The organism is Cryobacterium sp. N22 (assembly GCF_002929555.1).
Taxonomy (GTDB): domain Bacteria; phylum Actinomycetota; class Actinomycetes; order Actinomycetales; family Microbacteriaceae; genus Cryobacterium.
In genome coordinates this window covers 1-228,931 of sequence record NZ_PJJP01000038.1, presented here as the reverse complement: position 1 = coordinate 228,931, position 228,931 = coordinate 1, and the positions used below count along the sequence as shown (strand labels likewise).

Here is a 228,931-nt window from a genome sequence, read left to right as displayed (position 1 = left end):
CGCACGTACCGGCCGGTGAGCTGCCAGACGATCCAGTCCGCCGCTTCCACCCAGTGCTCCATCCGCGCGTACAGCTCGGGAGCTTCCTCAAGCAGCTGCAGGCCCTTCGCGAACTCCCACTCGCTGGAAATCAGTCCGCCGTACCGGGGCAACCAGGACTCGTTCCGCGCCGCGGCCAGCTCGTTGATCCGGTCTGCGTGCGACTGCGCCGCGTGGTGCTTCCACAACTTCACGTACGCGTGCGGGTTCCCGGCATACTCGGGCAACTCGTTCAGCGGCGTGCCATCGGCCAGAGTCGGCACCATCGTGCACGCGGTGAAGTCGGTGCCAACACCGATCACCCGGGCGGGGTCGATGCCGGCGTCCAGCACGGCAGCCGGCACCGCGCTCTTGAGCACGTCCACGTAGTCCTGCGGCACCTGCAACGCCCACTCCGGCGGCAACACCGCACCGGTCGAGACCAGCGTCGTGTCCATCACCGCGTGCGGGTAGTCCAGCGTGGCCGAACCCAGCTCAACACCGTCGGAGACCCGCACCACCACGGCACGGCCGGACAGGGTCCCGTAGTCGATTCCGATGACGTACGACTCGGTGGACGGCTCCGAATCGCGTGAGGGTGAGGCGTTGGTCACAATCGACTTCCTTGTCAGGGCTGTGGTGAGTTGGGCGGGAGGTGGATCGATGCCCGCGGTTGAATGTTAGCGCACTATCAGCCGCCGATGTTAGCGCACTATCGGAGTCATCTGCCAGCCATGACGTCGCTCAAATCGGTGGTTCTTGCTGATGAAACGCCGAATGCAGTGCGCCATCCGGCGGGTTCGGCTGAAAGGTAAAACTGTGGTGATAGTGCGCTATCGCGGTCAACTGGAGTATTCTTGACCAATGTCGACTTCTCCTGAGCTCCCGGTGAGCGAGAGCCTGCGGCCGACCAACCGCAGCGTGCGCATGATCGACGTGGCCAGGCTCGCCGGTGTCTCCCAGCAAACCGTGTCGCGGGTTGTGAACGGCCACAGCAATGTGGGACCCGAGGTGCGGGAGCGGGTGGAACGGGCGATCACTCAGCTGAGGTACAACCGCAATTCGGCGGCGCGCGCGCTGGCGACGAATCGCTCGATGAACCTCGGGGTGCTCAGCTATTCCCTGCCGGTGCACGGCTCGACCATGGTGCTGTTCGGAGTCGCGGAGGAGGCGCGCCGCAACGGCTACGCCACCAGCCTCGTCAGCATCTCCGACGTCGATTCGGACGGCATCCGGGCGGCTGTGGACACCCTGCTGGGTGACTCCGTGGATGGGATTGTCGTGCTGGCGCCGATGTCCGCCGCGGCTCCGGTGCTCAACGGGCTGGACCTGGACGTGCCCATCGTGCGCTTCGAACAGGGCGCGCCGGCCAGTTCGCACGCCGTGACGATGGATGACGGACTCGGTGCACGACTGGCCACCCGGCACCTGCTCGACCTCGGGCACGAAACCGTGTGGCACGTGGCCGGACCGCGGGGCTGGATGGCGTCGGATGCTCGCCGCGCCGGCTGGATGGCCGAGCTGGCCGCCGCCCACCGCCCGGTGAACCCCGAGTTCGCCACGGCTGACTGGACCGTCGAATCCGGTTACCGCGCCGGACTGCTCATCGCCGATAACCCGTCGATCACGGCGGTGCTCGCCGCCAACGACTCCATGGCCCTGGGAATCATGAAGGCTCTGACCGAACGCGGTCTGTCGGTGCCGGGCGACGTGAGCGTCGTGGGCTTCGACGACATGAGCGAGGCCCGATATTTCCAGCCCGGGCTCACCACCATCCGGCTCGACTTCGACGAGGTCGGCCGCCTCGCGGTCGACCGGCTGCTGCAGCTGATGGCCGGTGAGGCTGCGGAAATGATTCCCGCGATCGCACCGGAACTGGTGGTGCGCGAGAGCACAGCGGCACCCCGCACCCGCAGCTGACGTCGCCCGTCCGGGGCGCGGCTGTCGCTACCTCGCGTGCCAGTGCGAGGGCCGGCTGAATCCAGCCGGGAGCACCGTTGTGTCGTCCCCACGAGCGCTGTTGACCTGCATCTGGGTCAGGTAGATCGCCCCGGTGAGGTCGGCGCCGGAAAGGTTCGCGTCTCGCAGGTCCACGCCGAGAAGGTCGCACCGGCCCAGGCGGGCACGCCGCAGATCCGCGCCGATCATCAGCGAACCCCGAAGGGTCAGACCCCGGAGGTCGGCATTGGCCAGCTTCGCGCCCACGAGGTCGCTACCGGGGCCGAGGCTGCGTCCGCCCGTACGCCGGCTGACGCGGGCACCCTGATCTCCCTGGGTTCTTCGCGCGAGGTCGCTCGCCTCGATGAGGAGCGGGCGGGCGCGATCGAATTCAGCGTCGACATCGAGGCCGGTGAGGGCATCGGGCTGCTGGTTGCTGAGAGCGAGCACCCTTTCGAACACGGCCAGGAGCGGGGCATCCGCGTTCGTGGTCTCGACGAGGGTGAGCGCCTGATCGAGATACCAGAGCAGCTCGTGAAGCCGGCGGACGATGGGGAAGGTGCGGAACATGGCATCGCGGGTGGCTGGATCGTCTCGCCACGACCGTCCAGCGAAGGTCTGCCGGGACACCTTTTGACCGGCGCCGAAACAGTCGAACACCGTGCAGCCCTTGAAGCCGCGGGGCCGCAGCTCGGTGTGCACCCGGCAGGCATCGCGTTCGTCCAAGTTCACGCAGGGTTCGCCGGCCGGTTTGTCGACGGGGAAGTCCGCGGACTTGGCGAAAGCCAATGCCACGCAGCAGAGGCCGAAGCAATTGGCGCAGTCGGCCCCGAGGTCCTCACGGCGACCAAGTTCGACTCGCGTGCGTTCAGCCATCCCTAGAGCCGACAGATCTCTGACGTAAGCGTCTCCATGGGAGTCAGCCTCCCACATCCGCGCTCGCTGCGGTCGACCGCGGCGTCAGACGGTGTCGAGCTCACCCAAGGCGGCCTGAAGAGTGCGGTCGACCCCGTGAGCCAGCATTCTTTGATAGGTCTTGTCGCCGTCGGCGGCTACGGACCGGATGACGTTCACTTGTGTCTGCACACGTCGACGGACCAGCTCGAGCACATCGTTTGTCGTGCCGGCCCACCCGTAGGCCCGGAGAAATGTTTCCAGGCGAGCCCGGCGCTCCCCGAACGCCGTGAATCCTTCGTCCAGTACGAGTTGACGCGCGTGGAGGGGAACCCAGGAGAAGGCGACCCAGGCGAGGTCCTCGGCGCACGTGGTCGGCCCAGCCATATCCCAGTCCACGAAACCCACGAGCCCGACGTCATTCCACACCGCGTTGTAGGGCGCCGCGTCGTTGTGCCCGATGACCAGGCCTGGCTTCCACACGTGGCCCTCCCGCCACAGCGACCCTGCGGGCGGCTCGAAGTCGGCGACCGCGCCGTGATAGCGCCGCAGCCAGTCGCCCACGTCGAGGAGCGCTTCGTCGCTGTGGGTCCACTGCGGCCAGGGGCGGGCGCTACCGACCGTCGATCCCTCGAGATAGCTCACGATGTCGCGCCCGTGCATGTCAGTCCCGAGCGGGCGCGGCGCCCCGACGAATCCCGTGGCTGCCAGATGCTGCAGGAGGGCGTTCACCGCCGGAGTCCAGATACCGGGAACCCGGCGAATCGTTCCGTCGATCAGACGGGCGCCGCCGTCAAATCCGCCCTCCAGCCTTCCGTTCACGAGTCAGCGCAGAATCCCACGGTCCCGGGCGGCCGAGACGGCGGCGGTGCGCGAGGTGACGTTGAGTTTCGAGAAGATATGCGCGAGGTGCGACTTGACAGTCGTTTCGCTGACGAACAGATCAGCGGCGACCCCGGTGTTGGACTTGCCGCGGGCGACGAGCTCAAGCACTTCCATTTCCCGGGCGCTGAGACTGACCTGGGGGGCGCGCATCCGGCTCAATAGGCGAGAGGCGATCACGGGTGCAAGGGCGCTCTCCCCGGCGGCCGCGGCTCGGACCGCCGCAATCAGCTGGTGCGGTGGCGCGTCTTTGAGGAGATATCCGCTCGCCCCCGCCTCGACCGCGCCGAGGATGTCAGCATCCGAATCGTAGTTCGTCAACACCAGCACATACGGCGCCGCATCAAGAGCCCGGATGCGCCGGGTGGCGTCGGCGCCGGTGGAAGCCTCACCAGCACCGAATTGGAGGTCCATCAGCACGACATCCGGATTCTCGCGCTCGGCGGCCCGCACAGCCTCCTCCGGGGTGGCCGCTTCGGCGACGACGTCGAAGTCCTCCTCGAGGCTGAACAATGCGTTGAGTCCGGCACGGACGATGGGGTGATCATCCGCGATCACGAGCTTGATCATGGGGTCTCCGTGCGGGATAGGTTGACGGTCAGGGTGGTTCCGCGGCCGGGTGCGCTGTCGATGGTGAGGGTTCCGCCGAGCTGCTGCACACGCTCGTGTGTGGCCTGCAGGCCGAAGGAATCCGTCTTCTCTGCCGAATCCCTGGTGGAGAGCAGCGGGTCGAATCCGGTCCCGTCGTCAACGACGGTGAAGCACAGCTCGTCCCGGTCGACGGCGAGGGCGATGGTGGCGGTGGAGGCGTGGGCGTGCTGGATGACGTTCGCGATTGCGCCCTGTGCGATGCGGAGCAGCGCAGTCTGCAGATGCATCGGCAGCGCGACGCTGTCGGAAACCCGAACGGTCACTTCGAGTCCCTGGGTCGCCCACTGTGTCTGAGCGAGCCTGCGGAGCGCTCCGCCGAGACCCTGGTCGTCGAGTTGCGGTGGGGTGAGCTCGCGGATGAAGCGGCGGGCGTCGGCGAGGTTCGCGGCGGCCGTTTCGCGTGCCAGCCGGACGTGCTCGACGCCGGGCCGGTCGGGGTCGGTGCGTTCGGCGGCGTGCAGCAGCATCTGAATGCTGGAGAGCCCCTGAGCCAGCGTGTCGTGGATCTCTCGTGCGAGACGGGCCCGCTCTGCCAGCACGCCGGCTTCATGTTCGGTCGCGGCGAGTTGTCCCCGGGTGTTGATTAGTTCTCTCATCAGGGCCTCGCGCTGTTCGGCCTCGCGAGCCAGCGCTTGGTAGGCGAGGCCGATCAGGAGTGCGACTCCGGCGCCGACGAACGGGCCCACCACCCCGCCGACGGTCCATCCGCTGTGCACCCCGAGGGTGCAGATCGCCACGACCGTCGAAACCAGGATCGCGGCGGCCCCCCGCCATCGGCCGAGGAGGTGAAGGTAGAGAAAGAACAGGGGAAAGACCAGGTATGCGGCCTCCGGGATCAGCCACAGTAGGGCCACCCACTCGAGGGTGAGCAGAGCCAACCAGCTCTGCCTCGGAAAGCGAGAGCGGAAACGACCCGGGCGGCCGATGGCCGCTCCGAGGCCGTAGGTCACCACGAGGGCGACCGACACGACGATAACGGTGACGCTCGCGTCGGTGGGGGCGACCACCGCGCGGACGATGACGAGAACGGTCAAGGCGACGAACAGGACGTGCAGGCCGGTTCGCAGACCCACGAAGACCGGGGTCAGAGCAGTGTGGACCATGGGGCCGAGTTTACGTGTCCACCGTTTGAGGATCATCGTTCGAATGTACGACGGGCGGGTACTCCCTCCGGGTGCGAAACGGTGTTCGGGCGGCCGATGACCGAACCGGAGCGAGACGGGAAAGTGGGAACTGTCATCACATTCGGTGACAGGAAAGGCACACCACATGTTCGTCGCGTTACGCGATCTTCGCTTCGCCAGGGGACGGTTCCTCCTCATCGGCTCCGTCGTCGGCCTCATCACCGTTCTCGTCGGTTTTCTCAGCGGGCTGACGGGAGGGCTCGCGACACAGAACATCTCGGCCGTGCTCGCACTTCCCGGCGACCGCATCGTGTTCTCTGCCCCAGCTGCCGGGGAATCCAGTGCCACCTTCTCCGACTCCACCATCACCGAGCAGCAGGCGAGGGATTGGGCGTCAACGGATGCGGTCACCGCCGCGGAACCCATCGGGATCAGCCAGACCCGCGGCGAGGCCGGCACCACCCGCGCCGCGATCGCCGTCTTCGGTGTGCAACCGGGCTTCAACCGGGCCGCACCCACCCGCGACGGCCGCCTGGGCCTGTCCGATCCCGCGGCGACAGACCTCGGCGTGAGCGAAGGTGATGACGTGACGATCGCCGGCACCACCTACACCGTCGAAACCATCGACGGAGACGGCTGGTACAGCCACACACCCGTCGTGCAGATGACCCTCCACGACTGGCAGGACTACTCCGCCGCCACCGGGAACCCCGACGCCTACGCCACCGTCCTTGCCGTCGCCGGAACCCCCGACTGGGCTGCCGCCGACGCGACGAACGCGACAGTGTCCGAGAGCACCCTGGGTTCCCTGATGGCGCTCAGCGCGTTCCGCTCCGAGATCGGATCGCTCCTGCTCATGGTCACCATGCTGTTTGGAATCTCCGGTCTGGTGATCGGTGCGTTCTTCACGGTCTGGACTATGCAGCGAAAAGGCGACATCGCCGTCCTCAAGGCCCTCGGCGCCAGCACCACATCGCTTGTGCGTGACGCTCTCGGCCAAGCCTTGATCGTGTTGCTGGTCGGCATCGGGGTCGGTTTAGGACTCGTCGCCGTTCTGGGAACTCTCGCCGGCACTGCACTGCCCTTCCTGCTCAGCCCGATCACGACGGTTCTGCCCGGCGTGATCATGATCGCGCTCGGCCTCGCGGGCGCCGCCTTCGCGCTCCGCTCCGTCACCTCCGCCGACCCCCTCACCGCCCTTGGGAGCAACCGATGATCCGCCTGAACGACATCACCCTGACCTTCCCCGACGGCGACAGCCGCGTCACCGCCGTCGACCACGTCACCCTCACCGCCCACCCCGGAACCGTCACCGGCATCACCGGACCCAGCGGTTCCGGAAAATCGAGCCTCCTCGCCGTCGCGGCAACCCTCATCCGGCCGGACACCGGCCAGGTCCTCATCGACGACATCGACACCACAGGACTGACTCCGGGTGAAGCGACCGAACTGCGCCGCGACAAGATCGGCATCGTCTTCCAGCAGTCCAACCTCATCCCCTCCCTCACCGTGCGGGAACAATTGACCGTCATGAACGAGCTCGGTGCCCGGCACAGCCGGCGGAACCGCGGAAAAGCCACCACGCGGGCCGATTCGCTCCTCGACGCGGTCGGCCTCGCCGACCAACGTGGCAAGCGCCCGCACCAGCTCTCCGGCGGCCAGCGCCAGCGGGTCAACATCGCCAGAGCACTCATGAACGACCCCAGCGTCCTTCTCGTCGACGAACCCACCAGCGCCCTGGACCAAGAACGCGGCGCCAGCATCATCGACCTGATTCTGCGCCTCACCGATGAGTTGAGCACGTCAACCCTGCTCGTCACCCACGACCTGGTGCATCTCCCGCGCATGCACGGAGTTGTGCACCTGGTCGACGGCAAACTTGTCGACGTGCTCCCCGCCGCCTGAGTCCACACTCGACGGCGTCCTGCGTCTTAGCTCCCGGTCCCCAATCGTCTCTCGAGCACGGCGCTTTCCTCGTCCGGGGTGAGGCCCGCGCGGCGTGGTCGGTCCAGGCCGCGCGCGATCTCGTCCTCCAGGGTGCGAGCCAGCGTCTCCCGCAGAGGACGCAGGGTGCCGCCGGCTGCGAGGTAGGCGGAGCCGTCGCGTTGAGCGAAGGCGGCATCCGACAGGGGGAGCCAGAGTGGAAGCGACCGGGGGCCAGCCCAGTACCGGACACCACTCGCCAGCAGGTCAGCGTCATCGACGCTGACCTGCTCGCCGCGGAACCGCGTTGCCGCGCTGAGCTCGCGGAAGAAGCCATCCATCGGGTGGACCGCGCCGACCGCGTTCACCACTCCGACCAGGTGGTCACGTCCGGCCCGCTCGATCCACCCGGCGAGGTCGTCAACATCGATGGCCTGCACGTAGCGGCCTTCCGCTGCCGGGATGACGACCCGCCCACCTCGGTGCAGTCGGGCCGGCCAGTAGCCGAAGCGGTCGCTGGGGTCGCCCGGCCCGACGATGAGGCCGGGCCGGGCGATGAGCAGCCGGTCTCCCAGGCGTGCTGCGCTCAACCGCTCGGCTGCCACCTTGGCGTCGGCGTACTGTGCCAGGTCGAGAGGCTCCACTGTGACCGCCGACTCGTCCGCGAACGGGCTGGTGTTGTTCTCGTACACCGAGACACTCGAGACCAGCGTCCAATGGGAGGCGCGATCACCGAGGGCGTCAAGCGCGGGGCCCACCAGCCCCGGCTCGACGGCAAGCTCGATGATCTCGTCCCAGTCGCCTGCGAGGGCGTCGTATGCGCCCGGCCGCAACCGATCCGCTCGAACAAGCCGAGCCCCGTCGGGGACCGCCCCGGATTCTCCACGCGCCAGAGCGGTGACCGCAGCCCCCTCGGCAATCGCGGTCCGCGCGATTTCCCGACCCAGCCAGCCGGTCCCACCCAAAACAAGTACTCGCCTCATGGCCCCAGCTAAGCGAACTGGCAGGTCTCTTGTGCGGCCCTTCGCTCAGGGCGGAACGCCTGCCGGGGTGCATCGGGGCGCTGGCTAGACTGACGAATTGATGACATCTTCGCTGCCGACATCCGACACCGCCGCCCCTGATGTGACACGAACCGCCACGGCGCGCTGGGTCCTTCCGGCGACAGCCGTCAGCGGGTTGTCGGGATTCGTCGTCATGCTCCTGGCCTTTCGTGCGCTGGGCAGCGCCGGGTACGCCGTCTTCGGGGTGTACTGGTCGTCGTTGTTCCTGATCGTCGGCGTCCTCTTCGGCATCCAGCAGGAAACCACGCGGGCGGCGGCCGTTGAACGGGTAACCGCCGCACACACGGACCGGCGACGATCATTCTGGGTGTTCGCAGCCCTTATCGCGGCCGGAGTGGTCGCTGTTGTTCTGGTCACCGGCGTCTGGTGGGCGCCGCCGACCCTCGGGGCGGCACACGCCGGCTTGGTCGTCCAGGTCGCCCTGGGGGCGGGAGCGAACGTCTTCGTGGCCACCTTCAGCGGCGCCTTCGCCGGGGCGAACAGGTGGAGCCACCTGGCGGCCGTCATCGCACTCGATGGCATCCTGCGGTTGGCCGGCGTAGCCGGCGCGCTCATGCTCGGAGGTGACCTGCAGGTGCTGGCCTGGGCGGTCATCCTCCCATTCCCGCTCGCGCTGGCCATAGTCTTCCTGGTGTCGCCCCGAACGACGATGGCCGTCTCCCGGACGTCATCCGGCTACCGCCGGCTTCTGGTCAACTCGGCGCATACGGTCGTGGCGGCCACCGCGATGGCGCTCATCGTCAACGGATTCCCGATGGTGCTGGCGTTCTTCGCCAGGCCGGACCAGAACGAGGAGCTCGGGGCCCTCATCCTGGCCGTCACGTTCACCCGCGCGCCTGTGCTCGTCCCGCTCTTCGCGTTGCAGAGCTACCTCATCACCCGGTTCGCGGTGTCGCCCGCCACTCCCTGGCGACTCATCGGCCAGGCGATGGCCGTCATCGCCGTTGTGCTGGTGGCGCTGGCCGGAGCCACCGCCCTCTGGGGACCTCGCCTCTTCGACATGCTCAGCCGAGGGGACTTCGCGCTGTCGGCTTCGGCCTTGGTCCCGCTGGTGGTGTCATCCGGGTTCATCGGGGCCCTGTGCGTGACCGGCTCCGCGCTGGTGGCACGCGGACAGCACCGCGGGTACGCCGCAGGCTGGATCGTCGCCGCGGTGATCTCGGTAGCCATCCTGTTCATACCGCTGACCCTGGAAAGCCGCGCTGCGCTGGCCCTCTCCGCCGGGCCCCTGGCCGGACTGGCCGTGCAGGCCGTGTGCCTGCGCACTCGAACGGGTCCCACACCGGCCGCCTAAGCCAAATTGCTTTTGTCCCCACGCGCTGCAATGTTTACAGCAGGGGGAAACATGAAAATTCGTGAACTGACAGGTCGATGGACCGTGCTGCCGCTTGCCGGAGCGTTCGTTGTCGGCGCTCTGCTGACGGGCTGCTCGGTCGAGGCGGAGGTCGACAACCAGCCGCCCGCGATGCCGTTCGACACCGTCACCATGCCGGCCGACCAGGCGCCCACAGCAGTGCCCGGACAGCACCTCGGGACAGGTGAGATCGCTCTGCTCCCGCAGGCGAACTACAAGGGCGTGCCGGAAGACGCGATCGAGACGACAGTCTTAGGTGTGGTCGAGGGCGATCCCTCCTATTGGGACGGCTTCGACAACGGTGCGGAGTACGCGGGGGACACCCCGTTCTTCGCCGTGATGCAGTACCGCTGGGTCACCGGCGATGTGTCCGCCTACACGACGCCCCTCCTGCGCCCGCTGCTCGATGACGGCACCGAGGGCGGCATCGTGCAGCGTGAGTACCTGGGCTCGATGACGGCCGACACGGCCTGCCCGTTCGAGATCGGGCGTTTCGACCTCGACGAGGACCGGGGCCCCAACGAGTACATCGCCTGTGTGCTCTACACGGCACCGATCGGTTCCGCCGTGGTCGGACTGGGCTGGCACAACGTGGCCGACCTGGCCCTCTCGGAGCCGGATCCCGCCGTCAACCCGTTCTACCCCGCACCCGTGGTCTGGGATGTCACGCCGGTCGCGGCATCCGACAGGGACTAGACCAGTCCACGAAAGGGCACCTCATGGCCGGTGGCTACGATGTTCGTGCGCTGCACCCCGATCTCTTCGAGGGGGTCGAGGCGACCTCCGCGAGGCGGGTTGTCAGCAACTTCGGAAGCGATGCGCACGAGGGACGCCAGGCGTCTCGGCGCGACGTCGAGCTGGCGGTCCTCCTGGCCACGAAGAGGATCTCGCCACATCAGTTCCAGGATCGTGCTCTGGCCGAACTCGGCCTTTTCGGTTTTGACGCCCCAGACCTGATCACCGGCGCGGAGCTGTTCGATGCGACGTACCCCGATTTCTCGTCCACGCTGTATCCCCTCGGCGAGGAGGGCGGGGTGCCGGTGATGCGCAATGCCTGGGGCATCCGCGATGGCACGATGCTGCAGCAGGTCGAATACGTCCTGGCCGAGCGCGCGCGGGATTCCATCCAGACGGGTGAGATAGCGATTGAGCGAACGTACGACCTGGCTCACGCGCGGCGGATGCATGCGGCGATGTTCGCTGAGCTGTACCCGAACTGGGCCGGCGCGGTGCGGCCGCACGGACTGGTCAAGGGCCCGCATGCTTTTGCCCAGCCCAACCAGATCGACAACTACTGGCGAAACGCCACCGAAGCGATCCGCAACGCGGACCTGCCGGCGCTGCCGAGACGTGAGTTCGTGACCACCGCCGCGTACGTCTACGCCAACATCAACCAGGCGCATTTCGGCCGGGAGGGGAATGGGCGCACCGGCAAGCTGTTCCTGGAGCAGGTCGCCGAGATTACCGCGTTCGAGCTGGACTACAGCCGGATCGGTCCAGGGCTGTGGAATGAGCGATCGAAGAGCTCCCGGCCCGATCCGGGGTATCTGGCGGTGCGCCAAGCGTCGCTGGTGACAGTGTTCGACCAGATCACCGTCGACGCCGGGTAGCCATTCTCGACAGGTGGCCGTGGTGTCGCGCGCCCCTGTGAGTTCGCTGATTCTGCTCGTAGGCGATATCGCCGCGCCGGGGCCGCGGGGTTTACTGGACCGATGGCTCAGACCGTCGCAGACCAGATCATCGCCCAACTCGTGGACGCCGGCGTGCGCCGCATCTACGGCATCGTCGGGGACAGCCTCAACCCCGTCGTCGACGCCGTGCGCCGCACCGGCGGAGCCGCCAAGGGCGGCATCGACTGGGTGCACGTGCGCAATGAGGAGGCCGCGGCGTTTGCGGCCGGCGCCGAGGCCCAGCTCACCGGGCGCCTCGCCGTGTGCGCGGGCAGCTGCGGGCCGGGAAACCTGCACCTGATCAACGGGCTCTACGACGCGCATCGCAGCGGAGCGCCGGTGCTGGCCATCGCCAGCCACGTCCCAACCGGTCAGATCGGCAGCGGTTTCTTCCAGGAAACCCACCCCGACCGGCTCTTCACCGAGTGCTCGCACTACCGGGAACTGGTCTCCTCCGCCGAGCAATCGCCCAAGGTGATCAACGCGGCCATGCGGCACGCGGTGGCACTGGGTGGCGTCTCGGTGGTCACCCTGCCCGGTGACGTCGCCGAGCTCGACGCCGAGGGCGCCGTCCCCCGCTTCGTGCTGCCGGGGCGACCTACCGTGGTGCCCGCAGCGGACGACGTGCACGCCCTGGCCGACGCCATCAACCGGGCCAAGACCGTCGCGATCTTCGCCGGGGCCGGCGTCGCCGGCGCCCACGACGCGGTGATCGCCTTCGCCGACCTCGTCGCCGCGCCCGTCGGGCACAGCCTGCGCGGCAAGGAGTGGATCCAGTACGACAACCCGTTCGACGTGGGCATGACCGGGCTGCTCGGCTACGGGGCCGCGCACGCCGGCATCCACGACGCCGACCTGGTGCTGCTGCTCGGCACCGACTTCCCCTACGAACAGTTCCTGCCCGACGGCGCCAAGGTGGTCATCGCCCAGGTCGACACCAACCCGTCCCACCTGGGCCGTCGGGTCAGCGTCACCCATCCGGTTCACGGCGACGTGGCGGCAACCCTGGCGGCCCTCACCGACCTGGTGACGAAGAAGACCGACCGGGCCTTCCTCGAGCGCACTCTCAAGAAGCACGACAAACTGCTCAGCTCCGTCGTCGGCACCTACACGGATGTCGGCCACGGCCGTCCCATCCACCCCGAGTTCGCTGCCGCCATGCTCGACGAGCTCGTCGCCGACGACGCCATCGTCACCGCCGACACCGGCATGGGCAACGTCTGGCAGGCCCGGTACCTCACCCCCAACGGGCGCCGCCGGCTGATCGGCTCGTACCTGCACGGGTCGATGGCCAACGCCATGCCGCAGGCCATCGGCGCTCAGAGCGCCTACCCCGACCGCCAGGTGGTCACCATCAGCGGCGACGGGGGACTGGCCATGCTGCTCGGCGAGCTCATCACCATCGTCGCGCAGCAGCTGCCGGTGAAGGTCGTGGTGTTCAACAACTCCACCCTGGGCCTGGTGAAACTGGAGATGTTCGTCGACGGGTACCCCGATTTCGGGGTCGATGTCCCCGCCGTCGATTACGCCGCCGTTGCCTCCGCGCTCGGCTTCCATGCCGTGCGGGTGGAGGATCCGGCCGCGCTGCGGTCCGCGCTCACGGCAGCCTTCGCCCACGACGGGCCCGCCCTGGTCGACATCGTCACCGACCCGCTGGCGCTGTCCCTGCCGCCGAACGTGACCGCCAAGCAGGTCAAGGGCTTCGCGCTGGCCCTGTCGAAGACCGTGCTCAATGGTGGGGTGGGTGAGGCTGTGCAGATGGCGAGGTCCAACATCCGGCACCTGCCCGGGCTCTGACACCCGGCTGACCCTCGGCTCCGGGCTCACCCGAAACGGGTGACGCCGCGGCGGGGCGCGGGGGAGGACACTGTGCCTGACGCGAACCGATGCGGAAGGGACCCCCATGTGGCGACGCCGATCCAGGACCCGACCCCATCCGGACGAGACGCAACCGCCAGGCACGGCGGTGATCGTCGGCCCGCCGGTCGCGTCGCGGCGCACCACCTCGATCCTCATCGGTCTGGGCGGTGCCACGGTGGCGGTGTTCGGCCTGGCCGCCATCGCCGGCATCGCGGGGCCGATCCTCCTGGCGCTGGTGCTGACCATCTGCGCCCAACCGGTGCGCCGGGGCCTGGAACGGCGCGGCGTTCCCCGCGGCCTGGCCACGGGCTCGGTGGTGGCAACGGTCTTCGTCGTTCTGGCGGCCTTCGTGGCGGCGCTGGGCCTGGCCCTCGGCCAGTTCGCCGCCCTGCTGCCCCAGTTCGCCAGCCAACTCAGCGACATCGGCGCGGCGGTGACCGACTGGCTCGCGAGCATCGGTTTCGGTGCCGCGCAGGTGCAGGCGATCGAGGAGGGCTTCGACCCGAGCAACCTGGTCACGGTGGTCTCCGGGCTCTTCGGCAGCATCACCAACATCACGGTTGCCCTCGTGATCGTGCTCACCATGCTGATCCTGATGGCCGCGGACGCCGGCTACCTGCCCACCCTGCTCGACCAGCTGCGGCCGTCCCGACCGACCCTGGTGGAGGCGCTGACGAACTTCGCGTCCAGCGTGCGCCGCTACATGGTGGCCACCACTCTCCTGGGCATCGCCCAGGGGGTGCTCAACGCCCTCGCTCTGGTGGCGCTCGGGGTGCCGGGCGCGTTCCTCTGGGGACTGCTGTCGTTCCTCTGCAGCTTCATCCCCAATGTGGGCTACTTCATCGCCATCATCCCGCCCACGGTGTTCGCGTTCCTCACCGGCGGCTGGGAGCTCGCGTTGCCCGTGATCGTGATCTACGCGATCGTCAACGGCGTCGTGCAGTCGATCGTGCAGCCCCGCGTGGTGGGCAACGCCGTCGCCCTCAGCCAGTCGCTCACCTTCGCATCGGTGCTGTTCTGGGCCATCGTGCTCGGCGCGATCGGCGCGATCCTGGCGATTCCGCTCACCCTGCTGATCCGTACGATTCTGGTGGATGCCGACCCCGCGGCCGCCTGGTGGCGCCCCCTGATCGGTGACCTCGATGAAACCCGCACCCTGATGAAGGTCGAGGATGCCCGCCAACGCGCCCTGCGCAAGGCCGGCCGGGCGGCAAAGTCCGGCCAGGGAAAGGAAGCCAAACGCGCGCCCGGCCCCGCCTAGCTACCTGCTGGTCAGGGTCTTTTCCCAGGACCCGCTGGCAAAGTCGGTGATTCGTACTGCTGCCAGGAGGTTCTCATGCCCGCTGATCCCGCCGTTCCCGTCACAGCCACCGCGCCGCAATCGCACTACGACATACTCGTGATCGGGGCCGGTCCTGCCGGCACCGCCGCGGCCCTCCGCGCTGCCGAACTGGGCGCCAGGGTCGTCGTCGTCGAGTCCGACCGCACCGGCGGCACCTGCGTCAACACCGGCTGTGTGCCCACCCGGGCGCTCGCCAAGGCAGCCAGGCTGATGCGCGAGGTGCGCACCGCAGAGACCTACGGCATCGAGGCGGTCATCCAGCGGTTCGACTGGCGCACCACGGCCGCCAGGGTCACCGAGTCCGTCGACAGGGTGCGGTCGATCAAGCGCGAGGCCGAGCGGTTCAGCGACGCGGGCATCGATCTCGTCCTGGAGGGGCGGGCCCGGTTCGTCGACCCGCACACCGTGCAGCTCGACAGCGGCCGCCTCATCAGCGCCGACAACATCCTGATCTGCGTCGGCGGCCACTCGCGCCGGCTGCCGGTCCCCGGCGCCGAACTGGCCACGGTGCCCGAACACGTACTCGCCCTGCCCGCCCTGCCCGAACGCCTCGCGGTGATCGGCGGCGGCAACACCGGCGCCCAGCTGGTGACGATCTTCAGCTCGTTCGGCTCACGGGTGACGTTGCTCGACGTGGCGCCGCGGATCCTGATTGCCTCGGACGCCGCCGTCTCCGCGGGCGTGACCACGGCGTTCCGCGAGCAGGGCACCCGGGTGGACACCGGCATCGACACCGTCGAGTCGCTGGTGAAGCAGCCGGATGGCTCGATCGTGCTGACCTGGCGCACGGCCGGTGAACCGGTCTCCGGGCAGTTCGACGCCGTGATCATGGCCACGGGCTGGCCGGCGGATGTCGACGACCTGGGTCTGGCGAACGCGGGCGTGGCCACGGCGCGGTCGGCGATTCCCGTCGACCAGTACTTCCGAAGCGAGGTGTCGCACATCTTCGCCGTCGGCGACGCGAACGGCCGCGACATGCTCGTGCAGGCCGCGCAGTTCGAGGGCGAGGCCGCGGCCGAGAACGCCGTGCTCGGCACCAACCGTCGCACCCCGCACCACCTGCTGCCCGCCGGCGGGTTCACCGACCCCGACTACGCCGGGGTGGGGCTCACCGAGGAGCAGGCTCGCGCCCGCGACCCGCTCTGCGTGGTCGCGACGGTGCCGTACGCGAGCCTGGACCGGGCGGTCATCGACGACAGGGAACGCGGATTCCTGATGTTGATCTCCGACCGGCGCCGGGAGCTGATCCTCGGCGCGCACGCCGTGGGCGAGAACGCCATCGAGGTGGTGCAGTCGGTGACGACGGCCATCGCCGCCGGCGTGGACGTGGCCACCCTGGCCCACGTGCGGTTCGCCTACCCCACCTACAGCGCCATCATCGGCCTTGCCGCCCGCACCCTCCTGGCCGAGTCTCCGCCCGCCGCCGCCACTCCCTAGCTGTCCCTACTGTTACCGATGCGGACAATTGCACCCGGTGTGCCGGGCGCAATTGTCCGCACCGGCCACAGTTCTGGCCGGACCGGTTAGCTTTTCTTCTTTTTCTTCGCCTTCGCCTCCGCGGCCAGCTCGGTGATGCGCGCCGCGTGATCGGGCACCGGGCGAGTGAGCTCGCGGGGCGGCCGCTCGTAGTCCGACGCCGGCGGCCGGTGCGGGATGTGCACGGGCGGCGGCTCCATCTGCTCGTAGGGCACCATCGACAGGAAGTGGCTGATCATGTTCAGGCGTGCGGCGCGCTTGTCCTCGCTCTCTACCACCCACCAGGGGGCCTCGGCGATGTCGGTGTGCACGAACATCTCGTCCTTCGCCTTGGAGTAGTCCACCCACTTGGTGATCGAGAGCACATCCGTCTCCGACAGTTTCCAGCGCCGCATCGGGTCGTTCAGCCGCGACCTGAAGCGCAGTTCCTGCTCCAGGTCGGACACCGAGAACCAGTACTTGAGCAGGATGATGCCCTCTTCGACGAGCATCCGTTCGAACAGGGGAGCCTGGTGCAGGAACCGGCGGTATTCGTCGGGCGTGCAGTAGCCCATCACCTTCTCGACGCCCGCGCGGTTGTACCAGGACCGGTCCATCAGCACGATCTCGCCCGCCGTGGGCAGATGTTCGATGTAGCGCTGGAAATACCACTGGCCGCGCTGGCGGTCGGTGGGCACCGGCAGCGCCACGATGCGCGCGATGCGCGGATTGAGGTATTCGGTGACCCGCTTGATGGCCGAGCCCTTGCCCGCCGCATCGCGACCCTCGAAGATCACCACGATCCGGGCGCCGGACTCGCGGACCCACTCCTGCATGGTCACGAGGTCGGACTGCAGCGTGCGCAGCTCACCCTCGTAGAGTTTCTTGTCCATGCGGGGTGTGGCGGATGCATCCTTCTTCGCCATGCGCGGTCCTCCCTGATTCACGTGCGCTCAGCGTACTCGGTGGGGTGGTGGCACCGTAGAGATTTGCGGCACCCGGCCTAGGCTGGGGCGGACGGGAGCCGGTGGGCTCCCGGCATTCGCTGACGAGTGGAGACCCTGATGACCGACGGAACGCCCGCAGCCCCCTGGCAGCTCACGACCCCGCCCGGCACCTCGACGTACTCGATGTACCGCGAGGGCGACGAACTCGTCTGCCAGGTGGGCGCCACGACCCTGAAGTATCAGGCCAGGGCCATCGACGACCTGCACGCGTGGTTGGTCGAGCAGGGCGACTGGGTTCCGCTCGGCGCCAGTGACGAACAGAAGGCCGCGCCGGAGGGCAGCGTCGAAGCGTGGGGCCGGTCCACCGACAATCCGGTCGGCGGCTGGTACGGCCTGCGCAAGGGCTACCGTGGCCGCTTCGGCATGTACCTGCCACCGTTGCTCGAGCACCTGGGCCTGGCCGAGCTCACGCACGAGAAGCGCAACAATTCGATGCGGGCGCTCTGAGCTCATCCCCGCTGAGTCCGGCTAGGCTGGCCGGATCGACCCAAGAAAGGGGAACCGGATGCGCGCACGCACGTTACTGCCGCCGCTGGCGTCCCCGATGTCCCGCCTGGCGGTGCTGCTCGGCCTGAGTCTGGGGTCCGGGTTCGGCCTCGGCGCGCTGTCCCTCGGCGGCCGCGGCTTCGGTGAGCTGCTCGCCCTGGCGGCCCTGTTCACCCTGGCCGCCTCGGCCGTGGCCGTCACCGGCGCGGCCCAACAGGTGCTCGCCATGCTGGTCATGGTGCTCACCGGCGCCCCCACCCCGGTCGCCCGGCCCTACCCCGAGCTGGCCTCCCAGGTCGGCCAGAGCGTTCCGGATGCGCCGGGCAAGCCCCAGCCGCGCGCCCCGGGCCGCGCCCTCCCGGTCGCCTAGGGAGCTCTCTCGCGCCGCACCCGCCGGGTGCCACGCACCCCTGTCGCGACCATACGGTTCCGCTTTTTCCGTATTCCGACCGGGAGTTTTCCATGGACATCTATGCCTTCGGCCCCATCGCGGCCGTGCTCGACGCGGCCTATGCCGTTCTGCACAACCTCACCCTGTTCCTCACCCCGTTCGCCACCGCGAACGCGGCGGCCCTGGCCGTCATCGTGCTCACCCTCGCCCTGCGCCTGGTGCTCATCCCGGTGGGGGTGTCGCAGGCGCGCGCGCAACAGCAGCGCCAACGCCTCGCCCCGCGCCTGACCGAGCTGCGCCGGCTACACGGCACAAATCCGGAGCGCCTGCAACGCGAGACGGCCGCCCTCTACGCCGCCGAGAACGCCTCCCCGCTGGCCGGTTGCCTGCCCCTGCTGGTGCAGGCGCCGATCCTCTCGATCGTCTACGGTCTGTTCGTGCTGGGCACCATCAACGGGCACAACAACGCCCTGCTCGCCGGCGGCCTGTTCGGCAGCCCGCTGGGCACCAGCATCCTCACCGGCTGGGGCGCCGGGCCCACCCCGACGGTGCTCCTGGTCGGCGGCGTGTTGCTCGTCGTGCTGCTGGTGGCCCAACTGCTCAGCCGTCGGCTGATGCTCGCCCAGGGCGCCGCGGCCGCCGCTCCGGCCCCCGGTGCCGCGGCGACCGCGCCGGCCGCAGCAGCGGTACCGCCCGCTCCGGGTGCGCTCTCGCCCGCTGCCCAAGCGACCATGACCGGCATGCTGAGCTGGATGCCGCTGATCAGCGTGGTCTTCGCGGCCTTCGTGCCCCTGGCAGCGGCGATCTACCTCACGGTGAGCGCGCTCTGGTCCGTCACCGAACGCGCGGTGCTCTGGCGCATGCTGCGCCCGGCCCGCTAGCGCTGCCCGCGACTTGCCAGTTGAGGCCCACACGAGCGAGCATTTTGGGCGACAACTGGCAAGTCAGTCGGCGGTGCTGGGGTGAGTTGCCAGTTGCGGCCCCTTCCGAGGTGCGCAGGGGGCCCCAACTGGCATGTCGCGGGGCAGGGGGGACTTGCGCGCCGCTGAGAAGTGTCAGAACTCACCATCCCCAGCAGAATTGAGCCACTGATGTTGATTCGCACGGCACCAACAGCCGCCGCGGCCGCCCCGCATCCGCCCGCCCGCGAGTCGCCGCAAAACGCCCCTTGGGACGTCCTGATGGGGCACTTCGCGGCAAGTCGAGAACAGGAGATTCGCCGACTTGCCGAAAAACGCTCTTTTGGGTGCTTCGAGAGGGCGCTTTGCGGCGATTCGAGCGCACGATACCGAGCGCACCGGATGCGCGAAAAAGCGGCAGGCGCCCCGCGTGGGGGCGCCTGCCGCAATCGAGGGCAGTGCGGCTCAGGCGACGCTGCCGGCGTGCGCCCGGGTGCCGGAGACGCGGGCGCCGGGCTGGCTCTTCGAGCACAGCACGACGAGGATCACGGCGACGCCGACGACGATGTGCGGCAGCCAGGCGTTCGGCGCCTCGTCGCTGAAGCCGAACAGGAACGGCGACAAGATCAGCACGACCGACGCCAGCACGTCGAAGATGAGGTGGACCGGCATGCCGATGACCTTGACCAGGCCCAGCTCGTAGCGGGTGAACAGGCTGTACAGGATCAGGCCGACGCCGAGGACGCGGGGAACGATGACGGCGGCGCCGCCGACCTCTTCGAACATGAAGATGGTGGGGGCGAGGATCAGGGCGATCGCAACGACGTAGTCGAGGACCGCGTGGACCTTGGTGGGGATGAAACGCATGGGGAGCTCCTGGTGGTTGACCGGAGGCCGGATCGCCTCACAACACTGGTTCGCCGCCCTCGCCCGGATGGTTTGGTCGCGCCCCCGGAACCGCCCGCTCAGCAGCGTTCATAGACGTAGCCGACCGCACCCGCCACGGTCAGGTCACGGTCGCGCAGAATCATCGACCGCGGGCGGCCCGGCACCGCGCAGGCCGCGGCGAAGTCCTCGCGCAGGTCGTCGGCGTACTCGATCGCCAGCACCCGGTCGCCGTAGGCCGCCCGGTACAGTCCGCACTCCTGCCAGCGGTCGCACTCCTCGGCCACCGCGAAGTCGAACAGTTCGGAGAGCGGCCCGGCCAGGTCGGCGGCGTTCTTCTGACCGATCGCCAGGCCCTCGCCGTGCGCGCCGGTGACCAGGATGCGGGCGAACGCGACATTGTCCTCGGCGGTGAGCAGTCCGGCCGACCGGGTGTACGAGTCGAGGTTGTCGAGCTCCACGGCGTCGAAGCCGGCCGCGGCACAGGCCGTCACCTGGGGGAGCAGCAGTGCGGCCAGGGCGGTGCGCTTGCCGGCGCTGCCGGTATCGAACAGCAGTTCGTCCGACCAGTTCTCGTCGCGCACCGGCCCGCCGCCGGCGGTGAGGATCAGCTCGGGGGAGTCCGCGAGCATCCGCTCGGAGTCGGCCGGCTGGGTCTGGAACCCGTTCAGGTAACACACCGAGTAGACGCCGGCGGCGGGCTCATCGGTGCTGTCACGCACCACGACGTCCACTCCGGTGGGCGGGTCGTAGGCGCCGCCGAGCTGGTAGTCGAGGCCACCGCCGACCGGTGGCGGCACCGGGGCGGATGCGGTCGGAGGCCCGGCCGCGCAGCCGGACACTGCCAGGGCCACCAGTGCCGCGGCAACACAAAAGCGCCGCCGGACGGCAACCAGCAGGCTGCTCATCCGGCGACGCGCTAAGGGTGGTGAACTAGGCGACTTCGGCGACGCTGGCGTTCAGCACGTCGTCAAGGGTGACGAAGGCCTCTTCTTCGGTGGACTTCTGCGCGAGCGCGAGCTCGGAGACGAGAACCTGGCGGGCCTTGATGAGCATGCGCTTCTCACCGGCGGAGACGCCGGAGATGCGGTCGCGGCGCCACAGGTCGCGAACGACCTCGCTGACGCGGTAGACGCTGCCGCTGCCCATCTTCTCGGTGTTGGCCTTGTAACGACGCGACCAGTTGCTGGGCTCTTCTTCGACGTCGCTGCGGAGCACGTCGAAGACGGCCTCGACACCGGCGGCGTCAATGACGTCGCGCACGCCCACGAGCTCGGCGTTGTCGATGGGCAGGTTGATGGCCAGGTCGCTCTGGTGCACGGTGAGCGTGATGTAACGCTTCTCGACACCCTTGATCGTGCGGGTCTCGACAGCGGTGATCGTTGCCGCGCCGTGGTGGGGATAGACGACGGTCTCGCCGACTTCGAAAATCATCTGATGCAGCCTCATAATTCGTTGAGCGTGGTTGACGTATCACCCGGACGGCGGCGCGGGGCGCCAGCCGTGCTCCGCCGCGGTGCTGCCACAGCCGATTCGACGCACCCAGGGCAACTCACTGGATACAACACGCGACTGAAAATGGCACAGCGGTTCGTTAAGGGTATTCGGAGAGTGTATCATTCCCGCCTCGCTGGCCCTATTCGTGTTTATCACGGCCGCCAGGCTACTTGCGGCGGTCTTCGGCCTCGGACACCCGCTGCACGAGCCAGGACGAGAGCGTGGCCGTGAGAACGCCGAGCACGGCGACGCCGCCGAGCATCAGAAGGGTGGCGACGGCGCGTCCGCGGAGGGTGACCGGCGTGAAATCGCCGTAGCCGACGGTGGTGATGGTCACGGCGGCCCACCAGAGCGAGTCGCCGAACGAGGTGATGTTGGCGTTCGGGGCCGCCCGTTCTGCGTCGAGCACCGCGAGGGCGGCGATGTAGGTGACGAGGATCGCGGCGCCGGCGAGGTAGACCAGCACCCGGGCGCGGAAGGCCGTACCCGCGGAATTCTGGAAGACGTTGCTGTGAGCGACGACCCGCAGCAGGCGCAGTGGCCGAAGCAGGGGCATCAACACGAAGAGCAGGTTCACCGGATGGTGCACCACCCACTGCCACCGATGGTCGGCGAGGAAGATCTCCACGAGATAGCTCACCGGGAAGAGCGCCCAGCTGACCAGGATCAGCGCCCGCAGGAGGTCCGCGGTGGCGACATCGACGTCGGCGATCACCGCAATCGAATAGGCGACCAGGAAGAGGATCGCTGCGATGGTGAGTGGCCAGTCGACGGCCTGTTGCCAGCGTGCCTGACGCGGTCCGCCCCACGCGTCGATGCGGATGTCGGTCGCCATCATGCGGGCATCCTGCCACCCGTACACCGCCCAGCCAATGCCGGGGCGGCAGGTGGGGCTAAGCCGTGCGGGCCGCGATCAGGGCGCGGGTGAGCCGTTCGACCAGGTCGTAGGGCACCGGGCGATTCAGCGGAAACCGCACGGTGTCCTTCTCCGCCCGGAACGGCGCCAGGTCCGCTTCGAGCTCCGCGTCCTGCCCACCGATCGCGTACAGCGCCACGTGCCGTTTCCAGCCGGCGAAGTAGATCAGCAGGCGACCGTCGAGCGCCACCGTGGGCATCCCGTAGCTGATGGTTTCGGTGGCGCCGGGCGCGGCCGCGAGAATGGCGGCGCGGATGCCGGCCAGCACCGGCTGCACCTCGCCAGGGAACGCCTCGATGTACGCCTGCACACTGTCGGGTTGCTCGGCCATGAGGTCAGTGTGGCAGCCGCGGCGCCGGCCGGGCAAGGGTGGCAGCGGGCCCGGGCCGGATCGGCAGGATGGTGGCAGGATGTGCGCACCAATGAGGGGAGTCCCGTGGCACAGGCGCGGCGTGGCGATGACCCGTACGAGCGCGCCCTGACCGATCCGGACTTTCTGCGGGCTGTGAGCGCGGCGCATCGGGGCCGGTGGCCGGCGCTCGACGCGCTCTGGTGGTGGTCCCATCCGTCCGAGGCTGCCCCGAGCGGCAGCCCGTCTCCCAGCGCCCGGTTGAGCACGCTTCAGCGCCGGCTGTTCGGCGCGGATGGCGACGCGGCCGGCGACGGCGCCGTGGCCGCGGCTGCCCGAGAGCTGGAGGGGGAGATCGCGGCCGAGCGGGCGGCGATCGGCGCGGCCCTCGCCGCGGCGGGGGCGGGGGAGGAGGTTGCTGGCAGAGGGGAACGAACACCTGCAGTCGATTCGACGCGGCCCGCCACCGCACCGCCGACCGCACTTGGTGCCGATCGAGCGCCGATCTCCGACGGGGCCGCCGAGCCACCGGACCTGTCGGACGGCGGCCCGGTTCCCGATCCCGCACCACAGCGCAACCGGCTGCTGTTGGGCGCAGGACTGGTCGGGGCGCTGTTGCTCGGCGCGCTCCTGGGCAGTCAGGTCACGGCCGCGAACCCGCCGGGCGCCCTGGCGCCCACGCCCGCGGCGAGCAGCACCGGGTCGGCGACCCCGTCGGCCGTGCCGGTGATCGCCGCGCAGGTGTTCGCCCGGGTCCAGACCGGCCAGGACATCCCGCGCGTACCGCTGCCAGCGGCCTACGACCCGGCCTCGTTCCGGTACCTGGGCGCGGCGGGCTGGCGGGACTCCGACGCCAACGGGGTGACGGACTCGCCGTACTACGCGGCCAGAGGTGCGGAGAACCTGGTCTGCCTGGTAGCGGTTCCGGAGGGCGCCGGCTACCTGACCACCTGCGCCCGCGAGGAGGGCTTCCCGTCGACCGGGCTGCGGCTGTCCTGGCAGAGCACCGACTTCCTGCCGATGGAACAGGACGGCCGGGCGATGGTGATGGACATCACCGTGGCCTGGCTGAGCGACTCGACGATCGAGACGCGCGGGTCTGGCCGGTCGCTGATTCCCTGAGCCGGCGGGGCGTGTGTCAGGCTGGGTGCAACAATGATGGGGGTTTCATTGGCTCAGAATGTGTACGACGACCCGTATGACCTGGCGCTGGCCGATCCGCAATTCCGGGCGGCGGCAGCCGCGGCCCATACCGGCCGGTGGAGTCTGCTCGATGCGCTCTGGTGGGAGTGGCACCCGGAGGACCCGGCCCCTAGCGGGAGCCCGTCGCCCATCCACCGGCTGCGGGAGCTGCAACGCCGGGTCTTCGCGGCGGATGGCGACGCCGCCGGCGACCACGCGGTGGCCCAGGTCGTGCGGGAGCTCGAGGCCGAGATCGTGGCCGAACGCTCTGCCGCCACGGAGGCGATCACCGCCGCGCACGCGGACCTCAGACGCCGCACGGCCGCGCAGACGGGGGTCGGCGGGGCGCTCGCCGGAGCCGACGACCGGGGCGGCCCCGGGGACACTCCCGAACCCGACGGGCCCGGCGAAGCGGATGACGGCCCGGCGGCGGATGCTCCTCGTCCCGCGGCCCCGCGCCGGCGGGTGCTGCTCATCGCCGGCCTCGCCGCCGCGGTGCTGCTGGGCGTGATCGTCGGCGGCCCGCTCTCCGCCCTCACCGGGCTGGGTGCGGCGCCCGCGCCGACAGCCTCGGCCACCGCGGCCGGCACGCCACAACCCCTCGCGCTGTCGGCCTTCCAGCGGGAGCAGACGCCAGAGGACCTCCCCGCGATCCTGCTCCCCGAGGGGTTCGATGTGGCGACCCTGCGGCAACTGGGTTCGATGGGCTCGGTCGACGCGGGCCCCGCACCGCAGATTGTCTACTACGTCGCCCGCACGACCTCGAACATGGTCTGCCTGATCGTGGTGCCGCTGACCATGGACTACCTGTCGACGTGCACCCTGGAGCAGGACTTCCCGTCCACGGGATTGCGGCTGTACTGGGCGTCGGAGGGGATCTTCTCGTCGCCGGACGACGGCTCGGCGATGGGTCCGACGAACACCTACCTCACCTGGCGTCCGGATGGGAGCGTCGAGGTGGGCTCGGTGGGCTGAGCGGGCTACAGCCCCTGTTCCACCATGTCGATCACCCGGGTGATCAGGGTCTGCTTGACCGGGTCCGGCAGGGCCCGCAGCGGCCCGTCGATGAACAGCTCCGCCAACCCGTGCACGGCCGACCAGGCCAGGAACTCCGCCGCCGGCCGGCGCTGGGCGGGCAGCAGACCCTCGGTCACAAGATCGTCGAGCGCGACGGTGAGCAGCTGGAACGGGGTGAGACCGTGCTCGCCGGCGCGCGCCGAGCTGGTGGCGCTCTCCAGGTCCGACGAGGCCGAGAACGCGGTCTGGAACCGGCCGGGCTCCTCGAGGGCGAAACGCAGGTAGCCGGTGCCCACGGCACGAAAGCGCAGCCGCGCCGCCTCGGCCGCATCGTCGCAGTGGATGCGCGCCTGATCGGCCTCGATCGCCCGCGCCACCAGGGCCTGGCAGCTGGAGCAGACCGCGTCCAACAGCGCCTGCCGGTCGGCGAAGTGCCGGTACGCGGCGCTGGGTGTCACCCCGGCCCGCCGGGTGGCCTCACGCAGCACGACGGCGGATGGCCCGCCCTCGCCGGCCAGGTCGACGCCGGCTTCGATGAGGGCACGGCGCAGGTCGCCGTGCCGGTACGAAGTTCGTGCCGGAGAAGTGCCGAGACCCGTTGTCAACGCGCATCCGTTTCGTTACGATAAAAGCTCACATGTGCACAACGTACACATACCAGCATAGCCATCCGACGGCAGGGGCATGGCATGACAATCATCGAAGCCTCAGGGCTCACCAAGACCTACAAATCCAAGACCGGACCGGTGCACGCGCTCGCCGGACTCGACCTCACCGTGCCGCGCGGCACGGTCAAGGCGATCCTCGGGCCCAACGGTGCGGGCAAGACCACGGTGGTCAAGATCCTGACCACCCTCATCCGGCCCGACACCGGCACTGCGGTCGTGGACGGCATCAACGTGCTCGACGACCCGAAGGCCGTGCGCAGCATCATCGGGGTGTCCGGCCAGTACGCGGCCGTCGACGAGAACCTCACCGGCTTCGAGAACCTCGAAATGGTGGGCCGGCTCTACCACCTCGGCGGTGCGGCCTCCCGGCGGCGGGCGCAGGAGCTGATCGACCTGTTCGAACTCACCGCGGCCGGCAACCGTCCGGTGAAGGGCTTCTCCGGCGGCATGCGGCGACGCATCGACCTGGCCGGTGCCCTGGTGTTCAACCCCAAGATCCTCTTCCTCGACGAACCGACCACCGGGCTCGACCCGCGCAGCCGGATGGCGCTGTGGGGCGTGATCAACAAGCTCGTCGACGACGGCACCACGGTGCTGCTCACCACCCAGTACCTCGAGGAGGCCGACCAGCTCGCCGACAGCATCGCGGTCATCGATTACGGCAAGGTCATCGCCGAGGGCACCTCCGACGAGCTCAAGGCGCAGATCGGCGGTCACCGGGTGGTGATCGCCCTGGTCGACGCCGCCGACGCCAACGCCGCCCGCGAGGTGCTGGCCCGGTATGGCGCGGGCGAACCGCAGGTCTCCAGCGACGGCCGCGGCATCGATGTGGCCGTGACCGACGGCCCGCCGGCGCTGCAGCACGTGCTCGCCGACCTGCGTACCGCGGGAATCGAACTGCACGACGCCGGCATGCGCCGGCCCACCCTCGATGACGTGTTCCTCAAGCTCACCGGGCACAAGGCCGACATGGCGGCGGGCGAGAACGAAGACGAGAAGATGGAGAAGGTGAAATGACGGCCACCGCCACCAGGCCAGCCCCGGCACCACCCACCTGGAACCCGTTGTCGCTGTGGTACTCGGACGGCTGGACGACCACCAAGCGCAACCTCATCAAGATCAAGCGCACCCCGGACATGCTCGTGTTCGCGGTCATCCAGCCGATCATGTTCGTGCTGCTGTTCAGCCAGGTCTACGGCGGGGCCATCAGCGTGCAGGGCACCGACTACGTGCAGTTCCTGATGGCCGGCATCTTCGCCCAGACCGTGGTGTTCGGTTCCACCTTTTCGGGGTCGGCCATGGCCCAGGACCTCAAGGACGGCATCATCGACAGGTTCCGCAGCCTGCCGATGAGCTCCTCGGCGGTGCTGGTCGGCCGCACCAACGGGGACCTGGTGCTCAACACCATTTCGATGATCATCATGATGGCCACCGGCTTCCTGGTCGGCTGGCGGGTGAACTCCTCGGTGGGCGAATTCTTCGCCGGCCTCGGGCTGCTGCTGCTGTTCAGCTACGCCTTCAGTTGGGTGATGGCGCTGCTGGGCATGAGCGTGCGCTCACCCGAGGTGATCAACAACGCGTCGTTCATCATCCTGTTCCCGATCACCTTCATCTCCAACGCGTTCGTGCCGATCGAGACCCTGCCGGACCCGTTGCGCGTCTTCGCCGAACTCAACCCGGTGTCCGCTCTCGTGCAGGCCGCCCGCGAGCTCTTCGGCAACGAGGGCAGCGCTCCGGTGCCGGATGTCTGGACGCTGCAGAATCCGGTGCTGACCGTGCTCATCGGGGTCGTTGTGCTGCTCGTGGTGTTTGTGCCATTGTGCATTCGTAAGTTCGCCTCGATCAGCTCCCGCTGACCTGGGCGCAGTCCAGAAGCAGGGAGCGCAACACCGAGCAGAGGGAGTCGATCATGGCACCATCAACGAAACTCAGCGTCCAGCGCGGATTCGGCGGATTCGCCGTGCCAGACCTGGAGGTCGCTCGCAACTTCTACGGAGACGTGCTCGGACTTGACGTCTCCGATGTGATGGGAATGCTGCAGCTCACCCTGCCCGGCGGCACCGGGGTGATCATCTACGACAAGGAAGACCACCAGCCCGCGGTGTTCACAGTCCTCAACCTCTCGGTTCCCGACATTGAGCAGGCAGTGGATGCGTTGGCCGAACGTGGCGTGGACATGCTGCGCTACGAAGGATTCGGGCAAGATGAGCGAGGTATCTCGCGCGGCGGCGGGATGCCGACCGGCGGCTGGATCGCCGACCCGGCCGGAAACATCATCGCCATCATGCAGGAGTGAGCCCAGAGAAGGAGACGACCATGGTCACAACAATCCCCGTGACGTACAAACACGGCTTCACCGGATTCGCGGTGCCCGACATCGACGCCGCCGGCACGTTCTACCGCGAGGTGCTCGGCCTCGACATCGGCGACGGCGGAATGGGGACGCTGCGCCTGACCCTGCCCGGTGGGGCCGACGTCTTCGTCTACCCGAAGGAGGACCACACCCCTGCGGTGTTCACCATCCTCAACCTCGAGGTGGACGACATCGACCAGACCGTGGACGTGCTCGCCGAACGCGGCGTCGAATTTCTCCGGTACGACGGATTCGAGCAGGACGCGCGCGGCATCGCGAGCGGTGGCGGAGGGCCGCGGATCGCCTGGTTCACCGACCCGGCCGGCAACATCCTCTCCGTGCTGCAGAACTGAACCGTGGTGACCGAGAAGGTGGCGGATGCCGCGACAACACCGGGCGTCGACACCGCGTCAGCCGGCGGAGCCGCGCCGTACGACGTGAAGCGCGAGCTGCGGGCCCTGTACGCGCCGAAGAACCGGGACTGGGAGACGCTGGTGGTGCCGCCGCAACGTTTCCTGGCGGTGGCCGGGTCGGGCAACCCGAACACGGCGACCGCGTACGTCGAGGCCGTCGAGGCGCTCTACGCGGTGGCGTACACGGTGAAGTTCACCAGCAAGCGCGGCGGCGGCCGCGATCTGGTGGTGGGACCGCTGGAGGGGCTCTGGTACGCCGACGACGCATCCGTGTTCAGCGCGCGCAACAAGGCAGCGTGGAGCTGGACCATGATGATCAGCCAGCCCGACTGGGTGAGCGACGCGGAGATCGAGGAGGCCGTCACGGCGGCGCGAGCCAAGAAGAAGGCGCTGCCGGCCCTGGACCTTCTGCGTATCGAGCGGCTCGACGAGGGCCTCTGCGCGCAACTGCTGCACGTGGGCTCGTACGACGACGAGGCCCCGGCACTGGCCCGGCTGCACGGCGAGGTGCTGCCCCAGGCGGGCCTGCGCGAGCGCGACCGGCACCATGAGGTGTACCTGGGTGACCCGCGCAAGACCGCGCCGGGGAAGCTCAAGACCGTGGTGCGGCAGCCGGTCTCCCGCGTCTGAACCTTCCCGCGAACTGAGAGAAAAGCACCGAAAACACGCCCGGATAGGTGCTTAACTCACAGTTCGGGGCGCTCAGCGACCGCCGCGGCGCTTGCCGGCCTGCGGGCTGGGGGAGTTGCGGGTGCGACCGGCGCTCTGCGTCTTGCGCGCGGTGGCCGGTTTCGCGGCGGCCGCGGCCGCACGCACGGCCTTGGCGGCGGCCTTGGCCTTCGCGGTCTTCTTTTCCTTCTTCACGGGCTCGTCGCCGGCCGCCACCGCGTTGGTGCGCGAGCTGTCCGGGGTGCGGCCACGCACGATGCCGATGAACTCCTCCACGTCGGGCGTGGTGTCCACCGTGCGCCAGGCCAGCGCGATCCGGCTCTCTGCGGTGTCCTCCACCGGCTTGGAGACGACATCTTTGCGGCTGTGCAGGCGGGCCACCGAGTGCGGCACGATGACGATGCCCACGCCGGCGGCGACCAGTTCCATGGTCTCGTCCATGTCACGCATCGGCGGCAGCGGGCGGCGGCTGCCGTCGCGCACCTCCACGGCCGCATCGCGCCACTCGGGGATCTCGTCGGGATCCTGTAGCAGGTGCTCGTCGACCAGGTCGGCCACGACCACGCTGTCGGCGTCGGCCAGGAAATGATCCTTGGCCACGACCACCACGGGGATCTCGTTGTACAGGTTGATCAGGCTGAGGCCGTCTTCATCGATGGGCAGGCGCACCAGGCTCACGTCGGCGCGGCCGTCCCGCAGCACGGCCTCCTGATCGGCGATGCTGGTGCGGAAGACCGAGAGTTCGACCTCCGGGCGCCGCTCGGCCCAAATGCGAGTCCATTTGGTGGGGGTGACCCCGGCGACGAAGGCAATGGAAAAGGTCACCGGCATCCTCTCGTGTGCAAAATCAGTGTGGGCGGTGGCTGCGCGGGCAGGCGTGAAGTGCCGGCGACGGGCCGTTTTGGCGGTGTTCGGGCGCAGGACACCGAAACCATAGTGCTCTCAGGCTATACGCTGGAACCATGAGCGAGAAGAAGCCCCAGACCATGAAGCCGGCCACGGCTGCCCAGAAGCTCGGGATTCTGCTCGAAGCAGCACCCGAGGAGTTCCAGTCCACGCCGGTGTCCCGCACCGAGCTGGCCGCCCTCGAGGCCAACCCGCCGGAGTGGCTCACCGAGCTGCGCGCCAACGGCCCGCACCCCAAGCAGGTCGTCGCCGCCAAGCTCGGCGTGTCGATCTCGGGCCTGGTGCGCGGCGAGGTCACCGAGCCGCTGACCACCGCCGAGATCCAGGCACTGCTGCAGCAGCCGCCGGCCTGGCTCGTCACCGAGCGCGCCACCCAGTTCGAGGTGCGCGAGGAGCAGATCCGCGTGAAGGACCGCGACGCCGAGAAGGCCCGCAAGAAGGCGCACGCCGAGCGCTTCGCCGCCCAAAACGAGCAGGCCGCCCGCAAGCGCTCCTAGCTCGACCTTTTTCACCGAGTTGCCCCGCCCCGGACGAGTTGCTCCGTTGGGACGGGGCAATTCGTCCGTTCGGGGGCAGCTCGTCGTCAAGGCGGTCAGGCGGTCAGGCGGTCAGGCGGTCGGCACCGCCGGAGCCGCGTACTGTTCGCGCAGGAACGCGACGATCTCGCCGAGTTCGGCCTGCGAGATGGAGTGACCCATTCCCTCGTAGATGCCCTCGGTGAGCGTGGAGTGCGTCGGCAGCCACGCCTGGGTGCGGGCGACCGCCCCCTCGGGGATCACGGGGTCCAGGGTGCCGCGGCCCCAGAACACCGGCGGCGCCAGCTCGGCCAGCCGTGCGTCACCCGGATGCGTGCCGCTGCCGATGAACCCCGACAGCTGCACCGCGAACGCGAACCGCTCCGGCGCGTGCCGCATCAGCTGCAGCGTCATGGCGCCGCCCTGCGAGAAGCCGAGTAGGCCGATGGACGTGGGCTGCTCCGGCAGGGCGTCGAGCCACTCGATGATGCCGAGCGCTGCCGCGTCGAGAGCGTCGCCGACGGGGTCGCCGGGCACCCCGATGGGAAACCACGACCAGCCCTGGCCGGCTTGCAGCGGCGCCCGCAGCGCCGCGATCGTCGGCTGCAACGGCAGGTGCGGGGCGAGCGAGAACAGGTCGCCCTCGGTCGACCCGTAGCCGTGCAGCACCAGCAGCAGCGGGCGGCCCACCCGGTCCGGTGCGGCGGCCGACCACAGCACGGCGGCCGGGTCGATCGGCTCTGGGCGGATGCTGGTGGCCATGTGTCGGTTCCTCACGTTCAGGTCGGCCCAGGTGCGCGCCGACTCCCTCAATCCTTCCACGCCCGCGCCGCGGTGCGCTGGGGTCCCGCGAACTGAGAGAAAAGGCCCAAAAACGCGCCCGGGGTGGTGCTTAGCTCACAGTTCGCGGGGTGTGCGCGACCGGACTCGCGGACCCCGGTGGTGCATCCACCGCTCTCGTGAGTGAGAATGAACTATGAGCGTGCGCACCCCTGACCCCGATCCGGACTGGACGCCTGGCGGGGATGACGCACCACCGCCCAACTCGAACCCGGGTTGGCTGAGCGACATCGAGCTCGCCGAGATCCGCCAGCGGCTGCCCCTGCTGTACGTCGAGGCCGTGCCCGTGCGGGTCGACGGGCTGGGCCAGGTCGTCGAGGTCGGCGTGCTGCTGCGCGCCACCCCGGAGGGCAAGATGACCCGCACCCTGGTCTCCGGCCGCGTGCTTTACGGCGAGACCCTGCGCGACGCGCTGTTCCGGCACCTCGAGAAGGACCTCGGCCCGATGGCGTTCCCGCAGCTGCCGCCGAGCCCGGTGCCGTACTCGGTCGCCGAGTACTTCCCGATGCCCGGCATCACCGCGTTCACGGATGACCGCCAGCACGCCGTGTCGCTGGCCTACGTCGTGCCCGTCACCGGCACCTGCGACCCCCGCCAGGATGCCCTCGAGGTCACCTGGATGACCCCGGAGGAGGCGGCCACCGACGCCGTCTCGGCCGAGATGGAAGGCGGCCGCGGCGGCCTCCTCCGCATGGCCCTGGCCTCGGTCGGCGCGCTGCGCTGACCCGCCGCCCCTCATCCGCGAACTGTGAGATAAGCACCTTCGCGGGCGAGTTTTTGGGGCTTTTCTCTCAGTTCGCGAGGGGGGAGGACAGGCCCAGGGTGTCGAGGAACAGGCGCGCGAAGCGTGGGGCGTCCACGTCCAGGGCCACCTCCACGACCTCCCAGGTGCCGGCGGTGCCGTGCACGATGTCTTCGCCCACCCGGTGGCGCTGGTCCACGATGGTCTGGCCGCGACCGTACCCGGTGAGCTCCACCCGCACGCGTAGCAGCCGGGTGGTCAGCGCATCCGGGTCGACCAGCGCGCAGATCGCCCCGGCGTCACCGATCAGCCCGGTGTACTCGGCCGCGCTGTTCTCGCTGCGGGCCACCCGGTTCGCCAGCAGCGCGCCCACCACCCGCCCGTAGCCGGAGTCGCCGGCCTCCAGCGCGGCGGCGACGTCGCGGTCTACGCTGACCTGGTTGAAGACGTCCAGCCCGTACATGAAGGTGGGGATGCCCGCGTCGAGCACGATCGCCGCCGCCTCGGGGTCGTGCCACACGTTGAACTCGGCCACGGCGGTGGCGTTGCCCACGCTGGCCGAGCCTCCCATGAACACGATTCGCTCGATGTTCTCGGCCAGGTCGGGGTACTGGCGCAGCAGCAGCGCCAGGTTGGTCTGCGGGGCCAGGGCCACCACGGTCACCGGGCGGGGGCTGTCGGTGATGAGCCGGCGCATCAGCTCCACCGCACTGACCGGCTCGGGGGTGCGCTCGCCCGGCGGCAGGTGCACGGTGCCCAGGCCGCCCTCGCCGTGCACGTGCGACGCGCTGCGGGCAGGCGAGATCAGCGGTCGGCGGGCGCCGGCGGCCACGGGGATGTCGGGGGCGCCAGCGACGTCGAGGATCCGCAGGGTGTTCTCCACGACCCGCTCGAGCGAAGCATTGCCGGCGACGCAGCTGATGCCGAGCACCTCGATGTCGGGGTGGGCGACGGCGAACAGGATGGCGAGGGCGTCATCGACGCCGGTGTCGACGTCGAGGAGAACAGGAATCGTGGGCATCCCTCGATTTTATGCGGCCGGCTGGCCATCGTTACTTCGTCGTTACCGCAAGCCATGTCGAGTTTTTCTCAACTTGACTATAGTCGCGGCAACAAACCGTTTTGGGAGATCACGTCTCCCCAACGAGAGGATGAAGCGACGATGCTTCGAAACCGGATTACTCGCGTGGTGGTTGTGGTCGCGGCCGTGAGCCTGCTGGCAGGGTGCACCGGTGGATCCGATGAGGGGGGCGGCGGCGAAGAGGTGACGATTATGGGCGCGTTCACCGACGCCCAGGCCAAGGCCTTCCAGGACGACCTGGACAAGTGGTCGGAAACCTCAGGGATCTCGGCCACCTACGACGGCAACACCGACTTCCAGACCGCGGTTGTGGCGCGGGCGACGGCGGGCAACCCGCCGGACGTCGCGATCTACCCGCAGCCGGGTGTGTTGAAGAGCCAGACGCAGTCGCTGTTCCCGCTGGAGGATCTCGGCATCGACGTTGAGGCGATCACCGCCGATGAGGCGAACGGTCTCGGCACGATCGCAGAAGTCGACGGTCAGACCTTCGGATTGCCCTTTTCCATCAATGTGAAGTCGCTTGTCTGGTACAACCCAGCCGCGTTCGAGGCGGCGGGACTGACGGTTCCCACGACGGATGCCGAGCTGACCGCAGTGCAGCAGCAGATCATCGACAACGGCCTGGGCTACCCCTGGTGCGTAGGTCTCGAGGCGGGTGCCGCCACAGGATGGCCGGCAACGGACTGGCTCGAGGAGTACGTGCTGCGCTTCGGTGGCCTCGATCAGTACAACGACTGGATCGCCGGAGACGTTCTCTTCACGAGCCCGCTGGTGAACCAGGCCGGTACCAAGGTTGCGGACGAACTCCTTGCGCCGAACAAGGTCAACGGGGGTGGGGCCTCAGCCGCCACCACCTCGTTCCAGACGGCAGGCAACCAGCTGTTCGTCTCCGGAGCGGAAAACGGTCAGTGCTTCATGATGCGTCAGGGGTCGTTCATCTCGGACTTCTTCCCGGATGACATCAAGGCGCAGATCGCCCAGAATGACCTGTCGAACGTCAACTTCTTCCAGCTGCCTTCCCCTGAGGGTACGGATGTTTCGATGCTGGGCGGCGGCGACCTCGTCGGCGCGTTCACGGACTCCGATGCCACCAAGCAGGTGGTGGAGTACCTCACCAGCAAGGAGTTCGGCACCAACGGGTATGCCAGCCAAGCGATCTTCCTGTCCCCGCACAACGACTTCGACGCGTCGAACTACACCACGGAGTTCCAGAAGAACGCACAGACGATGCTGAAGGACTCCGCCGTGTTCGGTTTCGATGCCTCCGACCAGATGCCGGGTGAGGTCGGTGCCGGCGCCGAGTGGACCGAGCTGACCAGCTGGTTCGCTGGTCAGAAGTCGATGGAGCAGGCCTTCTCGGACATTGACGCCGCCTGGCCTCGGTAGTCCCCACCTCACGGCCTGTCGGGCGGCCTCTCCGCCGCCCGACAGGCGAACTCTCCTTCCGCACAATGACGTCAGGCGGTTACGATGGCCATCTTCAGCGCAGTCATATCCGTGGTCCTGGGCTTGGGGGTCTCGTTCCTGATCTTCTGGCTTCTTAACTGGGTCGTTGAAAAGACGCATGACAAAACGAAGGCGCGGCTACTGCCGTACGTCTTCCTGCTGCCCGTGATCATCCTTGTCGCGGTTTTCCTCCTCTACCCGGCGTTGCGCACCTTCGTGGAAAGCTTCATGGAGCAAAGCAGGCGCCGAGGCGAAGGGGCGAAATTCGTCGGGCTGGACAATTACATCTCACTGTTCACTGACCCGAACTTCCTCAGCGTTCTGATCAACAACTTTCTCTGGGTGCTCGTCGTGCCGGCCGCATCAGTTCTGATCGGACTGCTCATCGCGATCCTCACGGACCGACTCGGCCACCGCCGCGAGCAGTCGTTCAAGGCGATGATCTTCATCCCCATGGCGATCAGCGGCGTGGCAGCGGCCGTCACCTGGCGCTTCATCTACTTTTACGCCCCGCCAGGCAATCCGCAGATCTACCTGCTCAACGCCATCTGGACGCGCCTCACCGGCAATGACCCTGTGACGTGGCTCACGATCGATGCGGCCCGCCTCAACAGCTTCCTCTTGATGTTCATCGGCATCTGGCTGCAGGTGGGCTTCGCGATGGTGCTCCTGTCGGCGGCGGTCAAGGGCGTGCCCGAAGAGACGATCGAGGCCGCGCGCCTCGACGGCGCGAGTGAGAGACGGACATTCCTCCTGGTGATCGTCCCGCAGATCCGTGGCACCGTGCTGGCCGTTTTCGTCACGGTCACCATTTTCGTCATGAAGACCTTCGACGTCATCTACGCGATGACCGGCGGGCAGTACAACACCAGCGTGCTTGTCGTCGACTTCTACTCGCAGCTGTTCAGCTTCCAGAATCCGGGCAAGGCCGCAGCGGTCGTGATCGTCCTGATGATCGCCGTTGTGCCGCTCATCATCTACCAAATCCGCAGTTACAAGTCGCAGGAGGAACTCCGATGACCGCGACACCGACCCCGCTCGTCAAGGTCAAGAGGAAGACGAAGGACCGCAACAAGGACGGCACAGTGCGGGAGAAGCCCCGCGTCCTCATCACCATCATTATGGGGATCATTGCCGTAGCCTGGCTGTTTCCCCTCCTGGGGATCCTCATCACGAGTTTCCGCAGCAAGGCCGACGTGGATGCGAGCGGCTGGTGGACGATCTTCCTCGACCCCTTCGGGCAGGATTGGTCCTTGCAGGCGTTCGGGGACGCCTGGGTGGCACTCGATGCCGGAACCACGTTCTGGAACTCGGCTGCGGTAACGATACCGGCCACGGTCCTCCCGGTGATGATTGCCGCCATGGCGGCCTATGCATTCACCTTCCTGCAGTTCCGGGGCAAGGAAATCTATTTTGCAGTAACCCTTGCCCTCATGGTCGTGCCCATCCAGATCGCGGTCATTCCTATCCTCCAGCTGTTCGTCTGGTTCGGAAACGCCACCGGCATCCCGATCATCGGACAGTATCCGGCGGCCTGGATCGTGCACGCGACGTTCGCGATGCCGCTCGCGATCTACATTCTGCGCAACTACATGCAGACGCTGCCGAATTCGCTGATCGAGGCGGCACGGGTGGATGGTGCGAGCCACTTCCAGATCTTCTGGCGGCTCGTCGTGCCGATGTCGGTGCCCGCGCTGGCGTCCTTCGCGATCTTCCAGTTCCTGTGGGTGTGGAACGACTTCTTCGTGGCGTATCTGTTCATTCAGAGTGGCCCCAACCAGGTGCTCCAGCAGGGTCTCTACAGTCTGCTGGGCCAGTACGGCCAGGGCTGGCAGCGGGTGGCCGCAGGATCGTTCATCGTCCTGGTGGTGCCGCTGCTGATCTTCTTCCTGCTCCAGCGGTACTTCGTGCGCGGCCTGACGGCGGGTGCGGTCAAGTAACCGCCGTCAGCCCGCGCGGGGTCGGCGGGTTGTACTACCGCTCGAGGCGCACCTCACGGAACGGTTCGCCCAGCACCTCTTCGGTGCGCTCCTGGCCGTCGGGTAGGTAGCCGTTGCGGGCGTAGAAACGGTGTGCGCGGGGGTTGTCCGCGGCGACCCAGAGGTAGGTGGGGCCGGGATCGACGACGGCGTCGAAGAGTGCCTGGCCGATGCCGGTGCCCTGGTGGGCCTGCAACAGGTAGACGAAGTAGAGCTCGTGCTCGGTGGGCCTGCCGGCATCGCGGCCAGGGCCGCTGCCGGCGAAACCGACGATCTCGCCGTCCAGTTCGGCCACGACGTGGCGGTAGCCGGGGCCCTGCACCGAGAAACGGCGCCACATTTGGGCGAGGCGTTCCGGGTGCAGCTGCGACAGCGCAGCCTGGCTCAGGATGTGGTCATAGGATTCGTGCCAGCAGGTCGCGTGGATGCGGCCCAGGCTGTCGGCATCCGTCTCGGTGACGGGCCGAACAACAACGGTGGTGTTCATACCTCGACCATAACCCCGGCCGCCGACCCCGCCCGACCACCCCGCGTGGAGCTGTGCGGGTCAGGCGCCGCTATGCGCCTGGCGCGCCACCCGCGCAGCGGCGCCTGCCCCGCATTTCGACCCGCGGCGCCATTGGCACGACGAAACGGGCCGGCTCCTGGAGGAGCCGGCCCGTTTCGGGTGGTGCTGAGCGGATGCTGAGGGCTGACTAGCCCTGCGCGCGGCGCGGAGCCGAGCGGCGGGCGCCGCCACCGGTGGAACCGGAACCGCGAACCAGCCCGCCGACCTGCAGGCCGCCGGAACGGCCGGAGCCGGAGCCGCCGGTGCCCGAACCCGAACCGCCGGTGCGGGGCGCGTGGCTGCGGCCGGAGGATGCCGGACGCTCGGTGCGGTCGCGACGAGCACCACCGGCGGCGACGGCATCGCCGCTGCGGCCGCCACGGCCACCGGAGTCGCGCGAACCGCGGCCGCCGTTGTCCCGGTCGTCACGGTTGACGCGCTTGCGCTGGGCGTTGGCGCCCTGCGAGCGGCCACCCTGCGACTGGCCCTGCTGCTGCTCGACACGCGGCACCGGCTTGACGTATGCGGCCACGTCACCGGTGAGGGTGATCACGGCGGGCGACGACGCGTTCACGCGCTGCGGGGTCACCGTGATGGCGGCCTTGCGCAGCAGCTGGTCGGTGTCGCGCTTCTGCGCGGGCAGCACGATGGTGACGACGTCACCGGCGCTGCCGGCGCGGGCGGTGCGGCCCGAGCGGTGCAGGTACGCCTTGTGCTCTGCGGGCGGGTCCACGTGGATGACGAGTTCGATGTCATCGACGTGCACGCCACGGGCGGCCACGTCGGTGGCGACGAGCACCTTCACGTCGCCGGCGCTGAACGCGGCGAGGTTGCGGTCACGGGCCACCTGCGACAGGTTGCCGTGCAGGTCGACGGAGGGGATGCCCGCATCCGTCAGCGCCTTGGCGAGCTTCTTGGCGTGGTGCTTGGTGCGCATGAAGAGGATGCGGCGACCGGTGCCCGAAGCGAGCTTCTCGATGAGCTCCTTCTTCGACTCGGCGGTGTCGACCTCGAACACGTGGTGGGTCATCGCGGAGACGTGGCTGGTGGCCTCGTCGACGGAGTGCAGAACCTCGTTGTGCAGGAAGCGGCGCACGATCTTGTCCACGCCGTTGTCGAGCGTGGCGGAGAACAGCAGGCGCTGGCCGCTGGACGGGGTCTTGTCCAGGATGCGCGTGACGACGGGCAGGAAGCCCAGGTCGGCCATGTGGTCGGCCTCGTCGAGCACGGTGATCTCGACGGAGTCGAGGTTCACGAAGCCCTGCTTCATGAGGTCCTCGAGGCGGCCGGGGCAGGCCACGACGATGTCGACGCCGGCCTTGAGCGCGGCGACCTGACGGTTCTGCGAGACGCCGCCGAAGATGGTGGTGGTGTTCAGGCCGTAGGCCTCGGCGAGCGGGGTGAGCGCCGCGGTGATCTGGGTGGCCAGTTCGCGGGTCGGCGCGAGGATCAGGCCGAGCGGGCGGCCCGGGCGGCGCTTGCCACCGGCGAGCTTGCCGCCGAGGCGGGACACCATCGGGATGGAGAAGGCCAGGGTCTTGCCCGAGCCGGTCTTACCGCGGCCCAGGACGTCGCGGCCCTTGAGGGTGTCGGGCAGGGTGTCGACCTGGATCGGGAACGGGCTGTCGATGCCCTGCGAGGTGAGCACGGCGACGAGGGGAGCGGGCACGCCAAGCGCGCCAAAGGAAGTTTCAGACAAAGTGGTGCCTTTCGGGGCATCAGTCTCCTCGCTCGAACCGGTGTCGCTTGAGCGACGGCCGGAGCCAGGAGGATTCACATGGCGAAGGTGCCGATGGGCACATCCGTTCGCCGTAAGAAAGTTTCATTCGGAAATCGGGTGGGCCGCCAGCAACGAGTCGAACTCGGGCGAGGTGGCCATCGATAAGAAGAGGGCGTTCTACGACGCAGCGAGCGCAACTACGCACTCACAAGTAGTCCTACTCTAGCGGATGCTGTCAAGCGCGCAGCCAGAATGTCACCCTCATGAGGGGTGACCGGGACTTTCGTCTCTAGATTCTGGGCAGGTACAGTTCACCGACCGGCACCTCGGCGGTGACGATGTTGCCGGCCTGCGGCAGCGGGCAGGCCCACATCGGGTCGTACGCGCAAGACGGGTTGTACGCGAAGTTGAAGTCCAGGATCAGGCTGTCGTCGCCGGTACCCGGGCCGAGGTCGGCGCCCTTGACGGTGTCCAGCAGGTAGCGGCCGCCGCCGTAGGTGCCGCCGGACTTGCCGGCCAGGGCGTCCTTGAGCGGCAGGAACAGGCCGCCGCCGTAGCTGGCGAGGCGCCAAACGTCGAGCGAGCCGATGTAGGGCAGCCGCACGGAGCCGACCAGGTCGAACGGCACGACACCGTCGGTGCCGGTTTCCACCTTGATGCGCAGCGGCTCCGCGGCCCGGTGCACCTCCACCTCGAAGCGCCAGTCGGGGTCGTACGCGGCGACGGTGAGGCCGGTGAACGCGGCCCGGTCATCCGGCAGCAGCGGCGACGCCGGATGCCCGGCGAAGAGCTCGTCGCGCCCGGAATGCCACAGTTCGTGGCCGGCGGACGGCTTGCGCGCGCTCAGCTGGCGCACGCCGCCGTAGAGCCCGAACACGCGGCGGCGCCAGTCGGCGATCTGCAGGGCTCCGATGCTTGTGCTCATAGTGTCAGGCTAGCCCGTCGGTCCCGCCCGGGCCCTCGGCCGCGCCCGCGGCCACAAAAGCGGGATCGTCGGCGCCCAGGTCGTACTGCCAGGTGGGCGCCAGGGCCTTCAGTCGCAGCATCCGCAGCTGCCAGAACGCCCAGAGGCCGGGCCACACCGCGAGGGTCGCCGGGCCGGCGGAGAAGATCAGCCGGTCGCGATACAGGGTCTTGCCGGTGCCGGCCGGGTCGGCGGAGATGGCCATGCGGTGGTCCCAGTGGGTGACGGTTTTCATCGCGCCGGAGACGCCGTTGCCGGTGTCGTGCACGATGCGCACGCCGCTGGTGGTGGTGCGCATCTCCAGCCGGATCATCTGCTCGCCCAGCGGCACCAGGCCCAGACCGCTCATGGTCACGGGATGCTCGCCCGGCGTCCAGCGGGTGGGGAAGCCATCCGTTTCGAGGGAGGCGATGCTCATCAACGGGCCGCTCACCTCGCGGAACACGGTGGGGCTGGCCAGGGCCCGCCAGGCGGCATCCGGCGTGCAGTCGAGGATCTCTTTCAGCAGTACGCGCATGCTCTCAGTCTGTGCTGCCAGAGCGATGCAGTACAACTAGTACGTGGCGATTCGGTACTGGCTCGGGGTGGTGCAGCAGGAGTATGTGCTGCGCAGCGTCGCGATGGGCCTGGCGCAGATGAACTATGCCGCCCGCGAGATCCTCGAGAGCATGAACGAGTCCGACGGGCTGGTCTACTACTCGCCCAAGACCGAATTCGAGGGCGAGCGGCTGCGGCAGTTCACCGCGATCGGCTACGTCAGCGACAACGTGGTGGTGCAGGTGGGCGACTCCGGCAGCGAGTACCGGCCCTGGCGGCGGCGGGTGCAGTATGACCCGGCTGCCGAACCCGCGTCGATCCGGCCGTTGCTGAAGGTGCTCGACCTCACCCGCGACGACCGCGACTGGGGCCTGAAGCTGCGCCGGGGCCTGCTGGAGATCAGCCGGCACGACTTCGAGCTGATCCGCGCGCAGATGCGCCGGCCCAGCGCCGACGACCGCCGCCGCTCCTGACGCCGAGTTGCCCTCGGGTTGGCTCCGGACCGGCCCGCCATCGGGGGTTTCGCCAGCTTCGGTCAATAGGATGGCGGCATGATCGATGCTCTGTGGTGGCTGCCCTCCGTCGTGGTCCTCGGCATCGTCGTGGGCGTGATTGTGCTGCTGGTGGCCGCGTCCCGGCGCAAGGCCCGCGGCATCCGCGCGGCCGAGAACGCCGAGATCGCCGAGCGGGCACGCGCCGCGGCGATCAGCCTGGTGCGGGCGGATGACCTCATCGAGGCCGCCACCGATGAGCTCGGTTTCGCGATCGCGCAGTTCGGCGAGCGGGCCACGGCCGACTTCGCCGAGGCCCTCACCGTGTCCAAGCGTCAGCTGCGTGAGGCGTTCGCACTGAAACAGAAGCTCGATGACGGTGAGCCGGACACCGACAGCCAGATCCATCAGTGGACCGAGCAGATCACCCGCCTCGCCGACGAAGCCACCGCCCGCCTCGAGGCGCAGACCCGCGATTTCGACACCAAGAGGGTGGTGGAGCAGAACGCTCCGCTGCAACTCGAACGGCTGCGCCGCCGCCTCGACCGCGCCACCGACCGGCTGGCCGGCGGCGCCGCCACCCTCGACCGCCTCGCCACCAGCTACTCCGCCGCGGCGCTCGCCTCGATAAGCGGCAACGTCGAACGCGCCCGCACCGCCATCGACGCGGGCCGCCGGGCCGCGGATGCCGCCGACGCGCGCCTGGCCGCCGGGGCCACGGAACCGGTCGGCGAGCAGGTCAGCGCCGCGGAGCAGGCCCTGTTCACCGCGACCGCGCTGCTCGACGCGATCGAAACCGGCGAAGACGAGCTGCACGTGGGTTTCGCCAGCCTCGGCACGGCCCTCGCCGCGGCCGAGGCCGAACTCGCCGAAGCTCGCGCCCTGCGCGACCGGCACGAGGAGTCCGACGCCAGCGCCGACCTCAACCGGGTGATCGCCGCCGCCGATGTTGTGCTCGCGGAGCTCCGCCGCCCCGGCCGGGTGAGCGACCCGTCCGCCGACCTCGCCCGGCTGCGCGAGGCCCTCGACGGCCTCGACGTCACCCGCTCCGAGGCCCGCAACCGGCAATTGCGCCGCGACAACGCCCGCGAGGCGTATGTGGGCGCCCGGCTGGCCGCCCGCAGCCAGATCGGCATCGCCCGCGACTTCATCACCGCCAACCGCGGCCGGGTCGGCGCTGACGCCCGCACCCGCCTGGCCGAGGCCGAACGCCAGCTCGCCCTCGCCGAGGCCGAAGCCGACCCGGTCAGCGCGCTCGACGCGGCCCGCCGGGCCATGACCCACGCCACCGACGCCGACGCCCTCGCCCGCTACGACGCCCGCTGAGCCGCATCCGCCCGGCCGCCCTTCACCGAGGGGTGCGCCCGGTATCCTGAACCGGTGAGCGATGCCGAGCCCCAGATCAAGTACCAGGTCCGATTCGACTGGGGACTCGCCGGCTTCCAGGCCCTCGCCGCCGATGCCGACGTCATCGTGCTCGCCGACGCCCTGCCGCCGGTGGATGCCGCGCACGGCTTCCCCACGGCACTCGGCGCGCACACCGTGATCGTCGCCGGCCTCGCCACGAGCGCCCTGGTGGCCGATTGGGCGCTGGCCAGGCAGACCGAGAAGGGCGACCGGTTCTCGGTGGCGGTCGTCGCGGTGGGGGAGCGGCGTGCCGACGGCACCATCCGCTTCGCCATGGAAGACCTGCTCGCGGCCGGCGCCGTGATCGACGCCCTCGCCGAACGGGGCATCGACCACTGCTCGCCCGAAGCCGCCGCCGCGGCCGCGACTCTTGTGGGCCTCAAACGCGCCGTGAAGCACCTCGTCACGGCCTCCGAAACCGGTCAGGCCCTCGCCGCCGCCGGCCGGCCCGCTGCCGTCGCCGCCGCACTGGCCCCGGCACCGGATGCCGCGGTGGCCGTTGTCACCGACTTCAACTTCCCCGCCTGAGAAGACCTACTCTCGCTCCGGTGCCGCGACGGCCAGGGGTGTCAGGGTCAGTGACTCGACGACAGTGCTGCCGTCGACGGATTCGACCCGTAACCCGTTGGCGTCCGGCTCCCCGAATGCCAGCGAGCTGAGCGTCTGCCGTCCACCGTCGGCGAACACCTCGACCGAGGCGTAGTCGACGAAGATGTCGAGGGCGACGGCACCATCCCGCAGCGGGCTGGTCACCCCGCGGACCTCCCGATACAGGTCCGGCATGGTGGCCGCCGCAGCATCGGCATCGCGGGCGATGAACACCCGTTGGAGTTCGAAGTCATACCCGACCGTGACGAAGTGGCCGCCGCCGTCCTTGATCTTCAGCCGCACCTCACGGGCCGGATCGGCCTCGTCCGGCGACAGGGCGACCTGAAGACGATACGAACCGGTGTCGGGCTGCGGCAGGGAATCCGAGTCGCCGGGCGGGAGCACTGTCGTCTCGGCGTCTATCGCCTCCCCGCTGAGTTCGGTGAGAGCATCCACCGGTTGCGAAACGAGCGTGGCGACACCGTCGACGTCGACCAGCCGGATGGTGCGAACGATCGAGAACATCCCACCTTTCCAGTCCGTCGTGGGCAGGTCGCCGGCGTACCCCCAGTTGTTCAGCCAGCCGATCACGTACCGGCTGGCACGCCTCTCGTCGGCACTCTCGCGGGGGTCGTCCCAGGTGACCGCGGCATAGAAGTCCGCTCCGTCATCCAGCCACAGCGGCTCCTCGCGGTCGGGCGTGAACGTGGTGCCGTCCCAGTTTCCCGTCCAGTACGCCAAACCCGTGGTCTTGTCATACTTCGAGCCGTGTGCGCTGGCGGCCAGTACCCAGCGGGTGTTCGCCGGATCCCCGTCAACGGACATCTGGAACAGATCGGGGCATTCCAGCGTGCCCAGGTCGTCTCGTTCAAAACTGGACACGTAGGTCCACTCGATGAGGTCCGGCGAGGTGTAGAAGCCCACTTTGGCTCCCTCGGCGAGCACCATGACCCAGCGCTCATGGGCGGCGTCCCAGCTGACCTTCGGGTCCCGGAAGTCCGTCGTTCCGGGGTTTTCCATGACCGGATTCGCCTCGTAGGCGGTGAAGGTGAAACCGCCGTCTGTCGAATAGAACAGCGACTGACGCTGGATGCCGTCGGCCTGTTGGGTCAGGATCGCGATGACCGCACCGGCGCCGAAGCCGGCCGTGTTGTCCACGTCGACGACCGCACTTCCCGTCTCGATGTCACCGAGGCCGTTGGTGTATTTCTCGATCGCCACCCCCTCGTCCTTCCAGTGCACGAGGTCGGTGGATGTGACGTGGTACCACTCGGTGCCGTTCCCGTTGGGATAGTCGGCGTTGTAGAGGTAGTAGTAGTGCCACACGCCGTCGAGGTAGAACGGACGCTGCGGGTCGTTCATCCAGTTCTTCTCGGGCGTGAGGTGGAGCGCCGGGCGGTAGTCCGACCAGTCGTTCGGCCGTTCGAATTGAAGGGCCTCGGTCGGCTCAGGCGAGGGCGAGGGCGAGGGCGTCGGCGCCGACGCGACGGGTGGCTGGGCGGTCTGCCCCGCGAGCAGCACCCAGGCCAGAACGCCGACCACCGCCACGACCACAACGGAGGCGATCACGATGATGCGGACACGCCGCTTCTTTCCATCGTTTTGTCCCGTTGGGGTTCCGGCGGTGGCCGGCGAACTCTCCATCGGCGTCAGCGACGTGACCGGCTGGAGTAGAGCGACTTCGCCGCAAGCAGCAGCGTCGTGTCGAGCTGGCCGTCACGGGTGTCAGCCACAGCGATCTTCACCGTGACCGGGGTGCCGGGTGTGACTCGGGCGTGGCATTGGAGCGGTTTGGTGAATCCGTTCATCTCGGTGGGCAGGATACCCGGCGTGCGGTCGGTGAAGTTGGGTACGTAGTGCTCGGCATGAGCGGTCTCATTGATGGTGCCGGTTCCCGCGGGTTCCGAGGTACGGGGAACTGTGGAACACAGTTCGCCGTTCACCCAGATGCCGAGGGCATCGTTGTACCCTTGCGCGGTCCAGTTCGCGTACTCTTCACTGCCGAATCCGTATTCGAGGAAGAGGTGCCGGTGCCTCGGCTTCACGGTGAGGGTGAGCACGGCGGCGTCGTAGCTGGAGATTCCAGCCTGCGCGGTGAGGTCGTCATCGCCCACTCCGCCGAAGTCGCCCGTTGTCGTCAGGCTCGTGTTGGGTCCGATCAGAGCGGACTTGGTGAAGTCGACGTCGGCATCCGACTGTGGATCTGAGTCGATGAGGCTACCGGTCGAGAGAGCGACGCCTTGTGAATGCCGTTTGCCGAGCATTGGGGCCCTGAATAGACCTCCCTGCACGTCGGTGCCGGTGAAGGTGGCGTCCTGCACTCTGATTCCGCGGCCGGCGAGTGCGTCGGCCAGTTGGGCTGCGGAGACCTCGCGCAGTGTCGACACTGACACCGGCGGGGCGGCTAGGGCGGGCGAAGCCGTGAGCAGAACGACGGCAGCAGCAGCCACCCCCGCCACAAGGCCTCGTCGGAAGGTGCCAACCCGCCGTGATGTATTGGTTTCCATGATTCTCCAGGTGTTGGGTCGTCGCAAGGCGACCGCGGTGGATGTTGCTTGGGGGAGAGACGCCACCTGAGAGATCTCCGAGGAGGTTACGCCTGAGCCCGAACTACCGTCAAGAGCGTCACAGGCCGGGATCGAGCCGGGGAGGGCGACCGCCGCGGTATCACGCGGATCCCAATCTTTGAAATTTCCTCAAAACTGCCGTGAGCCTCGATTGGGGTCTTGACTTTTTCTCAATATTGCTTGACCTTTCGCGATTGGAGGCAGATGGTTGATCCGGGGTAAGCGCCATTGAGCGGTCGGTCATCCATCTTTGATCGAAAGCGGACATCGTGAAAACTCAACACCAGGCAGCGCGGAGGACGGCCATAGGTCTCCTCTCTGCCACAATGCTCATCGCAGGAACGCTGGCCCTCGGCTCGCTTCCTGCCCAGGCGGCGGAATTCGTTCCCGTCAATCCCGGCTTTCCCAATCCCACACCGCATAGCCAACAGGCCTTCGCGCCTGACGAGGCTTTTACCTCACGCTGGACGCGCGCTGATGCGCGGCAGCTGAAGGCGATGAGCGATCCCAACGCAGCCCCGCGGGAGAACTCCATGCCCGAGGAATACACCATGCCGACCATCCCGCAGACCTTCCCCGACATGAGTGGCGGGCAGGTATGGGTCTGGGACACCTGGACACTGACGAACGGTGACGCCGATCAGTTCAGCTACAAGGGCTGGGAAGTGATCTTCTCGCTGGTCGCCGACCGCAACCTCGGTTTCGACGAGCGTCACACGTATGCCAAGCTCGGCTTCTTCTTCCGCAAGGCGGACATTCCGGTCGAGCAAAGGCCGGAGAACGGCGGCTGGACCTACGGCGGACTCGTCTTCCCTGACGGTGCCTCCGGAGCGATCTATGAGGATCAGTCGTTCAGCCATCAGACGGAGTGGTCGGGTTCCACCCGGATCTTCTCCGGCAACAAGCTGCGCACGTTCTACACGGCTGTCGCCTTCTATCGGGACGCGGCCGGTCAGGATGTGAAGCCGGCCGATCCCCGCATCGTGCAGACGGAAGGCCGGATCTTCGCCGATGACACCGGAGTGTGGCTCACGGGCTTCCGTGACCAGCACCAACTCCTGGTTCCGGACGGCACCCTGTACCAGACCAAGGATCAGAACTCGTCAGTGAATTTCCGTGACCCGTTCACCTTCACGGATCCCGCTCACCCCGACAAGACCTTCATGGTCTTCGAGGGCAACACGGCTGGAAACCGCGAGGAGGTCGAGTGCACCGCAGAGGACCTCGGCTACGATCCCGCCGATCCGCAACGTGAGGTGCCTGTCGGGGAGGGCGTTGAGGGCGGTCCGCCCGAGATCCCGTCTGATGCGAACCTGCGGATGGGCAATGTCGGTCTGGCGGTGGCAGACAACAAGGCTCTGACCAAGTGGCACTTCCTGCCACCGATCCTGTCAGCCAATTGCGTGACCGATCAGACTGAACGTCCACAGATCTACATCAAGGACGGCAAGTACTACATCTTCACGATCAGTCACCGTTCGACGTTCGCGCCGGGCATCGACGGCCCCGAAGGAGTGTACGGCTTCGTCGGCGACGGCGTTCGGAGTGACTTCGAGCCGGTCAACCGGGGTTCAGGCCTGGCCCTGGGCAGCCCATCCAACCTCAACTATGCGGTCGGATTCCCGTTCGCTCCCGACTTCAACCAGCATCCAGGGCAGTTCCAGGCGTACTCGCACTACGTGATGCCTGACGGTTTGGTCCAGTCGTTCATCGACAGCATCGGGACCTCGGACGACTTCCGTCGCGGCGGGACGCTGTCCCCCACGGTGAGAGTGGATATCAATGGTGCGGACGTGCTCGTCGACCGCAGCTACGGCACCGACGGACTGGGTGCGTACGCCGACATCCCGGCGAACCAGGTCCAGGACGTTCCGGACACCCCCGACCCCCGTCCGATCGGGTAACACCAGGCGGCACCCGTCGCCGGGTGCCGGTTAACCCTTCGATCCCCACTGCACCTGCCGCGGTGGGGATCGTGGTGTCCCGTCCGCGGTTGGCGAAGGGTCAGCGGGCGGCGGCAGCGGCTCGTCGCCGGGCAGCCGGGGTGATGTCGCGCCGGGTCCAGGTGATCACGTGCGCGGCGGTGAACCCGCGGCCGCACAGGCCGCAGGCCAGCGGGCGGGTGGGCTGCCGGTACCGGTAGTGGGTGTGACCGGCGGCGCAGGTGCCCACCCAGGGCGCCAGGTCGTCCGCGATCTCGCCGTCGTGGGTGCGCTTGCCGTCGTAGCCGAGCCCGAGGGCCACGCTCCGCCACACGGGGCCGTGCCCGGCCCGGGCGCCGGCCAGGGCGTGCGCCACCTCGTGCAGCAGGATCTGGTGAATCTCGTCGTCGCCGTACCGGGCGGCCAGATACCGGGACACGGTGATCTTCTTGGCGGTGAAGTTGCACAGCCCGGCGCGCTTCTTGGCGTTGTCGAAGTCGAAGGACCAGCTGGGGTCAAGGTGCAGGGTTATCAGCGCGTCGGCCCAGTGCCGCACTCGAATCAGGTCGGCCATCAGGGCCCCACCTGCACCTGGTAAAGACGGTCGTCGCCGGGGGCGGGGGCGCCGCGGCCATCCGTATTGTTGCTCACGAACCACAGTGTGCCATCCGGGCCGGACACCACATCGCGCAGGCGCCCGAAGCTGTTGACAAACCAGCCATCGACGGTGCCTGTGGAGGGATCGACCCGCCACAGGCGCTCGCCGCGCAGCGCGGCGAGAAACAGGGTGTCGTTCACGATGGCCAGGCCGCTCGGGCTTGCCTCGGCGGTGGACCACTGCTGCACGGGGTCGATGAGGCCGGCGCCGCCGCCGGCGCCCTCCGCCTCGGGCCACCCGAAATTGCCGCCGGCGGTGATCAGGTTCAGCTCGTCCCAGGTGTTCTGGCCGAATTCGCTGGCCCAGAGCTCCCCGGACGAGTCCCAGGCGATGCCCTGCGGGTTGCGGTGGCCGTAGGAGTAGACGAGGCTGCCGAACGGGTTGTCGGCCGGGACCTCGCCGGTGGGGGTCATCCGCAGGATCTTGCCGCCCAGCGACCCGAGGTCCTGCGCGTTGCCGGCTTCGCCCGCATCACCCGCGGTGGCGTAGAGCAGGCCGTCCGGGCCGAACCCGATGCGTCCGCCGTTGTGGTTGCTTGCCGAGGGGATGCCGCTGAGCACCGTCTCCGGGTCGCCGAGACCTAGGGCGCCCGCGGTGCCGGTCAGCGGCATCCGCACGATGCGGTTGTCGGATGCGGCGGTGAAGTACGCGTAGACCCAGCCGGCATCGGGGGTGTCCGGTTCGGCCTCGGCATCGGCCGCGGCCAGGAACGCCAGGCCGAGCAGCCCGCCCTCGCCCCGCGGTTCGACCCCGTCGACACGTCCGGCGTCCCGCAGGCCGCCGTCGGGCAGCAGCTCACGCACGAGAGCCGTGTCGCGTTCGTTGATCAGGGTGGCGCCGCTGGGCAATCGCAGGATCGACCACGGGGCGTCGAGCCCCTCCGCGATCACGACGGGCTCACTCAGTGGGCGCACCGGCACGGGCGTCGCATCCGTTGCCGGTTCGGTCGCCGCCGCCGTGGGCCGCGCCGGCGTGCTGGTGCTGGCGCTGGGCAGGGGAGCGCTCGCCGTGCAGGCGCACAACAGCGTCGCCATGCCCGCGGCGACCGCGCCGGACCAAACCCGTCTGTGATGCATATCTCCTGCAGAATGCCACGAAAGTCTTGGAATTGGTCATTTCCGTGCCCGGCTCCTGACCCCAGAATGCCCGGCGCGTCACCGGGTGCCGCACGGAGCTTCCGGATGCCGCGCTGAGGCGCCCGGGGCCCGCCTGGATGCCATCGGATGCCGGTGTGCGGGCTGGGCGCCGCTGCGCGGGTGGCGCGCCACCCGCCTAGCGGCGCCTGACCCGCATAACACCACGTCGACCCCAGCAGTATGCCGGGGAGAGCGCCTCAGCGCAGGGCCCGGCGCTCGCCGATGAACGACTCCACGACGGCCACGGCGATCAAGGCGCTCTCCAGCTCGTCGGGTGAGGCCCCGGACCTGTCGCGCAGGAACACGGCAGCGGTGAAGTCGGCCAGGGCGCCGTCGAGGTCGTCCTGTTCGAAGTGCACCTTGCCGCGAGTCTCCCGGGCGAACGCCGCGGTGAGGTTCCACTCGTGCGTCTCCGACTCGAGCACGCACTGGGTCAGTTCGGACGCGGCCTCCTCGAGCTTGCGTTGAAACTGCATCACCTGGGCACGACGGATGCGGCACAGCACGAAGTCCTGCCGGTCACCGGTGAACCGGGCCTGGCGCAACGCCTGGTTGGCGATCTCGAAGGCCTCGTCGAGGCGGTCGAGCAAGCGCAGCAGGGTGACCTTCTCGTTCAGTGCCGAGAGGCTGCGGAGTTGGCCGAGGTCGTCGAGACGTTCTGCGGCGGCAGGAAGGTCGACTTTTTCCCGGAGGGTGACGGCGTCGTAGCCAGTGATGATGGTCAGGATGATGTCCTTGACAGGGCGGCCGTGGGGTGCCGCGGGGAGGTCGGGTTCCCCTCCAGAGTAACCCCGGCGGCGAGGCGCTGACGCCCGATCGGGGGTATGTCCCGAGCTTTCCGGCCCCGAGCAGCGACGCCACCCCGAAAAATAACGTGAGGGATGCTCAGCTAGGGCGTATTGTGTGCAACCAGAACGGGCATCGACGTCAACGCCGACGCCGACTCTCTATCCGGCAACATGTCCCATAGATGGGACCACACGAAAGGCCTCACCTATGCACACGCTGTCTCGCGAGGGTCTAGCCCTGCGAGCCTTAGTCGTCACCATGACCGCCGCGCTCACCATCACCCTCGTCACAATCGGTGACCTGCCACACGCCACCGCCGCACCCCAGACACCGGACCTGCCGACCTTGAATATCACCCTCAGCGACCCAGATGCCTCGCACAACACGCTGAGCTACGTGCACGCATCCAAGGACAATAAGGTCGCGACGACGATGACAATCGAGGACCCTGCCGGGGTGAGCAACATCTCTGTCCCCGCCCTCGGTGAGATCAAGGGCCGGGGCAACTACACCTGGAACCTTGCCAAAAAGCCGTACCAGATCAAGTTCGAGCAGAACACCGCCGTTCTCGGCATGGCCCCCGCGAAGACATGGATCCTTCTCGCGAACGCCGCCGACGCGTCCCTGATGCGCAACAAAGCGGCCTTCGACCTGGCCAATTCAATCGGGCTGGCCTACTCGCCGGAGTCCAAATGGGTCGACCTCCGGGTGAACGGCACCTACCTCGGCAACTATCTGATCAGCGAGAAGACCGAGGTCAAGACGAACCGCGTTGACCTCACCGACCCGACGGGCGTCATGGTCGAGTTGGACAACAACTACGGTCTGGCCGAGCCCTACAACTTCCGCACCGCGACCAGCAGGTCACTGTTCGTGCTGAAGGACTCGAAGGCCGGGGTGCCGGATGGGGGTGCACTTCCGGCCGGGACCCAAGCAGGCTGGAACGACATCCAGAGCACCCTGGACAGGGTGGACGCGATCCTGGCGGCACCGCAGGTCGACTGGGTTGCGCTGAGCGCTCTGATCGACGTCGACTCGTTCGTCAAGTTCTATTACGTGTTCGAACAGACGGCCAATCCTGAGATCACGCAGTCAAGTGTGTACTTCTACAAGAACGGACCTGCCAGCAAGCTGTTCGCCGGACCGGTGTGGGACTTCGACAGCGCGTTGGGCAACTACGACCGCGCTCCGCACCTCGGCTCCGATCCGCAGGCTGACTACGCGAAGAACGCGCAGATTCTGCGGCAGCAGGGTAACGGTTTTTACTTTGACCTGTTCCGCTCCAAGGAGTTCGTGCAGCGAGCCAACCAGTTGTGGCAATCGGGTATCTCGCAGGAGGTGGGGCTGATGCCGGCCAAGATCACCCGCTGGGAGAACGAAATCAAAGCCTCCGCCGCTGCAAACTTCGCCGTCTGGCCCATTCTGGGCACGCCGACGCTGCTGATCCGCGGCTTCGGCAAGGATTATCACAGCACCTACGCCGGTGAGGTCGGCTTCCTCCGCGACTGGCTCGCCACGCGCGCCACGATGCTGATCAAGGAACAAGGCGCGACACCGATGCTCCGGTACAAGGCCCACCTGCAGGACGTCGGCTGGCAACGCAAAGTGAACACCGGCCAGGTAGCCGGCACGCTCGGTCAGTTCAGGCAGATGGAGGCGCTCATCCTCGAGACACCGGGATCCACCGCGGTCGCGAACATTGAGGCCAACGCCCACGTTCAGAACATCGGCTGGATGGGCTGGCGCACGACCGCCGACATCGGAACGACCGGCCGAAGCTTGCAGATGGAGGCAATTCAGTTCCGCCTGACCGGAGCGCTGGCTTCCCAGTACGACATCTCGTACCGCACCCATGTGCAGGACATCGGCTGGCAGCCGTGGGTGAGCAATGGGGCGACAGCGGGCACGACGGGTCAGTCGAAGCAAATCGAGGCGATCCAGGTGCGCCTGCTGGCCAAGGCGACGCCGACGCTTCCGGCGCTGCCGTAGGCAACGCGGATGTGCGGAGCTAAATTGGGGGTCAGTCACACGTGAGGACTCGGATGACGAGAGCAGCCCAAGGCCGACGCGCCCGCCGGAGCGTCGCGGGCGTGGTCGCCTTCGCGGCTGCTGCTCTCGTCCTGGCCGGTTGCGTTTCCGTCCCTCCTGCGGTTTCCGACCCGAGACCTTCCGAAAGCGCTGAGCCGGCGCCGGCGCCGGCGACCCGGTTGGCGCTGATCTCCGACTTCGGCACGTGCGACGCCGGAGAACAATGGACGGCGGATCAGGTCGACGCCTGGGGAGTGGACGCCATCGTGACGGCCGGAGACAACACCCAGCACGAAGTGGGCTGTATTCCGTATGCCGAATCGGTCTGGGGTTACTTCGAGCAAGGCCGGGACGGGCAGGGCGTGCCACCGCTGTGGCCCACGCTCGGCAACCACGACTACTCCGATGAGGGTGCCGGGCTCGACGCCTACCGAGCTGCCTTCCCCTATCTCAGCACGGCCGCCGACGCGCAGCAGCGCTGGTACACGCAGGATGTCGGAGACGTCACGCTGATCGTGCTCGACAGCGAGACCACTCCCGAAGAGTTGGAGATCCAGCGGGGCTGGCTGAAGGAAACGCTCTCCGACCAGCGTGCCGCCCGGCCGGATGCCTGGAACGTGGTGCTGTTCCACCGCCCCGCCTACACCTCAGGCGTCCATGAGGACAACCGGGAGATGCGGCCCACCGCCGGCTGGGACTACGCCGGGTGGGGAGCCGATATCGTCATCGCGGGCCATCAGCACATCTATGAGGACGTGATCGTCGATGGCCTGCACTACGTCACAGCCGGGATCGGTGGCACCGCCAACATCCGCGAGTGTCCCGTCGAGCTGCGAGAGGGAAGCCGGCTCTGTCTGGCTGGGACCGGGGCGAGCGTGATCGAGGCGACCGCCGATCAGTTCGTGCTGCGGTACTACCAGCCCGACGCGGAGGGCAAGGCAACGCTCGGGGACACCGTCCGGCTCAGCCGCTAGCGCTCAGTTACCGATCTGAAACACCGTGCGGCCGGGCAGCGGCGACGGCGTGGCCGTGGCATCCGTGGACACCGACGCGGCCGACATGAACTGGGCCAGTTCGGCGCCCTCGACCACCTTGGCCGGATGCGGGCCGCCGGCCAGCAGCCTCGGCACCCAGTGCAGGTCCAGCGGGGTGTGCGCGGCGACGAAGACGATGTTGCCGAACCGGCGTCCCTTGAGGACCTGGGTCTCGGCGAGGCCGATGACGTGCCCGAACACCGCCGACAGTGTGGCGGCCTGGCTGCGGGCGAACGCGAGGCCAGGCCCATCCGCCACGTTCACCGCGAGCACGCCGCGCGGCGACAGCAGCGGAGCGGCCAGCTCGTAGAACTCCCGGCTGGTCACGTGCGCGGGGGTGCGGGCGCCCGAGAAGATGTCGACGACCACGAGGTCCACCGCGCCGTGCAGCCCGGCGGGCAGCTTGCCGAGCACCTCGCGGGCGTCGCCGTGCCGCACCCGCAGGTTCGCGCGCTTGTCCCAGGGCAGTTCGGCGCGCACGAAGTCGATGAGGTCGCTCTCGATCTCCACCACCTGCTGCCGGGATCCGGGCCGGGTCGCCTCCACATAGCGGGGCAGGGTGAGCGCGCCGGCGCCCAGGTGCACGGCGGTGATGGCCTCGCCCGGGTCGCCGATCAGGTCGATGACGTGCCCGATGCGCTGGATGTACTCGAAGAACAACTCGTCGGGGTTGTCGATGTTCACGTGCGACTGCGGCGTGCCGTCCACCACCAGCTGGTAGCTGCCCGGCGTGAACCGGTCAGGCTCGATGACGGCCTGGTGCCCGCTCAGTTTCAGCGTGATCGTCGGATGTTCGTGCTCGCCCCTGCTCATCCCCCCAGTCTGACAGCCCGGTCACCTCGGCACATCTCGCGAGAGCGGTGCAACGGTTGCTTCCCGTCCCTGAGGCAGCCACACCGCCGCTCTCGCGAACGGGGTCGGGTGCCACATCTCGCGAGAGCGGTCCAAGGGTTGCTTCAGCTCGCGGAGGCAGCCACATGACCGCTTTGGCGACTTCGCGTCGCGGAGGCAGCGACACGCGCCCAATGGCGAAAGCTCCCCGCGCCGATGGGGCACAATGGAGCAACTTAACATCCACTCGGAAGTCGCCCCGCCGCTCCAGCCGGCCGGCGAAACCGGGTTATACCTGAGAATTTGGCGAAGGTCAACATTCCAGTAGACACGGGCGCAACAAGGGCATATAGTTGACCTTTGCGCTCCCAGATTTAACTCTGCCTTCATATTGCGGTCGGCTTTGCGTGCTCAAGCCACCTTGCAGCACATTTCTGAGCCGGATGTCCTCATATCGCGGATGGACATCCCCGCCCAGGATCTGCGGAGTCCATACCAAATTACTAACAGTGATTAGACCTGACGGGGTCCACGGAGGTTACTTCCTTGGCTGCTGCGCGCAACGCAACCACCAATTCACCCAAGAACGGACGAGCTGCTGGCCGTCTTTCGTTCGCAAAGATTTCTGACAACCTCACGGTTCCCGATCTGCTCGCTTTGCAGACCGAGAGCTTTGACTGGCTCGTCGGAAACGACATCTGGAAAGCTCGCCTTGCCGAGGCCCAGGCTGCCGGTCGCAACGACCTGAACGCTCGCACCGGACTCGACGAGATCTTCGAGGAGATCTCTCCGATCGAGGACCTCAGCGAGACGATGCAGCTGTCCTTCACCAACCCGGAGCTCGAGCCGGAGAAGTACACCATCGACGAGTGCAAGGAAAAGGGCAAGACCTATTCCGCACCGCTGTATGTGAACGCTGAGTTCATGAACCACCTCACCGGTGAGATCAAGACCCAGACCGTGTTCATGGGCGACTTCCCGCTGATGACCCCCAAGGGCACCTTCGTGATCAACGGCACCGAGCGTGTCGTCGTGTCGCAGCTGGTGCGTTCGCCCGGTGTGTACTTCAACCGCGAACAGGAGAAGACCTCCGACAAGGACATCTACTCCGCCCGCGTCATCCCGAGCCGTGGTGCCTGGCTCGAATTCGAGATCGACAAGCGCGACCAGGTCGGCGTTCGCATCGACCGCAAGCGCAAGCAGTCCGTCACGGTGTTCCTCAAGGCTCTCGGACTCACCTCCGAAGAGATCCTCGAGGAGTTCAAGGGCTTCGCGTCCATCGAGCTCACCCTCGAGAAGGACAACATCCTCACCAAGGAAGAAGCCCTCAAGGACATCTACCGCAAGCTCCGCCCGGGAGAACAGGTTGCTGCCGAGGCCGCGCGTGCGCTGCTGGACAACTTCTTCTTCAACTCCAAGCGCTACGACCTGGCCAAGGTTGGTCGTTACAAGATCAACCGCAAGCTGGGCCTCGAGGCGCCGCTCACCGACTCCGTTCTCACGCTCCAGGACATCCTGGCCACGATCAAGTACCTGGTTGCGCTGCACGACAACCAGACCACGATCCGCGGCAGCCGCGACGGCGTCGAGACCGACATCCGCATCGACATCGACGACATCGACCACTTCGGTAACCGTCGTATCCGCGCCGTCGGCGAGCTCATCCAGAACCAGGTTCGCACCGGCCTGTCCCGCATGGAGCGCGTCGTTCGCGAGCGCATGACCACGCAGGACATCGAAGCGATCACCCCGCAGACCCTGATCAACGTGCGCCCCGTCGTCGCCGCGATCAAGGAGTTCTTCGGTACGAGCCAGCTGTCGCAGTTCATGGACCAGAACAACCCGCTCGCCGGACTGACGCACAAGCGTCGCCTGTCCGCGCTGGGCCCGGGTGGTCTGTCCCGTGACCGCGCAGGTGTCGAGGTGCGAGACGTTCACCCGTCGCACTACGGCCGTATGTGCCCGATTGAAACCCCGGAAGGCCCGAACATCGGCCTGATCGGTTCGCTCGCCTCCTTCGCGCGGATCAACGCCTTCGGTTTCATCGAGACCCCGTACCGTCGCGTCATCGACGGTGTCGTCTCCACGACGATCGACTACCTCACCGCAAGTGAGGAAGACGAGTACATCGTCGCGCAGGCCAACGCCCCGCTGACCAAGGCCGCCCGCTTCGCCGAGACCCGTGTTCTCGCGCGTAAGAAGGGTGGAGAGGTTGACCTCTTCCCCGCAGAAGACATCGGCTACATGGATGTCTCGCCGCGCCAGATGGTTTCCGTCGCGACCTCGCTCATCCCCTTCCTCGAGCACGACGATGCTAACCGCGCACTCATGGGTGCCAACATGCAGCGTCAGGCTGTGCCGCTGCTGCTCAGCGACAGCCCGCTGGTCGGAACCGGTATGGAGGGCTTCGCGGCCATCGACGCCGGTGATGTGCTCACCGCACAGAAGGCCGGTGTGGTCATGGAGGTGTCGGCTGACGTCGTCACCATCCAGCTCGACGAGGGCGGAACGCAGGACTACTACCTGCGCAAGTTCAGCCGCTCCAACCAGGGCACCAGCTACAACCACCGCGTCATCGTCAACGCCGGCGAGCGTATCGAGGCCGGCGAGGTCATCGCCGATGGTCCCGCTACCGACAACGGTGAGCTCGCCCTCGGAAAGAACCTCCTCGTGGCATTCATGTCATGGGAGGGTCACAACTTCGAGGACGCCATCATCCTGAGCCAGAACCTGGTGAAGGACGACGTTCTCTCCTCGATTCACATCGAAGAGTACGAAGTTGACGCACGCGACACCAAGCTGGGCAAGGAAGAGATCACTCGCGACCTGCCCAACGTCTCCCCGGACCTGCTTGCAGACCTGGACGAGCGCGGCATCATCCGCATCGGCGCCGAGGTTCGCCCCGGCGACATCCTCGTGGGCAAGGTCACGCCCAAGGGCGAGACCGAGCTGTCCGCCGAGGAGCGCCTGCTGCGCGCGATCTTCAACGAGAAGAGCCGCGAAGTTCGCGACACTTCCCTGAAGGTTCCCCACGGTGAGCGTGGCACCATCATCGGTGTCAAGGTCTTCGACTCGCAGGATGGCGACGACGAGCTCGGCTCGGGCGTCAACCAGCGTGTTGTCGTCTTCATCGCCCAGAAGCGCAAGATCACCGAGGGTGACAAGCTCGCCGGTCGTCACGGCAACAAGGGTGTCATCTCGAAGATCCTGCCGGTCGAGGACATGCCGTTCCTCGCCGACGGAACCCCGGTTGACATCATCCTCAACCCGCTGGGTATCCCGGGCCGCATGAACTTCGGTCAGGTGCTGGAGACCCACCTCGGGTGGATCGCCAAGCAGGGCTGGCAGGTCGAGGGCAAGCCCAAGTGGGCCGGCCGTCTTCCCGAGCAGGCGCACAGCGCAGCCCCGAACACCAAGGTCGCGACCCCGGTGTTCGACGGCGCGCTCGAGGAGGAAATCGCCGGTCTTCTCGACTCGACGACTCTGACTCGTGACGGCGACCGCCTGATCGACTCGACCGGAAAGACGCAGCTGTTCGATGGCCGCTCCGGTGAGCCGTACCCGATGCCCATCGCGGTCGGATACATGTACATCCTGAAGCTGCACCACCTTGTCGATGACAAGATCCACGCACGCTCGACGGGTCCGTACTCCATGATCACGCAGCAGCCGCTGGGTGGTAAGGCGCAGTTCGGTGGACAGCGTTTCGGTGAGATGGAGGTGTGGGCGCTCGAAGCATATGGAGCCGCTTACGCCCTGCAGGAACTCCTGACCATCAAGTCGGACGACATCCTCGGCCGCGTCAAGGTGTACGAAGCCATCGTCAAGGGCGAGAACATTCAGGAACCCGGTATCCCCGAGAGCTTCAAGGTTCTGATCAAGGAAATGCAGTCGCTGTGCCTGAACGTCGAGGTGCTCTCGGCCGACGGAACCGCAGTCAGCCTGCGCGACACGGATGACGAGGTCTTCCGCGCAGCGGAGGAACTGGGCATCAACATTTCCACCCGGTTTGAGTCGTCTTCAATTGACGACATCTAAGCCTGGCCACTGACGAATACTCGAAAACTTTCCAAGGAGAGAAATTGCTCGACGTAACAACATTTGACGAGCTTCGCATTGGCCTGGCCACCGCTGACGACATCCGTCGTTGGTCGCACGGTGAGGTCAAGAAGCCCGAAACCATCAACTACCGCACGCTCAAGCCGGAAAAGGACGGTCTCTTCGGAGAGCAGATCTTCGGACCGTCCCGCGACTGGGAGTGCTCGTGCGGCAAGTACAAGCGAGTGCGCTTCAAAGGCATCGTCTGTGAGCGCTGTGGCGTAGAGGTCACGAAGTCGTCGGTGCGCCGTGAGCGCATGGGCCACATCGAGCTCGCCGCCCCGGTCACCCACATCTGGTACTTCAAGGGTGTGCCCTCGCGTCTCGGTTACCTGCTGGACATGGCTCCGAAGGACCTCGAAAAGGTCATCTACTTCGCCGCCTACATGGTCATCGAGGTTGACGAAGACGGTCGCCACCAGGACATGCCTGGTCTGGAGAACGAACTGCGCCTCGAGATCAAGACCCTCGAAGGCAGCCGCGACTCCCGCATCGCCGACCGCCTGCAGCGCCTTGAAACCGACCTCGCAGCACTGGAGGCCGAAGGCGCCAAGAGCGACCAGAAGAAGCGCACCAAGGACGCCGCCGAGAAGGAGATGTCGCAGGTCCGCAAGGCCCTCGACGAGCAGATCGCTCACCTCGAGCGTGTGTGGGAAGACTTCCGCACCCTCAAGGTCGGCGACCTCAAGCCCGAGGACTCCGTGTTCCACGAGCTTCAGGACCGCTTCGGCATGTATTTCGAGGCCTTCATGGGCGCCGAGGCCATCAAGAAGCGCCTCGAGGCCTTCGACCTGGTCACCGAGAGCGAAAACCTGCACCTGCAGATCGCCGAGGGCAAGGGTCAGAAGAAGATCCGCGCCATCAAGCGTCTGCGCGTCGTCAACGCCTTCATCATGACCGGCAACTCGCCGGCCGCGATGGTGCTCGATGTCGTGCCGGTCATCCCGCCGGAACTGCGCCCGATGGTGCAGCTCGACGGTGGCCGTTTCGCGACCTCCGACCTCAACGACCTCTACCGTCGTGTGATCAACCGCAACAACCGTCTGCGTCGTCTGCTTGACCTCGGTGCCCCCGAGATCATCGTGAACAACGAGAAGCGGATGCTGCAGGAGGCCGTTGACGCGCTCTTCGACAACGGTCGTCGTGGCCGTCCCGTCACGGGTACCGGTAACCGCGCCCTCAAGTCCCTGAGCGACATGCTCAAGGGTAAGCAGGGTCGGTTCCGTCAGAACCTGCTCGGTAAGCGCGTTGACTACTCCGGCCGTTCGGTCATCATTGTCGGCCCGCAGCTGAAGCTGCACCAGTGTGGTCTGCCCAAGCAGATGGCTCTGGAGCTCTTCAAGCCGTTCGTGATCAAGCGCCTGATCGACCTGAGCCACGCTCAGAACATCAAGGCCGCCAAGCGCATGGTTGAGCGTTCACGCCCGCAGGTTTGGGACGTGCTCGAGGAGATCATCCGTGAGCGCCCGGTTCTGCTGAACCGTGCACCCACGCTGCACCGCCTCGGTATCCAGGCCTTCGAACCTCAGCTCGTGGAGGGTAAGGCCATCCAGCTGCACCCCCTCGTCTGTGCGGCGTTCAACGCCGACTTCGACGGTGACCAGATGGCTGTGCACCTGCCGCTGTCCATGGAGGCCCAGGCCGAAGCGCGCATCCTGATGCTCGCCTCGAACAACATCCTGAAGCCGTCTGACGGTCGCCCGGTGACCCTGCCCACCCAGGACATGATCATCGGTCTGCACCACCTGACCACGCTCAAGGACGGTGTCACCGGCGAAGGCCGCGCGTTCACCTCTGTCTCGGAGGCCATCCTGGCCCACGACCAGAAGTCGCTCGACCTGAACGCCAAGGTGCGCATCCGCATCAGCGACCTGTACTTCACCGAGGGCACCCAGCCCGACGGTGTCGAGCTGGTGGACGGTCAGGCCGTTGGAACCGTACTGGTGAACACCACGCTGGGCCGCGCCATCTTCAACGAGGCGCTGCCGGCCGACTACCCGTACTTCGAGAAGGTTGCCGACAAGGGCACCCTCTCGGCCATCGTGAACGACCTGGCAGAGCGGTACCCGAAGGTGGAAGTAGCGGCAACGCTGGACCGCATCAAGGACGCCGGCTTCTACTGGGCCACCCGTTCCGGTGTGACCGTCGCGCTCTCCGACATCCTGACGCCTCCGAACAAGAAGGAGATCGTCGGTACCTACGAGAAGATGGCCGCGAAGGTTCAGTCGCAGTTCGAGAAGGGTCTCACGACCGACCTCGAGCGTCGTCAGGAGCTCATCCAGATTTGGACCAAGGCGACCGAAGACGTCGCCGCGGCCATGCAGGCGAACTTCCCGGCCGACAACACGATCAACCGGATGGTCACCTCTGGTGCTCGTGGTAACTGGCTGCAGGTGCGAAACATCGCCGGTATGCGTGGTCTGGTTAACAACCCGAAGGGTGAGATCATCCCTCGCCCGATTATCTCGAGCTACCGCGAAGGCCTGTCCGTCGCCGAGTACTTCATTGCTACTCACGGTGCTCGTAAGGGTCTGGCCGACACCGCTCTGCGTACCGCAGACTCCGGGTACCTCACACGTCGTCTCGTCGACGTCTCGCAGGATGTCATCATCCGCGAAGACGACTGCGGTACGACCAAGGGTCTCGAGCTGCCGATCGCTACGGTCGACGCCGCCGGAACGCTTGTTCGCCACCCCAACGTGGAGAACGCGGTCTACGCCCGCAGCCTGGCCGCCCCCGCGGTCAACGCCAAGGGTGAGGTCGTTGCTGACGCCGGAGACGACGTCGGTGACGTGATGATCGAGAAGCTGGTCGCGGCCGGTGTCGAGAACATCAAGGTGCGCTCGGTGCTGACCTGCGAGTCTGCTGTCGGTGTGTGTGCGGTCTGCTACGGCCGTTCGCTCGCTACCGGCCTGCTCGTGGACATCGGAGAGGCCGTCGGCATCATCGCCGCACAGTCGATCGGTGAGCCCGGCACGCAGCTGACCATGCGTACCTTCCACACCGGTGGTTCCGCATCCGCAGACGACATCACCCAGGGTCTGCCCCGGGTGCAGGAGCTCTTCGAGGCGCGTACCCCCAAGGGTGCATCGCCGATCGTTGACGTTGCTGGCCGCATCACCATCGAGGACACGGATCGTAGCCGCAAGGTGATCCTGACCCCCGACAACGGTGACGAAGCTATCGCCTACCCGGTGCTCAAGCGCGCGACCCTCCTCGTTGAGGATGGCCAGCACGTGGAGCTCGGCACGCAGATCATCATCGGCGCCGTCGACCCGAAGGAAGTTCTTCGAGTCAAGGGTGTCCGTGCGGTGCAGAAGCACCTCGTTGGTGGCGTGCAGGATGTCTACCGTTCGCAGGGCGTGCCGATTCACGACAAGCACATCGAGGTCATCGTTCGTCAGATGCTTCGTAAGGTGACTGTTGTGGAGCACGGCGACACCGGCCTGCTGCCGGGCGAGCTCGTTGACCGGTTGAAGTACAACGAACTCAACCGCACCGCGCTCACCGAGGGCAAGAAGACGGCTTCGGCTCGTCAGGAAGTCATGGGTATCACCAAGGCTTCGCTGGCAACCGAGTCGTGGCTGTCGGCCGCTTCCTTCCAGGAGACCACCCGGGTTCTGACCCAGGCGGCCATGGAAGGCAAGAGCGACCCGCTGATGGGCCTCAAGGAGAACGTGATCATCGGTAAGTTGATCCCGGCCGGCACCGGTCTTCCCCGCTACCGCGACGTCAACGTCGAGGCAACGGATGAAGCCAAGGCTGAGCGTTACCCGAACCGCATCTTCACCGATGATGCAGCGTTCACCGAGGGTGACCTGAGCTTCGTCGACTTCGACAGCTTCTCGTCGGACGACTTCACCCCCGGTACGTACAACTAACCGAGTGTGATTCCCGGATGGCCCCCTGCTTCGGCAGGGGGCCATTCCCCGTTAACGCCCGGATCTCGCCGGTCGAGCCCACGCCGTTGGTCGAGCTTGTCGAGACCCCGTAACCCACCCTCTCAACGCACCTCACCGGGTTTCGACAAGCTCAACCAACGGACACGGCTCAACCATCTCGTCGGTCGAGCTTGTCGAGACCCCCAAGACGCTGCCCGGCCGCCGGACTATGCTGTGCGTAAACCGCGAGGAAGTCACTCATGGGCGCTGCGCATTCATCGGCACCCCATCCGGCGAAACGCCGGCTGTGGGTGATCCTCGGGGTGTTCGCTGCATTGCTGGCCGTCGCGGCGATCCTCGTCGGCCTGTTCTGGCCCCGCGGTGGGGTCACCCCGGCTGCCACAGAAGCGGCCCGGCCCACGCCATCAGCGACCGTCGCGCCGACTACACCCACCCCCACCCCGGGCAGTTCGGCCGCCCCGGGCACGCCGCAGCCGGCATCCTGCGACGACCTGTACAGCCCCGAGATGGTCGCAGCCTTCGGCAGCATGGTGCTCAACCCGGCGTGGCTGGACGACCCGGAGCTGGACATGAAAATCGGCGAGGATGACCCGGTGCAGCAGGAGGTCATCGAGACGAACGACTCCCTCCTCTGCCAGTGGGCCATGCCCGAGGGACCCTCCGGCGCCGGGGTCTCGACCACCGTGGTGTGGGTGGACGCCGAAGACAGCGCCACCATCCAGGCCCATCTGGTCGACCGCGGCGACAGTTGCTTCGAGCAGCAGGGCGGGCTGCGCTGCACCACGGAGAGCTCCAACGATGAGGGCTACTTCGGTGAGTCGCACTTCCTGCGTGACGGCATCTGGGTGGCCACGGAGTACTCCAACGCCGGTCCAGAGGGTTACACCCTCGACATCGTGAACAACCTCTGGCCCCCCATGGCGCCGGGGGACTGAACTGCTCGAGCCCTTACGGTCGGTCGAGGGCCCGGCCCCGCGTTGATCGAGCCTGTCGAGATCCCGTGAGCCGACCTCTCAACGCACGTCACCGGGTTTCGACAAGCTCAACCAACGGGGTGGGGTGCGACGAGCGGCGGCCCGGTAGAATCTTCATGACGAGTGGCGCCCCTGCCCATCGGGAGCAGAGGCACATCATGCGATTCGCCAGTCTCACTGGAGCGGCCGTCGCCGGGGCGCTCGGTGTGGTCCTCCTGATCGGATGGTACGTCGGGCTCGGCGCGGTCCCCGGGGTCATCACCGGCCTGTGGACGATCAAACCGATGACCGCAGTGGGCTTCGTTCTCGTCTCGGCTGCCGTGACGATGCTGGACCGGCGCCGAGTCACCCTGGGTCTGGGTCTCGCTGTTGCCATGATCGGTGCGCTCACCCTGGCCGAGTTCATCTTCGCGATACCACTCGGCATAGACGAGCTTGCGGGTATCGACTTCGACGGGCAGACCGCGCGCATGGCGCCGGCCACGGCGGTGTCGCTGCTGTTGCTCGGGGCAGCCGTCGTCGCCAGCCGGCTCGCCCGCGCCAGCGTGATGCTCGGACTGGCCTTCGGGACGCTCACAATCAGCCTGATCGCGATTCTCGGCTACGCCTACGGGGTCTCCTCCCTCTACAGTGTCGGCGGGTTCGCGAGCATGGCCCTGCCCTCGGCGCTTGGGCTGGCGATCTTGTCGTTGGCGATCCTGCTGCAGCGTCCCGCCAACGGTCTGATCGCTCTGTTACGCGACTCGGGCAGCGCGGGGCATCTGCTCCGCCCGGTCATTCCTGTCTTGTTCCTCGGCCCGTTCGTACTGGGGCTGGCCGACCTGGCGGGCCGCCGCCTGGGCTGGTACGACTCGGTGTTCGGCGTCGCCATCCTGATCGCGGCAATGACAGTTCTCGGCACCGGGCTCGCCTGGATCGCGGCGCGCCGGCTGCGCACCCTCGATCGCCAGCGGGACGCGGCCATGCAGGCCCTTGCCGAGGCCAACCACACCCTTGAGGAGACGGTCGACGCTCGCACCCGGCAGCTGGCGGAGACGGCCGACACGCTCCACACGCTGATCAAGATCGCACCGGTCGGCATCGTGCAACTGGATGCCGCGGGCGGAATCATTTCGGCTAACGACCAGTGGCTCGAGCTGAGCGGGCTCACGAAGCGCCAGTCGCGGCGCGACGGATGGGTCGCGGCCATGCACCCCGACGACGCCGACCGAGTGCGTCAGGAATGGCAACAGTACGTCGACGCCGGGGAGGCCTACGAGACGACAATGCGATTCCGCACTCCCTCCGGGCAGGTCAACTGGGTGCAGGTGAGCACCGCCCCGATGACAGATGCGAACGATGTGTTCGGGCACCTTGCCAGCGTCACCGACGTGACCGCGCTGCGCACTGCCGAACACGCGGCATCGGCGGCGAGTGCCCGCTTCGAGGCCGCCTTCGCCTCGTCGCCGCTCGGAACAGCCATTGTGTCGCTCGACGGTGTGGTCGTCGAGGCGAACAAGCGGCTCTTCGACCTGGCAGGGTCGTTGACCCCGGTGGTGAACCAGCCGATCGAGTCGATGTTCAGTCCGGCGAGTGCCGGTGATGGCGCGGCATCCGCGACGGTCGGCGTCGACGGCCCAACGGGCCGCCGCATGGACCGTCGGATGCGACGCGACGACGGCGAGGAAACCTGGGTCAAGGTCAGCATCGCCGAGATTCACGAGGGTGATCAGGCCGGCGGGTTCCTGTACCAACTCGAGGACATCACCGCCCGGCGCCTGGCCGAAGCCCGGGTCGAGCACCTGGCTTTCCACGACCCGCTGACGAACCTGCCCAATCGCCTGCTGCTACTCGACCGGCTGAACCAGGCTCTCCTCCAGGCGTCGCGTCACGGTACGGGCGTCGCCGTGTTGTTCATCGACCTCGACCGCTTCAAGTTCGTCAACGACAGCCTCGGCCATCACGCCGGAGACGCCGTCCTGATGCAGGTCGGACTCCGGCTGCGCCAGCATGCCAGGGCGACCGACACGGTGTCCCGCATCGGCGGGGACGAATTTGTGGTCATCTGCCCGGATGTCGGCCGCAGCGGGGATGTCAACAAGATCGCCGAGGCGTTCCAGAAGGCCATCTCAGAGCCGATCCAGTTCGGTGACCAGATCGCATCCGTCGACGCCAGCATCGGTATTGCATTCGGACTCGGGCACGACGACGCCGAGTCAATGCTGCGCAACGCGGATCAGGCGATGTACCTGGCGAAGGGGCGAGGCCGTGCCCGCTACGAGGTCTTCGACGACGACCTGCGTTACCGCATTCACCAGCGTCTCGACACCGAGCTGGCTCTGCGGGAGGCCGTCGCTCTGGGCGAGATCGAGACGTGGTACCAGCCCATCGTGGACCTGCAGGAACAGCGTGTCGTGGCCACCGAGGCTCTCGCCCGCTGGCGGCGGCCCGAGCGCGGGCTGGTCTCACCGGGTGAGTTCATCGCGATTGCCGAAGAGGTCGGCCTGATCAAGGGCATCGGTGCCACGGTGCTGGGCCAGGCCTGCCATGCGGCGACCGCCCTGGCGCGCGGCATGGCCGTCAGCGTCAATGTGTCGGCCCGGCAGTTCGTGCAGGACGACTTCGGTGCGGTCGTTAAGCGCGCGCTCAAGGACTCGGGTCTGGCCCCTGACCAGCTCTGGCTGGAGCTCACCGAGAGCGCCGTGCTCGAGGCGATCGACTCCGCCGCCCGAACCTTCCAGGAGCTGCGCGCCATCGGAGTGCGGCTCGCCATCGACGACTTCGGCACCGGCTACTCGTCGTTCACACATTTGCGCGAGTTCACCGTAGACCTGTTGAAGATCGACCTGTCGTTCATCCGGGACCTCGAACGGTCCGAACACGATCGGGCGATAGTGGAGGGAATTCTCCGTCTAGCGGACTCCCTGAATTTGGATGTGGTGGCCGAGGGCATCGAGACCACTAACCAGCGAGACCTGCTGCAGGCGATGGGCTGCCGGTACGGCCAGGGCTACCTCTTCTCGAAGCCGACTCCCAGCGCTTCTCCCTCGGTCATCTTCGCCACCTGATTCGCTCGTCTTGCGGCTCGTCGACAGGTTCAACCAACGGGGTGGGGTTTCGACAAGCTCAACCAGCGGATGCGGCCGATTAATGCGAGGAGCCACCGTGTGACAGACAGTGCGGACTAGGTCGCGCAACAAGGAGTCATGAACACACGGTGGCTCGCGACCCATGATGCTCCCCATCGGGCCCGGAGGCAATCGGCCAGCTAGGCTGGGGGAAATTCTCTAAGGGGGTCACCGCCATGGGTGCTGCAACGATGCCGACTGGTTCACCGTCCCGGCGCCCGCTGTGGTTCGCCCTCGGCGCGGTCGGCGTGCTGCTGGTCGTGGCCCTGATCGTGGTGCTCGTGGTCTGGCGCGGGGGAGCGGGCACGCCCTCCGGCTCCGACTCCCTGCCGGGCACCCGCCCCACCCCGTCGGCGACCGCGGAGCCGCTCGCGGTGGCCAGCGCCGCCCCTCCAGCCGCCACCGGGCCGCACCCCGCCTCCTGTGAAGCGATCTACAGCCCCGCCATGCTGGCCACCCTCAACGAGACCGGCACCCTGAACCCCGACTGGGCCGAAAAAGACGTCAACTCCGGGGTGCTGTTCGGCACCGATGACGAACAGCTCATTGTTCTCATCGAGGGTGCGGAGCACCTTACCTGTGTGTGGGGCAACCCCGATGGCGGCTCCGGCAGCGGCCTCACCTCCAACGTGGTCTTCGTCTCGGCCGAGCAGTCCGAGGCGGTGCACCAGCGGTTGCTCGGTGACGGCCTGAATTGCTACGAAGAGCTCAGCGGTATCCGTTGCATCGCCGAATCGACCGAGGGTGCCGAAGGCATCGCGGGCCAGTCGCACTTTCTGCGCGACGGCATCTGGCTGGCCACCCGGTACGTGAACGCGGGCCCGGATGGCTACACCCACGACATGGTCGGCACCGTCTGGGCCGGCGCCTAAGCAGCACCTCCTCGCCCAGTCCGGGCTATGCTGTGCGCAAAATCCTCCGGGAGGATCGCGCTCAGGGAGGCCGCATGCCCGTTCATGGAACACCGACGATCACGCCCCTCACGCAGTGGGTGCTGCTGATCCTGGGCGGCATTGTGACCGTGCTCGTCGTGGTGGCCGCCGTGTGGGTGATTCTCTTGCCCCGGCCCGTGCCCGCCCCCGCAGTCGACCCCAACGCCCGACCGGTGCCCGCCGCGCCGGCGGCCGCGGCCGCGCTCAGCGCCCCCACCGCCGTGCTCGAACCCGGCACGCCCAAGCCCGCGTCCTGCGAGCAGATCTACAGCCCCACGATGGTCGGCGCGTTCGGCGACCTGGCGCTCAACCCGGCGTGGACCACCGAGCCCGGCGCCGCCGTTCGCGACGGCGCCGACGACCCCGAGCTGCGCGCGATCATCAATTCCAACGAGCACCTCAGCTGCCGGTGGGTCACGCCCGACGGGGCGTCCGACACCGGCGTGTCCACCAGCGTCGTGTGGGTCACCGCCGAGCAGACCGCCGCCGTCGAGGCACGCCTCCGCGGGCTGGGCATGGAGTGTTACGAAGAGCTCGGGGGGCTGCGGTGCATCACCGAAACCACCACCGACATCGGCAAGTACGGCCAGTCGCACTTTCTGCGCGGCGGCATCTGGCTGGCCACCATCTGGGTGAACGCTGGTCCGGATGGCTACACCCACGACATGGTCAACACCATCTGGGCCGGCGCCTGATCACCCGAAATCCGGCAGCCCACGGCCCCTGATGGCGTGTATCCGGTGGCTCAGCCGCTAAGGTACAGATAGGCCTCGACTTCCCGGATGGCACCGGGCTGGCTGGCCAAAACCCTGGCCCCCGAAGGTGGTTCTCGCCACCCGAATAGGTCTGGGATAGCGTGACTCGTCATTTCATTCGGGCGCTGGTTCACCAGCTGCGTGCGCTCCGTTTCCGCGCAGCCCCACCCGTAGGGAAAAGTTCTCATGGCGACTCTCACGGAGATCCTGATCTTGCACGGCTTGCTGCCCATCGAGGTTCTGGACACGCTGATGGCCGGGGATCCCGCCGACGAGACCGCGGTGCGCGCTCTGGTCGCCGAGGGAGTCATTTCCGAGGCCCAGTTCGCCAAGGCCCGGGCCGCCCAAGTGAACTTGCCGTTCGTGGAACTCACTGACTACCCGGTGGACCGGCTGGCCGTGGCCCTTGTGCCGGTGTCAGTTTGCCGACGGCACGAGGTACTGCCGATCCTCATCGACGGCAACCGGCTGGTGCTCGCCATGGTCGACCCCGGAAACGTCTTCGCCGTCGACGATGTTCGAGCGGCCTCCGGGATGCGGGTCACCCAGGTTGTGGCGGAACGTGCCGATCTGCTCGCGGCCGTCAGCCGCTATCACCGAGCCGACGGTGAACTCAGCGACCTGACCTCTACCCTCGAAGAAGAGAACGCTGCCGCCGCCGCCGAGGGTGCCACGTTCGGTGTCTCCGACCCGGCGGAGATCGATGCCCCGATCGTTCGCTTCGTGAACCTACTTGTCAGTCAAGCCATCCAGGACCTCGCCTCCGACATCCACATCGAGCCTGGCGAACATAGCCTGCGAGTGCGCTACCGCATCGACGGGGTGCTGCACGAGATGCAGACGGCCCCGAAGAGCATCCAAAACGGTGTCATTTCTCGACTGAAAATCATGAGCGACATCGACATCGCCGAGCGCCGCAAGCCCCAGGACGGTCGAATGACCGTGCGGCACGCCGGTCGACAGATCGACCTGCGGGTGGCGACGCTGCCAACCGTGTGGGGCGAGAAAGTCGTTATGCGAATTCTCGACAATTCCAACACCACCCTGGATGTTCGGGCGTTGGCGCTGCTCGAGCGCAACTTCGAGGCTTATCAGACCTCCTACAGCAAGCCGTACGGCATGATTCTGATCACCGGCCCCACTGGTTCGGGTAAGTCCACCACCCTGTACACCACCCTCGGGGCGGTCGCCCGCCCCGAAATCAATGTCATCACCGTCGAGGACCCGGTTGAGTACCGCATGGCGGGCATCAATCAGGTGCAGGTGAACGTCAAGGCGGGTCTCACCTTCGCAAGCGCGTTGCGCTCCATCCTGCGAAGCGACCCGGATGTCGTGCTGCTGGGTGAGATCCGCGACCACGAAACTGCCCAGATCGCCATTGAGGCCTCACTCACAGGGCACCTCGTGCTGTCAACACTTCACACAAATGACGCCCCGAGTGCCATCACCCGCCTCACCGAAATGGGAATCGAACCGTTCCTCGTCGGGTCGGCCCTGGACTGCGTGGTCGCACAACGGCTCGCCCGGCGCCTGTGTGACAAATGCAAGGCACCGTCGGCACTTACGGCAGCGGACCTGACCCGATTGCGTTTTGCATTCGACCCGGCTCAGCCGTTGCCGACAATCTATGAGCCGGTCGGCTGCACACAGTGTTCCAAGACCGGCTACCGCGGACGAATTGCCGTCCATGAGGTCATGACCGTGACCGAGGAGATCGAGCGTCTCGCCGTCGCCCGGTCATCAAGCGCCGAAATCGCCCGCGTCGCGCGCGACCAGGGCATGATCACCCTCCGCGAAGACGGCTGGGCGAAGGCCCGCCTGGGTTTGACATCGATCGAAGAAATCTTACGAGTGGTCGCGTAGTGCAAAAGGGGACATCCACATGAGCCAGCCCATCTACGACATTCCGGTGACTCCGCCGCAGCGTCCTCACGGAGATGAAGAGACCGGGGCCGAACCAGAGGCGCCCACCGCCGAGCCCGTGCCGTGGTATCTAGCCGACCCGGCAGATTCTCCGGCCACCGAAACGGTCCCGTTCAAGTCAAAGTACGGTGAACCTGCCGAGGCCGTGACGGTATTTCCGACCCACGCTGAGCCGGCCCGGATGGGCGCGGAATCTCCGCCAGACCTCACCCGGTCGGCACTGGAAGGTTCAGACTCTGGGCGTGTCCTTCGCCCGCGGGCGGATGCACGTGCCGATGCCACCCGACCTAGGCGCGCCGAGCGGCCGGAAGTCACGACAGGACCCGACCAGGACCTCCTGGACGCACTGCAGGAGGTGCTCGATCTCAACGGCTCGGACTTGCACATCACCGTCGGCGCACCACCCAACCTACGGGTGAACGGCAGCCTGCGCCCGTTCGACAGCGCGAGGATTTGGGCGTTCGAAAAGGTCTCGAACGCGCTGCTCAGTATCCTTACTCCTGCCCAACGCATGGAGTTTGAGCGGGAGCTGGAACTCGACTTCGCCTATACGGCCAACGGTGCCCGCTTTCGGGTGAATTTCTACCAGCAGCGCGGATCGATTGGTGCCGCTTTCCGGTTGATCCCACGCGATATCAAGCCGCTCAAGGACCTGGGGATGCCCGAGGCCGTGTCTCGTTTCGCGGCAATGCCACGTGGCCTCGTGCTCGTCACCGGTCCCACGGGGTCGGGTAAGTCCACCACCCTGGCCGCTCTCGTGGATGAGGTGAATCGCACCCGCGCCGACCACATCGTTACGGTGGAAGACCCGATCGAGTTTCTGCACAAGCACCGGATGTCGCTGGTGAACCAGCGTGAAGTTGGCAGCGACACCAAAAGCTTTGCCGCAGCCCTCAAACACGTTCTCCGTCAGGACCCCGATGTGATCCTGATCGGCGAGCTCCGAGACCTCGAAACCATCTCGGTGGCAATCACCGCCGCGGAAACGGGTCACCTCGTTTTCGCGACTTTGCACACCCAGAGCGCAGCGCAGACCATTGACCGCCTGATCGACGTATTCCCGCCGGAACAGCAGGCGCAGGTGCGCTCACAGCTGGCGGCGACCCTGCAGGGAGTCGTCTGCCAGACCCTGGTGAAACGGGTGGACCACGGCCGGGTGGTAGCCACCGAGGTGATGTTTGCGACCCCTGCCATCGCCAACCTGATTCGTGAGGGCAAGACCTACCAAATTCCCTCCGCCATGCAGGCCGGTCGTGCGCAGGGGATGCACACCATGGACCAGCACCTGGCTGAGCTCGTCGACGCGGGTCTGATCAGCCATGCATCGGCCGAGGAAAAGGCGCAGGATCCGCAGGGCCTCACCCAGTTGATCCGGCGGGTGGACCCGGCGGCAACGGCGACAGCGAACTCACCGATGTCGGCCGACGGCATCGACTTCGGTGACGCCTACTCGGGCGGCAAGGGGCACTAATGCCATCAACATCCGCCTTCGCGTACACGGCCCGCGATGCCGAGGGCAAAGCGACCAAGGGCCGGCTGGACGCGTCCTCCGAAGGCGCCGCCGTTGCGCGCCTGCGCACTATGGGACTCACGCCGATTTCGATGTCCCTAGTGCCGGCGGCAAGCGGACTCAGCCGCGAAATCAATATTCCGGGGCTGAGTAAGGGTGTCGGTCTGAAAGACCTGGCGATCATGAGTCGCCAGATGGCCACAATGATCGGCGCGGGGCTATCGCTGCTACGAACCCTGAACATTCTTGCCGATCAAACAGAGAGCAAGCCGCTCACAACGATCCTGATCAAAGTCAGGGATGATGTCGAAACGGGGATATCGATCTCCGATGCTCTGTCGCTGCACTCCGAGGCGTTTCCCCCGTTGATGATCAACATGGTGCGAGCCGGCGAAACAGGCGGTTTCCTCGATGGGGCCTTGGAATCGGTTGCGGAGAACTTCGAAAAAGAAGTCAAGCTTCGAGGCACCATCAAATCGGCGATGACCTATCCGGTCATCGTGCTGTTGATGTCCCTGGTATCAGTAATGATTATGCTGATCTTCATTGTCCCAATCTTCGAGGAGATGTTCACAGGGCTGGGCAGCGCGCTACCCCTGCCCACCATGATTTTGGTGCACGTTTCAAATTCCATGGTGTTCGTGGTGCCTGTCCTGCTGGTCGTCGGTATTGGTTTCGCGCTGTGGTGGCGAACAAACAAACATACCCTGCGAGTGCGCATGAAGCTCGATCCTCTCAAGCTCCGGCTGCCGGTCTTTGGCCCGCTCCTCCAGAAGATCGCGGTCGCTCGGTTCAGCCTGAACTTTGCGAACATGATTGGTGCGGGTGTCCCCATCCTGCAGGCGCTGAAGATCGTGGGCGAAACCTCCGGCAACTGGGTGATTGAAAACGCCCTCACTAAGGTTGCTGAATCCGTTCGCCAGGGCCAGTCCATCGCGGCGCCGCTACGGCAACAGCCCGTATTCCCACCGATGGTCACTCAGATGATCGCGGTGGGAGAAGACGCCGGTTCGCTGGAGACGATGCTCAACAAGATTGCGCAGTTCTACGACCAGGAAGTCGAATCCTCAACTGAGCAACTTACGGCGGCTATAGAACCGCTGTTGATCGCATTTCTTGGTGTGATCATCGGTGGCATGGTCATCGCGCTGTACATGCCGATCTTCAGCATCGCGGGTGCCATTAAGTAGCTTTGTACCGATGCGGACGTTGAAGAAGGCTTGGATTAATTGCGGCCATAGTCGCGCATTGTGCGATGGATGTAGCCCCTTCCACCTACCCCCCGTTCTGGGGGTTAAGACTTCACAAAATACTCTTCTTTTGGGTTTTTACCTGAAAATAACCTGCGAATATTAGGCAAGTCCGAACGGGCCCGACCGCAAGGTCACCGACGCCCAAAGAAAAGGATCTCTCGTGCTAGCTCGCAGCCTCGCCGCTCTCAACCGCCGTCGCAACAACCCCGATGAAAACCAAAAAGGTTTCACCCTGATCGAACTCCTGGTCGTGGTGATCATCATCGGCATCCTCGCCGCCATTGCCATCCCGGTGTACTTGGGTGTGCAGGACAATGCCAAGGACAGTTCGGCGCAGTCCGACGTCTCAAACCTCAAGACGGCCGTCGTTAGCATGCAGACGGGCACAGGTACACTCCCAACGGTTGCCGCAGTGATCACTGGCGGCGCGCCGACCACCGACGCGGGCAACGCCGGCGCATCCAAGGGCGCGAACACCTCCGCGCTGAGCTACAAGGCTGGCACCGGCAGCGCATTCTGTGTGGCCGGAAAGAGCACAAGCTCCGGCGCTTCCGTCTTCTACGCCCTTGAATCGGGTGGGGTTGTAAAGCTGGTCTCACCGGCGACTCTTCCCACTGCCTGCACGGCTCCGTAGCAAAATAGGGCCCGAAATGCGTCGGGCGCACCATGTGGGGTGTTGCAATATGCGGCACCCCACGTGGTGAGAAGAGCCGTACCTTGCACTAAACAACGCCAGGAGTTGTGACATGAGTTGGATTCGTGCTCGACTCGGCGACGGTCACATTCGGCAGTCGGGTCTCACTCTCATCGAGATCATCGTTGCCATGATGGTGTTCGCCATGATCTCGGTGTCGGTGGCATATGCCCTTACGTTGTCGCTCACGATGGGCAGCGATAACCGCTCCCGCACCGCGGCAGCCAACTTGGTCGCGCAGGAAATAGACCTCAGCCGGGCCGTCGAGGATCTTTTCACGCTGGTGGACGCCGACAAAACGTCCACGATGAACGGTACGACCTTCTACATTCACCGCACAACCAACTGGGTCACGAGCACTAGCGCCGACGCCACCTGCGGGTCCGGCGGTGGACAACTCAAGTACAAGCGTGTCAACGTCTCCGTCACCTGGGCCGGTATGCGAGCGTCCACGCCCGCAGTTCGCGCCGACACAGTAATCGCGCCCGGTACCCGAATCAATGACCCGACGCTGGGGACCATTCTGGTATCCGTGCGCGGCGCATCGGGAGCTGGCAACGCTGGTGTGACAGTCACGGCCGCCCCGGCCACTCCTGCAGCGGGCGCCGTGGCTCTGACCGAGACCCCTGAGCCGACAGATGCTCAAGGCTGCAGCTATATTCTCAAAGTTGCACCCGGGAACTATAACGTGTCGATCACGGCGGCCAACTCCGTCGACGTGAATCAGAAGGCCACCCCGTTGACCTTCGTTGGCGTCACTGCCGGCACGGCAGCATCGGTGTCCTTTCAATACGACAGGTCCGGTGCCTACACCGTCAATTACGCGTCCAACGCCCCCGCGGGTTCGGCCGTGATTCCGACGAATCTGGACACCACGTTCAAGAGCACTTACCCCCTCTACACGCCCTCGGCCGCGACCAACGCACTCTCCAAGGCGTTCGCGCTGCACGCGTTCCCCTCCGGTTACCGAGTCTTCAGTGGCAAGTATGTTGCGCCAAGCGCCAGTTTGCCCGGGTGCCTTTCGCCAGACCCCGCCGAATGGACCACTCCCGGCGCAGGCGGTGCGGTGGGCCCTGCTTTTCCGGCCGTAGCGACGGTGCCTGGAGGTAGCGTGGCGACTGCGGTGCCGATGGGACTGGCCACGGTTACCGGACTCAACGGGCAATTTCTCAAGGCGATCTCGCAGGCCCATGCGCCGGGAACGGGAGCAGCCGGCTGTGCGGACACCATGATATATACCTTCGACAAGCTCACCAACGACTCGGTCTCGATAGCTCTCCCGTACGGGGTCTGGAAGCTTTACCGAGGCAGTACCGCAGCTACCGCGACGATTGCGGTCTCGACCGGCCTGACTGCGCCGCCGCCGTCGACCGTGTCGGCGGCTGGCCTCCTGACTCTCGACCCGCGAATTGTGGTGGCCCCGTGATCACCGCCGGCTGGCGCCGGTTGAAGGGCGGCGAGCAGGGCCTGAGCCTGGTAGAGCTTCTGGTGGCGATGCTGTTGCTCGCAATCGTGGCCACGATGATCTCCGGCCTTTACTTGAGCACCATGCGAACGGTGTCGCAAACGCGCATCGTGAGCGCCAACAGCCGTGAGGCGTCGAACGGCATGAACGAGGTATCGCGGGTCATCCGCGCCGCGACAGAAAATCCGGTCTCCGGAGCGGCCAACCAGCCGGCGCTCGAATCTGCACTCCCGGAGTCGGTCACTCTCTATGCCTACATCAACTTGGTGTCCTCCGCTGAACTGCCAGTGAAGATTCGGCTCTCCCTGGACACCAGCCGTCGGCTGATCGAAACGCAGTGGCCGGCCATCGAGTCGCCCATCGGCTCGGGTTTTTTCACTTTTTCGCCCACGTCGAGCTCGACCAGGATTATGGCCGGAACGGTTGCAGCACCGAGTGGCAGCGCGCCCTCCCTCTTCACCTACGTGCTCAAGGACGGAACTGAACTCACAGCGCCTTCCGCTGGGCTCACCCTGGACCAGCGAGATACGATCGCCGCTGTGAAGGTCACCATGACCCTCCAGGGCAGTGCAACCGACTCTCGATCAGCGGTGACGCTACAGAACACCGTCGGCATGCCCAACCTCCCAGTCTTCCGGACGGGGCCCTGATGCTCACGATCAATCGCATATTCGCTCGTCTCCGCGCGGCCGGCACAGATGACGGTGTCGCACTCCCAATGGTGATTGGTACCGGGATGGTCATGCTGATTCTGGTGACGATGGCCTTGACGACGTCCGTGAGTGGACTCATCAAGGCCAACTCCGACCAGAACTGGAGCGCAGCAGGCTCCGCTGCCTATGCGGGTGTTGAGGAATACGAGAGTCGGCTGGCCAACGACAATGCCTACATGATCTACGGCAACTCGGCCGCACCGTTCAGCACCAGCAGTACGCTAAGCCTGCCAACTGGCACCCAGGCCAACCCTGCCTTCGGCGTGGGGGCGAGCGGAACTTGGGGAGTAGTCGAAGGCAGTGGAGGGCGGGCCTCCTACCGTTACGAGGTGGACACCTCGCAGTACTCTGACTCTGGCATCCTGCGCATTCGCGCCACCGGCCGCGTCGGGGACGCCACCCGATCTATCGTCGCCAACTTGAAACAGCAAGGTTTCATCGACTTCCTCTACTTCACCGACTACGAAATTCAGGATCCCGATCAAAACGGTGACGACGTGGCAACATGCGAAAAATACGCCTGGCAGGGTCGGCCCGGACCCAACCCGCCCTACAGTCAGTGCAGTGATATTGCGTTCGGCAATGGTGACGTCATTAACGGGCCGCTACATTCCAACGACACGCTCCGGGTCTGCCAGGCAACCTTCAACGGAATCGTGACTACCTCCAACAACCCCGCGGCCGGCCTGCGTTACCTCAAACGGGACTCGAATGGCTCCACCTGCACCGGTCAGGTCTTCTCTAAGGGCAACCCGACCTATAGCCCCAAAATAGCCATGCCCCAGACGAACTCGGAGATGAAAGACGAGACCCGCTCCGACCTGCCGATCGCCGTGGTGGCCGTGCCCGGATGCCTGTACACGGGGCCCACGAGCATCACCCTCACCAGCGATGGCAAGATGAACGTGAAATCACCGTGGACGAAAAAGACGAATGTGGCTGGGGATCCGGCAACGTCCGGTACAACTCCGGCCGTATGTGGCACGCCGGGAGCCGGCACCAACGGGTTGGCTTCCTCCACCGGCGCGACAATTGATGTGCTCGACCGCAATCTGATCTTTGTGCAAAATGTTCCCACGACCGTCGGGAATCCGAACACTTGGCCGACCAGCGGCACTTTGATGTACCCCAGCGGGTATTCGAACTCGGTTTGTGCAGCCGGAAACGGCATCGGGTATCCGCGAGCCAGCGAGTGGGTCGACTCGATCTCGTCGTCCTACGGCTGTAGAAACGGCGATCTTTTCGTGCAGGGTACGCTACGCGGCGCGATGACTCTCGCCGCGGAGAACTACGTATACATCACCGGCGATGTCACCTACGCGACCGCGCAGGATGACGTGCTCGGCTTGGTGGGCCAGAACGCAGTGTGGGTGTGGAACCCAGTGAAATACTCGAGCGGATCGTACTCAGCGCTCCTTGGCAACAATCGAACGATCAATGCGGCCATCCTTTCGGTTTCGCACACCTTCCAGGTGCAGAACTATGACCGCGGAGGCAGCCAGGGCATTTTGACCGTAAAAGGAGCAATCTCCCAGAAGTTCCGGGGAATCGTTCGCAGCGGTAGCAACGGGTATACAAAGGCCTATGGCTACGATGACCGATTCCGTTACGTCGCGCCTCCGAAATTCCTTTCGCCAGTGTCGACCACCTACGGCGTAAACGTCGTGGTCGAGGTGAAGCCGGCCTTTACGGCAAAGGGAGTGGCGATCCCGTGATCGAGCCGTTGCAGGCCAGTTTTACAGTCCTCGTTTCGGTGCTCAGCGCCGTGCTTGGTCTCGCCATCGGATCGTTCCTGAATGTCGTGGTGTACCGGGTGCCGGCAGGCATGTCGGTCGTCGTCCCTCCGAGCTCCTGCCCTCGCTGTGGCGCGGCCATTGCCTCCCGGGACAACATCCCTGTGCTGTCCTGGATTCTGCTCGCCGGCAAATGCCGTAGTTGCCGCACGGCCATCTCGGTACGCTACCCACTCGTCGAAGCTGGAACGGCTGCGGCGTTCGTTGCTGTCACATTGCACCTGTTCACGGACGAGCCGACGAATGCAAACGGAATCACGAACGAGTTGCTGGTTCTGGGTGCGTTTTTCTACTTAGCAGCCGTGAGCATCGCGCTGGCACTGATCGACGTTGACGTGCACCGTCTCCCGAATTCGATCGTGCTGCCCGGGTATATCGTCGGCACCGTCCTGCTTTCACTGGCTGCCCTGACATCGGGCGATCTCGGGGCGGTCCTGCGCGCCGGCATTGGCCTAGCGGCGATGTGGTTCGCATACTTCCTGATGGCGATGGTGTACCCCGGCGGTATGGGCTTCGGCGACGTTAAGCTTGCGGGAGTTCTCGGGCTGTTCCTGGGTTACTTGGGCTGGGGAGAGCTGGCAGTTGGATCATTCGCGGCGTTCCTTCTCGGCGGTTTCTACGCCGTCGGACTGCTCGTCGCTCGGCGGGCGACGCGAAAGAGCGGTATTCCGTTCGGTCCCTGGATGCTGGCCGGTGCGTGGGTGGGAATCTTCTTTGGTGACCGAGTGTGGGACGGTTACTTGACGCTTCTGGGAGCGGTATAGCAATGAAGGACTTCATCAGCAATAGAGGAGCACTCAAGTGGCCACGAACGTCGTAGGGATTGACATCGGCACGGTGTCGGTGCGCGCTGTTGAGGTGAGCAACCCGGGCAAGGCGCAGCCGACGCTGCTGCGATACCACGAGGTTCCACTGCCGGTGGGATCGGTGAGCCGGGGCGAAGTCGTCGACATCGAGGCAGTGGCCGCGGTCTTGAGGCAACTGTGGTCGGCAGGACGGTTCAAGAGCAAGAACGTGGTGCTTGGCATGGGGAACCAGCGGGTGCTCGCCCGCGAACTGTCTGTGCCGAAGATGCCGCTGGCACGCATTCGGGAAACCCTGCCCTTCGAAGTGCAGGACATGCTGCCGATCCCCGTCGTTGAGGCTGTCCTCGACTTCTACCCGATCGCGGAGGTGGAAGGCGAGAATGGGCCCATGGTACGCGGCCTGCTCATCGCTGCAATTAAGGCTGCAGTCCTGGCCAATATCAAGACCACCGCCCTCGCGGGGCTGACCACAATCGACGTTGACCTTATTCCCTTCGCGCTGAGCCGATTGCTACTCTCCCGTCCCGGCGTCGAGGGCACGGTCGCCCTGGTCGATATCGGGGGCAGCACTACGAGCGTCGTCATTGCCACCGACGGCGTTCCGCAGTTTGTCCGAATTATTGCCACCGGCGGTGATGACATCACCCAGGCGCTGGAGCGTGACTTCGAGCTAGAAGCCGCCCAGGCCGCCGACCTGAAGCGACGTCTCGGTCTGGCGGTGGGTGCGGTGGCTGCCGCGGACAAGGTAGCGGTCGAGGTGATTTATAGAATCGCGAAAGAGCAACTTTCGAGCCTCCGTAACACCATCAATTATTTTGTCAACACTCGCCCCATGGACTCGGTGCACCTAATCGTGTTGAGTGGCGGTGGCGCACAATTGCGCGGCCTTCCAGAGGCGCTGGCTGAAATGACACGCCTGTCGGTTGTCGTTGGCGACCCGCTATCAACCGTCGTTTTAGCGCACGAGCTTGACACCAAAGAACTGCTAACCAACGTGTCTGCCTACTCGGTGGCCCTCGGCCTCGCACTCGGTCGTGCCGCGTGAGTCGGGCAGCGAACAACGACTCGCTGGTGGTCGGAGGCGAACCGACCGTAGACCTGCTCCCGCCGGAAGTGAAGAAGGAGCGGGCCGCCACGGCGGTCCGTCGCAAGCTGGGCCTCGCTGTCATTGGAGTAGTGGCTATCGTGGTCGTGGGAACGGCGGCATCGTTCGCGGTAGCCCTGCAGGCGCAGGCTCAACTGACGAGCGAGCAGGCACTGACTCCGGCACTCCTGGAAAAGCAGTACGAGTTTATTGAGGTGCGCACGGTACAACGTGAAGTCGATTTGATCGAGGCTGCCCAGCAGGTGGGCGCCTCGACCGAGATCGATTGGAAAGAGTACCTCCAGGGCGTACAGGCCATTCTGCCGGCCAGTGTGACGATAAATTCAGTTGCCGTCGACTCCGCGACACCACTGACGAGATATGTCCAGCCCACCGCACCGCTTCAAGGCGCACGAGTTGCTACGGTCACCTTCACCGCAACGAGTTCCACCCTTCCCGACGTGCCGACCTGGCTGGACGCCCTAGCGACACTTCCCGGGTTCGCCGACGCTCTCCCCGGATCGGTGACCCGTGACGACGCCGGGGTCTACACCGCTGAAGTCACCATGCACATAAATGACGCCGCGTTTGCGCACCGCTTCGTCACCGAGGGGGAGTAACTGTGGATAGAAACAAGCTTTGGATGATCGGGTCCGTCCTTGTCATGGTCATTGTGATGGTTGTCGGTGTTTTGCTGGGCATCCAACCCCAGTTGGCCGCCAAGGCAGCTGCCGATGAGCAGCGCGGATTAGTGGCAGCCTCTAACGCGAGCCAGGCCACGGTTTTAGCCCAGCTTGAGAAGGATTTCGAGGGACTGGACGACCTAAAGGCCGACCTGGAGCCGTTGCAAGACTCAGTGCCGAACACAACCCAGATGCCCGCGTTCGTCAAGCAGCTGGGCGCTCTTGCTGAACGAAGCCAAGTCGTCCTGACTGGATTTACCGTGTCCGATGCAGTGCCCTATGCGCCGGTCGAGGTTGTCGCCGCCGAGGATGCTGGTGAAACGGCAGAGCCCAGCGCGACAGACACGGCACCGACTGAAGGCGCCGTCGATGCCCCGCTAGCCGGCGTGCCCCCCGTGACAAGTGCTCAGATCACGGCCGGCAACTTCGTTTCCCTCACTGTGACCGTGACGGTCAACGGCAGCTACGGAAACGCCCTCGAATTCGTCAATGGTCTGCAGACCGGTGAGCGCCTAGTCCTCGTGTCGGGCGTCACCACCACTGCCGAGACCGTAGAGGAGGGTGAATCGAACGTCACCGCCCTCATCACCGGACTGGTTTATGTACTCCTGCCAGACGCGCCGGCTGAACTAGCCCCAGCTGACTGACTGGCGATACGCAAGGATAGCCGCCGCGCGCCCCGCGCTTCCGTCGACTTGACCCCCGTAATTGCTACAGTTGCAGCACAGAGCTACGGCCGCGAGGCTCACGAGGAGTGCAGCATGACCGACACCACGCCCCCCGAGGGCAACAAGAACCACAACGCGGATGCGCCCACCGAGCACATCTACGACGATCAGAGCCCGGAGCCCACGACCGTGGCCGACCCGAGCAAGACCGTCGACGAGCCTGCGCGCGAGCATGCGGCCGAGACCTCGACCCCCGAGCCCGCTTACGTTCCCGGCGAGCCGATCGACTACGAACCGGCCGCCCCGGCGACGGTCAACGCGTCGGAGGCGCCGACCGAGAAGGTCGAACGACTCACCGCCGAGCCCACCCCGGCCGAGGTTGCCCGCGATGAAGCCGTTGCGAAGCAGAAGGACTACACGCCCACCTACGTGCCTACCCCGGCAGCCACGACGGCACCCGCCGTCGCGCAGGCCACCGTGGAGCAGCCGGTGCAGCAGCAGACCCAACAGTTCTCGCAGAGCCCGGTGTACGTCACCGCGCCCACCCCGCCCAAGACCCTGGGCAACCGGGCCGCCGGCATCCTCATCGGCCTGATCGCCACCGCGGTGTTCGCCGTGGTTTACGCGGTCATCGCGTTCTTCATCTCCGCGGCCAACGCGGCCTCCGTCGCCGACGCCACCAGCCGGTTCACCGACTTCCTGGTGCTGCCGGTCTTCTACGTGCCGGTGATCTTCTTCTTCCTCGCCTTCGCGCTGCTGGTCGCGGTGCTCAACCGCGCCGGCTGGTGGGCCTACGTGCTCGGCGGCTTCCTCGTTGCCGTGGTCGTCTACTTCTCCTACATCGGCGGCGCCCTGCTCGCCGTGCAGGCGTGGAACCTCACTCCCGCCGAAGCCGCCCGCTTCGTGAGCACCCAGTGGTTGAACCCCGGCGCCATCGCCGCGGCCATCGTGGCCCGCGAAGTGCCGATCTGGTTCGGCGCCTGGATCGCCCGTCGCGGCCGCAGCATCACCGCGAAGAACATCGCCGCCAAGGCCGAATACGAGCGTCAGCTCGCCGAAGGACCGCAGCTCGCCCGTTCGGTCTAACCGTCGGCAGTGCGGGGGGAGCACAGAATGCGCGATTACCAGAAATACGCGACCATCGTCGCGGTTTTCGCGACCGTGCTCTACGCCGCACTGCTGGTGGCCTCGTTCGGCCTGATCAGCCTGGCCACCAACCTCGAGGTCATCCCCGACAGGTCGGCCGGCCCGCTGGTGGGCCCCACCATGACGATCGTCGCCGTTCTGCTGGTGCTGCTCATGCTGATCGTTCTCGGCGTCAAGACCCCACCCGACAAGCAACGTGTCGTGGTGGGGTTTGCCGTTGCCACCGGCATCGCCGCATACGGCCTGTTCATCGCCACCGGCGCCATCCTCGTGGCCGCCGGCAACGGTGAGCCGTTCGGCGTGATCCTGTTCGCGGGCGGCATGCTCGCCAGCCCGTTCGCCCTCACCGTGGGAGCACTGGCGTTTCTCGTCGCGCTCGTGTACTCGATCCTGCTGGCCTCGCACTACGGCGAGCACGGCCGGCCGCTCTGGCCGTGGGAACGCCGCGGCGAATAGCCCCGTCCCCGCACCACCAGCTCTACTGACATAGGAACTGAATGCGCCTCAAGCTCACCCTGGTTCGCCCCAACGGCGCCGCCAGCGACATAATCGTCACCGCGGATGCGGCAGCCACGATCTCCGAAATCGCCGGCACCATCAGCCGGGTCGATGCGCAGACCACGCACTCGCCGGACCGGTTCCTCACCCTGCGGGCGACGCTGCCCGGCCAGAGCGTGCCGCTCACCCTGCCGCCGGACGGCCCGGTGGGGGAGGCGTGGATCGGCTCCGGCGCATCCGTGAGCCTCGCCGACGCCGGCGTGCTCTACCAGGCCCCGTCAACGTTGACGGTGGCCCCGGTCGCGCAGCTCAAGGTGTTGTCCGGGCCGGACGAGGGCCGCGAGTTCCCGCTGGCGCCCGGCAGCCTGCTGGTGGGCCGCGACGACGCCTGCGACATCGTGCTGCACGACAGCCTGGTGTCGAAGAAGCACGTGCGACTGGAGATCGGCGAGGCCGTGGAGGTCATCGACCTGGGCAGCGCCAACGGGGTGGTCGTGGACGGCGGCATCGTGGCCCGGCTGCGCATCGCCAAGACCGAACGGCTGCTGCTCGGCGACTCCGAGGTGGAGATCAGCCTGGTCGCCGGCGCCGCGCCCGAAAGCGCGCCCAAGCCCGGCCCGATCTTCTTCAACCGGTCGCCCAAGGTGGAGAAGCGCTACCTCGGCCAGGAGTTCATCTCACCGGAGGTGCCCACCGAGAAGGAAGACGCACCGTTCCCGCTGCTGGCGATGATCACCCCGCTGCTGCTGGGCGGGGCCATGTTCGCGCTCACCAAGAGCCCCACCACGCTGCTGTTCTGCCTGCTCTCCCCGGTCATGCTGATCGGTAACTTCCTGACCACCAAGGGCCGCGACAAACGCCGGATGGCCAAGGCCGTGGCCAAGTTCGGCGCCCGCCTCGAGGTGCTCACCGCCCGGCTGGCCACCGAACGGGTGATCGAACACGAGCTGCGGCTCAAGGAATCCCCCTCCACCCTGGAAGCGCACGAGCACGCCATGAACCGCGGGCCGATGCTCTGGACCCGCCGGCCCGAACACTGGTCGTTCCTGAACGTGCGGCTGGGCTGCGGCACCATGAACTCCCGCAACACCATCTCCGACTCCAGCCGCGGCGACATGCTGCCGGAGTTCGAGGCCAAGCTCACCGAAGTGGTCGACGCCAACCGCACCCTCGACGGCGTGCCGCTGATCGACAACCTCTACGACTCCGGCGCGCTGGGCATCGCCGGCTCACCCGCCCAGGCGATGGGGTCGATCAACTCGATCCTGGTGCAGCTCACCGCCCTGCACTCACCCGCGGAACTCGTCGTGGCCTCCCTCGTCACACCGCGTTGGTCCCGTGAGCTGGAGTGGCTCAAGTGGATGCCGCACACCTCCTCCCCGCACAGCCCCATCGAGGGCAGCCACCTCGCCGACAGCGCCGCCAGCGCCAGCGCGGTGCTCTCCGGCATCGAGGGAGTCGTGGAGCAGCGCCTCGCCCAGGCCAAGGCCAGCCGCCGCGGTGCCATGGTGCAAACGGATGCCGCGCTCGAGCGCGGCGGCGAGGTCGGCGGATCCGGCACCCATGAGGGCACCAAGTCCCCGATCCCCGCGATCGTGCTGCTGATCTCCGACGACGTGGCCATCGACCGGGCCCGGCTCGTGCAGCTCGCTGAGATCGCCGCCGACGCCGGGGTGTACCCCATTTGGATCGGCCCGACCGTGGCGGCGCTGCCCGCCGTCTGCCGCACCTACCTGCACCTGGGCGACGAACCCGGCATCGCCACCGTGGGCTTCGTGCGCCTGGGCGAGACCATCGACAACGTCGCCACCGAACAGGTCGACTCGGCCACCGCCCTCGAATTCGCCAAGCGGATGGCCCCGGTCATCGACGCCGGCGCCCTCGTCGCCGACGCCAGCGACCTGCCCCGCACGGTGTCCCTGGTCACCCTGCTCGGCCACGACATGGTCGAGACCAGCGCCGCCGTCATCGACCGGTGGCAGCAGAACACCTCGATCCACGACCGAAGCGGCGGCACCCCCAAGCCCCGCCGGGCCGGCAAACTGCGCGCCATCATCGGCTCCGCCGGTGTCGACGCCATGCACCTGGACCTCCGCACCCAGGGCCCGCACGCCCTCGTCGGTGGCACCACCGGCGCCGGCAAGAGCGAGTTCCTGCAGGCCTGGGTGCTCGGCATGGCCGCCGAGTACAGCCCCGACCGGGTCACCTTCCTGTTCGTGGACTACAAGGGCGGCTCGGCGTTCGCCGACTGCGTCACCCTGCCGCACTGCGTGGGCCTGGTCACCGACCTCAGCCCGCACCTGGTGCGCCGCGCGCTCACCAGCCTGCGCGCCGAACTGCACCACCGCGAGCACCTGCTCAACCGCAAGAAGGCCAAGGACCTGCTCGAGCTGGAGAAGCGCGGCGACCCCGACAGCCCGCCCGCCCTGGTGCTGGTCATCGACGAGTTCGCCGCCCTGGCCACCGAGGTGCCCGAGTTCGTCGACGGTGTCGTCGACATCGCCCAGCGCGGCCGGTCGCTGGGCATCCACCTGATCATGGCCACCCAGCGCCCCGCCGGCGTGATCAAAGACAACCTGCGCGCCAACACCCCGCTGCGCATCGCCCTGCGGATGGCCGACGAGTCCGACAGCACCGACGTGATCGGCACCAAGGAGTCCGCCCACTTCGACCCCGCCATCCCCGGCCGCGGCGTCGCGAAGACCGGCCCCGGCCGGCTCGCGCAGTTCCAGTCCGCCTACGCCGGCGGTTGGACCAGCCGCGAACCCGACCGGGCCGGCATCGACGTGCACGAGCTGCGCTTCGGCGCCGAAAGCCGCTGGGAGGAACCCCGAGCGGTCGACTACGTCGACGAGGACCGCGACCTCGGCCCCACCGACCAGCAGCGCCTGGTCACCACCATCGTCGCTGCCAACGCCGGCGCCGGCATCCCCGCGCCCCGCCGGCCGTGGCTCGACGAACTCGCCGGCGCCTACGACCTCAGCCTGCTGCGGCAGCGCACGGATGCCGAACTCCTGCTCGGTGTCTCCGACATCGCCGAGCAGCAGCAGCAGGTCTCCGCGTACTTCCGGCCCGACATCGACGGCCACATCTCCATCTTCGGCACCGGCGGTTCCGGCAAGTCCGCGGTGCTACGCACCCTTGCCTGCGCGGCCGCGATCACCCCGCGCGGCGGCCCGGTGCACGTGTACGGGCTCGACTTCGGTGCCGGCAGCCTGCGCATGCTCGACCAGCTGCCGCACGTGGGCTCGATCATCATGGGTGAGGACGTCGAACGTGTCGTGCGGTTGTTCCGCACCCTGCAGGGCGAGATCGACCGCCGCAAGGCGCTCTACGCCGAGGCGAATGCGTCGAACATCACCGAGTACCGTCAGCTGGCCAACCAGCCGGCCGAGCCGCGCATCCTGCTGCTCATCGACGGGTTCCCCAACTTCCGCAACGACTTCGAGATCATGGCCGGCCGCGCCCAGTGGTTCGACGTCTTCAAGGACATCCTCTCCGACGGCCGCCAGCTGGGCATGCACGTGGCGATCACCGCCGACCGGGCCGGCGCCGTGCCCGCGTCGATCTCCTCGGCGATCCAGCGCAAGGTGGTGCTGCGCCTGGCCGACGACGGCTACGGCATGCTCGACGTGCCCGGCGACATCCTCAGCATCAAGTCACCCGCCGGCCGCGCCATCGTGGACGGCTTCGAGACCCAGATCGCCATCCTTGGTGGCCTGTCCGCACAATCCGCGCAGTCCGCCGCCACCAAGCGGCTCGCCGACGCCATGCGCCGCGCGGGTGTCGCCGAGGCGCCGACGATCGGTGCGCTGCCCAAGGAGTTCCCGCAGGCGCAGCTGCCCGCCCGGGTCGGCGACCGAGTGGTACTCGGTCTCGGCGACATCGACTTGGGCCCGGCCGGTTTCGAGCCTTCCGGCACCCTGCTGCTGGCCGGTCCGCCGGCCAGTGGTCGCAGCACCGCCATCGAATCGATCGCGCTGGCGTTCAAGCGGTTCGAACCGGATGCCCGGCTGTACTACTTCGGCAACGCCCGCTCGCCGATTTCCCGGCTGGGCCTGTGGACCGAGGCCGCGACCACCGTCGACGCCATCGCGGCGCTGGCCAAGGACCTCGCGGCGGCGGTGGCCGACCCCGACACCGAGGGCCGCATCGCCGTGTTCGTGGAGAGTCTGGGCGACTTCCTGCAGACGCCGGCGGACGGCGGCATCCTCGAGCTCACCCGGGCGGTCAAGCGCAGCGACCACTTCCTGCTCGCCGAGGCCGAGACCAGCGCCTGGAACTCGTCCTGGCCGCTGTTCGGCGAGATCAAGAACGCCCGCCGCGGACTGCTGTTGCAGCCCGAATCGGTGGAGGGCGACATCCTGCTGAAGACCGCGCTGCCGCGGATGAACCGGGCGGAGTTCCCGCCCGGCCGTGGCGTGCTCATCGCCAAGGGCAACTTCGTGCGCGTGCAGCTGCCGTTGCTCTCGTGACGCTGACTCGCGCTGGACTCTCGGCTCGCGGGATCTCGACAGGCTCGATCAACGGTTGGTCGCGACCATCTCGTTGGTCGGGCCGGTGTTTGGGTCGCGACCATCTCGTTGGTCGAGCTTGTCGAGACCTGGCGACCTGGCCTCGCGGACGTGCCCGGCTCGCGGGATCTCGACAGGCTCGATCAACGTATGGGTCGCGACCATCTCGTTGGTCGAGCTTGTCGAGACCTGGCGACCTGGCCTCGCGAACGTGCCCGGCTCGCGGGATCTCGACAGGCTCGACCAACGGTGGGTCGCGACCATCTCGTTGGTCGGGCCGGTGTGTGGGTCGCGACCATCTCGTTGGTCGAGCTTGTCGAGACCTGGCGACCTGGCCTCGCGGACGTGCCCGGCTCGCGGGATCTCGACAGGCTCGATCAACGTATGGGTCGCGACCATCTCGTTGGTCGAGCTTGTCGAGACCTGGCGACCTGGCCTCGCGAACGTGCCCGGCTCGCGGGATCTCGACAGGCTCGATCAGCGGCTGGTCGCGACCATCTCGTTGGTCGAGACCGGCAGTGGGCACTGTGATGGGGACCGCTGCCCATCGAACCCATTCGCCGGGTTCGGTACTGTGCTAACAGGCAGCCAGCCAACGCGCATCCGTCGCGGCGCAGCCGGTCAAGCCGAACACTTAGGGGGAATCGATCATGAGTGATCTCATCATCAACCTGCAGCTGCTTCATCAGCTGCGGGACGACCTGGACGCCGTCGTGAAGGAATTCACCAATGCAGACGACTTCAGCAACGATGTGTCCACGGCCACCGGCCACGACAACCTCGGCAACCACGTGGAAGACTTCGCGCACAAGTGGAACGACAAGCGCAAGGCCATGACCGAAGCCGTCGAGGCGCTGCGCAAGAAGATCGACGGCATCACCGACGGGTTCACCCAGGTGGATGACGGCCTCGCGAAGGCGCTCACCGACTCGGCCCCGCCGCAGCAGACCGCCACCCCGAAGTGACGCCCATGCCGCGATCCGCCCGCCGGGCCACCCCGAGATCTTCCCGCAGCCTGCCGAAGGAATCATCATGACCGACACCGAATTCCGTGCACTCGAGGGTAATCCCGACCTGTTGCGCACCAAGGCGCAGCACTACGCCGAGATCGCCAACGCCATCACCCGCTCGGTGACCACCCTCAACTCGATCAAGTCGGTTGAGGGCATGACGTCCAAGGCCATCGACGCGATCCGCGAGGAGGCCGGCAAGGTCGCCGACGACATCACCAAGGCCAAGGACCGCTACGCCGGCACCGCGCAGGCCCTGATCACCTACTCGGCTCAGCTGCGCATCGCCCAGGACTCCGCCAACACCGCCATCGCGAACATCGGCGACAAGGAATCCGAATCCGAGACGGCCAGCCGCACCGCGTCGCGCACCGCCGCCACGGCCGAGACCGCCACCCCGGAGACCAGCGCCACCGACACTGCCGCCGCCGACAAGGCCGACGAAGCCGCCCAGGCCGCCGGCAAGGCGTTGCAAGCCGCCCAAGGGGAGTGGCAGGCGGCTCTTGCGGTGAAGAACCAGGCGGCCGAGACGGCCATCACCGCGATCCTCGAGGTCGTCGAGGGCAAGAAGAGCCAGGACCTCAACGACACCTGGTGGGATGACTGGGGCGCCAAGGCACTCGACATCCTCAAGGTCATCTGCGACTGGGCCGGCGTGCTCGCCATCTTCCTGGCCTGGGTGCCCATCCTGGGGCAGGTGCTGCTGGTGCTCGCCGCCGTCGGCGCGGTGCTCACCCTCATCGAGGCCACCGTCAAGGCCATCAACGGTGACGGCAGCTGGTGGGCAGTTGCCGGTGCTGCTGTCGGCGCGGTGCTGTCGGTCTTCGGCGGCAAGATCTTCTCGATCGGCGCCAAGTACCTGCGCGCGTCGATGATCACCAAGGCGGCGAACAGCCTCGACGGCGCTCCGGCCCTTAGCCGACAGATCAGCGGCGTCGGCCGGCACAGCTCGGCGTTCATGAGCGTCGACAACGCGGCAGCCACCGTGGCGAAGCCTTTCAAGGATTCGCTGGCCGAGGCATTCAAGAAGTCCTTCAAGCCCGAATTCACCGCGGGCGCGTCCCCCGCGCAGTTGTTGCGCGAGGCGGCCGAGAAGGCGCTTCCCACACTCGACAACTTCGCGCCCACCAATCTGCTGAAGCTCAACACCGACCTGCTGGACTTCTACCGGATGGCCGCGAAGGCGCCGAACCTTCTCGACGGGCCCATGGTCATCCAGGGCGTCATGCTGTCGACGTACCAGGTGAACACCATGTACAAGGCCGTCGACGGCCTGATGGAGAACCCGATGGAGCCGTTCCTCGGTGACTACTCCGGCGTCGTAGACCAGGTCGGCAAGACATTCGGGAGAGAATAGACCGATGACTTCGCGTACCCCGCTTCCCAACAGGGACATCGTCGACCTCAGCGTCAACGCCGACCAGACCTGGTATCCGATTCCGCTCGGCGGCCCAGAGACCGCACTGTGGGGTGAGGTCCTCGCCGCCGAGGTGGTGACGGATGCCGTCAGTCGCCGCACGCTCGGCGAGCAGCTGAAGACGCTGCAGGTGCGGCTCGCCGGTATCGGTAACCCGCGCGTGAGCTGCGCCGTGTGGATCCCGTACCCGGAGTCCGGCCGGGCCTCCTGTGCCCTTGGCTTCGAACTCACCGACATCGGCGCCGGCCTCTCCAGCGAGGATGCCGCCGCGACGTACTTGGCAGAGCTGCAGGCCGACGAGGGCCGGCGCTTCCCGGGCACCGAGTACCTCGGCGTCACCACCTGGCAGGGTGAGGTTGCCGCCGGACCGTTCGTCGCCGCGCACAACTTCATCTCCCGCCGCGACCCGGGCGACGCTGAAGCCACCATCGAGGAGCGCACGGTCTTCGCCGTGTTCCCGCCCGGTGCCGCCCAGTTCGTGCAACTGGTCTTCTCCGCCGAGGGCGTCGGCGCCTTCGTCAACATGCCTCGCCAGACCGAAGAGGTTGCCGCGACCCTGCGCATCGAACTCGAGGAGACCGCGTGACCCGCGAGGTAGTCAGCCCGGACCAGACCTATTCGATCATCCTGCCCGGCACGTGGGCGGTCATCCCGTTGCAGGACGAGGCCGCGATGACCAAGCGCATCGTGGCCATGGTGAAGAAGCAGGTCGGCGGCGGCGATCGTGCCGCGCGCCTGCGCCGGCAGACCCGGGACGAGTTCGTGAAGACCGCGCAGCAGGCCCGGGATGCCGGCGCCACGTCGTTCGCGCTGTCCCTGGAACTCATGCCCGGCATTCCCTTCCCCGCGGCGATGCTCTCCACGATTGAGAGCTGGCCGGTGCTCGCATCCGCCGAGCTGGCCGTGGCCGACCGGCTGCGCGCCGCCCTGCCCGGTGCCGTGCTGCTCGAACACCAGAGCGGACCGGTAGCCCGGGAGTCCGAGGCCGCGCAACAACGGGTCGGCGGGGAGAAGGTACCGTCGCTGCGCGTCGTGTACTGGGTGCCGCGCCCGCACAGCGATGACCTGCTGCGCATCACGATTTCCGCACCCATGGTCGAGAGCCCCGAGCTCTTCACCGAACTGTTCGACGCGATCGTTGACTCGATCACCTGGAAGGCCGACTCGATATGAGCCACAGCACCGCCACGCCCGAAACCACGACAGGACGCAACACCCGCGGCCTGATCCTGCTCTCGATCGGGGCGGTGCTCACCCTCGCGGCGGTCGGCTTGCTCATTGTGACCATCGTGGGAATCTCCTCATTGCAGGCCGAGACGCTGGCCCGCATCAGCGAGGAAAACCTGGAGTACCGGGCCGAGTTCGGCTTTGTGGAACGAGAACTCTCGTCGCTGTCCGGCATGACCGCGTTCCCGGCCGTGCTGCTGGTCGCCGCCGCCTGCTTCCTGATTCCGGGCTACCTGCGCCGCCGCGGCGTGATGGCCGAACGCGACACCACCTTCTGGCGCGGCGGCTCCACCACCGCCAAGTTCAAGCCGCTGCCGCTGGGCCTGCACGCCGCCTGGCTGCTGCTGCCCCTGGCGGCCTGGGTACTGCTGGTGCTCATCCCGTTGCAGAACCTCATCGGCGGCACCGCGTGGCCCGCCGGCCTGGAAGACGACAACGCCACCGCGGTGTGGATGCTGCTCGCCTCCTACGGTGGCCTGGCCGCCGCCCTGTTCGCGGTGATCCTGGTGTCGCTGGTGAAGAAGGCCGTCTACATGCAGCGGGTGCGGTCGCACCCGGAGGCCGTCGACGGCAGCGCCGGCAAGGGTCTCTGGCGTTGGATCACCTTCCGCTGGCGCTTCGACCTGTGGATCGCCGGCATCGGCGGCGCCTTCGTGGGCCTGTGCTGGATCGCCCTCGGCTTCGAGGACACCCCGTTTTTCGTCACCACGCTGTGCATCGGCCTGGGCCTGGTCATCGGCGGCCTGCTTCTCACGGTGAACTACTGGCGAGCCGGCGAGCCCCTCGGCGCCGCCGAGTCCTACTCCTAGCCCGTGCCCCGGTCTGCCCAGCCTCGCCGCCTCAGCGCCGCGCAGCGCCGCAAGGCCGAGATCGCCAGCCGTTCCCGCACGGTGGGCTCGGACAAGACCCCGAGCCAACCCACTCCGTTCAGCGCATCCACTCTCTACATCGTGGGCGGAATGTTGGTCGCCGCGGCGATGGTGCTTCTCTCCCTGATGGCCGCGCGCACCGCAGGCGGCGATGACCTGCGCGAATTCGCCGGCGGGGAGACCTGGGGAGACAACCTCGTCACCGCGCCGTTCCTGATCCTGATGGTCGCCGCGGTGCCGCTGTTCCTGGCCGAGTATCACCGGCGCGGCCTGTGGTTCACCCGTGAGCGAGGCGCCTTCCAGGGCGGCTCGAACGTGGTCGTGCTGCGACCCGCCCGGCTCTGGTCCCGGGCGCTCTGGCTGCTGGTCAGCATCCTGGCCTGGGTCGTGCTGATCGCCCTGCCGGTGCACTACGACATCACCACCGACGTCTTCGCCGACGCCGACTCCAGTCTGTGGACGCTGCTCGTGGCCCACGGCACCTTCGCGGCCGGGATGACCGTCGTGCTGGTCTTCTCCTTCGTCAAGCGGATGACCTACGAGCGCCTGACCGCCCGGTTCGGCGGCGGCATCGTCTACGGTTCGGTCAGCCAGCGGCTCTGGCGCTTCCTGTCCTACCAATTCCGCCTCGAGTTGTGGTTCGCGTTCTGCTGCGGGGCGGCCCTCGGCACCATCCCGCTGCTCTATCAGCTCGGTGCCCAGAGCTGCTACACAGCCGAGTGCGTCCCGGTTCCCGATGCCGCTCTGCTGGCCTGGATCCTCTGGATCGCTGCCGGCTGCGCCGCCGTGGCGCTGATCGGCTGCCTCAACGCCTGGCGTTCGGGCAAGTCGCTCTACAGCGCCGAGTCCGTCACCTGACTCCGAGCCCCGCGACTCGGCCTCCCAACGGCGCCTCGTTGGTCGAGCTTGTCGAGACCCCGCGACCCGGCCTCTGGTGGTTCACCCCGCCCGGCCCGCCTCACGTGGTTTCGACAAGCTCAACCAGCGGGCCGGTTGCGTTCGCAGGTTGGTGCACCTGGTTTCGGCAGGCTCAACCGGCAGCGATGGGGTGCATGGGGAGTGCTGCCCATTCCGCATTCCTACCCGGGTTCGTTAGGTTGTACATAGTCGGTCGGCCTGAGGGGGTTGGCCCCGAACTACTAATAAGGAGCAGTAACTCATGGCGAATATGAACGTAACTTACGGCGAGATGAACGATGCGTCGCGCAGCCTGATCGCTGGCAAGGACGACCTCACCGCCAAGCTGTCGCAGCTGCAGAGCCTGGTCAACAACCTCGTCGCCGGTGGCTTCGTCACCGACGCCGCGTCGGGCGCCTTCCACACCTCGTACGAGCAGTTCACCAAGGGCACCACCGAGGCAGTCAACGGCCTCCAGGGCATGTCGGAGTTCCTCACCCGGGCGGCCACCGCCCTGGAGAACGTCGACAGCGAGCTCGCCCGCGGCATCGGCGGCTAATTCCGCTTCTTCAGACCAAAGGCGTGACCGGTTTCCGGTCACGCCTTTGGTCGATCTGCACCGCACCCCAAGCCACACCTGAGTCCTAACCCAGAGCATTCACCCCAGGGAGACCGCATGTACGGCGATATGACGGCACTCGGCCGGCAATCCGCCGCGCTGCGCACCCTCGCCGAGGACACCCGCACCCGCGCCACCACGCTGCGTTCCGCCGTGGGCACGACCTGGGTGTCGTCCGCCGCGGCGACGTTCATCGAGCAGCTCGGCCAGCGGGCCACCAATCTCGACACCTCCGCCACTTCGCTCGACGAGGCGGCCGACGCGATCGACGCGCACATCCGGTCGGTCGAAGCCGTGAAACAGGCCATCGTCGAAGCCGAGCAGTGGATCTCCGACCGCTGGAACGACGCCGCCCGGCTGGTGGGCAACACCGTCGAGGTGATTTCAGAGGGCGTCGAGAACGTCTTCGAATTCTTCGGCACCGAAGTTCCCCGCGCGCTCGTGAGCGAAGCCGACGAACTCATCCGCACGGTTCGGGAACTGCCGACCCCGGGCTCGCCCGACTGGCTCGACCTGGCCGACACCTTCCACCGACGGGGCTGGTAACCATGGCTTTCTCCACCACGCCCACCTCCCCGACCACACCGGCCCGGTTCGGCCTCACCGTCGACCAGCTGCACCTGCTGCAAAGCCGCTGCCCCGGCATCACCCTGCCGGGCGAGTTCCACTCCGCCTGGGGCGCCGAGGTGGGCGACAACGAACGTGACGAACGGATGCTCGTCGCCGAGCTGGGCCTCATCGACCAGGGCCTGCTGCGGGCGGCGCCCACCGACGCCCCGACCGACGACTTCGCCGCCCGGGTGCACCCGGCCGTGCTCGGCTTCCTCGGCCTGTTCACCGAGCCCGCCCTGCTCCTCGCCGTGCACTCCTGGGGCGGAGGCCGCACCATCGCACAGATCATCGCCGTGCGCGCCGGCTTCGCCGCCTCACTGGTGCGCGGCCAACGACTCGACGACCACGGCAGCCACCCCGCCAACGAGGATGCCGTCGAACTCTCCGCGTTCCCCGTTTCCGCCCTGATCGGCGAAACGCTGCGCTCGCTCGTGCGCCTCGAACCGAAGACCAGCACCCCGACCCCGCGCGGCCGGCCCGCATCCGTCGTGCTGCCGCTCACCCTGGCCCAGGGCATGATCGGCGCCATCCGCACCGGCAGCCCCGAGATCATCCACGCGGCCGCACTCGAAGTGGGGCTGCCCCAGTCCGAGCAGGTGCTCACCGGGCCCTCGTTCGGTATCGACGCCGGCTACAGCGTGGCCGCCACCTCTCTCACCGGCGACGCCCTCGCCGTGCACTGGTTCCGCAGCGCGGACGGCTGGTTCCAGCTGAGCGCCGACACCCCGCTGGTGGGCCGCATCGAGTCCACCGTCGACGTCGTCGACTCCAGCCGGGTGCGCATCGATACCACCGGCCCGGCCGCGATCACCGGCCAGGTCACCACCGCCATCGGCTCGCTGCTCGGGGTGCTCCGTGGCTGAGCCCACCTTCACCGTCGCCGGGGGAGCGGGCGGCATCGGTGCGCACCTCGATGACATGCGCACCGAGTCCGGGCAGCTCGCGGCGATGGCGCAGCAGCTCGTGGACCAGGCTCGCAGCGCCGCCGGCATCGCGGTGGACGGCGACCTGCTGGCCTCCGCCATCCTCTCGCCGATCACCGCGGCGGCGGCCGAGCAGCAGATCGCGTTCGCCACCGGCCAGATGCTGATCTTCGCCACCGACGCCGGTGTCACCGCGGTGTTCCTGGCCGGCGCCGTGGATGCCTACGAGGCCGTTGACCGCAGCCTCTCGATCCTTGCCGATGCGGCCGTGAACACCGGCACCTTCATCGTGGGCGTGATGGCCGTGCCGCTCGCCGTGGGCCTCGGCCTGGTCGCGGCCGCCGATGTGGCCCTGGTCTACGCGGCCGGCTACGGCGGCGAGGCGCTGGAGTCGCTCGGCGAGGGCGTCGAGAACGTGCTCGCCCACCCCGGCTCGCTCGCCAATCCCGCCCTCGCGCTCGGACTGGTCCTGGCCGGCGCGGCGGCGAACTACGACGGCGACGAGGCGCAGGAAACCGTGGACGGCACCCTCGCCGACCAGCTGGCCCAGCTCAACGAACTGGCGGGGGAGAACGCCTGGGCCGTCGACCTGATCGCCCAGGGCGCCCCGGGGCTGCTCTCCGGTCTCACCCTGCCGCTGACGCTGCTGCTGGGCCCGGTTGCCAGCAACGCGCTGCTGGCCAAGCTCACCGGGGTGCCGTGGCCGCCCACCAGCTACGAGCAGGCGCTGCAGGCCATCATCGGGGCGGGCAACCAGGGCGGCTTCTTCGACGACGGACCGCTGCTCACAAGCGACAACCTGATCAATCCGCCCGAAATCGTCGGAGCCGACGTCGCCACCCCGACCAGCCTCGAGGGCCTGTTCACCGGGTCGGCGCAGATCGACAAATACGACACCTCCGCCACCGGCGACGAAGACGCACTGGCGCGCATCCGCATCACCGAGGTGCCCGGCACCCCGCCGAGTTTCATCGTGCAGGTGCCCAGCACCCAGGTGTGGGACCCGGCCGCCGGCAGCACCCCGAACGACGTCACCAGCGACACCCACGCCATGCTCGCCCAGCAGACGGCGCTGTCCAGCGCCGTGGATGCGGCGATGCAGGAGGCCGGCATCACCAAGGACAACCCGGTGATGATCCAGGGCTTCAGCCTGGGTGGCATCGTCGCCGGGCAGATGGCCGCCGATCCGAGCCTGAACTACAACTTCACCCACGTCGTCACCGGCGGATCTCCCGTGGCCAACTTCGACATCCCCAGCGACGTGCAGGTGCTCTCGATCGAGTTCGACGAAGACCCGGTGGCCAAGCTCGACGGCCACAACAACCCCGACGCCGCGAACTGGACCACCGTGCAGGCCTCCGCCCCGTCACTGCCGGGCGACAACGGCGTGCCGGTCGGCATCGCCGGCGAACAGGGCGCGCACAACGCCGAACGGTACGCAATCACGGCCGGCGAGGTTTCGGCGTCGTCGGACCCGAGCGTCACCGCATTCACCGAGTCCGCGGGGGAGTACTTCCCGGACGCGGATGCCGAGTTGGCAGTGACCATGGTCACCGACGACCAGACCCACATCACCACGACCACCACGACCAACACGGAAACCGGCGCGGTCGTGTCCACCACCACCGACTACGGAGCGCAACGCAACCCATGAACCGCCGGCACCACGCGTTGACGATCCGCCGAACGGTTCTGCTCGTCGCGGCGACCCTGAGCGCCGCGCTGGCGCTGGGCGGATGTGCCGGTTTCGGCCGGTCCGGCCAGCCCACGGCCCCGAACCCCTCAGCGACCGCGACCCGCACTACGGCGCAGGTCACCGACGAACTGAGCCAGCTGCCCGGGGTGAGCGCGGCGTTCGTCTCGACCGGGCCGGTGGGGCTGCCCAACCAACTGGAACTGACCGTCGGGCTGAACCTCGAGGCCGGCTACCCGGGCGATGTGCCCGCGCTGCTGGACTACACGCTCGCCATGGCCTGGTCCGCGACCGCGGAGGAGCCCACCACCACGGCGTCTGTAGCGTTCCGGGACGGCGACTCGGCCCTCGACCTGGCGCCGGCCGCCGCCGCCCTCGGCTGGACCGGGATGACCGGCCCCACCCTGGCCGTGTCCATGGACGAGATGGCCGACCGGTACGGCCCCTGGCCCGGACCGGTACCCGAGAGGCCGGCGGCGCTGGGCTGAGCCCCCGGCTCGATACCATGGCGTAATGACTTGCGCCATCTTCACCCCCGAGCCGCGCGCGTGACGCGCGCCGCTTCCGCCCCGATCGTCGACCCGTCCGAGCGTCCGCAGCGGGTGCCGCACAGCCGGGTCGAGAACGCGGTGGCGCTGCTCATCGGCACCTTCGCGGTCTCATTCGGGCTGTACCTGCTGAAAGAGGTCGGCGTGGCCACAGGCGGCACCGCCGGCATCGCCCTGTTGGCCAGCTACGCCACCAGCTGGTCGTTCGGAGTGTGGTTCGTGCTGGTCAACCTGCCGTTCTTCGCCCTGGCGATCTGGCGCATGGGCTGGCGCTTCACGGTCAAGACCCTCGTCGCCGTGGTGCTCGTCTCGGTGTTCTCCGAGGTGCACCCGCTCATGCTCGAAATCGGGGATATGAACCCGATCTACGCCACGCTGCTCGGCAGTCTGCTGGCCGGCATCGGCCTGATCGTGCTGTTCCGTCACCAGGCCAGCCTGGGCGGGGTCAACATCCTGGCGCTCTACCTGCAGAAGAGCCGCGGCTGGCGCGCCGGCTACGTGCAGCTCGTGGTGGACGTGCTCATCGTGCTCGCCGCCTTCGCGACCCTGCCGCTGCCGATGGTGCTGCTCTCGGTGGTGGGCGCGGTCATCCTCAACATGATCATCGCCATGAACCACCGCCCCGACCGCTACTTCGGCTGAGCAGGCCCTCCCGCTCCGCTGGTCGAGCCCTCTCCGCTGATCGAGCTCGCCCGCTGATCGCGCTCACCCGCTGATCGAGCTTGTCGAGATCTCGTGACCATTCCCACGGATCGAGACCGCCCGTTGGTTGAGCTTGTCGAAACCCGGTGACGTGCGTTCAGAGGTCGGCTTACGGGGTCTCGACAAGCTCGACCAGCGAGATGGTCGCCCCCGTTCCGTTGGTTGAGCTTGTCGAAACCCGGTGACGTGCGTTCAGAGGTCGGCTTACGGGGTCTCGACAAGCTCGACCAGCGAGATGGTCGCCCCCGTTCCGTTGGTTGAGCTTGTCGAAACCTGGTGACGTGCGTTCAGAGGTCGGCTTATGGGGTCTCGACAAGCTCGACCAGCGAGATGGTCGGCCAGTTACGCGGGTCGCCCCCGTTCCGTTGGTTGAGCTTGTCGAAACCGGGTGACTCCGGGCCTTACAGCGACTAAACTTGACAGTCATGGATGCATCCATCGAGTCGCGGGTCGACCGCGAGGTCGAGGCCTGGCTGCGTTGGGTTCCGCGATGGCGGCCCGGCACGCACCGGGCACGCTCCAGACTCTGCCAGCAGTGCTTCGGCTCCCCGGTGCTGCGCGCCGCCGGACTCGACACGGATGTGCCGCACGCGGTGCAACATCCGCTCTCGATGCGCATGAAGACGCTCGTCGAAGACGAGGTGGAGACCTACACCGCACAGAGCCTGCCGCTGCTCAACCGTGAACTGGGCCTCATCGAACTGCGCCGGGCCGCGCAGGCGTACCGGCCGCTCGAGGGCCTCGAGCCGGAGTTCGACGGCATCGACCTGGACCCGCCCGCCGAACCGGACTCTCCGTACCTGTTCACCTTCGAGGAGTTCGTGCAGCCGCTCACCGCCGACGACCCCGAACTCGTGCCGCCCCCGCTGAGCATCGAGGAGAAGGCGGCCCTGCGGGTGGAGATGCGGCTGGCGGATGACTACGCCGGCCTGGTGGGCAAACGGGTGTGCGCCGACCTCCGCGGGCACCGCGCCGAGCTGCAGCAGGCCATCGCCACGTTCGTGGAACCGCAGGTGCAGGCGCTGCTGGCCGATCTGGGCAGCACGCTTGACCCGCACAGCAGGTAAGTGAATCGGCTCGCGGGGTCTCGACAGGCTCGACCAACGATTGGTGGGGACCGTGGAACGGTACGCGGGGTCTCGACAGGCTCGACCAACCGGGCTCGCTTGACCCGCCGCCCCGGCGGGGTTTAGAATTATCCGGTGTGCGCTTTGTCGTGCGCTTCAGTTATGCCGCTTCGTTGTCTGACATCGGGTTGCACTTCAGACGCCCCGACACTTCACGCAAACAGGGTTTGCTCTCCGAGCGGCCCCCACGGCATACCCACCAGAATGACCGGAAGCAATTCCGTGATGTCCGGCGGGTCCAGATGAACTCGATGAGCACTGAGAAGTGCGATTCGAATGCTTTGACATCAGTCAGCTGTCACCGTGCAGCAAAAACAAGGAGTTATTAGTGCCCACCATTCAGCAGTTGGTGCGAAAGGGACGCAGCCCCAAGGTCACCAAGACCAAGGCTCCCGCCCTGAAGTCCAACCCCCAGCAGCGCGGCGTTTGCACGCGCGTGTACACGACCACCCCGAAGAAGCCGAACTCGGCTCTCCGCAAGGTTGCTCGCGTCAAGCTGTCCAACGGTACCGAGGTCACCGCCTACATCCCCGGTGAAGGCCACAACCTGCAGGAGCACTCGATGGTGCTCGTTCGCGGTGGTCGTGTTAAGGACCTCCCCGGTGTTCGTTACAAGATCGTTCGAGGCGCCCTGGACACCCAGGCAGTCAAGAACCGCAAGCAGGCTCGTAGCCGCTACGGCGCCAAGATGGAGAAGAAGTAATGCCTCGTAAAGGCCCAGCGCCCAAGCGTCCCGTTATCGCTGACCCGGTATACGGCGCCCCCATTGTTAGCCAGCTGGTCAACAAGATCCTCCTCGACGGCAAAAAGGGCCTCGCCGAGCGCATCGTTTACGATGCACTCGAAGGCGTCGTTGCCAAGAACGGTGCGGATGCTGTTGTCACGCTGAAGAAGGCACTCGACAACGTGCGCCCGACCCTCGAGGTGCGTTCGCGCCGCGTCGGTGGTTCCACCTACCAGGTGCCCGTCGAAGTCAAGCCGCACCGTGCGAACACTCTCGCGCTGCGTTGGTTGACCAGCTACGCCAAGGCGCGTCGCGAGAAGACCATGACCGAGCGTCTCACCAACGAGATCCTCGACGCGTCCAACGGCCTCGGTGCCGCTGTGAAGCGTCGTGAGGACACTCACAAGATGGCTGAAGCGAACAAGGCTTTCGCTCACTACCGCTGGTAGTCGCTACTCGCTGGTCGAGCTCGTCGAGACCTGGTCTCGACAAGCTCGACCGGCGGGCTAAGCCCGGCCGACAAGGCCTGTTCAACCTCATCTTTCACAAAACTTCCGGAGGACACCCGTGGCACTTGACGTGCTCACCGACCTGAGCAAGGTCCGCAACATCGGCATCATGGCCCACATTGATGCCGGCAAGACCACCACCACTGAGCGCATCCTGTTTTACACGGGTGTGAACCACAAGATCGGTGAGACGCACGATGGCGCCTCCACGATGGACTGGATGGCACAGGAGCAGGAACGTGGCATCACCATCACGTCCGCTGCCACGACGTGCTTCTGGGCCGGCAACCAGATCAACATCATCGACACCCCCGGCCACGTGGACTTCACCGTCGAGGTGGAGCGTTCGCTCCGCGTGCTCGACGGTGCTGTCGCCGTGTTCGACGGCAAGGAGGGCGTTGAGCCCCAGTCCGAGACCGTCTGGCGCCAGGCCGACAAGTACGACGTGCCCCGCATTTGCTTCGTCAACAAGATGGACAAGCTCGGCGCCGACTTCTACTACACCGTCGACACCATCATCAAGCGCCTCGGCGCCAAGCCGCTGGTCATCCAGCTGCCGATCGGTGAAGAGTCGAACTTCGAAGGGGTCGTTGACCTCGTCGAGATGCGCGCGCTGACCTGGCGTGGCGACTCCAAGGGTGACGTTGAGATGGGCGCGAAGTACGCCATCGAAGAGATCCCCGCCGACCTCGCCGAGAAGGCTGCGGAATACCGCAAGCTGCTCCTCGAGACCGTCGCCGAAACCGACGACGAGCTCATGGAGAAGTATTTCTCCGGTGAAGAGCTGACCGTGTCCGAGATCAAGCACGCGATCCGCAAGCTCACGGTCGCCAGCGAGATCTACCCGGTCCTCTGCGGTTCTGCGTTCAAGAACCGTGGTGTGCAGCCGATGCTGGATGCCGTTGTTGACTACCTGCCGACGCCGCTTGACGTGCCCGCCATTGAGGCGCACGACGCTCGCGACGAAGAAAAGGTCGTCATGCTGCACCCGAACGCCGACGAGCCGTTCGCGGCTCTGGCTTTCAAGGTTGCGGTGCACCCGTTCTTCGGTCGCCTCACCTACGTGCGCGTCTACTCGGGTCGTCTCGACTCCGGAGCCCAGGTCATCAACTCGACCAAGGGCAAGAAGGAGCGCATCGGCAAGATCTTCCAGATGCACGCCAACAAGGAGAACCCGGTCGGTTTCGTTACCGCCGGTCACATCTACGCGGTCATCGGGCTCAAGGACACCACCACCGGCGACACCCTGTGCGACCCGCAGCAGCAGGTCGTACTCGAGTCGATGACGTTCCCTGACCCGGTTATCGAGGTCGCCATCGAGCCGAAGACCAAGCAGGACCAGGAAAAGCTGGGTCTCGCGATCCAGAAGCTGGCCGAAGAAGACCCCACTTTCCGTACCGAGCAGAACCAGGAAACTGGTCAGACGGTCATCAAGGGAATGGGCGAGCTTCACCTGGACATCCTCGTCGACCGCATGAAGCGTGAATTCAACGTTGAGGCGAACGTCGGCAAGCCCCAGGTTGCTTACCGCGAGACGATCAAGAAGGCCGTCGAGCGTCACGACTACACGCACAAGAAGCAGACCGGTGGATCCGGCCAGTTCGCGAAGATTCAGTTCGCGATCGAGCCGCTTGAAATCACTGCCGACAAGTCGTACGAGTTCGTGAACAAGGTCACCGGCGGACGCATCCCCCGTGAGTACATCCCTTCGGTTGACGCCGGAATCCAGGATGCACTCAACGTGGGCGTGCTCGCCGGCTACCCGATGGTCGGCGTCAAGGCGAGCCTGCTTGACGGTGCCGCTCACGACGTCGACTCCTCGGAGATGGCGTTCAAGATTGCCGGTTCGATGGGCTTCAAGGAAGCCGTTCGTAAGGCAAACCCCGTTCTTCTCGAGCCGTTGATGGCCGTCGAGGTGCGCACCCCTGAGGAATACATGGGTGACGTCATCGGTGACCTCAACTCTCGCCGTGGCCAGATCCAGACCATGGAGGACGCACAGGGCGTGAAGGTTATCCGCGCCAACGTTCCGCTGTCGGAGATGTTCGGTTACATCGGCGACCTGAGGTCCAAGACCTCGGGCCGTGCGGTGTACTCGATGACTTTCGAGAGCTACCAGGAGGTCCCGAAGGCTGTTGCCGACGAGATCATCCAGAAGAACAAGGGCGAATAACCCCCCGGCCTTCGGGCCGAATCGCTTAGGCCTCCTGGCCCGAGTAACATAAACACACAAATCCAGCAGTTCCACCGGGCGTAAACCAACGTCCGGTGGAGCCGAGAGTCCTGAGGAGGACCCACAGTGGCCAAGGCCAAGTTCGAGCGGACCAAGCCGCACGTAAACATCGGAACGATCGGTCACGTTGACCACGGAAAGACCACGCTGACGGCAGCTATCTCGAAGGTCCTTGCCGACACGTTCCCTTCCAAGACCAACGTTCAGCGCGACTTCGCGTCGATCGACTCCGCTCCCGAAGAGCGCCAGCGCGGCATCACGATCAACATCTCGCATGTTGAGTACGAGACCGAGAAGCGTCACTACGCACACGTTGACGCTCCGGGCCACGCTGACTACATCAAGAACATGATCACCGGTGCTGCTCAGATGGACGGCGCGATCCTCGTGGTTGCCGCTACTGACGGCCCGATGGCTCAGACCCGTGAGCACGTTCTTCTCGCCAAGCAGGTCGGCGTGCCGTCCCTGCTCGTCGCGCTGAACAAGTCCGACGCGGTCGACGACGAAGAGATCCTTGAGCTCGTTGAGCTCGAGGTTCGTGAACTGCTCTCCAGCCAGGGCTTCGATGGCGACAACGCCCCCGTCGTTCAGGTTTCCGCCCTCAAGGCGCTCGAGGGTGACCCCAAGTGGGTTGCAAAGATCCTCGAGCTCATGCAGGCAGTGGATGACTACTTCCCGGAGCCCGTCCGCGACAAGGACAAGCCCTTCCTGATGCCGATCGAGGACGTCTTCACGATCACCGGTCGTGGAACCGTCGTCACCGGCCGCGCCGAGCGTGGAACCCTCAAGATCAACTCCGAGGTCGAGGTTGTCGGCATCCGCCCGACCATCAAGACCACGGTCACTGGTATCGAGATGTTCCACAAGCAGCTCGACGAGGCATGGGCCGGCGAGAACTGTGGTCTTCTTCTTCGTGGCACCAAGCGCGAAGACGTTGAGCGCGGCCAGGTTGTCGTCAAGCCGGGTTCGGTTACGCCGCACACCGACTTCGAGGGCACCGCGTACATCCTGTCAAAGGATGAGGGTGGGCGTCACAACCCGTTCTACGCGAACTACCGCCCGCAGTTCTACTTCCGCACCACGGACGTCACCGGCGTCATCACGCTGCCCGAGGGCACCGAGATGGTCATGCCTGGCGACACCGTGGAAATGACTGTCGCGCTGATCCAGCCGATCGCCATGGAAGAGGGCCTCGGCTTCGCTATTCGTGAAGGTGGCCGCACCGTCGGCGCCGGAACCGTCATCAAGGTTCTCAAGTAATTCAGTAGGCCTGCTCACTCGCTGAGCTAGTCAACAACAACAGGGTCGGTCCTTCGGGACCGGCCCTTTTGTCGTCCCCGCGACCGTTGGTCGAGCTTGTCGAGACCCTGCAACCCAACCCACTCGTCGCGCCCCGTCCGCTGGTCGAGCGCGTTTCGCTGGACGAGCGCGTCCGCTGGTCGAGCTTGTCGAGACCCCGCAACCCAACCCGCTCGTCGCGCCCCGTCCGCCGTTCGAGCGCGTTCCGCTGGTCGAGGGCGTTCCGCTGGTCGAGCTTGTCGAGACCCCGCGACCCGAACTAATCTCGTTACCACCCACCCCCAAGATCGGAGACCCAAATGAACCTCAACGACATCACCCGCAAGGCCCAGGAGTTCCTCAACAGCGAAAAGGGCGAGGAGATCTCCGACAAGGTCATCGACGGCGCGGCCGCGGCGGCCAACAAGGTCACCGGTGACAAGCACGCCGACAAGATCCAGAACGCCCGCGATGCGGCCGACAAGCACATCGGACGCGACGACGGCACCGTCGGCCGAGACAGCACCCCCGACCCGAAGTAGCATCCCAGGCCGCAACTGCTATCTCAGCCTCGACCCTCACGTGTTCGCTTGTGGCCGAGGTCAGCGTGCAGTGGGTTTTCAGCATTCCCGCGACCCCGACGCCGGTGCCACCCGTCGTGACAACGTTGGGTCGGTCCAACGAGGTTGTGTTCGTTTCATCGATGTCCTTTACACTCATCATGCGGTTCAGGTCGGCCACCAGCCGCTGTAGAAGGGCGTGGCTGAACGCCAACGAGCCAGACCCGCTCAAGTGGGTGGCATTGGCCGGGTAGGCAGGCGCGGAGGGGGCGTCCCGGGCGGCGACGTCCTCCCTGAGCGTGATGAACGGGTGGGCTCCTTCGGCTCCCTCGTCTGATGCGCTTTGCCTCATGCACGCGCCGGTCCTGGCGGCTATCGGAACTGGGGCATACCGAATTCCGCACACGACCCCAACCACCGTCTGCGTGAGGCTAGTCGTACGCCAGAGAGACGAATTGCCGAGACGCAGGGACTAACCGAGCGGACCGTTCAAGGACTACCTGATCCGGGCATATTCTTCAGCTCTCCGTGCCGGCTGAGGTTCAGTTCATTTGCGTCCCGATGTCGGCCAGAGACAACTGAATTGGTGAACGAGCTCGACCGTCGCATCGAACAAGCACTAGGTCGCCCCGCCCGCCACATCCACCAGATTCAAGGGTGTCCGCACGCTGGCAGCAGCGGTGACCGTGTGCGTTAAGCTACGGACGTGCCTACGACCGAGTTGACTCCCGCCTTGAGCTCGCAGGTCAGACGGTTGGTGTGGGCCGACAGCGCCAAAGCATTCTGCGTCATCATGGTCGTCCTGGGCCATGCGGTGCTCTGGTACGGCGTGACGACGGTGTCCGTTCCCCAGCCCGTTTATTACGCTTGGGTTGACGTGGTTTCGGTGCTCACTCCCGTCAGGATTCCTCTGTTCTTCATCCTGTCTGGGTACTTCGCCAAAGGAGCCATCGGCGGCAACTGGCGCCAACTCTTTCGCAGAAGAGTTGCCAGCAGCGGTTACTTCTACATGGTCTGGCTCGTTATTCTGACGGGAATTTATACGACCGTAGCGCACAACCCGTTCTTGCCTGGTGACTATGGATGGGCGAACGCTGCCATGCAGGTCCTCTGGCCAGAGAACCACCTTTGGTACCTATGGGCCTTGGCTGTTTTCGTCGTTCTGGCCAAGGTCTTGAGCCGAGTGCCGACGCACATTGTCCTTTCGATCACGTTCTTCGTGGGAACGGCCATGACGATTGCAGAGCAATCGCTGGCCAGCTCACTGATGCGGAATTTCTTCTTCTTCCTGCTCGGCGCGGTTGTCCCGCATGCGCTCGAAGCAGTGGTCCGTGTCGCGAAGTGGCGCTGGGTTCTGCTGGCAGGCCTCGGATACTTGACCGCTCAGTTACTTATGCAGCGTGTAGACCCGCATTGGAACCTGATCCCGGGATGGTTCGCTCCCCTCTGGATGATTCTCACTTTGATCGGCTCGTGTGCTGTTGTGCAAGGATTCGCAATCATCACTCGATCTCCCCGGATTGGGGCGATCGGACATTGGGTTGGAACGCGCACGTTGCCGATCTACGTGACCCACCTACCGCTCCTTATCGTCGCGAATGCGATTTTCGCGTGGGCAATGAGCGTCTCGTACTCCCCCCTGGCGATCGCCCTGATGCCCGTCATTACTACGGCTGCTGCAGTGTGTGTTGCGCTTGGGATCTATGAAGCCGTCTCCCGCGTTCCCTACATCCGATGGATCTATCGGTATCCCTGGGCTTCTGGCCGTGCGTCAACCGCGAGACGCGGCTGACGCTCGGTGGGCGGCGCCCCTTACTGGGCCACACGTCGGCGCAATCGGAGCCGAACGTGGAATAGGCTGATGCGGCAGGGGCTCACAGGGGGAGCGATCAGCTGGTACGTCGTATCGCACGTGCCACCGTACATTTGACTCTGTTGGGGAGCACTCGCCGATGACCAATCGACTTTCTACAAACGCGCGGCGGCGGAAGTCGCCCGCGCTTACGAAGCGGACTTGGTGGGTCGCGGGAGTCGCGATGACGCTCGCGGTTTCTCTCGGTGCGCTCCTTCTCGTCCAACCTTGGTCTGATGGCGGTGCTGCGAGTCCAACTGCCTCACCCTCACCGACCGCGGCTGGCGTGCTTCCAATCGGCTACGACACTCCGGCATCGGATTCCTTCGAATGGTGGACGCCGGAGCTCACCTCGGAGCACGTTAGCTTCCTCGGGTCCGACGACTTGCACGACGGCACCTCGGCCGTTTCGATAACAAGCGACCTTGCGCCCGGCTCTGGTGAGTCCGCACGGTTAGAGCAGAGCTTCTGGGCTGCGACTGGCGCCACGTACGCAATTGGATTCTGGGTCAAGAGCACCGACGCTGCAGAGGCTGCCGTTCGACTAACCCTGAATGCCGCTGCGGACGCCTATGTGCAGGTCCCAGCAGGAACATACGACTGGACGTATGTCGAAACCAACTACGTGCCCGACGCCGAAATGCTTCACTTTCGAATCTCGGTTGAGGGACCCACCGGTGGAACGACAATCGATTCTCTATCCGTCACTGGTCTGAGTGGTGGGGCGCTGCCACTGATGAACGGTGGCTTTGAGTCAAGTTCGTACGACCTTACAGTTATTAATCCTACGTTGCTCTTTCCCCAGGGCAGCACGAATCTGCAGCTTGCCACGCGACGGAGCACGACAGGCACTTTGAATTGGTCGGTGACAGATCGGGCCGGTGCAGTCGTCGACAGCGGCGACTCCGTTTTCGAAGACTCTCGAGCGATCGCCGACCTGCGGGAGCTGTCTCCAGGCCTCTACACCGCCACAATAAACGCGGTGGTGGGAGACCGGTCCGTTGACAGGTCGACGACTATTGCAGTCCTCGACGAGGATTCAGCTAAGGCAACGAGTTCAACTTCGCCGTTTGGTGTGTTCCTTCACTATGCAGGCGGGACGGAACGGCTGAACAACCTCATTGCGACATTGGGCACCGCCGGCATCAAGCACGCACGTATCGAAATGAACTGGGATTGGATTGAGTTGACTCCGGGCACTTATGCCTATCCGAAGCAAATACTTGACGCGACAGAGACGCTTTCCGAAGAAGGAATCAGCCCACTATTGGTTCCTGCATACGCCAATCCGCTCTATGACGATTACCGCACCCCAAGCTCGCCGGAGGGACTCGCAGCATACACGCGGTTCGCTCAGGAACTCGTCACCGGAGTCGAGCACCACGGCGCGGAAGTCGAGGTCTACAACGAGTTCGACCACACCTTCAACACTGGAGCTTGTGGGCACACCCCCGAGTGCTACATGGAGATGCTCACCGGAACTGCGACTGGAGTGAAGGCCGCCAATCCTGACGCGACCATCGTGGCCCCTGGAAATGCGGGCATGGGCATCCAGTGGGACTGGCTGAGCGAGTTCTTTGAACTCGGCGGTTTGGACTACACCGATGTGGTGAGCGCTCACCCCTATGTGCAGCCGGAGGCGCCGGAAATGCTGATACCTGAACTTGAGCGCCTCGGGCAGATGATCCGTGATTCAAACGGCGGGGAATCGAAGCCGATCTGGCTGTCGGAGATGGGCTGGGCCAGCGTTCCGAACTGGGTCACAGAGGAGTCTCAGGCCCAGTACCTGGTCCGAACAATGGCTATCGCGTTGGGTCATGGTGTGAGCCGCGTGTATTGGTTCGAGGCTGCGAACGGTAACGCAGTTGAAGGCAGCATCGAAGGGAACTTTGGGTTGTTTGAAGCGCCCTCGACGTTCCTGCCGGTGGCAAACGAGCCCAAGGAGGCTGCTGTCGCCCAAGCGGTTATGGCCAAGCAGATCGACGGGCTCACGTTCTCGTCAATTGATGAGACCGCGGAAGGCGTGTATTCATATGTCTTCTCCGGCGCAGGAACGGAAACCAGAGTCATGTGGACCACCGAACCGTCGAAGACTGTGACCGTCAGCAGTTCGGGGAAATTGAGCACAAGTGACATGTATGGCGCATCGGTGGCCACCGGGGACGATCCGAAGGCTTCGATAGTGGAACTGACCGGAAGCCCCGTCTATGTTTCCGGAGCTGTTACCGGGATTGTCTCAGAATGACGTCAGTAGGCAACTCCCGGCTCCTATTTTTGTCACCGGCCTTCTTCGGATACGAGACAGACATCGCAGAGGCATTCCGGGCGAATGGTCACACGGTCGATTTCTATGACGAGCGGCCAAGTAACTCGTCGCTTGCCAAGGCACTATTCCGGGTAAGCACACGGATCTCGCAGAATTTTGTGCGCAGCTACTACGCACGAATCTTACGTGAGACAAAAACGAACAAGTATGACTTCGTCGTTGTGGTGAAAGGCGAGGTCGTTCCGGCCTTCTTCCTCTTGGAACTTCGCGCCAGGAACCCTGAAGCACACCTGGTGTACTACTCCTTCGATGCGATGGCTCCGGGATCTCTGTCAGAAGCGAATTTGGGTCACTACGATAAAACATTCAGTTTTGACGCAGCTGACGTTGCCAGGTATCCCGCCCTCCATCTGAAGCCCCTCTTCTATTCAACGCAGTTTCACGCAGCAGAGACTGGTGTGGCCAGGCCTCACGAGCTGACGTTTGTGGGAACGATGCACTCTGACCGGTATGCGTTTGTTTCCAACCTAACCAAGTCGTTCGAGCACACCTACAGCTTCTTCTATGCGCCTGCGCGCTGGTTCTTTGCACTGGAAAAATACGTAACACGCCATCTCTCCGAAGTCGGATGGGCCGAAATCAGCTTCAACAAGCTAAGCAAGGAAGAGGTGTCGGCCGTCTTCCGAGGCTCTCAGGCGGTGCTCGACCTGCAGCGTAGTAACCAGGCTGGTCTAACGATGCGCACCTTCGAGGTGCTCGCCTCAGGAGCCATTCTGGTGACTGGAAACCAGGCGATACGTAATGCAGATTTCTATGATCCGTCGCGAATCCTAGTTATCGAGGACTACGACTCGGAGGGAGCGAGTGAGCGGCTCCGACAGGCGCTGTCGCAGCTCCAGCCAGACGGAAGTCTGCCCAGCGGGTTCGAGAAATACTCCGTAACCACGTGGGTGAAAGAACTGCTTTCCTGACAAAAACGTATCGCAGGCTGGCGAGTGCGGGAGAAGCGGAAGCTCGGGTGCCCTGCACTACGCTCGGATCTGAAACTCCGGCCTGTCAGCAGAAAAGGAATAAGTAAAGATGAAACGACTGATCACACTCGTCGTTGGTTTCCTGCCGGCGTCGACGCTCAAGAACATGTTTCTCCGCTGGCTGGGCCATGAGGTTGCCCGATCAGCATCGATCGCGCCCGTCGTACTTCTCGGCAATAAGCGCCTAATCGTGGGCGACGGGGCCCGGATTGGACCCTTCAACGTGTTTCGGAGCCTTGAGGTCGTGAGCCTTGGCGCTTGGTCTGAAATCGGCCAATTCAACTGGATATCCGCTGCTCCTTTCCTGGTGCACGCCTCCTCCTCGACCATCGCTGGTTCCTTCTCCTTAGGAGTCCACTCTTCGCTTACGAGCCGTCACTACCTGGACGCGTCCGGCGGAATCGCAATTGAGGAATTTGTGACGGTCGCCGGGGTGCGCTCCGTATTCATGTCGCACGGTATTGACGTAGCTGACAACGTCCTTGATTCCCTTCCCATTCGTGTCGAAAGATACGCGATGCTTGGCGGAAGTTGCAGCCTGGTCATGGGTGCAACGGTCCCTGCACACTCAGTAGTGGCAATGGGATCGGTCGTTACACGGGGCCTGGACACGCCATACGCTCTATATGCCGGAGTGCCGGCGCGCTTCAAGAAGCTGGTACCGGCGGGCGACTACTCGACGAGGACGCATGGAGCGGTTCCCGCTCGCCCCAAGAACCTGCTTAGCGCTCTGCCTCGGAAGACCCAGCAAACGCGACGGGTCGCCGAGAGTGAATAGCACCGACACGAGGCTCCCAGTCTCGCTCCAGCGGTCAGTTGCGACGGGCGCGAGGACCGAATGAACTGGATTCGTAAGACTGCTTTCTTGCTCCCGACCGTGAGTACCGGTTTGGTACGAGTTCTTCAGTTGGCGATCATGCTGGTGTTAGCGAATCGCGGCAGTGATACAGATCGCGATCTCTTGGTTGCAGGATTCGGACTCCTGACTTCCTTTGCGATGATGACGGACTCGGGTGCCGGGAATTTTCTCCTCTCAAGCCCGCTCGGACGGATCACAAGAAACGTCTACGCCCGTGCGGTCGGCTTTCATCTCACACTGGCAACGGTCGGAGCGGTGGCGGCACTTATCTTCATCGCTTGGCCCGCCGGGGGGTACATTCCTCCGACAGTCTTGGCGCTCCTGCTGGCCTTGGCTGTTACCCAAACAGTCGACAGCACGGGGCGGATTATCCGGATCCCGGCGATGGTCGCGAAGAAGGATGCGGCCTATGCGCTACCGGATGTCATCCTATTTCTGTTGAAGCTGCCGATCATCGTCGGAGCATTCCTTTCAGCAGACGTTCGTATGCTGCTGCTGCTGCCCCTCCCGTCGCTGGTGGTCGCGGCGGCTGCCCTATGGATCAGATTCAGGTCGCTTTCCCGTGCTCACCTGCGTGAGCCACGACTTACGCGTCGCATTCTTGAATTCGGAGTGACGGGTGCCCTGAGCGCTTTCTATTCGCAATCGCCGCTATTGATTGCCGCGGCGATCTTGCCTCTCAGTCAAATAGCAACGCTGACGATCGTCTATCGTCTCATTCAGGCGCTCGACTTGCTCCCAGGTACCTTGTCGCTGCAGATGATCCCTCGCGTGCGAGAACGAGGCACCAGCCCTTGGGCCTATTGGGCTTTGTTCTTTGCTGGCGGTGCAACGGTCGCACTTTGCGTAATACTCGCAAAGCCGCTGATAGAGCTGTTGTTTGGTCAGCAGTTCGATGACGTCCTCGTCTTCATTTTCGTCGCTCTATCCTTCGCTCCGAAATCCGGAAACTACGCACTCGTAGCCTTCCTGATGGGAGTCGGGCGAATCCGCTCACGCTTCGTGCTGACGCTGATCGCTTGCCTTGCCTCGGTGATTTTGTCGCTAATGGTTGTACACTCCACGGGCGCGACGGGCCTCGCCAGCGTCACATTGTTTGTGGAAATGGCCTTTACCGGTGGCGTTTGGATACTCCTGAGGCGTTGGCCGGTGAGCGCTGAAGCTCATTCGATGGCGGGAGCGAGACCGTAACTCGGCTCGGGTCAGGGTTTGTCTTGATCACCAATATGCTAGAAACGAATGTTCACGACCCGGGGGCTGGGTTTCAGACCTGGCTTAATGTAAGGGATACGCATTGACAGTCCTCGGTTTGGTCGTCCTGTTAGTCGGTGCCCTACTCCTGTTCCGGCGCCCGTCTTGGTTCCCATACCTCCTGGCCGTTGCCGCCGCGATCCCTCACACCGCTGCGGCGGTGGTCGGAGGCAGCGGAGTCAGCATCTTTTATATGTTGGCGATCCTCGCTTTCGGTCGTCTCGTATTCCTCGTCATACGCGGCGGGAAGCTGCTCAGCGTATTTGGGCGGCCAGTCAGCCGTCTTGCCCTGGGTTTCCTCGGAGTATTCCTCGCGTACGGAACGGCGATCAGCGTTCTTGGCCCCTTCCTGTTTGAAGGGATTGAAGTCTTCTCGCCTCGAGATGGCCTAGATCAGCAAGTGAATAACCTGAGTGAGCTTTCGTTCTCAGTGTCTAACTTCGCGCAGCCGGTTTACGTCCTGCTTGGGTGCGTCGTCGTTCTGTACTTGGGGATGGAACGCGAAGTCTCGCCACGTATTTTTGACGTCACTATGTGGGTGGGACTTGGATTGGCGCTGGCTCGCACTGTGGCACCGTCATTGTGGCCGACGGCGTTGTTCGAGAACGATCCGAACGTTTCCTATTCCGTCACGCAAGACGGTCTCCGCGGAACCTTCGGTGAGCCATCGCTATTCGGCCTGTTTCTTTCTGTGTGTATGGCGTACGCGCTGGCAAATGTGGTCGTCTCTCACGGGCGGAGGCGATTGCTGATGATCGCGGCACTTGTCCTCATCGTCGGTGAGCTGCTCCTGAACCTGGCGTGGACTGCATTGGTCGTGGTGCCGGTCGTTCTTGTCGTGGCCATGGTCGTCGGCTTCTGGGTTCTCACAAGGGACCGTACGCGTGTGCGGTGGGTAACGGTATCGGCCATCGGAGTCGTAGCACTTGTAGCCGCAATCAACGTCCAGTTTCTTGTCGGTCTGGTGCTCGGGCTTCTGGACGAGAAGCTGTCGAGCCTTTCGTTCGCAAATCGCACGGCCTCAAACGACGCCGCCTGGTCGCTCTTCCTGGATACTTGGGGAGTCGGGGTCGGTCTAGGAAGCAACCGCCCGTCGAGCCTCTTCTTCCTACTCCTGAGTTGCGTCGGTATCGTCGGGTTGGTCTGTTTCGTCGGCGTCGTCGTCCTTGTCGCTCTCGGTGCGCTAAAGGTCCCTTCCGCGCTGCCTGCAGCTTCTGCGCTGTTGGCTTGCGTGCTGGCTCAGTTCATCTCCGCGCCTGAACTTTCCATGCCGCTCTTCTGGCTGCTGTTAGGGCTTGTGTTCTGGGAACGACCACTTGAGATTCAATCCGAGAGGCCTGCCCGGCAAATGTCCCTCGCGCGGACAGGCAACCAAGCGTCCGGGTTGGCGGTTACCGACGCCTGAGCCGGGTAGCCACTGATCTGCGGACACTCTGGCGCGACTGGGTGCTTTGGCCTGTCGCAGACCGCCGTTGGTGCACTCATCCAAAGACGCTTTCAATGAGCCGCGAGTAGCGTCAGCGATGAAGGGCACGCTCATAGAACGGGTGCGTCGGACTGAGTATTGGATTGCAAGGGCTCCACCTGCGGGTGCGGGTGCACCATATGCCGTAAGCGCGATTCGCCCAGGCAAGACTTGAATCGGGCCGGCAGCTTCGATATGCGCCGCCAAATGGCACGCAGCGGCACAGAACAAGCAGCGGAGCAGGTGGGTAGTGGTTGGGTCGCTCCCGTCCCGCATCCGGGCAACCTAGTGACCGCCAGCGGGTGCCAGCGGGTGTGACGGCGCTGATTAGCGAGCTAGCCACCGACACAGACTGTGCTGGTGGTACCAAACCGCGCAATTGGTGGTGCTCTCGCGCGCGATTGGTGGTGCTGACCTGCGCGATTGGTTGTGCCCAAAGACTCAATGCTCATTGGACGGCACCGGGGAGTGCCAGCCGAGTGGGCTAAGCCCTTACTGCAATGCGGCGTATGCCTGACGCGGTCTCAGCCCAGGTGCCACCTACAACGGCCGCGGGCGTTGCTCCGCGCGACTGAACTGCCAGCTGAATCGCCACGGCAAGATTTGCAGGGTCTGGCTCGGAAACGAACAGACCAGCGTGGATTTCGTCCAGTCCGCTGTCAGAAGTGGACACCACCGGAATGCCAAAATACTGGGCTTCAGCCACCGGCAGCCCAAATCCCTCATCGCTTGAAGCAAGAACAACAGCGTCGGCGGTCTGAATGAGTGAGTTGTATTCGTCCGACTCTACAAATCCAGGAAAGTTGCAGCTCGTTGCAACGCCAAGCTCTCGGGACAACTTCTCCAGAGTCTCTTTCGTAGCACCGCGTGCTCCGAGCACTGTTAACTGAGGACGCGCTAGAGGTGGCATCTCGGCCAGAGCCTGAATCACCAGATCGGGACGCTTGTTGAGGTGGTGCCCGAACGTCACAATACGCTTGAATTCTGCCTTCCCGCGGCCAGCAAGGGCCGGAACCCAGCGTCGAGCATGATCGCGACCGTTTTCCACGATAAACCTGTGGGCGCGAGGTGCGTACTCGGCGGTTTCGGCGTCGGTCTTCGCGGAAATCGAGACGGTAGCGCCGGCACGATTCAGCGACATCGTCCAAAGGCGTCGATAGGCCCGCTGAAGAGCCCCAAACTCTCTCTCATTACGCATGTGTCGCCAGTCGTGAACAACGCACACGCGCCGAGCTCTTGGTGCCAAGGGGCTCGCGATCGAGCTCACGGACACGAGAACGTTCGCTCGGAATGCCCAGAAAAGGACCCCTGAAACCACGAGCTGGCCGACCATCCGCAGAGGGGCTGAATCGTTCGCCCAGACGACCACGCGCACGTTAGGTAGATCCTGAAGGGCCCCGCGAGTCCAAGCGCCACCAACTACGACAAGCTCGTCGTGCGGAAAGGCTTCAGACCAGGAATTGATGAGCTCCTCAGCGTACAGACGCATGCCGCCAGATAGAGAGGGGGCGCCGAGGGTATCAATGAGGAATTTCATATTCGTGAGATCCGTCTCCTATGTGTGCCGGCTGACATTCGACCGAACGAAACTCGCATTCGATATGTCCGGGTCTCGACCGCTCTAGGCATCGCGCTTTGGCAGAGGGAGCCCGAGGCCACTCAAGCTTCTCACAGGGGGAGCTGAGCGACGGGCATGGATTCCAGCGCTAGTTTGCGACAGATTCATCCGCCGCGCCTTTGTGGCGGGATTCATGCGCGCCAGCGTCGGACGGACGCAACTCCGCGTGATGCCAGTGACTCACCCAGATTGTCGATAGTGTCTTGTTGACGGCGACGGATCAAGAATCCGGAGGCTATGGACTTCGCACCATTAACAGCTGGATGCGAACGTCGGCTCAGATAACTCACGGGGAAGACATTGCAGATGACACGCACTAAGACGGTTCTGATTTCGGGTGGGGCGGGATTCATCGGCACCAGGCTTGCAAAGCGAATTGTCGGTGACTACAAGGTGGTGCTGCTCGACAATCTCCACCCGCAGGTTCACGCAAATAATGCATGGCCAATCGACAGCCCCGCTGAGGCGGTGCAGCTTTTCGGAGACGTCACTGAGGCGGCTGTGTGGAACGCGGCCATCTCTGAGCACCGTCCGGACGTCATCGTGCACCTGGCCGCGGAAACTGGGACCGGACAGTCGCTGACCGAGTCCTACCGCCACGCATCCGTGAACGTTACAGGGACCGCTCGTATGCTCGATGCACTCTCTGCCAGCGGCCATCGTCCGCAGGCAATCGTGCTTGCCTCGTCTCGCGCCGTCTATGGCGAAGGGCAGTGGGCAACTGCCAGCGGCGAGCTCTATTACGCGGCACCTCGGGGTGAGAAGCAGCTTGTGAGTGGCGAGTGGGAGCCCGTCGGGCCGGACGGTGAGGAAGGTCGATCCGTGGCGCACAACGCTACGTCTGTTGAGCCTCGACCCACAAACGTTTACGCAGCCACGAAATTGGCTCAGGAGCACATTCTGTCCTCGTGGTGCGGATCGATGAACGTCCCGCTGCGTATTCTGCGTTTGCAAAACGTGTACGGTGCGGGCCAAGCACTCGAGAACAGCTATACAGGTGTGCTCACCTACTTCGCGCGCCAGGCGATTGCCGGCGAGCCGATCAACGTATACGAAGGCGGCGGAATCGTTCGTGACTTCGTGCACGTTGATGACGTAGTGAGCGCACTTTCGGCCGCGCTCGCGCTTCCCGCTGCGGTCGGATTCTGCCTCGTCGACATCGGGTCGGGATCCGCGGGAACGCTGTTGGACTACGCCAAAGAATTGGCCCAGGTGGCCGGCAGCCCCGCGCCAGAGATAAGCGAACGGTTCCGCCTGGGTGACGTCAGGGCCGCCTACGCTGACATCGCACCGGCTCAGGCGCTCCTCGGTTACGAGCCGGAGGTGTCCTTCCGTGACGGTGTTGTCGGGTTACTCGAGTGGGCACGCATAGGCGCGGAAACCGCTTAGAAGAATTCAGCCGACACCTGTACCTGGGCGTCATCGCAAGTGAGGAGATTGTGGCCGGGGCAAGGGCGACCCGGTCCACGATTGTTCCTGATAAAGGAGTACGTTCGTGAATTCCAACGCACCGCCCAAGAGCCGAGCGCGAGAGTGGCTCGGAGCCCTGACCCTGTCAGGCTATGCGGCCATTATCTTGGTGGCGACCCTTTGGCCCACGCCGCTTGACCAGGGTTATCAAGCGTCAATTGACAAGCTCTTAGCCGTGCTTTATCGCAACGGGGTACCCCTGTGGTTCGGTTACAACAAGCTCGAGTTCTCCGCAAACGTTCTAATGTTCATCCCCCTCGGATTTCTCGTAGCACTACTGCTGCCTGGCCGGATCTGGTGGCTGGCGCTGATCTTGTGCCCGGCCATGTCAATCGCGATCGAGCTGACGCAGGCATTTGCGCTGAGCGCCCGATTTGCCACAGTGACTGATGTGATCTCCAACTCGCTGGGCGCTGTAATCGGCATCATGATTGCAGTCATGTTGCGGGCGATCGTCTACGAGCGTGATCAGAAAGTCATTGCCCTCGCTGCTTGGCGCGCGCAATACATCCGCTAATCAGACTTAGTCAAGAGGGTCTTGCTCCCTTGCTGGCGTGGGTGCCTTCAGCGAATTAGGCAAGCCACTTGGCAGGTGCGTTGCGCTGCCTTGGTTGCATCAGGAATTGGTAGGTAACGCCGTGTGTGCGCGACCGGCCCGGCAGGCGTTCTAGTGCGTTGTGGGCCAAGGTCTTTCTCGTTGGACGCCGCGCCGACCGCGCAGCCGGAAATACGGGAGAGTCTTCCTCACGTCCGTTTGCCCTAACTCGCCTGCGGGTCCTGTTCGTTACACGCCAGGATCCGGCATGTTTACCGCGTCGGCTTGGCGATGGCCGCGATTCGCAGCAACCTGTCGCCGAACACCACTGTGTTGCTGGTATTCAGGCATTACCCGCAACTGCCGGGCACCAGTGTGTGTGACGTCATGTTGACCATCGGGGTACCACGTGCCTCGAGCTGTCCGTAGGCGCCTGGCGCGCCAGTGAACGTAGCGGTTACAACGCTGGTCTCGCCCGGTTTCAGGTAGGCGGTGAATTTTGCGACCGGCCGACCGAGATCATTTGCCCCCGGGTCAATCGATGTTCGTTCACCCTGCATTGGTATCTCGCTGGACGCGAGTGTTGCGCCGACCGGGCCGTATACGAATACCTCAGTGGCGAAGTAGTCGGATCCGAAGTTTTGGGGGCTGATGTAGTCCGGCAGATCGTCCGCCTGGTCCTGCGTGAGATTTGAGTGCAGGGTGACTGAGGTTGTGAAGGTCGGGTTCTCCGGTGCCTCGCAGACGTTTGTGGTGGTCTCTGCCGAGGTCTGTAGGTAGAAGTCGATCTTCGAGGCCGAAACGTCCCGAAAAAAGGTGCCGATGACGGTTGCGTCATCGTTTGTTTTAGGAAGGACTCCCTGGATTCGCGTGCCGTCGAGCAGACTCTGCTCTGCGGGATTTGCGCTCCAAACCATAATGCTGCCCTGGTTGATCCCATCCGTGATCGAGGTGAGCATCGTTTTTATGTCGAAGTCGCCGCCGGTAATACGAGTCAAGATGCTTGAAGCTGCGTTCTGGAAGAACGCATCCACAATGGGGTAGTCGTCATAGCTGCCGTAGCGGAAATAGATCTCGTTCACGAGGAGTGATACGGCGTTGTCGGAGGACAGTAGGTCACCCGAGTTGAGAGGGATCGGACCGGTGGCCTTAAGGATCTGTGCCAGAGCCAACGGATCGATTGAAATGACTCCATCGACGACGGTGCCTTTGTCCCGTGCCCAGAATGACTGCATGATGCTTGCCGCCGTTGGGAAGTCCGGTCGGCTGGTTGAAGTGTTGGGGAACCTGATCAAGTAGTCGGAGTAGAGATCCAGCGCGCTCTGATCCACTTCGACGTCCACAGGGGTTCCATCCTTGAGGTCGTTGCTACCGCCGGCCTGTGCGGATATCGATATCTTCCCCTTATCGACGTTGATCAAGGTGTACGACGCGGCGCTGCCGCCCAGAGCAGTCGATTCAGCGTTGTTCTGGAACGCCAGGAGATAGTTACGAGGCGCATCCTGCCCCAGCACAGCACTGGAGGAGGAGACCATCGGTGCGATTTCTGACACGGTATCGCTGGCCGTTGACACCAATCCTGTGAGCTTGACGACGGCCTCTGAGACGGGCCCGACAGTCATAGCGGTATTGATAGATGCGAGTCGGGTTTTTGAATGTTTGAGTGCACCGTCAGCTGAATTGAGGATGGATTCCGCGCTTGCGAGTGGTGTGAGAAGGTCAATCCCGTCGTCTGTACTGGAAACAGCAGTCATCATGTTCACCAGCTCAATGGACGGAAGCGCAACTTCCTGAATAATCTCGTCGATGCTCTCTGCGGCTGCCCTCACTCCCTTGAGGTTCTCGCCAATCACGGGCACGAATTCAGCAAGGCGCCATGTCAGATCCTTGGTGCCGGCGACCGCGTTGGTCGAGTGCATTCCCAGCTCTGAGCCCGTCTGCGTTAGCGAAGCTGCGTCGAAGGAGCCGGCGTCCGTCTGGACCTTCGCGACAAGTGATTGGGCTGCCTCAAGGTCGTTCTTGACGACAAGGACTCTCGTTGCGAGCCAGGTGACCGAACCAAGAAGGAGAATTCCGGTAACGACCAAGCCAATTCTGAGCCGTCGTTTCGCACTGGACTGCCGACGTTGGTGCCGTGCGTCTGCGCGGTGGGAGCGCGCAGGAGCGCGACGGGAGGCTCGAGGATTCACAGGTCTCACCTTAGGGGAGGGGAGATGTGACAGTCGGGAGCCGCGGTCGCTGGGGCATCGATGGCCCCACAACGGGGTACGCACAAGAGGGCTGAGAAAGGGCTGGGAGGCCAAAAACTGTGGAACGATGAAAACAGGCACGTCCGAAATCACCGTTTCTGGGGTCAGGCGTGCATTCTGATGGGGGAAATGAATGGCAATCGGCGATACACGTACCGCGGGGGTGTTGCGGCGTCGCTCGTGGCAGCGCGCTTACGCAGTGCGGCTATTCAGCACCGACGTAGCGGTGATTCTGGCTGCGGTGTTCGGATCTCAGTTCATCTGGTTTGGACTCGAAACTGTGGAGGTGGCGGCTCCGCAGCCGTTCAGTCTCGGCGCCAGCTACACGGCCGTCTCACTTGTTCTTGTCGTTGCCTGGATGGTCATGCTCGATGTGTTCGCTACCCGGGACCACAAGGTGATCGGCAGTGGCACTCTCGAATACAAGCGGGTTGCCGATGCAACCATTCGACTCTTCGGCCTCTTCGCCATTGTCGCCTTCCTCTTTAAGATCGAAGTAGCACGGGGTTACTTCCTCTTGGCCCTGCCTCTCGGCATGGCGCTGCTGCTTGGTTCCCGCTGGCGCTGGCGCAAGTGGCTGCGCAGGCGCCAGGTAAGAGGCTTCTATCTCTCCCGCGCCCTGCTTATGGGCGAGCGGCGCAAGTCCGCCCATGTGGCGACCACCATCGCCCGCACGCCGGGCTCCGGGCTTCTTCTCGTGGGTGCTCTCACGCGCGAAGGCAGTTTCAGCAAAGGGCCGATCAACGGGGTTCCGATCGCCGGAGATTACGCCGATCTGCTTACCGCCGTCGACGAGACCAACGCCGACACCGTGATCCTCACCGGCGCCGATGACATCGACCCCGAGGACATGCGACGCGTGGGCTGGGAGCTTGAGGCCCGCGACGTGGAGCTGATCGTGGCGCCGGCACTCACCGACATCGCCGGGCCCCGCATCCATTCACGGCCCGTGGCCGGCATGCCGCTCATCCATGTGAGCTACCCGCAGTTCGAGGGCGCGAAGCGGGTGACCAAGCGCACCTTCGACATCGTCGGGTCGGCGTTGCTCATTCTGCTCAGCTCGCCCGGGCTCATCGGGGTGGCCGTCGCGGTGAAGCGCTCCAGCCCCGGCAACATCGTCTACCGGCAGGAACGCATCGGCCGGCACGGCGCCACGTTCGGCATGTACAAGTTCCGCTCGATGGTGCAGGATGCCGACGACCAGCTGGAGAGCCTGCTCGACGCTCAGGGCACCTCGGACACCCCGTTGTTCAAGGTCACCAACGACCCGCGCATCACCCCGGTTGGCAAGATCCTGCGCAAGTACTCCATCGACGAGCTGCCGCAGCTGTTCAACGTGTTGTTCGGTGAGATGAGCCTGGTGGGCCCGCGCCCCCAGCGCGCCGCCGAGGTGGCCCTCTACGACGATGCCGCGCACCGCCGGCTGATCATGAAGCCGGGCATGAGCGGGCTCTGGCAGGTCAGCGGCCGGTCGAACCTGAGCTGGGAAGACAGCATCCGCCTGGACCTGTACTACGTGGAGAACTGGTCGCTCACGGCCGACATCCTGATTCTGTGGCGCACGGTGCGTGCTGTGGTTACTCCCGAGGGCGCCGTTTAGGCGGATGGTGGAGGGGTCTCGACAGGCTCGACCAACGGTTGGGTTGCGGGGTCTCGACAGGCTCGACGAACGGTGGGGTTGCGGGGTCTCGACAGGCTCGGCCAACGGTTGGGTTGGGGGTCTCGACAGGCTCGACCAACGGTTGGGTTGCGGGTCTCGACAGGCTCGACCATCGGTGGGTTGAGGGGTCTCGACAGGCTCGACCAACGGGTGGGTTGCGGGGTCTCGACAGGCTCGACCAACGGCTGGCGGTGGGGTCTCGACAGGCTCGACCAACGGTTGGGGAGCTCGCCCATCGGAGGGGTTTGGACAGGCTCGAGCAGGGGATAAATTCGGGGGTCTCCACAAGCTCGACCAGCGAATCGACGTAGCTGAACTTCCGCGGAACGACGCGGATCGCGCGACACGCCCAACGCGACACGCCCGGGTTGCACAATGACCTATTCCTGTGGCAGACTCTTCTAGTTCAACACTTTCGGATCGCGCTGCACGCGAGACCGGAATCACTACCAGGCAGTGCATAGCTCGCCCCTTGAGGGTCGGAGTTAGGCCGCGGGTAGCAGAACGAAGCTTAAATCAACTTCTTGGATGCCTGGGTAAAACCATGTCATCCGCCAGGTTTCGGCCTGGGGGAGTTGGCTCGAGAAGGTCGGATCCCCGGCCGGATCGAAATTGACAGATGAACAGTGGTGCGATAGCAGCAGTGCTACTACGGCGTCCAATGCAGCCCTCGGGATGTAAGAAGCCTTGACAAGAAAGAGAGTTCGACATGGCGGGACAGAAAATCCGCATTCGACTTAAGTCGTATGACCACGAGGTCATCGACATCTCGGCGCGCAAGATCGTCGACACCGTCACCCGTGCGGGTGCAACCGTTGTCGGCCCCGTGCCGCTTCCGACCGAGAAGAACGTGGTGTGTGTCATCCGTTCCCCTCACAAGTACAAGGACAGCCGGGAGCACTTTGAAATGCGCACCCACAAGCGTCTGATCGACATCATTGACCCGACGCCGAAGGCCGTCGACTCGCTTATGCGTCTCGACCTCCCGGCAGACGTCAACATCGAGATCAAGCTCTAGGGCCCGCGATGTCGTACGCAGATACCAAGACCACCAAGGGCCTCCTCGGCAAGAAGCTCGGCATGACTCAGGTGTGGGACGAGAACAACAAGCTTGTTCCCGTTACCGTCATCGAGATCTCGCCGAACGTCGTCACCCAGATCCGCACGAAGGACATCGACGGCTACGCCGGCGTCCAGATTGCCTCTGGCGCCATCGACCCCCGCAAGGTGAACAAGCCGTCCGCAGGACACTTCGAGAAGGCCGGCGTCACGCCGCGCCGTCACGTTACCGAGCTCCGCACCGCGGATGCCGCTGACTACACCCTGGGCCAGGAGCTCACCGTTGACGGTGTGTTCGTTGCCGGCACCAAGGTTGACGTCATGGGCACTTCCAAGGGCAAGGGCTTCGCCGGTGTTATGAAGCGTCACAACTTCAAGGGTGTTTCCGCTTCGCACGGTTCGCACCGCAACCACCGCAAGCCCGGTTCCATCGGTGCCTCCTCGACCCCCAGCCGTGTCTTCAAGGGCATGCGCATGGCCGGTCGTATGGGTGGCGAGCGCGTGACCGTGCTTAACCTCAAGGTTCACGCGATCGACGCCGACAAGGGCCTCATCCTGGTCAAGGGTGCCGTTCCCGGCGCCAAGGGCCGCCTCGTATTCGTCCGCACCGCAGTGAAGGGAGCGTAGTCCTATGGCTACCGCACTCGACCTCATCGATGCCAACGGCAAGAAGGCCGGCTCCGTTGAGCTGCCCGCCGAAATCTTCGACGTCCAGACCAACATCCCGCTGATTCACCAGGTCGTTGTCGCGCAGCTCGCTGCCGCACGCCAGGGAACGCACAAGGTAAAGAGCCGCGGAGAAGTTTCCGGTGCCGGTCGCAAGCCGTTCAAGCAGAAGGGAACCGGTCGCGCTCGTCAGGGCTCGATCCGTGCCCCTCAGATGACCGGTGGTGGCATCGTCCACGGACCGACCCCGCGCAGCTACGACCAGCGCACCCCGAAGAAGATGATTGCCGCCGCGCTCAAGGGTTCACTCTCTGACCGCGCCCGTGGCGACCGTCTGCACGTGGTGACCGCGCTGTTCTCGGCCGAGACGCCCAGCACCAAGGGCGCCATCACGCTGCTCACCCAGATCGCCAGCAGCAAGCACGTGCTGGTCGTTCTCGAGCGCACCGACGAGATGACTCTCCGCAGCATCCGCAACCTCCCGACGGTGCACGTGCTGTCGTGGGACCAGCTGAATGCCTATGACGTTCTCGTCTCTGACGACATCGTCTTCACCAAGGGCGCGTTTGACGCGTTCGTGGCGCACAAGACCAAGAAGGAAGAGGTGTCCGCATAATGGCTACCCCGATTCAAAAGGACCCCCGCGACGTCATCATCGCTCCGGTCGTCTCTGAAAAGAGCTACGGCCTGATCGACGAGGGCAAGTACACCTTCATCGTGGACCCGCGTTCGAACAAGACCGAAATCAAGCTGGCGATCGAGAAGATCTTCAAGGTTGAGGTTGCGTCGATCAACACCATGAACCGCATCGGCAAGACTCGCCGTACCAAGTTCGGCATGGGTAAGCGCAAGGACACCAAGCGTGCCATCGTCACGCTCAAGTCCGGTTCCATCGACATCTTCACGGCCGTCGGCTAAGCGGCCAGGACTAGAGGAATAAGAAATGGCTATTCGTAAGTACAAGCCCACGACCCCCGGTCGTCGCGGTTCATCTGTTGCGGACTTCGCAGAGATCACCCGTTCGACGCCCGAGAAGTCGCTGCTTCGTCCGCTGTCCAAGACCGGTGGTCGTAACAACCAGGGTCGCATCACGACGCGTCACATCGGTGGTGGCCACAAGCGCCAGTACCGCGTGATCGACTTCAAGCGCAACGACAAAGACGGCGTCAACGCCAAGGTCGCTCACATCGAGTACGACCCCAACCGCACGGCGCGCATCGCGCTGCTGCACTTCCTGGACGGCTCCAAGCGCTACATCATTGCGCCGAACAAGCTGAACCAGGGCGACATCGTCGAGTCGGGTGCCGGTGCTGACATCAAGCCCGGCAACAACCTGCCGCTGAAGAACATCCCCACCGGTACCATCATTCACGCCATCGAGATCCGTCCGGGTGGTGGCGCCAAGCTGGCCCGCTCCGCCGGAGTGTCGGTTCGCCTGGTCGCGAAGGATGGCATCTACGCCCAGCTGCGCCTGCCGTCCGGAGAAATCCGTAACGTCGACGCCCGCTGCCGTGCCACGATCGGCGAGGTCGGCAACGCCGAGCAGTCGAACATCAACTGGGGCAAGGCCGGCCGTATGCGCTGGAAAGGCGTTCGCCCGACTGTTCGTGGTGTTGCCATGAACCCGGTCGACCACCCGCACGGTGGTGGTGAGGGTAAGACGTCCGGTGGACGTCACCCCGTCAGCCCCTGGGGCCAGAAGGAAGGGCGCACCCGCCACCCGAACAAGGAAAGCGACAAGCTCATTGTTCGTCGCCGTACCGTCGGCAAGAAGCGTAAGTAGGAGTAGACGATGCCAAGAAGTCTTAAGAAGGGCCCCTTCGTTGACGACCACCTGCTTCGCAAGGTTGTCAAGGCGAATGAAGCCTCAAGCAAGAACGTAATCAAGACCTGGTCGCGCCGTTCGATGATCATCCCCGACATGCTCGGGCACACCATCGCGGTTCACGACGGTCGCAAGCACATCCCGGTGTTCGTCACCGAGAGCATGGTTGGGCACAAACTCGGTGAGTTTGCTCCCACCCGCACCTTCCGTGGTCACGTGAAGGATGACAAGAAGGGTCGTCGCCGCTAACGCGGTGACGTGAAGGAGGAGAAATGGTGGAGTCGATCGCACGCGTGCGTCACATCCGCGTTACCGCCCAGAAGGCCCGTCGCGTTGTCAACCTGATTCGTGGCAAGCAGGCGCACGAAGCGCTGGGAATTCTCAAGTTCGCGCCGCAGGGCGCGTCCGACCCCGTGTACAAGCTGGTCGAATCGGCCATCGCGAACGCACGGGTCAAGGCCGATGCTGCGAACGAGTTCCTGGACGAACAGGATCTGTTCATCTCCCAGGCATTCGTCGACGAGGGCACGACGCTCAAGCGTTTCCAGGCCCGCGCACAGGGTCGCGCATTCCAGATCAAGAAGCGTACGAGCCACATCACTGTTGTGCTCGCCACTCCTGAGGAGGGTACGAAGTAATGGGTCAGAAAGTAAACCCGTATGGCTTCCGTCTGGGAATCACGACCGACCACGTGTCGCGTTGGTTCTCTGACAGCACGAAGCCGGGCCAGCGTTACAGCGACTTCGTCGCTGAAGACGTCAAGATCCGCCGCCTGTTGAGCACCAGCCTCGACCGCGCCGGCGTTTCCCGCATCGAGATCGAGCGCACCCGCGATCGTGTCCGTGTCGACATTCACACCGCCCGTCCGGGCATCGTGATCGGTCGTCGCGGCGCGGAAGCAGAGCGCATCCGGTCCGACCTTGAAAAGCTCACCGCCAAGCAGATCCAGCTGAACATCCTCGAGGTCAAGAACCCCGAGCAGGATGCACAGCTCGTCGCGCAGGGCATCGCAGAGCAGCTCTCCGCTCGTGTGGCTTTCCGCCGCGCGATGCGTAAGGGCCTGCAGGGCGCCCAGCGCGCCGGCGCCAAGGGTGTTCGCATCCAGGTGTCCGGTCGTCTCGGTGGCGCTGAGATGAGCCGTTCGGAGTTCTACCGCGAAGGCCGTGTGCCGCTGCACACCCTGCGCGCGAACATCGACTACGGCTTCTACGAAGCCAAGACCACCTTCGGCCGCATCGGCGTGAAGGTCTGGATCTACAAGGGCGACATCACCAACAAGGAACTCGCTCGCGAGCAGGCCAACGCTAAGTCGTCCCGCCCCGAGCGTCGTGACGACCGTCCCCGCCGTGCGCCTCGCGCAGAGGGCGCGGCTCCGGTTGCAGCAGGAGTTGAGGCTAAATAATGTTGATTCCCCGCAGAGTTAAGCACCGCAAGCAGCACCACCCCGGCCGTACCGGCCACGCAACCGGTGGTACCACTGTTTCGTTCGGCGAGTATGGCATTCAGGCCCTCACCCCCGCGTACGTGACCAACCGTCAGATCGAGTCCGCTCGTATCGCCATGACGCGTCACATCAAGCGTGGCGGCAAGGTCTGGATCAACATCTACCCGGACCGCCCGCTCACCAAGAAGCCTGCCGAAACCCGCATGGGTTCCGGTAAGGGTTCGGTCGAGTGGTGGGTCGCGAACGTCAAGCCGGGCCGCGTGCTCTTCGAGCTTTCCGGTGTCTCTGACACCGTTGCTCGCGAAGCGCTCACCCGTGCAATTCACAAGCTGCCCCTCAAGGCACGCATCATCAAGCGCGAGGAGGGCGACGCATAATGGCGATCGGATCCAAGGAGCTCGCCTCAGTCGAGCTCGACACCTTTGAAAACGAACGACTGTTCGACGAGCTGAAGAAGGCCAAGGAAGAGCTGTTCAACCTGCGCTTCCAGTCGGCCACCGGCCAGCTCGAAAGCCACGGCCGCCTCCGCGCGGTCAAGCGGGACATTGCACGCATCTACACGGTTCTCCGTGAGCGCGAGCTGGGCATTCGTGCCACTCCCGTCGCAGTCGAGGCTCCGGCCAAGGCTGAGAAGAAGACGACCAAGAAGGCCAAGGCCAAGGACGCATCCACGGATGCTCCCGAGGCTGACGCCGTCGAGACGAAGGAGGCCTAATCATGGCGAAGACTGACGAAACGGTCGTCCCCGCCGAGGCTCTCGTGCGCGGCTACCGCAAGACGATGCGTGGTTACGTGACCAGCGACAAGATGGATAAGACCATCGTTGTCGAGGTCGAAGACCGCGTGAAGCACCCCCTGTACGGCAAGGTCATCCGCCGTACGTCCAAGCTGAAGGTTCACGACGAGGCGAACGCTGCCGGAGTCGGCGACCTGGTCCTGATCAGCGAAACTCGCCCGCTGAGCGCTACCAAGCGCTTCCGCCTGGTCGAGATTCTCGAGAAGGCCAAGTAAGCCTCGCGCTTACTTGATAGAAGGAGTTAGAAAGTGCTTCAGCAAGAATCACGACTCAAAGTTGCCGACAACACCGGTGCCAAGGTCCTGTTGACGATCCGTGTTCTCGGTGGCTCCGGCCGTCGTTACGCCGGACTGGGTGACGTTATCGTCGCCACCGTCAAGGACGCCATCCCGGGCGGCAACGTCAAGAAGGGTGACGTCGTCAAAGCCGTCATCGTTCGCGTCAAAAAGCAGACCCGTCGTCCAGACGGCTCGTACATCAAGTTCGATGAGAACGCCGCAGTGATCTTGAAGGCTGACGGAGACCCTCGTGGTACCCGTATCTTCGGACCGGTCGGTCGCGAACTCCGCGACAAGAAGTTCATGAAGATCATTTCGTTGGCACCGGAGGTTATCTAAATCATGGCCAGAATCAAGAAGGGTGACCTCGTTGAGGTCATCACCGGCCGCACCCAGGCTCGCGGCGGAGACCGTGGCAAGCAGGGTCGTGTGCTCGAGGTACAGGTCGAGAAGAACCGCGTCCTGATCGAAGGAATCAACTTCGTCAAGAAGCACGTTCGCGTCGGCCAGACCCAGCGCGGTTCCAAGACCGGCGGCATCGAGACTGTGGAAGCATCGATTCACGCTTCCAACGTCGCGCTCGTCGACCCGGAGACCAAGAAGCCGACCAAGGTCGGGTTCCGTCTCGAAGAGGTAACGAAGGACGGCGTCACCAAGACGGTCCGCGTTCGTTACGCCAAGAAGAGCGGTAAGGACCTCTAATGACTGACATCGCAACCGAGGGCGCAAAGCCCGTCGTTCTGCCGCGTCTCAAGCAGAAGTACCGCGAAGAGATCTCCCTGCAGCTCGCCAAGGACCTGGGTTTCACCAACGTCCACCAGGTACCCAACCTGACGAAGATCATCGTCAACATGGGTGTCGGCGAGGCAGCACGCGACGGCAAGATCATGGATGGCGCCGTCGCCGACCTCACCAAGATCACCGGCCAGAAGCCGCAGGTCACCAAGGCACGCAAGTCCATCGCGCAGTTCAAACTGCGTGAAGGACAGCCCATTGGCACGCACGTCACACTTCGTGGCGACCGCATGTGGGAGTTCCTCGACCGGCTGCTCAGCCTCGCCCTGCCCCGTATCCGCGACTTCCGCGGCCTCTCGGACAAGCAGTTCGACGGCGCCGGCAACTACACGTTCGGTCTCACGGAGCAGGTCATGTTCCACGAGATCGACCAGGACCGGATCGACCGTGTTCGCGGTATGGACATCACTGTTGTGACGACCGCCAAGAACAACGACGAGGGTCGCGCGCTGCTCAAGGCGCTCGGCTTCCCGTTCAAGACGGCCGAGAACTCCTAAACTAGCTTTACCCCGGGGGCCGGACAACCGTTCGGCCCCCTCCACCACCACAGGTCGTCATCCGTGTAACGGGTGCACGAAACCAGGCGAGAAAGGCACCACAAAATGACAATGACAGATCCGGTCGCAGATATGCTGACCAGACTGCGCAACGCTAACTCGGCGTACCACGACACAGTGTCGATGCCGCACAGCAAGCTCAAGGCGCACATCGCAGACATCCTCAAGGCACAGGGTTATATCTCTGCCTGGGATGTCAAGGATGCAGAGGTCGGAAAGACCCTCACGCTGAACCTCAAGTTCGGCCCCAACCGCGAGCGTTCCATCGTCGGCATCAAGCGGGTTTCCAAGCCCGGCCTGCGCGTGTACGCAAAGTCGACTGAGATCCCCACGGTTCTCGGCGGCCTCGGCGTTGCCATCCTGTCCACCTCCAGCGGTCTGCTCACCGACCGCCAGGCTGAGAAGAAGGGCGTAGGCGGAGAAGTTCTCGCCTACGTGTGGTAGCCGACAATGTCACGTATTGGAAGACTTCCGATCGAGATCCCCGCGGGTGTCACGGTCGAAGCTAACGGCCAGGCCGTTAGCGTCAAGGGTCCGAAGGGCGAGCTCGCGCTCACCGTCGCCAACCCCATCGAGGTTCAGGTCACCGATGGCCAGGTTCTGGTCACCCGTCCCGACGACGAGCGCAACTCGCGTTCGCTGCACGGACTGACTCGTACCCTGATCGCCAACCAGATCATCGGCGTCACCGTGGGTTACACCAAGGGACTCGAGATCGTCGGTACCGGTTACCGCGTTGCGCAGAAGGGCACCTCCGTTGAGTTCGCCCTTGGCTTCTCGCACCCGGTCATCATCGAACCGCCGGTTGGTATCGCACTGATCGTCGAGGGCGTTAACAAGCTCACGGTCAGCGGTATCGACAAGCAGGCGGTCGGCGAGGTCGCCGCAAACATCCGTAAGATTCGCAAGCCAGAGCCCTACAAGGGCAAGGGTGTGCGTTACGCCGGCGAGATTGTTCGCCGCAAGGCCGGAAAGAGTGGTAAGTAACCATGGGTCTCGGAACTAGAGGAAAAAGCAAGTCGGCTGCCCGCGGACGCAGGCACGCACGTCTTCGCAAGAAGATCGAGGGGACCGCGCTTCGTCCGCGTCTCGTCGTCACCCGCTCGGCTCGCCACGTATTCGTGCAGGTCGTTGACGACAGCAAGGGTTTCACCCTCGCGTCGGCGTCGACTCTCGAAACCGGTCTGCGCACCTTCGATGGTGACAAGACCGCCAAGGCCCACAAGGTCGGCGAACTCGTCGCTGAGCGTGCGAAGGCCGCCGGCATCGAAGCCGTCGTATTTGACCGTGGTGGCAGCAAGTACGCAGGACGCGTCGCAGCCATCGCCGAAGGAGCCCGAAAGGGAGGGTTGGACCTGTGAGCACTGAATCCAGTAGCACCGCAGCAGCGAAAGAGGCTGACGTCGTCACTGAAGTTCCGGTGGAAACCGCAGCTTCGACCACTCCGCCCCAGAACGAGCCTCGTGAGGCTCGCCGTGGTGGCCGTGAGCGCAGCCCGAACCGTGAGCGCGGAAGCCGTGACGCCGAGAAGAGCCAGTTCCTCGAGCGCGTCGTCACGATCAACCGTGTTTCCAAGGTCGTCAAGGGTGGTCGTCGCTTCAGCTTCACCGCTCTGGTCGTCGTCGGAGACGGTAACGGCCTGGTAGGCGTTGGTTACGGTAAGGCCCGCGAGGTCCCGACCGCAATCAGCAAGGGCGTCGAGGAAGCGAAGAAGAACTTCTTCCGCGTTCCCCGCGTCGGCCTGACCATCCCGCACCCCGTTCAGGGTGAAGCAGCTGCCGGAGTCGTTCTTCTCCGTCCGGCCGCAGCAGGTACCGGCGTTATCGCCGGTGGCCCGGTGCGCGCCGTACTCGAATGCGCCGGCATCCACGACGTGCTGAGCAAGTCGCTCGGTTCGTCGAACACCATCAACATCGTGCACGCCACGGTGGAGGCCCTGCACCAGCTCGAAGAGCCTCGTGCAGTCGCGGCTCGCCGTGGCCTTCCCTACGAAGACGTGGCTCCGGCCCGTTTTCTGCGTGCCGACGCGGCTGCAGCAGCAGCCGCCGCAAGCGCGAAGGCAGGTGCCTAATGGCTCAGCTGAAGATTACGCAGATCAAGTCCAAAATTAGTGAGAAGCAGAACCAGCGCGACACACTTCGCAGCCTGGGCCTGCGTCGCATTGGCGCCGTCACGATCCGCGAGGACAACTCGCAGAACCGTGGCTACGTCAACACCGTTGCTCACCTTGTGAAGGTCGAGGAGATTGACTAATGGCTGACGAGAAGGAAGCTACCGAGAAGGTAGCAACCAAGCCCGCCGCTAAGAAGGCCGCCGCCCCCAAGGCGACGACCACGAAGGCTGCTGCAGCCAAGGCTCCGGCCAAGACTGCTGCCGCCAAGAAGGCCGCCGCGCCGACTGAGCCCACTGAGGCCCGTCCGCAGGTTCTGAAGGTTCACCACCTTCGTCCCGCGCCCGGATCGAAGAAGGACAAGCAGCGCGTTGGCCGTGGTGAAGGATCCAAGGGTAAGACCGCGGGTCGTGGAACCAAGGGCACCAAGGCGCGCTACACCGTGCGTATCGGCTTCGAGGGTGGGCAGATGCCTCTGCACATGCGCACCCCGAAGCTGCGCGGGTTCAAGAACCCGTTCCGCGTCGAGTACCAGGTTGTAAACCTGGAGCGCCTCGCCGAGCTGTACCCGACCGGCGGCGATGTAACCATCGCTTCACTGGTCGCAAAGGGTGCAGTTCGCGACAACGAGAAGGTCAAGGTTCTCGGCAATGGTGACATTGCGGTTAAGCTGACTGTTGCAGTCGATAAGGTCTCCCGCTCAGCAGAGCAGAAGATCGTCGCAGCAGGTGGCTCGATCAAGTAGTAAGACCCGTAGACGAGATCGAGCTTGTCGAGCCTGCTCAGCGATTAAAGCGCTGGTGCTGACTCGGCAAGCTCGTTCTTTGTTACTAACTGGAGGCCTTTTTTGTTTAGCGCCATTGCGCGGATATTCCGCACGCCGGACCTTCGTAAGAAGATCGGGTTCACCCTGGGCATCGTCGCCCTGTTCCGTCTGGGCTCGTTCATCCCCGCCCCGTTCGTGGACTTCGGCAACGTGCAAGCCTGTCTTGCAGCGAACCAGGGAACGAGCGGCCTCTACGAGCTCGTGAACCTGTTCAGCGGTGGCGCCTTGCTGCAGCTGTCAGTCTTCGCGCTGGGGATCATGCCGTACATCACGGCCTCCATCATCGTGCAGCTTCTGCGCGTTGTAATCCCACACTTTGAGACCCTCTACAAGGAGGGTGCGGCGGGCCAGTCCAAGCTCACGCAGTACACCCGGTACCTCACCATCGCCCTGGGCATCCTGCAGTCGACCACGCTGATCACCGTGGCCCGCAGCGGCGCCCTGTTCGGCACCTCGGCCTCCTCCGAGTGCTCGCAGCTGCTCACCAACGACGCCTGGTACGCCATCATGCTGATGGTCATCACCATGACCGCCGGTACCGGCGTGATCATGTGGATGGGTGAAATGATCACCGAGCGCGGCATCGGCAACGGAATGTCGCTGCTGATCTTCACGTCGATCGCCGCCCAGTTCCCCAACTCGCTGATCTCCATCGCCCAGCAGAAGGGCATCGAGGTCTTCCTGGTCGTTCTCGCCATCGGCCTCGTGGTCGTGGCCGGTGTGGTCTTCGTCGAACAGTCGCAGCGCCGCATCCCGGTGCAGTACGCCAAGCGCATGGTGGGTCGCCGCACCTACGGCGGCAACAACACGTACATCCCGATCAAGGTGAACATGGCCGGCGTTGTGCCCGTCATCTTCGCGTCGTCGCTGCTGTACCTGCCGGCCCTGATCGCGCAGTTCAACCAGCCCGCCGCCGGCGAGACGCCGCAGGCCTGGGTCACCTGGGTGACCAACAACCTCACGCAGGGCAGCCACCCGCTGTACATGGCGTTCTACTTCCTGCTCATCGTGGGCTTCACCTACTTCTACGTTGCGATCACCTTCAACCCCGAAGAGGTCGCCGACAACATGAAGAAGTACGGCGGCTTCATCCCCGGCATCCGTGCCGGCCGGCCCACCGCCGAGTACCTGGACTACGTGCTCACCCGGGTGACCCTGCCCGGTGCGCTGTACCTCGGCCTCATCGCCCTGATCCCGCTTCTCGCGTTCTCGCTGATCGGTGCCGACCAGAACTTCCCGTTCGGTGGCGCCAGCCTCCTGATCATCGTCGGCGTCGGCCTGGAGACGGTCAAGCAGATCGACTCCCAGCTGCAACAGCGTCACTACGAAGGGCTCCTGCGATGACCCGTCTTCTCGTGATCGGTCCCCCCGGGGCCGGCAAGGGCACCCAGGCCGTGCGCCTGGCCGAAGCCTTCGGTATTCCCGCCGTGTCCACCGGCGACATCTTCCGGCACAACGTGAAGACCGAAACCGAGCTGGGCCTGCAGGTCAAGGCGTTCATCGAGGCCGGTAAGTACGTGCCCGACTCGCTGACCAACGAGATCGTCGCCGACCGACTCAAAGAGTCGGATGCCCGTGGCGGCTTCCTGCTCGACGGCTACCCGCGCACCACCGAGCAGGTACTCGAGCTCGACCGCCTGCTCGAGGCCGACGGCACGTCGCTCGACGCCGTGGTGCAGCTCGTCGCCGACACCGACGAGGTCGTCGCCCGGCTGCTCAAGCGGGCCGCCGAGCAGGGCCGCGCCGATGACACCGCCGAGGTCATCCGGCACCGTCTCGACGTGTACGAAGAGCAGACCGCACCGCTGATCGACCTGTACGACAAGCGCGGCGTCGTGGTCACCATCGACGGCCTCGGCGCCGTCGACCAGGTCACCGACCGCATCGTGGCGGCGCTGGCCGAACGTGGACTGCACGCCGTCGGGCCCACCGACTCCGTGGCCGCGTCCGTCTGAATTTGCTGTGATGGGGCGTCGGCTTCGGTCGGCGCCCTTTCGTTTTTCACCCGGGCGCTTTTCCGGCGCCCGCTCCGCACGACGACTTAGTTTGCAGGTATGACCGTGGCCCTTCGCCGCTCCATCTACAAGTCCCCGGCGCAGATGCGCCTGATGCTGGCCCCCGGCCTGGCGACCGCTGCGTCGCTCGTGGCGGCCCGGGAAGCCATGCAGGTGGGTGTCTCCACCCTCGACGTGGATGCGGCCGCTGAGGCCGCCATTGTGGCCCTGGGCGGCAAGCCCAACTTCAAGCTCGAACAGGGCTACTTCCACACCGTGTGCGCCTCGGTGAACGACGACGTGGTGCACGGCATCCCGAACGGGCGCAAGCTCGGCGCCGGCGACATCGTGTCGATCGACAGCGGCGCGATCATCGACGGCTGGAACGGCGACGCGGCGTTCACGTTCGTGCTTCCGGACCCCTCGCGACCCGAGGTCGTCGCGGAGCGCGAGGAGCTCTCACGGGTGACCGAGCAATCGCTCTGGCACGGCATCGCCCGCCTGGCCGAGGCCCGGCACCTCAACGAGGTCGGCGAGGCCATCGAGGACTACATCGAGTCGCAGGGCACCTACGGGATCCTCACCGACTACGTGGGCCACGGCATCGGCAAGTCGATGCACGAGGCACCGCCGGTGTTCAACTACCGGGTGCGCCAGAAGGGCCCGGACGTGAAGCCCGGCCTGGTCGTGGCGATCGAACCGATGGTGGTGCTCGGCGACATCGAGACCTACACCCGTGACGACGACTGGACCGTGGCCACCAGCGACGGCAAGGCCGCCGCGCACTGGGAGCACAGCGTCGCCGTGCACAAGGACGGCATCTGGGTGCTCACCGCCGAAGACGGCGGCGCCGCGGGCCTGGCCCAGTTCGGCATCACCCCCGTTCCGCTGGCCTAACGGTCCCGGCTCCCGCCAGCCGGTTACCGCGCCTGCGGGGCCCCGCCGCCCGTTGCGCTCGTCTTCGGAGGTCCGCCGATTGTTGGTCGAGCGTGTCGAGACCTGGTGACCTGTGGTCGCGAACGTGCCCGTGTCGCGGGATCTCGACAGGCTCGATCAGCGGATGGCCACAGGTTCGGACGGCATCCGCGTGTAACTGTTACCCGTGCGGACTTTTGCACCCGGTGTGCCGGGACCAATTGTCCGTTGCGGGAACAGTTAGCCACAGACGACGACGAGCAGCGGGGTAGCGCGGAGCTAGGCGTCCATCACGTGGACGAGCTCGTCGATGAAGGACGCGAAGTCGACGGAGCGCTTGATCAGGCGCTGCACCTCGAGGCGGTCGGAGAAGACCTCCACGAACTGGTCGAACACCGCCTGGAAGGTGCTGCGGCCGGCGGCGCTGAACGCGATCAGCGCGACGACGTTGACCCGGTTGTCACCCCAGTCCATCGGGGCGTCGTTGATCACGATGGCGATGGAAGTCTGCTTGGCGCTCATCGCCATGGCATGCGGCACGGCGAGGTTGTCGGTGAACGCGGTGGAGGACATGAGCTCCCGCTCGATGGCGCCGTCCACGTAGCTCTGGTCGATGATGCCGCGCGCCATCATGCGCTCGCCCAGCGCGGTGATCATCGCGGTCTCGTCCGGGGCGTAGAAGTTGCGGGAGAACAACGACTCGTCGAAGAACTGCAGCAGGTCGTCCTTCAGGCGCGCGCGCCGGCGCATCCGTCGCACCCGGCTGGCGTGCTGGCGGATGCGCTCGATGTCGTTCTGGGTGAGGAACGGCTGGATCACGATGACCCCGTCGGCGTGCAACTGCGGGTCGATGGTGGTGAGCACCAGATCGGCGTCGAGCGCGTCCCAGTCCACATCGGAGCGGGTGATCACCGCGACGACCTCGAGGTCGTCGCCGAGGACCCGCTCGATGCGTTCGCGCAGCAGCACGTGCATGTCGTAGTAGTTGGGGCACACGATCGCGCAGGTCACCAGCTCCACCCGGCGCACCTGCTGCTCGAGGTGCGCGCCCACGTGCATGGCGATGTAGGCGATCTCGTCGTCGTTGATCAGGATTTGCTCGGCGCGCTGCAACTGGCTGGCGATGTACACGGCCAGCTCGTAGATCAGCGGATACGAGGTCTTGATCGACCGGGTGAGCGGATTGCGGGAGTACGACTTGTCGTGCGCCCGGTTGATCAGATTGCGCACGTGCAGGGTCAGCCGCACGATGAAGTCCTCATCGTCGAGGTCGACGAGGTACTCCTGGCTTGCCCGGTCCACGATGGCGCGCATCATCGCGAGCTCCTCCGGCCGCACATAGCTCTCGATGAGGGTCTCGGCGGGCTGGTCGTGGCCGGGGGTGATCACCCGGGTGGTGAGCAGGAACGCCAGGTAGGCGAGGTCGCCGCTGCCCAGGCTTACGTCGAAGTGCTTTGTGATCAGGCCGGACAACGAGGTGGCCAGCTCCGACGGCGGCTCGGCGACGGCCGGCGCGGGGGAGAGGTGCTTGGTGACCCTGTCGATCGCGATGGCCACGTGCAGCAGCACGTTGTTGATGCCGTACTCGTTGACGAAGTAGCCCTGGCCGTCGAGCATCTCGATGAGGTCGGTCTTGAACGCGCTCAGGCTGTCGGCGCCGGCCTGCCCCGAGGTGAACTCGCGCTGGATCGTCTCCAGGTCGATCATGCCGCGGGCGCTCTCCTCGCGGAACATTCGGCTGAGCAGCCGGCGCCGGTCGGTCTCGGAGCCGGTGAGGGTGACGACGCTGCCGTGCCGCACCAGGGCCAGGCCGCTGTCGGGCAGCATCAGCCGCACCCGGGCCAGGTCGGCTTCCACTGTGGAGTCGCTGACGAAGTTCTCGGCGGCCAGCTCGTAGACGTCGAGACCGTCGGGCGATTCGGTGAGCCGCCGCACCAGGCTGGAGAGCCGTTGCTGCGGGGTGTCCGCATCCGCCTCGCGCACCTTGCTCCGGTGCTGGGCGGTGAAGCTGGCGAATTCGTCGCGGTTGAGCCGGTAGCCGGCGGTGCCGGATTCGATGACGGTGAGCGGATGCGCGGCCGCCTTCACCGCGGTGACATAGCTGCGCACGCTGCGCGGGGTGACCCCCAGGCGGTCAGCAAGTTCGCCTGCCGTGATCCAGCTGGATGTCTGGGACAGGAAGTCCAGCATCCGCGTCTGCTTATCACTCATCGTGCGCAACTCCATTGTCTCAAGAGTAGTCAAGCAGAGTACGGGCCCGGCACGGTAGGGCTCCGGCTTGTTTCCGCACCCTGCGGAAAAACGTCTGGTGGCGCCGGAAGTCTGGAGAGAGGACAGTAAGTGTTGCATTCAAAAGATCGATGAAAGGAAAGAATCAATGAAGATTCTCATCGTGTGTGGTGCCGGAGCGTCCAGCGCATTCGTGGCGCACAGGCTGCGGGTCACCGGCAAGGAACGCGGGCTCACCCTCGCGGTCGTCGCCGGCAGTGAATCCGAACTGCCGTCCTCGCTCGACACCATCGACGTCCTCCTGGTCGGTCCCCACCTCGCCCCCCGCTTCGAGCGCATCAGCGCCCAGGCCAAAGAGCGCGGCGTCGGCGTGGCCCTGCTGCCCGAATCGGTGTTCACAGCGCGCGACGGCGCCGTGGCACTCGACCTGGCCGTGGATGCCCACCACGAACGGTCCTGGGTCTGACCTACAGGTCAGCCGTACCGTTCACCCCTGATTGTTGTGCCGGCCGCCGCCGGCTGCCCGCACGAAGCCGGACCTCGACTGAGGCCCCGGTGACACTCCCGCACGTTGGAAAGGCAGGCGCGACACATGGTCGAACGCACCGTACAGATCGGATCGACGCACGGGCTGCACGCGCGCCCCGCGAAACTCTTCACGAAGGCCGCCGCCGCCGCCGGCGCACCGGTCACCCTGCAGAAGGGAGACGGCAAGGCGGTCAACGCCGCCAGCATCCTCGGCGTCATCTCGCTGGGCATCAACCACGGTGACAGCGTCACCCTGGCCACCGACGGCGACAACGCCGACTCCGTGCTCGACGGCCTCGTCGAGCTCCTCCTCACCGACCACGACGCCTAGACGGGACGCGCGCATGATTGAGCTGCAGGGCATCGGGATCGGGCAGGGCGTCGCCATCGGCCGGGTCCTGCGCATGCCCGCACCCCTGCCGGAGCCGGTCAGCACCCGCAGCGCCCTCGAGCCGGAAGCCGAACTGGCCCGGGCGACCGCGTCGATGCACACCGTCGCCGAAGACCTCGAAGCCCGGGGCGAGCGCGCCGGCGGTACCGCCCAGGAGGTGCTCGAGGCCCAGGCCATGATGGCCGAGGACCCCACCCTCATCGAGGAGGTCACCGCCAGGCTGCACAAGCACCAGACCGCCGAACGCGCCGTGTTCGAGGCCTTCGCCACCTTCCGCGACCAGCTGCTGGCCCTAGGCGGCTACCTCGGTGAACGTGCCGCCGACCTCGACGACGTGGCCCAGCGGGTCATCGCGAACCTCGCCGGCCTGCCCGCGCCGGGCGTACCCGACCCCGAAGAGGCCTTCGTTCTCGTCGCTCACGACCTCGCCCCCGCCGACACGGCCCTGCTCAACCTCGACAAGGTGCTCGGCCTGATCACCATCGACGGCGGACCCACCTCGCACACCGCCATCCTGGCCCGGGAGAAGTCGATCACCGCGATCGTGGGCACCCACGCGGCCGCGCAGCTCGCCGACGGCGACGAGGTCATCATCGACGCCGCCAACGGCATCGTGCTCGTGGCCCCCACCGCCAAACAACTCGCCGAAGCCCGCGCCCGCATCCTGGCCCGCGAGGCCCGCGCGCTGGCCCCGATCGGCCCGGGCAAGCTCGCCGACGGCACCAGCGTTCCGTTGCTGGCCAACCTCGGTTCGGCGGATGGCGCCGCCAAGGCCGTCGCCCTCGGCGCCGAAGGTGTGGGCCTGTTCCGCACCGAGTTCCTCTTCCTCGACTCCACTTCCGCCCCCACCGTGACCCAGCAGCGCGAACAGTACGAGCGGATGCTGCGCGAATTCCCCGGCCGCAAGGTCGTCGTTCGGGCGCTCGACGCCGGCGCCGACAAGCCCCTGGCGTTCCTCAACGACGCCGCTGAGGAGAACCCCGCCCTGGGTCTGCGGGGCCTGCGTGCCCTGCGCGCCAGCGAGGACATCCTGCGCGAACAGCTCACCGCCCTCGCCGAAGCCGACGCGGCCACCGACGCCGACCTCTGGGTGATGGCGCCGATGGTCTCCACCGTGGAGGAGGCGGCCTACTTCACCGTCCTCGCCCACGAACTGGGCCTGAAGACGGCCGGGGTCATGGTCGAGGTGCCGAGCGCGGCGCTGCTGGCCGACCGCATCCTGGCGCACACCGACTTCGCGTCGATCGGCACCAACGACCTCACCCAGTACACCCTTGCGGCCGACCGGATGCTCGGTAGCGTCGCCGCGTTCCAGGACCCGTGGCACCCCGCGGTGCTGCGCCTGGTGGGCGAGGTCGGCGCCGCCGGCGCGAGCCTCGGCAAGCCCGTCGGTGTCTGCGGCGAGGCCGCGGCCGACCCGCTGCTCGCCGTGGTGCTTGTGGGCCTCGGCGCCACCACCTTGTCGATGTCGGCTTCGGCCCTCGCCGACGTTCGGGCCTCCCTGGCCGACTTCACACTCGAGCAGGCCCGGCACCTCGCCGCGGCCGCTCTGTCCGCCGACGGCGCAGCATCCGCTCGCGCCGCGGCAACCGCAATCGCACACAGCTACACCAGCACCGCCCCCACCGGCACGGGCCCTACCGTGCTTGCAACCCCCGAGAGAGGTACACAGAAATGACAACGACGTCTGTCACCGAGAAGAAGGGCGCGAGGGTCCACGTACAGGCCTTCGGCACCTTCTTGAGCGGCATGATCATGCCCAACATCGCGGCGTTCATCGCGTGGGGCATCATCACCGCCTTCTTCATCCCCACCGGCTGGACCCCGAACGAGACCCTGGTCACGCTCGTCGACCCGATGATCTTGTACCTACTGCCGTTGCTGATCGCCAACACCGGCGGCCGGATGGTCTACGGCACCCGCGGTGGAGTGATCGCCTCGATCGCCACCATGGGTGTCATCGTGGGCAGCTCGATCCCGATGTTCATCGGCGCCATGATCGTCGGCCCGCTGTCCGCATGGATCCTGATGAAGGTCGACAAGATCTGGGCCGGCAAGATCCGCCCCGGCTTCGAGATGCTGGTGGACAACTTCTCCGCCGGTATCCTCGGCTTCGCCCTGGCGCTGGGTGCGTTCTTCGGAATCGCCCCGCTGGTCACCGGCCTGAGCGCCTTCCTCGAGACCATCGTGGACTGGCTCATCGTCAACGGCCTGCTGCCGATCGCGTCGATCTTCATCGAACCGGGCAAGATCCTCTTCCTCAACAACGCCATCAACCACGGCGTGCTCACCCCCATCGGTGTGCAGCAGGTCCAGGAGTCCGGCAAGTCCATCCTGTTCCTGCTCGAGGCGAACCCCGGCCCCGGCCTGGGCATCCTGCTCGCGTTCTCGTTCTTCGGCGTCGGCCTGGCCCGCGCGAGTGCACCCGGCGCGATCATCATCCAGTTCCTCGGTGGCATCCACGAGATCTACTTCCCGTACGTGCTGATGAAGCCGATGATGGTGCTCGCCGCCATCGGTGGCGGCATGACCGGTGTTGCCGTGAACGTCGCCTTCCAGACCGGCCTGCGCGCCCCCGCCTCGCCCGGCAGCATCATCGCCGTGCTGGCGCAGACGCCGGCAACCGACTTCATCGGCGTGATCCTCTCGGTCATCGCCTCTGCCGGTGTCTCGTTCGCGATCGGTGGTGTCATCCTCCGCGCCAGCCGCAAGAAGGACCTCGCCGCTGAGAACGACAACGAACTGGCCGCCGCGATCGCCAAGACCGAAGCCAACAAGGGCAAGTCCAGCTCCATTCTGGGCAACCTCGGCGCCTCGGCCACGACCGGCACCGCAGTGAAGAACATCGTCTTCGCTTGCGACGCCGGCATGGGCTCCAGCGCCATGGGCGCCTCGGTGCTGCGCAACAAGATCAAGAAGGCCGGCATCGAAGGGGTCACGGTGACCAACCAGGCCATCGCGAACCTCGACGGCACCGCCGACCTCGTGATCACCCACCAGGACCTGACGGACCGGGCCCGCGGCAAGAGCCCCAAGTCGGTTCACGTGTCGGTGGACAACTTCATGAACAGCCCCAAGTACGACGAGGTCGTACAGTCCCTCCAGGGCACCAACGAAGGAGTTATCAAGTAATGACCCAGAGCATTCTGGAACCGCAGAACGTGGTGGCCGCCGGCGCGGCCACCACCCGCGACGAGGCCATCCGTGAGGCCGGTGCCCTGTTGGTCGCCGCCGGAGCGGTGAAGCAGGAGTATGTCGACTCGATGTTCGAGCGCGAGAACTCCGTCTCCACCTACATGGGTAACTTCCTGGCGATCCCGCACGGCACCAACGACGCGAAGGAGTCGATCGTGCGATCGGCTCTCTCGCTGGTGCGGTACGCGGAACCGATCGACTGGGACGGCCAGCCCGTCAAGTTCGCGGTCGGCATCGCCGGCCTGAACAACGAACACCTGGAGATCCTCTCCAAGATCGCCGTCGTCTTCTCCGACGAGGACGAAGTACAGAAACTGATCGACGCTGGTTCGCAGGACGAGATCTTCGCCCTGCTCGAGGAGGTAAACGCAGAATGAAAGCCATTCACTTCGGCGCGGGCAACATCGGCCGCGGCTTCGTAGGTCTTTTGCTCCATGAGGCCGGTTATGAGGTTGTCTTCGCCGATGTGAATGCCCCTCTCATTGAGGCGCTGCAGCAGGCGCCGTCGTACACGGTGCACGAGGCGGGGGAGACCCCCACCGACAAGGTGGTCGACAACTTCCGTGCTCTCAACAGCGCCACCCACGAAGCGGATCTCATCAACGAGATCGCCACGGCGGATGCTGTCACCACCGCCGTGGGCCCCACCGTGCTGCGGTTCGTGGCCCCGGTCATCGCGGCGGGCCTGGCCCGCCGCGAGGCCGGGTTGCCCCCGCTGGCCGTGATGGCCTGCGAGAACGCGATCAACGCCACCGATGTGCTCGCCGAGCAGGTCTGGGCCAACGTGCCCGAGAGCGAGCGCGCGGCCTTGGCCGGCCGGGTGGCCTTCGCCAACACGGCCGTGGACCGCATCGTTCCCGGCCAGGCCGCCGATGCGGGCATCGACGTCACTGTCGAGGCCTTCTACGAGTGGGTCATCGAGAGTCCCGCGTTCGGCGGCACCCCGCCGGTGATCCCCGGCGCCACGTTCGTTGAGGACCTCGCGCCCTACATCGAGCGCAAGCTCTTCACTGTGAACACCGGGCACGCCACCGTCGCCTACCTCGGCACCCAGGCCGGCGTCTCCAAGCTCTCCGACGCCCTGCTGGTGCCGTCCGTCGCGGATGGTGCCCGCCGGGTGCTCGAAGAGACCAGCGCCCTCCTGGTGGCCAAGCACGGCCTCGACGAGGACACCCAGCGTGCCTACCGCCAGAAGATCCTCGGCCGGTTCGCGAACCCTTCGCTGCCGGACACCGTCGAACGCGTCGGCCGTCAGCCGCTGCGCAAGCTCAGCCGGCACGAACGCTTCATCGGCCCGGCCGCCGAGATCGCCGAACGGGGCACCCGCCCGGTGGCGCTGCTCGAGGCGATCGCCGCGGCCCTCCGCTTCGACGTTGCCGACGACGAGCAGAGCGTTGAGCTGCAGCGGATGCTCGCCACCGACTCCGCCGAGACCATCGTGAGCACCGTCTGCGGGCTCGAGGCCACGCATCCGCTCTACGCCGATGTGCTCGAGGTCGTGCGAGCGGCTACGAGAGTACAGGGATGAATTGCCAAGGGCAATCGCATAGCATAGGATGAATCCTTGGTGTCTAAGACTGCCTTTACAGGCGTGTCTGGAGGCCACAATTCCCGCAAGACCAGCAACCAATACTTTAGCGATAGTGAGTTATGGCCAAAAAAGACGGTGTCATCGAGATCGAGGGCGCAGTAGTCGAAGCTCTTCCCAACGCGATGTTTCGTGTTGAGTTGACCAACGGCCACAAAGTTCTTGCCCACATTTCGGGCAAGATGCGTCAGCACTACATCCGCATCCTCCCTGAGGACCGCGTGATCGTGGAACTGAGCCCTTACGACCTGACCCGCGGTCGGATCGTATACCGCTACAAGTAAGCGTTGCTGTAAGTAACGGCCCGCGGCATTCCGTGGGTACGAAGACAGCGAATACAAGGACACACCCATGAAGGTCAAGCCCAGCGTCAAGAAGATCTGTGACAAGTGCAAGGTCATCCGCCGTAACGGCAACGTGATGGTCATCTGCGAGAACCCGCGTCACAAGCAGCGTCAGGGCTAGGTCTCGACAAGCTCGACCAGCGATGGTCGTTCTCGAGATCCACGCACGACACAACTAAATACATAGCAGTGCCGGGAACCCCTCGGGGTGACACCATCGGTTGGAGGCCGATGCACAGGTACTGCTACAGACCTCCACTCATCCCACAGGAGAAGCCACAATGGCACGTCTAGCCGGCGTAGACATTCCGCGCGATAAGCGCGTGGAAGTTGCACTTACTTACATTTTCGGTGTTGGCCGTACGAGGGCACTCAAGACCCTCGCCGACGTCGAGATCGATGGAAACATTCGCGTCAAGGACCTGACTGACGAGCAGCTCGTCCAGCTCCGCGACTACATCGAAGGAACCTTCAAGATCGAGGGTGACCTTCGCCGTGAGATCGCCGCTGACATCCGCCGCAAGGTCGAGATCGGTAGCTACGAAGGTATTCGTCACCGCAAGGGCCTGCCCGTTCGCGGCCAGCGCACCAAGACCAACGCTCGTACCCGCAAGGGCCCGAAGCGCACCGTAGCCGGCAAGAAGAAGGCGCGCTAGGCCTCGGCCCAGCCCGTCACGCCTCTAGGATTCAGGAGAAATCATGGCAGCACCAAAGTCGGCCGTACGGAAGCCGCGTAAGAAAGAAAAGAAGAACATTGCTGTGGGCCAGGCCCACATCAAGAGCACGTTCAACAACACCATCGTCTCGATCACCGACCCCACCGGTGCGGTCATCAGCTGGGCGTCCTCAGGTGCAGTCGGCTTCAAGGGTTCGCGCAAGTCGACCCCGTTCGCCGCTCAGCTGGCCGCCGAGTCGGCTGCCCGCCAGGCGCAGGAGCACGGCATGAAGAAGGTTGACGTCTTCGTCAAGGGACCGGGCTCAGGCCGCGAAACGGCTATCCGTTCGCTGCAGGCCGCTGGCCTCGAAGTTGGCTCGATCAACGACGTGACGCCTCAGGCCCACAACGGTTGCCGTCCCCCGAAGCGCCGCCGCGTTTAATTCCTTTCAGTGACTGGCGATTGGGCTTGTCTGGGTCGAAAGATCCGGGCAGGCTCACTCGCCGTTCACCGCGACAGGGCCGCTTCTCGCGGACCCGTCGAGACTCACAATTTCACAACTCGCCACTAAGTGTCATATAGCGGACACTTCGCCGAAAGGAATCAATAGTGCTTATTGCACAGCGCCCCACGCTCACCGAAGAGAACATCTCGGAGTTCCGGTCCCGGTTCGTCATCGAACCGCTCGAGCCTGGCTTCGGCTACACCCTCGGTAACTCGATGCGCCGCACCCTGCTTTCCTCGATTCCCGGCGCTGCTGTCACCAGCATCCGCATCGATGGTGTGCTTCACGAATTCAGCACCGTTCCCGGGGTCAAGGAAGATGTCACCGAGATCATCCTGAACATCAAGGGACTCGTCATCTCCTCCGAGCACGACGAGCCGATCACCGCGTACCTGCGCAAGCAGGGCTCCGGCCAGGTCACGGCCGCCGACATCTCGGCTCCGGCCGGCGTCGAGGTTCACAACCCCGAGCTCGTCATCGCGACCCTGAACGACAAGGCCAAGTTCGAACTCGAACTGACCATCGAGCGTGGCCGTGGCTACGTGTCGGCTACCCAGAACCGCAACGAGTACTCCGAGGCCGGCCAGATTCCGGTCGACTCGATCTACTCGCCGGTTCTCAAGGTGACCTACCGTGTCGAGGCAACTCGTGCCGGTGAGCGCACTGACTTCGACCGCCTCGTCGTTGACGTGGAGACCAAGTCGGCTATCTCGCCCCGCGACGCCATCGCATCCGCCGGTCGCACGCTGACCGAGCTGTTCGGTCTGGCCCGCGAGCTGAACACCGCCGCTGAGGGCATTGAGATCGGCCCCGCGCCGGTCGACGCCGTCCTCTCCACCGAGCTGTCCGTGCCGATCGAAGACCTCGATCTGTCCGTGCGCTCGTACAACTGCCTCAAGCGCGAAGGCATCAACAACGTCAGCGAACTGGTCGCCCTCTCGGAGACCCAGCTGATGAACATCCGCAACTTCGGTCAGAAGTCGGTGGATGAGGTCAAGGACAAGCTCGTAGAGCTCGGCCTGTCGCTGAAGGATTCTGTGCCCGGCTTTGACGGTGCGCACTTCTACAGCGGTTACGACGAAGAAACCATCTAAGGCTCGTCGTTCCTCGACGCCTTTCGACTTTGATACTGGAGATTACCGATAATGCCTAAGCCCACTAAGGGAGCCCGTCTCGGTGGCGGACCGGCGCACGAGCGCCTGATGCTCGCGAACCTGGCTGCCGCCCTGTTCACCCACAAGTCCATCAAGACGACCGAGACGCGCGCCAAGCGCCTGCGTCCGGTTGCCGAGCGCCTGGTGACCTTCGCCAAGCGTGGCGACCTGCACGCTCGTCGTCGCGTTCTCGCGACGATCGGCGACAAGACCGTCGTGCACGAGCTCTTCACCGAGATCGCGCCCCAGGTTGCGCTGCGCGATGGCGGCTACACCCGCATCACGAAGCTCGGCTTCCGCAAGGGCGACAACGCCTCCATGGTGCAGATGGAACTCGTTCTCGAGCCCGTCACGCCCAAGGCGAAGCCGGCCAAGGCCTCCGCAGCGAAGGCGTCCGCGCCCGTCGCCGAGGAGACCCCGGTTGAGGCACCCGAGGCCGAGGTCGTCGAGACCGAGACCGTCGAGGCCGACGCTGAGGCTCCCGCTGAGGAAGCCAAGTAGCACCAGCTTCACCCGCTGTACCTGAAAGGGCCCGACTCCGGTCGGGCCCTTTTTGCGTGCCCGGATGCCGCCCGAGCCGGATGGGCCGCATTGTGCCGGTCCCTAGAGGGGGACATACTGACCGTGCGAGTGACCGGACGAGTCCGTTGCCGACCTCGAAGCGAGTTGGTGAGCATGACAAACGATGCCAAGGTTGCGCCGTTCAACGGCCGGCTCGCCCTCCTGCTGGCCATGGCCATGTTCGTCCTGGTTGTGGACACGTCGATCATGAATGTGTCCATCTCTGCCGTCGTGGAGGACATTGACGTCGCCGTCAGCGACATCCAGTCGACCATCGCGCTCGAGGCGCTGGTTTCTGCCGCGTTCATCCTCATCGGCAGCAAAGTCGGCGACCTCATCGGGCGCAAACGTGCGTACGTGCTCGGCCTCATCGGGTATGCGATTGGGGCCATCGCCATGGTCCTGGCACAGAGCATTGTTCCGATCATTGTCTTCTGGGCGGTGATCGGCGGAATCGGGGCCTCGCTGCTGCTGCCGGCCATGCAGTCGCTCATCCACGGCAACTTCGAGGGGGCAGACCAAAAGCGGGTCTACGCGCTCGTCGGCGCGTCCGCGGCGATCGCCGCCGCCGTCGGCCCGCTCCTCGGCGGGTTCATCACCACCTTTCTCTCCTGGCGGGTGGCCTTCCTGCTCGAGGCCGTCATCATCGTGATCGTGCTCTCTGGAATCAGGCTCGTGCACGACGTGCCGTACACGGGCTCCCGGCACGTCGACGTCGTGGGTTCCATTCTCTCCGTCGTCGGAATGGGCGGAATCGTGCTCGGCATCCTGATCTGGCAGGAAGGGGGCGAGCGGGTGTTGATCGTCCTGGTCGTCGGGGCTGCCGCGCTCGTGGGCCTCGGCACCTGGCTTGTGCGGCGCAAGCGCCGCGGACAGGCGACCCTGATCGATCCGGACCTGCTGCGGGTGAAGACCTTCCGGTTCGGCATCACCCAGCAGATGCTCCAACAGATCGCGCTCGGCGGCACCATGATCGTTCTGCCGCTCTACCTTCAGATGGTGCTCGAGTACAACGCCCTGGGGGCGGGCCTCTCGATCGCGCCACTGTCGCTGAGCATGTTCGCGATTGCGATGATCGCCGGGAACCAGGCGGGAAAACGGCGCCCGGCCAGCCTGGTGAGGTGGGGCTTCGTGCTGCTGGCCGTTGGGCTGCTCGCGCTCATCCCATTGGTGCCACGGGCTGACTCCGGCTGGTGGCTCCTGCCGCCGCTGGTCGTGGCCGGTTGCGGCCTCGGGTTGCTCGTCTCGCAGCTCAACAACTACTCGCTCTCTCCCATCTCGGATGAGCGGGTGAGCGAGGCCGCCGGGGTCAACTCGGCTGCCGGGTCATTCGGCTTGTCGTTCGGCCTGGCCTTCGCGGGGGCGATCATGCTCGCGGCCCTCGCCCCCATCTTCACCACTATGGCCTCCAACAGCACGGTGCTTCCGGAGGCCGAACAGGCCCAGGTGGCGCAGGCCCTCGACGAGGACGCGCAGGTGCTCAGCAACACTGCGCTCGAAGAACTGCTCGTCGACCAACCCGAGGAGATCCAGGACGAGATCATTCGCATCAACACCGAGGCGCGGCCCATAGCCCTGCAGATCGCCTTGCTGATCCCGATCCTCGCCGCCCTCAGCGGTGTGGTCATCTCCTTCAGGATGATGCGCATCCCCGACCCCGTGCCCTCCGGTGCCGCGGAGCGAATGGACCTCGGCTGACCTCGGGTGGGTCAGCGGATGCGGAAGGCCTGCAGGGTGTCGGCGCCGGGCGCGCGGCTCGGTGCGGCGCCGGGCAGTCGGTCGAGAGCGACCGCCACCGAATCGGCGTAGATCGCCCCGCCGGTGGGACCGGGGTGGATGCCGTCGTCGGCGAGCACGTCCACGTGCGGGGCGATCGCACCGCTCCAGTCGGCCAGCACGACCTGGCTGCGGCGCGCCGAGAAGTCCGCCAGCTCCGAGTTGACGCCCGCGGTCCAGTCCCGGTCCGCGAAGGCGTTCACCACGATCAGCTCGCGGGAGGGACCGATCACCCGCATGATGGCGGCGAGGTCGGCCGGGTCGACGGGGCCGTTGGTGCCCAGGCCCACCAGCACCACGGGACGCAGGGTGCCCGCGGCGCGCTGTGCGGCGAGGATCTCCGGGGCGGCGTCCATGCCGCGGGACACGGCGGCATCGATCGTGATGCCGGGAAACTCGGCCTGCAGCTCGGCGGCGGAGGCGAGCATCACGGAATCCCCGACGGCGGTGATGTTCGACCCCCTGGTGGCCTCAGCGCCGCCACCGGCGGCCTGCGCGGCGGCATCCTGGGCGGCCTGCGCCTGCGCGGCCTGCGCGGCCTGGGCGAGCGCCTGCTGGCCGCGCAGCACCTCGGCCTGGGCCGTCGTGACGGCGGGCGCCGTGACCACGGATGCGACGGTGCCCGCCAGCAACATCAGCACGGCGGCCCCGGCCAGCGTCAGTGCCGCGACCGGTCGGTATCGGCGCAGGGTGTGCGGCGCAGACTCCCGCGAGGTGACCCGGCCGCGCAGCCGGCCGACCGCGCCGCGAAGGCCCAACCGACGGATCGGCATCTCAAGCCATCGGTGCGAGACCGCCGCGGCGACCAGCGCCAGCACCAGGGTGAGCAGTCCGGTTGCCGCGACACTCGCCGGGCCACGGCCGAACGGCGCCACGAGCTGCGTCAGCACCAGGAGCGGCCAGTGCCAGAGGTAGAGGCCGTAGGAGCGTTCACCGAGGTAGCGGAGCGGCCCGGTGTCGAGCATCCGCCCGAACCGGCCGTCGGCCAGGCCGGCCCAGATCGACACGGCGGTGAGCACGCTCACCAGCAGGAGGCCGCCCCGGTAGGTGGCGGTGGCGTCTGCGGGCAGCCAGATCGCGGCGGCGACCAGGCCGACCACCGCGGCGGCGCCCCACCAGGGCCGTGTCACGGTGGAGAACCGGCGTGCGGCCCTGGCGGCAGTCGACGCCGCAACCGCGGTGCCCCCGAGCGCCGTGACCGGCCCGAGCGGGCGCAGCAGCAGGGCCAGGCCGGCGCCGATGAGCAGGCCGAAACTGTGGGTGTCCGAGCCGTAGTACACCCGGGTGGGGTCGCTGCCCGGGACGAAGCCGACGCCCATCCACGCGGCCGATGCGAGCGCGAGGCCCGCGACGAGGGCCAGGCGCAGGCCCGGCCGGCGGATCCGCAGCACCAGCAGGAGCAGCAGCGGCCAGACCAGGTAGAACTGTTCCTCCACGGCCAGCGACCAGAGGTTGCGGAGCAGCTCGGGCTGGCCGGCGCCGAAGTAGCTGGTGTGCGCGGCCATCGACACCCAGTTGTAGCTGAACGTCGCGGCGCCGAGCAGCTTCCAGCCCAGGCCCACGAGCACGTCGCCGCCGAGCAGCCAGGCTGCCGAGCAGGCCACCAGCACCACCGGCACCAGAGCCGGCACCAGACGCCGGGCCCGGCGCAGCCAGAACTGCCGTGGCGAGAACCGGCCGGTGCGGTCGTGTTCGGCCACGATCAGGCCGGTGATCAGGAAACCGCTGATCACGAAGAAGATGTCGACGCCGATGAAACCGCCCTGCAGCACCGGCGGGAACAGGTGGTAGACGAGGACCAGTGTGACGGCGAGGCCCCGGAGGCCGTCGAGGCCGCTGAGCCGGCGGCCCGCCGGAACGCCCGGGTCGGAAACGGCGACAGCTGTGGCGCGGGAGCGGGGCGCGGTGCGAAGGAGACTGGTCATAACTGTGCGGCCTGAGACGGCCCGTCCAACGATAACCCGGCCCGGCCTCTACACTGACCTCTGTGAGTGTTCCCGAGCCCGTCGACGGCGCCCTTCCGCTGGTGCTGGCCGAGCTCAACCCGGATGGCGCCCTGGCGGAGCCGTCCGATTCGATGCCGCCAGCAGGCTCCAGCCGCATCCGCCTCGACATCGGCTACGACGGAACCGACTTCTTCGGCTGGGCCGTACAGCCGGGCTACCGCACCGTGCAAGGCCAGATCGAGGAGGGCCTCGGCGCCATCCTCAAACGCCACCAGCCCACCCCCACCCTCGTGGTCGCCGGGCGCACCGACTCCGGCGTGCACGCGCTGGGCCAGGTGGCCCACTTCGACCTCAATCCCGACCAGGTCAACGCCCTCGTGCGGGTCAAGCGGGGCAAGGCCGCACCCAGGTTCCCCAACGAGCTGGCCACGATGGTGCAGCGCCGGCTCGGCGGCATCCTGGTCACCCAGCCCGAAATCGTGATCCACCGGGCCAGCCTGGCCCCGGTCGGTTTCGACGCCCGGTTCTCCGCCCTCTGGCGCCGCTACGAATACCGCATCTCCGACACCGGCGCGTTGCGCGACCCGTTGCAGCGGCTGCGCACCACCTGGCACGGCTTCAAGCTGGACCTCGCCTCGATGCAGGAGGCCGCGCACACCCTGATCGGGCTGCACGACTTCGCCACCTATTGCAAGCCGCGCCCCGGCGCCACCACCATCCGCACCCTGCAGTCCTTCGAGTGGCGGCGTGACCCCGACGGGGTGCTCGTGGCGACCCTGCAGGCCGATGCGTTCTGCCACTCGATGGTGCGCGCCCTGGTGGGCGCCTGCGTGTCGGTGGGGGAGGGCAAGCTGGTGGGCACCCGGCTGGTGGACCTGCGCATCGAGCGGGCCCGCACCAGCGAATTCAAGGTGATGCAGGCGCACGGCCTGACCCTGATGGAGGTGGGCTACCCGGAGGACGCGGGGATGGCCATCCGTGCCGCGCAGACCCGCGCCCGCCGGGAACTGCCCGAAGACGAGTAAGCGTCGCCGGGCGAGTTTGCCGGGCGGAGTTGTGCCGGGTGCGGGTCGTGAACTAGAGTTGCTCCTTGGTGTCTGAGCGTTGCAGCCAGGCACACGAACGTGAGCCCTCCATCGATCGTGTTCTCTTCGAGAACACACCCGGAGCGGGATTCACGAACACCTCCGTTCGAAAACAAGAAAGCAGCACAACAGTGACGCGCACCTACACTCCCAAGGCAAGCGAACTCCAGCACGACTGGGTCGTTATTGATGCCACCGACATCGTTCTGGGTCGGCTCGCCAGCCACGCCGCGATTCTTCTTCGCGGCAAGCACAAGGCGACCTTCTCCCCCCACATGGATGGTGGCGACTTCGTCATCATCATCAACGCCGAGAAGATTGCCCTGACCGGCAAGAAGCTCGACCTCAAGATGGCGTACCGCCACTCCGGTTACCCGGGCGGCCTCACGGCCACGAACTACTCGGAGATGCTCGAGAAGCACCCCACCCGTGCGGTAGAAAAGGCGATTCGCGGCATGCTGCCGAAGAACTCGCTCGGCCGTGCACAGCTGCTGAAGCTCAAGGTCTACGCAGGCCCGAGCCACCCGCACGCTGCGCAGCAGCCCACGCCGTACACCCTCAGCCAGGTCGCTCAGTAGCGTCGGCCCCAGACTTCTCGATATCTAAGAAAAAAGGATTCACACCATCGTGGCGAAGATCGCAGACCAGATTGACGCAGCTCCCGAGAGTTTCACCACCGAGACTCCCGCTGAAGTTGCAACCAAGGCGCCCCGCGCCGTCCTCAACGTTCCCGGCGCAGCCGTGGGCCGTCGCAAGCAGGCCATCGCCCGCGTGCGCATCGTCCCCGGCGCCGGCAAGATTGTCGTCAACGGGCGCGAGCTCGACGACTACTTCCCGAACAAGCTGCACCAGCAGCTGATCAACGACCCGTTCAAGGTCCTCGACCTCATCGGCAGCTACGACGTCATCGCCCGCATCACCGGTGGTGGCCCGTCCGGCCAGGCCGGCGCGCTGCGCCTCGGCATCGCCCGCTCGCTGAACCAGATCGACGAAGAGAACAACCGCGCCATCCTCAAGAAGGCCGGCTTCCTCAACCGTGACGCTCGCGTCAAGGAGCGCAAGAAGGCCGGACTCAAGAAGGCCCGCAAGGCGCCTCAGTTCTCGAAGCGCTAACCCGTTAGTCGAGTTAGTACACCCATGGCTCGACTATTCGGCACGGACGGCGTCCGGGGCCTGGCTAACCGTGATCTCACGGCTGGCCTGGCCCTGGGCCTCGCCCAGGCGAGCGCCGTAGTGCTCACCAGCGGCCGCCGCGCAGAGGAACGACGTGCCCAGGGCCGTCGTCCCGTCGCCGTGGTCGCCCGCGACCCCCGCATTTCCGGTGAATTCATCACCTCCGCCGTTGCAGCAGGCTTGGCCAGCTCCGGCGTGGACGTGTTGGACGCCGGCGTCATCCCGACGCCCGCCGCCGCGTTCCTCATCGCCGACATCGGCGCAGACTTCGGCGTGATGATCTCCGCCTCGCACAACCCTGCGCCCGACAACGGCATCAAGTTCTTCAACTTCGGCGGCACCAAGCTTCCCGACGACGTCGAGGACCGCATCGAAGCGGTACTCGACGCGGGGGACCAGCTCCTCACCCCGATCGCCGGCGACGTCGGACGCATCCGTCGTTTCGCCGACGCCGAGGACCGCTACGTCGTGCACCTGCTCGGCACCCTGCCGCACCGGCTCGACGGCATCCACGTGGTGCTGGACTGCGCCCACGGCGCGGCGGCCGGCGTGTCCCCGCAGGTCTTCACGGATGCCGGCGCCCGGGTCACCGTGATCGGCGCCGACCCCGACGGCCTCAACATCAACGACGGCGTGGGTTCCACCCACCTCGACAACCTCGCCCGCGCGGTGCTCGAACACGGCGCCGACGTGGGCATCGCCCATGACGGCGACGCCGACCGCTGCCTGGCCGTGGACCGCGACGGCAACATCGTCGACGGTGACCAGATCATGGCGATCCTGGCCGTGTCGATGGCCGAGCGCGGTGTGCTCAAGGACCGCACCCTGGTGGCGACGGTGATGAGCAACCTGGGCCTGAAGAAGGCCATGGCCGCCAACGGCATCAACATGATCGAGTCGAAGGTCGGCGACCGTTACGTGCTCGAGGAACTCGACGCCCACGGGCTGTCGCTCGGCGGCGAGCAGAGCGGTCACGTCATCATGACCAGGTTCGCCACCACCGGCGACGGCATCCTCACCGGGTTGCACATCGTGGCCGAGATGGCCCGCACCGGCAAGACCCTGGCCGAGCTGGCCAGCGTGATGAAGGTGTTCCCGCAGATCCTCGTGAACGTGCGCGGCGTCGACCACCACGCGCTCGCCGGCGACGAGGTCATTGCTCAGGCCGTGCGCGGCGCCGAAGCCGAACTCGGCGACACCGGCCGGGTGCTTCTGCGCCCCTCCGGCACCGAGCCGATGGTGCGGGTCATGGTGGAAGCCGCCGACCAGCCCACCGCCGACCGCCTGGCCCACGCCCTGGCCGACGTCGTGCAGTCCCGCCTGGCCCTGCAGCCCAGCTAGCTCTCGACAGGCTCGATCAGCGGGTGGTGGCGACCGTCTCGTTGGTCGAGCTTGTCGAGACCTGGTGACCTGTTCTCGCGAGCGCGGGTGGGCGCGACCGTCTCGTTGGTCGAGCTTGTCGAGTCCTGGTGACCTGTTGTCGCGAGCGCGGATTGGTTCGCGGGATCTCGACAGGCTCGATCGGCGGGTGGTGGCGACTGTCTCGTTGGTCGAGCTTGTCGAGACCTGGTGACCTGTTGTCGGGAGCGCGGATCGGTTCGCGGGATCTCGACAGGCTCGATCAGCGGGTGGGCGTGACCGTCTCGTTGGTCGAGCTTGTCGAGACCTGGTGATCTGTTCTCGCGAGCGCGGATCGGTTCGCGGGATCTCGACTGGCTCGATCAGCGGGTGGGCGCGACTGCCTCGTTGGTCGAGCTTGTCGAGACCTGATGACCTGTTCTCGCGAGCGCGGATCGGTTCGCGGGATCTCGGCAGGCTCGATCAGCGGGTGGTGGCGACCGTCTCGTTGGTCGAGCTTGTCGAGACCTGGTGACCTGTTCTCGCGAGCGCGGATCGGTTCGCGGGATCTCGACAGGCTCGATCAGCGGGTGGGCTCGATCAGCGGGTGGGCGCGATCAGCGGGGGAGCGGCGTACCGATCGTGTAGCGCACGTGGCGGCGGAGCGGCGAGGCCTCCGGCAGCTTCGGGTGATCGAACTCGCCCGCTACATGCAGGCCCAGCCGTTACATCACGCTCCGCGAGCGGATGTTGACGACCGCGGTGATCGAGTTCACCTCCGCCAGCCCGAGGGTCTCGAAGCCGAACCGCAGGGCCGCCGTCGCCGCCTCGGTGGCGAATCCGTGCCCCCAGGCCGACTGCGCCAGCCGCCAGCCCACCTCGACCTCGCCGGAACCGGAGACGCCCTCGAGCATCGGCGCGAGACCGGTGAAGCCGATGAACTCGCCGGTGTCCAGACGTTCCAGCGCCCACAGGCCGTAACCGTGCACGTCGAACATGACATCGGCCCGGGCCGCCAGGGCATCACTCTGTTCGTGGCTCAGGGGCGCCGGGAAGTAGCGCATCACCTCGGCATCCGCGTTGAGCTGGGCGAACGGTTCGCGGTCGGTGTCGCGCCAGCGCCGCAGGATCAGCCGCTCGGTGCGCACCTCGAAGTCCATCGCTCCACCGTAGCCGAGCCGCCGCCATCCGCTGCCCGCGCCCGCCGCATCCGCCGCACCGGCCGGGCTGCGGCGCAACTGGTGCCGCTGCGGACTTGTGCACCCGGTGTGCCGGGACCATTTGTCCGCAGCGGGCACAGTTGCGGACGGCGGCCAGCGGACTGGGTTGGGCGAGCAGCCGCGGGTCAGACCTTGCGCAGCAGCACCTTGTCGACGGTGTGGTCGGAGTCCTTGCGCAGCACCAGGGTGGCGCGGGAGCGGGTGGGGCGGATGTTCTGCAGCAGGTTGGGCTCGTTGATGCTGCCCCAGATGGTGCGGGCGCGGGCCCGGGCCTCGTCCTCGCTGAGGGAGGCGAACCTGTGGAAGAACGACTTGGGGTTCGTGAACGCACCGCGCTGCAGCCGCAGGAACCGCTCCTCGTACCAGCGAGAGATGTCGGAGGTGCGGGCATCCACGTAGATGGTGAAGTCGAACAGGTCGCTCACCGCGAGCCCGTGCCCGGGGGCGGGCGGTTGCAGCACGTTCAGGCCCTCGACGATGAGTATGTCGGGCTGGCGCACGACGACCTGCGCGTCGGGCACGATGTCGTAGTTCAGGTGCGAGTAGAACGGGGCGCGCACCTCGGCGGCGCCGCTCTTGATGGCGCTGACAAACCGCAGCAGCGTGCGCCGGTCGTACGACTCCGGGAAGCCCTTGCGTTCCATCAGGCCACGGCGGGCCAGTTCGGCGTTGGGGAAGAGGAACCCGTCGGTGGTGACCAGTTCCACCCGGGGGGTGTCTTCCCAGCGGGCCAGGAGCTCCCGCAGCAGCCGGGCGATGGTGGACTTGCCCACCGCGACGGAACCGGCCACGCCGATCACGAACGGGGTGCGCTGGGCGCGTTCACCGAGGAAATCGCTGGTGTCGCGGTGCAGCTTGCGGGCTCCCGCGGCGTAGAGGTTGAGCAGCCGGCTCAACGGCAGGTAGACATCCGACACCTCGTTGATGTCGAGCGGCTCACCCAGGCCGCGCAGCTGCACGACCTCGGTCTCCCGCAACGGCAGCCGCGTCGAGGGTGCGAGGGATGCCCACACAGCACGGTCGAGCTCCACAAAGGGGGTGCTGTGACCGTTATTACTGGGGCTCACCACCGGCTCGGACATCCAGACAAGCATAGTGCGACTAAAATCAGGGCCATGTGCGGAATCGTAGGATATGTCGGAGACAATAAAAGCGTCGAGGTCCTCATGGGAGGTCTCCGTCGACTCGAGTATCGGGGGTATGACTCCGCGGGAATCGCGGTGATCGACGACGCCGGTGTGCTCAACACAGCCAAGCGCGCCGGCAAGCTCGCGGTGCTCGCCGCCGAGCTCAAGACTCACCCGATCAACAACGGGCGTACCGGCATCGGGCACACCCGGTGGGCCACCCACGGTGGTCCGACCGACGAGAACGCGCACCCGCACCTGGGTGACGACGGCAAGCTCGCCCTCATCCACAACGGCATCATCGAGAACTTCTCGCCGCTCAAGGACGAACTCCTCGCCGAGGGTTACGCCTTCGAGAGCGAAACCGACACCGAGGTGGCCGCCGTGCTGCTCGGCCGCGAATACCAGCGCGTCGGCGACCTGGGCGAAGCGTTCCGCACCGTCGTCGCGCGCCTGGACGGCGCCTTCACGCTGCTGGCCGTGCACCAGGACCAGCCCGGCGTCGTCGTCGGCGCCCGCCGCAACTCGCCGCTGGTGATCGGCCTGGGCGACGGCGAGAACTTCCTCGGCTCCGACGTCGCCGCGTTCGTGGAGTACACCCGCCGTGCCGTCGCGATCGGCCAGGACCAGATCGTGACCATCACCCCCGACCTCGTCACCGTCACCGACTTCTTCGGCGCCCCCGTCGAGGTCGAAGAATTCGACATCGCCTGGGATGCCTCCGCCAGCGACAAGGGCGGCTGGTCCAGCTTCATGGCCAAGGAGATCTCCGAGCAGCCGGATGCCGTCACCAACACCCTGCGCGGCCGCATCCACGACGGCCAGGCCGTGGTGCCTGAGCTCGAGGCCTTCGGCGACGACGTGCTCGCCGGCATCCGCCGCATCGTGATCGTGGCCTGCGGCACCGCCGCGTACGCCGGCCAGACCGCCAAGTACGCCATCGAGAAGTGGGCGCAGGTGCCGGTGGACGTCGAACTCAGCCACGAGTTCCGTTACCGCGACCCGGTGCTCACCCCGGACACCCTGGTGATCTCGATCAGCCAGTCCGGCGAAACCATGGACACCCTGATGGCCGTGAAGTACGCCCGCGAGGCCGGCGCCAAGGCCATCTCGATCTGCAACACCCAGGGTGCCACCATTCCCCGCGAGTCCGACGCCGTGATCTACACGCACGCCGGCCCCGAGGTCGCCGTCGCATCGACGAAGGGGTTCACCGGCCAGATCGCCGCGCTCTACCTCTTCGCCCTGCACCTGGCGCGGGTGCGCAACACCCTGTCTCCGGAGGAGCTGGCCGAGCAGGTTCGCGAGCTGCAGGCCATCCCGGAGAAGATCGCCACCACCCTGCTGCAGGAGAATGCCGTGCGTCAGCTCGCGGTGTGGATGACCGACTCGCGCGCCGTGCTCTTCCTCGGCCGCCACGTGGGCTTCCCGATCGCGCTCGAGGGTGCGCTCAAGCTCAAGGAGCTCGCCTACATCCACGCCGAGGGTTTCGCCGCCGGCGAGCTCAAGCACGGCCCGATCGCGCTGATCGAACCCGGCCAGCCGGTCTTCGTCGTGGTGCCGAGCCCGCGCGGTTCCGCGCACCTGCACCCCAAGGTGGTCTCCAACATCCAGGAGATCCGCGCCCGCGGCGCACGGATCATCGCGATCGCCGAACAGGGTGACGCCGCGGTGCTGCCGTTCGCGGACACCGTGTTCCACATCCCGCTCGCCGGCCCCCTGTTCGAGCCGCTGCTTGCCGTGGTGCCGCTGCAGATGTTCGCCATCGAGCTGGCCACCGCCAAGGGCCTCGACGTCGACCAGCCGCGCAACCTGGCGAAGTCAGTCACGGTCGAATAGGCCAGTAGAACAGGCCACGGATGCCCAGGGCTCGCCACGTCATCGCCTCGCGATGGCACCGGGTCCTGGGCATTTCGCTGGGAACAGCACACAGGGATTGAGCAGACCATGATCAAGGGCATCGGCGTCGACATCGTCGACCTGGCACGCTTCGACAGGCAGGTGGCCCGCACGCCCGGGCTGGTGCCGCGGCTGTTCGCGCCGGCCGAGCGCACCCTGCCGACGCACTCGCTGGCGGCCAGGTTCGCCGCCAAGGAGGCCCTGATCAAGGCCCTCGGCGACAGTGTGGGAGCCAGCTGGCAGGAGATGGAAGTGGTCTCGGACCCGCACGGCAACCCGTCCTTCGCGCTGACCGGGGCCGTGCAGTCCGCGTTCGCCGCCCGAGGCATAACGAGCGCGCACCTGAGCCTGACCCACGACGCCGGGGTGGCCTGCGCGTTCGTGGTCCTGGAGGGCGACTCATGACCGACTTCCGTGAGGCCGTCATCGACCTCGGCGCGGTGCAGGCCAACGTGGAACACCTGCGCAGCCTGATCGGCACCCGGCACACCATGGCCGTGGTCAAGGCCAACGGCTACGGCCACGGCGCCGTTCCGGTGGCCCGCGCCGCCCTCGCCGGCGGCGCGGACTGGCTCGGCGTCGCCGACATCGACGAGGCCCTCGCCCTGCGCGCCGCCGGCATCGACGCGCCGCTGCTGGCCTGGCTGCACGGCCCGGACTCCGACTTCGCCGCCGCCATCAGCGCCGATATCGACCTCGGACTCTCGTCGGCGCTGCAGGTGCGCCAGGTCGCGGCGGCCGCCACCACGCTGGGCCGGCCCGCATCCGTGCAGATCAAACTCGAGACCGGCCTCAACCGCAACGGCGTCGACGAATCGGACTGGGCCGAGGTGCTGGGCCTGGCCGCCGCGTTCGAGCGGGTCGACCGGCTGCGGGTGCGCGGCCTGTTCAGCCACCTGGCCAACACCTCGCCCGGCGACGACCTCGCCGCCATCGCCAGCTTCGGCCGCGGCCTGGAGGCCGCCACCGCCGCCGGACTCACCATCGACCTCGCCCACCTGGCCTCAACGGCCGCCGCCCTGCGCCTGCCCGCCGCGCGCTACTCGATGGTGCGGCTGGGTATCGGCATCTACGGGCAGTCCCCGTTCGCCGACGCGGATGCCGCCGACCTCGGCCTCACCGCGGCCATGACCCTGCGCGGCCGGGTCGCTGCCGTGCGCCGGGTCGCCGCAGGCGAGGGCGTCTCCTACGACTTCCTGTGGCGCGCCGCCGCGGACACCACCCTCGCCCTGGTGCCGCTGGGCTACGCCGACGGGGTGCCCCGGCAGGCCATGAACGCCGCCAGGGTGGCCATCAACGGCACCCAGTACCCCGTGGTGGGGCGTGTCGCGATGGACCAGTTCCTCGTTGACGTTGGCGCGGACCCCGTCGCCGTCGGCGACGTCGTGGTGCTGTTCGGCGACGCCGCGGCCGGGGTGCCCACCGCCGCCGAGTGGGGCGCCGCCGCGGGAACCATCAACTACGACATCGTCACCCGGGTGGGCGCCAGGGTGCCCCGCCGGTATGTCGGACCTGGGTCCCTGACCGGTGTCGACACCGCCGAAACCCCGAGGCCGTAACCCGATGCGCCGCACCATCGCCGACCCCGAAACGATGCACGCGTTCGGCCTGGAACTGGCCGGGCTGCTGCGCGCCGGCGACCTGATGGTGCTCACCGGCCCGCTCGGCGCCGGCAAGACCACCTTCACCCGCGGCCTCGGCGAGGGCTTGCGGGTGCGCGGCGCGGTCACCAGCCCCACCTTCGTGCTCGCCCGCACGCATCCGAGCACGATCGGCGGACCGCCGCTGGTGCACGTGGATGCCTACAGGCTGAGCAGCGCGATGGAGCTCGACGACCTCGACATCGACTTCGCCCGCTCGATCGTGGTGGTGGAGTGGGGCCGCGGCCTGCTCGAGGGGATCACCGAATCGTGGCTGGACGTGGAGATCGAGCGTCCGCTCGGCGCCTCCCAGGCGTCGTTTGGCGCCGACACTGACGACACCGTCGCCCTGGACCTGCCCGAACCGCGCACCGTCACCGTGACCGGCCACGGGCCGCGATGGCAGGACGGCCTCGCATGACCGCCGCCCGCCCGACGGGCGCCTGGTACTGGATAGCCCTGGTCTTCACCGGCCTCATCGGCGGACTGCTCTCCGGAGTGTTCGGGGTCGGCGGCGGCATCGTGATGGTGCCCCTGCTCATCTCGCTGGTGCGGATGGACCAGCGTCGCGCCGCCGCGACATCGCTCGCGGCGATCGTGCCCACCTCCATCGTGGGGTCGCTCACCTACCTCGTCAACGGTCACATCGACCTCGTCGCCGGCGCCATCATCGCGGCCGGGGCGGTGGTGGGCTCGGTGATCGGCACCAACCTGTTGCGGCGCATCCCGCTGTTCTGGCTGCGCTGGTTGTTCATTGCGTTGCTGATCCTGGTGGCCGTGCGCATGGTGCTGGTGGAACCCGAACGCGGCAGCGCCCTCGAGCTGAACTGGATCGTGGTGCTCGGCTACCTCGCTCTGGGCCTGGCGATGGGCATCGCCTCGGGCCTATTCGGCATCGGCGGGGGAGTGATCGCGGTGCCGGCCCTCGTGGCGGTGTTCGGCGTGAGCGACCTCATCGCCAAGGGCACCTCGCTGCTGGTGTTGGTGCCCACGAGCATCGTCGGCACCGTCGCGAACACCCGCGCCCGGCTCGTGGACCTGCCGGCCGGCCTCGTGGTGGGCGTGGCCGCCACCATCGCGGCCGTGCCCGGGGTGGCGCTAGCCCTGCTGATCCCGCCGCGGCTCTCCAGCATCCTGTTCGCCGTGCTGCTGCTGCTCGCCGCCGCGCAGCTCACCGTGAAGGCCATCCGCACCAAGCGCCCCTAACGCGCCCCCGCCCGGTCGCCCCCGCCCGGTCCGGCCCGCCCGAAGCGAACTGGTCCCGGTACGGACATGTGCACCCGGTGTGCCGGGACCAAATGTCCGCACCGGGACCAGTACGGGTGAACCGCGAGCCGGCGAGGCGCCCGGCGGGCGGAGGCGCCGGGGCCGCATAGGCTGGACGGGTGCTCCTCGCCATCGATACCTCCGCCGGCACCAGCGTCGCCGTCGTCGACCTGACCCACGGCGTACTCGCCGAACGCGGCGTCCCCGACACCATGCGCCATGCCGAGGTAATCGGCCGCCTCATCCAGGAGTGCCTGACCGAGGCCGCCATCCCCGTCTCGGCGCTCTCCGGCGTCGTCGGCGGCATGGGCCCAGGCCCGTTCACCGGCCTCCGCGTCGGCATCGCCGCCGCCCGGGTCTTCGCCCTCGGCATCGACCGACCCCTCGTTCCCGTCGTCAGCCACGACGCCATCGCCTACGGCGCCTACCGCACCGGCCACACCGGCCCACTGCTCGTGGTCACCGACGCCCGCCGCCGCGAGGTCTACTGGTCCGCATACAGCGGGGCGGATGCCCAGCACCTGCCGGTGCGCATCGGCGACCCGACCCTGGCCAAACCGGCCGAGCTGCTCGAGGCCGACTTCGTGCACGCCGGCCTGCCCCGCCTCGACGCCGCCACCATCTCGGCCGGCGACCTGGGGATGGTCGCCGAGCTCGCCTTCGCCGCCGGGCACTCGTTCGCCCCCGACGAGGCGCTCTACCTGCGCTCACCCGACGTGACGGTGTCCAAAAACGGCCCCAAGCGGGTGAGCTGATGACCTGGCAGCTGCGCCGCGCCAGGCCCGCCGACGTCGAGGCGATCATGGCCCTGGAGACGCACATCTTCGAAAACGACGCTTGGTCCACCGAGATGATGGCCCGCGACGTCGCCGACCCCGGCTGCTACTACCTGGTCGCCTTCCCACCGGACTCCCCGGAGCACATCGTCGCGTACGCCGGGCTGCAGGCGGCGTTGCGGTCGCCCGAGAGCGACATCCAGACCATCGCCGTCGCCGAGGAGGCTCGCGGCCGCGGGCTCGGCCGGGTGCTCATGCTCAGCCTGATCACCGAGGCCCGCAAGCGCGGCGCCCGCGAGACCTTCCTCGAGGTGCGCGCCGACAACCCCGGCGCCCAGCACTTGTACCGCTCGCTCGGCTTCGAAGACCTCGGCGTGCGCCGGGGCTACTACCAACCAGACAACGTGGATGCGATCGTGATGCGCCTGCCCATTCCGCCCGCCGAAATGCAGTTCACGGATGCCGCCGCCGCGCCCGCCCCAACCGCGACAGAACCCGCCGAGCNCCCGCCGAGCCCGCCCCCGCCGCATCCGCCGCCCCGGCCCGCCCGCTCAACCGCACCAACCCGCTGGTGCTGGGCATCGAGACCTCGTGCGACGAAACCGGTATCGGCATCGTGCGCGGCACCACCCTGCTCTCCAACACCATCGCCTCGTCGATGGACGAGCACGCCCGCTACGGCGGCGTCGTGCCGGAGGTCGCTGCCCGCGCCCACCTCGAAGAGATGGTGCCCGCCATCCACGCGGCCGTCGCCGAAGCCGGCATCCGGCTCGACGAGATCGACGCCATCGCCGTCACCAGCGGACCCGGCCTCGCCGGAGCGCTCATGGTCGGTGTCGGCGCCGCCAAGTCGCTCGCGGTGGCGCTGGACGTGCCGATCTACGCCGTCAACCACCTCGTCGGTCACGTGGGCGCCGACCTGCTGCGCGGCGAGGGCGTCGACACGGATGCGCCGCTGGAGTACCCCACCATCGCGCTGCTGGTCTCCGGCGGGCACACCTCTCTGCTGCTGGTGCGCGACCTGGTCTCCGACGTGGAGCTTCTCGGTGAGACCATCGACGACGCCGCCGGCGAGGCCTTCGACAAGGTCGCCAGGTTGCTCGGTCTGCCCTACCCCGGCGGCCCCCAGATCGACAGGGTCGCGGCGACCGGTGACCCCACCGCCATCCGTTTCCCCCGCGGCCTCAGCCACCAGAAAGACGTCGCCAAGCACCGCTACGACTTCTCCTTCTCCGGCCTGAAGACCTCGGTGGCCCGGTGGGTGGAGCAGAAGCGCGACGCCGGCGAAACCGTGCCGATCAACGACGTCGCGGCCAGCTTCCGGGAGGCCGTCGTTGACGTGCTGCTCACCAAGGCGGTCGCGGCCTGCACCGACTTCGGGGTGCCCCGGCTGCTGCTCGGCGGCGGTGTGATCGCCAATGCGCGGCTGCGCCAGGTGGCCCAGGAGCGCACGGATGCGGCCGGTATCGCGCTGCGAATCCCGCCCCTGTCGCTCTGCACCGACAACGGTGCCATGATCGCGGCGCTCGGTGCGCAGCTGATCATGGCCGGGCACGCGCCCTCCAGCCTCGATTTCGGGGCGGATTCCACTCTCCCGGTGGACCTCATTCAGGCCTGAAACCGCACCTCACCAAGAGTTTCTCGCGCGGACGCGATACTGTGGCCGTGGGGGTTTTGCGCAGAGCCAGCACGTTGACACCCCCACGGCGCGGGTGCCACTATGGCACCCATCGCACCCAGCATCCCTGCGTCCCCTACGTTGCACCCACGTGAAGGAGTCACCCCATGACCGACCCGAACCAGCCCCCGGTGAACAAGCCGGACTCGAACGAGCCCACCCCGCCGCCGGCATACACCCCGCCCGCGCCGCCGGCCTACGGCGCAGCACCGGCCGCTCCGGCCTATGGCGCCGCACCCGCCGCCCCGCAGGCCTACGCTCCGCAGGGCTACGGGCAGCCGGCCGCAGGCGAGAGATGGAATGTCCTCGCGATCATCTCCCTGGTCAGCGCGTTCTTCGTCTCCCTCGCCGCCGTCATCTGCGGCCACATCGCGCTCAGCCAGATCAAGCGCACCGGTGAAAAGGGCCGTGGACTGGCGATCGCCGGCCTCGTGCTCGGCTACCTCGGCCTGATCGCCGGCCTCATCTTCTTCCTGGTCTTCATCGGCGTGATCATGGCCGGGATCAACGAGGGCAGCTACACCACCTACTAGAAGCTCGGCAGACCGAGCGTGTCGGCCCGCCCCAGGCCGCCGGGCCGCCCGTCCGGGCGGCCGGGCGGTCTGGACACACACCAAGCGTTCACAGGAAAGGACCGACGATCATGACCGATCCGAACACACCACATCCCGAGGTTCCCCAGGTTCCCAACGTGCCGCAGGTTCCCGACGTGCCGCAGGTTCCCGACTTCCCGCAGGACAGCGCGGCCGGCGACCCGCCGGAACGCCCGAGCGGTCCCGCCGGCGACGCCGAGCCGTCCTCGCCTGGCGCGCCACCGCCCCCGCCGGTGAATCCGGCCGGCCAGCCGACGCCGCCGCCCGCCTACGGCCCGCCGGCCACAGGCCAGGGCACGCCGCCGCCGTATGGCTCGCCGCCGCCGGGCTACACGCCGCCCGGCTCCGGTTACGGCACGCCGCCGCCATCGGGCAGCCCCGCCGCCGGCTACTACGCGGGCCAGCCGGGGATGCCGTCGGCCACCAAACAGCCGATCCTCAGCATCCTGTCGATGGTCGCCGGTGTCATCGGCATCCTCGGCTCCCCGGTCGCGTTCTTCCCGATCTTCGGCGGCATCCTCGCCGTCATCCTGCCCGCCGCGGCCGTGGTCCTGGGTTTCATCGCCCGCAACAAGGAGCCGAACGGCAAGGGCTTCTGGCTGACGGGGATCATCACCGGCTTCGTGGGCATCGCCCTGGCGCTTCTGAGCATTCTGCTCTGGGCGCTGGTGTTTGCGAGCGTGCCGATGAACAATTACAACTACTAACCGCACCACGCGGTTAGTCGAGAAAAGAGTCACCACGCATGTCGCAGTCCGGGCAGCCCGACACCCGGGCGGAGCGGGAGCAGCCACACCCGCCCGCCGGGACGCCGGCGTTGTCGCGCGCACAGGCGCGGGCTGCGGAGGCGAGGATCGTGGAGGCCCGGGCCGCCGAGGTTCGGACGCCCGCCGGGCCTTCGCGTAACCTGACCCGGCCGCCGGTCGCCGGCGAACTCGCCTACGAGTCGACAATCACCGCGCCCACCGAGTGGGTGCCCTACGTGTACACCACCGCCGAGATCCAGACCCACGCGGCCCGCCGCGGACTCAGCGTCGCCGCCGCGGTCTGCGGGGTGCTCGGGGTGCTGGCCGGGATCTTCGTGATCTGGGGGGCGCCCCTGAGCATCGCCGCGGTGGTGCTCGCCCTGGTCGCCCGGTACGTGGAGCGCCGCTCCGGCGGCCTCTGGATCCTGGGCCTGCTCAGCGGCGTGCTGGGCATCCTGATGGCGGTGCTGTGGTTCGTCGTGATCACCCAGATGCTGCCCGCCTACTTCGGCTGAGCCGCACCCCGACCAGTCGCCCCGGTGGCGGTCAGACCCGTTCCACCAGCAGCGCCACCTTGTGCCCGGCCGCGCGTGTCATCACCAGGGTGCCCGATTCCGGGCCCTTGAGCTTCAACCGGGTGCGCAGGGTCGCCGGGTCAATGTCCACGCCGCGCTTCTTGATCTCCAGGGTGCCGATCTTGCGCTCGGCCAGCGCCACCCGCAGCTTCTTCTCGTCGGTGGGCAGCACCTCCAGCACCCGGAACGCCGTGGCGAACGGGGTGCGCGTGAGGGTCGGGCTGGTCAGGTAGGCCAGGCCCTCGCTGAGCATCGACGCGTCCATCGACCTGGCGAGGTCGCCGATCAGCCGGGCGCGGATGACGGCGCCGTCGGGTTCGTACAGGTAGTCGCCGAGCTCGCCGACGCCCACATCCTCGCTGTCGGCCGGTGCGGTCAGCTCGGCGACGCCGTCCTTGGTGAGCAGCAGCGCCGACCGGCGGATGCCCGGCCGTGCGAGCGCGCCGAACCACAGCCCCATCTCCACCAGCTTGCCGTCCACCGACACCCACTGGGCCTCGGCGGTCTCGGGGATCTGGTCACGGTCGTGGCCGGGACCGAGCTTGACGCCAACCGGCATCCGTTCGGCCAGGGCGTAGACGTCGTCCAGGTTGGGGGAGTAGTCCTCGGACCGGGTGAGCCGGCTGGTGTTGCCGTGCCCGGCGGTGCGACGGGCCGGGTCGAACCACAGCGCATCGAACTCGGTCGGGTCGACGCTGGACGCGTCGGCGCAGACCACGGAGGAGCTCGGGAACGGGGCCAGGTTGAAGCTGGCGACCGTGGCGGTGACCTCGTCGACGTCGATCGCGGTCACGGTCAGCTCCATCGCGGCCATCGCCATGGCGTCGCCGCCGATGCCGCAGCCCACGTCGGCGACCCGGTTGAGACCGGCCTCAACGAACCGGCCGGCGTGCAGGGCGGCCACCCGCAAGCGGGTGGCCTGCTCCAGGCCGGCCTCGGTGAACAGCATCCGGCTGGCGAAGTCGCCGAACTTGGCGGTCGCCTTCGCCCGCAGCCGGGACTGGTAGAGCACTGCGTTGACCAGGGCGGGGGAGTGCCCGGCCTTGCGGAGGGCGCTGACCGTGCGCACGACGTCGGCACCGGCCTCGTAGGCGGGCAGGGAATCCAGCAGGCGCAGGCCTTCGGGTGAGAGCAGCTCAACGAGCTCGGCGCGATCCATCACGCAAACCTATCAAGCCAAACCGGGCCGCACCCCGAGCACTCTGGCACTCACGTTGCGTGAGTGCCAGTTGCGCCCTAAACTCGACTCAGCACTCTCGCTGTGAGTCTGCTAACTACGTCTTAGCTAAGAAAGAGGTCAACCGTGTCGGTCTCCATCAAGCCGCTCGAAGATCGCATCGTCATCAAGCAGGTGGATGCAGAACAGACCACCGCTTCCGGACTTGTGATCCCGGACACCGCCAAAGAGAAGCCCCAGGAAGGCGAAGTTGTCGCCGTCGGCCCCGGCCGCATTGACGACAACGGCAACCGCATCCCGCTCGACGTCGCCGTCGGCGACAAGGTGATCTACTCCAAGTACGGTGGAACCGAAGTCAAGTTCGGTGGCGAGGACCTCCTCGTTCTGTCGGCTCGCGACGTTCTCGCGGTCGTCGTTCGCTAGTCACACCGCATATCGTTGAATCCCGGATGGCCTCGGCCGTCCGGGATTTTTCGCGTCCAGAGGGGTGACAACGTGCACGAGAATCCGACAGGTCCCACCGAGCCAACCGACCCGGTAACGGCCGGCCAGAGCCGGATGCGCCCGGCCCGCAGCTCCGCGAGCACCGGCTTGATCTTCGCCATCTGCGCGTACGGCATGTGGGGATTCCTGCCGCTGTACTTCCTGTTCCTCGCACCGACCGGGGCTTTCGAGATCGTGGCCTGGCGGGTGCTGTTCTCGCTGGTGTTCTGCGCCGTCCTGATCCTGGCCACCCGCGCCTGGCGGCCGCTCCTGGCCGCACTCCGCTCGCCGCGCATCGTGTGGACGATGGGGCTGGCCGGGGTGCTGATCTTCATCAACTGGCAGACCTTCATCCTGGGCACCCTGAGCGGCCACGTCGTGGAAACGGCGCTGGGCTACTTCATCAACCCCATCATCACGGTGCTGCTGGGCGTTCTGGTGCTGCGTGAGAAGCTGCGCAGGATGCAATGGGCCGCCGTGGCGATCAGCTTCATCGCCGTGATCGTGCTCAGCGTCGGCTACGGCACCGTGCCCTGGATCTCGCTGATCCTGGCGTTCTCCTTCGGCTTCTACGGCCTGATCAAGAAACGGGTCGGCGGTCACATCGACGCGCTCTCCGGGCTGACCCTGGAGACGCTCTGGCTCACGCCGATCGCGATCATCCAGCTGGTCGTGGTGTCGCTGATCTCCGGGCTCACCTTCGGCACCGTCTCGACGGTGCACACCATCGCCCTGATCGGCACCGGCGTGCTCACCGCGGTGCCGTTGCTCTTCTTCGCCGCCGCGGCCCGGCGCCTGCCGTTGACCACGATGGGGCTCGTGCAGTACCTCGCACCGGTGCTGCAGTTCATCGCCGGCGTGGTCATCCTGCACGAGCCGATGCCGCCGGAACGGTGGCTCGGATTCGGGCTGGTCTGGCTCGCGTTGATCGTGCTGACCGTCGACATGGTGCGTGCGGGGCGGGCGCAACGCCGGCCGGTTATCGACCCGATTTAGGGGCTCCGAGCCAAGCATCCTGATCAGGGCGCCGTTCGTAACGATTTGGTCGCGTTACACGGCTGTAACACGACCGCCTTGTTTGATGTCGTCCGGATGAATACCTTTGCAGCACGGCAACGATCGTTTGCCGTGCTCTAACCTTCGATTCCCCTTACCCTAGGAGCAACATGAGCGTATTCGCGAAGGCCTCGGCCTCCCGCTCGGCCCGCGCCGTCGTCACCGGCGTCGCCATCTTCGGCGTCAGCGCCCTTCTGCTCACCGGATGCAGCACCGACGCAGCCGAGCCGGCCGCATCGGACGCACCCGCGGCGGAGAGCACAGTCGCTGAGATCAAAGCCGGCGACCGCGCACTGAACCTGAAGGTCGGCACGATCCTCCCCCAGAGTGGTGGACTCGCCTTCCTCGGCCCGCCCGAAGAGGCCGGTGTTCAGCTCGCCATCGACGAGATCAACGCGGCCGGCCTGGGCATCGACATCGAAGCCATCCTCCGCGACTCGGGCGACACCACGACCGACACCGCCACCGTCTCCGTGACCGACCTGCTCTCGCAGGATGTCTCGGCGATCGTCGGTGCGGCATCCTCGGGTGTCTCCAAGACCGTCATCGACACCATCACCGGTGCCGGCGTCGTGCAGTTCTCCCCGGCCAACACCTCGGCGGACTTCACGGACTACGACGACAAGGGCCTCTTCTGGCGCACCGCGCCGTCCGACATCCTGCAGGGTGAAGTCCTGGGCAACCTGATCGCCGAAGACGGCAACAGCACCCTGGGCCTGATCGTGCTGAACGATGCCTACGGCACCGGCCTGGCCGAGTTCACCACCACGGCCTTCGAGGCTGCCGGCGGAGAGGTCGTCGCCAGCGCGAGCTTCAACGAGGGCGAGGCCAACTTCTCGGCTCAGATCGCCGAGGTCACCGCGGCCAACCCCGACGCGATCGCACTGATCACGTTCGACCAGGCCAAGGTCATCACCCCGGACCTCGTCGCGAGCGGCTTCCCCGGCGACAAGCTCTACTTCGTCGACGGCAACCTGGCCGACTACAGCGAGGACTTCGCCACCGGCCTGATCGAGGGCTCGAAGGGCACACTGCCCGGCCTGGACACCGCGACGCTCGGTGACTTCACCGGCCGTCTGCTCGAGGTCGACCCGGCACTGACCGACTACAGCTACGCGGCTGAGTCCTACGACGCCGTCATCCTGATCGCCCTGGCCGCGTTCGCAGCCAACGACGTGAAGGGTGAGTCGATCGCCAGCTACCTCCAGCAGGTATCCGGTGGCTCCGGTGAGGGTGAGAAGGTCACCGACTTCGCGTCGGGCGCCGCGCTCCTCGCCGAGGGCAAGCAGATCGACTACGACGGTTACTCCGGCCCGGTCACGTTCGACGAGAACGGCGACCCGACCGAGGCGACCATCGGCATCTTCGAATTCGGTGCAGACAACAAGTACACCCGCATCAACTAGTCCCACCCGCTGACCCGCGGTACACCCACAGCAGACGTACCGCGACACGCACAGAAGGGCCCCGGCTTCGGCCGGGGCCCTTTCGCGTGCCCGGTGCTGCCCGCGGCCGCGGCGCAGCCCCTCCTTCCTCCCGGCCGTCCGGGTGCATAACTCCTGCAGAACTCGGACGGCGGGATGCCGGGCGCGGATTTCCGGGGCTGCATACCGGCCTGCTGGGGGCTCCGGGGCGGCTCCGGCGTGCGTATTCCCGCTCCGACCACCCAACGAGCGTCAGCGGGGCTCCTGGCGCCGCCCGTGAGACGCGAAATGCCCCGCTGCGGACCAGTTGCTCCGGTAGACCGGGGCAACTCGTCCGCAACGGGGCACGTCGGTGGTGCGGATGGTGCGGGGAGGGTTAGTCGTCCTGACCCAGGGTGCCCAGGTACAGGCCGATCACCTTGGGATCGTTCAGCAGCTCGCGGCCGGTGCCGGTGTAGGCATCCCGGCCCTGATCGAGCACGTAACCGCGGTCGCAGATCTGCAGGCAGCGGCGGGCGTTCTGCTCCACCATGATCGTGGTCACGCCGGCCTTGTTGATCTCCTTCACCCGCAGGAACGCCTCGTCCTGGCGAACGGGGGAGAGGCCGGCGCTGGGCTCGTCGAGCAGCAGCACGTGCGGGCCCATCATCAGCGCCCGCGACATCGCCACCATCTGGCGTTCACCACCTGAGAGCGAACCGGCCCTCTGGCCGAGCCGCTTGCGCAACTCGGGGAAGATCTCGGTGACGAACTCGAGCCGCTCGGCCAGGCCCTTGGGCTTCTGGTACATGCCCATCTCCAGGTTCTCCTGGATCGTCAGCGTCGGGAAGACGTTGTTCGTCTGCGGCACGAACCCCACACCCTTGGAGACCAGTTTGTTGGCCTTGAGGTTGGTGATGTTGTCGCCGCGCAACCGGATCTCGCCCTCGCGCACCTTGACCAGGCCGAAGATCGACTTGAGCAGGGTGGACTTGCCGGCGCCGTTCGGGCCGATGATGCCGATCAGTTCACCGTCGTAGGCGGTGAGCGAGCATTCGTTGAGGATGTTGACGCCGGGCACATAACCGGCCGTCACGTTCTTCACCTCGACGACGGCAGTGCGCACAGGGGGCGGCGTGGCGTCGATCAGCGGGCTAGAGTTCGTCATCGAGCAGCTCCTTAATGGCTCCGACATTCTGCTTCTCGGCGTCGGGATCCTCGCCGAGGTCCTCGTCGTGGTGCTGGCCCAGGTACGCGTCGATCACGGCCTGGTTGCGCATCACCTCGTGCGGGTCGCCCTCGGCGACCACCCGGCCCTCGGCCATCACGATCACCCAGTCGGCGATGTGGCGCACCATGTGCATGTCGTGCTCAACGAAGAGCACGCTCATGCCTTCGGCCTTGAGGTTGAGGATGTGATCGAGCAGCGACTGGGTCAGCGCCGGGTTGACGCCGGCCATGGGCTCGTCGAGCATCACCAGGGTGGGGTCGCTCATCAGAGCCCGAGCCATTTCGAGGAGCTTGCGCTGCCCGCCGGAGAGGCTGGCCGCGTAGTCGTCCTTCTTGGTGTCGAGCTTGAACCGGGCGAGCAGGTCCAGCGCCTTGACCCTGTTGTCGGCCTCCTGCTGACGCCAGAGGAACGGCAGGACGGCGCGGAACAGGTTTTCGCCCACCTGCGCCTTCGCGCCGAGCAGCATGTTGTCCATCACGGTCAACAGGCCCAGCGCCTTGGTCAGCTGGAACGTGCGCACCTGACCCATCCGGGCCACCTTGAACGCGGCCATGCCGCCGATCGGGGTGCCCTCGAACGTCCACGAGCCGGTATCGGGCTTGTCGAACCCGGTGAGCAGGTTGAACAGGGTGGTCTTGCCGGCCCCGTTCGGGCCGATCAGCGCGGTGATGGCGCCGCGGGGAATCTCGAGGTGCTCGACATCCACCGCCTTGAGCCCGCCGAAGGTGCGGCTGACGCTGTCGACGACGAGGATCGGGTCCTTCTTCTTGCAGCCGGGGACGGCCTCGCCGATGTGCATGCCAACGGTCTTGACCGGCTTGGCGGTGGGAACGCTGTTACTTGACAAAAGCCAGCTCCTTCTTGTTTCCGAAGATGCCCTGGGGTCTGAAGATCACGATGAGCATGATCGCCACGCCCACGAGGATGAACCGCAGCTGTCCGGCCTGGATGCTCGTCATGAACGGGATCCAGCCGGCCTCGACGGCCCGGGCGATGAACCCTGAGAAGAACGACAGCAGCACCCAGAAGATCATCGAGCCGATCACCGGGCCGAGGATGGTCGCCGCGCCACCGAGCAACAGGATGGCGTAGATGAAGAACGTCAGCGAGGTCTGATAGTTCGACGGCACCACGGCACGCGGCAGCACGAAGATCATGCCGGCGACGGTGCCGAAGACGCCACCGAGGATCAGCGACTGCATCTTGTAGAAGTACACGTTCTTGCCGAGGGCGCGCACGGCGTCTTCGTCTTCGCGGATGCCCTTGATCACGCGGCCCCACGGGCTGCGCATGATCTGCCAGGTGAACAGGCAGGCCAGGATGACGATCGTCCAGGCGACGATGCGTAGCCACCAGTCGTAGGCGTTGTACTCGAACGGACCGAACCCGTAGGTGCCGTCGGGGATCGGGTTGAGGTCGGCGAAGCCGCCCTTGTACCCGCTGAGCCCGTTGGCCGAACCGGTGATCGGCTCGAACGAATTGGTCGTGAACAACAGCCGCACGATCTCGGCGGCCGCGATCGTGACGATGGCCAGGTAGTCCGCCCGCAACCGCAGGGTCGGGATACCGAGAATCAACGCGAAGATCACGGATGCGCCGATCCCGACGAGCACCGCTGCCCAGACCGGGAAGCCGAAGCTCAGGGTCGAGATGGCGTACCCGTAGGCGCCGAGGGCCATGAAGCCGGCCTGGCCGAAGTTGAGCAGGCCGGTGTAGCCGAAGTGAATTGCCAGTCCTAACGCCGCGAGGGCGTAGGCGGCGGTGGTCGGGCTGATCAGCTCGACGGCCGCGTTGCTAAAGATTGCTCCCCAGTCGATCATCGTCAGCCCCTAGCCAATTCTCTCTTTGCGACCCAGGATGCCTTGCGGCCGAAGCAGCAGCACCAGGATCAAAACGACAAGTGCACCGACGTACTTCAGGTCGGATGGGATCCACAGCGTCGACAGCTCGACGAACAGGCCCACGATGATGGAACCCACGAGGGCACCGAACGCCGTGCCGAGACCACCGAGGGTGGTGGCGGCGAAGACCAGCAGCAGGATCTGGAAGCCCATGTCCCAACTGACCCCCGGCCGGAAGTAGGCCCAGAGCACACCGGAGAGGCCGGCGAGCGACCCGCCGACGATCCAGACGATGCGGATGACACCATCCACGTCGATGCCGCTGGCGGAGGCGAGGCTGGGGTTGTCGGAGACGGCCCTGGTGGCCTTGCCGATCCGGGTGCGCAGCAGGAAGAAGGAGACCGCGAGGAGCACGACGATGCTGATGCCCATGCTGGCCAGGTCGATCGGCGACAGCGAGATCGGGCCGAACTTGAGGTCGGTCATGCCGGAGCCCGGCAGCTGGCTGGTGCCGCCGCCGTAGAACAGCTGGAAGGTGTACCGCAGCGCCAGCGAGAGGCCGATGCTGACGATCATCAGCGGGATCAACCCGACGCCCTTCTTCCGCAGGGGCTTCCAGATCGTGGCGTCGAGGCCGTAGCCCAACAGGGCGCTGAGCGCGATCGCGCACAGGATCGCCAGCCAGGCCGGCAGCCCGAGCGTCACAGAGAGGGTGAGGGTGGCCAGCGCACCGAAGGTGATCATCTCCGCGTGCGCGAAGTTGCTCAGGCCCGTGGTGCCGAAGATCAGCGACATGCCGATCGCGGCCAGGGCCAGCAGCAGGCCGAAGTTCAGGCCGTTGACGAAGCGGTTCACGAACTGGTCGAAGAAACTGACCGTCGTGCGTTCGCCCTCGCCGAGGAAGTAGTTCACCGACTTCACCTTGGTGAGGCCGAACTCGGCTTGGATTTCGGCGCCGCCCTTGGCGACGACAACGCCGTCCGGGAGAGTGTCCTCGTCGAGGGTGACCGTGTAGGTCGCCTTCTCCGGAACGCCGATGCGCCACTTGCCCTCGGCATCCGTGACGACCTCGGCCTCATAGCCGGAGCCTTCAACGGAGATGAGCACGTCTTCGATGGGTTCGCCACCGAATTGCACATTGCCCGAAAGCACATATTCGTACTGGTCAGTGTTGATCTCATCCGCATGAGCCGCGCTCGCCCCGAACGTGGAAAACGTCAGTGCGGTCAGGAGAAGGCCGAATAGCAGCACCAACATCCTGGGCGTGAATCTGCGGACAGCGTGTGTATTGCTCACTGCACCTCCATGGCGGCACCGTCGGTGCGTATTCGAACTGGCACGGACTTGCCTGCCAGCGACTTTGCTGACAGTACGTGCCGATTATGTCGCATATGTTTCGTACGCCGAATTTAGTGCTAACGATTCTGGATCGCGGAATGCGCGAAGCGCATCGTCGCTTAACATTGAGTACCGGTTGCATCCCAGGGATTTCCGGAACTTTTTTCCATATCCGCGAATGCAAAAGGGGTTTCATGGATCAGCCAGATCCGTTCGGTTTCACCGGACTCACCTACGACGACGTCCTTCTCCTGCCGGGCCACACCGACGTAATTCCGAGTGAGGCCGAGACAAAGTCCCGGCTAACCCGCAGAATCAGCGTCGCGACGCCGCTGCTGTCCAGCGCCATGGACACCGTCACCGAGACCCGCATGGCCATCGCCATGGCCCGGGAAGGCGGGCTGGGCATCCTGCACCGCAACCTGTCGATCGCCGACCAGGCCGAGCAGGTCGACCTGGTCAAGCGCAGCGAATCCGGCATGATTACCAATCCGGTAACGACTTCGCCCGACGCCACCGTGGCCGAGGTGGATGCCCTCTGCGGCCAGTTCCGCATCAGCGGACTGCCGGTCGTCGACAACGACGGTGTGCTCGTGGGCATCATCACCAACCGCGACATGCGCTTCGTCTCCTCCGTCAAGAAGCACACCACCAAGGTGCGCGAGGTCATGACCACCTCCCCGCTGATCACCGGCAAGGTCGGCATGGCCCCGATGGACGCCGTGGCGATCTTCGCCACCCACAAGATCGAGAAGCTGCCGCTCGTCGACGACAACGGTCGCCTCACCGGCCTCATCACCGTCAAGGACTTTGACAAGAGCGAGGAATACCCCAACGCCACCAAGGACGACGCCGGGCGACTGCGTGTGGGCGCGGCCATCGGCTTCTTCGGTGACGCCTGGCGCCGGGCATCCGCCCTGCTCGACGCCGGTGTCGACGTGCTCGTGGTCGACACCGCCAACGGCGACAGCGCCGGCGTGCTCGAGATCATCCGCAAGCTCAAGTCCGACAAGGCCTTCGCCGACGTCGACGTCATCGGCGGCAACGTCGCCACCCGCTCCGGCGCTCAGGCGCTCATCGACGCGGGCGCGGATGCCATCAAGGTGGGCGTGGGCCCCGGCTCGATCTGCACCACCCGCATCGTCGCCGGCGTGGGCGTGCCCCAGATCACCGCGGTCTACCAGGCCTCGCTGGCCGCACGGGAGACCGGCGTGCCGGTCATCGCCGACGGTGGACTGCAGTACTCCGGTGACATCGCCAAGGCGCTCGTCGCCGGCGCCGACACCGTGATGCTCGGCTCCCTGCTCGCCGGCTGCGACGAGAGCCCCGGCGAGCTGGTCTTCGTCAACGGCAAGCAGTTCAAGACCTACCGCGGCATGGGATCGTTGGGCGCGCTACAGACCCGCGGCAACAAGACGTCCTACTCCAAGGACCGCTACTTCCAGTCGGATGTGCCCAGCGACGACAAGCTCATCCCCGAGGGCATCGAGGGCCAGGTGCCCTACCGCGGCCCGGTGTCGAACGTGGCGTACCAGCTCATCGGCGGGCTGCGCCAGTCGATGTTCTACGTGGGCGCGCGCACCATCGACGAGCTCAAGCAGAAGGGCAAGTTCGTGCGCATCACCGCCGCGGGCCTGAAGGAGAGCCACCCGCACGACGTGCAGATCGTGGTCGAGGCGCCCAACTACCGCCGCTAACCCGCGAACTGAGAGAAAAGCCCCGAAAATCTCGAATTTTCGGGGCTTTTCTCACGGTTCGGCGACCAAATCGCCTGCGACTAAACTGAGCGGGTGAGTATGGAAATCGAAATCGGCCGGTCCAAGCGCGCACGCCGCGTATACGCCTTCGACGACATCGCGGTGGTGCCCAGTCGGCGCACCCGTGATCCCGAGGATGTGTCGGTCGGCTGGTCCATCGACGCCTACCAGTTCGACATCCCGTTCCTCGCCGCCCCGATGGACTCCGTCGTCTCCCCGACGACGGCGATCATGATGGGCCAGCTGGGCGGACTCGGTGTCCTGGACCTCGAGGGCCTGTGGACCCGGTACGAGAACCCGGAGCCGCTGCTGGCCGAGATCCGCGAGCTGCCCGCCGACAAGACCACGGCGCGCATGCAGGAGATCTACGCCGAGCCGATCAAGCCGGCCCTGGTCACCGAGCGTCTGGCCGAGATCCGCGCCGCCGGCGTCACCGTCGCGGGCGCCCTGTCGCCGCAGCGCACCCAGGAGCTCTACGAGACCGTCGTCGCCGCCGGCGTCGACCTCTTCGTCATCCGCGGCACCACGGTCAGCGCCGAGCACGTCTCGCGCAACCAGGAACCGCTGAACCTCAAGAAGTTCATCTACGACCTCGACGTGCCCGTCATCGTCGGCGGCGCCGCCACCTACACCGCGGCGCTGCACCTGATGCGCACCGGCGCGGCCGGCGTGCTCGTCGGCTTCGGCGGCGGCGCGGCGTCCACCACCCGCACCAGCCTCGGCATCCACGCCCCCATGGCCACCGCCGTGGCCGACGTCGCCGGCGCCCGCCGCGACTACATGGACGAATCCGGCGGCCGTTACGTGCACGTCATCGCCGACGGCGGCCTGAGCACCTCCGGCGATATCGTCAAGGCCATCGCCTGCGGTGCGGATGCCGTGATGCTCGGCACCGCCCTGGCCCGCGCCACCGACGCCCCCGGCGGCGGCTTCCACTGGGGTGCCGAAGCGCACCACTCCCAGCTGCCCCGCGGCAAGCGCGTGGAGGTGGGCACCGTCGCCCCGCTCGAGGCGATCCTCTACGGACCCGCACCGGTCGCCGACGGCACCGCCAACCTCGTCGGCGCCCTGCGCCGCTCGATGGCCACCACCGGCTACAGCGGAATCAAGGAATTTCAGCGGGTAGAGGTAGTTGTCGCGCCGTACTGAGTGAACTAGCGTCGAAGCAAGCACCACCGATGGCGATGGGAGTTTGCAGATGACGCACGACAATTCGGTGACCAGGTCCACGAAGCTCGGACCTGAGGAACGCGCGGCGGCGATCGAACGCCTCAAATCCAAGGAAGTCGACATCCTCGTGGTCGGCGGCGGCATCGTCGGCACCGGCAGCGCCCTGGATGCCGTCACCCGCGGGCTGAGCGTGGGCATGCTCGAGGCCAGGGACTGGGCGTCGGGCACCTCCAGTCGCTCATCGAAGCTCGTGCACGGCGGCATCCGCTACCTGGAACAGCTCGACTTCCGGTTGGTGCGGGAGGCCCTCACCGAGCGCGGCCTGCTGCTCAAACGCATCGCGCCGCACCTGGTCAAGCCCGTGCGCTTTCTCTACCCGTTGAAGAAGCGGGTGTTCGAACGCGGCTACGTGGGCGCCGGGATGCTGCTCTACGACATGCTTTCCTACCTCGGCGGCCGGCCCGGCGTGCCGCACCACCGGCACCTCAGCCGCAGCCAGGTCGCCAAGCTGGTGCCCAGCCTCAGCCACGACGCCCTCGTCGGCGGCATCACCTACTACGACGCTCAGGTCGACGATGCCCTCTACGTGGCGTCGCTGGCGCGCACGGCGTCGGCGTACGGCGCCCACGTGGCCAGCCGGGTGCGCGTGGAGGGGTTCATCAAGGTGGGCGAACGGGTCGTCGGCGTGCAGGCGCACGACCTGCAGACCGGGGAGCGCTTCGAGGTGCGCGCCAAGCAGGTGGTCAACGCCACCGGCGTCTGGACCGACGACACCCAGCGGATGGTCGGTGAGCGCGGCACGTTCAAGGTGCGCGCGTCCAAGGGCATCCACCTGGTTGTGCCGCGCGACAGGTTCCAGTCGTCGATGGGCCTGCTGCTGCGCACCGAGAAGAGCGTGCTCTTCGTGATCCCGTGGGGCCGGCACTGGCTGATCGGCACCACCGACACCGACTGGCACCTGGACAAGGCGCATCCGGCGGCCACGGCCGCGGACATCGACTACCTGCTCGAACACGTCAACGCCGTGTTGCAGGTCCCGCTGACCCGGGAAGACGTGGAGGGCGTCTACGCGGGCCTCCGGCCGCTGCTGGCGGGGGAGTCCGAGCAGACCTCCAAGCTGTCGCGCGAGCACCTCGTCGGGCATTCGGTGCCCGGCCTGGTCGTGATCGCCGGCGGCAAGTGGACCACTTACCGGGTGATGGCCAAGGACGCGATCGACGCCGCGGTGGATGCCCTCGACGGGCTGGTTCCGCCGTCCACGACGAAGGAGATCCCGTTGCTGGGCGCCGAGGGCTACCGGGCGGCGTGGAACAAGCGCGGCAAGATCGCGTACGCGTTCAACCTGCACACCGTGCGGATCGAACACCTGCTCAACCGCTACGGCACCCTCACCGACGAGCTGCTCGACCTGATCAAGGCCCGGCCGGAACTGGCTGACCCGCTGCCCGGCGCGGATGATTACATCCAGGCCGAGGTGGTCTACGCGGCCACCCACATGGGCGCGCTGCACCTCGAGGACGTGCTCGCCCGGCGCACCCGCATCTCCATCGAGGCCTGGGACCGCGGGGTGTCCGCGGCCCCCGTCGCCGCCCGGCTGCTGGCCGAGGTGCTCGGCTGGGATGCCGAGCGTGAGGAGCGGGAGGTGTCGATCTACCTCAAGCGGGTCGCCGCCGAACGTGCCTCGCAGACCCAGCCCGACGACGAGTCCGCCGACCGGGTGCGGTTGGAGGCGCCGGACATCGTGACGAACTGAGCGCGGGCGTCCGCTGCACCTCGTATGGCGCAATGCGCCCGCTATAGCGGGCGCATTCCGCCACAGGGGGCGCAGCGACCACCACCCGGTCAGCGGGCTCGGGGAATCCCGTTGCGGCTGAGGAGGTTGCCCAGGGCCGGGAGCGTCGTCGCCGTTGCCCAATCCCAACGGAAGACGCCCAGCCCCAGCGCTCGAAGCCGGTCCTCACGGATCTTCTCGGCGATCACGATGTCGGCGGTGGTACGCCCGCGGGTGAAATCGTCGCGCAGATACTTGCCGTGCCCGTCGAATTCGCCGACCTTGGCGATACCCCGCCAGAAGAAGTCGGTGAATCCGATCAAGCCGTCCCTGTCCCAGTGCGGGGTCTGCAGCTCGGGCAGGAGAAAGCCGAGCAGGAAGATGCCAGCGCGACTGATCGACTCTCCTACCGATCCCGACAGCGGCGAGGCGAACTCGAGCGCACGCCCAGCTGCCGCGCGGCCGGGAACACGGCGGAGCTGCCCGAAAGCCTGTTCGAGCTCGGCCATCGTCGTCAACGCGGCACCATCGCGCGGTTCGTGGATGGCCTTGTCCATCACCGCAATCGCCTGGCCGAACGGTAGTACTCGGGCCATTGCAACCGCGGTGGATGCGACGCTCGTAACCCGAAGTCCCTCGTGATCCACGACGTCGAGGCTGTGCTCCTGCGAATGGCGCACCACCCCGTGCCGGGATCGGCCGCCCGCCGCCGCCGAGGCGACGAGGTGAATCTCTTTAGGCCAGGCGCCAACGATCGGCAACCCCCACAGGGCGGCCGCGGAGTAGTGCGAGTAGACCACTTGCGCCTCCGCGACCGCCGCATGAGCGTGGATCCGACGCAGGTAGCGCTCATCCGCCCCTAGCGCAGCCCACTCCGCCGCGTGCACGTACACCCCTCGGCGGAGGCGGATCACGGTCTCCCGCTTTAACTCGTGCCGAAGCTCGCGCTGCAGGCCGACGCGGGCCGCGTCGCTCGCCAGGATGAGTCCACTGCGGCCAGACAACGTGGCGAGGACGTCGAGGGTGGCAGATGAGGTGGTTTCCATGCGGAGAGGCTCGCAGGGTGCTGTGCCTGTTGACGTCGCCCCGAGACATCTGTGCACTCCTTCGATCAGTGGCTCCGCTGTGGATTGAGCGGGGAGTGCACCTCTTGTGGCGGAATGCGCCCGCTATGGCGGGCGCATCCGGCCATACGGGGCGCACCGAACCTCGCAACGAGCAGCCACGAGCCGAGCGGGCGCGTGCGGCGCCGCGGCCCGACCAACCGGCAGACACGCTCCGGTAGAATGAACGAACCGCCCCCAAGCCTTCAGGAGTCGCACCATGGTTGACGTTCGACGGGTCAAGCTCCCCGGTGTGGGTGTGCTGCACACCTTCATCACCGACGACGGCGGCAAGGTCGGGGTCATCGCGCACCGCTCCGGTCACAGCGACCTCATCACCTTCGCCGACGACGAGGGCGGCCCCGACGCCAGCAAGGTGTCGCTGCGCCTGAGCGAGGACGAGGCGCACACCCTCGCCGAACTGCTCGGCGGCACCCAGATCACCGAGTCCCTCACCGCGCTCGACCAGATCCCCGGCCTGAGCATCGACTGGTTCACCGTGGACTACGAAGACCACATAGCCGGCCAGCCGCTGGGCAACCCCGCCGAGCGCGGCATCGCCGGGCTCACCGTGGTCGCCGTCGTGCGCGGCGAATCCGCCAACCCGGCCCCCGCGCCGGACTTCAAGGTCTTCCCCGGCGACACCCTCGTCGTGGCCGGCTCTCCCGAGAAAGTGGCGAAGGCCTTCGCCTTCTTCCGCACCGGTGAGATCAAGTCCAAGCCCGTCGACGCGCCGCCAGGAGGGTAGCCGATGAACCTCGGTGAAGACCTCCTCACCCTGGGCATCCTGCTGGTGGTTGCCTACGTCCTGGGCCGCCTGGGCAAGCTGATCGGCTTGCCGTCGATCCCGATCTACATGATCGTGGGTCTGCTGGCGAGCCCGTACAGCGGATGGTTCCCGCTGGACTTCCATTCCGCCGACATCGAACTCATCGCGGTATTCGGACTCATCCTGCTCCTTTTCAGCCTGGGCCTCGAGTTCGACCAGGAGGCCTTCTTCGGCGACGCTGGAAAGCTGTTGGTCTCCGGCGGCTCCTACATCCTGATCAACATGGGCGCCGGCTTCGCGTTCGGCATGATGACCGGCTGGGGTGCCAGGGAGGCCCTGGTCATCGCGGGCATGACCGGCACCTCGTCCAGCGCGATCATCACCAAACTGCTCATCGAACTGCGTCGGCTGGCCAACAAGGAAACCCCGATGATCCTCGGAGTGACCGTGGTCGGTGACATCTTCATCGCCGTATACCTGGCCATCGTGTCGGTGGTGCTCAGCGGCAAGACCGAGATCTGGCCCATCGTGCTGCAACTGGGCATCGCATTCCTGTTCCTGGTGGTGATGTTCTCCGTCGCCCGGTGGGGCGGCCGGGTCGTGTCCAGGCTGATGCGCACCAAGGACGACGAACTCTTCACCATCCTGTTCTTCGGCCTGGCCGTGCTCTTCGCCGGCATCGGCGAGATCATCGGCGTCACCGACGCCATCGGCGCGTTCCTCATCGGCGTTGTCCTGGGCGCCAGCACCTACCGGGGCCGCATCGAACGGGTGGCGGTACCGCTACGCGACGTCTTCGGGGCGTTCTTCTTCCTCAACTTCGGCCTGGCGCTGAACGTGGCCGAGTTCGGCTCGGTCATCGGCCTGGTGGGCATCGCCATCGTGATGACCTTCGTGCTCAGCCTGGGCTCGGGCGCCCTGCTGGCCCGGATGCACCAGATGGGGGTGCGCGAAGGCTTGAACACCGCCGCGATCTTCGTCAACCGCGGCGAGTTCACCCTGATCCTGGCGACCCTGTCGGTCAGCGCCGGCCTTGACCCGCGGCTGCAACCGTTCGCGGGCCTCTACGTGCTGACCATGGCGATCCTCGGCCCGCTGTTCACCGCCAACTCGGAGAAGATCGGCGCCGCCCTCAGCCGGCGCTCCCGAGCGGCGCATCCGCCCACCCGCACCCCGGAGCGCGACGCCATGCGCGCCGAAGAGATCGCTCTGGTCGAGGCGGTCACCCACGACCAGAAATCCGGCGACCCGATGGTGGACTTCATCTCCGACACGTACCCGACTCCCAAGAAGAAGACCGACAAGGCCGGCCAGGACGACCAGACGGGTGATTACTCATGATCCGCATGATGGTGCGTCCCCGGTGGATCGCCGCGCTGGTGCTGGCGTTGGCCATCTCCGCCGCCTTCGCCGCCCTCGGCCAGTGGCAGCTGGCCCGCGCCATCTCCTCCGGCGAGGTCGTCGAGCGCAGCACCGAGACCGTGCAACCGCTGAGCGACACGGTGTCACCGGATGGGCCGCCCGCGCAGGTCGCGGAGGGCCAGATGATCGAGACGACCGGCTCGTTCGTGGCCGGCGACGAGCAGGTCATCAGTGGCCGGCACAACGGCGGCGACACCGGCTTCTGGGTGGTCAGCCACTTCGTCACCGATGAGGGTGCCAGCATCGCGGTGGCCCGCGGCTGGACCGCCGACGCCGACGAGGCGGCCGCGGTCCGCGACCGGCTCGCCACGCAGATGTCGATCCTCTCCCTGCAGCCGCTCACCGGCCGGTTCCTGCCGTCCGAGGCGCCCGCGTTGCCGGACGAAGACGCCGACCCGGACACCATGACCACGGTGTCCACGGCGGCGTTGATCAACCTCTGGGCGAACTGGTCCGACCAGTCCGTCTACCAGGGCTACATCGTCGACACCGTCGCCCCCGACGGTCTGACGGTCATCGACTCCCCGGAGCCCGAAGTGGAGGTTCCGCTGAACTGGCTGAACATCTTCTACGCGCTCGAGTGGGTCGTCTTCGCCGGATTCGCGGTGTTCCTCTGGTACCGCCTGGTGCGGGATGCCTGGGAGCGCGAGGTCGAGGAGGCCGAGGCTGCTGCTGCGCCCGCGGGCGCCGACCAGCCGCACGCGAACGCCCCGTAGAATTAGCCCATGCCACTTGAACCTAAGCCCGCCGACCTGCCCAGAATCCCCGGTGCGCTTCGGCTGTACCAGGTCTCGTCGATCATCACCGGTGTCCTGCTGCTGCTGCTCTGCGCCGAAGTGATCGCCAAGTACTTCCTCGGCACCGAGCTCGAAGGCTTCGGCCCCAACGGCTTCCTGGCCCTCGTTCCCGCGGGCACCGTGACCGCCGTCAACCTGAGCACCGGGTTGCTGATGGTGCACGGCTGGTTCTACGTTCTGTATCTGTTCGCCGACTTCCGCCTCTGGAGCATCATGCGCTGGCCTTTCCCCACCTTCCTGCTGATCGCCCTCGGTGGCATCATCCCGTTCCTGTCCTTCTTCCTCGAGGTGAAGGTCGGCCAGCGAGTCAAGGCGTACCTGGCCGCGCACCCCGTCGCCGTAGTGGAAAGCGGGGTCCGCGCATGAGCGCCGTGAACCCGATGGACGTCGTGGGAGCCGACGGCGCCGAGGGCGCCGAGGGCCTCGAAAACCTGATCGGCACCGAGGAAGGCGCCCCGTCCGTCGCGGCGTCGGGCATCAGCCGCCCGGTGCTCGTGGTGGACTTCGGCGCGCAGTATGCGCAGCTGATCGCCCGGCGCGTGCGCGAGGCATCCGTGTACTCGGAGATCGTGGCGCACTCGATCACCGCGGCGGAGGTCGTCGAGAAGAACCCGATCGGCATCGTGCTCTCCGGCGGGCCGTCCAGCGTCTACGCCGAGGGCGCCCCCGCCTTCGACCCGGCGATCTTCGACCTCGGCATCCCGGTGCTGGGCATCTGCTACGGCTTCCAGGTGATGGCCACCGCCCTCGGCGGCGAGGTCTCGCACACCGGCCAGCGCGAATACGGTTCCACTCCCGTGGTCGTCTCCGACAGCGTCAACGCACTGCTGGCCGACCAGCCCGCCGAGCAGACCGTATGGATGAGCCACGGCGACTCGGTGTCCAAGGCCCCCGACGGCTTCACGGTGCTCGCCTCCACGGTGTCGACCCCGGTCGCCGCATTCGCCAACGACGAGCGCAGGCTCTACGGCGTGCAGTGGCACCCCGAGGTCAAGCACTCCGCGCACGGCCAGCACGTGCTGGAGAACTTCCTGCACCGCGCCGCCGGCATCCCCGCGGACTGGAACAGCGGCAACGTCATCGCCGAGCAGGTCGCGCTGATCCAGGCCCAGGTCGGCACCGGCAAGGTCATCTGCGGGCTCTCCGGCGGAGTCGACTCCGCCGTCGCGGCCGCCCTGGTGCACAAGGCCATCGGCGACCAGCTCGTCTGCGTGTTCGTGGACCACGGCCTGCTCCGCGAAGACGAGCGCCGCCAGGTTGAAGAGGACTACGTCAAGGCCACCGGCATCCGCCTGGTCACCGTGGACGTGCGTGAGCAGTTCATCAACGCCCTCGCCGGGGTCAGCGACCCGGAGACCAAGCGCAAGATCATCGGCCGCGAGTTCATCCGCACCTTCGAGCAGGCCCAGGCCGAGCTCATCAAGGAGGCCGCCGAGATCGACGGCGACCCGATCCGCTTCCTCGTGCAGGGCACCCTGTACCCCGACGTGGTCGAGTCCGGCGGCGGCAGCGGCACCGCCAACATCAAGAGCCACCACAACGTGGGCGGCCTGCCCGAGGACCTGCAGTTCGAGCTCGTCGAGCCGTTGCGCGCCCTGTTCAAGGACGAGGTGCGGGCCATCGGCGCCGAGCTGGGCCTGCCCGCCGAGATCGTGCAGCGTCAGCCGTTCCCCGGACCCGGCCTGGGCATCCGCATCGTCGGCGAGGTCACCCAGGAGCGCCTGGACCTGCTGCGCCAGGCGGATGCGATCGTGCGCGCCGAACTGACCGCCGCGGGCCTGGACCGGGAGATCTGGCAGTGCCCCGTGGTGCTGCTCGCCGACGTGCGCTCGGTGGGCGTGCAGGGCGACGGCCGAACCTACGGCCACCCGATCGTGCTGCGCCCGGTGTCCTCCGAGGACGCCATGACCGCCGACTGGACCCGCCTGCCGTACGACCTGCTGGCGAAGATCTCCAACCGCATCACCAACGAGGTCGACGGGGTCAACCGCGTGGTGCTCGACGTCACGTCGAAGCCGCCGGGGACCATCGAGTGGGAGTAGGCGCTAAGCCGCTCCCGTAGTACCGGAAGCACCCTCGCCTTGCGCGAGGGTGCTTCCGTCGTTGGAGGGGGCCTCCGGTGCGGTGTGCGGCTCAGGCGCCGCTGTGCGCGTGGCGCGCCACCCGCGTAGCGGCGCCTTGCCCGCTTAGCTCGGATGGCGCGCTGGCGCCCGGGAGACGACGAAAGGGCCGGCCCGTGGTGGGCCGGCCCTTTCGGGGTGTGCGGGGGAGCGCTACTCGCGGGCGATCATGAAGATGCGCAGCAGCTCGATGTAGAGCCAGACGACGGTGACCATGATGCCGAACGCGCCGCTCCAGCCGTACTTGCGAGGAGCGCGGTTGTTGACGCCCTTCTGGATGAAGTCGAAGTCCAGCACCAGCGAGTACGCCGCCATGAGCACGGCCAGCACGCCGATCAGCAGTCCCAGCTTGATCTCGAAGCCGGCGATGGCGATGGTGCCGCTGCGCATGCCGAACGCACCGTCGACGGCGCCGAACATCATCAGGCCGAAGTTGACCAGGGAGAAGACCGCGTAGCCGACCATCGCGACGAGGAACACCTTGGTGGCCCGCTTGGACGCGCGGATCTTGCCGCTGGAGAACAGCGCCAGGGTGACACCGACGACCACGAGGGTCGCGATGACGGCCTGCACGACGACGCCGGGGGCCATCTCCTCGAAGAAGCGGGAGATGCCACCGACGAACAGGCCCTCAAGAGCGGCGTAGGCGAGGATCAGGGGCGGCGACGGCTCCTTCTTGAAGGCGTTGACCAGGCCGAGCACGAGCCCGCCGATCGCACCGACGATGAACAGGAACGGCATCACCGGGGTGAGCACCCACGCTGTCGCCGCTGCGGCCAGCAGGATGGCGAAGGCCAGGACGGTCTTGCCGATGGTGTCTTCGTAGGTCATCCGGTCGGTGTCCTGCGAACGGGCGGAGGGCGAGTTGTACAGCGCCTGCAGGTCGTTGTCGGAGAGCACCTTGGACGTAGCAACGGCGCCGGGAGCGCCGAACGCGGCGTTTCTAAATGCGGGGTTGGAGGTAGCCATGGTTTCCTGCCTAACAATCAGCTGGTGAGGGATGCGCGCCGGTGAGCGACGTGCGAGTCTGTGCAACAAATCTACCGGAACACCCCGTAGTTTGCTGAGAGTCTACTCAGCCTGGGCTGGACCGCGAACGGCGGATGCGGCCGGCCTGCGCCCGCGCCACTCCGCCAGCGCCCAGCCCAACCAGGCGCAGGCCACACAGGCTACGGAACCGCTCAGCAGCCCGATCCAGTGCTGGCTGTACTCGTTCAGGGCGCCCTTGAGCACGAAGCTCAGCACGATCACCGGGATCAGCGCCAGGTAGCTGCGCCCCGGCCGGTGCCGGGCGAACAGCCATCCGGCCAGCAGCACCGCGAACGCCCCGGCGAAGTCCGGGCCGGCGATGAGCACCAGGGCGGCCAGCAGGCACGGCAGGATCACGATCAGGCGGCGCCAGAGCGCACCGGGCAGGATCAGCCAGCCGAGCAGCTGCACGCAGGGCCCGACCAGCAGGAACCACAGGCTGTAGGTGCTGACCAGGTTGGTCAGGGCCACGCCGAGCAGGATCGTGACGAGACCCACCCCGTACCGCCACCGGGGGTTGCCCCAGCGCACGCGCGGCGTCGAGTCTGTCCAGGTGGTCACAACTCAAGATTCTGGCAGGCCGCGGCTAACCTTGGGTCATGCCACCCCTCGTGATCGCTCACCGCGGTGCCAGCGGCTACCGTCCGGAGCACACCGAAGCCGCCTACAGGCTCGCGTTCGCCCTGGGGGCCGACGCCGTCGAGCCCGACATCGTCGCCACCAAAGACGGCGTGCTGGTGGTGCGGCACGAGAACGAGATCTCCGGCACGACGGATGTGGCCTCCCACACCGAATTCGCCGGCCGGCGCACCTCGAAGGTCATTGACGGTGTCGCCCTGACCGGCTGGTTCACCGAGGACTTCACCTGGGCGGAGTTGCGCACCCTGCGCGCCCGCGAGCGGTTGCCTGCCCTGCGCGGCCTGAGCGCCAGCTTCGACGGACTCTTCCCGATCCTGCGGCTGCGCGACGTGCTGCGCCTCGTCGATCGTGCGGAGGCGCCGCTGGACCGGGAGCTCGGCGTCGTCGCCGAGATCAAGCACGCCAGCTACTTCGAGTCCATCGGGCTGCCGCTGGACGAACTGTTCGCCGCCGAGGTCAACGAGGCCGGCTGGAACACGGGGGAGGGCCGGCTCACCATCGAGAGCTTTGAACGCACGGTGCTGGCCCAGGTGCAGGCACGCGGGGTCTTCGGCCGCCGGGTGTTCCTGCTCGAGGCCACCGGCGCCCCCGCCGATCTCGTCGCCAGGTTCGGCGACCGGGCCACGACCTACGCGGACTACCTCACCGACCTGGCGCTCTACCAGCTCGGCCACCAGCTCGACGGCATCAGCGTGCCCAAGTCCCTGATCCTGCACACCGGCGCCGACGGCAACGTCGACGGCGCCTCAGACCTGGTGGACGCCGCCCACGCCGCCGGCCTGGCGATCTACACCTGGACGTTGCGCCCGGAGAACCGGTTCCTGGCCCCCAGCTTCAGGGTCGGCACCCGCAAGGCCGACTTCGGCAACTGGCAGGCCGAGTTCCGCACCATCATGGACACCGGCATCGACGGGGTCTTCGCCGACCAGCCCGACCTGGCCGTCTTCGTTCGTGACGGGCTGTCCGCCGGGCTGCCGCATCCGCTCTCACCCGCCTGACCTCGAGGGGCGGATGTCGGCGGCTGCGCCTAGAATTGGCTGGCCATGACTTTGTCTCCAGACCTGCCCAACGCCCCCGCGACCAGGTCGTCCGCGACCCCGATCATCCTCGACGGACGAGCGGGTCCCGACGCCGGTTCCGAGCAGCAGAGCCCGCTCTTCGACGGCCTCAACCCGCAGCAGCTCGAGGCCGTCAAGTACCGCGGCCCGGCCCTGCTGATCGTCGCGGGCGCCGGCTCGGGCAAGACCAGCGTGCTCACCCGCCGGGTCGCCGGCCTGATCGAGAGCCGCGAGGCGTGGCCCAGCCAGATCCTCGCGATCACGTTCACCAACAAGGCCGCCGCCGAGATGCGCGAACGGGTCAAGGCCCTGCTCGGCCAGGCGTCCGACGGCATGTGGATCAGCACCTTCCACTCCTCCTGCGTGCGCATCCTGCGCCGTGAGGCCGAAAGCGCGGGCCTGTCGGCGAACTTCAGCATCTACGACTCGGCCGACTCCAAGGTCACCATCAAGCGCATCATCAAGCAGCTCGACGCCGACACCCTCGGCTTCACGCCCGGCAACGTGGCGTCCAAGATCTCCAAGCTCAAGAACGAGCTGGCGGATGTCGACTCCTACGCCCGCAACGCGAACATGAGCGACCCGCAGGAGGTCATGTTCGTCGAGATCTTCCGCCAGTACACGCGACGGCTCCGCGCGGCCAGCGCCCTCGACTTCGACGACCTGATCGGCGAGACCGTGTTCCTGTTCCGGGCCTTCCCCAAGGTCGCGGCACTGTACAGGCGCCGGTTCCGGCACATCCTGGTCGACGAATACCAGGACACCAACCACGCCCAGTACGCGCTGGTGCGCGAGCTCACCCGCCCCGTCGACGCCGAACTGGCCGACGACATGGAGGAGCAGGGCCTGCACGTGAAGAACCTGCAGGACGCGCAGGGTCAGATCCCCGGCGCGAGCCTGACCGTGGTCGGCGACTCCGACCAGTCCATCTACGCGTTCCGCGGCGCCTCCAGCCGCAACATCACCGAGTTCGAACGGGACTTCCCCGGCACCAAGGTGATCCTGCTCGAGCAGAACTATCGCTCCACCCAGAACATCCTCTCGGCCGCGAACGCCGTGATCGGCAACAACTTCGACCGCCGCGAGAAGCGGCTCTGGAGCGCCGGCGGTGACGGCGCGAAGATCGTGGGCTACACCGCGTACAACGGGCACGACGAGGCCCAGTTCGTGGCCGACGAGATCGAGGTGCTGCACGCGGCGGGCATGGCCTACCGCGACATGGCGGTGTTCTACCGCACCAACGCGCAGACCCGTGCGCTGGAGGAGATCCTGGTGCGCGCCGCGGTGCCGTACCGCGTCGTCGGTGGCACCAAGTTCTACGAACGCGCCGAGATCAAGGATGCGCTGGCCTACCTCGTCGCCGTCGCGAACCCGCTGGACGAATTGGCGCTCCGCCGCATCCTGAACACCCCCAAGCGCGGCATCGGCCCGGCCACCGAAACCCAGCTGGCCAGCTTCGCCGAGACCAACGGCATCTCCTTCCGCCAGGCCATGCGCGACTCCGGCGGCCTGGGCCTGGGTCCCAAGGTGACCGGCGCCATCCTCAAGCTGGCCACCCTGCTCGACACCGCCGCGCTCAGCCTCGACCCGGAGAACCCGGCCGGGGTCTCCAACGTCAGCGACCTGCTCACCTTCCTGCTCGACGGCAGCGGCCTGCTCGCTGTGCTGCGGGCCAGCCGCGACGCGCAAGACGAGGTGCGGGCGGAGAACATCGAAGAACTGGTCGCCCAGACCAAGGACTTCAACCGGGAGAACCCCGACGCCGGCCTGGTCGACTTCCTCACCCAGGTGTCCCTCGTGGCCGCCGCCGACGACCTCGACGACGCCTCCGGCACCGTGTCGCTGATGACGCTGCACACCGCCAAGGGCCTGGAATATGAGGCCGTGTTCCTCACCGGTGTCGAGGAGGGGCTGCTGCCGCACCAGATGTCGGCCGGCGAACCCGGCGGGCCCGCCGAGGAACGGCGCCTGTTCTACGTGGGCATCACCCGGGCCCGGCAGCGGCTCTACCTGTCGCTGGCGATGACCCGCGCCCAGTTCGGTGAGGTCAACGTGGCCATGCCCAGCCGTTACCTGCAGGAGATCCCGGCCGCCCTGATCGACTGGAAGCAGTCCCCGGGCATGGCCAACTCCCGCGGCGGCACCCAGTCCCGGGCGCTCAACGCGCGCCGCGACGGCGGTGGCTTCGGCGGCGGTGGCTTCGGCAGCCGCAGCGGCACCCCGGGCCAGCTGCCGCCGGCGCCCAAGCCGAAGACCGAGTGGGCCAACCGGATCACCGCGCAGGTGCGCGACAACGGTGACCTCACCCTCAACGCAGGCGACCGCATCCGTCACGTCGACTTCGGTGACGGCCGGGTCAACCAGGTCACCGGGGAGGGCACCAAGCGCATCGCGCACGTGCAGTTCGACACCAGCGGGGCGAAGAAACTGCTGATCAAGGTCGCCCCGATCGAGAAGATCGAGTGACGGCGCCACACCCCGACGATTCAGCGGATGCCCGCTCCCGGCCCGAAACCCTGAGGCAGTGGGCGCGGTCCCTGCGTGCACTCGACCTGGAGGTCGCCACCCGGGCGACGCTGGCCATGGTGATCCCCCTCATCGTGCTGGTGCTCGCCGGGCGCATCGACTGGGCCGTGTACGCCTCGTTCGGCGGGATGACAGCCCTGTTCGGGCGCAGCGAACCGTACCGGCTGCGGGCCCGATCGGTGAGCGTGGCGGCTGTGGGAATGGTCGGCAGCATCGGTTTCGGGCTTCTGATGGCGGCCGTCGGGGCGCCGCTCGGCCTGCTCACGGTGGGCCTGATCGTGGTGTTGGTTCTCGGTGTGCTGCTGGTCAACACGATGGGACTGTTCCCCGGCACCCCGCTGTTCTTCGTGTTCGCGTACACGGTGTGCGCCCAGGTGCCCACCGAACCCGACCAGGTGCTGACCCGGCTGCTGGTGGGCGTTGCCGGTGCCGCTTTCGCCTGGCTGGTGACCATGTCGGGCGCTCTGCTGCGCCGGGCCGCGCCGGAACGGTCGGCCCCGCTGTTCAAGGAGCTGCCCCGGCAGCCCCGCGTCAACCTGGCCGCGTACCGTGACGGCCGGGTCTGGCTGTCGATCGGGCAGATGGTGGTGGGCAGCCTGATCGCCGGCGGCCTGGCCATTCTCGTGGGTATCGGGCATCCATACTGGGCCGTCGTGAGCGTGGTGGCGGTGATGCCGCCGCCCGGCGCCAGGCACTCCACCTCCCGCGCCTTCCACCGCATCTTCGGCACCGCGCTCGGAGTCGTGGTCACGGGATTGGTCCTGCTGCCCGGGCCACCCGTCTGGGTGTTGATCCTGGTGATCGCGATCGGCCAGTTCGGCGCCGAGATCCTGATCGGCAAGCACTACGGCGCCGCGCTGCTGTTCATCACTCCGCTGGCGCTGACGGTGTCGCACCTGGGCAGTCCGGTGCCGGTGTCGGAACTGCTGGTGGACAGGGTCGTGGAAACGGCGCTGGGCGGCGCCGTCGCCGTGGTGCTCGTTGTCGCCACCCGCGCCGGCCTGGCCAGGGACGCACGTCGGCGGGCCATCGACGGCTGACCGGCGCCGCGTCGTAGACCGCTGACCGACGCCTTGTCGGCAACCACCGACGACGGTACGGTGTGCTGCACCGGGACCCGCGCGCTGCAGCCATCCCGGACACCCGATCCCGCACCGTTCAGCGTCGGCGCGCGTCCACAGGAGGCTCGATCATCATGACCAACGATTCCGACGGCCTGTGGCCGCACGACCCCGAGGCGCTCGACGACAACCGCACCGTCGACGACCTCGAGATCCCCGAGGACGAGGAGCTTCTTCCCGACGAGGAGGACACCGCGCCGACCGACGTGGAGAACACCGACGAGTGGGGTGATGATGCCGACAACCGGCTCGTCGACCTGGGCGAGGACACCGACGACGACGAGGGCCTCGACCGCTGACGCTGGTCGGGCGGCCGCTTATAAGGACATCGGCCGGAAAAAAGGATGCTGTGTCCAATCCCGTCCTTATAAAGTCACTTTTTCCTTATTTCAAGCCCTACCTATGCCAGCCGGGTGACCGCGGGGGGCACCCAGGCGCCGTCGAGCACCTCGCGGCGCGGGCCGTACAGGCGCATCGTCACCCCGAGCGGCCCGTGCGGCGCCGGCAGCCAGTTGGCCACCAGGTCATCCGTCGGCCGCTCGTGCTGCAGGACGAGGTCGAGCGACCCGTCGGCGTTGTAGCGCAGCGCATCCCGGTCGCCGATCGCATACCTGTCGATCGGGTTGGCGGCCGGGAAACCGTCCGCGTCGTACATGGTCAGCGACCAGAACGCCTCGACGGGCGGCAGCTCGTGCCTCTCGAAGTGCAGCCGGTAGCGGTTCCCGCCGTCGAGGGGCCGGCCATCGGCATCCGTCATGAGGATCGGGTACACCGCGTCCTCCGGCGGGTTCGCGCCAAGGCCCACGAGCGCCACCACGGCGCGCTTGAGGTAGTCGTTGCCGTAGTTGCCCATGGTCTCCACGTTGAGCAGCCAACCGTTCACCCGCCGGCCCAGCATCGGCAGCGTGGCCAGCATGGTCGCCCGGGCCTCGGCCACCCCGTCTTCGAGCAGAGCGGTGTCCGCCGCATCCAGGCTCTCGCTGTCGAACGGCAGACCCGGCACGATGCCGAGGTGCCGGATCCTGGCCAGGATCGAGAAGTCGGTATCGTGCACCGGCACGGTCCGCAGCGCCGACGCGGCGCGGCGGAAGAACTCCACCCCGCTCAGCCGGGCCACGGTACGCAGCGGTGCGGTGGTCGAGTCCACGGTCGGGTCGAGCGGGAACTGGACGTATTGCGGCGGCAGGGTGAGCGACAGCTGGTCTTGCAGCGCCCGCACCACCGGGTAGTCGTCGACACCATTGGTCTGGAACCGGCCCACGACCCAGACGCGCGGGGTGGGGGCCTGGATGAGTCCGTGGCCGTCCGCCGGCTCGCCCGCCCAGCCCGGGGGGACCACAAGAAGGTCCAGCGCTGCGGTTCCGGTGGTGCGCTTGCCCGGGTTGGCGAAGACCTCGGTCCACATGTCGATCAGCGGCAACAGGTAGTAGCGGTCGGCGGTGTCTGGCAGGTGAATCACGACTGGGCCCGCACCGAGTTCGAGCCAGGCGATCGAATACAGGGTGTCGAAGTTGGGCCGCACGACGTCGCGGAACTCGGCCGTCGGGAAGTTGCGGGTGTGCACGAAGGTGTTCTCGGGGCCGCGGCCGAAGATCCGCCCCGGCGCCGTGTTGATGCTCTGCTGCCGGGTGACCTCCATCAGCACCAGCGGGTACAGGTAGAGGTAGGCCTCCTCGGCCAGGGTCTTCGGGTCGATCGACAGGGTGCTCATGCGCTCCTCCTGCGGGGTCGGGCCACGCCAGGGAAGCCCGGGCGAGCGAACCGTTCGCAGATATTGTGGCCCAGCCCTGCGGCCGGGCACAGGGCGACCGCCGGTCGGGGCGGGAAAGCAGGGCGGCTATCGCGGGCAGGTCACCGGGTTTCGGCAAGCTCAACCAGCGACGTGGGCTCAACCAGCGAAGTGGGGCTCACCCAGCGAGAGGGGAGCCGTTCGCCGGTGCGCCGCGGCGGTTCAACCTCTGCACGAGCAGCGCGATCGCGCGCCAGCCGAGCAGGAACACCCCGAGGACGAGGAAGGTCACGATGACGAAGCTCAGCTGCACGCCCTGACCGGTGACGACCCGCAGCAGCAGGCCCACGACAACGGTGATCAGCCACACGCCCACCCCGGTCCAGAGGATCCGCAACGGCGTGCGCCGGGCCATCAGAAGCAGCCAGGCCACCACCAGTCCGGTCAGGAACGGCCACCAGGTGTCCAGCACGCCCCAGAGGCCCTCACCGTGGCTGGCCCGGCCGATCACGACGAAGAGCAGCAGCAAGGCCGCATCCAGGCCGGCCGCAAACGAAACGAGGGCGAAGCTGGAGTTGCGATACGGCATAAGCCCAGAATACCGGCCGCGGGCAGACTCGTTTCGGCACCAAGCACCCCTCCGGGGTCGAGACACCCCGGGCTCATCTGAGAAGGTAGAGTTTGAGATGGTCAGTATCTCTCGACGTCGAGCTAGTTTTCGCGCCGGGGAACCAGACCACACCTACCCCATGCACGGAACGCTATGACGCGGATTGGAAGAGCAGCGTGGATCTTTACGAATACCAGGCCAGAGACCTGTTTGAGCAGTATGGAGTCCCGGTTCTGCCGGGCATCATCGCAGACACGCCCGAGGAGGTGCGCGCCGCGGCCGAGAAGCTCGGCGGTGTCGTCGTCGTCAAGGCGCAGGTCAAGGTCGGCGGCCGCGGCAAGGCCGGCGGCGTGAAGGTCGCCAAGACCCCGGATGAGGCCGAAGCCGCCGGGCGCGCCATCCTGGGCCTGGACATCAAGGGGCACACCGTGCACCGGGTGATGGTTGCCGGGGGAGCCCGCATCAAGCAGGAGTTCTACTTCTCTGTGCTGCTGGACCGGTCCAACCGCTCCTACCTCTCGCTCGCCAGCTACGAGGGCGGCGTGGAGATCGAGGTTCTCGCGGTGGAGAAGCCCGAGGCGCTCGCCTACGTGGCCATCGACCCGACCGCGGGCATCGACCTGGCCAAGGCCAAGGAGATCGCCGTGCTGGCGAAGTTCCCGGCCGAGCTGGTCGACAAGGTCGCCCCGGTCTTCGTGCAGCTGTACAGCGTGTTCGCCGGCGAAGACGCCACCCTCGTGGAGGTCAACCCGCTGGTGCTCACCGAAGAGGGCGACATCATCGCCCTGGACGGCAAGGTCACCATCGACGAGAACGCCGGCTTCCGCCACCCCGGCCACGCCGCGCTCGAGGACAAGGCCGCCGCGGACCCGCTCGAGGCCAAGGCCAAGCAGAACGACCTCAACTACGTGAAGCTCGACGGCGAGGTCGGCATCATCGGCAACGGCGCAGGGCTGGTCATGTCCACCCTCGACGTGGTCGCCTACGCCGGTGAGGAGCACGGCGGCGTCAAGCCGGCCAACTTCCTCGACATCGGCGGCGGAGCATCCGCAGCCGTCATGGCCGCCGGCCTCGACGTGATCCTCGGCGACCCGCAGGTCAAGAGCGTCTTCGTCAACGTCTTCGGCGGCATCACCGCCTGCGACGCCGTCGCCCACGGCATCGTCGGCGCGCTCGCCACCCTCGGCGACGCCGCGAACAAGCCCCTCGTGGTGCGCCTCGACGGCAACAACGTCGACGAAGGCCGCCGCATCCTCAACGAGGCCAACCACCCGCTGGTCACCCTGGCCGCCACCATGGACGAGGGCGCCGCCAAGGCCGCCGAACTCGCCCACGCCGCCCGCTGATCGCGCCCGTCGAGATCAAGGAATAGGAAAAACATGTCAATCTTCCTCAACAAGGACTCCAAGGTCATCGTTCAGGGCATCACCGGCGGCGAGGGCACCAAGCACACCGCCCTGATGCTCAAGGCCGGCACCCAGATCGTCGGCGGCGTCAACGCCCGCAAGGCCGGCACCACCGTCACCCACGGCGATGTCGAGCTGCCCGTCTTCGGCACGGTTGCCGAAGCCATGGAGAAGACCGGCGCGGATGTCTCCATCGCGTTCGTGCCGCCGGCCTTCACCAAGGACGCCGTCATCGAAGCGATCGACGCCGAAATCGGCCTGCTCGTGATCATCACCGAGGGCGTGCCCGTGCAGGACTCCGCCGAGTTCTGGGCCTACGCCCAGGAGAAGGGCAACAAGACCCGCATCATCGGGCCGAACTGCCCCGGCATCATCACCCCCGGTGAAGCGCTCGTGGGCATCACGCCGGCGAACATCACCGGCAAGGGCCCGGTCGGCCTGGTCTCCAAGTCGGGCACCCTGACCTACCAGATGATGTACGAGCTGCGCGACCTCGGCTTCTCCACCGCCATCGGCATCGGCGGCGACCCGATCATCGGCACCACCCACATCGACGCGCTCGCCGCGTTCGAGGCCGACCCGGAGACCCTCGCGATCGTCATGATCGGCGAGATCGGCGGCGACGCCGAGGAGAAGGCCGCCGAGTACATCAAGGCTCATGTCACCAAGCCCGTCGTGGGCTACGTGGCCGGCTTCACCGCACCGGAAGGCAAGACCATGGGCCACGCCGGCGCCATCGTCTCCGACGGGGCTGGAACCGCGCAGGGCAAGAAGGAGGCCCTCGAGGCCGCCGGGGTCAAGGTCGGCAAGACGCCGAGCGAGACCGCGACCCTGCTGCGCGAGGTTCTCGCCGCGCTGTAGACCGCACCAGACGACGAAGGGCCCGCCGATCCGGCGGGCCCTTTCTCGTGCGCGGGGCGGCGAGTACTATGCCCGCACACGCGTACCCGCGCACAACGGATGCCGCTGCCTTCGATCGGAGGACCATGTCCCGCAACGACGCCACGGCCCCGGTCCGGCCCGATCCTGCCCCCGCCTCGGGCAAGGGCCTGGCCGCCGGAACGCTGGGCCTGTTCGGCTCCACGGTCATCGGGCTCGCCTCCACGGCCCCGGTGTACTCCCTGGCCGCGACGCTGGGCTTCGTGGTGCTCGCCGTGGGCGCCCAGGCTCCGGTGGTGTTCGTGATCGCGTTCATCCCGATGCTGCTGGTGGCGTTCGCCTACCGGGAACTGAACCGGGACATCCCGGACTGCGGTACGACGTTCACCTGGGCGACCAAGGCGTTCGGCCCGTGGGTGGGCTGGATGGGCGGCTGGGGTGTGGCGGTGGCCGGCATCGTGGTGCTCGGCAACCTCGCCCAGATCGGCGGCCTCTACTTCTGGCTGCTGGTGGCGCCGGACCTGGCCGAGAACGAGCTCATCGTGACCGTCACCGGGGTGGTGTTCATCGTGCTGATGGTGTGGGTGAGTTACCGCGGCATCGAGATCGGTGAACGGCTGCAGAACGTGCTGCTGGGCTTCCAGTACCTCGCCCTGATTCTGTTCACCGTGTTCACCCTCTGGGCGGTGTTCGACGGCAGCGCCCCGGCCGGCTCCACCACCCCGCAGGCCGAGTGGTTCAACCCGTTCGCCCTCACCTCGTTCAGCGGGCTCGTCGAGGGTGTGCTGCTGGCCCTGTTCATCTACTGGGGCTGGGACACCTGCCTGTCGCTGAACGAGGAAACGAAGGACCCCAAGCGGATTCCGGGCCAGGCGGCGGTGCTCACCACGATCATCCTGCTGGTCACCTACGTGGGCGTCGCCGTCGCCGCGATGGCCTACGCCGGACTCGGCACCGAGGGATTCGGCCTGGGCAACGAGGGCAACGCCGACGACGTCTTCTTCGCACTCAAGGACGCCGTGTTCGGCCCGTGGGCCTGGTTGCTCGTGGCCGCCGTGATGATCTCGGCCATCTCGTCGACCCAGACCACCATCCTGCCCACCGCCCGCGGCACCCTCGCGATGGCCGTCTACAAGGCCCTGCCGCGCCGGTTCGCCCAGGTGCACCCGCGCTTCCACACCCCGTCGTTCTCCACCCTGATCATGGGCATCGTCGCGGTGGCCTTCTACGTGGGAATGACCCTGGTGAGCTCCAACATCCTCAACGACACCATCCTCTCGCTGGGACTGGCCATCGCGTTCTACTACGCCATCACCGGCTTCTCCTGCGTCTGGTACTTCCGGCACGACCTGTTCACCAGCTGGCGCAACGCCTGGATGCGCTTCGTCTTCCCGCTGGTCGGGTCGCTGCTGCTCACCGCGGCGTTCGTCTTCTCGGTCATCGACATGCTCGACCCCGACTATGGCTACACGGTGCTGTTCGGCGTCGGCGGCGTGTTCGTAGTGGGAGTCGGGTCGCTGTTGTTCGGGGTGCTTGTGATGATCGTCTGGTCGTTCTTCGCCGGCGCCAAACCGTTCTTCCGCGGTGAGTCGCTCAACCGCGAGACCGCGGTTCTGGTGCCCGACGAGGACCTGCCGGTGATCCGGTCGGTGGACGGCGGGATCTGACCGACGGATTTAGCCCGGGATTCGGCCCGAGCGCGGCGGGGTACGACGAACCCGCAGCCCGCCCACGGTAAGCTCCCTGCGGATATGAACCGTATAACGACTGCCCTGCTCGCCGCGCTCGAGGCGCTCATTGTCGTCGCCATCGGAGTGGGCATCGCCCTGGTGCCGCTGACGATCCTGTGGGGCACCCACTACGAACTGGGCATCGACTGGTTCGTTTTCTGGCGTGCCGCCGTAGACGTCTGGCTGCTCGGCAACGGCGTCGACCTCGCGGTGCAGCTGCCCGTCGACGTCTCGGCCTCGCTTGGCCTGCCCGGCTCAGAATTGCCGTTCACCCTGAGCATCGCGCTGCTCGGTTTCGCGCTGCTCGCGGTGCTGTTGGGTGTGCGCACCGGCCGCCGCGCCGCCGGCACCGAGTACAGCCTCACCGCGGCCGGCGTGGCCGTGCTCAGCTATGGGCTGCTCGCCGCGCTGCTCACCCTCTCCGCCGGAACCAGCGTCGTCACGCCGGCGCCCGTGCAAGGCATCCTGCTGCCGACCCTGGTCTTCGCCACCGGCGTGCTGATCGGCCTGGCCGGGGCGACCCGGACGGCCGGGACGGTGCTGCCCGGCTGGGTGAGCCGCCCGGTCGGCGACCGGCTGGCCCGGATCCCCGCCGAACTGCGCAGCCAGCTGCTCGCGGGACTCCGCGGCGGCACCGCCGCCGTCGCCGGCATCATGGTCGTCTCCGGTCTGGCCGTGTGCGTGTCGGTACTGGCCAATTTCGCCACCGTGATCGGACTCTACGAGACCCTGCAGGCCGGGGTGATGGGCGGCATCACCCTCACCATCGGGCAGCTCGCGTTCATCCCGAACGTCGTCATCTGGGCTGCCAGCTGGTTCGTCGGCCCCGGAATCGCCCTCGGCGCCGGCAACAGCGTCTCCCCGCTGGGCACGACGCTCGGCGCCGTACCCGGCCTGCCGTTGTTCGGAGCACTCCCGCACGGAACCCTGGAGCTCGGCTTCCTGGGCCTGCTCGTTCCGGTGCTGATCGGCTTCGTGGTGGCGGTGGTCGTGCGGCAAAGCGTCGACAGGCGCGCCAACGCCCCGCACGGCACGGCGCGGATGCTCGGCACCGGTGCCCTGATGGGCGTCGTCGCCGGCATCCTGCTCGGCCTGCTCGCCTGGTGGTCGGCCGGAGCGATGGGACCGGGGCGACTCGCCGAGGTCGGTCCCAACCCGCTGCTCGTCGGGGCGTTGACCGCCCTGGAGGTCGGCGTCGCCGCCGCACTCGGTATGCTCGTCGGTGGCCGACGAGCCCGGAGCACAGACTCCGGTGCCGAGGAACTCTCAACGAAACGGTAGGCTCGGATGGTGCTGTCACTGGTCGTATTGATCTCCGGCGGAGGATCGAACCTGCGCTCGCTTCTCGAGGCGTCCGCCGACGCCGAGTTCCCCGCCCGGGTGATCGCCATCGGCGCTGACCGGGACGCCGAGGGGCTCGCGCTCGGTGAGGAATTCGGCATCCCGACCTTCACGGTGCCGTTCGCCTCCTACGCCGACCGTGACGCCTGGGGCGACGCCCTGCTCGAGCAGATCCAGCAGTGGCAGCCCGACCTCACCGTGCTCAGCGGCTTCATGCGCCTGCTGCCGCCGCGGGTCGTGGGCACGCTGTCGCCGCACCTGATCAACACGCACCCCGCCTTCCTGCCCGAGTTCCCCGGTGCCCACGGGGTGCGCGACGCGCTCGCCGCCGGGGCGACCCAGACGGGTGCCAGCATCATCGTTGTCGACAATGGCGTGGACGACGGACCGATCGTGAGCCAGGAACGGGTGCCGGTCTACACCGACGACACCCAGGACTCGCTGCACGACCGCATCAAACTCGTCGAACGCCGCCTGCTTGTGCAGGCCGTGCTGGACATCGCCAACGGACACGTCGATCTCAAGGAGCATTCCCCCATATGAGCGGTCACACCAACGCCCGGAGCCTCTACCGCGACCGGGACCTCATTCCCGTGCAGCGCGCGCTGATCTCGGTCTCAGACAAGACCGGCCTGGTCGAACTGGCCAATGCCCTGGCCGCCGCCGGGGTGGAAATGGTCTCCACCGGCTCCACCGCCGCCACCATCCGCGACGCCGGCCACGACGTGACGGATGTCGCCGCCGTCACCGGGTTCCCGGAGTCGCTCGACGGCCGGGTGAAGACCCTGCACCCGAGCGTGCACGCCGGCATCCTCGCCGACCTGCGCCTCGAGGCGCACGAGAACCAGCTCGCCGACCTGTCGATCGCCCCGTTCCAGCTCGTCGTGGTGAACCTCTACCCGTTCGTCGAGACCGTCGAGTCCGGTGCGGAACCGGCCGACGTGATCGAGCAGATCGACATCGGCGGACCGGCCCTGGTGCGCGCCTCCGCCAAGAACCACCCCAACGTGGCCATCGTGGTCGACCCGGAGAACTACCCGGAGATCATCACGGCCGTCGGCGCCGGCGGCAGCACCATGCGCCTGCGCCAGAAGCTGGCCTCGCTCGCGTTCGAGCACACCGCCAACTACGACCTGAGCGTGTCGGCCTGGTTCACCGAGAACGTCTACGACCAGTGGCAGGACGACGCCGAGGCGCTCGGCGAGGAGATCCTCGACGCGTTCGACGCGATCGTCGGTGCTGAGGAGACACAGGCCGACGCCCTGTTCCCCGAGACTCTCGCGATCGAAGCCTCCCGCGGCACCGTGCTGCGCTACGGCGAGAACTCGCACCAGGCCGCCGCGCTGTACCTCGGCGAGGGCGGCCAGGGCATCGCCCAGGCCAAGCAGCTGCACGGCAAGGAGATGTCGTACAACAACTACGTCGACGCCGACGCCGCCGTGCGCGCCGCGTTCGACTTCAGCGAACCGGCCGTGGCGATCATCAAGCACGCCAACCCGTGCGGCATCGCCGTGGCCAACCCCAAGGCTCCCGACGCCATCGCGTCGGCGCACCACCGCGCGCACGACTGCGACCCGGTCTCCGCGTTCGGCGGGGTCATCGCCGCCAACCGCGTCGTCACGCTGGGCATGGCCGAGTCGGTCAGCCAGATCTTCACCGAGGTGCTCGTGGCGCCCGGCTTCGAGCCGGCCGCGTTCGAACTGCTCTCGGCCAAGAAGAACATCCGTCTGCTCGAGCTGCCGGCCGACTACCGTCGTTCGTCGCTGGAGCTGCGCCAGATCTCCGGCGGACTGCTCGTGCAGGAGACCGACACCTTCGACACCCTGGACACCTCCGAGTGGCGCCTGGTGTCCGGTCCCGAGGTGGATGACGCCACTCGCGCCGACCTCGAGTTCGCCTGGAAGGCCTGCCGCGCGGTGAAGTCCAACGCGATCCTGCTCGCGCACGCCGGCGCATCCGTGGGTGTGGGCATGGGCCAGGTCAACCGGGTCGACTCCTGCCACCTGGCCGTGAGCCGGGCGGGGGAGCGTGCCGAGGGCGCCGTGGCCGCGTCCGACGCGTTCTTCCCGTTCGCCGACGGCCTCGAGGTGCTGCTGGAGGCCGGCGTGACCGCGGTCGTGCAGCCCGGCGGTTCGGTGCGCGACGAGGAGGTCATCGCCGCGGCGACGGCCGCCGGTGTGTCGATGTACTTCACCGGGGAGCGTCACTTCTTCCACTGATCCGGAGTCAGTGACCTGACGCCGGGTGCGGCATCCGTTTCTTCTCGGATTCCGCCCCGGCGTTCGCTTTTTTGTGGCTCTTCTCAGTCTTGGCTGCCATGATGGTAGGTCCACGTGACACCGCCGTTGCAGACCTTCTTAGACCTGACACGGAAAGGCCACTTGTGATCGATGTTTTCGGGCTGTCCCTGCCCGCCTTCCCGGTCGCCGTCGTCGCGGCGATCGTCCTGGCCCTCGCGATCACCGCGATCGCCGCCTTCGCGTTCCGCATGGTCGGCAAGCGCAGGGCCTGGGCGCGGGTTCTCGTGCAGCTGATCCGGGTGCCGTTCCGCATGACGGTGCTGATCGGCGCGCTCTGGCTGGCCGTCGCCGGCTACCTGGACATGCCCGACGACCTGGACGCCACGGTCGGGTTCATCTTCCGGGCCCTCTTCATCGGCAGCGGCACCTGGCTGCTCTGCGCACTGCTCTACTACGCCGAGGAGATCGCCGCCAGCCGGTACCGCATCGACGTTCGGGACAACCGGGTGGCCCGGCGGGTGCGTACCCAGCTGCGGATGCTGCGCCGCATCGGCGTCGTGGTGATCATCATCTGCGCCATCGGCACCGTCCTGCTGAGCATCCCGGGCGCCGCAACCGTTGGCGCGAGCCTGTTCGCCTCCGCGGGCCTGCTCAGCGTCGTGGCCGGTCTGGCCGCACAGTCCACGCTGGCCAACATTTTCGCCGGCATGCAGCTCGCGTTCAACAACGCGCTGCGCGTCGACGACGTCGTCATCGTCGAGTCCGAGTGGGGCAAGATCGAGGAGATCACCCTCACCTACATCGTCGTGCACATCTGGGACGACCGGCGCATGGTGCTGCCGTCGACGTACTTCACCACCACCCCGTTCCAGAACTGGACCCGGCACACCAGCGAGCTGCTGGGCCAGATCGACTTCGACCTGGACTGGCGCGTCAACCCCGCCGCGATGCGCGAGGAGCTCAACCGTGTGGTCGCGCAGACCGACCTGTGGGACGGCCGGGCCGTGGTGCTTCAGGTGACGGATGCCGTCGGAGGTTTCGTGCGCGTGCGCGTGCTGGTGACGGCGCAGGACGCTCCGACCCTGTTCGACCTGCGCTGCTTCGTGCGGGAGAACCTGATCGACTGGGTCAACGCCGAGAACCCCGATGCCCTGCCGCTGAACCGCGTCGAGGTACGCCAGCAGCCGGAGACCCCGCCGGTGCGCCCGTCCAGCCACGCCCGTAAGCCCGCCCGCCCGGTGATCGAGGCGCCCGGACTGTTCTCCGGCGACGAGGGCGGCAAGGAACGCGCCCAGCACTTCACCGAGTCGATCGCCGTGCAGGACTGGGAGGACGCCCCCGAGACCGTCCCCGCGGCCCGCTAGCGCCCCCGCTCCCTGCGTCGTTCGCCGACGTGCCGCATTCTGCCCTTTCGCACCGCGCGAAAGGGCATTTTGCGGCACCTGGCGGATGCGGCGTTGGCCGACTTGCGGCATCCGGCCCCATGGCGCTTCGGGAAGGGGAGGTTTGCGGCGACTCGGGTGGGACCATTTACGCGGCCCGGCTGGGGCCTCAACCGGCAACTCGGCGGAGGTCGTGGCACCGAGTGGGCAGTAGAGGCCGCCTGGATGGTCGCGGAGGGGCCTCACGTGGCTACTCGTGAGGCGGGCTCGCGGGCCGCAACGCAACACATCACCGGGAACAAACGTCGGCGGTTAGGCTGTGCGCATGACAACCTCCGGTGACTCTGGCCGCCCTGCCGACGCGACGCCATCGGGTGCCAGGCGCGCACTGGTGCGCCGGCCCGTCGACATCCTCGCCAACGGGGAGATCACCCACATCGAACGTCTGCCCATCGATCTGGAGCTGGCCCGGGTGCAGTGGGACGGCTACGTGGCGGCGCTGCAGTCCGAGGGCTGGGCCACCACCGAGGTGCAACCGGCGCCCGACCAGCCCGACTCCGTCTTCATCGAGGATGCGGTGATCCTGTTCGGTCGCACCGCCGTGCTGAGCAGCCCCGGTGCGCCCAGCCGGCGCGGCGAGACGGCCGGCGCCGAGGCGGCCGTGCGCGCCCTGGGCCTCACGGTGCGCCGGATCGACCTGCCGGGCACCCTCGACGGCGGCGACGTGCTCAAGGTGGACGGCACGGTCTACGTGGGCCAGAGCCTGCGCACCAATGCCGAGGGCGCCGCGCAGCTCGCCGCCATCGTCGACCCCCTCGGCTACACCGTCGTCCCGGTCCCGGTGACCCGCGCCCTGCACCTCAAGACCGCGATCACCGCCCTGCCGGACGGCACCATCATCGGCTACCCGCCACTCGTGGACGACCCGGGCCTGTTCGAACGGTTCGTGCCGGTGCCCGAAGCCGAGGGCACCGCCGTGGTCGTGCTCGACGAGCACACCCTGCTGATGTCGGCCGCCGCGCCGCGCACCACCGAACTGCTCACCGGGCTGGGCTACCGGGTCGTGACCGTGGACATCACCGAATTCGAGAAGCTCGAGGGCTGCGTCACCTGCCTGAGCGTGCGGGTGCGCTGAGCCGACGCGAAAATTCGTGCTTGCGCCCGAGCCGCCCCCGGCTCTATCCTGAAAGGCTGCCTGAACAGGGGGGGCACAAGACGATGACACGAAACGCTCAGGAGGCCGACATGACTAAGACAGCTCGCACCAGGTACGCATCGATTGCGACCGGCGCTGCCTTCGTCCCGGCGCTCCGACTCGCCTCCGCCTAGGGGCCCGGCCAGAGAACCCCGCCGCCCGCGCCCGCGCGGGCCGGCACATTTGAGCGGGCGTCACCGCCCGCTTCCTCTCCGGACGCGCTCACGGCGCGCCGGCACCGGGTAGCACCGCACGCCGACGGCAGCACCGTCGGCACCCGCCGCCAGCACCATCGGCTTCGCCGCGGCTCCCGCACCCACCCAGCCACGCACCATCCAGCCCGCCGGCGCTTCAGCGCCGCAGCTGGCCCAGCCAGGAACCTCTCATGACCACCACCGCTCCACAGCATCCGCCGCACAGCATCCCCACGCCCGCCGCGCGCTCCAACACCTTCCGCACCCTGCTGCGGCTCTACCCCTATGCCAAGCCCGCGTTGCCGCGTCTGGGCCTGGGCATGCTCGCGGCGCTGCTGGCCTCGCTGGTGGCCCTGGCCATCCCGCAGGTGTTGCAGCAGCTCGTCGACGGCGCCCTCAGCCAGGGCGACACCGCACCGATTTGGCCCGCCGTGCTCACCGTGCTCGGCCTCGGCGTGCTCGAGGCGGGCATGATCGCGCTGCGCCGCTGGTTCGTGCTCGTTCCCGGCACGCACATCGAATCCCGGATGCGCAACGCCCTCTACGCCCGGCTGCAGGACCTACCCGTGACCTTCCACGACCGCTGGCCGAGCGGGCAGTTGCTCTCCCGCGCCGTGAGTGACCTCAACATGATCCGCCGCTGGATCTCGTTCGGCCTGGTGCTGCTCGTGGTGAACTTCCTCACCATCATCGCCGGCGTGGTGATCCTCCTGTCGATGAACTGGATCCTCGGCGTGATCTTCCTGGTCTGCTCGATCCCGATCTGGATCTACGGCTACGTCTTCGAGGAGAAGTACTCGGTGATCGCGAGGCGCAGCCAGGACCAGTCCGGCGACCTGGCGACCGCCGTCGAGGAGTCCGTGCACGGCATCCGCGTGCTCAAGGCGTTCGGCCGCGGCAGCTTCGCACTGAAAAGCTTCGCCAGCCAGGCCGAGGAGCTGCGCGGCACCGAGATCGAGAAGGCCCGCGCCATCGCCGGCATCTGGCTGTGGCTGCTACTGGTACCCGACGTCGCGTTCGCGCTCTGCCTGGTCTCCGGCGTCTGGCTCACCAGCCAGGGCCAGCTCAGCGTCGGCGAGCTGGTGGCGTTCTTCGCCACCGCCACCGTGCTGCGCTTCCCGGTGGAGTCGATCGGCTTCCTGCTGTCGATGACCTTCGACACCCGCACCGCCACCGACAGGTTCTTCGACATCCTCGACACCCCCAACACCATCACCGACCCGCCCCGGCCGGTCACCATCACCAGCCCGCGCGGCCGGCTCGCGTTCGAGAACGTGCACTTCCGTTACGCGGACTCGCCCGAACGCTTCCCCGACCTGCTCGACGGCGTGAACCTGGTGCTCGAACCCGGCGAGACCATGGCCCTGGTCGGGCTCACCGGCTCCGGCAAGTCCACCCTGACGGCGCTCACCACCCGGCTGTACGACGTGACGGATGGCTCGGTGACCCTCGACGGGGTCGACGTGCGCGCCCTCCGCCGCGATGAGCTGCGCCGGCACATTGCCATGGCGTTCGAGGACGCCACCCTGTTCTCGGCATCCGTGCGCGACAACGTGCTGCTGGGCCGCCCGGAGTTCGCCGAACGGAGCCCGCAGGCCGACGCCGCCCTGGCCGAGGCCCTGCAGATCGCGCAGGCCGCGTTTGTGCACGACCTGCCCAACGGGGTCGACACCCTCGTCGGCGAGGAGGGCATGAGCCTCTCCGGCGGCCAGCGGCAACGCGTGGCGCTGGCCCGCGCCGTGGCCGCGGCGCCGGCCGTGCTGGTGCTCGACGACCCACTCTCGGCGCTGGACGTGAACACCGAGTCACTGGTCGAGGCGGCCCTGCGCCGGGTCCTCGCGTCCACGACCGCGCTGATCGTGGCGCATCGCCCGTCCACGGTGATGCTCGCCGACCGGGTGGCCCTGCTCGAAGCGGGCCGGATCACCGCCGTCGGCACGCACTCCGAGCTGCTGGCCACGAGCCCGCACTACAAATTCGTCATCTCCAGCCTGGAAGACGAAGAACGACGAGAGTCCGAGCGAGCGGGAGAAGCACTGTGAGTGTCATCGGCGTCGAAGGCGAAGAACGCCTCGACTACACCAAGGCCGAAAGCGCGCAGATCCGGCGCCGTTCGTTGCGCCTGCTCGGCTCGCTGCTGTTCCCGGTGCGCTGGTCGGTGGTCGTGGCGATGCTCGTCGTCGTCGTGTCCACCGCCGCGCAGGTCGCCGGGCCGGCGCTGATCGCGTACGGCATCGACAAGGGCCTGCCCGCCCTGCTCGAACAGGACTGGGTGCCGCTGGCGGCGACCGGTGTGATCTACCTGGTCACCGGCATCACCGGCGCCCTGCTGATCGCCTGGTACACCGTGCTCTCCGCCCGGATCAGCCAGGCCGTGCTCATCGACCTGCGCAAGCGCGTGTTCCTGCAGACCCAACGGCTCAGCCTCGAATTCCACGAGTCGTATACTTCCGGGCGCATCATCTCCCGGCAGACCAGCGACCTGGATGCGATCCGGGAACTGCTGGACTCCGGCATCAACCAGCTCGTGCAGGGCCTGCTCTACATGGCCTTCACCGGCATCGCCCTGGTCGCCCTCGACGGGGTCAGCGGGCTGGTGCTGCTCGTCGCGCTCGTGCCGCTGCTGGCGCTGACCCGGTGGTTCCAGGTGCGCTCGCAGCACCTGTTCCGCCAATCCCGCACCGCGTCGGCGAGCCTGATCGTACAGTTCGTCGAGACCATGACCGGCATCCGCGCGGTCAAGGCGTTCCGCACCGAGAAGCGCAACGAGGGCGTCTTCGGAAAGCTCGTCGAGTCGTACCGTCTGGTCAACGCCCGGGTCATCCAGCTGTTCGGCGTGTTCGACCCCGGGCTGATCCTGATCGGCAACGTCACCGTCGCCGCGGTGCTGCTGGTCGGCGGCTTCCGCGTGGCGGACGGGCAGCTGGCCATCGGCGCGCTGCTCGCCGCGCTGCTGTACACCCGCCGGTTCTTCGACCCGATGGAGGAGATGGCGATGTTCTACAACTCCTACCAGTCGGCCGCGGCCGCGTTGGAGAAGATCTCCGGGGTGCTCGAGGAGCAGCCCGGGGTGCCGGACCCTGTCACGCCCGTGGACCTGTGGACGTCGAAGGGCGCCGTTCAGTTCGACAACGTGCAGTTCGAGTACCAGGCCGACCGGGTCATCCTGCCGCACTTCAGCCTCACCCTGGAACCCGGGCAGACCATCGCCCTGGTCGGGTCGACGGGCGCCGGCAAGTCGACCCTGGCCAAGCTGATCTCCAGGTTCTACGACCCGTCCCACGGCCGGGTACTGCTGGACGGCGTCGACCTGCGCGACCTGCACCCCAAGGACCTGCGCCGGGCCATCGTGATGGTGACCCAGGAGGCGTACCTGTTCAGCGGCAGCGTCGCCGACAACATCGCGATCGGCAAGCCGGAGGCGACGCGGTCGGAGATCGAGGCCGCCGCCAGGGCCGTGGGCGCGCACGACTTCATTGTTGGCCTGCCCGGCGGCTACGACACCGACGTGAACAAGCGTGGCGGGCGGGTCTCGGCCGGCCAGCGGCAGCTGATCTCGTTCGCGCGGGCGTTCCTGGCCGACCCGGCGGTGCTGATCCTCGACGAGGCCACCTCGTCGCTGGACATCCCCAGTGAGCGGCTGGTGCAGGAGGCCCTGCAGACGCTGCTCAGCGACCGCACCGCGGTGATCATCGCGCACCGCCTGTCGACCGTGGCGATCGCCGACCGGGTGCTGGTGATGGAGAACGGGATCATCGTGGAGGACGGCACCCCCGACATGCTCATCTCCGGCACCGGCCGGTTCGCCCGGCTGCACGCCGCCTGGCGCGAGTCCCTCGTCTAACCCCTCCGCGAACTGTGAGCTAAGCCCCAAAAACCTCGAGTTTTGGGTGCTTAGCTCACGGTTCGCGGGCGGGTTCGCGGGCGGGTTTGAGTCGGGGGTGTTTCGGGGAGGTCAAGGGTGTCGAACCTCTTGCCGGGAACCGGCCCGACGTGCTTGACACTCCCGGGGCGGGCGGCGAATGTGGAGCCACAGAACACAACCGCCCGAACGAGCACGCTCGTTCCCGAGTCGGCGCCGTGGGGACATCCGCGGGCCCGGCCTGTCTGATCGGGGAGCACCCAGCATGGAGTCAGTCACCATCGTGGGCGCGGGGGTGGTGGGCCACGCCAGTGCCGCGGCCCTCCGTGCGCACGGCTACGCCGGCCGTATCACCGTGCTCGGCGGCGAACGCCACCGGCCCTACGACCGTCCGCCGCTGGGCCGCGGCTTTCTCACCGGGCAGACCACGATCGACGAGCTGGCCCTGGAGGCCCCCGACGAGGACCTCGGCGCCGACTGGCGGCTGGGGGTCGCGGCCGTCGCGCTCGACGCCGCCGCGCACCGGGTGACGCTGGCCGACGGCCGCACCGTCGACTCCGACGCCGTCGTGATCGCCACCGGATCCGCCGCCCGCCGCCTGGCGACCATGCCCCGCGGGGCGCACACGCTGCGCACCGTGGAGGACGCCCTGGCGCTCCGCGAAGAACTACTGCCCGGCGCCCGCCTGGTGGTGGTCGGCGCCGGCGTGGTCGGCCTCGAAGTGGCATCGACCGCCCGCGACCTGGGCCTACAGGTGACGGTGCTCTGCAGCAGCACGGATGCGCTCCGCACGACCTTCGGCGCCACCGTGGCCGGCGCCGTGTTCGGGTTGCACGCGCGCCGGGGCATCACCGTGCGCACCGACCTGCGGGTGACCGACCTGATCGGCCCCGGCTGGGTGTCCGGGGTCCGGCTGAGCACCGGGGAGGAGATCGGCGCCGACGTGGTGCTGCTCGACATCGGCGCGGTGCCGTTGGTGGGCTGGCTGGGCGGCTCGGCCCTGGACCTGCGAGGCCGGGACCTGAGTGGCGGCGTGGTCGCTGACGCGGCCGGCGCCACCGGTCTGCCCGGCATCGTCGCGGTCGGCGACTGCGCGGCCTGGCTGCACCCGGTCACCGGCAAGCACCACCGCATCGCGCACTTCAGCGACACCCGCAACCGCCCGTCGATCGCGATGGCCGCGCTGCTCGGGGTCGACCCGGCGGCGGCGTCGGCACCCGCCACGCTGACCTCGCAGCAGGCCGGCGCCCTGGTGCAGTTCACCGGCCGGCTGCACGGTACCGAGTCGATGACGATCGAGGCAGGCGGCGTCGACACCGGCGACCTGCTGGCCGTCTACCGCAGCGGCGACCAGCCGGTGGCGGTTCTGGGCATCGACCAGCCCGTGCGAGTGGCGGAGTGGCAGGCCCGGCTGGCCGAGCGTGGCGGGAGCCACACCGGAACCGCCGCGCACGCCGGCACCGCGGTGCAGGCCGACGCCGTTGTGCCGGCCGGCACCGTCACGGACGCCAGCGCGCCCGGCTGAGATCCACCCTGTAGCCGGTCTCCGGCTCGGCGCCGGGCTTGAGCGGCGTCTTCTCGGCCCGGTAGTGCACCAGGGCCCGGGCCTCGTGGCCTATCGGCGGATGCCCGCCGGCGCGGATCACCCGCCACCACGGCGCATCCGCCCCGAACTGTGCCATCGTCTGGCCGACCACCCGGGCGGCACGGGAGCCGAGGGTGGCGGCGACGTCGCCGTAGGTCATCACACGGCCGGGTGGGATCGCCTCGACGATCTCGAGCACAGCCTCGACGAACGGGCTGGCCGGGTTGAGGCGCACGGGCTACAGGGTGAGCGCGCCGATGACCTCGCCGAACTCGGTTTCACCGATGTCGGCGAAGCCGATGCGGTGGAAGAAGGCCTCCGGGCCGTCTTCGCCGGGCTCCCAGATCACCGTGATGCGGTCGAAGCCGCGGTGACGGGCCTCTTCAGCGAGGGCCTCGGCGGCGAACTTGCCCACACCCATGCCCTGGGCTTCGGCGTCGACGTTGATCCGCCAGATGCAGGCCCGGAACTCCTCCTGCGGGGATTCGGGGTCGAAATTGCCGTGGATGAAGCCGGCGACCTCGCCGTCGAGCAGCACAACACGCTGCCAGGCGGTGGCCGGGTTGATCACGGATGCGGCGACCGAGTAGGAGACCGGCGCGATGAATTGCTCCTGACCGGGCTTGAGGCTCAGGTTATTGGCCGCGACGATGTTGCGCGCGGACAGTTCTTCAAGTCGGAGTTCAGGCATACACCCTAGGCTATCGCCCGGCCGCGGCGGCAGGTAGTCGGGTTTGTGGGGGACGCGGCGACCGGCGACGAACCGCCGGCCAACTGTCTCGATGTCGAGACAGTTACCGCCCTCGGCTAGGATTGTTCACGGCCACCACGCCCCGACTCACTGAGGAGAATCCATTGTCGAAGATCAAGGTTGCAGGTACTGTCGTCGAGCTTGACGGGGACGAGATGACCCGCATCATCTGGCAGGCCATCAAGGACTCCCTGATTCACCCGTACCTCGACATCGACCTCGAGTACTACGACCTCTCGATCCAGAAGCGTGACGAGACCGACGACCAGATCACCGTCGACGCGGCCCGCGCCATCCAGAAGCACGGCGTCGGCGTGAAGTGCGCCACCATCACCCCCGACGAGGCCCGCGTCGAGGAGTTCGGCCTGAAGAAGATGTGGGCGTCGCCCAACGGCACCATCCGCAACATCCTCGGCGGCACCATCTTCCGTGAGCCGATCATCATCTCCAACATCCCGCGCCTGGTGCCGGGCTGGAACAAGCCGATCATCATCGGCCGCCACGCCTTCGGCGACCAGTACCGCGCCACCAACTTCCGCTTCGAGGGCGAAGGCACCCTCACCATGACCTTCACCCCGAAGGATGGCGGCGACCCGCAGCAGTTCGAGGTCTTCCAGGCGCCCGGCAGCGGTGTCGCCATGGGCATGTACAACCTCGACAAGTCGATCATCGACTTCGCCCGCGCGTCGCTCAACTACGGCCTCGAGCGCAACTACCCGGTCTACCTGTCGACCAAGAACACCATCCTCAAGGCGTACGACGGTCGGTTCAAGGACATCTTCCAGGAGATCTTCGACACCGAGTTCAAGGACCGCTTCGAGGCCGCCGGCCTCACCTACGAGCACCGCCTGATCGACGACATGGTCGCGTCGGCGATGAAGTGGGAGGGCGGCTACGTCTGGGCCTGCAAGAACTACGACGGCGACGTGCAGTCCGACACCGTCGCGCAGGGCTTCGGTTCGCTCGGCCTGATGACCAGCGTGCTCTCCACCCCCGACGGCAGCGTCGTCGAGGCCGAGGCCGCGCACGGCACCGTCACCCGTCACTACCGCCAGCACCAGCAGGGCAAGCCCACCTCGACCAACCCGATCGCGTCGATCTACGCCTGGACCCGCGGCCTGTCGCACCGCGCCAAGCTCGACGGCAACCCGGCGCTGGCCGAGTTCGCTCACACCCTCGAGGATGTGGTCGTGAAGACCGTCGAGAGCGGCAAGATGACCAAGGACCTCGCGCTGCTGGTCGGCCCGGACCAGGGCTACCTCACCACCGAGGAGTTCCTGGCCGCGATCGCCGAGAACCTGCAGACCCGTCTGGCGTAACCCGCCCGCACGCACAGAAGGCCCCGCCGATCGGCGGGGCCTTTTCTGCGCGCAACTGGTGCTTGTGCGGACAACTGCGCCCGGTGTGCCGGGACCATTTGTCCGCACCGGGCACAGTTAGCGGGAACGGGGCGACTCTCCGTGCTGGTGCGCACGGGCATCCGAGGCGACAATGGAGCCATGTCCACGCTCAGGGGAGCATTCCGTCGGTATCCGGTTGTGGCGGCAACCATCGCCATCGGCCTGCTCGGACTGCTGCTCTGGGCCGCGGGGCTGCCGGTTGCCGTGCAGTGGCTGTTCTCCGGCCTCGGCCTGGTCGTGGTCGGCATCCAGGGTGCCGGCATGGTCAAGCGGATTCGGCAGGGCTCGTTCGGCGTGGACCTGCTGGCGATCATGGCCATCATCGCGACCATCCTGGTGGGCGAATACGTGGCCACCCTGCTGATCGTGCTGATGCTCTCCGGCGGGGCCGCGCTCGAGGACTACGCCGCGGGGAGGGCCCAGCGGGAGCTGAACGCCCTGCTCGACCGGGTGCCGCAGGTCGCGCACCTGCTGCGCGAAGGTTCCTCCGACGTGGATGACGTACCGGCCACCCTGGTGCAGATCGGAGACCTGCTGCTGGTGCGGCCCGCCGAGATCGTGCCCGTGGACGCCGACCTGGTCTCCGCCGCGGCCGCGTTCGACGAATCCTCGCTCACGGGCGAGAGCCTGCCCGTGGAGCGGCGAGCCGGCGACCCGGTGCTCAGCGGCTCGATCAACGGGCAGACCGCCGCCACGGTGCGCGCCACCGCCCTGGCCGCCGACAGCCAGTACCAGCAGATCGTGGCGCTTGTGGCCGAGGCCGCCGCGAGCAAGGCCCCCGTCGTGCGCCTCGCCGACCGGTACGCGGTGCCGTTCACCGGGGTGGCCCTGCTGATCGCGGGCCTGGCCTGGTTCGTCTCCGGCGACCCGGTGCGTTTCGCCGAGGTGCTCGTGGTCGCCACCCCGTGCCCGTTGCTGCTCGCCGCGCCGGTGGCGTTCATGGGCGGCATGAGCCGGGCGGCCCGCAACGGCATCATCGTCAAGGGCGGGGGAGTGCTCGAGACGCTCGCCCGCGCCAGGACCGTGGTGTTCGACAAGACCGGCACCCTCACCTACGGCACCCCGACCATCGCCCGGGTCTGCCCGGAGCCCCCGTTCACCGAAAACGAGCTGCTCAGCCTGGCCGCGTCGGCCGAGCAGTATTCGTCGCACGTGCTCGCCGCATCCGTCGTCACCGCCGCCGAACAGCGGGGCCTGTCCCTGCAGCGCACCGAGTCGGCCGCGGAGGCGCCCGCCCAGGGCGTGACCGCGCGGTTCGGTTCGCAGGAGGTGATCGTGGGCGGGCTGTCGTTCGTGGCCGACCACGCCCCGGATGCCTACCCCGCCGACCTGTCCGGCGGCGAACTCGCCATCTACCTCGCCGTCGACGGCCGGTACGCGGGCTGCGTCGTCGCCAGCGATCAGGTGCGCGACAACGCCCGCGCCACCGTGCAGGCGATCGAGCGGTTGGGCGTGCGCGAATCGGTGATGCTCACCGGTGACACCCGGCCCACCGCGAACCACGTCGCCCGGTTGGTGGGCATCACCCGGGTGCGGGCGGACTGCCTCCCCGCCGACAAGGTCGACGCCGTGCGGGCCATCCGTGAGCGGCCGGTGATCATGGTCGGCGACGGCGTCAATGACGCGCCGGTGCTCGCCGTGGCCGACGTGGGCATCGCCATGGGCGCCAAGGGGTCCACGGCGGCCAGCGAATCGGCGGATGCCGTGATCCTGCTCGACGACCTGTCCCGCGCCGCCCGGGCGGTCGCGATCGGCCGGGACACCGTGCGGATCGCCCTGCAGAGCATCTGGCTGGGCATCGCGATGAGCATCGGCCTGATGATCGCCGCCGCGTTCGGGCTGATCCCCGCCACCGTGGGCGCGTTGCTGCAGGAGCTGGTCGACCTGGCCACCATCCTCAACGCGTTGCGGGCCATCGGCGGGCGCCGCGACGTGCGTGCCCGCGGCGTGGCCGCCCGAATCCCGGTGGCGACGCAGCCCGTGCCCAGCCGCTGACGAGGGCGAGCCTGCCGGGCCTGCCGAGCGCCTAATCTGGAGGGATGCGACGCATCCGTTTACCGTTCGGGCCCACGACCAGCCGAACGGCGAACGAACCCCGCCTGGGCCGGGATGTCTACGTGCTCGGCGTGATCGCGTTCTTCGTCATGGTGGGCTTCGGCGTGGTCGTGCCGGTGCTGCCGGTGTACGTGAAGAGCTTCGGCGTGGGCAACCTGGAGATCGGCGCGGTGGTGTCGGCGTTCGCCCTGATGCGCTTCATCGCCAGCCCGGTCTGCGGCAAGCTCATCGACTGGGCCGGCGAACGCACCATCCTCGCCGTGGGCATCGGCATCGTGGCGGTGTCAAGCGGTCTGGTCGGCATCGCCGGCAGCTACCCGCAACTGTTGCTGCTGCGCGGCGCGGGCGGCATCGGCTCTGCGATGTTCACCGTCGCGGCGATGACCCTGCTGCTGCGCACCACGGCGCCGGGCATCCGCGGCCGCGCCGTGGGCTTCTACCAGGGCGGTTTCCTCATCGGCGGCATGGCCGGGCCGGCGCTCGGCGGCCTGCTCGCCACCATCTCGCTGACCGCGCCGTTCTTCTTCTACGCCGGCACCCTCGCCGTGGCCGGGGTGATCGGGCTGGTCCTGCTGCAGCCGGCCACCCGCGCCGGCGCCGGTCCGACCGGCGCCCCGGTTCCGTTGCTGCCGCTGCGCACGGTTTTGCGCGACCCCCGGTTCCGCGCCGCCTGCCTGGCCAACTTCTCCCAGGGCTGGTCGTCGTTCGGGGTGCGCGGCGCCCTGGTGCCGGTGCTCGTCGTCGAGGTACTCAAGGGGCCGAGCGCCTGGACCGGCATCGCGTTCGCCGTCGCCGCCGTCGCGCAGACCCTCGCGCTGGCGCCCGCGTCACGGTTCGTCGACACCGTCGGCCGCAAACCGGCCATCATCGGGTCTTTCCTGGTGGCGGCCGTGACGATCACGGCGATCCCGTTCGCCCCGAACATCTGGCTGCTCACCGCACTGCTCTGCGTCTACGGCGTCGCCGCGGCGTTCATGGGCACCGCGCCGGCGGCATCCGTCGGCGACGCGGCGGGCACCGCGGGCGGCCGCCCGGTGGCGATCTTCTCGATGTTCTCCGACTTCGGCGCCATCGTCGGCCCGCTCGTGGCCGGGCTGCTCGCGGACACGGTCTCGTACCCGGCCGCGTTCCTGATCGGCGGGCTGCTCTTCGTGGCCACCTCCCTCTACGCCCTGCGGATGCCCGGCGGCCTGCCCGCCCAGCCCGCCCCCGAGCCCCCGGCGGCGCCGGTCACCGACCCCCTCGATCGCTGAGCCGCCCGCGTCGTTTGGCGAGTGGGCAGTTGGGGCCCGTTGGGCGGCCCTGGACGGGCCTCAAGTGTCATCTCGCGACAGGCATCTGTGGCGAGTAGGCGGTTGGGGCCCGTCGCGGGTCGCGCCACGGGCTCGAAGTGTCGTCTCGGCACCGGCAGGCCGGTGCCTTGCGACGCGCGCCTGGTGTGCGGGTAGTCCTCGGCCGCGGTCGGTCCTACGGTGGGGGCATGGCCTACCTCGAGGTGCCCGTGCCGGCCGATCTGGCGCCGGAGGTGCTGCGGCTGTGGTACCTCGAGCAGCCCGTCGAGCAGCGCTACGAGCGCATCTTCCCGCAACCCGCCCTGCACCTGATCCTCAACCTGTCCGACCCGTATCGGTTGTTCGACCTGCAGACCGGGGCGGCGCGCACGCTCGGCGCGGGCTTCCTGTCCGGGCTGCAGCCGCGGTTCCTGATGACCCAGAGCCCGCCGGCGATCCGGCACGTCGCCGCCGAGCTGGCGCCGTTCGCCGCCGCGAGGTTTCTCGAGCTGCCCGCCGCCGACCTGACCGGCACCGTGCGCGAGAGCCAGGGGCTGCTCGGTGACACCGACACGCTGCGGGAGGCCGCGCGGCGGGCCCCCGACCCCGAGGCGGCGGTGGCGCTGCTGATCGACCACCTGCGCGCCCAGCGGCGGCCCGGCTCGGCGCCGCCGCCGGTGGTGCGGGCCTGGGCCGGCATCCACCAGAACCCGGATGCGCCGATGCCGGTGATCGCGGCGGCCGCCGGGCTCAGCCACCACCGCCTGATCGACGACTTCAGGTCCTGGTGCGGGGTCACTCCCAAGGTCTACGCCGACATCGTGCGGTTCCGCCAGTTCATTCAGGCGCTGCCGTTGCAGGGGCCGATGCCCAGCTGGGCCGACCTGGTGGCCACCTCCGGGTACTACGACCAGCCGCACTTCATCAGGGTCTTCCGGGCGTTCACGGGGTTCTCGCCCAGCCGGTACCTCGACATCGTTGCCCGCTTCGGCGCCGACTACGCCGCCTTCGTGCCGTTGGACGAACCGGACGGTGTGCCGTCGCCGGGTGCGCCGGAATTTTCTACAAGACGCCCCGTGCCCTGAGGGTTAGCGTGACAGTGTCCCGGAGACGCCGGGACCAGGCATCCCGGGAGCAGTCATGGACGTGTCATTCAACTGGCTGGCGATCGCGCTGGCCGCACTCTCGTCGTTCGTCATCGGCGGGCTCTGGTACTCGGTGCTGTTCGCCCGTCCCTGGCAACGCGCGGCCGGTGTCACCGACGCGCAGCTGGCGCACGGAACCGCGCGGGTCTTCATCGGGTCGGCAATCCTGGCGGTGATGATGGCGATCAGCCTGGCCGCGTTCATCGGCTCGAACGGGGCGGCCTTCGGTGTGTTCGCCGGATTCGCCACCGGTGCGACCTTCGTGGCCGCCGCCTTCGGTGTGAACTACCTGTTCGAACGACGAAGCCCGCTGCTGTTCGTCATCAACGGGTCGTACAACGTGGTGTCCTTCACCGTGATGGGCGCCATCATCGGCCTGATGCAGTAGGGCTCAGGCGCCGAGTTCCTTGCGGCCGGAGATGACGCCGTTGACGGTGGCGACGACGGCGAAGACGCCGGCCACGATCGGCTGGCCCAGGTCCCACCAGGCCAGCGCCGCGGCGCCGAACACGAAGATCTCCACGATCGCCTTGCCGAACGGGTCGAGCCGGAACACGGCCTTGGGTGAGCGGAACAACGCCCAGACCAGGATCGCGAAGGCCGGCGCGAGGATGCCCACCAGGATGCCCGGCCACGGCAGCGGCCAGGCCAGGAACCCCCAGAGCGCCAGGGTCACGAAGGCGAACAGTTCAAGCACAAAGCGCAGGATGTCGTTGGCGCCGATGGTCGGGGTGGGGCGGGTGTCGTTCACCCGCCAATCCTACCGACCGGGCTACTTGAAGATGATGGTGCGGGCGCCGTCGAGAAGCACCCGGTTCTCGGCGAACCACTTCACAGCCTGGGTGAGCGTGCGGCTCTCCTCGTCCTGGCCGATCGCGACGAGCTCGCCGGGGGTGCGGGAGTGATCCACGCGCACCACGTTCTGCTCGATGATCGGACCCTCGTCCAGGTCGCTGGTGACGAAGTGGGCGGTGGCGCCGATGAGCTTCACGCCGCGGGCGTGCGCCTGCTTGTACGGGTTGGCACCCTTGAAGCCGGGCAGGAACGAGTGGTGGATGTTGATCGCGCGGCCCTCGAGGTACGCGCAGAGCTCGGGGGAGAGGATCTGCATGTACCGGGCCAGCACCACCAGCTCGATGTCGTTCGCCTCGACGGCCGCGACCACCCGCGCCTCGAACGCGGCCTTGCTGGCCGCATCCGTGATCGGCAGCGACTCGAACGGCACGCCGTAGAACCCGACCAGGTCACGCAGGGTGCCGTGGTTGCTGAGCACCAGCGGCACCTCGACGGCCAGCTGGCCGCCACGCTGGCGGAAGAGCAGGTCGTTGACGCAGTGCCCGGCGGTGGAGGCCAGCACCAGGGTGCGCAACGGCCGGCCGACGACGTCGATGACGGATGCCATGGCGTACCGCTCGACGATCGGCGCGAGCGCGGCCTGCAGTTCGTCGCGGTTCGCGGGGGACTCCACCTGCAGGCGGATGAAGAACCGGCCGGTGTCGGCGCTGGAGAACTGCTGGCTCTCGGTGATGTTGCCGCGGGCCTGAACGATCGCGCCGCTGACGGCGTGCACGATGCCGGGCTGGTCGGGGCAGACGAGGGTGACGACCAGGTGGTGATGGTGCACGGGCGCCGGAAGACTGGGGTTCATCGGACCAGATTACCCGGCCCGCCGGCGCAGGCCGGCATCGGGGGCCCGCCGGCCGGCCGGCTGCGCCGCGTGAACCTGTTGCTTTCGGACTCACTCGGCTAAGCTGGCTGACGGTCGGCGGAATCTCACCGGCCCCGGGCGCGCACGTCGGCGCGCACCGCTTGAACAACCCCGCGCAGCCAGCCGTGACAGCCGTTGGCCTCGGGCAAGCGGCATCCTGTCTGTGAGCCACAGCACCCATGTCATTCACCGCGCCCATCACGCTGCCCTCAACCGGCACTCCCGGTCCGAACGAAAAGGCCCCCACCGGACCGTTCCCCTGGATCGGCCTGATCGCCCTCTCCGCCGCCGTGTTCCTCTCGGTCACCTCGGAGATGCTGCCCACCGGCCTGCTGCCGGAGATGAGCAACTCGCTGGGCGTGAGCCAGTCCGAGGTCGGGCTGCTCGTGTCCTGGTTCGCCTTCACCGTGGTGATCACCAGCACCCCGTTGGCGCTGCTGACCCGCCGGATGCCCCGGCATGGCCTCATCCTCATGGTCCTGGTGGTCTTCGCACTGAGCAACGTGCTCACCGCGATCGCCCCCGACTACACCTTCGTCGTGATCTCGCGGGTGATCGGCGGGCTCGCGCACGGCCTGTTCTGGGGTGTCGTCGGCGCGTACTCCGCGCACCTCGTGCCCAAGGACCAGATCGCCAGGGCCGTCTCGATCACCATCGCCGGCGGCACGCTGGCGTTCGTCTTCGGGGTGCCGCTGGGCACCTTCCTCGGCCACCTGCTGGGCTGGCGGCTCTCGTTCGTGGTGCTCGCCGGGCTGATGCTCGTGGGCGCCGTCGTGATCTGGAAGTTCCTGCCCAAGGTCGACCACTACAACGCCAGGCCGGCGCAGCCCGTGACCACGGCCACCGGCACGGTCACCCTGCCCGCCAAGCTGCCGCGGGACGCCACGATCGGCGCCGTCGCGCTGGTCTGCGTGATCACGGCGCTGACCATGATCGGGCACTACACCTTCTACACCTACATCGCCCCGTTCCTCAGCGACACCCTCGGCGTGGGCAGCGACGCCGTGGCGCCCCTGCTCTTCGCCTACGGCATCGCCGGGGCGATCGGCCTGTTCATCAGCGGGGTGGTGTTCAGCAAGCGCCCGCAGCTGGGCCTGGTGCTCGGCCTGGCGGTGACCGCCGTCAGCGTGAGCGTGCTGGCGCTGTCCACCGAGGTGCTGCCCGTGGCGATCGCCGCGTTCCTGGTCTGGGGCCTCGCGTTCGGCTCGTTCCCGCCGCTGCTGCAGACCCGACTGCTGCACACGGCGTCGGTGCGCATCCGCGACACCGCCAGCGCCGTGTACACCACCGCGTTCAACATCGGCATCGGCCTGGGCGCGTTCGTGGGAGCATTCCTGCTGGACCGGGTGGGGCTGGGCACGGTGCCGTTCGTGTACGTGGCCATCATCCTGCTGGCCCTGGCCCTGGTTCTCTTCAGCGACATCGTCATCCGCCGCCGCCGCGCCTGACCCGCGCCGGCGCCAACTGTTGCCGCAGCGGACAATTGTGCCCGGTGCGCCGGGCGCAATTGTCCGCACGGGCAACAGCTAGAGAGGCGGGCTCCACTAGCGCTTGGTGACGGGCAACGGCGGCCGGGCGGCCGCGATCTCCAGGATCCGGCCGCGGCAGGCGAACCAGCCCAGGATCAGCGCCGGGATGATGAGGCCGAGCGAGCTGATGGTGAGCGTGCCGACCGGCCAGTCGAACGCCATCAGCACGAGCACGGTCGCGAGGAACGCCAGCGTGAGGTATCCCGTGAACGGGGCGCCGGGCATCCGGAACGCCGGCCGGGTGAGGATGCCCGCCTTCGCCCAGGCCTGCAGCCGCAGCTGGCAGAGCACGATCATGCCCCACGCGCTGATGATGCCGATTGCGGCCATGTTCAGCACGATCTCGAACGCCTCGTCGGGCACGAGGGCGTTCAGGCCCACGCCGAGCAGAGTCACGACCCCGGTGAGCAGGATGCCGCCGAACGGCACCCCGTTGCGGCTCACCTTGTCGGCGAACCGGGGTGCCGACCCGGCCAGCGACATCGACCGGAGGATGCGGCCCGTGGAATACAGGCCCGCGTTCAGCGACGACAGCGCCGCCGTGAGCACGACGAGGTTCATGATCACGTCGACGCCCTCGACACCGATCGAGCCGAAGAAGGTGACGAACGGGCTCACGCCGGCTTCATATGCCGTGTACGGCAACAACAGCGAGAGCAGCAGGACCGACCCGACGTAGAAGACCGCGATGCGCACGATCACCGTGTTGATGGCCTTGGGCATCACCTTCTCAGGGTTCTCGGTCTCGCCGGCGGCGGTGCCGATCAGCTCGATCGAGGCGTAGGCGAAGACCACGCCCTGCACCACGAGCACCGACGCGAGCAGACCGTTGGGCAGCCAGCCGCCGTTGTCGGCGATCAGCGAGAAGCCCACGGTCGCGCCCTCAACCGGGGTGCCGATGATGACCATCCAGGTGCCCACGATCAGGAACACCACGATCGCGACCACCTTGATCAGCGCGAACCAGAACTCCAGCTCACCGAACACCTTCACCGAGAGCAGGTTCAGGCCCAGCACCACGGCGAGGGCGAGCAGCGCGAACAGCCACTGCGGAACGTCGCCGAACGGAGCCCAGTACTTGCCGAAGAAGTTCATGTACAGCGCTACCGCGGTCACATCCACGATCGCGGTCATCACCCAGTTGAGCCAGTACAGCCAGCCGGTCACGAACGCGGTCTTCTCGCCGAAGAACTCCCGCGCATACGACACGAACGAGCCGGATGTGGGCCGGTGCAGCACCAGCTCGCCGAGCGCCCGCAGGATCAGGAACGCGAAAAAACCGCAGATGGCGTACACGAACACCAGGGCGGGACCTGCGATGGCCAGCCGGCCGCCGGCGCCGAGGAACAGGCCAGTGCCGATGGCGCCGCCGATCGCGATCATCTGCACGTGCCGCGCCTTGAGGCCCTTGTGCAGGCCCGCATCCTCGTGCACGCTCAGGGCGTCGTCGATGTGCTCGAGCGGGGTTTCCTCGTGACCGGAGCGGTGCGGTGTGGCGCTGCTGCGTGCGGGCGAGTTCTCGGGCCGGTCAGGCCCGGTGGTGCGAGTGGTCACGTGGAGCATCCGATCTGGGGGTTGCGGCAACACTAGTCGACGGATGCTCAGCGGTCAGGGTCGAAAGACCCGCTCCTATACACTGGAAAGCGACACTCTGACCGTAGAGACGACACTCTTTTACAGAGAGCCGGGAGGCCCCATGGCGACAATCCTCCTGGCCTTCCTGCTTGTTTCCGTTCTCACTCCCACGCTCACGCGACTGATGGGGCTGCGCGTCTTTTACGTCGTGGCCATCCTGCCGACCGCGGCGTTCGGCTACACCCTCACCCAGACCGGCGTGATCACCGGCGGCGGCGCGGTCACCGAGAGCCTGCCGTGGATCCCGCAGCTGGGCATCAGCCTGTCGTTCCGGGTGGATGCGCTCGCCTGGCTGCTCGCCCTCGTTGTCACCGGTATCGGCGCCCTGGTGCTCATCTACTGCGCTCGCTACTTCGACGCCGACGAGCCCAGCCTGGGCCGCTTCGCCGCGCTGCTGCTCGCCTTCGCCGGCACCATGTACGGTCTCGTCACCGCCGACGACATCCTGGTGATGTTCATGTTCTGGGAGATCACCAGCGTGCTCTCCTACCTGCTGATCGGGCATTACACGACCAAACGGGAGAGCCGTGGTGCCGCCCTGCAGGCGCTGCTGGTGACCACGTTCGGCGGCCTGGTGATGCTTATCGGTGTTGTGATGATCTCCGTCGACGCCGGTACCACGTCCCTGGCGGCGATCGTCGCCGAGCCCACCGGCAGCCCCGTCGCGATCTGGGCGGTGCTGCTGATCCTGGTCGGCGCCCTGTCGAAGTCGGCGCTGATCCCGTTCCACTTCTGGCTGCCGGCCGCGATGGCCGCGCCCACCCCGGTGAGCGCGTACCTGCACGCCGCCGCGATGGTGAAGGCCGGCATCTACCTCACGGCCCGGTTCGCGCCCGGCTACGCGGACTCGCCGGGCTGGCTGCCGGTGCTGGTGACCATCGGCATCTGGACCATGCTCGTGGGCGCCTGGCGGTCGCTGCGCCAACACGACATCAAGCTGATGCTCGCCTACGGCACCGTCAGCCAACTCGGCTTCCTCATGGTCGTCGTCGGCTTCGGCACCCGCGACGCCGCACTCGCCGGGGTGACCCTGCTGCTCGCCCACGCGCTGTACAAAGCCACCCTGTTCCTGGTGGTGGGCATCATCGACCACCGCGCCGGCACCCGCGACTGGCGCAAGCTCTCCGGCATCGGTCGCCGCGAACCGGCGCTCGCCGCCATCGCCCTGATCGCCGTCGCGTCCATGGCCGGCCTACCGCCGCTACTCGGCTTCGTCGCCAAGGAATCGGTGTTCACCGCGTTCCTCGAGGCCGGCCTGGACGGCGACGGCTGGGGCTGGATCGCCCTGGCCGGCACCGCGCTCGGTTCGGTGCTCACCGTCGCGTACAGCGCCAAATTCTTCTGGGGCGCGTTCGGCACCCGCCCGGTGATCAGCGACACCCCCCTGCACGCCAGCCGGTGGGATTTCGCCCTGGCGCCCGGCATCCTCTCGGTCGCCACCGTGCTGCTGGGCCCGTTCGTGATGCTGCTCGACCCGATGCTGGCCGCGTACGCCGACACCGTCCCCGGCGGCGGCGACTACCACCTGGCGCTCTGGCACGGGTTCGAACCGGCCCTGCTGCTCAGCACGATCGTGGTGCTGCTGGGCCTGGTCATCTTCGCCCAACGCAGGCGGGTGGCCCGCTGGCAGGCCGCCGTTCCCGCGTGGGTGGACGCCGGTCACGGCTACGGCCACACCGTGCGCTTCATCGACAAGATCGCCGCCCGCACCACCCACCTCGCCCAGAAGGGCGGCCTGCCGCAGTACCTGGCCACCATCCTGGTGGTGTTCGTGCTCGCGCTGGGCGCGGCCTCCTTCGTCAACCGCACCTGGCCAGACACCGTCGTGCTCTGGGACTACCCGGCGCAGGTGATCATCGGCCTGGTCATGATCATCGCCACCGTGATGGCCGCCAAGGTCGGGCAGCGGATGACCGCGGTGCTGCTGGCCGGAGTCACCGGCTACGGCATGGTCGCCCTGTTCGCCTTCCACGGAGCCCCGGACCTGGCGCTCACCCAGGCGCTCGTCGAATCGATCACCCTCGTGGTGTTCGTGCTCGTGCTGCGCCGACTGCCCAGCCGCATCGCCCAGCACAACCGGCCGATGCACCGTCGCCGGCGGGCGATCATCGGCTCCCTCGTCGGCCTCGTGATGGGCACCATCGCCGTCATCTCCCTGGGCGCCCGCCAGGCGCAGAGCATCGCCGCGGAGCTGCCCAGGCTGGCCGTCGAGGAGGGCCACGGTAACAACATCGTCAACGTGATGCTCGTCGACATCCGCGCCTGGGACACCATGGGTGAGATCTCGGTGCTGATCGTGGTGGCCACCGGTGTCGCCAGCCTGCTGTTCGTCTCCGGCCGCAGCGCAGAAATTCCCAGGCTCCGTGAGTCCCGCAAGCGCCGAGAGCCGAAGAACCGCCGCCGCGTCGTGGCCGACCCGCACGCCAGCTCCGCCGGCCACGCCGTGACCCGCCAGTCCTGGCTGCTCGGCGGCCGCACCCAGTCGGCCGAGAATCGGTCGATCATCATCGAGGTGCTGGTGCGACTGCTGTTCCACCCGGCCATCATCGTGTCGATCTACCTGCTCTTCGCCGGCCACAACCTGCCCGGCGGCGGCTTCGCCGGCGGTCTGCTGGCCGGCCTGGCCCTGGTGGCCAGGTACCTGGCCGGCGGCCGGTACGAACTGGGCGAAGCCGCCCCCATCGACCCGGGCAAGATCCTGGGGCTGGGCGTGGTGCTCGCCGTCGGCACGGCCGTGGGATCGCTGTTCGTCACCGGGATCCCGCTGGAGTCGGCGTACTTCGAGGCCGACCTGCCGGTGCTCGGCCACCTCTCCTTCGGCACCTCCAGCATCTTCGACATCGGCGTGTACCTCGTGGTCATCGGCCTGGTCCTCGACATCCTCCGCAGCCTCGGCAGCGAAATCGACCGGCAGAGCGAACTCGACGAACCCGGTGACGCAGACGACGACGACCACTCCTCGGTGCCGCCGCTCGGCAACGCCTCCAGCGACGCGGGGGACGCCATCGGCTTCGACGCGTCGTCGGAGTGGACCCCCGCCGAGGCGCCCGCGCCCGGCAACGGCCCGGAAACGTCCCCGATCACCCAGCCGTCCGGCGCCGGCAGCACCCCAGCGGAAGGAGACCCGCGATGAGCGCCTCCCTGACCCTGGTGATCGTGATGGCGGTGATGTACGCCGCGGGCATCTACATCATGCTCGAGCGCAGCCTCACCCGCGTGCTGATCGGGTTCCTGCTCGTGGGCAACGCCACCAACCTGCTGATCTTCATCATGAGCGGCCGGCCCGGCAGCTCACCGATCGTCACCGGCACCGCCCTTGACGACACCATGGCCGACCCGGTGCCGCAAGTGCTGATGCTCACCGCGATCGTGATCAACTTCGGCATCACCGCCCTGCTGCTCGCGCTGATCTACCGGTCCTGGTGGCTGGCCCAGCTCGGCGACGAGGGCGACACCCTCACCGACGAGCACGCCGCGGAGACCACCGAGGATTCCGAGGTCACCTTCCGCTCCTCCACCGACGACGAGGCCGCCGTGCAGGCGTCGCTGGACGCCAGTGAGGACGGCAGCGACGACGACAGCAGCGGAGCGGACAACACCGGCAACAGCGACCGGGAGGCCGGCACCCCATGAACGTACTCGTGCCCCTCGTGGTCGCCATCCCGCTGCTCGGCGCCGCGCTCACGCTCGCCCTCGGCCGCCGCTCGCGCTACCAGGTGATGGTGAGCGTGCTCTCGCTGACCGTGATCGTCGTGATCAGCGCCATCCTGCTGGTGCTCGTCGACCAGCAGGGCCCCGCCGTGGTGCACGTGGGCGACTGGCAGGCGCCGTGGGGCATCGTGCTCGTCGTCGACAGGTTGTCGGCGATCATGCTCATAGTCTCGGCCTTGATGCTGCTCGGCGTGCTGCTCTTCGCCGTCGGCCAGGGCATCGTCGAGGGCGACCGGGAAACCCCGGTGTCGATCTTCCACCCCACCTACCTGGTCCTGGCGGCCGGGCTGTTCAACGCGTTCATCGCGGGCGACCTGTTCAACATGTACGTGGGCTTCGAGATGCTGCTCTCGGCCAGCTACGTGCTGCTGACCCTCGGCGGCACCGGTGCACGCATCCGCGCCGGCGTGACCTACATCGTCGTCAGCCTGGTCTCCTCGATCCTGTTCCTCTCCGCCATCGCGCTCATCTACGGCGCCACCGGCACCGTCACACTGGCGCTGCTGGCCGAACGCATCCCGGAGCTGCCCGGCGACGTGCAGCTGATCCTCGGCCTGATGCTGCTCATCGCCTTCAGCGTCAAGGCGGCGGTGTTCCCACTGTCGTTCTGGCTGCCGGACTCCTACCCGACGGCCCCGGCACCGGTCACGGCGGTGTTCGCCGGACTGCTCACCAAGGTCGGCGTGTACGCGATCCTGCGCACCCAGACGCTGCTGTTCCCCGACAACCGGCTCCAGGTGCCGCTGATGATCGTGGCCCTGCTCACCATGGTGATCGGCATCCTCGGCGCGCTGGCCCAGGCCGATATCAAGCGACTGCTCTCGTTCACGCTGGTCAGTCACATCGGCTACATGATCTTCGGCATCGCCATCGGCACCGAGGCGGCGATCGCGGCCACCATCTACTACGTCGTGCACCACATCATGATCCAGACGACACTGTTCCTGTGCGCCGGGCTCATCGAGCGCATCGGCGGCACCACCTCGCTGGCCCGGCTCGGCGGGATGCTCAAGGCCGCCCCGTTCGTCGCCATCCTGTTCTTCATCGGGGCGCTGAACCTCGGCGGCATCCCGCCGTTCTCCGGGTTCCTGGGCAAGGTGGCCCTGTTCGACGCGGGCGTGCAGGTCGGCGGGGGCCTGAACTACCTGCTGCTCGCCGGCGGCGCGGCGACGTCGCTGCTGACCCTGTACGCCCTGGCCCGGGCCTGGAACATGGCGTTCTGGCGGCCGCGACGCGACGTGGAGAACTACGACTCCGCCATGCTCGACGCCCTGCAGGACGACCCGCACGACGAGGGCACCGTCCTGACCAAGACCACATCACCGCTGATGACCGCGGCCACCGCCACCATGCTGGCGCTCACCGTGTGCCTCACGGTCTTCGCCGGCCCCGCCTTCGACCTCGCCGCCCGCGCCGCCGCGAACATCGAAGAACCGTCGACCTACATCGACGCCGTCTTCCCCGGCGGTGCCCCGTGAGTGCGCGCCGGGAGCGCCTCGCCGCCGCCGTGAACCAGCTGCCGCTGTTCCTCGGCCTGGTGCTGCTCTGGGCGCTGTTGTGGGGCAAGTTCTCCTGGCTGAACCTGCTCACCGGGGTGATCTTCGCCGCGGTCGTGTCCATCGTGTTCTACCTGCCGGCGGTGCAGCTGAGCGGCCGGCTCAACCTCTGGCGCACCGTGTGGCTGTTCGGCAAGCTGCTCTTCGACATCGTGCGCGCCTCCATCGACGTGTCCTGGCTCGCCCTGGGCCCCCGGTACACCCCGAGCAACGCCATCGTGGCGGTGCACCTGCGCACCCGCAGCGACCTCATCCTCACCTGGACCGCCGTGGCCACCTCCATCGTGCCTGGCTCGATCGTGGTCGACATCGAACGGGTCGACTCCACCCTGTACCTGCACGTGATCAACATGCCCGACGTGGCGGCGACCGAGAAGTTCCGCTCCCGGGTGCTGGCCACCGAGCGTCGTATCGTGCTGGCGTTCGGCTCGGCCGAAGACGTGGAACGGGTGTCCAGGGTGCGCGCCGAAGAAGACGTGCGCCGTGGCCTCGACCAGGTAGCCGGCCCGCACACCCCCGCCGACCCCCAGAACGGAGCGCAGGCATGACCCCCATGGACATCGTCGCCATCGTCGCCGGACTCATGTTCGGCGTCGGCGCCGTCGCCGCCGTCTACCGCATCATCCGCGGACCGTCGGTGCTCGACAGGGTGATCGCCTCCGACGTTCTTGTGGCCACCATCATCTGTGCGCTCGGCGCCGAGATGGCGTTCAACCGGCACACCGACAACCTGCCGGTGCTGCTGGTGCTGGCCCTGTTCGCCGTGCTCGGCTCGCTCAGCGTCGCCCGATTCCTGCCCGGCCGGGACCGCGCATGAACGCGCCCTGGAGCGACGTGGTCACCGCGGTCCTGGTGCTGCTCGCCGCCCTGATGTGCCTCGCCGCCGGCGTCGGCCTGCTGCGCTTCCCCGATGTGCTCACCCGGCTGCACTCCGCCACCAAGCCGCAGATCCTCGGCCTGATGGCGGTCACCCTGGACATCGCGGTGACCAACTTCAGCGTCGGCACCGTCACCCTGGTGGTCGCGATCGTGCTCTTCCAGGCGCTCACCGCACCGATGGCCGCGCACCTCGTGGCCCGCGCCTCCTACCAAACCGACCACCTGCGACCAGATCTGCTCGTGATCGACGAGCTGCGGAACGCACGCGGCTGATAGTATTGCCGGGTCGCGACTGGCGTAGCACGAAAGATGGGTCACCATCGGGGAGCGACTGACACGGTTAGTGACCGCACGCCTGGGCCACGACACATCCATCGATAGTCTCAAGGAGTTCTCCCGTGTCCGACACAGTGCTTACCAGTTCCGTACCCTCCACCTTCAACGAGCCCCTCGAGGTCGTCGACCCCGAGATCGCCGCGATCCTCGAGCAGGAGCTTGGTCGCCAGCGCGACTACCTCGAGATGATCGCCAGCGAGAACTTCGTGCCCCGTGCCATCCTGCAGTCGCAGGGGTCGGTGCTCACCAACAAGTACGCCGAGGGCTACCCCGGCCGCCGTTACTACGGTGGCTGCGAGTACGTCGACGTGGCCGAGCAGCTCGCCATCGACCGGGCCAAGAGCCTGTTCGGCGCCGAGTACGCGAACGTGCAGCCGCACTCCGGCGCCACCGCCAACGCCGCGGTGCTCTCCGCGATCGCCACCCCTGGCGACACCATCCTGGGCCTGGAGTTGGCGCACGGCGGCCACCTCACCCACGGCATGAAGCTCAACTTCTCCGGCAAGCTCTACAACCCGGTCGCCTACGGCGTCGACCCGGAGACCTTCCGCGTCGACATGGACGTGGTGCGCGACAAGGCCCTCGAGCACAAGCCGCAGGTCATCATCGCCGGTTGGTCGGCCTACCCCCGCCAGCTCGACTTCGCCGCGTTCCGCGCCATCGCCGACGAGGTCGGCGCCAAGCTCTGGGTCGACATGGCCCACTTCGCCGGACTCGTCGCCGCCGGCCTGCACCCGTCACCGGTGCCGTACGCCGACGTCGTCTCCAGCACCGTGCACAAGACCCTCGCCGGCCCGCGCTCGGGCTTCATCCTCTCCCGCGACACCGCGCTGGCGAAGAAGCTCAACTCCAACGTGTTCCCCGGCCAGCAGGGCGGGCCGCTCATGCACGTGATCGCCGCCAAGGCCACCGCGTTCAAGCTCGCCGCGCTGCCCGAGTTCAAGGAACGCCAGGAGCGCACCCTCCGCGGCGCCCGGATCCTCGCCGACCGGCTCACCGCCGACGACTCCCGCGCCGCGGGCATCGACGTGCTCACCGGCGGCACCGACGTGCACCTGGTGCTCGCCGACCTCCGCAACTCCGAGATCAACGGCCAGCAGGCCGAAGACGCGCTGCACGAGGTGGGCATCACCGTCAACCGCAACTCGGTGCCGTTCGACCCGCGCCCGCCGATGGTCACCTCCGGCCTCCGCATCGGCACGCCCGCCCTGGCCACCCGGGGTTTCGGCGACGCCGAGTTCACCGTGGTGTCCGACGTCATCGCCGAGGCGCTCCTGCCCGGCGCCGACATCCAGGCCCTCCGCGCCCGGGTGAAGGGCCTCACCGACGCGTTCCCGCTGTACCCCGGCCTCTCCCAGTAGGCCCGTTGCCGTGACGGATGCGCCCACTCTCGTGAGCGCATCCGTCGACGGCGCCCGGTATCTCCTCGCCGCCCGTTCAGGCTCGGCGCTGTGATAGCCAGAATGGCGCGCAGCCCCAGGCTGGGGCCGGCGCGCAGCATCACCAATAGATCGGATTTCGCATGACCGCACTCACCCTCGACGGCGTCGCCACCGCGACCCAGGTCAAGCAAGAACTCACCGAGCGCGTGCGCGCGCTGGCCGCGCAGGGCATCGTGCCCGGGCTCGGCACCCTGCTCGTCGGCGACGACCCGGGTTCGCGCTCCTACGTGGCCGGCAAGCACCGGGACTGCGCCGAGGTGGGCATCGAGTCGATCCGGGTGGACCTGCCCGGCTCCGCGACGAGCGCGGATGTGCGCGCCGCGATCGCTGACCTCAACGCCGCCCGCGAAGTCACCGGCTACATCATCCAGCTGCCGCTGCCGGTGGGCCACAACGAGAACGCCATGCTCGAGTTGATGGACCCGGCCAAGGACGCCGACGGCCTGCACCCCACCAACCTGGGCCGGTTGGTGCTCGGCATCGAGGGGGAGCTCAGCTCGCCGCTGCCCTGCACCCCGGCCGGCATCGTGGAGCTGCTGCGCCGCTATGACGTGCCGATCGCGGGCAAGAACGTGGTCGTGATCGGCCGCGGCCTCACCGTGGGCCGACCGCTCGGCCTGCTGTTCACCCGCAAGGGCCTGGACGCCACCGTCACCCTCACCCACTCCCGCACCGTGGATCTGGCCGCCGAGGTGCGCCGCGCCGACATCGTCGTGGCCGCCGTCGGCGTGCCGCACCTGGTGCAGGCCGACTGGATCAAGCCCGGCGCGGCCGTGCTCGACGTGGGCATCACCCGGGTGGAGAACCCGGAGACCGGCAAGGGCATCCTCACCGGAGACGTGCACCCCGACGTCGCCGCCGTGGCCGGCTACCTCTCGCCCAACCCCCGCGGCGTGGGCCCGATGACCCGCGCGATGCTGCTGGCCAACGTGGTCAAGGCCTCCGAGCGCCTCCTCAAGCCCTAGCGCCCCATCCGCGAACTGTGAGTTAAGCCCCAATCCCGAGGATCCTGGGGCTTTTCTCTCAGTTCGCGAGGCGATGCAGGGCCGCGTGGCCCAGGTACGCTTCGGCGTTGTGGCGGATGCCGTCGATTTCGTCTGGCGTGAGGCTGCGGCGCACCTTGGCGGGCACGCCGGCCACGAGGGAGCCGGGCGGCACGATGGTGCCCTCGAGCACCACGGCGCCCGCGGCCAGGAGCGAGGCGGCGCCGATGACGGCACCGTTCAGCACCGTGGCGGCCATGCCGATCAGGGCGCCGTCCTCCACCGTGCAGCCGTGCAGCACCGCGCCGTGGCCCACGGAGACGTCGCGGCCCACGGTGAGCGGGAACCCCGCGTCAACGTGGCAGGAGACGTTGTCCTGCAGGTTGGAGCCCGCGCCGATACGAATGGGCTCGGCCTCGGCGCGCAGCACCGCGTTGTACCAGACGCTGGAGTGCTCGGCCAGGCTCACGATGCCCACGAGCACGGCGCCGGGGGCGACGAACGCGCTCTCGGCCACCTGCGGCCCCGGTCGGTCGGGCAGGGTGATGATTCGGGCGGCGCTGTCGGCGGTCATGGGTCCACCCTAGTTAGCCGACAGCAGGTTGCGGCTGAAGCCAGTCCGTAGGCCCGTGCAGGCGTGCGGGCGCCGGAGATAAGGAAAAAGTGAGCAAAAAAGGACGGAATCCGCCACGGCGTCCTTATTTCCGACCTATGTCCTTATTGCCGACCTCCGAGCCGCCGTCCTGGCATCGTGCGCGGGCGGATGCTGGGCTCTAGGATTCTGGGATGGTGAACACCGCGCATCCGGCCGTTGACAGAGTGCGCTTGGCGCTGAACGCGCAGGGCCTCGACCCGGAGATCCGCTGGTTCGACGACGCGGCCACGACGGCTGTCGCGGCAGCCGCTGCGCTGGGCATCGAGGTGGGCGCCATCGCGAACTCGCTGGTCTTCACCCTCGACGGTGACCCGCTGCTGGTCCTGACCTCCGGGGCGCACCGGGTGGACACGGCCTGGCTGGGGGAGCAGCTCGGCGGCACCATCGGTCGCGCGTCCAAGGACCTGGTGAAGGAGGCCACCGGGCAGGTGATCGGCGGGGTCGCGCCCATCGGTCATCCGTCGCCGATTCGCACCGTGGTCGACCAGGACCTCGCCGACTACCCCGTGGTCTGGGCCGCAGCGGGCCACGCGCACACGGTTTTCCCCACGACGTTCGCCGAGCTGCTCCGCCTCACCGGTGGCGAGGCGACCCCCGTCGTTCCGCCGAAATAGGCGTCCGCAACCCGCGTTCGACACTGGAATCGTCCGCGGCCGCTCGGGCAGGTCGTCGAGGCGGATCTCCGGAGGCTCACTCACTCGAAGCTTGGGTGGATCGTCGACTGCCTGCCCTCGATCTCGGGGCCGGTCGACGATGGGTGATCCGTGACGCGGCTGATCACGCGCTCCATGTGTTCGCGGTCCTGCACGGACATCTTGGCCAATACTCTCTCGGCCGCCTGCGCGCGTCTCAGCAGCAGGTCGGACGCCAAGTACGGCGGGGCGATGAAACCGGTCAATGCAGCGAGCAGCACCTCGGCTTCGAGTGCGCGGCACGCGGCGCCATCGGGTGCGAACTCCCGCTCGGCGGCAAGCAGGGTACGTTCGTCGTCCGTGAGGTATCTGTCGACTTCGGCGTGGATGTAGGCGCGAAGGTTCTGTTCGACCTGCTGCACGCGGCGGCGTCTGATGCCCGTGCTCTCGTCGAAGGCGCCGCCAAAGACGGTGTGGATGACGTCGTGGATGTTGGGGGTCGGCTCGTTCATGTAGGAATCGTGAGCCGAGCCACCGACACTCGGGACGCCCTGAGACTCAATTGCGGACTTCCCGCCTTCGCTGGTGGGCAAAGTCATACGGTCGTAGCAACGCTCTGATCTAAGGAGCGTTTCATGGGCAAGTTGTTTCCCCCGAATGCCCGTACT

At 66.9% G+C, this 228,931-nt stretch carries 218 protein-coding genes, 1 pseudogene and 1 riboswitch (1 of these 220 cut by a window edge); of the genes and pseudogenes, 169 read left to right on the top strand and 50 right to left on the bottom strand.

Annotated elements, in window-relative coordinates:
* A protein-coding gene (gene araB, locus CXY76_RS15040) for a ribulokinase (RefSeq protein WP_199190323.1) crosses the window boundary here: on the bottom strand, positions 1-632 show its start. It extends 1,069 nt beyond the left edge of the window; the window shows 632 of its 1,701 coding nt (coding positions 1-632); the start codon lies at positions 630-632; its stop codon lies off the left edge, out of view.
* Between the two features lie 250 nt (positions 633-882).
* On the opposite strand from araB, the gene CXY76_RS15035 reads away from it, so the two are divergent.
* A complete protein-coding gene (locus CXY76_RS15035) occupies positions 883-1,938 on the top strand; it encodes a LacI family DNA-binding transcriptional regulator (protein ID WP_233199889.1) in 1,056 nt (351 codons plus the stop codon).
* A gap of 27 nt (positions 1,939-1,965) precedes the next feature.
* On the opposite strand, the gene CXY76_RS15030 is transcribed toward CXY76_RS15035, so the two are convergent.
* The 4 genes from CXY76_RS15030 to CXY76_RS15015 form a co-directional block, all read right to left on the bottom strand.
* Positions 1,966-2,832, bottom strand: a complete 867-nt coding sequence (locus CXY76_RS15030) for a pentapeptide repeat-containing protein (protein WP_104165934.1) — start codon at positions 2,830-2,832, stop codon at positions 1,966-1,968.
* 84 nt (positions 2,833-2,916) lie between these two features.
* Positions 2,917-3,672 carry a phosphotransferase gene (locus CXY76_RS15025; RefSeq protein ID WP_104165931.1) on the bottom strand — a complete coding sequence of 252 codons (756 nt, stop codon included), beginning with the start codon at positions 3,670-3,672 and terminating at the stop codon, positions 2,917-2,919.
* A gap of 3 nt (positions 3,673-3,675) precedes the next feature.
* On the bottom strand, positions 3,676-4,302 hold the full coding sequence (locus tag CXY76_RS15020; RefSeq protein WP_104165929.1) for a response regulator transcription factor: 627 nt from the start codon (positions 4,300-4,302) through the stop codon (positions 3,676-3,678).
* Entirely contained in the window at positions 4,299-5,486 is a 1,188-nt protein-coding gene (locus CXY76_RS15015; protein ID WP_104165926.1) for a sensor histidine kinase, read from the bottom strand. Before CXY76_RS15015 ends, CXY76_RS15020 begins: the two co-directional genes overlap by 4 nt.
* Before the next feature lie 166 nt (positions 5,487-5,652).
* Here CXY76_RS15015 and CXY76_RS15010 point away from each other — a divergent pair, with 166 nt between their 5' ends.
* Positions 5,653-6,723: an ABC transporter permease gene (locus CXY76_RS15010; RefSeq protein ID WP_104165924.1), complete on the top strand. Its 1,071-nt coding sequence runs from the start codon at positions 5,653-5,655 to the stop codon at positions 6,721-6,723.
* Entirely contained in the window at positions 6,720-7,412 is a 693-nt protein-coding gene (locus CXY76_RS15005; protein WP_104165921.1) for an ABC transporter ATP-binding protein, read from the top strand. Before CXY76_RS15010 ends, CXY76_RS15005 begins: the two co-directional genes overlap by 4 nt.
* 26 nt (positions 7,413-7,438) lie before the next feature.
* Here CXY76_RS15005 and CXY76_RS15000 read toward each other — a convergent pair whose 3' ends face one another.
* On the bottom strand, positions 7,439-8,413 hold the full coding sequence (locus tag CXY76_RS15000) for an NAD-dependent epimerase/dehydratase family protein (protein ID WP_104165919.1): 975 nt from the start codon (positions 8,411-8,413) through the stop codon (positions 7,439-7,441).
* A gap of 100 nt (positions 8,414-8,513) precedes the next feature.
* On the opposite strand from CXY76_RS15000, the gene CXY76_RS14995 reads away from it, so the two are divergent.
* From CXY76_RS14995 to CXY76_RS14970, 6 genes are all read left to right on the top strand, one after another.
* Positions 8,514-9,788, top strand: coding sequence for a lipopolysaccharide biosynthesis protein (locus CXY76_RS14995; RefSeq protein WP_233199887.1), 1,275 nt, complete (start codon positions 8,514-8,516; stop codon positions 9,786-9,788).
* A gap of 51 nt (positions 9,789-9,839) precedes the next feature.
* Entirely contained in the window at positions 9,840-10,544 is a 705-nt protein-coding gene (locus CXY76_RS14990; RefSeq protein ID WP_146073473.1) for a hypothetical protein, read from the top strand.
* A 23-nt stretch (positions 10,545-10,567) separates the two neighbouring features.
* Positions 10,568-11,458 (top strand): Fic family protein, encoded by an 891-nt coding sequence (locus tag CXY76_RS14985; protein ID WP_104165915.1) that lies wholly within the window; start codon positions 10,568-10,570, stop codon positions 11,456-11,458.
* A gap of 102 nt (positions 11,459-11,560) precedes the next feature.
* Positions 11,561-13,315 carry a pyruvate dehydrogenase gene (locus CXY76_RS14980; RefSeq protein WP_104165913.1) on the top strand — a complete coding sequence of 585 codons (1,755 nt, stop codon included), beginning with the start codon at positions 11,561-11,563 and terminating at the stop codon, positions 13,313-13,315.
* Positions 13,316-13,484: 169 nt separating this feature from the next.
* Complete coding sequence (locus CXY76_RS14975; RefSeq protein ID WP_233199885.1) at positions 13,485-14,639, top strand: AI-2E family transporter; 1,155 nt, start codon at positions 13,485-13,487, stop codon at positions 14,637-14,639.
* A 75-nt stretch (positions 14,640-14,714) separates the two neighbouring features.
* Positions 14,715-16,157 (top strand): NAD(P)/FAD-dependent oxidoreductase, encoded by a 1,443-nt coding sequence (locus CXY76_RS14970; RefSeq protein WP_104165909.1) that lies wholly within the window; start codon positions 14,715-14,717, stop codon positions 16,155-16,157.
* An 86-nt stretch (positions 16,158-16,243) separates the two neighbouring features.
* On the opposite strand, the gene ppk2 is transcribed toward CXY76_RS14970, so the two are convergent.
* A complete protein-coding gene (gene ppk2 / locus CXY76_RS14965; RefSeq protein ID WP_233199883.1) occupies positions 16,244-17,101 on the bottom strand; it encodes a polyphosphate kinase 2 in 858 nt (285 codons plus the stop codon).
* Positions 17,102-17,239: 138 nt separating this feature from the next.
* Here ppk2 and CXY76_RS14960 point away from each other — a divergent pair, with 138 nt between their 5' ends.
* The 3 genes from CXY76_RS14960 (at position 17,240) to CXY76_RS14950 (ending at position 18,940) form a co-directional block, all read left to right on the top strand.
* A complete protein-coding gene (locus CXY76_RS14960) occupies positions 17,240-17,629 on the top strand; it encodes a DUF6855 family protein (protein WP_104165904.1) in 390 nt (129 codons plus the stop codon).
* Positions 17,630-17,687: 58 nt separating this feature from the next.
* Positions 17,688-18,038: a DUF6412 domain-containing protein gene (locus CXY76_RS14955; protein WP_104165901.1), complete on the top strand. Its 351-nt coding sequence runs from the start codon at positions 17,688-17,690 to the stop codon at positions 18,036-18,038.
* 92 nt (positions 18,039-18,130) lie between these two features.
* Positions 18,131-18,940, top strand: a complete 810-nt coding sequence (locus CXY76_RS14950) for a membrane protein insertase YidC (protein WP_104165899.1) — start codon at positions 18,131-18,133, stop codon at positions 18,938-18,940.
* A gap of 483 nt (positions 18,941-19,423) precedes the next feature.
* Here the strand turns inward: CXY76_RS14950 and CXY76_RS14945 are convergent, their stop codons facing one another.
* The 5 genes from CXY76_RS14945 to CXY76_RS14925 all read right to left on the bottom strand — a co-directional run bounded on the left by CXY76_RS14945 (position 19,424) and on the right by CXY76_RS14925 (position 22,587).
* A complete protein-coding gene (locus CXY76_RS14945) occupies positions 19,424-19,825 on the bottom strand; it encodes an SPW repeat protein (protein ID WP_104165896.1) in 402 nt (133 codons plus the stop codon).
* Positions 19,826-19,923: 98 nt separating this feature from the next.
* Positions 19,924-20,751 (bottom strand): endo alpha-1,4 polygalactosaminidase, encoded by an 828-nt coding sequence (locus CXY76_RS14940; RefSeq protein ID WP_104165894.1) that lies wholly within the window; start codon positions 20,749-20,751, stop codon positions 19,924-19,926.
* Positions 20,752-20,776: 25 nt separating this feature from the next.
* Positions 20,777-21,277 carry a CarD family transcriptional regulator gene (locus CXY76_RS14935; RefSeq protein WP_066597804.1) on the bottom strand — a complete coding sequence of 167 codons (501 nt, stop codon included), beginning with the start codon at positions 21,275-21,277 and terminating at the stop codon, positions 20,777-20,779.
* A 229-nt stretch (positions 21,278-21,506) separates the two neighbouring features.
* Positions 21,507-22,178 carry a potassium channel family protein gene (locus CXY76_RS14930; protein ID WP_104165892.1) on the bottom strand — a complete coding sequence of 224 codons (672 nt, stop codon included), beginning with the start codon at positions 22,176-22,178 and terminating at the stop codon, positions 21,507-21,509.
* Positions 22,179-22,233: 55 nt separating this feature from the next.
* Entirely contained in the window at positions 22,234-22,587 is a 354-nt protein-coding gene (locus CXY76_RS14925; RefSeq protein ID WP_104165890.1) for an iron chaperone, read from the bottom strand.
* A gap of 105 nt (positions 22,588-22,692) precedes the next feature.
* On the opposite strand from CXY76_RS14925, the gene CXY76_RS19445 reads away from it, so the two are divergent.
* Positions 22,693-23,727, top strand: a complete 1,035-nt coding sequence (locus CXY76_RS19445; RefSeq protein ID WP_158253920.1) for a hypothetical protein — start codon at positions 22,693-22,695, stop codon at positions 23,725-23,727.
* A gap of 48 nt (positions 23,728-23,775) precedes the next feature.
* The gene (locus tag CXY76_RS14910) at positions 23,776-24,762 is read left to right on the top strand and encodes a hypothetical protein (RefSeq protein ID WP_146073472.1); all 987 of its coding nucleotides are present in this window, start codon (positions 23,776-23,778) and stop codon (positions 24,760-24,762) included.
* A gap of 5 nt (positions 24,763-24,767) precedes the next feature.
* Here the strand turns inward: CXY76_RS14910 and CXY76_RS14905 are convergent, their stop codons facing one another.
* Entirely contained in the window at positions 24,768-25,409 is a 642-nt protein-coding gene (locus CXY76_RS14905) for a TetR/AcrR family transcriptional regulator (protein ID WP_104165881.1), read from the bottom strand.
* 84 nt (positions 25,410-25,493) lie between these two features.
* Between CXY76_RS14905 and CXY76_RS14900 the strand changes: the two genes are divergently transcribed.
* From CXY76_RS14900 to CXY76_RS14880, 5 genes are read left to right on the top strand one after another with little or no spacing between them, the layout of a single operon-like run.
* On the top strand, positions 25,494-26,489 hold the full coding sequence (locus tag CXY76_RS14900) for an ATP-binding cassette domain-containing protein (RefSeq protein WP_104165879.1): 996 nt from the start codon (positions 25,494-25,496) through the stop codon (positions 26,487-26,489).
* Positions 26,486-27,328 carry an ABC transporter permease gene (locus CXY76_RS14895; RefSeq protein ID WP_104165877.1) on the top strand — a complete coding sequence of 281 codons (843 nt, stop codon included), beginning with the start codon at positions 26,486-26,488 and terminating at the stop codon, positions 27,326-27,328. The genes CXY76_RS14900 and CXY76_RS14895 overlap by 4 nt, the downstream gene beginning before the upstream one ends.
* A gap of 53 nt (positions 27,329-27,381) precedes the next feature.
* Positions 27,382-27,768: a VOC family protein gene (locus CXY76_RS14890; RefSeq protein WP_104165875.1), complete on the top strand. Its 387-nt coding sequence runs from the start codon at positions 27,382-27,384 to the stop codon at positions 27,766-27,768.
* Positions 27,769-27,788: 20 nt separating this feature from the next.
* Positions 27,789-28,178: a VOC family protein gene (locus CXY76_RS14885; protein WP_104165873.1), complete on the top strand. Its 390-nt coding sequence runs from the start codon at positions 27,789-27,791 to the stop codon at positions 28,176-28,178.
* Between the two features lie 3 nt (positions 28,179-28,181).
* Positions 28,182-28,868, top strand: a complete 687-nt coding sequence (locus tag CXY76_RS14880; RefSeq protein WP_233199881.1) for a GyrI-like domain-containing protein — start codon at positions 28,182-28,184, stop codon at positions 28,866-28,868.
* Between the two features lie 72 nt (positions 28,869-28,940).
* On the opposite strand, the gene CXY76_RS14875 is transcribed toward CXY76_RS14880, so the two are convergent.
* A complete protein-coding gene (locus tag CXY76_RS14875) occupies positions 28,941-29,738 on the bottom strand; it encodes a LysR family substrate-binding domain-containing protein (RefSeq protein WP_104165871.1) in 798 nt (265 codons plus the stop codon).
* A gap of 131 nt (positions 29,739-29,869) precedes the next feature.
* On the opposite strand from CXY76_RS14875, the gene CXY76_RS14870 reads away from it, so the two are divergent.
* A complete protein-coding gene (locus tag CXY76_RS14870; RefSeq protein ID WP_104165869.1) occupies positions 29,870-30,310 on the top strand; it encodes a DUF5997 family protein in 441 nt (146 codons plus the stop codon).
* Positions 30,311-30,421: 111 nt separating this feature from the next.
* Here the strand turns inward: CXY76_RS14870 and CXY76_RS14865 are convergent, their stop codons facing one another.
* The gene (locus tag CXY76_RS14865; protein ID WP_104165868.1) at positions 30,422-31,090 is read right to left on the bottom strand and encodes an alpha/beta hydrolase; all 669 of its coding nucleotides are present in this window, start codon (positions 31,088-31,090) and stop codon (positions 30,422-30,424) included.
* Between the two features lie 214 nt (positions 31,091-31,304).
* Here CXY76_RS14865 and CXY76_RS14860 point away from each other — a divergent pair, with 214 nt between their 5' ends.
* Positions 31,305-31,892 carry an NUDIX hydrolase family protein gene (locus CXY76_RS14860; protein ID WP_104165865.1) on the top strand — a complete coding sequence of 196 codons (588 nt, stop codon included), beginning with the start codon at positions 31,305-31,307 and terminating at the stop codon, positions 31,890-31,892.
* 67 nt (positions 31,893-31,959) lie between these two features.
* Here the strand turns inward: CXY76_RS14860 and CXY76_RS14855 are convergent, their stop codons facing one another.
* A complete protein-coding gene (locus tag CXY76_RS14855; protein WP_104165863.1) occupies positions 31,960-32,931 on the bottom strand; it encodes a nucleoside hydrolase in 972 nt (323 codons plus the stop codon).
* Here CXY76_RS14855 and CXY76_RS14850 point away from each other — a divergent pair.
* The 3 genes from CXY76_RS14850 (at position 32,854) to CXY76_RS14840 (ending at position 36,377) form a co-directional block, all read left to right on the top strand.
* A complete protein-coding gene (locus CXY76_RS14850; RefSeq protein WP_146073471.1) occupies positions 32,854-34,377 on the top strand; it encodes an ABC transporter substrate-binding protein in 1,524 nt (507 codons plus the stop codon). The genes CXY76_RS14855 and CXY76_RS14850 overlap by 78 nt on opposite strands.
* Before the next feature lie 84 nt (positions 34,378-34,461).
* Positions 34,462-35,457: a carbohydrate ABC transporter permease gene (locus CXY76_RS14845; RefSeq protein ID WP_104165859.1), complete on the top strand. Its 996-nt coding sequence runs from the start codon at positions 34,462-34,464 to the stop codon at positions 35,455-35,457.
* Positions 35,454-36,377 (top strand): carbohydrate ABC transporter permease, encoded by a 924-nt coding sequence (locus CXY76_RS14840; RefSeq protein ID WP_104165857.1) that lies wholly within the window; start codon positions 35,454-35,456, stop codon positions 36,375-36,377. Before CXY76_RS14845 ends, CXY76_RS14840 begins: the two co-directional genes overlap by 4 nt.
* Positions 36,378-36,411: 34 nt before the next feature.
* Here CXY76_RS14840 and CXY76_RS14835 read toward each other — a convergent pair whose 3' ends face one another.
* The 4 genes from CXY76_RS14835 to CXY76_RS14820 all read right to left on the bottom strand — a co-directional run bounded on the left by CXY76_RS14835 (position 36,412) and on the right by CXY76_RS14820 (position 40,164).
* Positions 36,412-36,903: a GNAT family N-acetyltransferase gene (locus CXY76_RS14835; protein WP_104165855.1), complete on the bottom strand. Its 492-nt coding sequence runs from the start codon at positions 36,901-36,903 to the stop codon at positions 36,412-36,414.
* A gap of 208 nt (positions 36,904-37,111) precedes the next feature.
* Positions 37,112-38,662 carry a DEAD/DEAH box helicase gene (locus tag CXY76_RS14830; protein ID WP_104165853.1) on the bottom strand — a complete coding sequence of 517 codons (1,551 nt, stop codon included), beginning with the start codon at positions 38,660-38,662 and terminating at the stop codon, positions 37,112-37,114.
* A gap of 310 nt (positions 38,663-38,972) precedes the next feature.
* Positions 38,973-39,608, bottom strand: coding sequence for a DUF1684 domain-containing protein (locus CXY76_RS14825; RefSeq protein WP_104165851.1), 636 nt, complete (start codon positions 39,606-39,608; stop codon positions 38,973-38,975).
* Positions 39,609-39,612: 4 nt separating this feature from the next.
* A complete protein-coding gene (locus CXY76_RS14820) occupies positions 39,613-40,164 on the bottom strand; it encodes a hypothetical protein (RefSeq protein WP_199190322.1) in 552 nt (183 codons plus the stop codon).
* 43 nt (positions 40,165-40,207) lie between these two features.
* On the opposite strand from CXY76_RS14820, the gene CXY76_RS14815 reads away from it, so the two are divergent.
* The 3 genes from CXY76_RS14815 (at position 40,208) to CXY76_RS14800 (ending at position 42,610) form a co-directional block, all read left to right on the top strand.
* Positions 40,208-40,657 carry an EVE domain-containing protein gene (locus CXY76_RS14815; RefSeq protein ID WP_233199879.1) on the top strand — a complete coding sequence of 150 codons (450 nt, stop codon included), beginning with the start codon at positions 40,208-40,210 and terminating at the stop codon, positions 40,655-40,657.
* 78 nt (positions 40,658-40,735) lie between these two features.
* Positions 40,736-42,001 (top strand): hypothetical protein, encoded by a 1,266-nt coding sequence (locus CXY76_RS19440; protein ID WP_158253919.1) that lies wholly within the window; start codon positions 40,736-40,738, stop codon positions 41,999-42,001.
* Between the two features lie 54 nt (positions 42,002-42,055).
* The gene (locus CXY76_RS14800; RefSeq protein WP_104165847.1) at positions 42,056-42,610 is read left to right on the top strand and encodes a 2-phosphosulfolactate phosphatase; all 555 of its coding nucleotides are present in this window, start codon (positions 42,056-42,058) and stop codon (positions 42,608-42,610) included.
* A 6-nt stretch (positions 42,611-42,616) separates the two neighbouring features.
* Here the strand turns inward: CXY76_RS14800 and CXY76_RS14795 are convergent, their stop codons facing one another.
* Positions 42,617-44,239, bottom strand: coding sequence for a glycoside hydrolase family 32 protein (locus CXY76_RS14795; protein ID WP_233199878.1), 1,623 nt, complete (start codon positions 44,237-44,239; stop codon positions 42,617-42,619).
* A gap of 80 nt (positions 44,240-44,319) precedes the next feature.
* Positions 44,320-45,063 carry a choice-of-anchor L domain-containing protein gene (locus tag CXY76_RS14790; protein WP_146073470.1) on the bottom strand — a complete coding sequence of 248 codons (744 nt, stop codon included), beginning with the start codon at positions 45,061-45,063 and terminating at the stop codon, positions 44,320-44,322.
* Between the two features lie 500 nt (positions 45,064-45,563).
* Between CXY76_RS14790 and CXY76_RS14785 the strand changes: the two genes are divergently transcribed.
* Entirely contained in the window at positions 45,564-47,141 is a 1,578-nt protein-coding gene (locus tag CXY76_RS14785; protein ID WP_104165841.1) for a glycoside hydrolase family 68 protein, read from the top strand.
* 100 nt (positions 47,142-47,241) lie between these two features.
* On the opposite strand, the gene CXY76_RS14780 is transcribed toward CXY76_RS14785, so the two are convergent.
* The 3 genes from CXY76_RS14780 to CXY76_RS14770 form a co-directional block, all read right to left on the bottom strand.
* Positions 47,242-47,733: a SprT-like domain-containing protein gene (locus tag CXY76_RS14780; protein ID WP_104165839.1), complete on the bottom strand. Its 492-nt coding sequence runs from the start codon at positions 47,731-47,733 to the stop codon at positions 47,242-47,244.
* A complete protein-coding gene (locus CXY76_RS14775) occupies positions 47,733-48,893 on the bottom strand; it encodes a sorbosone dehydrogenase family protein (protein ID WP_233199876.1) in 1,161 nt (386 codons plus the stop codon). Before CXY76_RS14775 ends, CXY76_RS14780 begins: the two co-directional genes overlap by 1 nt.
* Positions 48,894-49,150: 257 nt before the next feature.
* Positions 49,151-49,543, bottom strand: a complete 393-nt coding sequence (locus CXY76_RS14770; RefSeq protein WP_233199874.1) for a hypothetical protein — start codon at positions 49,541-49,543, stop codon at positions 49,151-49,153.
* 313 nt (positions 49,544-49,856) lie between these two features.
* On the opposite strand from CXY76_RS14770, the gene CXY76_RS14765 reads away from it, so the two are divergent.
* Both CXY76_RS14765 and CXY76_RS14760 read left to right on the top strand, forming a co-directional pair.
* Positions 49,857-51,731, top strand: a complete 1,875-nt coding sequence (locus CXY76_RS14765) for a CotH kinase family protein (RefSeq protein ID WP_146073469.1) — start codon at positions 49,857-49,859, stop codon at positions 51,729-51,731.
* 101 nt (positions 51,732-51,832) lie between these two features.
* Complete coding sequence (locus CXY76_RS14760; RefSeq protein WP_158253918.1) at positions 51,833-52,744, top strand: metallophosphoesterase; 912 nt, start codon at positions 51,833-51,835, stop codon at positions 52,742-52,744.
* A 3-nt stretch (positions 52,745-52,747) separates the two neighbouring features.
* On the opposite strand, the gene CXY76_RS14755 is transcribed toward CXY76_RS14760, so the two are convergent.
* The gene (locus tag CXY76_RS14755; protein WP_104165831.1) at positions 52,748-53,617 is read right to left on the bottom strand and encodes a spermidine synthase; all 870 of its coding nucleotides are present in this window, start codon (positions 53,615-53,617) and stop codon (positions 52,748-52,750) included.
* 564 nt (positions 53,618-54,181) lie between these two features.
* Between CXY76_RS14755 and rpoB the strand changes: the two genes are divergently transcribed.
* The 20 genes from rpoB (at position 54,182) to CXY76_RS14655 (ending at position 86,114) form a co-directional block, all read left to right on the top strand.
* Positions 54,182-57,673, top strand: coding sequence for a DNA-directed RNA polymerase subunit beta (gene rpoB / locus CXY76_RS14750; RefSeq protein ID WP_104165828.1), 3,492 nt, complete (start codon positions 54,182-54,184; stop codon positions 57,671-57,673).
* Between the two features lie 44 nt (positions 57,674-57,717).
* Positions 57,718-61,614 (top strand): DNA-directed RNA polymerase subunit beta', encoded by a 3,897-nt coding sequence (locus CXY76_RS14745; protein WP_104165826.1) that lies wholly within the window; start codon positions 57,718-57,720, stop codon positions 61,612-61,614.
* Positions 61,615-61,874: 260 nt separating this feature from the next.
* Positions 61,875-62,570: a hypothetical protein gene (locus CXY76_RS14740; RefSeq protein ID WP_104165824.1), complete on the top strand. Its 696-nt coding sequence runs from the start codon at positions 61,875-61,877 to the stop codon at positions 62,568-62,570.
* 197 nt (positions 62,571-62,767) lie between these two features.
* Complete coding sequence (locus CXY76_RS14735; RefSeq protein WP_104165822.1) at positions 62,768-65,656, top strand: bifunctional diguanylate cyclase/phosphodiesterase; 2,889 nt, start codon at positions 62,768-62,770, stop codon at positions 65,654-65,656.
* A 251-nt stretch (positions 65,657-65,907) separates the two neighbouring features.
* A complete protein-coding gene (locus tag CXY76_RS14730) occupies positions 65,908-66,588 on the top strand; it encodes a hypothetical protein (RefSeq protein WP_104165820.1) in 681 nt (226 codons plus the stop codon).
* 74 nt (positions 66,589-66,662) lie between these two features.
* Positions 66,663-67,343: a hypothetical protein gene (locus tag CXY76_RS14725; RefSeq protein WP_104165818.1), complete on the top strand. Its 681-nt coding sequence runs from the start codon at positions 66,663-66,665 to the stop codon at positions 67,341-67,343.
* Positions 67,344-67,589: 246 nt separating this feature from the next.
* On the top strand, positions 67,590-69,266 hold the full coding sequence (locus CXY76_RS14720) for a GspE/PulE family protein (protein ID WP_104165816.1): 1,677 nt from the start codon (positions 67,590-67,592) through the stop codon (positions 69,264-69,266).
* Between the two features lie 19 nt (positions 69,267-69,285).
* Positions 69,286-70,797: a PilT/PilU family type 4a pilus ATPase gene (locus tag CXY76_RS14715; RefSeq protein WP_304481758.1), complete on the top strand. Its 1,512-nt coding sequence runs from the start codon at positions 69,286-69,288 to the stop codon at positions 70,795-70,797.
* A complete protein-coding gene (locus CXY76_RS14710; RefSeq protein WP_158253917.1) occupies positions 70,797-72,026 on the top strand; it encodes a type II secretion system F family protein in 1,230 nt (409 codons plus the stop codon). Before CXY76_RS14715 ends, CXY76_RS14710 begins: the two co-directional genes overlap by 1 nt.
* Positions 72,027-72,249: 223 nt before the next feature.
* Entirely contained in the window at positions 72,250-72,723 is a 474-nt protein-coding gene (locus CXY76_RS14705; RefSeq protein ID WP_104165814.1) for a type II secretion system protein, read from the top strand.
* A 112-nt stretch (positions 72,724-72,835) separates the two neighbouring features.
* Positions 72,836-74,209, top strand: coding sequence for a prepilin-type N-terminal cleavage/methylation domain-containing protein (locus tag CXY76_RS14700; RefSeq protein WP_104165811.1), 1,374 nt, complete (start codon positions 72,836-72,838; stop codon positions 74,207-74,209).
* On the top strand, positions 74,206-74,898 hold the full coding sequence (locus CXY76_RS14695; RefSeq protein WP_158253916.1) for a type II secretion system protein J: 693 nt from the start codon (positions 74,206-74,208) through the stop codon (positions 74,896-74,898). The genes CXY76_RS14700 and CXY76_RS14695 overlap by 4 nt, the downstream gene beginning before the upstream one ends.
* Entirely contained in the window at positions 74,898-76,676 is a 1,779-nt protein-coding gene (locus CXY76_RS14690; RefSeq protein ID WP_104165807.1) for a hypothetical protein, read from the top strand. Before CXY76_RS14695 ends, CXY76_RS14690 begins: the two co-directional genes overlap by 1 nt.
* The gene (locus CXY76_RS14685; RefSeq protein WP_233199872.1) at positions 76,673-77,518 is read left to right on the top strand and encodes an A24 family peptidase; all 846 of its coding nucleotides are present in this window, start codon (positions 76,673-76,675) and stop codon (positions 77,516-77,518) included. Before CXY76_RS14690 ends, CXY76_RS14685 begins: the two co-directional genes overlap by 4 nt.
* A 37-nt stretch (positions 77,519-77,555) precedes the next feature.
* Positions 77,556-78,605, top strand: coding sequence for a type IV pilus assembly protein PilM (gene pilM, locus CXY76_RS14680; RefSeq protein ID WP_104165804.1), 1,050 nt, complete (start codon positions 77,556-77,558; stop codon positions 78,603-78,605).
* Complete coding sequence (locus CXY76_RS14675) at positions 78,602-79,264, top strand: hypothetical protein (RefSeq protein ID WP_104165802.1); 663 nt, start codon at positions 78,602-78,604, stop codon at positions 79,262-79,264. Before pilM ends, CXY76_RS14675 begins: the two co-directional genes overlap by 4 nt.
* A gap of 2 nt (positions 79,265-79,266) precedes the next feature.
* Complete coding sequence (locus CXY76_RS14670; protein ID WP_158253915.1) at positions 79,267-79,974, top strand: hypothetical protein; 708 nt, start codon at positions 79,267-79,269, stop codon at positions 79,972-79,974.
* Between the two features lie 114 nt (positions 79,975-80,088).
* The gene (locus tag CXY76_RS14665) at positions 80,089-81,081 is read left to right on the top strand and encodes a hypothetical protein (RefSeq protein WP_104165798.1); all 993 of its coding nucleotides are present in this window, start codon (positions 80,089-80,091) and stop codon (positions 81,079-81,081) included.
* Positions 81,082-81,108: 27 nt separating this feature from the next.
* Positions 81,109-81,597 (top strand): DUF6121 family protein, encoded by a 489-nt coding sequence (locus tag CXY76_RS14660; protein WP_104165796.1) that lies wholly within the window; start codon positions 81,109-81,111, stop codon positions 81,595-81,597.
* Positions 81,598-81,638: 41 nt separating this feature from the next.
* Entirely contained in the window at positions 81,639-86,114 is a 4,476-nt protein-coding gene (locus CXY76_RS14655; RefSeq protein ID WP_104165795.1) for an FtsK/SpoIIIE domain-containing protein, read from the top strand.
* Between the two features lie 48 nt (positions 86,115-86,162).
* Here CXY76_RS14655 and CXY76_RS14650 read toward each other — a convergent pair whose 3' ends face one another.
* Positions 86,163-86,552, bottom strand: coding sequence for a hypothetical protein (locus CXY76_RS14650; RefSeq protein WP_104165793.1), 390 nt, complete (start codon positions 86,550-86,552; stop codon positions 86,163-86,165).
* A gap of 251 nt (positions 86,553-86,803) precedes the next feature.
* Between CXY76_RS14650 and CXY76_RS14645 the strand changes: the two genes are divergently transcribed.
* The 24 genes from CXY76_RS14645 (at position 86,804) to CXY76_RS14530 (ending at position 111,765) form a co-directional block, all read left to right on the top strand.
* On the top strand, positions 86,804-87,118 hold the full coding sequence (locus CXY76_RS14645) for a hypothetical protein (protein WP_104165791.1): 315 nt from the start codon (positions 86,804-86,806) through the stop codon (positions 87,116-87,118).
* A 67-nt stretch (positions 87,119-87,185) separates the two neighbouring features.
* The gene (locus CXY76_RS14640; protein WP_104165789.1) at positions 87,186-88,520 is read left to right on the top strand and encodes a putative T7SS-secreted protein; all 1,335 of its coding nucleotides are present in this window, start codon (positions 87,186-87,188) and stop codon (positions 88,518-88,520) included.
* 4 nt (positions 88,521-88,524) lie between these two features.
* Positions 88,525-89,166 carry a hypothetical protein gene (locus tag CXY76_RS14635; RefSeq protein ID WP_104165787.1) on the top strand — a complete coding sequence of 214 codons (642 nt, stop codon included), beginning with the start codon at positions 88,525-88,527 and terminating at the stop codon, positions 89,164-89,166.
* Positions 89,163-89,753 (top strand): hypothetical protein, encoded by a 591-nt coding sequence (locus CXY76_RS14630; protein WP_104165785.1) that lies wholly within the window; start codon positions 89,163-89,165, stop codon positions 89,751-89,753. The genes CXY76_RS14635 and CXY76_RS14630 overlap by 4 nt, the downstream gene beginning before the upstream one ends.
* The gene (locus tag CXY76_RS14625; RefSeq protein ID WP_104165783.1) at positions 89,750-90,616 is read left to right on the top strand and encodes a hypothetical protein; all 867 of its coding nucleotides are present in this window, start codon (positions 89,750-89,752) and stop codon (positions 90,614-90,616) included. The genes CXY76_RS14630 and CXY76_RS14625 overlap by 4 nt, the downstream gene beginning before the upstream one ends.
* 3 nt (positions 90,617-90,619) lie before the next feature.
* Positions 90,620-91,534 carry a hypothetical protein gene (locus tag CXY76_RS14620; protein WP_104165781.1) on the top strand — a complete coding sequence of 305 codons (915 nt, stop codon included), beginning with the start codon at positions 90,620-90,622 and terminating at the stop codon, positions 91,532-91,534.
* A 301-nt stretch (positions 91,535-91,835) separates the two neighbouring features.
* Positions 91,836-92,132 carry a WXG100 family type VII secretion target gene (locus CXY76_RS14615; protein WP_088457201.1) on the top strand — a complete coding sequence of 99 codons (297 nt, stop codon included), beginning with the start codon at positions 91,836-91,838 and terminating at the stop codon, positions 92,130-92,132.
* Positions 92,133-92,249: 117 nt separating this feature from the next.
* Positions 92,250-92,738 carry a hypothetical protein gene (locus CXY76_RS14610; RefSeq protein WP_104165779.1) on the top strand — a complete coding sequence of 163 codons (489 nt, stop codon included), beginning with the start codon at positions 92,250-92,252 and terminating at the stop codon, positions 92,736-92,738.
* 2 nt (positions 92,739-92,740) lie between these two features.
* Positions 92,741-93,667, top strand: a complete 927-nt coding sequence (locus CXY76_RS14605; RefSeq protein WP_104165777.1) for a hypothetical protein — start codon at positions 92,741-92,743, stop codon at positions 93,665-93,667.
* A complete protein-coding gene (locus CXY76_RS14600) occupies positions 93,660-95,381 on the top strand; it encodes a hypothetical protein (RefSeq protein ID WP_104165775.1) in 1,722 nt (573 codons plus the stop codon). The genes CXY76_RS14605 and CXY76_RS14600 overlap by 8 nt, the downstream gene beginning before the upstream one ends.
* Positions 95,378-95,908 carry a hypothetical protein gene (locus CXY76_RS14595; protein WP_104165773.1) on the top strand — a complete coding sequence of 177 codons (531 nt, stop codon included), beginning with the start codon at positions 95,378-95,380 and terminating at the stop codon, positions 95,906-95,908. The genes CXY76_RS14600 and CXY76_RS14595 overlap by 4 nt, the downstream gene beginning before the upstream one ends.
* A gap of 60 nt (positions 95,909-95,968) precedes the next feature.
* Positions 95,969-96,610 (top strand): YitT family protein, encoded by a 642-nt coding sequence (locus CXY76_RS14590; RefSeq protein ID WP_233199870.1) that lies wholly within the window; start codon positions 95,969-95,971, stop codon positions 96,608-96,610.
* Positions 96,611-97,095: 485 nt separating this feature from the next.
* The gene (locus tag CXY76_RS14585) at positions 97,096-97,737 is read left to right on the top strand and encodes a spermidine/putrescine ABC transporter substrate-binding protein (protein WP_104165771.1); all 642 of its coding nucleotides are present in this window, start codon (positions 97,096-97,098) and stop codon (positions 97,735-97,737) included.
* Between the two features lie 388 nt (positions 97,738-98,125).
* Entirely contained in the window at positions 98,126-98,500 is a 375-nt protein-coding gene (rpsL, locus tag CXY76_RS14580) for a 30S ribosomal protein S12 (protein WP_055811472.1), read from the top strand.
* Positions 98,500-98,970 carry a 30S ribosomal protein S7 gene (gene rpsG / locus CXY76_RS14575; RefSeq protein WP_066597688.1) on the top strand — a complete coding sequence of 157 codons (471 nt, stop codon included), beginning with the start codon at positions 98,500-98,502 and terminating at the stop codon, positions 98,968-98,970. The genes rpsL and rpsG overlap by 1 nt, the downstream gene beginning before the upstream one ends.
* Before the next feature lie 118 nt (positions 98,971-99,088).
* Positions 99,089-101,203 carry an elongation factor G gene (gene fusA / locus CXY76_RS14570; RefSeq protein ID WP_104165769.1) on the top strand — a complete coding sequence of 705 codons (2,115 nt, stop codon included), beginning with the start codon at positions 99,089-99,091 and terminating at the stop codon, positions 101,201-101,203.
* Between the two features lie 126 nt (positions 101,204-101,329).
* A complete protein-coding gene (tuf, locus tag CXY76_RS14565) occupies positions 101,330-102,523 on the top strand; it encodes an elongation factor Tu (protein WP_088457194.1) in 1,194 nt (397 codons plus the stop codon).
* A gap of 338 nt (positions 102,524-102,861) precedes the next feature.
* On the top strand, positions 102,862-103,083 hold the full coding sequence (locus CXY76_RS14560; protein WP_104165767.1) for an antitoxin: 222 nt from the start codon (positions 102,862-102,864) through the stop codon (positions 103,081-103,083).
* Positions 103,084-103,807: 724 nt separating this feature from the next.
* Positions 103,808-104,893, top strand: a complete 1,086-nt coding sequence (locus CXY76_RS14555; protein WP_104165765.1) for an acyltransferase family protein — start codon at positions 103,808-103,810, stop codon at positions 104,891-104,893.
* Positions 104,894-105,239: 346 nt separating this feature from the next.
* A complete protein-coding gene (locus CXY76_RS19280) occupies positions 105,240-107,198 on the top strand; it encodes a glycosyl hydrolase (RefSeq protein WP_158253914.1) in 1,959 nt (652 codons plus the stop codon).
* Positions 107,195-108,190, top strand: coding sequence for a glycosyltransferase (locus tag CXY76_RS14545; RefSeq protein WP_146073467.1), 996 nt, complete (start codon positions 107,195-107,197; stop codon positions 108,188-108,190). The genes CXY76_RS19280 and CXY76_RS14545 overlap by 4 nt, the downstream gene beginning before the upstream one ends.
* A gap of 109 nt (positions 108,191-108,299) precedes the next feature.
* Entirely contained in the window at positions 108,300-109,028 is a 729-nt protein-coding gene (locus tag CXY76_RS14540) for a hypothetical protein (RefSeq protein WP_104165759.1), read from the top strand.
* A gap of 87 nt (positions 109,029-109,115) precedes the next feature.
* The gene (locus tag CXY76_RS14535) at positions 109,116-110,300 is read left to right on the top strand and encodes a lipopolysaccharide biosynthesis protein (protein WP_158253913.1); all 1,185 of its coding nucleotides are present in this window, start codon (positions 109,116-109,118) and stop codon (positions 110,298-110,300) included.
* 253 nt (positions 110,301-110,553) lie between these two features.
* A complete protein-coding gene (locus CXY76_RS14530; RefSeq protein WP_146073465.1) occupies positions 110,554-111,765 on the top strand; it encodes a hypothetical protein in 1,212 nt (403 codons plus the stop codon).
* 544 nt (positions 111,766-112,309) lie between these two features.
* Here CXY76_RS14530 and CXY76_RS14525 read toward each other — a convergent pair.
* On the bottom strand, positions 112,310-113,362 hold the full coding sequence (locus tag CXY76_RS14525) for a glycosyltransferase (protein ID WP_104165753.1): 1,053 nt from the start codon (positions 113,360-113,362) through the stop codon (positions 112,310-112,312).
* A gap of 387 nt (positions 113,363-113,749) precedes the next feature.
* On the opposite strand from CXY76_RS14525, the gene CXY76_RS14520 reads away from it, so the two are divergent.
* The gene (locus CXY76_RS14520) at positions 113,750-114,832 is read left to right on the top strand and encodes an NAD(P)-dependent oxidoreductase (RefSeq protein ID WP_104165751.1); all 1,083 of its coding nucleotides are present in this window, start codon (positions 113,750-113,752) and stop codon (positions 114,830-114,832) included.
* A 106-nt stretch (positions 114,833-114,938) separates the two neighbouring features.
* Positions 114,939-115,430, top strand: coding sequence for a VanZ family protein (locus CXY76_RS14515; protein WP_104165749.1), 492 nt, complete (start codon positions 114,939-114,941; stop codon positions 115,428-115,430).
* A 368-nt stretch (positions 115,431-115,798) separates the two neighbouring features.
* On the opposite strand, the gene CXY76_RS14510 is transcribed toward CXY76_RS14515, so the two are convergent.
* Positions 115,799-117,535 (bottom strand): DUF4012 domain-containing protein, encoded by a 1,737-nt coding sequence (locus CXY76_RS14510; protein WP_104165746.1) that lies wholly within the window; start codon positions 117,533-117,535, stop codon positions 115,799-115,801.
* Between the two features lie 295 nt (positions 117,536-117,830).
* Here CXY76_RS14510 and CXY76_RS14505 point away from each other — a divergent pair, with 295 nt between their 5' ends.
* From CXY76_RS14505 to map, 24 genes are all read left to right on the top strand, one after another.
* A complete protein-coding gene (locus CXY76_RS14505; RefSeq protein ID WP_104165744.1) occupies positions 117,831-119,297 on the top strand; it encodes a sugar transferase in 1,467 nt (488 codons plus the stop codon).
* Between the two features lie 769 nt (positions 119,298-120,066).
* Positions 120,067-120,375 (top strand): 30S ribosomal protein S10, encoded by a 309-nt coding sequence (rpsJ, locus tag CXY76_RS14500; protein WP_035834607.1) that lies wholly within the window; start codon positions 120,067-120,069, stop codon positions 120,373-120,375.
* Between the two features lie 8 nt (positions 120,376-120,383).
* On the top strand, positions 120,384-121,043 hold the full coding sequence (gene rplC / locus CXY76_RS14495) for a 50S ribosomal protein L3 (protein WP_088457178.1): 660 nt from the start codon (positions 120,384-120,386) through the stop codon (positions 121,041-121,043).
* Positions 121,044-121,047: 4 nt separating this feature from the next.
* Positions 121,048-121,698: a 50S ribosomal protein L4 gene (rplD, locus tag CXY76_RS14490; protein WP_104165742.1), complete on the top strand. Its 651-nt coding sequence runs from the start codon at positions 121,048-121,050 to the stop codon at positions 121,696-121,698.
* Positions 121,698-122,000, top strand: a complete 303-nt coding sequence (gene rplW, locus CXY76_RS14485; RefSeq protein WP_088457176.1) for a 50S ribosomal protein L23 — start codon at positions 121,698-121,700, stop codon at positions 121,998-122,000. The genes rplD and rplW overlap by 1 nt, the downstream gene beginning before the upstream one ends.
* 25 nt (positions 122,001-122,025) lie before the next feature.
* The gene (rplB, locus tag CXY76_RS14480; RefSeq protein ID WP_104165740.1) at positions 122,026-122,865 is read left to right on the top strand and encodes a 50S ribosomal protein L2; all 840 of its coding nucleotides are present in this window, start codon (positions 122,026-122,028) and stop codon (positions 122,863-122,865) included.
* 9 nt (positions 122,866-122,874) lie between these two features.
* Positions 122,875-123,156 (top strand): 30S ribosomal protein S19, encoded by a 282-nt coding sequence (rpsS, locus tag CXY76_RS14475; RefSeq protein ID WP_066597628.1) that lies wholly within the window; start codon positions 122,875-122,877, stop codon positions 123,154-123,156.
* 23 nt (positions 123,157-123,179) lie between these two features.
* Complete coding sequence (gene rplV, locus CXY76_RS14470; RefSeq protein ID WP_066597626.1) at positions 123,180-123,545, top strand: 50S ribosomal protein L22; 366 nt, start codon at positions 123,180-123,182, stop codon at positions 123,543-123,545.
* Positions 123,545-124,309 carry a 30S ribosomal protein S3 gene (rpsC, locus tag CXY76_RS14465; RefSeq protein ID WP_066597624.1) on the top strand — a complete coding sequence of 255 codons (765 nt, stop codon included), beginning with the start codon at positions 123,545-123,547 and terminating at the stop codon, positions 124,307-124,309. Before rplV ends, rpsC begins: the two co-directional genes overlap by 1 nt.
* The gene (gene rplP, locus CXY76_RS14460) at positions 124,309-124,728 is read left to right on the top strand and encodes a 50S ribosomal protein L16 (RefSeq protein WP_066597622.1); all 420 of its coding nucleotides are present in this window, start codon (positions 124,309-124,311) and stop codon (positions 124,726-124,728) included. The genes rpsC and rplP overlap by 1 nt, the downstream gene beginning before the upstream one ends.
* Entirely contained in the window at positions 124,728-125,066 is a 339-nt protein-coding gene (rpmC, locus tag CXY76_RS19785; RefSeq protein ID WP_066597620.1) for a 50S ribosomal protein L29, read from the top strand. The genes rplP and rpmC overlap by 1 nt, the downstream gene beginning before the upstream one ends.
* 2 nt (positions 125,067-125,068) lie before the next feature.
* Positions 125,069-125,362 (top strand): 30S ribosomal protein S17, encoded by a 294-nt coding sequence (rpsQ, locus tag CXY76_RS14450; RefSeq protein ID WP_104165738.1) that lies wholly within the window; start codon positions 125,069-125,071, stop codon positions 125,360-125,362.
* A 33-nt stretch (positions 125,363-125,395) separates the two neighbouring features.
* Complete coding sequence (gene rplN / locus CXY76_RS14445; RefSeq protein ID WP_066597616.1) at positions 125,396-125,764, top strand: 50S ribosomal protein L14; 369 nt, start codon at positions 125,396-125,398, stop codon at positions 125,762-125,764.
* Positions 125,765-125,767: 3 nt separating this feature from the next.
* On the top strand, positions 125,768-126,127 hold the full coding sequence (gene rplX, locus CXY76_RS14440) for a 50S ribosomal protein L24 (protein ID WP_088457174.1): 360 nt from the start codon (positions 125,768-125,770) through the stop codon (positions 126,125-126,127).
* Complete coding sequence (gene rplE, locus CXY76_RS14435) at positions 126,127-126,717, top strand: 50S ribosomal protein L5 (RefSeq protein ID WP_088457173.1); 591 nt, start codon at positions 126,127-126,129, stop codon at positions 126,715-126,717. The genes rplX and rplE overlap by 1 nt, the downstream gene beginning before the upstream one ends.
* A gap of 105 nt (positions 126,718-126,822) precedes the next feature.
* Positions 126,823-127,221: a 30S ribosomal protein S8 gene (rpsH, locus tag CXY76_RS14430; RefSeq protein ID WP_066597609.1), complete on the top strand. Its 399-nt coding sequence runs from the start codon at positions 126,823-126,825 to the stop codon at positions 127,219-127,221.
* A gap of 6 nt (positions 127,222-127,227) precedes the next feature.
* Positions 127,228-127,764 carry a 50S ribosomal protein L6 gene (gene rplF / locus CXY76_RS14425; protein ID WP_104165736.1) on the top strand — a complete coding sequence of 179 codons (537 nt, stop codon included), beginning with the start codon at positions 127,228-127,230 and terminating at the stop codon, positions 127,762-127,764.
* 2 nt (positions 127,765-127,766) lie between these two features.
* Positions 127,767-128,138: a 50S ribosomal protein L18 gene (gene rplR / locus CXY76_RS14420; RefSeq protein WP_088457171.1), complete on the top strand. Its 372-nt coding sequence runs from the start codon at positions 127,767-127,769 to the stop codon at positions 128,136-128,138.
* A complete protein-coding gene (rpsE, locus tag CXY76_RS14415) occupies positions 128,135-128,848 on the top strand; it encodes a 30S ribosomal protein S5 (protein ID WP_088457170.1) in 714 nt (237 codons plus the stop codon). Before rplR ends, rpsE begins: the two co-directional genes overlap by 4 nt.
* On the top strand, positions 128,848-129,030 hold the full coding sequence (rpmD, locus tag CXY76_RS14410) for a 50S ribosomal protein L30 (RefSeq protein ID WP_066597599.1): 183 nt from the start codon (positions 128,848-128,850) through the stop codon (positions 129,028-129,030). The genes rpsE and rpmD overlap by 1 nt, the downstream gene beginning before the upstream one ends.
* The gene (rplO, locus tag CXY76_RS14405; RefSeq protein ID WP_104165734.1) at positions 129,030-129,632 is read left to right on the top strand and encodes a 50S ribosomal protein L15; all 603 of its coding nucleotides are present in this window, start codon (positions 129,030-129,032) and stop codon (positions 129,630-129,632) included. Before rpmD ends, rplO begins: the two co-directional genes overlap by 1 nt.
* Positions 129,633-129,734: 102 nt before the next feature.
* Positions 129,735-131,057, top strand: coding sequence for a preprotein translocase subunit SecY (gene secY / locus CXY76_RS14400; protein WP_104165732.1), 1,323 nt, complete (start codon positions 129,735-129,737; stop codon positions 131,055-131,057).
* A complete protein-coding gene (locus CXY76_RS14395; protein WP_104165730.1) occupies positions 131,054-131,668 on the top strand; it encodes an adenylate kinase in 615 nt (204 codons plus the stop codon). Before secY ends, CXY76_RS14395 begins: the two co-directional genes overlap by 4 nt.
* A gap of 99 nt (positions 131,669-131,767) precedes the next feature.
* Complete coding sequence (gene map, locus CXY76_RS14390) at positions 131,768-132,604, top strand: type I methionyl aminopeptidase (protein ID WP_233199866.1); 837 nt, start codon at positions 131,768-131,770, stop codon at positions 132,602-132,604.
* Positions 132,605-132,901: 297 nt separating this feature from the next.
* Here map and CXY76_RS14385 read toward each other — a convergent pair whose 3' ends face one another.
* Complete coding sequence (locus tag CXY76_RS14385; protein ID WP_104165727.1) at positions 132,902-134,833, bottom strand: BglG family transcription antiterminator; 1,932 nt, start codon at positions 134,831-134,833, stop codon at positions 132,902-132,904.
* 166 nt (positions 134,834-134,999) lie between these two features.
* On the opposite strand from CXY76_RS14385, the gene CXY76_RS14380 reads away from it, so the two are divergent.
* From CXY76_RS14380 to CXY76_RS14320, 13 genes are all read left to right on the top strand, one after another.
* Positions 135,000-135,317 (top strand): PTS sugar transporter subunit IIB, encoded by a 318-nt coding sequence (locus CXY76_RS14380; protein WP_104165725.1) that lies wholly within the window; start codon positions 135,000-135,002, stop codon positions 135,315-135,317.
* A gap of 126 nt (positions 135,318-135,443) precedes the next feature.
* Positions 135,444-135,710, top strand: a complete 267-nt coding sequence (locus CXY76_RS14375; protein ID WP_104165723.1) for an HPr family phosphocarrier protein — start codon at positions 135,444-135,446, stop codon at positions 135,708-135,710.
* Between the two features lie 13 nt (positions 135,711-135,723).
* Entirely contained in the window at positions 135,724-137,448 is a 1,725-nt protein-coding gene (gene ptsP, locus CXY76_RS14370) for a phosphoenolpyruvate--protein phosphotransferase (RefSeq protein WP_104165722.1), read from the top strand.
* Positions 137,445-138,902, top strand: a complete 1,458-nt coding sequence (locus CXY76_RS14365; RefSeq protein WP_104165720.1) for a PTS mannitol transporter subunit IICB — start codon at positions 137,445-137,447, stop codon at positions 138,900-138,902. The genes ptsP and CXY76_RS14365 overlap by 4 nt, the downstream gene beginning before the upstream one ends.
* The gene (locus tag CXY76_RS14360; protein ID WP_088457158.1) at positions 138,902-139,342 is read left to right on the top strand and encodes a PTS sugar transporter subunit IIA; all 441 of its coding nucleotides are present in this window, start codon (positions 138,902-138,904) and stop codon (positions 139,340-139,342) included. The genes CXY76_RS14365 and CXY76_RS14360 overlap by 1 nt, the downstream gene beginning before the upstream one ends.
* The gene (locus tag CXY76_RS14355) at positions 139,339-140,493 is read left to right on the top strand and encodes a mannitol-1-phosphate 5-dehydrogenase (protein ID WP_104165718.1); all 1,155 of its coding nucleotides are present in this window, start codon (positions 139,339-139,341) and stop codon (positions 140,491-140,493) included. Before CXY76_RS14360 ends, CXY76_RS14355 begins: the two co-directional genes overlap by 4 nt.
* Before the next feature lie 122 nt (positions 140,494-140,615).
* Positions 140,616-140,837, top strand: coding sequence for a translation initiation factor IF-1 (infA, locus tag CXY76_RS14350; RefSeq protein WP_022883252.1), 222 nt, complete (start codon positions 140,616-140,618; stop codon positions 140,835-140,837).
* A gap of 67 nt (positions 140,838-140,904) precedes the next feature.
* On the top strand, positions 140,905-141,018 hold the full coding sequence (gene rpmJ / locus CXY76_RS14345) for a 50S ribosomal protein L36 (RefSeq protein WP_035834639.1): 114 nt from the start codon (positions 140,905-140,907) through the stop codon (positions 141,016-141,018).
* A gap of 160 nt (positions 141,019-141,178) precedes the next feature.
* Complete coding sequence (rpsM, locus tag CXY76_RS14340) at positions 141,179-141,553, top strand: 30S ribosomal protein S13 (RefSeq protein ID WP_066597575.1); 375 nt, start codon at positions 141,179-141,181, stop codon at positions 141,551-141,553.
* A gap of 43 nt (positions 141,554-141,596) precedes the next feature.
* Positions 141,597-141,995, top strand: coding sequence for a 30S ribosomal protein S11 (rpsK, locus tag CXY76_RS14335; protein WP_104165716.1), 399 nt, complete (start codon positions 141,597-141,599; stop codon positions 141,993-141,995).
* A gap of 167 nt (positions 141,996-142,162) precedes the next feature.
* Positions 142,163-143,152, top strand: a complete 990-nt coding sequence (locus CXY76_RS14330) for a DNA-directed RNA polymerase subunit alpha (RefSeq protein WP_066597571.1) — start codon at positions 142,163-142,165, stop codon at positions 143,150-143,152.
* 51 nt (positions 143,153-143,203) lie between these two features.
* Complete coding sequence (gene rplQ / locus CXY76_RS14325) at positions 143,204-143,713, top strand: 50S ribosomal protein L17 (RefSeq protein ID WP_104165714.1); 510 nt, start codon at positions 143,204-143,206, stop codon at positions 143,711-143,713.
* 174 nt (positions 143,714-143,887) lie between these two features.
* The gene (locus tag CXY76_RS14320; RefSeq protein ID WP_104165712.1) at positions 143,888-145,471 is read left to right on the top strand and encodes an MFS transporter; all 1,584 of its coding nucleotides are present in this window, start codon (positions 143,888-143,890) and stop codon (positions 145,469-145,471) included.
* An 11-nt stretch (positions 145,472-145,482) separates the two neighbouring features.
* Here CXY76_RS14320 and CXY76_RS14315 read toward each other — a convergent pair whose 3' ends face one another.
* Complete coding sequence (locus CXY76_RS14315; RefSeq protein WP_104165710.1) at positions 145,483-147,474, bottom strand: acyltransferase family protein; 1,992 nt, start codon at positions 147,472-147,474, stop codon at positions 145,483-145,485.
* Positions 147,475-147,536: 62 nt separating this feature from the next.
* Between CXY76_RS14315 and truA the strand changes: the two genes are divergently transcribed.
* From truA to glmM, 4 genes are all read left to right on the top strand, one after another.
* Complete coding sequence (gene truA / locus CXY76_RS14310) at positions 147,537-148,520, top strand: tRNA pseudouridine(38-40) synthase TruA (protein WP_369826153.1); 984 nt, start codon at positions 147,537-147,539, stop codon at positions 148,518-148,520.
* A 191-nt stretch (positions 148,521-148,711) separates the two neighbouring features.
* Entirely contained in the window at positions 148,712-149,158 is a 447-nt protein-coding gene (gene rplM, locus CXY76_RS14305; protein WP_104165708.1) for a 50S ribosomal protein L13, read from the top strand.
* 49 nt (positions 149,159-149,207) lie between these two features.
* Positions 149,208-149,693 (top strand): 30S ribosomal protein S9, encoded by a 486-nt coding sequence (gene rpsI / locus CXY76_RS14300; protein ID WP_104165706.1) that lies wholly within the window; start codon positions 149,208-149,210, stop codon positions 149,691-149,693.
* 24 nt (positions 149,694-149,717) lie between these two features.
* The gene (gene glmM / locus CXY76_RS14295) at positions 149,718-151,094 is read left to right on the top strand and encodes a phosphoglucosamine mutase (protein WP_104165704.1); all 1,377 of its coding nucleotides are present in this window, start codon (positions 149,718-149,720) and stop codon (positions 151,092-151,094) included.
* A 722-nt stretch (positions 151,095-151,816) separates the two neighbouring features.
* Here the strand turns inward: glmM and CXY76_RS14290 are convergent.
* Both CXY76_RS14290 and coaA read right to left on the bottom strand, forming a co-directional pair.
* Positions 151,817-152,329, bottom strand: a complete 513-nt coding sequence (locus CXY76_RS14290) for a GNAT family N-acetyltransferase (protein WP_199190321.1) — start codon at positions 152,327-152,329, stop codon at positions 151,817-151,819.
* Positions 152,330-152,436: 107 nt separating this feature from the next.
* The gene (gene coaA / locus CXY76_RS14285; RefSeq protein WP_088457150.1) at positions 152,437-153,393 is read right to left on the bottom strand and encodes a type I pantothenate kinase; all 957 of its coding nucleotides are present in this window, start codon (positions 153,391-153,393) and stop codon (positions 152,437-152,439) included.
* Positions 153,394-153,426: 33 nt separating this feature from the next.
* Between coaA and glmS the strand changes: the two genes are divergently transcribed.
* The 11 genes and pseudogenes from glmS to CXY76_RS14230 all read left to right on the top strand — a co-directional run bounded on the left by glmS (position 153,427) and on the right by CXY76_RS14230 (position 162,551).
* Complete coding sequence (gene glmS, locus CXY76_RS14280; protein ID WP_104165702.1) at positions 153,427-155,277, top strand: glutamine--fructose-6-phosphate transaminase (isomerizing); 1,851 nt, start codon at positions 153,427-153,429, stop codon at positions 155,275-155,277.
* Between the two features lie 108 nt (positions 155,278-155,385).
* Positions 155,386-155,742, top strand: a complete 357-nt coding sequence (locus tag CXY76_RS14275; protein WP_104165700.1) for a holo-ACP synthase — start codon at positions 155,386-155,388, stop codon at positions 155,740-155,742.
* On the top strand, positions 155,739-156,896 hold the full coding sequence (alr, locus tag CXY76_RS14270) for an alanine racemase (protein ID WP_104165698.1): 1,158 nt from the start codon (positions 155,739-155,741) through the stop codon (positions 156,894-156,896). The genes CXY76_RS14275 and alr overlap by 4 nt, the downstream gene beginning before the upstream one ends.
* A gap of 4 nt (positions 156,897-156,900) precedes the next feature.
* Complete coding sequence (tsaE, locus tag CXY76_RS14265; RefSeq protein WP_104165696.1) at positions 156,901-157,398, top strand: tRNA (adenosine(37)-N6)-threonylcarbamoyltransferase complex ATPase subunit type 1 TsaE; 498 nt, start codon at positions 156,901-156,903, stop codon at positions 157,396-157,398.
* Positions 157,395-158,183, top strand: coding sequence for a sulfite exporter TauE/SafE family protein (locus tag CXY76_RS14260; RefSeq protein ID WP_104165694.1), 789 nt, complete (start codon positions 157,395-157,397; stop codon positions 158,181-158,183). Before tsaE ends, CXY76_RS14260 begins: the two co-directional genes overlap by 4 nt.
* Before the next feature lie 179 nt (positions 158,184-158,362).
* Positions 158,363-158,998, top strand: a complete 636-nt coding sequence (tsaB, locus tag CXY76_RS14255) for a tRNA (adenosine(37)-N6)-threonylcarbamoyltransferase complex dimerization subunit type 1 TsaB (RefSeq protein WP_104165691.1) — start codon at positions 158,363-158,365, stop codon at positions 158,996-158,998.
* Positions 158,998-159,381 (top strand): annotated as a pseudogene (locus tag CXY76_RS14250) (GNAT family N-acetyltransferase); the annotation flags it as partial. The gene tsaB and the pseudogene CXY76_RS14250, both read left to right, overlap by 1 nt.
* Before the next feature lie 209 nt (positions 159,382-159,590).
* Positions 159,591-160,637: a tRNA (adenosine(37)-N6)-threonylcarbamoyltransferase complex transferase subunit TsaD gene (gene tsaD / locus CXY76_RS14245; RefSeq protein ID WP_233199864.1), complete on the top strand. Its 1,047-nt coding sequence runs from the start codon at positions 159,591-159,593 to the stop codon at positions 160,635-160,637.
* Between the two features lie 167 nt (positions 160,638-160,804).
* Positions 160,805-161,230, top strand: a complete 426-nt coding sequence (locus CXY76_RS14240) for a DUF4190 domain-containing protein (protein ID WP_104165689.1) — start codon at positions 160,805-160,807, stop codon at positions 161,228-161,230.
* Between the two features lie 110 nt (positions 161,231-161,340).
* Positions 161,341-161,997 (top strand): DUF4190 domain-containing protein, encoded by a 657-nt coding sequence (locus CXY76_RS14235; protein WP_104165687.1) that lies wholly within the window; start codon positions 161,341-161,343, stop codon positions 161,995-161,997.
* 38 nt (positions 161,998-162,035) lie between these two features.
* A complete protein-coding gene (locus tag CXY76_RS14230) occupies positions 162,036-162,551 on the top strand; it encodes a DUF4190 domain-containing protein (RefSeq protein WP_146073464.1) in 516 nt (171 codons plus the stop codon).
* A gap of 31 nt (positions 162,552-162,582) precedes the next feature.
* Here the strand turns inward: CXY76_RS14230 and CXY76_RS14225 are convergent, their stop codons facing one another.
* The gene (locus CXY76_RS14225) at positions 162,583-163,770 is read right to left on the bottom strand and encodes an SAM-dependent methyltransferase (protein WP_104165683.1); all 1,188 of its coding nucleotides are present in this window, start codon (positions 163,768-163,770) and stop codon (positions 162,583-162,585) included.
* Positions 163,771-163,914: 144 nt separating this feature from the next.
* Between CXY76_RS14225 and groES the strand changes: the two genes are divergently transcribed.
* The 3 genes from groES (at position 163,915) to CXY76_RS14210 (ending at position 166,733) form a co-directional block, all read left to right on the top strand.
* The gene (gene groES / locus CXY76_RS14220; protein WP_066597535.1) at positions 163,915-164,211 is read left to right on the top strand and encodes a co-chaperone GroES; all 297 of its coding nucleotides are present in this window, start codon (positions 163,915-163,917) and stop codon (positions 164,209-164,211) included.
* A 135-nt stretch (positions 164,212-164,346) separates the two neighbouring features.
* On the top strand, positions 164,347-165,267 hold the full coding sequence (gene rarD, locus CXY76_RS14215) for an EamA family transporter RarD (RefSeq protein ID WP_104165681.1): 921 nt from the start codon (positions 164,347-164,349) through the stop codon (positions 165,265-165,267).
* Between the two features lie 170 nt (positions 165,268-165,437).
* Positions 165,438-166,733 carry an ABC transporter substrate-binding protein gene (locus CXY76_RS14210; RefSeq protein ID WP_104165679.1) on the top strand — a complete coding sequence of 432 codons (1,296 nt, stop codon included), beginning with the start codon at positions 165,438-165,440 and terminating at the stop codon, positions 166,731-166,733.
* A 394-nt stretch (positions 166,734-167,127) separates the two neighbouring features.
* Here CXY76_RS14210 and CXY76_RS14205 read toward each other — a convergent pair whose 3' ends face one another.
* The 4 genes from CXY76_RS14205 to CXY76_RS14190 are packed head-to-tail and all read right to left on the bottom strand — an operon-like array spanning position 167,128 to position 171,059.
* Positions 167,128-167,898, bottom strand: a complete 771-nt coding sequence (locus CXY76_RS14205; protein ID WP_104165677.1) for an ABC transporter ATP-binding protein — start codon at positions 167,896-167,898, stop codon at positions 167,128-167,130.
* Entirely contained in the window at positions 167,885-168,760 is an 876-nt protein-coding gene (locus CXY76_RS14200; protein ID WP_104165675.1) for an ABC transporter ATP-binding protein, read from the bottom strand. Before CXY76_RS14200 ends, CXY76_RS14205 begins: the two co-directional genes overlap by 14 nt.
* A 37-nt stretch (positions 168,761-168,797) precedes the next feature.
* Positions 168,798-169,778, bottom strand: coding sequence for a branched-chain amino acid ABC transporter permease (locus CXY76_RS14195; protein WP_104166078.1), 981 nt, complete (start codon positions 169,776-169,778; stop codon positions 168,798-168,800).
* A 12-nt stretch (positions 169,779-169,790) separates the two neighbouring features.
* Positions 169,791-171,059: a branched-chain amino acid ABC transporter permease gene (locus tag CXY76_RS14190; protein ID WP_104165673.1), complete on the bottom strand. Its 1,269-nt coding sequence runs from the start codon at positions 171,057-171,059 to the stop codon at positions 169,791-169,793.
* Between the two features lie 275 nt (positions 171,060-171,334).
* Between CXY76_RS14190 and guaB the strand changes: the two genes are divergently transcribed.
* From guaB to CXY76_RS14175, 3 genes are all read left to right on the top strand, one after another.
* Entirely contained in the window at positions 171,335-172,837 is a 1,503-nt protein-coding gene (guaB, locus tag CXY76_RS14185) for an IMP dehydrogenase (RefSeq protein WP_104165670.1), read from the top strand.
* 99 nt (positions 172,838-172,936) lie between these two features.
* On the top strand, positions 172,937-174,046 hold the full coding sequence (locus tag CXY76_RS14180; protein ID WP_104165668.1) for a GuaB3 family IMP dehydrogenase-related protein: 1,110 nt from the start codon (positions 172,937-172,939) through the stop codon (positions 174,044-174,046).
* A gap of 49 nt (positions 174,047-174,095) precedes the next feature.
* Positions 174,096-175,820 (top strand): glycerol-3-phosphate dehydrogenase/oxidase, encoded by a 1,725-nt coding sequence (locus CXY76_RS14175; protein ID WP_199190319.1) that lies wholly within the window; start codon positions 174,096-174,098, stop codon positions 175,818-175,820.
* 89 nt (positions 175,821-175,909) lie between these two features.
* On the opposite strand, the gene CXY76_RS14170 is transcribed toward CXY76_RS14175, so the two are convergent.
* On the bottom strand, positions 175,910-176,884 hold the full coding sequence (locus CXY76_RS14170) for a hypothetical protein (RefSeq protein WP_104165666.1): 975 nt from the start codon (positions 176,882-176,884) through the stop codon (positions 175,910-175,912).
* Between the two features lie 277 nt (positions 176,885-177,161).
* On the opposite strand from CXY76_RS14170, the gene CXY76_RS14165 reads away from it, so the two are divergent.
* Genes CXY76_RS14165 through guaA form a run of 5 tightly spaced genes read left to right on the top strand, consistent with a single transcriptional unit; the run spans position 177,162 to position 181,971 of the window.
* Positions 177,162-177,689, top strand: a complete 528-nt coding sequence (locus CXY76_RS14165; protein WP_104165663.1) for a cation:proton antiporter regulatory subunit — start codon at positions 177,162-177,164, stop codon at positions 177,687-177,689.
* A gap of 3 nt (positions 177,690-177,692) precedes the next feature.
* Positions 177,693-179,051 (top strand): cation:proton antiporter, encoded by a 1,359-nt coding sequence (locus tag CXY76_RS14160; RefSeq protein WP_104165661.1) that lies wholly within the window; start codon positions 177,693-177,695, stop codon positions 179,049-179,051.
* Positions 179,048-179,848 (top strand): SURF1 family protein, encoded by an 801-nt coding sequence (locus tag CXY76_RS14155; protein WP_104165659.1) that lies wholly within the window; start codon positions 179,048-179,050, stop codon positions 179,846-179,848. The genes CXY76_RS14160 and CXY76_RS14155 overlap by 4 nt, the downstream gene beginning before the upstream one ends.
* Positions 179,849-179,857: 9 nt before the next feature.
* Positions 179,858-180,295 (top strand): DUF3817 domain-containing protein, encoded by a 438-nt coding sequence (locus CXY76_RS14150; RefSeq protein WP_104165656.1) that lies wholly within the window; start codon positions 179,858-179,860, stop codon positions 180,293-180,295.
* On the top strand, positions 180,292-181,971 hold the full coding sequence (gene guaA, locus CXY76_RS14145; protein ID WP_255408480.1) for a glutamine-hydrolyzing GMP synthase: 1,680 nt from the start codon (positions 180,292-180,294) through the stop codon (positions 181,969-181,971). Before CXY76_RS14150 ends, guaA begins: the two co-directional genes overlap by 4 nt.
* 231 nt (positions 181,972-182,202) lie before the next feature.
* Here guaA and CXY76_RS14140 read toward each other — a convergent pair whose 3' ends face one another.
* Both CXY76_RS14140 and CXY76_RS14135 read right to left on the bottom strand, forming a co-directional pair.
* A complete protein-coding gene (locus tag CXY76_RS14140; protein ID WP_104165653.1) occupies positions 182,203-183,018 on the bottom strand; it encodes a Bax inhibitor-1/YccA family protein in 816 nt (271 codons plus the stop codon).
* A 102-nt stretch (positions 183,019-183,120) separates the two neighbouring features.
* The gene (locus CXY76_RS14135) at positions 183,121-183,639 is read right to left on the bottom strand and encodes a hypothetical protein (RefSeq protein WP_104165651.1); all 519 of its coding nucleotides are present in this window, start codon (positions 183,637-183,639) and stop codon (positions 183,121-183,123) included.
* 38 nt (positions 183,640-183,677) lie between these two features.
* On the opposite strand from CXY76_RS14135, the gene CXY76_RS14130 reads away from it, so the two are divergent.
* From CXY76_RS14130 to CXY76_RS14115, 4 genes are all read left to right on the top strand, one after another.
* Entirely contained in the window at positions 183,678-184,715 is a 1,038-nt protein-coding gene (locus CXY76_RS14130; protein WP_104165649.1) for a glycerophosphodiester phosphodiesterase family protein, read from the top strand.
* Positions 184,716-184,760: 45 nt separating this feature from the next.
* Entirely contained in the window at positions 184,761-187,241 is a 2,481-nt protein-coding gene (locus tag CXY76_RS14125) for an ATP-dependent helicase (RefSeq protein ID WP_104165646.1), read from the top strand.
* The gene (locus CXY76_RS14120) at positions 187,238-188,341 is read left to right on the top strand and encodes an FUSC family protein (protein ID WP_104165644.1); all 1,104 of its coding nucleotides are present in this window, start codon (positions 187,238-187,240) and stop codon (positions 188,339-188,341) included. The genes CXY76_RS14125 and CXY76_RS14120 overlap by 4 nt, the downstream gene beginning before the upstream one ends.
* 155 nt (positions 188,342-188,496) lie before the next feature.
* Positions 188,497-188,721 carry a hypothetical protein gene (locus CXY76_RS14115; protein WP_104165642.1) on the top strand — a complete coding sequence of 75 codons (225 nt, stop codon included), beginning with the start codon at positions 188,497-188,499 and terminating at the stop codon, positions 188,719-188,721.
* A gap of 101 nt (positions 188,722-188,822) precedes the next feature.
* Here the strand turns inward: CXY76_RS14115 and CXY76_RS14110 are convergent, their stop codons facing one another.
* Entirely contained in the window at positions 188,823-190,133 is a 1,311-nt protein-coding gene (locus tag CXY76_RS14110; RefSeq protein ID WP_104165640.1) for a DUF1254 domain-containing protein, read from the bottom strand.
* Between the two features lie 196 nt (positions 190,134-190,329).
* Positions 190,330-190,740: a DUF3054 domain-containing protein gene (locus CXY76_RS14105; RefSeq protein ID WP_104165638.1), complete on the bottom strand. Its 411-nt coding sequence runs from the start codon at positions 190,738-190,740 to the stop codon at positions 190,330-190,332.
* Between the two features lie 197 nt (positions 190,741-190,937).
* Between CXY76_RS14105 and sucC the strand changes: the two genes are divergently transcribed.
* The 11 genes from sucC to CXY76_RS14050 all read left to right on the top strand — a co-directional run bounded on the left by sucC (position 190,938) and on the right by CXY76_RS14050 (position 206,515).
* Complete coding sequence (sucC, locus tag CXY76_RS14100; RefSeq protein WP_104165635.1) at positions 190,938-192,107, top strand: ADP-forming succinate--CoA ligase subunit beta; 1,170 nt, start codon at positions 190,938-190,940, stop codon at positions 192,105-192,107.
* A gap of 33 nt (positions 192,108-192,140) precedes the next feature.
* Positions 192,141-193,028 carry a succinate--CoA ligase subunit alpha gene (gene sucD / locus CXY76_RS14095; protein ID WP_066597484.1) on the top strand — a complete coding sequence of 296 codons (888 nt, stop codon included), beginning with the start codon at positions 192,141-192,143 and terminating at the stop codon, positions 193,026-193,028.
* A gap of 125 nt (positions 193,029-193,153) precedes the next feature.
* Positions 193,154-194,713, top strand: a complete 1,560-nt coding sequence (locus CXY76_RS14090) for an APC family permease (protein ID WP_104165632.1) — start codon at positions 193,154-193,156, stop codon at positions 194,711-194,713.
* Positions 194,714-194,797: 84 nt separating this feature from the next.
* The gene (locus tag CXY76_RS14085; RefSeq protein ID WP_104165630.1) at positions 194,798-196,057 is read left to right on the top strand and encodes a DUF6350 family protein; all 1,260 of its coding nucleotides are present in this window, start codon (positions 194,798-194,800) and stop codon (positions 196,055-196,057) included.
* Positions 196,058-196,066: 9 nt separating this feature from the next.
* Positions 196,067-196,660 carry a phosphoribosylglycinamide formyltransferase gene (gene purN / locus CXY76_RS14080; RefSeq protein WP_104166072.1) on the top strand — a complete coding sequence of 198 codons (594 nt, stop codon included), beginning with the start codon at positions 196,067-196,069 and terminating at the stop codon, positions 196,658-196,660.
* The gene (purH, locus tag CXY76_RS14075) at positions 196,657-198,336 is read left to right on the top strand and encodes a bifunctional phosphoribosylaminoimidazolecarboxamide formyltransferase/IMP cyclohydrolase (protein ID WP_104165628.1); all 1,680 of its coding nucleotides are present in this window, start codon (positions 196,657-196,659) and stop codon (positions 198,334-198,336) included. The genes purN and purH overlap by 4 nt, the downstream gene beginning before the upstream one ends.
* A 164-nt stretch (positions 198,337-198,500) precedes the next feature.
* Entirely contained in the window at positions 198,501-199,721 is a 1,221-nt protein-coding gene (locus CXY76_RS14070) for a mechanosensitive ion channel family protein (RefSeq protein WP_233199862.1), read from the top strand.
* 343 nt (positions 199,722-200,064) lie between these two features.
* On the top strand, positions 200,065-200,874 hold the full coding sequence (gene ddaH / locus CXY76_RS14065) for a dimethylargininase (protein WP_104165626.1): 810 nt from the start codon (positions 200,065-200,067) through the stop codon (positions 200,872-200,874).
* A 445-nt stretch (positions 200,875-201,319) separates the two neighbouring features.
* Complete coding sequence (locus tag CXY76_RS14060; RefSeq protein ID WP_104165624.1) at positions 201,320-203,170, top strand: ABC transporter ATP-binding protein; 1,851 nt, start codon at positions 201,320-201,322, stop codon at positions 203,168-203,170.
* Entirely contained in the window at positions 203,167-204,972 is a 1,806-nt protein-coding gene (locus CXY76_RS14055) for an ABC transporter ATP-binding protein (protein ID WP_104165622.1), read from the top strand. The genes CXY76_RS14060 and CXY76_RS14055 overlap by 4 nt, the downstream gene beginning before the upstream one ends.
* Positions 204,973-205,255: 283 nt before the next feature.
* Complete coding sequence (locus CXY76_RS14050; protein WP_199190318.1) at positions 205,256-206,515, top strand: NAD(P)/FAD-dependent oxidoreductase; 1,260 nt, start codon at positions 205,256-205,258, stop codon at positions 206,513-206,515.
* Here CXY76_RS14050 and CXY76_RS14045 read toward each other — a convergent pair.
* Both CXY76_RS14045 and CXY76_RS14040 read right to left on the bottom strand, forming a co-directional pair.
* Positions 206,490-206,810 carry an MGMT family protein gene (locus CXY76_RS14045; RefSeq protein WP_104165619.1) on the bottom strand — a complete coding sequence of 107 codons (321 nt, stop codon included), beginning with the start codon at positions 206,808-206,810 and terminating at the stop codon, positions 206,490-206,492. The genes CXY76_RS14050 and CXY76_RS14045 overlap by 26 nt on opposite strands.
* Before the next feature lie 3 nt (positions 206,811-206,813).
* The gene (locus tag CXY76_RS14040; protein WP_104165617.1) at positions 206,814-207,266 is read right to left on the bottom strand and encodes a GNAT family N-acetyltransferase; all 453 of its coding nucleotides are present in this window, start codon (positions 207,264-207,266) and stop codon (positions 206,814-206,816) included.
* 164 nt (positions 207,267-207,430) lie between these two features.
* Between CXY76_RS14040 and CXY76_RS14035 the strand changes: the two genes are divergently transcribed.
* The 5 genes from CXY76_RS14035 (at position 207,431) to CXY76_RS14015 (ending at position 213,585) form a co-directional block, all read left to right on the top strand.
* Positions 207,431-208,645 carry an NADP-dependent isocitrate dehydrogenase gene (locus CXY76_RS14035; protein ID WP_104165615.1) on the top strand — a complete coding sequence of 405 codons (1,215 nt, stop codon included), beginning with the start codon at positions 207,431-207,433 and terminating at the stop codon, positions 208,643-208,645.
* 180 nt (positions 208,646-208,825) lie between these two features.
* Positions 208,826-210,721 (top strand): heavy metal translocating P-type ATPase, encoded by a 1,896-nt coding sequence (locus CXY76_RS14030; RefSeq protein ID WP_104165613.1) that lies wholly within the window; start codon positions 208,826-208,828, stop codon positions 210,719-210,721.
* A 44-nt stretch (positions 210,722-210,765) separates the two neighbouring features.
* Positions 210,766-212,034: an MFS transporter gene (locus tag CXY76_RS14025; protein ID WP_104165611.1), complete on the top strand. Its 1,269-nt coding sequence runs from the start codon at positions 210,766-210,768 to the stop codon at positions 212,032-212,034.
* Positions 212,035-212,261: 227 nt separating this feature from the next.
* On the top strand, positions 212,262-213,137 hold the full coding sequence (locus CXY76_RS14020) for a helix-turn-helix domain-containing protein (protein ID WP_104165609.1): 876 nt from the start codon (positions 212,262-212,264) through the stop codon (positions 213,135-213,137).
* A 55-nt stretch (positions 213,138-213,192) separates the two neighbouring features.
* A complete protein-coding gene (locus tag CXY76_RS14015; RefSeq protein ID WP_104165607.1) occupies positions 213,193-213,585 on the top strand; it encodes a DUF1761 domain-containing protein in 393 nt (130 codons plus the stop codon).
* Positions 213,586-213,588: 3 nt separating this feature from the next.
* Here CXY76_RS14015 and CXY76_RS14010 read toward each other — a convergent pair whose 3' ends face one another.
* Both CXY76_RS14010 and purU read right to left on the bottom strand, forming a co-directional pair.
* The gene (locus CXY76_RS14010) at positions 213,589-213,948 is read right to left on the bottom strand and encodes a YrdB family protein (protein WP_104165605.1); all 360 of its coding nucleotides are present in this window, start codon (positions 213,946-213,948) and stop codon (positions 213,589-213,591) included.
* 21 nt (positions 213,949-213,969) lie between these two features.
* Entirely contained in the window at positions 213,970-214,845 is an 876-nt protein-coding gene (purU, locus tag CXY76_RS14005) for a formyltetrahydrofolate deformylase (protein WP_104165603.1), read from the bottom strand.
* Positions 214,846-215,084: 239 nt separating this feature from the next.
* Between purU and CXY76_RS14000 the strand changes: the two genes are divergently transcribed.
* Positions 215,085-216,353, top strand: coding sequence for an MFS transporter (locus CXY76_RS14000; RefSeq protein WP_104165601.1), 1,269 nt, complete (start codon positions 215,085-215,087; stop codon positions 216,351-216,353).
* A gap of 96 nt (positions 216,354-216,449) precedes the next feature.
* Here CXY76_RS14000 and CXY76_RS13995 read toward each other — a convergent pair whose 3' ends face one another.
* The gene (locus CXY76_RS13995; protein ID WP_233199919.1) at positions 216,450-217,886 is read right to left on the bottom strand and encodes an amino acid permease; all 1,437 of its coding nucleotides are present in this window, start codon (positions 217,884-217,886) and stop codon (positions 216,450-216,452) included.
* Positions 217,887-218,130: 244 nt separating this feature from the next.
* On the opposite strand from CXY76_RS13995, the gene CXY76_RS13990 reads away from it, so the two are divergent.
* The 8 genes from CXY76_RS13990 to CXY76_RS13955 all read left to right on the top strand — a co-directional run bounded on the left by CXY76_RS13990 (position 218,131) and on the right by CXY76_RS13955 (position 226,958).
* Positions 218,131-221,202: a Na+/H+ antiporter subunit A gene (locus tag CXY76_RS13990; protein WP_104165597.1), complete on the top strand. Its 3,072-nt coding sequence runs from the start codon at positions 218,131-218,133 to the stop codon at positions 221,200-221,202.
* On the top strand, positions 221,199-221,702 hold the full coding sequence (locus CXY76_RS13985) for a sodium:proton antiporter (protein ID WP_104165595.1): 504 nt from the start codon (positions 221,199-221,201) through the stop codon (positions 221,700-221,702). The genes CXY76_RS13990 and CXY76_RS13985 overlap by 4 nt, the downstream gene beginning before the upstream one ends.
* Positions 221,699-223,258 carry a Na+/H+ antiporter subunit D gene (locus CXY76_RS13980; protein WP_104165593.1) on the top strand — a complete coding sequence of 520 codons (1,560 nt, stop codon included), beginning with the start codon at positions 221,699-221,701 and terminating at the stop codon, positions 223,256-223,258. Before CXY76_RS13985 ends, CXY76_RS13980 begins: the two co-directional genes overlap by 4 nt.
* On the top strand, positions 223,255-223,884 hold the full coding sequence (locus tag CXY76_RS13975) for a Na+/H+ antiporter subunit E (RefSeq protein WP_158253912.1): 630 nt from the start codon (positions 223,255-223,257) through the stop codon (positions 223,882-223,884). Before CXY76_RS13980 ends, CXY76_RS13975 begins: the two co-directional genes overlap by 4 nt.
* Entirely contained in the window at positions 223,881-224,153 is a 273-nt protein-coding gene (locus tag CXY76_RS13970; protein WP_104165589.1) for a monovalent cation/H+ antiporter complex subunit F, read from the top strand. Before CXY76_RS13975 ends, CXY76_RS13970 begins: the two co-directional genes overlap by 4 nt.
* Entirely contained in the window at positions 224,150-224,488 is a 339-nt protein-coding gene (gene mnhG / locus CXY76_RS13965; protein ID WP_104165587.1) for a monovalent cation/H(+) antiporter subunit G, read from the top strand. The genes CXY76_RS13970 and mnhG overlap by 4 nt, the downstream gene beginning before the upstream one ends.
* Before the next feature lie 5 nt (positions 224,489-224,493).
* A riboswitch (ZMP/ZTP riboswitch) is annotated at positions 224,494-224,583 on the top strand.
* Positions 224,584-224,613: 30 nt separating this feature from the next.
* On the top strand, positions 224,614-225,912 hold the full coding sequence (gene glyA, locus CXY76_RS13960) for a serine hydroxymethyltransferase (protein WP_104165585.1): 1,299 nt from the start codon (positions 224,614-224,616) through the stop codon (positions 225,910-225,912).
* A 161-nt stretch (positions 225,913-226,073) separates the two neighbouring features.
* Complete coding sequence (locus CXY76_RS13955) at positions 226,074-226,958, top strand: bifunctional methylenetetrahydrofolate dehydrogenase/methenyltetrahydrofolate cyclohydrolase (RefSeq protein WP_104165583.1); 885 nt, start codon at positions 226,074-226,076, stop codon at positions 226,956-226,958.
* 58 nt (positions 226,959-227,016) lie between these two features.
* Here CXY76_RS13955 and CXY76_RS13950 read toward each other — a convergent pair whose 3' ends face one another.
* Positions 227,017-227,550, bottom strand: a complete 534-nt coding sequence (locus CXY76_RS13950) for a gamma carbonic anhydrase family protein (protein WP_104165580.1) — start codon at positions 227,548-227,550, stop codon at positions 227,017-227,019.
* Between the two features lie 212 nt (positions 227,551-227,762).
* Between CXY76_RS13950 and CXY76_RS13945 the strand changes: the two genes are divergently transcribed.
* The gene (locus tag CXY76_RS13945; protein ID WP_104165578.1) at positions 227,763-228,245 is read left to right on the top strand and encodes a YbaK/EbsC family protein; all 483 of its coding nucleotides are present in this window, start codon (positions 227,763-227,765) and stop codon (positions 228,243-228,245) included.
* 80 nt (positions 228,246-228,325) lie between these two features.
* Here the strand turns inward: CXY76_RS13945 and CXY76_RS13940 are convergent, their stop codons facing one another.
* Complete coding sequence (locus tag CXY76_RS13940; RefSeq protein ID WP_104165576.1) at positions 228,326-228,775, bottom strand: hypothetical protein; 450 nt, start codon at positions 228,773-228,775, stop codon at positions 228,326-228,328.
* Positions 228,776-228,931: the final 156 nt, after the last annotated feature.

Coding starts and splice junctions, on each gene's coding strand:
- CXY76_RS15035 (WP_233199889.1), top strand. CDS start 883: ATGTCGACTTCTCCTGAGCTCCCGGTGAGCGAGAGCCTGCGGCCGACC.
- CXY76_RS15030 (WP_104165934.1), bottom strand. CDS start 2,832: ATGGCTGAACGCACGCGAGTCGAACTTGGTCGCCGTGAGGACCTCGGG.
- CXY76_RS15020 (WP_104165929.1), bottom strand. CDS start 4,302: ATGATCAAGCTCGTGATCGCGGATGATCACCCCATCGTCCGTGCCGGA.
- CXY76_RS15015 (WP_104165926.1), bottom strand. CDS start 5,486: ATGGTCCACACTGCTCTGACCCCGGTCTTCGTGGGTCTGCGAACCGGC.
- CXY76_RS15010 (WP_104165924.1), top strand. CDS start 5,653: ATGTTCGTCGCGTTACGCGATCTTCGCTTCGCCAGGGGACGGTTCCTC.
- CXY76_RS15005 (WP_104165921.1), top strand. CDS start 6,720: ATGATCCGCCTGAACGACATCACCCTGACCTTCCCCGACGGCGACAGC.
- CXY76_RS15000 (WP_104165919.1), bottom strand. CDS start 8,413: ATGAGGCGAGTACTTGTTTTGGGTGGGACCGGCTGGCTGGGTCGGGAA.
- CXY76_RS14995 (WP_233199887.1), top strand. CDS start 8,514: ATGACATCTTCGCTGCCGACATCCGACACCGCCGCCCCTGATGTGACA.
- CXY76_RS14990 (WP_146073473.1), top strand. CDS start 9,840: ATGAAAATTCGTGAACTGACAGGTCGATGGACCGTGCTGCCGCTTGCC.
- CXY76_RS14985 (WP_104165915.1), top strand. CDS start 10,568: ATGGCCGGTGGCTACGATGTTCGTGCGCTGCACCCCGATCTCTTCGAG.
- CXY76_RS14980 (WP_104165913.1), top strand. CDS start 11,561: ATGGCTCAGACCGTCGCAGACCAGATCATCGCCCAACTCGTGGACGCC.
- CXY76_RS14970 (WP_104165909.1), top strand. CDS start 14,715: ATGCCCGCTGATCCCGCCGTTCCCGTCACAGCCACCGCGCCGCAATCG.
- ppk2 (WP_233199883.1), bottom strand. CDS start 17,101: ATGGCGAAGAAGGATGCATCCGCCACACCCCGCATGGACAAGAAACTC.
- CXY76_RS14960 (WP_104165904.1), top strand. CDS start 17,240: ATGACCGACGGAACGCCCGCAGCCCCCTGGCAGCTCACGACCCCGCCC.
- CXY76_RS14955 (WP_104165901.1), top strand. CDS start 17,688: ATGCGCGCACGCACGTTACTGCCGCCGCTGGCGTCCCCGATGTCCCGC.
- CXY76_RS14950 (WP_104165899.1), top strand. CDS start 18,131: ATGGACATCTATGCCTTCGGCCCCATCGCGGCCGTGCTCGACGCGGCC.
- CXY76_RS14945 (WP_104165896.1), bottom strand. CDS start 19,825: ATGCGTTTCATCCCCACCAAGGTCCACGCGGTCCTCGACTACGTCGTT.
- CXY76_RS14940 (WP_104165894.1), bottom strand. CDS start 20,751: ATGAGCAGCCTGCTGGTTGCCGTCCGGCGGCGCTTTTGTGTTGCCGCG.
- CXY76_RS14935 (WP_066597804.1), bottom strand. CDS start 21,277: ATGATTTTCGAAGTCGGCGAGACCGTCGTCTATCCCCACCACGGCGCG.
- CXY76_RS14930 (WP_104165892.1), bottom strand. CDS start 22,178: ATGATGGCGACCGACATCCGCATCGACGCGTGGGGCGGACCGCGTCAG.
- CXY76_RS14925 (WP_104165890.1), bottom strand. CDS start 22,587: ATGGCCGAGCAACCCGACAGTGTGCAGGCGTACATCGAGGCGTTCCCT.
- CXY76_RS14900 (WP_104165879.1), top strand. CDS start 25,494: ATGACAATCATCGAAGCCTCAGGGCTCACCAAGACCTACAAATCCAAG.
- CXY76_RS14895 (WP_104165877.1), top strand. CDS start 26,486: ATGACGGCCACCGCCACCAGGCCAGCCCCGGCACCACCCACCTGGAAC.
- CXY76_RS14890 (WP_104165875.1), top strand. CDS start 27,382: ATGGCACCATCAACGAAACTCAGCGTCCAGCGCGGATTCGGCGGATTC.
- CXY76_RS14885 (WP_104165873.1), top strand. CDS start 27,789: ATGGTCACAACAATCCCCGTGACGTACAAACACGGCTTCACCGGATTC.
- CXY76_RS14875 (WP_104165871.1), bottom strand. CDS start 29,738: ATGCCGGTGACCTTTTCCATTGCCTTCGTCGCCGGGGTCACCCCCACC.
- CXY76_RS14870 (WP_104165869.1), top strand. CDS start 29,870: ATGAGCGAGAAGAAGCCCCAGACCATGAAGCCGGCCACGGCTGCCCAG.
- CXY76_RS14865 (WP_104165868.1), bottom strand. CDS start 31,090: ATGGCCACCAGCATCCGCCCAGAGCCGATCGACCCGGCCGCCGTGCTG.
- CXY76_RS14860 (WP_104165865.1), top strand. CDS start 31,305: ATGAGCGTGCGCACCCCTGACCCCGATCCGGACTGGACGCCTGGCGGG.
- CXY76_RS14855 (WP_104165863.1), bottom strand. CDS start 32,931: ATGCCCACGATTCCTGTTCTCCTCGACGTCGACACCGGCGTCGATGAC.
- CXY76_RS14845 (WP_104165859.1), top strand. CDS start 34,462: ATGGCCATCTTCAGCGCAGTCATATCCGTGGTCCTGGGCTTGGGGGTC.
- CXY76_RS14840 (WP_104165857.1), top strand. CDS start 35,454: ATGACCGCGACACCGACCCCGCTCGTCAAGGTCAAGAGGAAGACGAAG.
- CXY76_RS14835 (WP_104165855.1), bottom strand. CDS start 36,903: ATGAACACCACCGTTGTTGTTCGGCCCGTCACCGAGACGGATGCCGAC.
- CXY76_RS14825 (WP_104165851.1), bottom strand. CDS start 39,608: ATGAGCACAAGCATCGGAGCCCTGCAGATCGCCGACTGGCGCCGCCGC.
- CXY76_RS14820 (WP_199190322.1), bottom strand. CDS start 40,164: ATGCGCGTACTGCTGAAAGAGATCCTCGACTGCACGCCGGATGCCGCC.
- CXY76_RS19440 (WP_158253919.1), top strand. CDS start 40,736: ATGATCGATGCTCTGTGGTGGCTGCCCTCCGTCGTGGTCCTCGGCATC.
- CXY76_RS14785 (WP_104165841.1), top strand. CDS start 45,564: ATGCTCATCGCAGGAACGCTGGCCCTCGGCTCGCTTCCTGCCCAGGCG.
- CXY76_RS14780 (WP_104165839.1), bottom strand. CDS start 47,733: ATGGCCGACCTGATTCGAGTGCGGCACTGGGCCGACGCGCTGATAACC.
- CXY76_RS14775 (WP_233199876.1), bottom strand. CDS start 48,893: ATGCATCACAGACGGGTTTGGTCCGGCGCGGTCGCCGCGGGCATGGCG.
- CXY76_RS14755 (WP_104165831.1), bottom strand. CDS start 53,617: ATGAGCAGGGGCGAGCACGAACATCCGACGATCACGCTGAAACTGAGC.
- CXY76_RS14740 (WP_104165824.1), top strand. CDS start 61,875: ATGGGCGCTGCGCATTCATCGGCACCCCATCCGGCGAAACGCCGGCTG.
- CXY76_RS14735 (WP_104165822.1), top strand. CDS start 62,768: ATGCGATTCGCCAGTCTCACTGGAGCGGCCGTCGCCGGGGCGCTCGGT.
- CXY76_RS14730 (WP_104165820.1), top strand. CDS start 65,908: ATGCCGACTGGTTCACCGTCCCGGCGCCCGCTGTGGTTCGCCCTCGGC.
- CXY76_RS14725 (WP_104165818.1), top strand. CDS start 66,663: ATGCCCGTTCATGGAACACCGACGATCACGCCCCTCACGCAGTGGGTG.
- CXY76_RS14720 (WP_104165816.1), top strand. CDS start 67,590: ATGGCGACTCTCACGGAGATCCTGATCTTGCACGGCTTGCTGCCCATC.
- CXY76_RS14715 (WP_304481758.1), top strand. CDS start 69,286: ATGAGCCAGCCCATCTACGACATTCCGGTGACTCCGCCGCAGCGTCCT.
- CXY76_RS14710 (WP_158253917.1), top strand. CDS start 70,797: ATGCCATCAACATCCGCCTTCGCGTACACGGCCCGCGATGCCGAGGGC.
- CXY76_RS14700 (WP_104165811.1), top strand. CDS start 72,836: ATGAGTTGGATTCGTGCTCGACTCGGCGACGGTCACATTCGGCAGTCG.
- CXY76_RS14690 (WP_104165807.1), top strand. CDS start 74,898: ATGCTCACGATCAATCGCATATTCGCTCGTCTCCGCGCGGCCGGCACA.
- CXY76_RS14665 (WP_104165798.1), top strand. CDS start 80,089: ATGACCGACACCACGCCCCCCGAGGGCAACAAGAACCACAACGCGGAT.
- CXY76_RS14660 (WP_104165796.1), top strand. CDS start 81,109: ATGCGCGATTACCAGAAATACGCGACCATCGTCGCGGTTTTCGCGACC.
- CXY76_RS14655 (WP_104165795.1), top strand. CDS start 81,639: ATGCGCCTCAAGCTCACCCTGGTTCGCCCCAACGGCGCCGCCAGCGAC.
- CXY76_RS14650 (WP_104165793.1), bottom strand. CDS start 86,552: ATGGTCGCGACCCATACGTTGATCGAGCCTGTCGAGATCCCGCGAGCC.
- CXY76_RS14645 (WP_104165791.1), top strand. CDS start 86,804: ATGAGTGATCTCATCATCAACCTGCAGCTGCTTCATCAGCTGCGGGAC.
- CXY76_RS14640 (WP_104165789.1), top strand. CDS start 87,186: ATGACCGACACCGAATTCCGTGCACTCGAGGGTAATCCCGACCTGTTG.
- CXY76_RS14635 (WP_104165787.1), top strand. CDS start 88,525: ATGACTTCGCGTACCCCGCTTCCCAACAGGGACATCGTCGACCTCAGC.
- CXY76_RS14625 (WP_104165783.1), top strand. CDS start 89,750: ATGAGCCACAGCACCGCCACGCCCGAAACCACGACAGGACGCAACACC.
- CXY76_RS14615 (WP_088457201.1), top strand. CDS start 91,836: ATGGCGAATATGAACGTAACTTACGGCGAGATGAACGATGCGTCGCGC.
- CXY76_RS14610 (WP_104165779.1), top strand. CDS start 92,250: ATGTACGGCGATATGACGGCACTCGGCCGGCAATCCGCCGCGCTGCGC.
- CXY76_RS14605 (WP_104165777.1), top strand. CDS start 92,741: ATGGCTTTCTCCACCACGCCCACCTCCCCGACCACACCGGCCCGGTTC.
- CXY76_RS14595 (WP_104165773.1), top strand. CDS start 95,378: ATGAACCGCCGGCACCACGCGTTGACGATCCGCCGAACGGTTCTGCTC.
- CXY76_RS14585 (WP_104165771.1), top strand. CDS start 97,096: ATGGATGCATCCATCGAGTCGCGGGTCGACCGCGAGGTCGAGGCCTGG.
- rpsG (WP_066597688.1), top strand. CDS start 98,500: ATGCCTCGTAAAGGCCCAGCGCCCAAGCGTCCCGTTATCGCTGACCCG.
- CXY76_RS14560 (WP_104165767.1), top strand. CDS start 102,862: ATGAACCTCAACGACATCACCCGCAAGGCCCAGGAGTTCCTCAACAGC.
- CXY76_RS14545 (WP_146073467.1), top strand. CDS start 107,195: ATGACGTCAGTAGGCAACTCCCGGCTCCTATTTTTGTCACCGGCCTTC.
- CXY76_RS14540 (WP_104165759.1), top strand. CDS start 108,300: ATGAAACGACTGATCACACTCGTCGTTGGTTTCCTGCCGGCGTCGACG.
- CXY76_RS14530 (WP_146073465.1), top strand. CDS start 110,554: ATGTTGGCGATCCTCGCTTTCGGTCGTCTCGTATTCCTCGTCATACGC.
- CXY76_RS14525 (WP_104165753.1), bottom strand. CDS start 113,362: ATGAAATTCCTCATTGATACCCTCGGCGCCCCCTCTCTATCTGGCGGC.
- CXY76_RS14520 (WP_104165751.1), top strand. CDS start 113,750: ATGACACGCACTAAGACGGTTCTGATTTCGGGTGGGGCGGGATTCATC.
- CXY76_RS14505 (WP_104165744.1), top strand. CDS start 117,831: ATGGCAATCGGCGATACACGTACCGCGGGGGTGTTGCGGCGTCGCTCG.
- rpsJ (WP_035834607.1), top strand. CDS start 120,067: ATGGCGGGACAGAAAATCCGCATTCGACTTAAGTCGTATGACCACGAG.
- rplC (WP_088457178.1), top strand. CDS start 120,384: ATGTCGTACGCAGATACCAAGACCACCAAGGGCCTCCTCGGCAAGAAG.
- rplD (WP_104165742.1), top strand. CDS start 121,048: ATGGCTACCGCACTCGACCTCATCGATGCCAACGGCAAGAAGGCCGGC.
- rplW (WP_088457176.1), top strand. CDS start 121,698: ATGGCTACCCCGATTCAAAAGGACCCCCGCGACGTCATCATCGCTCCG.
- rplB (WP_104165740.1), top strand. CDS start 122,026: ATGGCTATTCGTAAGTACAAGCCCACGACCCCCGGTCGTCGCGGTTCA.
- rpsS (WP_066597628.1), top strand. CDS start 122,875: ATGCCAAGAAGTCTTAAGAAGGGCCCCTTCGTTGACGACCACCTGCTT.
- rplV (WP_066597626.1), top strand. CDS start 123,180: ATGGTGGAGTCGATCGCACGCGTGCGTCACATCCGCGTTACCGCCCAG.
- rpsC (WP_066597624.1), top strand. CDS start 123,545: ATGGGTCAGAAAGTAAACCCGTATGGCTTCCGTCTGGGAATCACGACC.
- rplP (WP_066597622.1), top strand. CDS start 124,309: ATGTTGATTCCCCGCAGAGTTAAGCACCGCAAGCAGCACCACCCCGGC.
- rpmC (WP_066597620.1), top strand. CDS start 124,728: ATGGCGATCGGATCCAAGGAGCTCGCCTCAGTCGAGCTCGACACCTTT.
- rpsQ (WP_104165738.1), top strand. CDS start 125,069: ATGGCGAAGACTGACGAAACGGTCGTCCCCGCCGAGGCTCTCGTGCGC.
- rplX (WP_088457174.1), top strand. CDS start 125,768: ATGGCCAGAATCAAGAAGGGTGACCTCGTTGAGGTCATCACCGGCCGC.
- rplE (WP_088457173.1), top strand. CDS start 126,127: ATGACTGACATCGCAACCGAGGGCGCAAAGCCCGTCGTTCTGCCGCGT.
- rpsH (WP_066597609.1), top strand. CDS start 126,823: ATGACAATGACAGATCCGGTCGCAGATATGCTGACCAGACTGCGCAAC.
- rplF (WP_104165736.1), top strand. CDS start 127,228: ATGTCACGTATTGGAAGACTTCCGATCGAGATCCCCGCGGGTGTCACG.
- rplR (WP_088457171.1), top strand. CDS start 127,767: ATGGGTCTCGGAACTAGAGGAAAAAGCAAGTCGGCTGCCCGCGGACGC.
- rpmD (WP_066597599.1), top strand. CDS start 128,848: ATGGCTCAGCTGAAGATTACGCAGATCAAGTCCAAAATTAGTGAGAAG.
- rplO (WP_104165734.1), top strand. CDS start 129,030: ATGGCTGACGAGAAGGAAGCTACCGAGAAGGTAGCAACCAAGCCCGCC.
- CXY76_RS14395 (WP_104165730.1), top strand. CDS start 131,054: ATGACCCGTCTTCTCGTGATCGGTCCCCCCGGGGCCGGCAAGGGCACC.
- map (WP_233199866.1), top strand. CDS start 131,768: ATGACCGTGGCCCTTCGCCGCTCCATCTACAAGTCCCCGGCGCAGATG.
- CXY76_RS14385 (WP_104165727.1), bottom strand. CDS start 134,833: ATGAGTGATAAGCAGACGCGGATGCTGGACTTCCTGTCCCAGACATCC.
- CXY76_RS14380 (WP_104165725.1), top strand. CDS start 135,000: ATGAAGATTCTCATCGTGTGTGGTGCCGGAGCGTCCAGCGCATTCGTG.
- CXY76_RS14375 (WP_104165723.1), top strand. CDS start 135,444: ATGGTCGAACGCACCGTACAGATCGGATCGACGCACGGGCTGCACGCG.
- ptsP (WP_104165722.1), top strand. CDS start 135,724: ATGATTGAGCTGCAGGGCATCGGGATCGGGCAGGGCGTCGCCATCGGC.
- CXY76_RS14365 (WP_104165720.1), top strand. CDS start 137,445: ATGACAACGACGTCTGTCACCGAGAAGAAGGGCGCGAGGGTCCACGTA.
- CXY76_RS14360 (WP_088457158.1), top strand. CDS start 138,902: ATGACCCAGAGCATTCTGGAACCGCAGAACGTGGTGGCCGCCGGCGCG.
- CXY76_RS14355 (WP_104165718.1), top strand. CDS start 139,339: ATGAAAGCCATTCACTTCGGCGCGGGCAACATCGGCCGCGGCTTCGTA.
- infA (WP_022883252.1), top strand. CDS start 140,616: ATGGCCAAAAAAGACGGTGTCATCGAGATCGAGGGCGCAGTAGTCGAA.
- rpmJ (WP_035834639.1), top strand. CDS start 140,905: ATGAAGGTCAAGCCCAGCGTCAAGAAGATCTGTGACAAGTGCAAGGTC.
- rpsM (WP_066597575.1), top strand. CDS start 141,179: ATGGCACGTCTAGCCGGCGTAGACATTCCGCGCGATAAGCGCGTGGAA.
- rpsK (WP_104165716.1), top strand. CDS start 141,597: ATGGCAGCACCAAAGTCGGCCGTACGGAAGCCGCGTAAGAAAGAAAAG.
- rplQ (WP_104165714.1), top strand. CDS start 143,204: ATGCCTAAGCCCACTAAGGGAGCCCGTCTCGGTGGCGGACCGGCGCAC.
- CXY76_RS14320 (WP_104165712.1), top strand. CDS start 143,888: ATGACAAACGATGCCAAGGTTGCGCCGTTCAACGGCCGGCTCGCCCTC.
- CXY76_RS14315 (WP_104165710.1), bottom strand. CDS start 147,474: ATGACCAGTCTCCTTCGCACCGCGCCCCGCTCCCGCGCCACAGCTGTC.
- glmM (WP_104165704.1), top strand. CDS start 149,718: ATGGCTCGACTATTCGGCACGGACGGCGTCCGGGGCCTGGCTAACCGT.
- coaA (WP_088457150.1), bottom strand. CDS start 153,393: ATGTCCGAGCCGGTGGTGAGCCCCAGTAATAACGGTCACAGCACCCCC.
- glmS (WP_104165702.1), top strand. CDS start 153,427: ATGTGCGGAATCGTAGGATATGTCGGAGACAATAAAAGCGTCGAGGTC.
- CXY76_RS14275 (WP_104165700.1), top strand. CDS start 155,386: ATGATCAAGGGCATCGGCGTCGACATCGTCGACCTGGCACGCTTCGAC.
- alr (WP_104165698.1), top strand. CDS start 155,739: ATGACCGACTTCCGTGAGGCCGTCATCGACCTCGGCGCGGTGCAGGCC.
- tsaE (WP_104165696.1), top strand. CDS start 156,901: ATGCGCCGCACCATCGCCGACCCCGAAACGATGCACGCGTTCGGCCTG.
- CXY76_RS14260 (WP_104165694.1), top strand. CDS start 157,395: ATGACCGCCGCCCGCCCGACGGGCGCCTGGTACTGGATAGCCCTGGTC.
- CXY76_RS14240 (WP_104165689.1), top strand. CDS start 160,805: ATGACCGACCCGAACCAGCCCCCGGTGAACAAGCCGGACTCGAACGAG.
- CXY76_RS14235 (WP_104165687.1), top strand. CDS start 161,341: ATGACCGATCCGAACACACCACATCCCGAGGTTCCCCAGGTTCCCAAC.
- CXY76_RS14230 (WP_146073464.1), top strand. CDS start 162,036: ATGTCGCAGTCCGGGCAGCCCGACACCCGGGCGGAGCGGGAGCAGCCA.
- CXY76_RS14225 (WP_104165683.1), bottom strand. CDS start 163,770: ATGGATCGCGCCGAGCTCGTTGAGCTGCTCTCACCCGAAGGCCTGCGC.
- rarD (WP_104165681.1), top strand. CDS start 164,347: ATGCGCCCGGCCCGCAGCTCCGCGAGCACCGGCTTGATCTTCGCCATC.
- CXY76_RS14210 (WP_104165679.1), top strand. CDS start 165,438: ATGAGCGTATTCGCGAAGGCCTCGGCCTCCCGCTCGGCCCGCGCCGTC.
- CXY76_RS14205 (WP_104165677.1), bottom strand. CDS start 167,898: ATGACGAACTCTAGCCCGCTGATCGACGCCACGCCGCCCCCTGTGCGC.
- CXY76_RS14200 (WP_104165675.1), bottom strand. CDS start 168,760: ATGCACATCGGCGAGGCCGTCCCCGGCTGCAAGAAGAAGGACCCGATC.
- CXY76_RS14190 (WP_104165673.1), bottom strand. CDS start 171,059: ATGTTGGTGCTGCTATTCGGCCTTCTCCTGACCGCACTGACGTTTTCC.
- guaB (WP_104165670.1), top strand. CDS start 171,335: ATGGATCAGCCAGATCCGTTCGGTTTCACCGGACTCACCTACGACGAC.
- CXY76_RS14180 (WP_104165668.1), top strand. CDS start 172,937: ATGGAAATCGAAATCGGCCGGTCCAAGCGCGCACGCCGCGTATACGCC.
- CXY76_RS14175 (WP_199190319.1), top strand. CDS start 174,096: ATGACGCACGACAATTCGGTGACCAGGTCCACGAAGCTCGGACCTGAG.
- CXY76_RS14170 (WP_104165666.1), bottom strand. CDS start 176,884: ATGGAAACCACCTCATCTGCCACCCTCGACGTCCTCGCCACGTTGTCT.
- CXY76_RS14165 (WP_104165663.1), top strand. CDS start 177,162: ATGGTTGACGTTCGACGGGTCAAGCTCCCCGGTGTGGGTGTGCTGCAC.
- CXY76_RS14160 (WP_104165661.1), top strand. CDS start 177,693: ATGAACCTCGGTGAAGACCTCCTCACCCTGGGCATCCTGCTGGTGGTT.
- CXY76_RS14155 (WP_104165659.1), top strand. CDS start 179,048: ATGATCCGCATGATGGTGCGTCCCCGGTGGATCGCCGCGCTGGTGCTG.
- CXY76_RS14150 (WP_104165656.1), top strand. CDS start 179,858: ATGCCACTTGAACCTAAGCCCGCCGACCTGCCCAGAATCCCCGGTGCG.
- guaA (WP_255408480.1), top strand. CDS start 180,292: ATGAGCGCCGTGAACCCGATGGACGTCGTGGGAGCCGACGGCGCCGAG.
- CXY76_RS14140 (WP_104165653.1), bottom strand. CDS start 183,018: ATGGCTACCTCCAACCCCGCATTTAGAAACGCCGCGTTCGGCGCTCCC.
- CXY76_RS14130 (WP_104165649.1), top strand. CDS start 183,678: ATGCCACCCCTCGTGATCGCTCACCGCGGTGCCAGCGGCTACCGTCCG.
- CXY76_RS14125 (WP_104165646.1), top strand. CDS start 184,761: ATGACTTTGTCTCCAGACCTGCCCAACGCCCCCGCGACCAGGTCGTCC.
- CXY76_RS14115 (WP_104165642.1), top strand. CDS start 188,497: ATGACCAACGATTCCGACGGCCTGTGGCCGCACGACCCCGAGGCGCTC.
- CXY76_RS14110 (WP_104165640.1), bottom strand. CDS start 190,133: ATGAGCACCCTGTCGATCGACCCGAAGACCCTGGCCGAGGAGGCCTAC.
- CXY76_RS14105 (WP_104165638.1), bottom strand. CDS start 190,740: ATGCCGTATCGCAACTCCAGCTTCGCCCTCGTTTCGTTTGCGGCCGGC.
- sucD (WP_066597484.1), top strand. CDS start 192,141: ATGTCAATCTTCCTCAACAAGGACTCCAAGGTCATCGTTCAGGGCATC.
- CXY76_RS14090 (WP_104165632.1), top strand. CDS start 193,154: ATGTCCCGCAACGACGCCACGGCCCCGGTCCGGCCCGATCCTGCCCCC.
- CXY76_RS14085 (WP_104165630.1), top strand. CDS start 194,798: ATGAACCGTATAACGACTGCCCTGCTCGCCGCGCTCGAGGCGCTCATT.
- purH (WP_104165628.1), top strand. CDS start 196,657: ATGAGCGGTCACACCAACGCCCGGAGCCTCTACCGCGACCGGGACCTC.
- ddaH (WP_104165626.1), top strand. CDS start 200,065: ATGACAACCTCCGGTGACTCTGGCCGCCCTGCCGACGCGACGCCATCG.
- CXY76_RS14060 (WP_104165624.1), top strand. CDS start 201,320: ATGACCACCACCGCTCCACAGCATCCGCCGCACAGCATCCCCACGCCC.
- CXY76_RS14050 (WP_199190318.1), top strand. CDS start 205,256: ATGGAGTCAGTCACCATCGTGGGCGCGGGGGTGGTGGGCCACGCCAGT.
- CXY76_RS14040 (WP_104165617.1), bottom strand. CDS start 207,266: ATGCCTGAACTCCGACTTGAAGAACTGTCCGCGCGCAACATCGTCGCG.
- CXY76_RS14030 (WP_104165613.1), top strand. CDS start 208,826: ATGTCCACGCTCAGGGGAGCATTCCGTCGGTATCCGGTTGTGGCGGCA.
- CXY76_RS14025 (WP_104165611.1), top strand. CDS start 210,766: ATGCGACGCATCCGTTTACCGTTCGGGCCCACGACCAGCCGAACGGCG.
- CXY76_RS14020 (WP_104165609.1), top strand. CDS start 212,262: ATGGCCTACCTCGAGGTGCCCGTGCCGGCCGATCTGGCGCCGGAGGTG.
- CXY76_RS14015 (WP_104165607.1), top strand. CDS start 213,193: ATGGACGTGTCATTCAACTGGCTGGCGATCGCGCTGGCCGCACTCTCG.
- purU (WP_104165603.1), bottom strand. CDS start 214,845: ATGAACCCCAGTCTTCCGGCGCCCGTGCACCATCACCACCTGGTCGTC.
- CXY76_RS14000 (WP_104165601.1), top strand. CDS start 215,085: ATGTCATTCACCGCGCCCATCACGCTGCCCTCAACCGGCACTCCCGGT.
- CXY76_RS13990 (WP_104165597.1), top strand. CDS start 218,131: ATGGCGACAATCCTCCTGGCCTTCCTGCTTGTTTCCGTTCTCACTCCC.
- CXY76_RS13985 (WP_104165595.1), top strand. CDS start 221,199: ATGAGCGCCTCCCTGACCCTGGTGATCGTGATGGCGGTGATGTACGCC.
- CXY76_RS13980 (WP_104165593.1), top strand. CDS start 221,699: ATGAACGTACTCGTGCCCCTCGTGGTCGCCATCCCGCTGCTCGGCGCC.
- CXY76_RS13970 (WP_104165589.1), top strand. CDS start 223,881: ATGACCCCCATGGACATCGTCGCCATCGTCGCCGGACTCATGTTCGGC.
- mnhG (WP_104165587.1), top strand. CDS start 224,150: ATGAACGCGCCCTGGAGCGACGTGGTCACCGCGGTCCTGGTGCTGCTC.
- CXY76_RS13955 (WP_104165583.1), top strand. CDS start 226,074: ATGACCGCACTCACCCTCGACGGCGTCGCCACCGCGACCCAGGTCAAG.
- CXY76_RS13950 (WP_104165580.1), bottom strand. CDS start 227,550: ATGACCGCCGACAGCGCCGCCCGAATCATCACCCTGCCCGACCGACCG.
- CXY76_RS13945 (WP_104165578.1), top strand. CDS start 227,763: ATGGTGAACACCGCGCATCCGGCCGTTGACAGAGTGCGCTTGGCGCTG.
- CXY76_RS13940 (WP_104165576.1), bottom strand. CDS start 228,775: ATGAACGAGCCGACCCCCAACATCCACGACGTCATCCACACCGTCTTT.